The sequence below is a fragment of the Paenibacillus sp. FSL P4-0081 genome, from assembly GCF_000758565.1.
GTDB classification, from domain to species: Bacteria; Bacillota; Bacilli; order Paenibacillales; family Paenibacillaceae; genus Paenibacillus_AQ; species Paenibacillus_AQ phytohabitans.
The window spans coordinates 4,034,332-4,265,017 of record NZ_CP009280.1; the positions used below are offsets into that span (position 1 = coordinate 4,034,332).

Annotated in this window: 187 protein-coding genes and 5 pseudogenes (2 of these 192 running past the window's edge); 152 read left to right on the forward strand and 40 right to left on the reverse strand. The window is 49.9% G+C overall.

The window, feature by feature from the left end; genetic code table 11:
* From P40081_RS17255 to P40081_RS39030, 7 genes are all read left to right on the forward strand, one after another.
* Positions 1-39, forward strand: the 3' end of a protein-coding gene (locus tag P40081_RS17255; RefSeq protein WP_042137139.1) for an aldo/keto reductase. 945 nt of this gene lie to the left of the window's left edge; the window shows 39 of its 984 coding nt (coding positions 946-984); the start codon falls outside the window, past its left edge; its stop codon occupies positions 37-39.
* A gap of 9 nt (positions 40-48) precedes the next feature.
* Entirely contained in the window at positions 49-2,007 is a 1,959-nt protein-coding gene (locus P40081_RS17260) for a GTP-binding protein (RefSeq protein WP_042137141.1), read from the forward strand.
* Positions 2,008-2,022: 15 nt separating this feature from the next.
* A complete protein-coding gene (locus P40081_RS17265) occupies positions 2,023-2,424 on the forward strand; it encodes an NUDIX hydrolase (RefSeq protein WP_042137143.1) in 402 nt (133 codons plus the stop codon).
* Positions 2,425-2,606: 182 nt separating this feature from the next.
* On the forward strand, positions 2,607-3,032 hold the full coding sequence (locus tag P40081_RS17270) for a DMT family transporter (protein WP_042137145.1): 426 nt from the start codon (positions 2,607-2,609) through the stop codon (positions 3,030-3,032).
* A gap of 31 nt (positions 3,033-3,063) precedes the next feature.
* Complete coding sequence (locus tag P40081_RS17275) at positions 3,064-3,762, forward strand: Crp/Fnr family transcriptional regulator (protein ID WP_042137147.1); 699 nt, start codon at positions 3,064-3,066, stop codon at positions 3,760-3,762.
* A gap of 48 nt (positions 3,763-3,810) precedes the next feature.
* A complete protein-coding gene (locus tag P40081_RS17280) occupies positions 3,811-4,305 on the forward strand; it encodes a DMT family transporter (RefSeq protein ID WP_042137149.1) in 495 nt (164 codons plus the stop codon).
* A 144-nt stretch (positions 4,306-4,449) separates the two neighbouring features.
* On the forward strand, positions 4,450-4,590 hold the full coding sequence (locus P40081_RS39030) for a hypothetical protein (protein ID WP_197074369.1): 141 nt from the start codon (positions 4,450-4,452) through the stop codon (positions 4,588-4,590).
* 359 nt (positions 4,591-4,949) lie between these two features.
* Here P40081_RS39030 and P40081_RS17285 read toward each other — a convergent pair whose 3' ends face one another.
* Together P40081_RS17285 and P40081_RS17290 are read right to left on the reverse strand one after the other, a co-directional pair.
* The gene (locus P40081_RS17285; protein ID WP_042137151.1) at positions 4,950-5,996 is read right to left on the reverse strand and encodes an anthranilate phosphoribosyltransferase; all 1,047 of its coding nucleotides are present in this window, start codon (positions 5,994-5,996) and stop codon (positions 4,950-4,952) included.
* 12 nt (positions 5,997-6,008) lie between these two features.
* Positions 6,009-6,605 (reverse strand): ANTAR domain-containing response regulator, encoded by a 597-nt coding sequence (locus tag P40081_RS17290; protein ID WP_039291592.1) that lies wholly within the window; start codon positions 6,603-6,605, stop codon positions 6,009-6,011.
* 342 nt (positions 6,606-6,947) lie between these two features.
* Here P40081_RS17290 and nirB point away from each other — a divergent pair, with 342 nt between their 5' ends.
* The 5 genes from nirB (at position 6,948) to P40081_RS17315 (ending at position 11,881) form a co-directional block, all read left to right on the forward strand.
* Positions 6,948-9,374 carry a nitrite reductase large subunit NirB gene (gene nirB / locus P40081_RS17295; RefSeq protein WP_042137154.1) on the forward strand — a complete coding sequence of 809 codons (2,427 nt, stop codon included), beginning with the start codon at positions 6,948-6,950 and terminating at the stop codon, positions 9,372-9,374.
* An 18-nt stretch (positions 9,375-9,392) separates the two neighbouring features.
* Positions 9,393-9,704, forward strand: a complete 312-nt coding sequence (gene nirD, locus P40081_RS17300) for a nitrite reductase small subunit NirD (protein WP_042141172.1) — start codon at positions 9,393-9,395, stop codon at positions 9,702-9,704.
* 29 nt (positions 9,705-9,733) lie between these two features.
* A complete protein-coding gene (locus P40081_RS17305) occupies positions 9,734-10,603 on the forward strand; it encodes a formate/nitrite transporter family protein (RefSeq protein ID WP_042137156.1) in 870 nt (289 codons plus the stop codon).
* Complete coding sequence (gene cobA / locus P40081_RS17310; RefSeq protein ID WP_042137158.1) at positions 10,600-11,367, forward strand: uroporphyrinogen-III C-methyltransferase; 768 nt, start codon at positions 10,600-10,602, stop codon at positions 11,365-11,367. Before P40081_RS17305 ends, cobA begins: the two co-directional genes overlap by 4 nt.
* Before the next feature lie 193 nt (positions 11,368-11,560).
* The gene (locus P40081_RS17315) at positions 11,561-11,881 is read left to right on the forward strand and encodes an iron-sulfur cluster biosynthesis family protein (protein ID WP_042137160.1); all 321 of its coding nucleotides are present in this window, start codon (positions 11,561-11,563) and stop codon (positions 11,879-11,881) included.
* Between the two features lie 72 nt (positions 11,882-11,953).
* Here the strand turns inward: P40081_RS17315 and P40081_RS17320 are convergent, their stop codons facing one another.
* A complete protein-coding gene (locus tag P40081_RS17320) occupies positions 11,954-12,712 on the reverse strand; it encodes an SDR family oxidoreductase (protein ID WP_039291601.1) in 759 nt (252 codons plus the stop codon).
* A 137-nt stretch (positions 12,713-12,849) separates the two neighbouring features.
* Here P40081_RS17320 and P40081_RS17325 point away from each other — a divergent pair, with 137 nt between their 5' ends.
* Complete coding sequence (locus tag P40081_RS17325) at positions 12,850-14,235, forward strand: sedoheptulokinase (protein ID WP_042137162.1); 1,386 nt, start codon at positions 12,850-12,852, stop codon at positions 14,233-14,235.
* A 103-nt stretch (positions 14,236-14,338) separates the two neighbouring features.
* Entirely contained in the window at positions 14,339-15,256 is a 918-nt protein-coding gene (locus P40081_RS17330) for a class I SAM-dependent methyltransferase (protein ID WP_042137164.1), read from the forward strand.
* 27 nt (positions 15,257-15,283) lie between these two features.
* On the opposite strand, the gene P40081_RS17335 is transcribed toward P40081_RS17330, so the two are convergent.
* Positions 15,284-15,925 carry a P-loop nucleotide/nucleoside kinase family protein gene (locus P40081_RS17335; RefSeq protein ID WP_042137166.1) on the reverse strand — a complete coding sequence of 214 codons (642 nt, stop codon included), beginning with the start codon at positions 15,923-15,925 and terminating at the stop codon, positions 15,284-15,286.
* Positions 15,925-16,562, reverse strand: a pseudogene (locus P40081_RS37585) (LysR family transcriptional regulator). The gene P40081_RS17335 and the pseudogene P40081_RS37585 overlap by 1 nt, the downstream one beginning before the upstream one ends.
* A 154-nt stretch (positions 16,563-16,716) precedes the next feature.
* Here P40081_RS37585 and P40081_RS17350 point away from each other — a divergent pair.
* The 11 genes from P40081_RS17350 to P40081_RS17400 all read left to right on the forward strand — a co-directional run bounded on the left by P40081_RS17350 (position 16,717) and on the right by P40081_RS17400 (position 30,748).
* A complete protein-coding gene (locus tag P40081_RS17350) occupies positions 16,717-16,941 on the forward strand; it encodes a thioredoxin family protein (RefSeq protein WP_269323265.1) in 225 nt (74 codons plus the stop codon).
* 169 nt (positions 16,942-17,110) lie between these two features.
* A complete protein-coding gene (locus P40081_RS17355; RefSeq protein WP_231575379.1) occupies positions 17,111-17,590 on the forward strand; it encodes a GNAT family N-acetyltransferase in 480 nt (159 codons plus the stop codon).
* A gap of 159 nt (positions 17,591-17,749) precedes the next feature.
* On the forward strand, positions 17,750-18,202 hold the full coding sequence (locus tag P40081_RS17360; protein ID WP_042137172.1) for a MarR family winged helix-turn-helix transcriptional regulator: 453 nt from the start codon (positions 17,750-17,752) through the stop codon (positions 18,200-18,202).
* A 129-nt stretch (positions 18,203-18,331) separates the two neighbouring features.
* Entirely contained in the window at positions 18,332-19,225 is an 894-nt protein-coding gene (locus tag P40081_RS17365; protein ID WP_081969994.1) for a (Fe-S)-binding protein, read from the forward strand.
* Positions 19,226-19,571: 346 nt separating this feature from the next.
* Positions 19,572-23,516: a discoidin domain-containing protein gene (locus P40081_RS17370; protein WP_042137174.1), complete on the forward strand. Its 3,945-nt coding sequence runs from the start codon at positions 19,572-19,574 to the stop codon at positions 23,514-23,516.
* Between the two features lie 659 nt (positions 23,517-24,175).
* Complete coding sequence (locus P40081_RS17375; RefSeq protein WP_042137176.1) at positions 24,176-25,555, forward strand: peptidoglycan-binding domain-containing protein; 1,380 nt, start codon at positions 24,176-24,178, stop codon at positions 25,553-25,555.
* A 143-nt stretch (positions 25,556-25,698) separates the two neighbouring features.
* Positions 25,699-27,288 (forward strand): peptide ABC transporter substrate-binding protein, encoded by a 1,590-nt coding sequence (locus P40081_RS17380; protein WP_042137178.1) that lies wholly within the window; start codon positions 25,699-25,701, stop codon positions 27,286-27,288.
* 116 nt (positions 27,289-27,404) lie between these two features.
* Positions 27,405-28,337 carry an alpha/beta hydrolase gene (locus P40081_RS17385; protein ID WP_042137180.1) on the forward strand — a complete coding sequence of 311 codons (933 nt, stop codon included), beginning with the start codon at positions 27,405-27,407 and terminating at the stop codon, positions 28,335-28,337.
* Positions 28,338-28,339: 2 nt separating this feature from the next.
* A complete protein-coding gene (locus P40081_RS17390; protein ID WP_042137182.1) occupies positions 28,340-29,251 on the forward strand; it encodes a fumarylacetoacetate hydrolase family protein in 912 nt (303 codons plus the stop codon).
* Positions 29,252-29,513: 262 nt separating this feature from the next.
* Positions 29,514-30,287: a flavodoxin family protein gene (locus P40081_RS17395; RefSeq protein WP_042137184.1), complete on the forward strand. Its 774-nt coding sequence runs from the start codon at positions 29,514-29,516 to the stop codon at positions 30,285-30,287.
* Between the two features lie 41 nt (positions 30,288-30,328).
* Entirely contained in the window at positions 30,329-30,748 is a 420-nt protein-coding gene (locus P40081_RS17400; protein ID WP_042137187.1) for an FMN-binding protein, read from the forward strand.
* 58 nt (positions 30,749-30,806) lie between these two features.
* Here P40081_RS17400 and P40081_RS17405 read toward each other — a convergent pair whose 3' ends face one another.
* Positions 30,807-31,490, reverse strand: a complete 684-nt coding sequence (locus tag P40081_RS17405) for a YitT family protein (RefSeq protein WP_231575380.1) — start codon at positions 31,488-31,490, stop codon at positions 30,807-30,809.
* Between the two features lie 351 nt (positions 31,491-31,841).
* Positions 31,842-32,825 carry an SHOCT domain-containing protein gene (locus P40081_RS17410; protein ID WP_042137189.1) on the reverse strand — a complete coding sequence of 328 codons (984 nt, stop codon included), beginning with the start codon at positions 32,823-32,825 and terminating at the stop codon, positions 31,842-31,844.
* A gap of 225 nt (positions 32,826-33,050) precedes the next feature.
* On the opposite strand from P40081_RS17410, the gene P40081_RS17415 reads away from it, so the two are divergent.
* The 33 genes from P40081_RS17415 (at position 33,051) to P40081_RS17570 (ending at position 76,202) form a co-directional block, all read left to right on the forward strand.
* The gene (locus P40081_RS17415; RefSeq protein WP_042137191.1) at positions 33,051-35,711 is read left to right on the forward strand and encodes a sensor histidine kinase; all 2,661 of its coding nucleotides are present in this window, start codon (positions 33,051-33,053) and stop codon (positions 35,709-35,711) included.
* Positions 35,704-36,420 carry a response regulator gene (locus P40081_RS17420; RefSeq protein ID WP_042137193.1) on the forward strand — a complete coding sequence of 239 codons (717 nt, stop codon included), beginning with the start codon at positions 35,704-35,706 and terminating at the stop codon, positions 36,418-36,420. Before P40081_RS17415 ends, P40081_RS17420 begins: the two co-directional genes overlap by 8 nt.
* A gap of 229 nt (positions 36,421-36,649) precedes the next feature.
* The gene (locus P40081_RS17425) at positions 36,650-36,976 is read left to right on the forward strand and encodes a hypothetical protein (RefSeq protein ID WP_042137195.1); all 327 of its coding nucleotides are present in this window, start codon (positions 36,650-36,652) and stop codon (positions 36,974-36,976) included.
* A 225-nt stretch (positions 36,977-37,201) separates the two neighbouring features.
* Positions 37,202-37,279 carry a K(+)-transporting ATPase subunit F gene (gene kdpF, locus P40081_RS40050; RefSeq protein ID WP_144026137.1) on the forward strand — a complete coding sequence of 26 codons (78 nt, stop codon included), beginning with the start codon at positions 37,202-37,204 and terminating at the stop codon, positions 37,277-37,279.
* 285 nt (positions 37,280-37,564) lie between these two features.
* The gene (gene kdpA / locus P40081_RS17430) at positions 37,565-39,241 is read left to right on the forward strand and encodes a potassium-transporting ATPase subunit KdpA (protein WP_042137196.1); all 1,677 of its coding nucleotides are present in this window, start codon (positions 37,565-37,567) and stop codon (positions 39,239-39,241) included.
* 18 nt (positions 39,242-39,259) lie between these two features.
* Positions 39,260-41,293, forward strand: coding sequence for a potassium-transporting ATPase subunit KdpB (gene kdpB, locus P40081_RS17435; protein WP_042137198.1), 2,034 nt, complete (start codon positions 39,260-39,262; stop codon positions 41,291-41,293).
* Positions 41,294-41,335: 42 nt separating this feature from the next.
* Positions 41,336-41,959 carry a potassium-transporting ATPase subunit KdpC gene (gene kdpC, locus P40081_RS17440; RefSeq protein ID WP_042137200.1) on the forward strand — a complete coding sequence of 208 codons (624 nt, stop codon included), beginning with the start codon at positions 41,336-41,338 and terminating at the stop codon, positions 41,957-41,959.
* 77 nt (positions 41,960-42,036) lie between these two features.
* Positions 42,037-44,358 (forward strand): universal stress protein, encoded by a 2,322-nt coding sequence (locus tag P40081_RS17445; RefSeq protein ID WP_042137202.1) that lies wholly within the window; start codon positions 42,037-42,039, stop codon positions 44,356-44,358.
* A gap of 171 nt (positions 44,359-44,529) precedes the next feature.
* Positions 44,530-45,471, forward strand: coding sequence for a ketopantoate reductase family protein (locus tag P40081_RS17450; RefSeq protein WP_042137204.1), 942 nt, complete (start codon positions 44,530-44,532; stop codon positions 45,469-45,471).
* Between the two features lie 185 nt (positions 45,472-45,656).
* Positions 45,657-45,992, forward strand: coding sequence for a hypothetical protein (locus P40081_RS17455; RefSeq protein ID WP_042137206.1), 336 nt, complete (start codon positions 45,657-45,659; stop codon positions 45,990-45,992).
* A complete protein-coding gene (locus tag P40081_RS17460; protein WP_042137207.1) occupies positions 45,979-46,464 on the forward strand; it encodes a nitroreductase family protein in 486 nt (161 codons plus the stop codon). The genes P40081_RS17455 and P40081_RS17460 overlap by 14 nt, the downstream gene beginning before the upstream one ends.
* 31 nt (positions 46,465-46,495) lie before the next feature.
* Positions 46,496-48,241 carry an ABC transporter ATP-binding protein gene (locus P40081_RS17465; RefSeq protein ID WP_042137208.1) on the forward strand — a complete coding sequence of 582 codons (1,746 nt, stop codon included), beginning with the start codon at positions 46,496-46,498 and terminating at the stop codon, positions 48,239-48,241.
* Positions 48,225-50,069, forward strand: coding sequence for an ABC transporter ATP-binding protein (locus P40081_RS17470; RefSeq protein ID WP_042137210.1), 1,845 nt, complete (start codon positions 48,225-48,227; stop codon positions 50,067-50,069). The genes P40081_RS17465 and P40081_RS17470 overlap by 17 nt, the downstream gene beginning before the upstream one ends.
* 148 nt (positions 50,070-50,217) lie before the next feature.
* A complete protein-coding gene (locus tag P40081_RS17475) occupies positions 50,218-50,898 on the forward strand; it encodes a response regulator transcription factor (RefSeq protein ID WP_042137212.1) in 681 nt (226 codons plus the stop codon).
* The gene (locus P40081_RS17480) at positions 50,895-52,649 is read left to right on the forward strand and encodes a sensor histidine kinase (RefSeq protein ID WP_042137214.1); all 1,755 of its coding nucleotides are present in this window, start codon (positions 50,895-50,897) and stop codon (positions 52,647-52,649) included. The genes P40081_RS17475 and P40081_RS17480 overlap by 4 nt, the downstream gene beginning before the upstream one ends.
* 56 nt (positions 52,650-52,705) lie before the next feature.
* Positions 52,706-53,230: a CDP-diacylglycerol--serine O-phosphatidyltransferase gene (gene pssA, locus P40081_RS17485; protein WP_042137216.1), complete on the forward strand. Its 525-nt coding sequence runs from the start codon at positions 52,706-52,708 to the stop codon at positions 53,228-53,230.
* 6 nt (positions 53,231-53,236) lie between these two features.
* Positions 53,237-53,731 carry a DedA family protein gene (locus tag P40081_RS17490; protein WP_039291658.1) on the forward strand — a complete coding sequence of 165 codons (495 nt, stop codon included), beginning with the start codon at positions 53,237-53,239 and terminating at the stop codon, positions 53,729-53,731.
* A 190-nt stretch (positions 53,732-53,921) separates the two neighbouring features.
* Positions 53,922-57,044, forward strand: a complete 3,123-nt coding sequence (locus tag P40081_RS17495) for a GNAT family N-acetyltransferase (protein ID WP_042137218.1) — start codon at positions 53,922-53,924, stop codon at positions 57,042-57,044.
* 20 nt (positions 57,045-57,064) lie between these two features.
* Positions 57,065-57,940, forward strand: a complete 876-nt coding sequence (locus P40081_RS17500; protein ID WP_042137220.1) for an amidohydrolase family protein — start codon at positions 57,065-57,067, stop codon at positions 57,938-57,940.
* Between the two features lie 203 nt (positions 57,941-58,143).
* Positions 58,144-58,902, forward strand: coding sequence for an alpha/beta fold hydrolase (locus P40081_RS17505; RefSeq protein ID WP_081969995.1), 759 nt, complete (start codon positions 58,144-58,146; stop codon positions 58,900-58,902).
* 18 nt (positions 58,903-58,920) lie between these two features.
* On the forward strand, positions 58,921-60,048 hold the full coding sequence (locus tag P40081_RS17510) for an NAD(P)/FAD-dependent oxidoreductase (protein WP_042137222.1): 1,128 nt from the start codon (positions 58,921-58,923) through the stop codon (positions 60,046-60,048).
* 142 nt (positions 60,049-60,190) lie between these two features.
* The gene (locus P40081_RS17515; RefSeq protein ID WP_042137224.1) at positions 60,191-61,810 is read left to right on the forward strand and encodes an ABC transporter substrate-binding protein; all 1,620 of its coding nucleotides are present in this window, start codon (positions 60,191-60,193) and stop codon (positions 61,808-61,810) included.
* On the forward strand, positions 61,807-62,796 hold the full coding sequence (locus P40081_RS17520) for an ABC transporter permease (RefSeq protein WP_231575381.1): 990 nt from the start codon (positions 61,807-61,809) through the stop codon (positions 62,794-62,796). Before P40081_RS17515 ends, P40081_RS17520 begins: the two co-directional genes overlap by 4 nt.
* A complete protein-coding gene (locus P40081_RS17525) occupies positions 62,793-63,659 on the forward strand; it encodes an ABC transporter permease (RefSeq protein ID WP_081956529.1) in 867 nt (288 codons plus the stop codon). Before P40081_RS17520 ends, P40081_RS17525 begins: the two co-directional genes overlap by 4 nt.
* Complete coding sequence (locus P40081_RS17530) at positions 63,659-64,420, forward strand: ABC transporter ATP-binding protein (RefSeq protein ID WP_042137225.1); 762 nt, start codon at positions 63,659-63,661, stop codon at positions 64,418-64,420. Before P40081_RS17525 ends, P40081_RS17530 begins: the two co-directional genes overlap by 1 nt.
* Positions 64,420-65,169 carry an ABC transporter ATP-binding protein gene (locus P40081_RS17535; RefSeq protein ID WP_042137227.1) on the forward strand — a complete coding sequence of 250 codons (750 nt, stop codon included), beginning with the start codon at positions 64,420-64,422 and terminating at the stop codon, positions 65,167-65,169. Before P40081_RS17530 ends, P40081_RS17535 begins: the two co-directional genes overlap by 1 nt.
* 24 nt (positions 65,170-65,193) lie before the next feature.
* Complete coding sequence (locus P40081_RS17540) at positions 65,194-66,258, forward strand: aminotransferase class V-fold PLP-dependent enzyme (RefSeq protein WP_042137228.1); 1,065 nt, start codon at positions 65,194-65,196, stop codon at positions 66,256-66,258.
* A complete protein-coding gene (locus P40081_RS17545; RefSeq protein ID WP_042137230.1) occupies positions 66,255-67,406 on the forward strand; it encodes an amidohydrolase family protein in 1,152 nt (383 codons plus the stop codon). Before P40081_RS17540 ends, P40081_RS17545 begins: the two co-directional genes overlap by 4 nt.
* A 245-nt stretch (positions 67,407-67,651) precedes the next feature.
* A complete protein-coding gene (locus P40081_RS36450; protein ID WP_052421869.1) occupies positions 67,652-68,899 on the forward strand; it encodes a SpoIID/LytB domain-containing protein in 1,248 nt (415 codons plus the stop codon).
* Between the two features lie 125 nt (positions 68,900-69,024).
* Entirely contained in the window at positions 69,025-70,224 is a 1,200-nt protein-coding gene (locus P40081_RS17555; RefSeq protein ID WP_042137231.1) for a hypothetical protein, read from the forward strand.
* A gap of 293 nt (positions 70,225-70,517) precedes the next feature.
* Positions 70,518-71,375, forward strand: a complete 858-nt coding sequence (locus tag P40081_RS17560) for a Cof-type HAD-IIB family hydrolase (RefSeq protein ID WP_042137233.1) — start codon at positions 70,518-70,520, stop codon at positions 71,373-71,375.
* Between the two features lie 359 nt (positions 71,376-71,734).
* Positions 71,735-73,216, forward strand: a complete 1,482-nt coding sequence (locus tag P40081_RS17565; protein ID WP_042137235.1) for an Lsa family ABC-F type ribosomal protection protein — start codon at positions 71,735-71,737, stop codon at positions 73,214-73,216.
* 172 nt (positions 73,217-73,388) lie between these two features.
* Entirely contained in the window at positions 73,389-76,202 is a 2,814-nt protein-coding gene (locus P40081_RS17570; RefSeq protein WP_231575382.1) for a DUF8487 domain-containing protein, read from the forward strand.
* Between the two features lie 85 nt (positions 76,203-76,287).
* On the opposite strand, the gene P40081_RS17575 is transcribed toward P40081_RS17570, so the two are convergent.
* A complete protein-coding gene (locus P40081_RS17575; protein ID WP_042137239.1) occupies positions 76,288-77,172 on the reverse strand; it encodes a LysR family transcriptional regulator in 885 nt (294 codons plus the stop codon).
* A gap of 117 nt (positions 77,173-77,289) precedes the next feature.
* Between P40081_RS17575 and P40081_RS17580 the strand changes: the two genes are divergently transcribed.
* The 4 genes from P40081_RS17580 to P40081_RS17595 all read left to right on the forward strand — a co-directional run bounded on the left by P40081_RS17580 (position 77,290) and on the right by P40081_RS17595 (position 80,816).
* Positions 77,290-78,084, forward strand: coding sequence for an SDR family oxidoreductase (locus tag P40081_RS17580; RefSeq protein ID WP_042137242.1), 795 nt, complete (start codon positions 77,290-77,292; stop codon positions 78,082-78,084).
* Positions 78,085-78,333: 249 nt separating this feature from the next.
* Complete coding sequence (locus P40081_RS17585) at positions 78,334-79,041, forward strand: response regulator transcription factor (RefSeq protein WP_042137244.1); 708 nt, start codon at positions 78,334-78,336, stop codon at positions 79,039-79,041.
* Positions 79,019-80,440, forward strand: a complete 1,422-nt coding sequence (locus P40081_RS17590; RefSeq protein WP_042137246.1) for a sensor histidine kinase — start codon at positions 79,019-79,021, stop codon at positions 80,438-80,440. Before P40081_RS17585 ends, P40081_RS17590 begins: the two co-directional genes overlap by 23 nt.
* Positions 80,441-80,462: 22 nt before the next feature.
* Entirely contained in the window at positions 80,463-80,816 is a 354-nt protein-coding gene (locus tag P40081_RS17595; RefSeq protein WP_042137248.1) for an Asp23/Gls24 family envelope stress response protein, read from the forward strand.
* Here the strand turns inward: P40081_RS17595 and P40081_RS17600 are convergent.
* Positions 80,811-81,677, reverse strand: coding sequence for a MurR/RpiR family transcriptional regulator (locus P40081_RS17600; protein ID WP_042137251.1), 867 nt, complete (start codon positions 81,675-81,677; stop codon positions 80,811-80,813). The genes P40081_RS17595 and P40081_RS17600 overlap by 6 nt on opposite strands.
* A 186-nt stretch (positions 81,678-81,863) precedes the next feature.
* Between P40081_RS17600 and P40081_RS17605 the strand changes: the two genes are divergently transcribed.
* The 5 genes from P40081_RS17605 to P40081_RS17625 all read left to right on the forward strand — a co-directional run bounded on the left by P40081_RS17605 (position 81,864) and on the right by P40081_RS17625 (position 87,349).
* On the forward strand, positions 81,864-82,880 hold the full coding sequence (locus P40081_RS17605; RefSeq protein ID WP_042137253.1) for a Gfo/Idh/MocA family oxidoreductase: 1,017 nt from the start codon (positions 81,864-81,866) through the stop codon (positions 82,878-82,880).
* A complete protein-coding gene (locus P40081_RS17610; RefSeq protein ID WP_042137255.1) occupies positions 82,881-83,870 on the forward strand; it encodes a Gfo/Idh/MocA family protein in 990 nt (329 codons plus the stop codon). It abuts the gene before it with no gap.
* Between the two features lie 105 nt (positions 83,871-83,975).
* Entirely contained in the window at positions 83,976-84,590 is a 615-nt protein-coding gene (locus P40081_RS17615; protein WP_042137256.1) for an HD domain-containing protein, read from the forward strand.
* A 402-nt stretch (positions 84,591-84,992) separates the two neighbouring features.
* The gene (locus P40081_RS17620; protein WP_042137258.1) at positions 84,993-85,973 is read left to right on the forward strand and encodes a hypothetical protein; all 981 of its coding nucleotides are present in this window, start codon (positions 84,993-84,995) and stop codon (positions 85,971-85,973) included.
* 509 nt (positions 85,974-86,482) lie between these two features.
* Positions 86,483-87,349, forward strand: coding sequence for a S66 family peptidase (locus P40081_RS17625; protein WP_042137260.1), 867 nt, complete (start codon positions 86,483-86,485; stop codon positions 87,347-87,349).
* 89 nt (positions 87,350-87,438) lie between these two features.
* Here P40081_RS17625 and P40081_RS40055 read toward each other — a convergent pair.
* A pseudogene (locus P40081_RS40055) lies at positions 87,439-87,996 on the reverse strand (transposase); the annotation flags it as partial.
* A gap of 333 nt (positions 87,997-88,329) precedes the next feature.
* On the opposite strand from P40081_RS40055, the gene P40081_RS17635 reads away from it, so the two are divergent.
* On the forward strand, positions 88,330-88,719 hold the full coding sequence (locus P40081_RS17635) for a DUF5071 domain-containing protein (protein ID WP_042137265.1): 390 nt from the start codon (positions 88,330-88,332) through the stop codon (positions 88,717-88,719).
* A gap of 19 nt (positions 88,720-88,738) precedes the next feature.
* Here the strand turns inward: P40081_RS17635 and P40081_RS17640 are convergent, their stop codons facing one another.
* A complete protein-coding gene (locus P40081_RS17640) occupies positions 88,739-90,166 on the reverse strand; it encodes an aldehyde dehydrogenase family protein (protein WP_042137267.1) in 1,428 nt (475 codons plus the stop codon).
* A gap of 173 nt (positions 90,167-90,339) precedes the next feature.
* Between P40081_RS17640 and P40081_RS17645 the strand changes: the two genes are divergently transcribed.
* From P40081_RS17645 to P40081_RS17670, 6 genes are all read left to right on the forward strand, one after another.
* On the forward strand, positions 90,340-91,002 hold the full coding sequence (locus P40081_RS17645) for a TetR/AcrR family transcriptional regulator (RefSeq protein ID WP_042137270.1): 663 nt from the start codon (positions 90,340-90,342) through the stop codon (positions 91,000-91,002).
* Between the two features lie 9 nt (positions 91,003-91,011).
* Entirely contained in the window at positions 91,012-91,356 is a 345-nt protein-coding gene (locus tag P40081_RS17650; RefSeq protein WP_042137271.1) for a YojF family protein, read from the forward strand.
* Between the two features lie 38 nt (positions 91,357-91,394).
* The gene (gene bshB2, locus P40081_RS17655; protein WP_042137272.1) at positions 91,395-92,102 is read left to right on the forward strand and encodes a bacillithiol biosynthesis deacetylase BshB2; all 708 of its coding nucleotides are present in this window, start codon (positions 91,395-91,397) and stop codon (positions 92,100-92,102) included.
* A gap of 109 nt (positions 92,103-92,211) precedes the next feature.
* A complete protein-coding gene (locus tag P40081_RS17660; protein WP_042137273.1) occupies positions 92,212-92,754 on the forward strand; it encodes a GNAT family N-acetyltransferase in 543 nt (180 codons plus the stop codon).
* A gap of 51 nt (positions 92,755-92,805) precedes the next feature.
* Positions 92,806-93,114: a hypothetical protein gene (locus P40081_RS17665; protein ID WP_042137274.1), complete on the forward strand. Its 309-nt coding sequence runs from the start codon at positions 92,806-92,808 to the stop codon at positions 93,112-93,114.
* Positions 93,115-93,213: 99 nt separating this feature from the next.
* Complete coding sequence (locus P40081_RS17670) at positions 93,214-94,545, forward strand: serine hydrolase domain-containing protein (RefSeq protein ID WP_052421870.1); 1,332 nt, start codon at positions 93,214-93,216, stop codon at positions 94,543-94,545.
* Between the two features lie 82 nt (positions 94,546-94,627).
* Here the strand turns inward: P40081_RS17670 and P40081_RS17675 are convergent, their stop codons facing one another.
* Entirely contained in the window at positions 94,628-96,007 is a 1,380-nt protein-coding gene (locus P40081_RS17675) for an MFS transporter (RefSeq protein ID WP_042137275.1), read from the reverse strand.
* A gap of 113 nt (positions 96,008-96,120) precedes the next feature.
* Here P40081_RS17675 and P40081_RS17680 point away from each other — a divergent pair, with 113 nt between their 5' ends.
* The 5 genes from P40081_RS17680 (at position 96,121) to P40081_RS17700 (ending at position 100,349) form a co-directional block, all read left to right on the forward strand.
* A complete protein-coding gene (locus P40081_RS17680) occupies positions 96,121-97,002 on the forward strand; it encodes a LysR family transcriptional regulator (RefSeq protein ID WP_042137276.1) in 882 nt (293 codons plus the stop codon).
* A 15-nt stretch (positions 97,003-97,017) separates the two neighbouring features.
* On the forward strand, positions 97,018-97,692 hold the full coding sequence (gene bshB2 / locus P40081_RS17685; RefSeq protein WP_042137277.1) for a bacillithiol biosynthesis deacetylase BshB2: 675 nt from the start codon (positions 97,018-97,020) through the stop codon (positions 97,690-97,692).
* 48 nt (positions 97,693-97,740) lie between these two features.
* Positions 97,741-98,214 carry a MarR family transcriptional regulator gene (locus P40081_RS17690; RefSeq protein ID WP_042137278.1) on the forward strand — a complete coding sequence of 158 codons (474 nt, stop codon included), beginning with the start codon at positions 97,741-97,743 and terminating at the stop codon, positions 98,212-98,214.
* 150 nt (positions 98,215-98,364) lie between these two features.
* On the forward strand, positions 98,365-99,600 hold the full coding sequence (locus P40081_RS17695; protein WP_042137279.1) for an MFS transporter: 1,236 nt from the start codon (positions 98,365-98,367) through the stop codon (positions 99,598-99,600).
* A gap of 140 nt (positions 99,601-99,740) precedes the next feature.
* A complete protein-coding gene (locus P40081_RS17700; RefSeq protein WP_042137280.1) occupies positions 99,741-100,349 on the forward strand; it encodes a sugar O-acetyltransferase in 609 nt (202 codons plus the stop codon).
* Here P40081_RS17700 and P40081_RS17705 read toward each other — a convergent pair.
* From P40081_RS17705 to P40081_RS17715, 3 genes are all read right to left on the reverse strand, one after another.
* Positions 100,346-101,020 carry a LutC/YkgG family protein gene (locus P40081_RS17705; RefSeq protein WP_042137281.1) on the reverse strand — a complete coding sequence of 225 codons (675 nt, stop codon included), beginning with the start codon at positions 101,018-101,020 and terminating at the stop codon, positions 100,346-100,348. The two genes, P40081_RS17700 and P40081_RS17705, sit on opposite strands and share 4 nt — an antisense overlap.
* Positions 101,017-102,378 (reverse strand): LutB/LldF family L-lactate oxidation iron-sulfur protein, encoded by a 1,362-nt coding sequence (locus tag P40081_RS17710; protein WP_418793857.1) that lies wholly within the window; start codon positions 102,376-102,378, stop codon positions 101,017-101,019. Before P40081_RS17710 ends, P40081_RS17705 begins: the two co-directional genes overlap by 4 nt.
* A gap of 62 nt (positions 102,379-102,440) precedes the next feature.
* On the reverse strand, positions 102,441-103,190 hold the full coding sequence (locus tag P40081_RS17715; protein ID WP_042137285.1) for a (Fe-S)-binding protein: 750 nt from the start codon (positions 103,188-103,190) through the stop codon (positions 102,441-102,443).
* A gap of 169 nt (positions 103,191-103,359) precedes the next feature.
* On the opposite strand from P40081_RS17715, the gene aldA reads away from it, so the two are divergent.
* Positions 103,360-104,805: an aldehyde dehydrogenase gene (gene aldA / locus P40081_RS17720; protein ID WP_269323266.1), complete on the forward strand. Its 1,446-nt coding sequence runs from the start codon at positions 103,360-103,362 to the stop codon at positions 104,803-104,805.
* A gap of 65 nt (positions 104,806-104,870) precedes the next feature.
* On the opposite strand, the gene P40081_RS17725 is transcribed toward aldA, so the two are convergent.
* Positions 104,871-105,290 (reverse strand): GNAT family N-acetyltransferase, encoded by a 420-nt coding sequence (locus P40081_RS17725; protein ID WP_042137287.1) that lies wholly within the window; start codon positions 105,288-105,290, stop codon positions 104,871-104,873.
* 215 nt (positions 105,291-105,505) lie between these two features.
* On the opposite strand from P40081_RS17725, the gene P40081_RS17730 reads away from it, so the two are divergent.
* From P40081_RS17730 to P40081_RS17765, 8 genes and pseudogenes are all read left to right on the forward strand, one after another.
* Positions 105,506-106,249: a metal ABC transporter ATP-binding protein gene (locus tag P40081_RS17730; RefSeq protein WP_197073119.1), complete on the forward strand. Its 744-nt coding sequence runs from the start codon at positions 105,506-105,508 to the stop codon at positions 106,247-106,249.
* Positions 106,242-107,084 carry a metal ABC transporter permease gene (locus P40081_RS17735; protein ID WP_197074370.1) on the forward strand — a complete coding sequence of 281 codons (843 nt, stop codon included), beginning with the start codon at positions 106,242-106,244 and terminating at the stop codon, positions 107,082-107,084. The genes P40081_RS17730 and P40081_RS17735 overlap by 8 nt, the downstream gene beginning before the upstream one ends.
* The gene (locus P40081_RS17740; RefSeq protein WP_042137290.1) at positions 107,081-108,004 is read left to right on the forward strand and encodes a metal ABC transporter substrate-binding protein; all 924 of its coding nucleotides are present in this window, start codon (positions 107,081-107,083) and stop codon (positions 108,002-108,004) included. The genes P40081_RS17735 and P40081_RS17740 overlap by 4 nt, the downstream gene beginning before the upstream one ends.
* Positions 108,005-108,224: 220 nt before the next feature.
* Positions 108,225-108,956 carry an SDR family NAD(P)-dependent oxidoreductase gene (locus P40081_RS17745; protein ID WP_081969997.1) on the forward strand — a complete coding sequence of 244 codons (732 nt, stop codon included), beginning with the start codon at positions 108,225-108,227 and terminating at the stop codon, positions 108,954-108,956.
* A gap of 225 nt (positions 108,957-109,181) precedes the next feature.
* Positions 109,182-109,730: a GNAT family N-acetyltransferase gene (locus P40081_RS17750; RefSeq protein ID WP_042137292.1), complete on the forward strand. Its 549-nt coding sequence runs from the start codon at positions 109,182-109,184 to the stop codon at positions 109,728-109,730.
* 170 nt (positions 109,731-109,900) lie between these two features.
* Entirely contained in the window at positions 109,901-110,656 is a 756-nt protein-coding gene (locus P40081_RS17755; RefSeq protein ID WP_042137294.1) for a carboxymuconolactone decarboxylase family protein, read from the forward strand.
* 125 nt (positions 110,657-110,781) lie between these two features.
* Positions 110,782-111,207: pseudogene (locus P40081_RS17760) on the forward strand (SDR family NAD(P)-dependent oxidoreductase); the annotation flags it as partial.
* A gap of 60 nt (positions 111,208-111,267) precedes the next feature.
* A complete protein-coding gene (locus P40081_RS17765) occupies positions 111,268-112,125 on the forward strand; it encodes an aldo/keto reductase (protein WP_042137295.1) in 858 nt (285 codons plus the stop codon).
* Positions 112,126-112,204: 79 nt separating this feature from the next.
* Here the strand turns inward: P40081_RS17765 and P40081_RS17770 are convergent, their stop codons facing one another.
* Positions 112,205-113,188 (reverse strand): NADP-dependent oxidoreductase, encoded by a 984-nt coding sequence (locus P40081_RS17770; RefSeq protein WP_042137296.1) that lies wholly within the window; start codon positions 113,186-113,188, stop codon positions 112,205-112,207.
* Between the two features lie 171 nt (positions 113,189-113,359).
* Here P40081_RS17770 and P40081_RS17775 point away from each other — a divergent pair, with 171 nt between their 5' ends.
* The gene (locus P40081_RS17775) at positions 113,360-113,947 is read left to right on the forward strand and encodes a TetR/AcrR family transcriptional regulator (protein ID WP_042137297.1); all 588 of its coding nucleotides are present in this window, start codon (positions 113,360-113,362) and stop codon (positions 113,945-113,947) included.
* Between the two features lie 46 nt (positions 113,948-113,993).
* Positions 113,994-114,419 carry a MaoC family dehydratase gene (locus P40081_RS17780; protein ID WP_042137298.1) on the forward strand — a complete coding sequence of 142 codons (426 nt, stop codon included), beginning with the start codon at positions 113,994-113,996 and terminating at the stop codon, positions 114,417-114,419.
* A 6-nt stretch (positions 114,420-114,425) separates the two neighbouring features.
* On the opposite strand, the gene P40081_RS17785 is transcribed toward P40081_RS17780, so the two are convergent.
* Positions 114,426-115,574: an epoxide hydrolase family protein gene (locus P40081_RS17785; protein WP_042137299.1), complete on the reverse strand. Its 1,149-nt coding sequence runs from the start codon at positions 115,572-115,574 to the stop codon at positions 114,426-114,428.
* Positions 115,575-115,727: 153 nt separating this feature from the next.
* Here P40081_RS17785 and P40081_RS17790 point away from each other — a divergent pair, with 153 nt between their 5' ends.
* The 8 genes from P40081_RS17790 (at position 115,728) to P40081_RS17825 (ending at position 123,739) form a co-directional block, all read left to right on the forward strand.
* On the forward strand, positions 115,728-117,983 hold the full coding sequence (locus P40081_RS17790; RefSeq protein WP_042137300.1) for an ATP-binding cassette domain-containing protein: 2,256 nt from the start codon (positions 115,728-115,730) through the stop codon (positions 117,981-117,983).
* A 536-nt stretch (positions 117,984-118,519) separates the two neighbouring features.
* On the forward strand, positions 118,520-118,957 hold the full coding sequence (locus P40081_RS17795) for a hypothetical protein (protein WP_042137301.1): 438 nt from the start codon (positions 118,520-118,522) through the stop codon (positions 118,955-118,957).
* Positions 118,958-118,989: 32 nt separating this feature from the next.
* Positions 118,990-119,319 carry a low molecular weight protein tyrosine phosphatase family protein gene (locus P40081_RS17800; RefSeq protein WP_042137303.1) on the forward strand — a complete coding sequence of 110 codons (330 nt, stop codon included), beginning with the start codon at positions 118,990-118,992 and terminating at the stop codon, positions 119,317-119,319.
* A gap of 47 nt (positions 119,320-119,366) precedes the next feature.
* Positions 119,367-120,071 carry a class I SAM-dependent methyltransferase gene (locus P40081_RS17805; RefSeq protein WP_042137305.1) on the forward strand — a complete coding sequence of 235 codons (705 nt, stop codon included), beginning with the start codon at positions 119,367-119,369 and terminating at the stop codon, positions 120,069-120,071.
* A 237-nt stretch (positions 120,072-120,308) separates the two neighbouring features.
* Positions 120,309-121,547, forward strand: a complete 1,239-nt coding sequence (locus tag P40081_RS17810) for an FprA family A-type flavoprotein (RefSeq protein ID WP_039307916.1) — start codon at positions 120,309-120,311, stop codon at positions 121,545-121,547.
* 16 nt (positions 121,548-121,563) lie between these two features.
* Positions 121,564-122,778: an NAD(P)/FAD-dependent oxidoreductase gene (locus P40081_RS17815; protein WP_042137308.1), complete on the forward strand. Its 1,215-nt coding sequence runs from the start codon at positions 121,564-121,566 to the stop codon at positions 122,776-122,778.
* 27 nt (positions 122,779-122,805) lie between these two features.
* Positions 122,806-122,988, forward strand: coding sequence for a rubredoxin (gene rd / locus P40081_RS17820; RefSeq protein ID WP_039307922.1), 183 nt, complete (start codon positions 122,806-122,808; stop codon positions 122,986-122,988).
* 40 nt (positions 122,989-123,028) lie between these two features.
* Positions 123,029-123,739, forward strand: coding sequence for a Crp/Fnr family transcriptional regulator (locus P40081_RS17825; RefSeq protein WP_042137310.1), 711 nt, complete (start codon positions 123,029-123,031; stop codon positions 123,737-123,739).
* A 67-nt stretch (positions 123,740-123,806) separates the two neighbouring features.
* Here P40081_RS17825 and P40081_RS17830 read toward each other — a convergent pair whose 3' ends face one another.
* Complete coding sequence (locus P40081_RS17830) at positions 123,807-124,715, reverse strand: ketopantoate reductase family protein (RefSeq protein WP_042137312.1); 909 nt, start codon at positions 124,713-124,715, stop codon at positions 123,807-123,809.
* A gap of 163 nt (positions 124,716-124,878) precedes the next feature.
* Between P40081_RS17830 and P40081_RS17835 the strand changes: the two genes are divergently transcribed.
* The 3 genes from P40081_RS17835 to P40081_RS17845 all read left to right on the forward strand — a co-directional run bounded on the left by P40081_RS17835 (position 124,879) and on the right by P40081_RS17845 (position 126,842).
* Positions 124,879-125,457 carry a TetR/AcrR family transcriptional regulator gene (locus P40081_RS17835; protein WP_042137314.1) on the forward strand — a complete coding sequence of 193 codons (579 nt, stop codon included), beginning with the start codon at positions 124,879-124,881 and terminating at the stop codon, positions 125,455-125,457.
* Positions 125,458-125,470: 13 nt separating this feature from the next.
* Positions 125,471-125,833 (forward strand): NUDIX domain-containing protein, encoded by a 363-nt coding sequence (locus tag P40081_RS17840; protein ID WP_231575384.1) that lies wholly within the window; start codon positions 125,471-125,473, stop codon positions 125,831-125,833.
* Positions 125,834-125,930: 97 nt separating this feature from the next.
* Positions 125,931-126,842 carry a glycerophosphodiester phosphodiesterase family protein gene (locus tag P40081_RS17845; protein WP_042137318.1) on the forward strand — a complete coding sequence of 304 codons (912 nt, stop codon included), beginning with the start codon at positions 125,931-125,933 and terminating at the stop codon, positions 126,840-126,842.
* A gap of 134 nt (positions 126,843-126,976) precedes the next feature.
* Here the strand turns inward: P40081_RS17845 and P40081_RS17850 are convergent, their stop codons facing one another.
* Together P40081_RS17850 and P40081_RS17855 are read right to left on the reverse strand one after the other, a co-directional pair.
* Positions 126,977-128,155 carry a serine hydrolase domain-containing protein gene (locus P40081_RS17850; RefSeq protein WP_042137320.1) on the reverse strand — a complete coding sequence of 393 codons (1,179 nt, stop codon included), beginning with the start codon at positions 128,153-128,155 and terminating at the stop codon, positions 126,977-126,979.
* A 149-nt stretch (positions 128,156-128,304) separates the two neighbouring features.
* Positions 128,305-129,267 carry a helix-turn-helix transcriptional regulator gene (locus P40081_RS17855; protein WP_042137322.1) on the reverse strand — a complete coding sequence of 321 codons (963 nt, stop codon included), beginning with the start codon at positions 129,265-129,267 and terminating at the stop codon, positions 128,305-128,307.
* Between the two features lie 100 nt (positions 129,268-129,367).
* Between P40081_RS17855 and P40081_RS17860 the strand changes: the two genes are divergently transcribed.
* From P40081_RS17860 to P40081_RS17870, 3 genes are all read left to right on the forward strand, one after another.
* Positions 129,368-129,847 carry a GyrI-like domain-containing protein gene (locus P40081_RS17860; protein WP_042137324.1) on the forward strand — a complete coding sequence of 160 codons (480 nt, stop codon included), beginning with the start codon at positions 129,368-129,370 and terminating at the stop codon, positions 129,845-129,847.
* A 24-nt stretch (positions 129,848-129,871) separates the two neighbouring features.
* A complete protein-coding gene (locus P40081_RS17865) occupies positions 129,872-130,336 on the forward strand; it encodes a DUF8821 family protein (RefSeq protein WP_042137326.1) in 465 nt (154 codons plus the stop codon).
* Positions 130,337-130,454: 118 nt separating this feature from the next.
* Positions 130,455-130,946: a pyridoxamine 5'-phosphate oxidase family protein gene (locus P40081_RS17870; RefSeq protein ID WP_042137328.1), complete on the forward strand. Its 492-nt coding sequence runs from the start codon at positions 130,455-130,457 to the stop codon at positions 130,944-130,946.
* A 90-nt stretch (positions 130,947-131,036) separates the two neighbouring features.
* Here the strand turns inward: P40081_RS17870 and P40081_RS17875 are convergent, their stop codons facing one another.
* Together P40081_RS17875 and P40081_RS17880 are read right to left on the reverse strand one after the other, a co-directional pair.
* Positions 131,037-131,771, reverse strand: a complete 735-nt coding sequence (locus P40081_RS17875) for a hypothetical protein (RefSeq protein WP_042137330.1) — start codon at positions 131,769-131,771, stop codon at positions 131,037-131,039.
* Between the two features lie 726 nt (positions 131,772-132,497).
* Positions 132,498-133,091 carry a TetR/AcrR family transcriptional regulator gene (locus P40081_RS17880; RefSeq protein ID WP_042137331.1) on the reverse strand — a complete coding sequence of 198 codons (594 nt, stop codon included), beginning with the start codon at positions 133,089-133,091 and terminating at the stop codon, positions 132,498-132,500.
* A gap of 215 nt (positions 133,092-133,306) precedes the next feature.
* On the opposite strand from P40081_RS17880, the gene P40081_RS17885 reads away from it, so the two are divergent.
* Complete coding sequence (locus P40081_RS17885) at positions 133,307-134,416, forward strand: NADH:flavin oxidoreductase (protein WP_042137333.1); 1,110 nt, start codon at positions 133,307-133,309, stop codon at positions 134,414-134,416.
* 111 nt (positions 134,417-134,527) lie between these two features.
* On the opposite strand, the gene P40081_RS17890 is transcribed toward P40081_RS17885, so the two are convergent.
* Both P40081_RS17890 and P40081_RS17895 read right to left on the reverse strand, forming a co-directional pair.
* Positions 134,528-135,754 carry an MFS transporter gene (locus tag P40081_RS17890; protein WP_042137335.1) on the reverse strand — a complete coding sequence of 409 codons (1,227 nt, stop codon included), beginning with the start codon at positions 135,752-135,754 and terminating at the stop codon, positions 134,528-134,530.
* 42 nt (positions 135,755-135,796) lie between these two features.
* Positions 135,797-136,591: a TrmB family transcriptional regulator gene (locus P40081_RS17895; protein WP_042137336.1), complete on the reverse strand. Its 795-nt coding sequence runs from the start codon at positions 136,589-136,591 to the stop codon at positions 135,797-135,799.
* A 294-nt stretch (positions 136,592-136,885) separates the two neighbouring features.
* On the opposite strand from P40081_RS17895, the gene P40081_RS17900 reads away from it, so the two are divergent.
* Positions 136,886-137,689, forward strand: a complete 804-nt coding sequence (locus P40081_RS17900) for an AAA family ATPase (protein WP_042137338.1) — start codon at positions 136,886-136,888, stop codon at positions 137,687-137,689.
* 181 nt (positions 137,690-137,870) lie between these two features.
* Positions 137,871-138,299 (forward strand): NUDIX hydrolase, encoded by a 429-nt coding sequence (locus P40081_RS17905; protein ID WP_197074372.1) that lies wholly within the window; start codon positions 137,871-137,873, stop codon positions 138,297-138,299.
* A 426-nt stretch (positions 138,300-138,725) separates the two neighbouring features.
* Here P40081_RS17905 and P40081_RS17910 read toward each other — a convergent pair whose 3' ends face one another.
* From P40081_RS17910 to P40081_RS17920, 3 genes are all read right to left on the reverse strand, one after another.
* The gene (locus tag P40081_RS17910; protein ID WP_042137341.1) at positions 138,726-139,658 is read right to left on the reverse strand and encodes an AraC family transcriptional regulator; all 933 of its coding nucleotides are present in this window, start codon (positions 139,656-139,658) and stop codon (positions 138,726-138,728) included.
* Between the two features lie 21 nt (positions 139,659-139,679).
* Positions 139,680-140,531 carry an aldo/keto reductase gene (locus tag P40081_RS17915; protein WP_042137343.1) on the reverse strand — a complete coding sequence of 284 codons (852 nt, stop codon included), beginning with the start codon at positions 140,529-140,531 and terminating at the stop codon, positions 139,680-139,682.
* 266 nt (positions 140,532-140,797) lie between these two features.
* Positions 140,798-141,346, reverse strand: coding sequence for a TetR/AcrR family transcriptional regulator (locus P40081_RS17920; protein WP_042137345.1), 549 nt, complete (start codon positions 141,344-141,346; stop codon positions 140,798-140,800).
* Positions 141,347-141,577: 231 nt separating this feature from the next.
* Between P40081_RS17920 and P40081_RS17925 the strand changes: the two genes are divergently transcribed.
* From P40081_RS17925 to ppsA, 7 genes and pseudogenes are all read left to right on the forward strand, one after another.
* Positions 141,578-141,973 (forward strand): cupin domain-containing protein, encoded by a 396-nt coding sequence (locus tag P40081_RS17925; protein WP_042137347.1) that lies wholly within the window; start codon positions 141,578-141,580, stop codon positions 141,971-141,973.
* 31 nt (positions 141,974-142,004) lie between these two features.
* The gene (locus tag P40081_RS17930; RefSeq protein WP_042137349.1) at positions 142,005-142,985 is read left to right on the forward strand and encodes an aldo/keto reductase; all 981 of its coding nucleotides are present in this window, start codon (positions 142,005-142,007) and stop codon (positions 142,983-142,985) included.
* A gap of 44 nt (positions 142,986-143,029) precedes the next feature.
* Positions 143,030-144,064, forward strand: a complete 1,035-nt coding sequence (locus P40081_RS17935) for a zinc-binding dehydrogenase (RefSeq protein WP_042137351.1) — start codon at positions 143,030-143,032, stop codon at positions 144,062-144,064.
* Between the two features lie 260 nt (positions 144,065-144,324).
* A complete protein-coding gene (locus tag P40081_RS17940; RefSeq protein WP_052421871.1) occupies positions 144,325-144,927 on the forward strand; it encodes a lysozyme inhibitor LprI family protein in 603 nt (200 codons plus the stop codon).
* Between the two features lie 378 nt (positions 144,928-145,305).
* Complete coding sequence (locus P40081_RS17945; RefSeq protein WP_042137353.1) at positions 145,306-151,701, forward strand: rhamnogalacturonan lyase family protein; 6,396 nt, start codon at positions 145,306-145,308, stop codon at positions 151,699-151,701.
* A gap of 751 nt (positions 151,702-152,452) precedes the next feature.
* Positions 152,453-153,724: a BNR-4 repeat-containing protein gene (locus P40081_RS17950; protein ID WP_197074373.1), complete on the forward strand. Its 1,272-nt coding sequence runs from the start codon at positions 152,453-152,455 to the stop codon at positions 153,722-153,724.
* Positions 153,725-154,002: 278 nt separating this feature from the next.
* A pseudogene (ppsA, locus tag P40081_RS17955) lies at positions 154,003-156,614 on the forward strand (phosphoenolpyruvate synthase).
* Positions 156,615-156,661: 47 nt separating this feature from the next.
* Here ppsA and P40081_RS17960 read toward each other — a convergent pair.
* Positions 156,662-157,150, reverse strand: coding sequence for a MerR family transcriptional regulator (locus P40081_RS17960; RefSeq protein ID WP_052421872.1), 489 nt, complete (start codon positions 157,148-157,150; stop codon positions 156,662-156,664).
* A gap of 125 nt (positions 157,151-157,275) precedes the next feature.
* Here P40081_RS17960 and P40081_RS17965 point away from each other — a divergent pair, with 125 nt between their 5' ends.
* Together P40081_RS17965 and P40081_RS39925 are read left to right on the forward strand one after the other, a co-directional pair.
* The gene (locus tag P40081_RS17965) at positions 157,276-158,409 is read left to right on the forward strand and encodes an NADH-dependent flavin oxidoreductase (protein WP_042137355.1); all 1,134 of its coding nucleotides are present in this window, start codon (positions 157,276-157,278) and stop codon (positions 158,407-158,409) included.
* A 2-nt stretch (positions 158,410-158,411) separates the two neighbouring features.
* Entirely contained in the window at positions 158,412-158,732 is a 321-nt protein-coding gene (locus P40081_RS39925; RefSeq protein WP_042137356.1) for an ABC transporter substrate-binding protein, read from the forward strand.
* A 163-nt stretch (positions 158,733-158,895) separates the two neighbouring features.
* Here P40081_RS39925 and P40081_RS17975 read toward each other — a convergent pair whose 3' ends face one another.
* A complete protein-coding gene (locus tag P40081_RS17975) occupies positions 158,896-159,258 on the reverse strand; it encodes a YmaF family protein (protein WP_042137358.1) in 363 nt (120 codons plus the stop codon).
* Between the two features lie 800 nt (positions 159,259-160,058).
* Between P40081_RS17975 and P40081_RS17985 the strand changes: the two are divergent.
* The 3 genes and pseudogenes from P40081_RS17985 to P40081_RS17995 all read left to right on the forward strand — a co-directional run bounded on the left by P40081_RS17985 (position 160,059) and on the right by P40081_RS17995 (position 162,762).
* A pseudogene (locus P40081_RS17985) lies at positions 160,059-161,218 on the forward strand (IS4 family transposase).
* Positions 161,219-161,387: 169 nt separating this feature from the next.
* The gene (locus P40081_RS17990; RefSeq protein WP_042137362.1) at positions 161,388-162,311 is read left to right on the forward strand and encodes an alpha/beta hydrolase fold domain-containing protein; all 924 of its coding nucleotides are present in this window, start codon (positions 161,388-161,390) and stop codon (positions 162,309-162,311) included.
* A gap of 100 nt (positions 162,312-162,411) precedes the next feature.
* Entirely contained in the window at positions 162,412-162,762 is a 351-nt protein-coding gene (locus P40081_RS17995) for a hypothetical protein (RefSeq protein WP_042137363.1), read from the forward strand.
* Positions 162,763-162,851: 89 nt separating this feature from the next.
* Here the strand turns inward: P40081_RS17995 and P40081_RS18000 are convergent, their stop codons facing one another.
* Positions 162,852-164,150, reverse strand: coding sequence for an alpha-glucosidase/alpha-galactosidase (locus P40081_RS18000; RefSeq protein WP_042137365.1), 1,299 nt, complete (start codon positions 164,148-164,150; stop codon positions 162,852-162,854).
* A 182-nt stretch (positions 164,151-164,332) separates the two neighbouring features.
* On the opposite strand from P40081_RS18000, the gene P40081_RS18005 reads away from it, so the two are divergent.
* The 3 genes from P40081_RS18005 (at position 164,333) to P40081_RS18015 (ending at position 169,809) form a co-directional block, all read left to right on the forward strand.
* Positions 164,333-165,196 (forward strand): helix-turn-helix domain-containing protein, encoded by an 864-nt coding sequence (locus P40081_RS18005; RefSeq protein ID WP_197074374.1) that lies wholly within the window; start codon positions 164,333-164,335, stop codon positions 165,194-165,196.
* Between the two features lie 61 nt (positions 165,197-165,257).
* A complete protein-coding gene (locus P40081_RS18010; protein ID WP_042137367.1) occupies positions 165,258-165,482 on the forward strand; it encodes an NUDIX hydrolase in 225 nt (74 codons plus the stop codon).
* 226 nt (positions 165,483-165,708) lie between these two features.
* Positions 165,709-169,809, forward strand: a complete 4,101-nt coding sequence (locus P40081_RS18015) for a collagen binding domain-containing protein (RefSeq protein WP_052421873.1) — start codon at positions 165,709-165,711, stop codon at positions 169,807-169,809.
* 140 nt (positions 169,810-169,949) lie between these two features.
* Here P40081_RS18015 and P40081_RS18020 read toward each other — a convergent pair whose 3' ends face one another.
* The 3 genes from P40081_RS18020 to P40081_RS37600 are packed head-to-tail and all read right to left on the reverse strand — an operon-like array spanning position 169,950 to position 171,874.
* The gene (locus tag P40081_RS18020; RefSeq protein ID WP_042137368.1) at positions 169,950-170,474 is read right to left on the reverse strand and encodes a hypothetical protein; all 525 of its coding nucleotides are present in this window, start codon (positions 170,472-170,474) and stop codon (positions 169,950-169,952) included.
* Positions 170,475-170,490: 16 nt separating this feature from the next.
* Positions 170,491-171,252 carry a hypothetical protein gene (locus P40081_RS18025; protein ID WP_042137370.1) on the reverse strand — a complete coding sequence of 254 codons (762 nt, stop codon included), beginning with the start codon at positions 171,250-171,252 and terminating at the stop codon, positions 170,491-170,493.
* A 37-nt stretch (positions 171,253-171,289) separates the two neighbouring features.
* Complete coding sequence (locus P40081_RS37600; RefSeq protein ID WP_197074375.1) at positions 171,290-171,874, reverse strand: papain-like cysteine protease family protein; 585 nt, start codon at positions 171,872-171,874, stop codon at positions 171,290-171,292.
* 278 nt (positions 171,875-172,152) lie between these two features.
* Here P40081_RS37600 and P40081_RS18040 point away from each other — a divergent pair, with 278 nt between their 5' ends.
* Both P40081_RS18040 and P40081_RS18045 read left to right on the forward strand, forming a co-directional pair.
* Positions 172,153-173,811: a DUF6138 family protein gene (locus tag P40081_RS18040; protein WP_042137375.1), complete on the forward strand. Its 1,659-nt coding sequence runs from the start codon at positions 172,153-172,155 to the stop codon at positions 173,809-173,811.
* A gap of 175 nt (positions 173,812-173,986) precedes the next feature.
* The gene (locus P40081_RS18045) at positions 173,987-174,916 is read left to right on the forward strand and encodes an NAD(P)/FAD-dependent oxidoreductase (protein ID WP_042137377.1); all 930 of its coding nucleotides are present in this window, start codon (positions 173,987-173,989) and stop codon (positions 174,914-174,916) included.
* Here the strand turns inward: P40081_RS18045 and P40081_RS18050 are convergent.
* The gene (locus P40081_RS18050) at positions 174,900-175,679 is read right to left on the reverse strand and encodes an ankyrin repeat domain-containing protein (RefSeq protein WP_042137379.1); all 780 of its coding nucleotides are present in this window, start codon (positions 175,677-175,679) and stop codon (positions 174,900-174,902) included. The genes P40081_RS18045 and P40081_RS18050 overlap by 17 nt on opposite strands.
* Positions 175,680-175,837: 158 nt before the next feature.
* Here P40081_RS18050 and P40081_RS18055 point away from each other — a divergent pair, with 158 nt between their 5' ends.
* From P40081_RS18055 to P40081_RS39390, 4 genes are all read left to right on the forward strand, one after another.
* Entirely contained in the window at positions 175,838-176,593 is a 756-nt protein-coding gene (locus P40081_RS18055) for a TetR/AcrR family transcriptional regulator (protein WP_042137381.1), read from the forward strand.
* Between the two features lie 27 nt (positions 176,594-176,620).
* Entirely contained in the window at positions 176,621-177,367 is a 747-nt protein-coding gene (map, locus tag P40081_RS18060) for a type I methionyl aminopeptidase (RefSeq protein ID WP_042137383.1), read from the forward strand.
* A 152-nt stretch (positions 177,368-177,519) separates the two neighbouring features.
* Positions 177,520-177,903: a cyclase family protein gene (locus P40081_RS39385; RefSeq protein ID WP_231575144.1), complete on the forward strand. Its 384-nt coding sequence runs from the start codon at positions 177,520-177,522 to the stop codon at positions 177,901-177,903.
* 26 nt (positions 177,904-177,929) lie between these two features.
* Positions 177,930-178,136 (forward strand): hypothetical protein, encoded by a 207-nt coding sequence (locus P40081_RS39390; RefSeq protein ID WP_231575145.1) that lies wholly within the window; start codon positions 177,930-177,932, stop codon positions 178,134-178,136.
* A gap of 269 nt (positions 178,137-178,405) precedes the next feature.
* Here P40081_RS39390 and P40081_RS18070 read toward each other — a convergent pair whose 3' ends face one another.
* Both P40081_RS18070 and P40081_RS18075 read right to left on the reverse strand, forming a co-directional pair.
* Complete coding sequence (locus P40081_RS18070) at positions 178,406-179,692, reverse strand: MFS transporter (protein WP_042137385.1); 1,287 nt, start codon at positions 179,690-179,692, stop codon at positions 178,406-178,408.
* A 31-nt stretch (positions 179,693-179,723) separates the two neighbouring features.
* Positions 179,724-181,772, reverse strand: a complete 2,049-nt coding sequence (locus tag P40081_RS18075; protein ID WP_197074242.1) for a B12-binding domain-containing radical SAM protein — start codon at positions 181,770-181,772, stop codon at positions 179,724-179,726.
* A 561-nt stretch (positions 181,773-182,333) separates the two neighbouring features.
* Between P40081_RS18075 and P40081_RS18080 the strand changes: the two genes are divergently transcribed.
* Positions 182,334-183,422, forward strand: a complete 1,089-nt coding sequence (locus P40081_RS18080; protein ID WP_042137389.1) for an NAD(P)/FAD-dependent oxidoreductase — start codon at positions 182,334-182,336, stop codon at positions 183,420-183,422.
* Here the strand turns inward: P40081_RS18080 and P40081_RS18085 are convergent.
* Positions 183,406-184,317, reverse strand: coding sequence for a ketopantoate reductase family protein (locus tag P40081_RS18085; protein WP_042137391.1), 912 nt, complete (start codon positions 184,315-184,317; stop codon positions 183,406-183,408). The two genes, P40081_RS18080 and P40081_RS18085, sit on opposite strands and share 17 nt — an antisense overlap.
* Before the next feature lie 148 nt (positions 184,318-184,465).
* Here P40081_RS18085 and P40081_RS18090 point away from each other — a divergent pair, with 148 nt between their 5' ends.
* The 12 genes from P40081_RS18090 (at position 184,466) to P40081_RS18145 (ending at position 205,503) form a co-directional block, all read left to right on the forward strand.
* Positions 184,466-185,017, forward strand: coding sequence for a TetR/AcrR family transcriptional regulator (locus tag P40081_RS18090; protein ID WP_042141190.1), 552 nt, complete (start codon positions 184,466-184,468; stop codon positions 185,015-185,017).
* 140 nt (positions 185,018-185,157) lie between these two features.
* Entirely contained in the window at positions 185,158-189,972 is a 4,815-nt protein-coding gene (locus tag P40081_RS18095; protein WP_042137393.1) for a sugar-binding protein, read from the forward strand.
* 166 nt (positions 189,973-190,138) lie between these two features.
* Positions 190,139-192,895: an alpha-mannosidase gene (locus tag P40081_RS18100; RefSeq protein ID WP_042137395.1), complete on the forward strand. Its 2,757-nt coding sequence runs from the start codon at positions 190,139-190,141 to the stop codon at positions 192,893-192,895.
* A gap of 13 nt (positions 192,896-192,908) precedes the next feature.
* Positions 192,909-194,717, forward strand: coding sequence for a sensor histidine kinase (locus tag P40081_RS18105; RefSeq protein ID WP_042137397.1), 1,809 nt, complete (start codon positions 192,909-192,911; stop codon positions 194,715-194,717).
* 4 nt (positions 194,718-194,721) lie between these two features.
* Positions 194,722-196,350 carry a response regulator gene (locus tag P40081_RS36455; protein WP_052421875.1) on the forward strand — a complete coding sequence of 543 codons (1,629 nt, stop codon included), beginning with the start codon at positions 194,722-194,724 and terminating at the stop codon, positions 196,348-196,350.
* Between the two features lie 36 nt (positions 196,351-196,386).
* Positions 196,387-197,247 carry an FAD-dependent oxidoreductase gene (locus P40081_RS36460; RefSeq protein WP_052421876.1) on the forward strand — a complete coding sequence of 287 codons (861 nt, stop codon included), beginning with the start codon at positions 196,387-196,389 and terminating at the stop codon, positions 197,245-197,247.
* Positions 197,225-199,072 carry an FAD-dependent oxidoreductase gene (locus P40081_RS18120; protein WP_052421877.1) on the forward strand — a complete coding sequence of 616 codons (1,848 nt, stop codon included), beginning with the start codon at positions 197,225-197,227 and terminating at the stop codon, positions 199,070-199,072. Before P40081_RS36460 ends, P40081_RS18120 begins: the two co-directional genes overlap by 23 nt.
* 101 nt (positions 199,073-199,173) lie before the next feature.
* Positions 199,174-200,598, forward strand: a complete 1,425-nt coding sequence (locus P40081_RS18125) for an extracellular solute-binding protein (RefSeq protein ID WP_052421878.1) — start codon at positions 199,174-199,176, stop codon at positions 200,596-200,598.
* A gap of 77 nt (positions 200,599-200,675) precedes the next feature.
* Entirely contained in the window at positions 200,676-201,587 is a 912-nt protein-coding gene (locus tag P40081_RS18130; protein WP_042137398.1) for a carbohydrate ABC transporter permease, read from the forward strand.
* Between the two features lie 5 nt (positions 201,588-201,592).
* Positions 201,593-202,918, forward strand: a complete 1,326-nt coding sequence (locus P40081_RS18135) for a carbohydrate ABC transporter permease (protein ID WP_042137399.1) — start codon at positions 201,593-201,595, stop codon at positions 202,916-202,918.
* Positions 202,919-202,944: 26 nt separating this feature from the next.
* On the forward strand, positions 202,945-204,870 hold the full coding sequence (locus tag P40081_RS18140; protein ID WP_052421879.1) for an FAD-dependent oxidoreductase: 1,926 nt from the start codon (positions 202,945-202,947) through the stop codon (positions 204,868-204,870).
* Positions 204,871-204,885: 15 nt separating this feature from the next.
* Positions 204,886-205,503 carry an SGNH/GDSL hydrolase family protein gene (locus P40081_RS18145; protein WP_052421880.1) on the forward strand — a complete coding sequence of 206 codons (618 nt, stop codon included), beginning with the start codon at positions 204,886-204,888 and terminating at the stop codon, positions 205,501-205,503.
* 559 nt (positions 205,504-206,062) lie between these two features.
* On the opposite strand, the gene P40081_RS18150 is transcribed toward P40081_RS18145, so the two are convergent.
* Complete coding sequence (locus P40081_RS18150; protein ID WP_042137401.1) at positions 206,063-209,782, reverse strand: glycoside hydrolase family 9 protein; 3,720 nt, start codon at positions 209,780-209,782, stop codon at positions 206,063-206,065.
* A 282-nt stretch (positions 209,783-210,064) separates the two neighbouring features.
* Between P40081_RS18150 and P40081_RS18155 the strand changes: the two genes are divergently transcribed.
* The 9 genes from P40081_RS18155 (at position 210,065) to P40081_RS18195 (ending at position 225,862) form a co-directional block, all read left to right on the forward strand.
* Positions 210,065-211,717 (forward strand): response regulator transcription factor, encoded by a 1,653-nt coding sequence (locus P40081_RS18155; protein WP_042137403.1) that lies wholly within the window; start codon positions 210,065-210,067, stop codon positions 211,715-211,717.
* A complete protein-coding gene (locus tag P40081_RS39395) occupies positions 211,605-213,437 on the forward strand; it encodes a sensor histidine kinase (protein WP_231575424.1) in 1,833 nt (610 codons plus the stop codon). The genes P40081_RS18155 and P40081_RS39395 overlap by 113 nt, the downstream gene beginning before the upstream one ends.
* Positions 213,438-213,543: 106 nt before the next feature.
* On the forward strand, positions 213,544-214,479 hold the full coding sequence (locus tag P40081_RS18165) for an ABC transporter permease (RefSeq protein ID WP_197074243.1): 936 nt from the start codon (positions 213,544-213,546) through the stop codon (positions 214,477-214,479).
* A 16-nt stretch (positions 214,480-214,495) separates the two neighbouring features.
* On the forward strand, positions 214,496-215,407 hold the full coding sequence (locus P40081_RS18170) for a carbohydrate ABC transporter permease (RefSeq protein ID WP_042137408.1): 912 nt from the start codon (positions 214,496-214,498) through the stop codon (positions 215,405-215,407).
* A 77-nt stretch (positions 215,408-215,484) separates the two neighbouring features.
* Positions 215,485-217,056 carry an ABC transporter substrate-binding protein gene (locus P40081_RS18175; RefSeq protein ID WP_042137410.1) on the forward strand — a complete coding sequence of 524 codons (1,572 nt, stop codon included), beginning with the start codon at positions 215,485-215,487 and terminating at the stop codon, positions 217,054-217,056.
* An 85-nt stretch (positions 217,057-217,141) separates the two neighbouring features.
* Positions 217,142-218,245: a glycoside hydrolase family 88 protein gene (locus P40081_RS18180; RefSeq protein ID WP_042137412.1), complete on the forward strand. Its 1,104-nt coding sequence runs from the start codon at positions 217,142-217,144 to the stop codon at positions 218,243-218,245.
* Between the two features lie 39 nt (positions 218,246-218,284).
* A complete protein-coding gene (locus P40081_RS18185; protein WP_042137414.1) occupies positions 218,285-220,444 on the forward strand; it encodes a GH92 family glycosyl hydrolase in 2,160 nt (719 codons plus the stop codon).
* 33 nt (positions 220,445-220,477) lie between these two features.
* Positions 220,478-222,736, forward strand: a complete 2,259-nt coding sequence (locus P40081_RS18190; RefSeq protein ID WP_042137415.1) for a polysaccharide lyase 8 family protein — start codon at positions 220,478-220,480, stop codon at positions 222,734-222,736.
* Positions 222,737-223,069: 333 nt separating this feature from the next.
* Entirely contained in the window at positions 223,070-225,862 is a 2,793-nt protein-coding gene (locus P40081_RS18195) for a polysaccharide lyase family 8 super-sandwich domain-containing protein (RefSeq protein WP_052421881.1), read from the forward strand.
* Between the two features lie 400 nt (positions 225,863-226,262).
* Here the strand turns inward: P40081_RS18195 and P40081_RS18200 are convergent, their stop codons facing one another.
* The gene (locus P40081_RS18200) at positions 226,263-228,572 is read right to left on the reverse strand and encodes a helix-turn-helix domain-containing protein (protein ID WP_042137417.1); all 2,310 of its coding nucleotides are present in this window, start codon (positions 228,570-228,572) and stop codon (positions 226,263-226,265) included.
* 261 nt (positions 228,573-228,833) lie between these two features.
* Between P40081_RS18200 and P40081_RS18205 the strand changes: the two genes are divergently transcribed.
* Together P40081_RS18205 and P40081_RS18210 are read left to right on the forward strand one after the other, a co-directional pair.
* Entirely contained in the window at positions 228,834-230,432 is a 1,599-nt protein-coding gene (locus P40081_RS18205; RefSeq protein WP_042137420.1) for an extracellular solute-binding protein, read from the forward strand.
* A gap of 86 nt (positions 230,433-230,518) precedes the next feature.
* Positions 230,519-230,686: the 5' portion of an ABC transporter permease gene (locus P40081_RS18210; protein WP_042137421.1), read on the forward strand. Its footprint extends 804 nt past the window's final position; 168 of the gene's 972 nt are visible here — the first part of the coding sequence; its start codon is at positions 230,519-230,521; the stop codon falls past the right edge of the window.

Consider the following 230,686-nt stretch of genomic DNA (forward strand, 5'->3'; position numbering starts at 1 on the left):
CAGTCCGAGGTTGTTCCGCATATCCGTGGAGGAGTGTAGCAGCACCTTATGAACAATATAACCGTCGGACTGCTTGCACATGTAGATGCCGGCAAGACGACCTTCGCTGAGCAGCTGCTCTACCATACCGAAACGATCCGCAGCCGGGGCCGGGTGGATCATCAGGATACCTTCATGGATACCCACGAGATTGAAAAAGCGCGCGGAATCACTGTTTTTGCCGATCAGGCGGAATTTGTATATAAGGATTCGCGGTATTTCCTGCTGGATACCCCGGGCCATGTTGATTTCTCTCCAGAGATGGAGCGCTGTCTGCAGGTGCTGGATTATGCAGTGGTCATTCTGAGCGCGGTGGAGGGTGTAGAGAGTCATACGGAAACCGTATGGCAGCTGCTGCGCCAGCATAACATTCCCACCCTGTTCTTCATTAACAAAACCGACCGTGCCGGTGCGGACCCGCAGCGTGTACTCGAAGAGATCCGGCAGCAGCTCAGCGGCAATGCCTTCCTGCTGCCGCAGCTTACGGGGGAGGCGTTGACTGATGAGCTGAGGGCATTTATAGCGGAGCGTGATGACGCGCTGCTGGAATTGTATCTGGAAGGAGCTCTGCCTGACAACGTCTGCCGCAGTGCACTGCCTGACATGTTGAAACGGGGCGACATCTTTCCTTGTATGCAGGGCTCCGCATTGCTTGATCAAGGGGTGGACGGGTTCCTGGAGGTTCTGAACGCGTTAACCTTCACGGAGTACGATCATGAGCAGCCTTTTACGGGGAGAGTCTACAAGATCCGCCACGACGAAAAAGGCACGCGTATCACCTACTTCAAAGCACTACAGGGAGTTCTGAAGAACAGGGACAGCTTAATGTACGGACATGGACCGGAACGTGTATCGGCGCGGGTTACCGGAATCCGCAAATATAATGGCACCAAATATATTTCCGCCGATTGGGCTGCCGCAGGGGAACTGTTCGCGGTTGTGGGGCTTACTGAGGCCCTGCCCGGTGAGGGCGTTGGTGAACTGACGGACTCACAGGAAAGCGGCCTGATTCCTACGCTGAAATCCAAAGTCCTTTTTGAGCCGCCGGTACACCTGAAAGAACTGATGAATGCCTTTGGACAGCTGGGCGCGGAAGATCCTTCGCTCAATGTTAGCTGGGATGAAGAGCTGCAGGAGCTGCATATTCATGTGATGGGCGGAATTCAGCTGGAGATTCTGGAGCAGATCATGGCTGAACGGTTCCGGATCCGGATTGCTTTTGGGCCGCCGGAGATTCTCTACAAGGAGACGATCACTGGCACCGTCTATGGCTACGGACATTTCGAACCGCTTGGCCACTACGCTGAGGTTCATCTGAAGCTGGAGGCGGGGCAACGCGGCAGCGGTATTACCTTCATCAACAGCTGTCACCCGGATGATCTGGCCGTGGGCTATCAGCATCAGATTGAGCAGCATTTGCTGGAGAGCGGCCATCACGGCCTGCTGACCGGTTCACCGCTGACCGACCTGAAGATCACCCTGCTTAGCGGCAGAGCACATAATAAGCATACGAGCGGCGGAGATTTCCGTGAAGCAGCTTACCGGGCCTTACGCCAAGGGCTGGAGCAGGCCGTGAATCTGCTGCTGGAGCCGGTCTATGACCTGAAGCTCCGGATAGATTCAGACTACGTGGGCAAAGTAATGAGTGATATCCAGCAGGCCAGCGGCAGCTTCAACCCTCCTGAGATTACAGAGTCCAAGGCTGTCATTACCGGTACGGTTCCAGTGGCAAGCTTCATGAATTATGGGGTGAGACTGGCTTCCATGACCCAGGGCAAGGGTTCGCTGTCGCTTAGAGTCGCCGGTTATCAGCCGTGCCATCAGACCGAAACAGTAATTCAGCAGCGGAATTATAATAAAAATGCCGATCCGGCTTACTCCTCGACCTCGATCTTCTGCGCCAAAGGCCAGGCGTATCCGGTCCCCTGGGATGAAGCGGAGCAGCATATGCATATTAAAGTACGATGAAGGAGCAGATGAACAATGGCTGAAATCATAGATAAAGTTGCCTGGATATATATCGTGGATGGCAAGGTGCTTGGCGCTCGTTCCAAAGGAAAGGACACCTATTATTTCCCCGGAGGCAAACGGGAGTCTGGTGAGAGCGATGCACAGACATTGATCCGGGAGATCGAAGAGGAATTATCTGTTCAGATCAAACCGGAGACCATTGCAGAATTCGGAAGCTTTGAAGCTCCCGCGCATGGCAAAGCTGAAGGCGTTTCAGTCCGTATGACCTGCCTGACGGCTGAGTTCACGGGTGAACTCAGCCCGGCTTCCGAAATCGAGGAATTGGCCTGGTTAACCTATGAAGACAAAGCGCGCGTATCAGCTGTCAGTGTGATGATTATGGACAAGCTGCGGGAAATGAAGCTGCTCTCCTAAACCATACTGTTATAAGCCCGTTTCGAGCCGGAAATCCGGTTCGGAATGGGCTTTTTATCTCTTTACCGGCTGCTTTCGGGCAGCCGCTCGCAGACACTTTTACAATTCAGGACATATGTCCTTCCCGAATCCGGCAAACTGGCTTTTAATTAAAGCAGACAGTATATAGAGGAGAGAGACAGATGAAGGGGATAATTTTCGCATTTATAGGCGGGGCCTGCATTACGCTGCAAGGGGTAGCGAATGCAAGAATCAGCCAGGATATTGGTACGTGGCAGGCAGCGACGATCACGCAGTTCACCGGGTTCCTGATGGCGCTGGTCATTGCGCTGATCGTACGGGACGGGAAGAAACACGGCTTCCGTAAGGTTAATCCGTTGTATCTGATCGGCGGCGGATTTGCCGCATTCGTTATTTTCAGTGAGGTTACGGCGATTCAGAGCATCGGTGTCACCTTAACCATCTCTGCTTTGCTGATTGCCCAGCTGTGCCTGACTTTTGTTATCGACATCAAGGGCTGGTTCGGGGTAGCCAGGCAGAAGATGAAGCTGCCGCAGTTTATCGGGATCGGGATGATGATCCTGGGTGTGGTTGTGCTGAAGTTCTGATGATTAGGTCAAGCGGAGGTGAACCTGTGCGATGAAGGAAATTCAAGATTCCGGGCGGCTGCAAGCATATCTGCAGAAGCACCAGCTCGATCATATTTTCACAGAGCCGCTTAAACAGCTCTTGTCGCTGCTAAGCTACGATCCGGGAGAGCATATCTGCTCCAAAGGAGACCCTTCAAGCACACTCTATGTGCTGGTCAAAGGGAAGCTTAAGATTTACACGACCTCGGCAGAGGGCAGAACACTAATCATCTCATTCAAAACACCGCTGGAGCTTATCGGCGATGTTGAATATATTCAGGGTACGGAAATGCTCAATACGGTAGAGGCGGTATCACCGGTTCACATGATTGCGGTGCCGTACCGCTGGCTGAATAAATATGCGAAGGATCATCCGCCGCTGCTGCATTTTATGCTGGAGATCATCACTCAGAAGTTCTACCGGAAGTCCAGCTTCCTCAGTCTTAATCTGATGCATCCGGTGGATGTGCGGCTGGCCAGCTACCTGCTGTCCATCTCCTACGACGAATCGGATCCGCAATTTACCGGCCAGCTGAATACGATTAATCTGGTGGATACCGCGAATTTCATCGGCACCAGCTACAGGCATTTGAACAGAGTGATCCGGAAGTTCTGCCAGGAAGGGCTGACCGAGCGCAGCTCAGGGGCAATTATCGTCAAGGACAGGGAAGGGCTCTCAGCTCTGGCCAGCCGCAATATTTACGAATAAAACCAGGCAATAAGGCAATACAAATCAGCATATAAGGGAGCAACAGATATGTTAGCAGGAATACTACTCGCGCTGATCGCGGGTGCACTGGTTAGTCTACAGAATATTTTCAATGCCAAGGTCAATGAGCATACAGGCTCCTGGACAACCACCACACTGGTGCTGGGTATGGGATTCGCAGCTTCACTGATTATGGGGCTGATTATGGAAGGGAAGAACATGTTCACGCTGCAGCATATGCAGCCCTGGTACTGGTTCAGCGGTATGATCGGTGTAGGCGTCGTCATCTGTCTGGTCCAGGCCACCCGAATTCTTGGCGCAACGTATGCCATCTCGATCGTCCTGACTGCGCAGCTCGGCTTCGCCTTATTATGGGATTCCTTGGGCTGGCTGGGGCTGGAGAAGGTTCCGTTCTCGTTTAACCAGCTAATCGGCGTGCTCATCATCGTTGGAGGCATTCTGGTGTTCAAATTAGGCGGCAAAAGCGATTCTAAAGACTCCGCCGGAGCCATCGAGCGCCGCAGTGCGCTGCATACGGATTGAATTAAATGAGAGGCGCGCACCCGTTCAAAAACGGACTGCGTGCTTTTTTTTCGCCAGACAAGAATTTATTTGCTTCACACTAGCTGAAAAAATACTGTCTTTATAGGGATGGGTAAGCCGCCGTTTCAGGAGAGATGCGGATAAGTGGAGGGCTTGCTAAGAACGGGTACTGGTGGGACTGAAGGTACTGGTGGAGCTGGTGGAGTTGGTGGTGCTGGTGGAACTGGTAATGCTGGTGTGTTGGAGGTGCTGGAACTGAAGCTGGCGATGGTGATGTTCGAATAAGTGAAGAAGCGGACTGATATTCCTCTATTTCATGTAAAAAGCTTCTATTGGTGCGTACGCGGACTGAGATTCCGTTATCCTGTACATTCGGACATAAAATAAGCGTGTTTCGGACACTTAACGGAATCTGAGTCCGCGTGTCATGCGATTTCGCCATAATTGCTGAAATAACGGAATCTCAGTCCTCGACATTAGCGAATGAGTCGTGTAGAACCCCGGTATGCTCCCGCAGAAAAAGTGCCTGATTGCCGGTACTCCCGCAAAGCAAAGCAACACCATGCTGCAGCCCGGCGCTTAAGCGCGCGCAAATAGCAGACCGCAATACGGTCTGCCGCCCCTATATACGCCTGCAAAGCAGGCTACACCTGCCCGAGAGAGGCTGCTGTGCTGCCTTGCATGGCGCTTTTCCATTTCGCATACGTGTTCCACGCCTGGCCGTTGTCCAGCAGATGCTTGCAGGTATAGACGCCTTCCTCAATAGAGTTGACCCTGCCGGCGACATGGAGCCTGGCTGCACCATTCAGCAGTGTCTGATTGTAGAACGCCAGATGTCCGCCGCCCTGCAGCACTTCCTCGGCGGTACGCAGCTGTCTTTCGGCTGTCCAATCGACCTCCGGAACGGGCACTTCCAGTCCGAGCGACTCCGGATCAATGATATCCAGCTCCGCCGCTCCATCTTGAATGCGGTATACGCGGTTCGGCCGGTCGATATACAGATCCTCCGAGCCTTCCACGCCTTGAACAACCAGTCCCCGCTGATATCCGAGCTTCACAATCAGCCGGGAGATCCGGTCGAATACCGTATTATGAAAAATGCCGAAGACGATATAAGGTGAACAGGAATAATCAATCAGCTTCTCGGCTGTGTTGAAAATCGTGCGCAGCCCAATGTCTTCACGCAGGCCGCGCAGAGCACCCAGCGGCGGGCACCACTGCTCCGATTTCGCAAACAGCACACCGCTGGCCTCCGCCGCCTCAATGGCCGCACTGCGGCTCAGACCTGCAATATCAATTCCGGATGCATGAATGATATCCTGCAGCGTAATTCCCCACTTCGGAGGCAAGCCTGCGGAGCCATGCAGGGTAACCGGCAGACCGGCGGCAGACAGCAGAAAGGCAGTAGGGAACGTGGCGATGAAGGAATGCACCCTGCCGTCATAGGGTCCGGCACAATCGATCCCCTGTTGGACAGGTTCCCTTGAGGCATATTTGCGGCAGACCGCAACGAAGGCTTCCAGCTCTTCCAGGCTCTCCAGCTTCATGCGTTCGGCGATCAGGAAAGCGCCAATCTGCACCGGAGAAGCAGTCTGTCCAAGAATGGCTTCCGCCGCATATTCCGCTTCCCCGTAGCTTAAATCCTTGGCACCGCGTTTGCCGCGGGCAACTTCTTTCAGAATATTAATCATATGGAAGTCTCCTTAAGTTTGATCCTGCAGCATCTGGTACACCTTGACGATGGAAGTAGCGACATCGACCATCCGTTTCCGTTCGTTCATGGCCTGCTTCCGCAGCAGGTCGTAAGCTTCGGATTCGCTGATGTTCCTGGCTTTGGAGAGAATACCTTTGGCCATGTCGATCCATTTACGCTCCTCAAGCCGGGATAACAGCTGTTCCCGTTCCTTGAGCCATTGCTGGCGCTCGAAGCATTGCCTGGAGCTGAAGTGAAGAATCCAGTGGATCTCCTGGGGCTGCATCGCCGGAGACAATATTCCGTCCACCATAATATCATCTCCACAGGCAGAGACGGATAACGTTGCGGTCCGCGGGGTACACCACCAGAGTACCGGGGCAACCTTGTGCTGAACCAGAATACTTCTCCAATAGCTGATCTCAGTAACGGGGAGATGGAGAATGAAGGCATCCGTGTCACCGATCAGCGGAAAGACCTGATCTTCCGAAGCAGCCGTCCCGATCACATAACCACAGGAACTGAGGATACTGTCAGGAGTTGGGGAGGAGCGTTCTTCTGCGGAATTCTCTGTTCTGCCCGGATCTATAACTAACAGGGAATGCATAGTTGACGACGCTCCTTTTACATATAATAAGGGGATAAGTCTGCACACCAGTGTAGAATAAGTACAGTCGGAATAAAGATGATGTAATATTATATAACACAGTTCAGGTAATTTTGTCGATGAATTAAAATAATAAAATTTTATATGTCATAATTATTGACGTAATTAGGATGGCTGTAGTATAGTCGTTTTAACAAATTCATCAATTCTGCGAATACAACGATGTATTCGGTTGAAGCGGCAATGGCGCCTGCTTTCACTTAAATCGCAACGGAAGAAGTATGTTTCCGGGCGGAGTGAAGCGGGCTATTTCTGTTGTTTACCTGGAGAGGAGAGAGAGACATGTCAGCAATTCGCAAAAAACTGATATTAGTCGGTAACGGAATGGCAGGGGTACGGGCGATTGAGCATCTGCTCAAATTAGCGCCGGAGGCTTATGACATTACAATCTTTGGTTCGGAGCCGCATCCGAATTATAACCGGATCATGTTGTCTTCTGTTCTTGCAGGCGGTGCAAGCCTTGATGAGATCGTAATCAACGACCTGGAGTGGTACCGGAGCTTCAATATTCAGCTGTATACGGGACACACCGTAACCTCCATTGATCCTGTAGAGCGCAAAGTCCATACGGATAAAGGAATTACTACAAGTTATGATGAGCTGATTCTGGCAACCGGCTCCAACCCCTTCATGCTGCCGATCCCAGGTGCCGAGAAGGAGGGCGTCATTGCCTTCCGGGATATCAAGGATACACAAATCATGCAGGAGGTATCGCAAAAATATGGCAAAGCGCTGGTGATCGGCGGCGGTCTGCTCGGACTGGAGGCGGCAAGAGGGCTGCTGCATCTGGGGATGGAGGTATCGGTAGTCCACATCCATGAATATATTATGGAGCGCCAGCTGGACGAGTCCGCCTCTGTAATGCTGCGCAAGGAACTGGAAGCCCAGGGAATGAAGTTCCTGCTGAAGAAGCAGTCCGAAGCGGTTCTTGGCAAAAAGCGGGTCAAAGGCCTTTTGTTCGCAGATGGCAGCATTGAAGACGCGGATCTGATTGTGATGGCAGTCGGCATCAAGCCGAATGTAGAGCTTGCCCGCAGCAGCGGGATTGAAGTCAACCGCGGAATTATTGTGAACGATTATATGGAGAGCAGTCTGCCCGGCATCTATGCCGTCGGGGAGTGTGCGGAACACCGGGGTATTGCCTACGGGCTTGTCGCCCCGCTATATGAACAAGGCGCTGTCCTGGCTAAAAGGCTGGCAGGTGTAACAACAGAAGGCTACGCCGGTTCGGTTACCTCTACCAAGCTGAAAGTATCCGGCGTTGATGTATTCTCGGCTGGACAATTCACCGAACAGCCCGGCACCAAGGCGCTGCGGTTCCAGGATGAGACCGATGGTGTGTATAAAAAGCTGGTCATTCACGGTGATAAACTGATTGGAGCCGTGCTGTTCGGAGATACAGGTGACGGGGCGCAGCTGTTCTCGATGATTAAGAAGGGCGAGAATATTAAGGGGAGAGAGAAAGAGCTGCTGCTTGGAATATCTGCTGATGCGCTGGCACCCAAAGGGAACCGGCTTGAAGGAATGGTGGATGATGAGATCATCTGCGGCTGCAATGGAGTCTCGAAAGGGGCGATTGCCGAGGCGATTACCTCCGGCGGCTGTACCAGTGTAGGGCAGATCAAAGCCTGCACCAAAGCATCGGCTTCCTGCGGCGGCTGCAAGCCGCTGGTGGAAGGACTGCTGCAGCTATATGCCGGCGAGGCTGCCGTAACGGTCAAAGAAGGAATCTGCGGCTGCACCACGCTCGGGCGGGATGAGATCGTCGCCGAAATCAAGCGGATGAAGCTGATGACCGTCAAGGAAGTCATGAATGTCCTGGAGTGGGGCAACGAAGAAGGGTGCGCCAAATGCCGTCCATCCCTGAACTACTATCTGGGGATGCTCTATCCTGAAGAATATATTGATGAGAATGAATCGAGATTCACCAATGAGCGCTACCATGCCAATATCCAAAAGGACGGTACGTATTCCGTGGTACCGAGAATCTACGGCGGTGTTACCTCTCCAGCTGAACTGATCAAGATTGCCCAAGTTGCGGTGAAGTTCGAGGTGCCGCTGGTCAAGTTCACCGGCGGACAACGGCTCGATCTGCTTGGGGTGAAGAAGGAGGACCTGCCGAGGATGTGGGAAGAGCTGGATATGCCCTCCGGCCATGCCTACGGCAAGACACTGCGGACAGTGAAAACCTGTGTCGGCTCCACCTATTGCCGGTTCGGCACACAGGATGCCCTTGGAATGGGTATCCGGCTGGAACAGGCTTTTGAACGGCTGAACACACCGGGCAAAGTGAAGCTGGCCGTATCCGGATGTCCGCGCAACTGTGCGGAAGCGACAATTAAGGACTTCGGAGTCGTAGCCATTGACGGCGGCTGGGAGCTGCATATCGGCGGTAACGGCGGCGTTCATGTCCGGGCCACGGAACTGCTCTGCGTGGTGAAGACCGATGATGAGGTGATGGAGTGGGCCAGTGCGTTCCTGCAATATTACCGTGAGAATGCCGGGTGGAATGAACGGACTGCCCAGTGGGTGGAACGTGTCGGGCTTGACAGCATCAAGCAGGCGCTGGAGTCCCGCGAGGCACGATTGGCGCTGCAGGAGAGAATTCAGAAGACGCTTAGTCTTACCACCGATCCATGGAAGCAAATTGTGAATACACCGGAGCTGCGCAAAAATTTCGAACCGATCTCCTTGCCGGAGACAGTCTAAGGGGGCTTACAAATGACAATGACCAAGATGCTCATTGGTAACTTGAACGATATTGACATCAAGGGATCGCGTAAGTTACGGGTGGGAGATACCGAGATTGCCTTGTTCCGGTTAAGCAGCGGTGAGGTGCTGGCAGTGGAGAATAAATGCCCGCATAAAGGCGGAGTCTTATCCGAAGGAATGGTCTGCGGTTCCAAGGTGCATTGTCCGCTCCATGACTGGCGGATCGATCTCCATAGCGGTGACGTGCAGGCACCGGATACAGGGCATGTGACAACCTATGAGGTGGAGGTTGATCACACCAGCGGCAGCTTGTACCTAACGATATAATTCATCCGAGCATATAAGGGGGATTCCTAATGGACTATGTCAAACCAAGTGAAGTATTGACCTCAATGATTGAAGCCGGCAAGACCAAAGCGGAACTGGGCATTATGCAGCTGATTGTCCGCGGCAGCCTTGGGGGTGCCATACTGGCCTGTGCCACAACACTGGCCTTTACCGCCACCGCCCAGACCAAGATCCCGATGGTTGGTGCACTTCTGTTTCCTGTAGGTTTTGTGATGATCATTCTGCTTGGGCTAGAACTCGTCACCGGCAGCTTTGCCCTGGTCCCGCTGGCTGTGCTGGAGAAGCGGACAACAATAAAACGGATGCTGGGTAATTTCTTCTGGGTTATTATCGGGCATCTGATTGGATGCGCAGTATACGCAGCTCTGTATGGACTCACAATTACGAAGATGGGGACGGATATGTCGAATCCGCTGATCCAGACATTAATTTCGACCAGTGAGGCTAAGACTACAGCATACAAGAGCATGGGGGCTGAGGGGATGACCCTTGTCTTCATCAAAGCGATGCTCTGCAACTGGATGGTTACGCTGGGTGCGGTAATGGCTATGACCTCGAAGTCCACATCCGGTAAAATCTTCGCCATGTGGCTGCCGATCCTGACCTTCTTCGGGCAAGGCTTCGAGCATACGGTTGTCAACTTCTTCGTTATTCCTGCCGGAATGATGCTTGGCGCGAATGTCAGCTTCGCGGACTGGTGGATCTGGAACGGCATTCCCGTTCTGATCGGCAATTTCGCCGGAGGCCTGCTGTTCACGGGCATTCTTCTCTATCTGTCGCAAAAAAGATTCAAACCCGGAGCCGCTTCTGAAACCGGATTGACGCCGGGACGTGATACAGTGATCTCAGCCACAGCCGCCCTGGAGAAAAGCCTATGAAGCAGGGCAGCATATCCATTGTCGGTGCAGGCCCCGGTGATCCCGAGCTGATTACAGTCAAGGCACTGCGGCGTATTCAGAGTGCAGATGTGATTCTGTATGACCGCCTGGTGAATGAAGAGCTGCTGGGCTATGCCAAAAGCGATGTTCTGCGCATCTACTGCGGCAAAGCGCCCGGACTTCACTCGATGCCGCAGGAATCCACCCAGCAGCTGATGATCAACTATGCTGCAGGCGGATGTCACGTGGTACGCCTGAAAGGCGGAGACCCGTTTGTCTTCGGACGCGGCGGAGAGGAAGCGCTGGAAGCCGCTGCAGCGGGAATCCCATACGAAGTGATTCCCGGGATCACCTCGGCGATCGGCGCAGCCGCTTCCGCGGGAATCCCGCTGACCCATCGCGGATTGGCGGCTTCATTCGCTATCGTGACGGGCAGCCGCTGCCATGATCAGGACTCTCCGGTACGATGGGATGCACTTGCCCATAGTGTGGACACCCTTGTCATCTATATGGGAGTCAGCAAACTGGGCGAGATTTGTGATCAGCTGCTTAAGCATGGCAAAGATCCGCTGACACCTATTGCCCTGATTGAGAACGGGACAACAGTGCGCGAACGGACAGTGACCGGAACGCTCGGCAGTATCGGCAAACTGGCAGCGGCGATGAGAATCAGCAATCCGGCCATCATCATTATTGGCGAAGTGGTTAAGGTAAGAGAGGAACTGCTCAGCCTGGAAAAGACAGTGCGCTCACAGATCGGCTAGGATATAGTATATCCCTAATCAGGCGTTGATATGTCCCAAGCACAGGCTTGGGCACGTCAACGCCTGATGATATGTTATATTAATGTCATACCCAAAGTGACTGCTGTCACAGGAGTCCGGGCAAAATACACACTATACTGGACACCTGATCGAATTCGCAGGCATTTTGCCCAACAAAGGAGAGAAATATCTGATGCAAATACAACTAAACCCGCTCACCGAAGAACGGCTTGCGCAGAGCCTTGCCGGCCAGCCCGGGCAATTCAAAATGTTCTATGATACAGAGGATTGCGGCTGCAATGGCGTTCTAGTCATCCGGATTGTAAGCGGGCCTTCCCCGACGGATATCGTATTTCAAACCGAACCCTTTACCTTTCTGTGTGACCGGCAGCAGGAATCCCTATTCGATGAGATCATGCGACTGGAAGCAGAGGAAGGCTACCCAGCCTACAAACTGACAAGCGATTCTACCTTGTTCGGCAGTAATATCAGGGTGCAGGATGCACGCAACTAACAACGGTATGTAACAAAGGCCATCAACCGTGAATAACGGGAGATGGCCTTTCTTTTGAAGCAGCGCAGACTTTTAATAAGCAGTCCATCCGCCATCAGCCGTTACCACCGCTCCATTAATAAAGCTTGCTTCGTCTGAGCCGAGGAACAGGGCAAGCTGCGCGATTTCCTCCGGTTTGCCTGTGCGCGGGTTAAGAGCCAATCCCGGCTGCGTACGTCCCATACCGAATTCATTAATATGCGTCATGGTAGATCCGATATTGGTCTCCACCCCGCCCGGAGCAATCGCATTGCAGCGGATGCCCTGAGGAGCATACATGAATCCGGTATTCTTGGTGAATCCGACAACCGCATGCTTGGAGGCTGTGTAAGCTGCACCTGCCCGGGCACCAAAAAGTCCGCCTGCGGATGCTACGTTAATGATCACCCCTTGCTGTTTAGCCAAGAAGATAGGGAGTACTTTACGTGTAGCACGCATTACGGATGTAGTATTGACGGCAAAGATGCGGTTCCAGCTGTCATCCTCAATGTCACCTGCCGGTTCAAAGTTATCCATAATCCCCGCGTTGTTCACCAGGATATCTACGGTTCCGTAGGTTTTTACTGTAGTGTCGATCAGGTTCTGGATATCAGATTCATCAGCAACATTTGCTTTCACCGCGAGGGCTTCACCGCCGCCGGACTTAATCTCCCCGGCCACCGTCTCCGCAGCCTCCAAGTGAATATCCGCCACTACTACCTTAGCACCTTCTTTGGCATAGAGAGCCGCAATCGCTTTGCCCATACCGGATGCCGCGCCGGTTACTATTGCCACTTTGTTCTGAAGTCTCACATGTACGCCTCCCGCTTGAATTTATACTTTGTCTGGTCTAGTATCATTTGATCCATGGGGTTTTATGCGCCGGGTTGACGCTATACTTCGTGAAGGCTTACCATATAGGCTATATGAACGGAAAGAGGATGAAGTACATGATCATGATCGGACTGGATATCGGAACCACCTCAATTTCCGGATTGCTCTACGATTTGGAGACACGAACCGTCCTGCATACGATTACTGAGGAACAAACAAGTAAACCATCCAGCCGGAATCATGAATGGGAACGTCTGCAGGAGCCGGGGATTATTCTGCAGCAGGCTGAACGTATCCTTGGTCTCCTGCTGTCAAGGGAGCCGGAAGCAGCAGGAATCGGCCTGACCGGGCAGATGCACGGGATTCTATATATAGACCAGAGCGGCAATCCTCTGGGCCCGCTCTATACCTGGCAGGATGGGAGAGGCGGCCAGCCTTGTGTGGAGGACAGCAGTTACACTTATGCGCAGAAACTAAGCGTACTTGCCGGATATCATATAGCTCCAGGCTACGGACTGGCCACTCATTATTATAATTTGCAGCATCAGCTGGTGCCTGGGAATGCGGTCCGATTCTGCACGATTGCGGATTACATCGCGATGAGGCTGGCAAACAGCGCGGTACCTTTAATTGATGCAACACAGGCAGCCGGCATTGGTGGCTTCAGTTTACAGACGGGCGATTTTGATCAAATAGCACTCATTCAGGCCGGAATCGATGTGGCGATATTGCCGCCGGTCGTCCCTTCAGGGACTGCAATCGGTGCTACACCGCAGGGAATACCTGTGTACACCTCACTCGGGGACAATCAGGCCAGCTTCCTGGGCAGCGTGCCGCAGCCCGCCGGTTCATTGCTGCTGAACATCGGCACGGGCAGCCAGCTATCGGCCTGGCTTCCTGAATACACCCCTGCTCCTTCAGCAATGGAGGTGCGCCCTTATCCGGGCGGTGGAGTACTCATGGTAGGGGCTGCGCTTAGCGGCGGCAGATCCTATGCTCTGCTGGAAGGCTTCATCCGGCAGCTGATCACAGCTTACACAGGAGAAGCACCTGCAGATATCTATTCTCTGCTGGCTCAATTGCTTACGGAAGAGCCATCTGGTGGAAAGAACACTGGCCTAAAGGTGAATACACAGTTTCTGGGTACAAGAGCTGAGCCGGGCAATCGCGGTAGCATCGAGGGAATCACACTAGATAACTTCACACCTGCCGGACTGGCCCATGCTTTTCTCCAGGGGATGATTGATGAATTATACGGCTTCCTGAAGGATCTGGAGCAGCAGGGGGCGAAGGGGTTCACCCGCCTCATAGGTTCCGGTAATGCATTGCGGAGTAATCCTGTGCTGTGTGCCAAGGCTGAAGCAGCATTCGGAGTGCCGCTCACAGCCGGTGCGCAAACTGAAGAGGCTGCTGTAGGAGCAGCGCTCTGTGCAGCTGTCGGCAGCGGGGTGATCTCCAGTTTCAGGGAAGCTGGTGCTTTTCTTGGAGAATTTTATCATTGACAAAATATATTAATTATGCTATAATTTACATATTAATAGTTTGTGTATATAATAAGATTCTCCCGGCCGGGGGAATCTTATTTTTATATGGGAGGATACACGTTTGAAGCAGAATGAGTCCAGTTTGACTTCCAAAGTAGCAGCGTTTGGCCGAGCCTATCACAGTAAATATGACACACCCAAGATTTTCGATGATTATTTGGCCCAAGACTTGATTTCACCGCAGGAGTTTTCAGACATCCGCAAGAATATGGTGCAGGGCATCTCTTTTTTCAACACAGACATTGCAAATCAACATAAGGATGATCCGGACGCCATTCTGAAATGGATTACACATGTACAGCTGTCTCCGACACCGCTCGCGCGTGCTGCTTACTGTGAGGCCCTATTGCTGCATGAGCTAACCTTAGGACTGAAGCAGTATGTCATCCTTGGAGCCGGACTTGATACCTTTGGCTACCGTCATCCTGAATTGAAAGACCTGCTGGAGATATTTGAAGTGGACTATCCGGCTACACAGGAGTTCAAGCAGCAGAGGCTCAGTGACGCCGGGTTGGAAGTTCCGGTCAATCTTCACTTTGTACCCATGGACTTCACCAGGGAATTCTCTTCTTCCAATCTGGTTGGGCAAGGATTTGATTCACAAGCCAAGACCTTCTTCAGCCTGCTGGGTGTGTCCTATTACCTCACGAAAGAGGAGAATGCCAGACTGATTACTGAAGTATTCGCCGGTCTCCCGGCAGGTAGCTCTATCGTGCTGGATTATGCGGATGAGCGGCTTTTTGAAGAGAAGGGAGTGTCCGGCCGGGTGGAAAAGATGCTACAGATGGCTGCCGTCAGCGGTGAGCCGATGAAATCCTGTTTCGCTTATCATGAAATGGAGCAGCTGCTGGAGCAAGCAGGCCTGCTGATTTATGAGCACTTGTCCCCGGCGGAGATCAATGACAGATTCTTCAGCAACCGGAGTGATGCTTTGACCGCTTTTGAGACGATTCATTATATTCATGCGATAAAACAATAATAAATATTCGAATTACAAAGGAACCTCTCAGTCTATTATTATAGGCGGGAGGTTCTTTTCGATAAGGAATGCGGAGGAAGATGCCTCCCCGTAAATAAAAGCTTCCACAGCCGCAGCAGCAACGTTCCTGTCCGGATGGGAATTATCGATCTGTGCCACCTGCGAAGCCGGAAGCGGCCATGCCACGGTGCGGCTGCCCAGGGAAGCGCTGAACTCATCCCAGTGTGCGAACTTCCAGGCGTCCAGAGGGGACTGTCTGCCCTCAAGCCGTTCACGGAACGCTGCCGCATCTGGAAGACTGACCATGACAACTTTGACCTCGACCTCCGCCAGTGTACGTCCGATTCGCGACAGTTCACGCCCGATCCATTCCGGGTCGGCCGCCTCCTTGGTGAAGGGACCTACGACGAATATATCGCTTTGAAGGCCGATATTGTCCAGTGCAGCGTCCATTGTAATCCGGTACCCCAGGTCCCGGCATAAGCTTTTATATTCATCCGAATCCCTGTCATCGGGGTCCAGTCCATGCATAGTCATGATCGCGGTAGCTGCCGGACGCAGCAGAATATCCATATCGAATACAGAGGCCGGGCGCCGGGCTGCTATGGTTTTGGCGAGTGTTGTTTTGCCGGCCCCGCCCGGACCGAGGAAAAATACAAGTTTGTTCATTAGACGCTCTCCTTGAAATGTGCAGCATTCTCTTGCAGCTCGCGGATGAAGCGCTTGGTCGCTGCACACATGTATTTTTCTTTGCGAAACACAACGCCTATCCGGCGTGTCGGCGAAGGATTAATAATCGGAAGCACCCGTACTGAATCTTTCTGCAGATGCTCCATTAAGCTGCGGGGCAGAACCGTGCAGCCCATGCCGCTCTCCGCCATATGGACAAGTGCCTCTATCGTGGTCATCTCCAGAAAAGGCTTAATTGTGAATCCTAATGATTCACTGTAGTCATTCAACAGCTGCCGGATGAAGAAGTTGTCCGGCAGGAGAACGAGGGGAAGCTCCGCAAGCTGCTTCATAGGGATGCCGTCCTGCCAGGCTTCATAAGCAGCTCGTCGATCGCATTTTTGGATTGATTTAATTCGTAGAAGATATTTTGGCTGTGATGCTTGAGTATTTTTCCCGCTTCGGTCAACGCGATCTTCTTGCCGATCCGGTCGAACAGCGGGGTGCCGACCTCATACTCCAGATTCCGGATCTGCTGGCTAAGCGAAGGCTGCGATATCCGGACCTTGTCCGTTGCGCGGGTAAAATGCATTTCTTCACACACGGCCAAGAAATACTCCAGCTGCTTCATTTCCATGAGGATTCACTTCATTCCTTTGTTTAATTTGCAATTGGCTGAAACTATGATAATGATAGCCTATTCTGAATAGAAAAAGCACCTGCCATTCTCTAAAATAAGAGTTGTCAGAAACAACAAAACTTAGAAAAGAGAAATTACAAGGGCAAAAGCGGTGTTTTATCATGCGGGCTGTCCGGTATGTGTAGATGCGGAGCAGATGATTCTGAACTATCTGGACCCGGCCAAAACTGAAATTGAAGTCGTGAATTTCAGCACGGACACCTCCCGGATTGGAGAAGCTGAGCTGGCAGGAGTGAAATCCGTTCCGGCACTTGTCCTGGATGGATGGATCTATCCTATTAATTTCGGAGCCAGCATGGAGGATGTCAAAAAGTAATCAAAGTATAATCTTTTAGATATTGAGCTGCAAATACATCCTATTCCACAGGTATGAAGGGGGGTGTTTGCGGCTTTTTGCGAGTTGATGGAGTAGGAAGTGTGCTGTTATGATAAAGTGTATAGGATAACGGGATATAGCCCGGAAGAATGGCGGGAGGCTTAACAGAATGATGAATATCAGATACATAGAGCGCAGAGATAATGCGGCTATTGAAGGGATTATCCGGGAATGTCTGATTGAATTCGGGGGCAACCGTGACGGTCTCGCCTGGGCTGATGACAGCATGCATGACCTATACACCTATTACAATAGTGCTGCGAACAGGGCTTACTGGATTGTTGAAGAAGATGGGGAGGTGCTTGGCGGCTGCGGAATTGCACCTTTTGATGAGGAGAACGGGATCTGTGAGCTGCAGAAAATGTATCTGTCATCCGCCATCCGCGGCCAAGGAGCTGCTGCAGATTTATTAGGGACGGCACTGGAATTCGCCAGGCAACATTACAGCAGATGTTATCTGGAGACGCTGCAGACCATGCAGGCCGCAGGCCGTTTCTATCTCAAACATGGTTTCGGGCTGCTGGATGCTCCGCTTGCCGGTTCAGAGCATTATGCCTGCGACGCCTGGTATATCAAAGAGTTGTCTTAGAAATTCAAACCATTGTATCCACAATCCTTCCTTGAAGATTCAGGGAGGATTATTTTCATTTTTCAAATTACGCGTCCTTGTGATAAATGACTCTGACAAAAGCTCTCCATTTTGAAATAGTGTATGTACACGATAAATACAACAGGAGGAGAATAATCTATGACAACAGCCGGAGACCCTTCTTCACCCAATATCCGCGTTTCCAGTGTCTGCAGCTGTATTAATCTGCGGAGGGCTTCCTCAGCAGTTACAGGAATATATGACGGATTTCTGTCTTCAAGCGGTTTAAATATCAGCCAGTTTTCTTTACTGAAGCATATTTACTCCCTCGGACCGGCAAGTGTCAGCGACCTGGCACTTAAGATGAGACTGGACCGGACCACTATTGTCCGCAATCTCAAGGCACTGGAACAGATTGGCTATGTGGAGGATATTTCTCCGCAGGGAAGCCGGAACCGCCTGCTGATCCTGTCGGAGAGCGGGAAAGTGAAATATATAGCTGCCGGGAACCAATGGGAGCAGGCGCAGAGTTTTTTGCAGGAGGCATTGGGCGATGAAGATATGAAAGTACTTACTACCCTTTTATCCAAAGTGGAAAAACTGATGGCCTGAGCATAATCTCGACTCTTGGTTCATCAAACTTTACGCAGTAATGACGCAACAGCAGTTGCTTATCGCCAATACGTGTATATACACGTTAACTTCCGGATAGAAAGAGTACACTCAAGAGGAGGGAAGACCATGCACCCAGACAGTACTGCAATTAATGAAAGAGCGGAAGAGGAACAGAAGCAGCTCATTATTGAAGTGATGAAAGCCTTTGTTAAGGAGAGCCCATTGAACTGGTCAGATGTACTTCAGGGACCTTATTATGATGAGCCTATCATTCAATTTGCTTCAGCTGACGATCCTTTGTTTGAGGAGTATAAAAGCATTATTGGTCCCGGCCATGCAACGCCAAAAGAGGTAATAGAGCGTTCATTCGGTTCAGGGACCTACAATGGAGGTTCGGTGATCAGCATAGTGCTGCCCATTCATGAATCCATCAGGAAGGCCAACCGCCAGCAAAAGGAAAGAGCTTCACGGGAGTGGGCCCTGCTGCGTACGTTCGGGGATGAGTATTTCTTGAAGGCGGCCCGCCTTTATCTGACAGATTATTTAAAAAAACTTGGCCGCCTTGCGGCTGCGCCGCTGGATACGGATTGGTACGGGATCTCCAGTTCAGAAACAGGCCCAATCTCCAATTGGTCAGAACGTCATGTTGCTTATGCTGCCGGGCTGGGCACCTTCAGTCTTAATGATGGATTCATTTCGGAGAAGGGAATTGCCATACGGCTGCTGTCGGTAGTAACGGATTTGCAGTTCCCGTCTAATCCAAGATCCGCGGCTACTCATACGGGAAATTGTTTGTTATGCAGCAAAGGGAACTGTGGCGTCTGCATTACCCGCTGCCCGGTGCAGGCGATCAGCACAAACGGCCATGACAAAATCGCCTGCATGAAATTTGTGTATGGCCAGGGTTCACGGGAGTGGGCGGCCCAAAGCGGCGGGGAGGCTACATCAGGAGCTGGCTGCGGATTATGCCAGACCAAGGTGCCCTGTGAGAGCAGAAATCCGATGCGAAATACTAAGTGAAGTACGAAGCACTTCCCTGGCGGAGGTGCTTTTTTGTCTATTCAGGATGTTTCGGGCTGACCCGCTGCTGCAAATCATCACGATCATTGAATCGCCTATCTTTTCCGTAGAATTAGCTATTATAGATTGCACTGCGTTAAAACTATAATGAGTGTGTATTGCAGTGAGAGGGGGCTGGGCAGAACTATCGCAAGCCGGTTGAGTAGAGGCAATATCAGTAGAGTGGCACCTGCACGTTGGAAGCAAATGATGGATTGGTAAGGATTTAATTTTTTGTAATCGCTATCATTCTAGTACTTCAGAAAATTCTATGTGCCGTTCTAACATCAGATTAAGGAGGATTATAATGCGCAACAAGTATGTCGTATGGTCGCTTGTAGTAACGCTGCTAATCTCAACTCTGTTTATGGCCGCCGGACCGCTGACACATTCATCAGCTGCCGGTGGACAGAATCTGACACTTAACAAAACCATTACTTCCAGCGGCCAATCGCAAACGTATACGCCTGACAATGTCAAGGACAGCAACCAGAGCACCTATTGGGAAAGCACAAATGATGCTTTTCCCCAGTGGATTCAGGTTGACCTGGGTGCGCTTACCAGTATTGACCAGCTTGTGCTAAAGATTCCTGCAGGCTGGGAGACACGCACGCAGACGCTGGCCGTACAAGGGAGTACGAACGGTTCCACATTTACAGATATCGTGGCTTCGGCAGCCTATGTATTTAATCCATCGGCTGCTGGCAACAGTGTCACGGTTAACTTTGCAGCAGCCAGTACGCGTTATGTGCGCCTGCTCGTAACCGCGAACACCGGATGGCCGGCAGCCCAGTTCTCTGAGCTTGAAATTTACGGCTCCAGCAGCCCAACGGCCACGCCTGCAGTCACTCCTGCTGCAACACCGGTTCCAGCCGGTACCTATGAAGCAGAATCCGCTGCACTCTCCGGCGGGGCGAAAGTGAACACAGATCATGCGGGTTACTCCGGTACGGGTTTTGTTGACGGTTATCTGACCCAAGGACCGGCAACTACCTTCACGGTGAGTGTAGCTGCAGCGGGTTCGCGGAATGTTACGCTGAAGTACGCTAACGCGAGCGGAAGCGATAAGACCCTCAGCATCTATGTGAACGGAGTCAAAATCCGCCAGTCCACCTTGCCGAATCTGGCGAACTGGGATACCTGGAGCACGAAGGCCGAGCTCCTGACGCTGAACTCCGGCAGTAATACCATCGCCTACAAATATGATGCCGGTGATACGGGTAACGTCAATCTGGATCAGATTGTAGTAGCGGCAGCAGTGACCGCCACGCCGACACCTTCACCTACAACAGCTCCTACAACGGCTCCATCACCAACACCGGTACCTACGGCTACGGTGGCACCTACTTCCACAACTACACCTGCGCCTACCGCAACCCCAGTTCCGACGGCATCGGCAACACCGACAGCCACACCGGTGCCCACACCAACGGTGTCCCCTGGAGGGAACATCGCTATTGGTAAGGCAATCAGCGCATCCTCCAGCACACAGAATTTCGTTGCCGGTAATGCCAACGATAACAATACGGCTACTTACTGGGAAGGAAGCGGTAATCCAAATTCGCTCACGCTTGATCTCGGCGCCAATCATAACATCACTTCGATTGTACTGAAGCTGAACCCGGCCACGGAATGGGGGACACGGACTCAGAATATTCAAGTACTAGGACATAATCAGAGCACGACAACCTTCAGCAATCTGGTCTCCGCTCAGGCGTATACGTTCAACCCAGCCAGCGGAAATACGGTGACCATTCCCGTTACGGCAACCGTCAAGCGTGTCCAGATCAATATTACTTCCAATTCAGGTGCCCCTGCGGGACAGATTGCCGAGTTCCAGGTCTATGGAACACCTGCACCGAACCCGGACCTGACGATTACAGGCATGTCATGGACTCCGGCTTCTCCCGTTGAAACGAATGAGATTACATTGAATGCCATCGTGAAGAATAGCGGCAGTGCCGCAGCAGCGGCCACGACAGTCAATTTCTATCTGAACAATGAGCTGGCAGGCTCGGCCCCGGTAGCAGCTCTGGCAGCGGGTGCTTCGGCAACCGTGTCATTGAATGCCGGTACCCGAACAGCCGCCACCTACCCGCTCAGTGCCAAGGTAGATGAGACTAATCAGATCATTGAACAGAATGACAGCAACAACAGCTACAGCAGTCCTTCATCACTTGTTGTTGCTCCTGTATCAAGCTCTGACCTTGTAGGTACGACATCCTGGACACCGGGCAATCCGGTAGCTGGTAATAGCGTATCCTTTGCAGTCAATCTCAAGAATCAGGGGACGATTGCTTCCGCAGGAGGTGCACATGGAATCACAGTAGTATTGAAGAATTCAGCTGGCTCCACCGTGCAGACCTTCACCGGATCCTACAGCGGAGCGATTGCTGCCGGTGCTTCTGTGAATGTCTCCATCCCGGGGACATGGAGCGCTGTCAACGGCAATTACACCGTCACCACAACAATTGCTGCAGATGCGAATGAAGTTACGACCAAGCAGGCTAATAATGTGAATACCGTTAATCTGGTTGTTTATGCCCTGCGCGGAGCAAGCGTGCCCTATGCCCGCTATGATACGCAGGATGCGACCCGTGGCGGAGCTGCTGCACTGAAATCTGCTCCAAACTTCGATCAGACGCTGATTGCTTCAGAAGCATCGGGCCAGAGTTACGTAACACTTCCTTCGAATGGCTCTTATGCCCAGTGGACCGTCCGTTCAGGTCAAGGCGGCGCCGGGGTCACGATGAGATTCACCATGCCGGATTCGGCAGATGGTATGGGTCTTACCGGAGCGCTGGATGTATACGTAAACGGCACCAAAGCCAAAACCATCCCGCTTACTTCCTATTACTCCTGGCAATATTTCTCCGGCGACCAGCCTGGTGATGCACCAAGTGCCGGACGTCCGCTGTTCCGCTTCGACGAAGTACACTGGAAGATGGATACACCGCTCCAGCCCGGCGATACGATCCGTATTCAGAAGAATAACGGGGACAGTCTGGAATACGGTGTAGACTTCCTGGAAATCGAGCCAGTACCGGCGGCAATCGCCCGTCCGGCCAACTCGGTATCGGTAACCGATTACGGTGCAGTTGCGGGTGATGGACAGGATGATCTTGCAGCCTTCAACAGTGCAGTAACAGCAGCAGTCACAGGCGGCAAATCGCTCTATATTCCAGCCGGAACCTTCAATCTAAGCAGCATGTGGGTGATTGGCTCTGTCAGCAATATGATCAATAACTTTACGGTTACTGGTGCTGGTTACTGGCATACCAACCTGCAGTTCACCAATCCTAATGCTGCGGGCGGCGGGATCTCGCTCCGCATCCTGGGTAAGCTTGATTTCAGCAATGTCTATATGAACTCGAACCTGAGATCGCGTTACAACCAGAATGCCATCTACAAAGGCTTCATGGATAACTTCGGCAATAACTCTATTATCCATGATGTCTGGGTAGAGCATTTTGAATGCGGCATGTGGGTGGGGGATTATGCACGGACCCCGGCAATCTTCGCGAACAATCTGCTTGTGGAGAACAGCCGTATCCGCAACAACCTGGCTGACGGTATTAACTACTCCCAAGGTACCAGCAACTCGACCGTCCGCAACACCAATGTGCGCAATAACGGAGACGATGGTCTGGCCGTGTGGCCGAGCAACACTTTCGGTGCTCCGGATGGGGTGAATAATACCTTCTCATACAACACCATTGAGAATAACTGGCGTGCAGGCGGGATTGCCTTCTTCGGAGGCAGCGGCCATAAGGCGGATCATAACTACATTATCGACACGGTAGGCGGTTCCGGCATCCGACTGAACACGACCTTCCCGGGTGCGCATTTCAACAATAACACGGGCATTCTTTTCTCGGATACCACGATTATCAACAGCGGCACCAGCCGTGACTTGTATGACGGGGAACGCGGCGCGATTGACCTCGAAGCTTCGAGTGACCCGATCAAGAACGTAACGTTCACTAACATCGATATCATCAACACCCAGCGCGATGCGATCCAGTTCGGATACGGAGGCGGATTCTCCAATATCGTATTCAACAACATCAACATTAACGGCACAGGGCTCGATGGAGTAACGACCTCACGCTTCTCCGGCGCCCATAAGGGAGCTGCGATCTACACGTATACCGGCAACGGCTCGGCTACATTCAACAACCTGACTACCAGCAATATTGCTTATCCAAGCCTGTATTATATTCAGACCGGATTTGGGCTGCTGATACAGTAGACAGGGATAGTAAGGGGAGGGGCTCAAGCGGGCTCCTCTTTTTTGTATAGGAATTATACAATGAAAAAAATGTGCATTACACCGTATGGAAAATAAAAGGGAATGAAAGTGAAGAATCAGGCAGGAGACATAGAGATAAACGGTCATAACCTTTCTGAGGGGCTCGACAGAAGCATCGTGGAAACGGTGAATAAATCAAGTAGCCAAAATCATTCAAAATTATTACCGGAAAAATAAAAACAAGAACTACGAAAGTCGGCGTCATTATAGTGATTTATACGATTGACCGTGATGTGAATTCAACCCGCATATCCATAGTTCATTATGGAGGGGCCCTTGACCGGGACAAGGAGTGGAAGAAAGTAGAGTACATCTCGTACGATTACTTGCGGAAATTGTGCCAGAAGTTGCTTATGGATTTTATGCCGACGTGGTCTCCAAAGTAAGATCGGGTAAAGACACTTGAGTATGAGCATTAATGACTGCTGGCTCGAACGTATTACACACGTTAGAGTGATTTTAATCTCTTAGGAATTATGAGATAAACCGATCTTTTGATGAAAGACTAATTGATAATGATGACTTCAACATATAAGTGCCCATTTTCACATAATCCGCATAGAATGATGCATTAATTCTAAATAAAGGAGTGTAGGCTAATGAGTGGAATCTTAAATGTAACTATTAATGATCGAAATCAAGCGGACCCCATTGCAGGGGCAAAAGTTTTTATTACTGAACATGGATCGCGAGATAAGGTAATAAAGGAACTCGAAACTAATAATTCAGGACAAATCAATGACATTGAACTTGAATCAAGAAACGGTGGGTATTCGAATCTTCCTTACAAAAAATATGATCTAATTGTTCAAGTTCCCCCAATACAAGGAAGATATAATGAGCAACAAGAGTACATCAAATCTGGAGTTCAAGTATGGAATGATCGAATTACAGTTAATCAAGATGAATTACTCCAAATAAGACAATTAGAACTAGCGCGAGCAGGATATAGAAACAATGTCATTGAGATAGAAGAAAATAGTATTGTTCAACAAGAACCCACAAAATTAATTCAAAATCCTCTAAATATTCCAGACCCAAAACCATTAATAATAGAGTTGCCTTCTGAACCCGGGACATTATATGCTTTTCCCCCAACAATTTCAGTACCAAGATATCCGTATATACCTTCCGAGATTGATATTTATTTAGGAGCCGCTAATCCTTATGAAGCGGCTAAGCCTATTAATAAATCTAAGATTATTACCGAGGACTTTAGAAAATACTTAAGGATGGTTTCAGCCCAGGAATTTGGTGGAATAGCAAATCTAACAGAGCAAGCAGGAATAGCACTCTTTTTATTGTCAAATTCCTTCGCGTTGAATCGAGTTTACACAGAGTTATATCGTAATGTTGGTTATCAATTTAACATTACAAACAATATAAATATAGATCAACACTACCCTAAAGGTGGGATTACATTTCAGCATACAGATTTAATTGTTGAAAAATACTTCAATAAATATATAAAGATCAAAGAAAAAAACCAGCCACTATTAACGCAATATTGTGCTGGTAAAACTGATAAATGTAGCAATGGGGGGATTCCTCAAATCGGCTTAAATAATAGATCTCTGAACAATCGCGAGCTTACACATCAGGATTTATTGAAGTATTACTTAGACAAATTAAAAATTGAATTTGAAATAGTGACAGCAGACGTTGTGGAAGGCAATCCGAAATCCTACCCTGGATCTCCACTATTGCTTGGTTCTAATGGTGGTGATGTATTTTCTATACAAGAATTTTTAAAGCTTTTTAGAGAAAAGAATAAGTCATTTCCTCCAGTAGATGTAAATGGTGTGTTTGATGAAAAAACACAAAAGGCAGTACTTAAATTTCAAGAAATATACGAGAAAGGAAAGAAGAATAAAGGGGTTGTTGATGAAGCTACATGGTACAAAATGTCAGATGTGTATGTTAAAACCTTTAAACTTGCTGAACCACCGAGCCGCCTAATGCAAGCATACATGTTTTAGATGTTGATGAGCGCTATAAAGCGCTCATTTTTTATTTACATAGGATATAATTCAAGATCTTCGATAAATTACGACAGCGTAATATCTGCCCTCCATGCTATCCTATTACTAATACATAATGGCTTTACAAAGGGGAAACGTTGATGAAAAGGTTGCTTCATATCATTTTGGCAGTAGGTTTAATGATGAGTGTAACGCTCACGGGAGGGACGGGCAGTTCATCTGCTGCACAAACTAATAAGGTATTGCGTATTGGTCTGGGAAGTCTTCCAGAGGTACTGGACCCGGCGTCATCGGCAGATAAAAGTACAAATACGGCTGTCAAAGGGTTGTTTGAAGGTCTGGTCCGTTTGAACGAGGCCGGTATTGCTGTGCCTGGAACGGCTAAATCCTGGACCCTCTCCAGTGATGGCAGAACGTATACATTTACACTACGTGCTGATGCGAAATGGAGCAATGGGCAGCAGGTGCTGGCCTCGGACTTCGAGTATGCCTGGAAGCGGGCGCTCGCTCCGGAAACAGATAATCTTTTCGCGTTTAATATGTACGTCATTATTAATGCTGAGAAATATCATCAGGGAATCCTGAAGGATGCTTCTTCTCTCGGTGTTAAAGCATTGAGCAGCAACACACTTCAAGTGACCTTGAAGGAGAAAACCTCCTATTTCATTCAGTTGCTTGCGGAAAGTACTTATCTGCCGGTTTACGCTAAGACCGCAAAGGGCAACAGCAAATGGGCAACAGACATCAAATCAATGATAACTAATGGTCCATTTAAGCTAAAAGCATGGACGGATAATGAAATTTCCTTAGTTAAAAACCCTGATTATTATGCAGCCAAGGATATTAAACTGTCAGAGGTGCGTCTGCTGCTGCCGGAGAATCCGACAATCGCTTACATGAATAAAGAGGTCGACTGGGTTGGAGGCGGAGGAGAGGAATCGGTAGATTATGCTTCATTAGATAGCGCAACCGAAAGGTCTTTAGATGAGGCACCTTATGCTTCAACCTATTTTTATCAATTCAATCTGAGTAAGGCTCCTTTTAACAACTTGAAGATCCGCAAAGCATTGGCGATGGCGATTGACCGTGAAAGTCTGCGTTACGGCAATCCGGCGTATGGATTTGTGCCGCCAAGTATTCACGGAGCGAAGCTGAATTTTCGCTCAGAGATGTCCGGCCGGGCATATTTTAGAGAGGATGCTGCGGCGGCCAGGGTATTGCTGAAGGAAGGATTGAGAGAATCGGGACTTGCCAAACTGCCGGTATTTACAATTATTGTGAATGATGGCAGTAATCATGGCGCTATCGCCAAAAAAGTCATTGATGGCTGGCATAAGAATTTAGGAATTGATGTAAATATAGAAATTCAAAGCTTCCCGGAGCTAGTGAAAAACCGCGAGAATCAGAATTATACCATGGCAAGAGCGGGCTGGACCGCTGACTTCAATGATCCGGCTTCGATGATGGAGCTATTCAGTTCACAAAGCGTCTCTAATGATACAGGGTGGAGCAATACAGTGTATGATCGTTATATGCACCAAGCCCAGCAGACAACAGACACTGGAAAACGTATGGAAATTTACGCCAAAGCAGAAAAGCTGCTTATCGAGCAAATGGCGGTTATCCCGCTATTCTATTGTGTCACTGATCTTTTGAGTAATCCCAATATCCAAAATGTATACGTCGACTACGACGGGTCTATAGCTTTTACAAGAGGGTTTTGGATGTGAATCTATACAGGAGCTCGGTATCTTACCGCAGCTCCTTTTTTGCACCTGAACGCATCGGCAAGACAAGGTATGAATAGAAGTGGTAAAATTTACTCAACTGATTTCACAGGAGGCAAATGATGATGCGGATTGAACCCAGAGAGCTCAGCTACAAAGCATTCCCTGCATCGGAAGCGACAGCGGCGGGGATGAAAGTACTGTCTATGAATCCTGACGCGGTCTATTGCACGGTGCTGCACAATCATACCTATTGCGAGAGGGACGGTCGGCCCCTGCATATGCATCTGATATTACCCTCCCAGCATGAACGTCCGGATGCTACCTGGCCGCTGCTGGTGTTCGTGCAAGGTTCGGCATGGAGACAGCAGCATCTGGATGCGAATCTCGCACCGCTGTCCTGGATATCCAGACAAGGCTATGCTGTTGCAATCGTGGAATACCGCCCGTCAGACTTGGCGCCGTTCCCCGCGCAGATCCAGGATGCCAAGACAGCTATACGGTATCTGCGGAAGAATGCCGGGCAGTTTAGAATTGATCCGGAGCAAATCGTAATTTGGGGAGACTCCTCCGGCGGTCATACGGCAGTGATGACGGGGATAACTCCGCATGACAAGACGCTCGATACGGATGTGTACGACGGATTATCCTGCGAAGTGAAGGGAATCATCGACTACTACGGTCCTGCAGATATTACCCGGATGAATGAGGCGCACTCAACGATGGACCATGCCGGAGCAGATTCTCCCGAAGGCCTGCTGATCGGAGGTCTGAATGTCCTGGAGAATCCGGTGCAGGCGGAACCAACCATTATTATGAATCATATTTCGCAGGAAGTGGACATTCCACCTATACTGATTATCCATGGCAATAAGGATCGCCTGGTTCCTTTTGAGCAAAGTGTGCTGCTGTACAACGACCTGAAGCAAAAGGGCAAGGATGTTGAGTTCTACAAAATAGAGGGAGCCGATCATGGCGGCCAGGACTTCTGGTCTGATGATGTGCTCGGTATTGTTCATGCTTTTATTACAAGACTATACGGGGCGGTCTAGATATGAAACTACTATCCTATATTCAAGAAGGCGTTACCCGCGTTGGAGTACACACGGAAGCCGGCATACTGGATGTTGAACATGCTTTGACAGCATCAGGTTACCTGAAAGGAACAAGCTCCGTAACACTGCAGAACGTGATTGCCGGAGGTCCGGAAATGCTATCGTACCTTAACGAACTTGCCCGGCAGGCAGTAAGGGGATTAACTGTGCCAGAATCAGATTCTGTAGTTCTGCTTGACGAATCCACGCTGCAGCTTGCCCCCTGTGTTCCCAGGCCCGGCAAAATTATCTGTGTCGGACTCAATTACCGCAAGCACGCAGAAGAAACGAATGCTCCTATACCGCAGACGCCAATTCTGTTCAGCAAATTCAATAATGCGCTGGCAGCTCATCTGGAGCCGGTACCGCTGCCTGCTGCCTCGCAGAAAGTAGACTATGAGGCCGAGCTTGTAATCGTGATGGGCCGGACGGCCCGGAATGTCTCCAGGGAGGAAGCCTATAAGTATGTTTATGGATATTGCTGCGGCAATGACTTCTCCGCCCGCGATCTGCAGATGCGGACCCAGCAGTGGCTCCTGGGCAAAACCTGTGATAAATTCGCTCCGGTCGGCCCCTATCTCGTAACTGCGGATGAAGTGGGGGACCCGAACCAGCTTGCAATTTCGTGTACCGTTAACGGCGAGCTTCGCCAGTCATCCAATACAGCCGATATGATCTTTAAGTGTGATGAGATTATCAGCTATATTTCACAGCATTTCACACTGGAGCCGGGAGATATGATTATGACAGGTACTCCGGAAGGCGTTATGCTGGGGTATCCGCCGGAGCAGCAGGTATATCTGCAAGCCGGGGATACAGTAACCGTAGAGATCGAGAAGCTGGGACGGTTGACGAATACGATGACAATTTAGTATGGACTAATCTTCCGGTTGAATACTATACGGGCATGATGAGGTCATGAGCGGATAACGCTTGTGGCCTTTTTAACATGCCGGAAGGGACACAATAATAAGTAGCAAAGTCTTCACTAATCGTTCAAGATCATGCAGTATCCTGCCAGACAATGGGGCATATCTATGTTATTATATGAAATGAATGAATATAAAAATATTCATTCATAAGCACAATTCCGAAATGAAAGTAGGATCTCATCACTACTCTGGAGGGACAGTCATGAAGAAAGTCACCGCAATCATTGGTAATCAGCAAAAGCATGCCACGTACAAGGCAGTCTGCGAATTTGAAGCTCGGCTAAGGACATACGGGGAGATTGAGTTTGAGTACATTTTCCTGAAGGATTACAGGCTTGAATTCTGCCGGGGCTGCAAGGTCTGCTTCAGTAAAGGCGAAGAATTTTGTCCGCTCAAAGATGACCGGGATGTGCTGATCGGGAAGATGGAGAACTCCGACGGCGTTATTATGGCCACTCCGAATTATGCATTCCATGTATCGGCATCGATGAAGAATCTGCTGGACCGGCTGGCTTATGTATTTCATCGGCCACAGTTCTTCGGCAAGACTTATACAGCTGTCGTCAACCAGGGCATTCACGGCGGCAAGGGTATCGTCAAATATCTTAGCAGTATGGGGGAGAATCTGGGCTTCCAGGTAACCCGTGGCTGTGTGCTTCATACGATGGAGCCTATAACACAAGCTGCCCGGGAGAAAAATTCACAGGAAATCCGCAAGGCCGCCGCCAGATTCTACAAAGGGCTTATGCGTCCATCCCCTCCGGCGCCAACGTTGTTTAGACTGATGCTGTTCCGCTTGTCCCGGACCAGTATTCATAACATGCTGGATGACAAGTCCAAAGATTACCGGCATTACAAGGACAACGGCTGGTTTGAGTCGGCTTATTATTACACGGCATCTCTAGGGCCATTCAAAAGGCTGGCCGGACGTATATTTGATCTAATCGGAAGAAGAATGGCCAAGAATGCAAAATAATGAATGAATACAGTTATATTCATTCATAAGAGGTGATGTAAGTGAAACCAAAGTGGAAACGCAACCTGCTCATAATGTGCATTTCTGTAATTATAATTGTATTGGTTGGACTTGCTGCAGGCTGGCTGTTCACGGAGAAAGAGCGGCGTGAAGCCCGGAATGTTCAAATCGGTGAAGTGGATTTCAAACAGCTGCATGCAGGCAATTATGTTGGTGAATACGCAGGCGGGATGTATAAATGGAGGGCGAATAAGGTTCAGGTAACTATTGCAGCGCAGAAAGTAACAGCGATTAAGCTACTGGAGCACGCGGAGAATCAGCCTGCGGCTTCTACGGAGGAGCTGTTCGGCAGAGTGATCCAGGCTCAATCGCTGCAGGTAGACAGTATCAGCGGTGCTACGCTTACGAGCAAAGCTTATCTCAAAGCGATAGAAGATGCACTTGATCGAGCACAGCGGTAACAAGCATCAACCAGTGCTCGGGATCGCTGACTTGGCTGAGACTGCTTCAATAACACGATTAAGAAGCTTCCGCCGCCGGTAGGATACGGGTTTGGGCCGGGGCTTTGGCCGGAGCAGCGAAGCGGCTTTTGAACAAATGAATCATGAAGGACAGGATGACAATCGAAAGAACGGAGTAGAGTCCCTTGAACAGCCCGATGGAGTAGAACGACCCGGTGATGATCAGACCGTCAAGCACGAACATAACTTTCCCCGGATTCCAGCCGAACTTTTTATGGAAAATTAGAGCCAGGATATTGCTCCCGCCCAGCGATGAGCCGTTCAGGAACAAGTAGGACATCCCGAGACCCATGACAGAGCCGCCGATTGCTGCTCCGAACCAGCCCGGAAGTACGAATTCAGGCAAGCGGGCAGCTGCAGCCGACATCAGGCTTAATGAAGAGACAGCGAACAGCGTGGATACGGTGAATTTCCAGCCCATTTTGAACAGGGACAGCACGTAAAAGGGGATGTTGACCAGAAGATACGTAACGGAGAAAGAAGTACCCAACCAATAGGATAAACTGAGCGACAAACCGACGGTTCCACCGGTGATGATCTCGGAATGCTTGAGGATAAGTACACCAATGCTCACGATAAGTGTGCCCAGCAGCACCTTGAGGATTTGCAGTATTCCTTGTTGTAATCTCTGGCTGGCCCTGATATTTCTTTGCTCAGTGAACTCCAGTTGAATTGTATTCATGTCAGGTTTACTCACTCCATCTCTATATTGAATCATTGTTATGATTATAAAGGGAGTTCGGAAATCCGGCAAAAACATACATTGCTGCGCGTCCGCTTGTGCGCGTATATCCTTTAAAAGGATAAAGTACCGCTTGATACAGTTGGTTTTTCGGATTTTTTATATTGAGCTGACAGTGCTGTCTTGTCGCCAATTCTCGAAACAGAGGCTGTTATTAAACTAGAACATGCATGTTATATTTGCTCACTTATGTTTCTTACTAGATTAGAGCATCATGAATTTTACTCACAAAAAAGAGCTAAGCCTCCTGCCACAGCAGAGGTCCTAGCTCTTCAAGATTCATGCGAGAAATCAGCTGTTCAGCAGCTCTGATTTCTTCCGGTCGAATTCCTCTTGGGTAATTGCGCCCATATCCAGCAATTGCTTGAATTTCAGCAGTTCATCCGCGGCACTAAATTTCTCCGGTCTTGCAGCAGCAGTTGTTGCCGGCTCTGGCTTCGAATCAAACCCTAAGTCAAAAAATTCACCTTCAATTACATTAATCTCCGAATCTGCAACCGCACGCTGCACCTTATCCCTGTCCTGCGCCAGTTGAGCTTCCGAATAATGATCGCAAGCATCATACAAAGCTTCCCGCAGGCGGTGCCCCATAGGCTTCATGGAGAAATAGGTCATCCCGCCGGAGAGAAGTCCGCCCAGAACAGGTATGAACTTGGATGCGCCTTGGGCAAAGGTTTTCTTGGTGATTTTAATCCCGATATAAGAGGAGATTTTCTTCAGCAGCGGGTAATACATCGTTTGGGCCAAGTCTTGCCGGGTCTGCTCATTCAGCAGCTGCCGGGAATTAGGTGCGTTCAGAATTCGCAGCATCGGAGCAGAGCCGGCCACTCCGAACATAACTCCCAGATATAATGTAAGCTCACGGCTAACCTGCTCCGAGTCCGGGGTGTTGCCTTGCCACAGATCCGCGCCCCCATACAGGTAGGCTAATTCCTGGGACAAGCGCATGGCTACGCCAAAAAACTGCAGGGTGTCTGCCGGAATGGTCGCCGCCATGGCTAATCCTCCCGGAAGGCCGGCTGCTGTGGAAGCTGCTGTACTTAAGATAGTACGCTTTTCAATTAGCGTCTTGGCTAGTTTGTCAATGACCGATAGGCTGATCCCTGCCTCAAGCGGTCCTCGTTCCAGAATGGTACTCATATTTCCATAAGTATCATATTTGGCAAACTGCTGTGCAAGGAATTCACTCCGGTCTACTTGTACACCGGGAAGCTTCACTGCACCTGCCAAAATCATCTCCATTGTCCCTTGCCCGGATTGCTGTTCGTTTGTCATCTCAGATCTCCTTAGAATCGGTATGTTGAAATTTGCTACTCTACAATATTCGGCACCGCCGGCGGATCACCTCCTAAATACTGCCATCCATCCCCTCATCTTAATGCAATCTTAATGCCACAGCCAATTCCGTAATGTCATGCTGATTGTGCACATGCTATACTGACGCTATCATTAAGAGTACGAACGCACGGCATGATGCCCATATAGGAAGGAACCATTCGAATGGCAGGATACACAACGGCTGAGAAGCAGCGGGGCAGGCTGAAAATATTCTTCGGATACGCACCCGGGGCAGGCAAGACCTGTGCTATGCTCTATGCCGCCCATGAAGAACAAAAGGAAGGTCTTCAGGTGGCCGCAGGCTTTATCGAGTCTCATAACAGAGCAGATACGGCGGAGCTGCTGTCAGGGCTTGAGCGTCTTCCACCGCTGGAAATATCTATTCACGGGGAAATAGTCCGGGAGTTTGACATTGACCTCGCGATCCGCAGAAGGCCGCAGCTGATCCTGGTCGATGATCTCGCCCACACCAATGCTCCGGGAGGCCGCCACAAAAGAAGATATCAGGATGTGGAGGAGCTGCTGCGGGCTGGAATTAACGTATACACCACGGTAAATGTTGAACATATAGAGAGTCTGACCGATGTCGTGACCTCCATTACGGGTATTCCTGTGCTGGAGCGTATTCCGGACAGCGTATTTGACCGTGCGGATCTGGTGGAGTTTGTTGATGTCGGACCCGGCGATCTGATCGACCGTTTAAATAAAGGCCGGATATATCCGGATGAACAGCTGCAGCAGAGGCATGCCGGTTTCTTTATTCCCGAAAAGCTGATTGCCCTGCGGGAAATTGCACTGCGTTATACAGCGGACCAGCTGAACAGAATTGCTGTACAGCTCGGGGAGAAGGCGGCCAGTGCTACCTTTTATACGAAGGATCATATACTGGTCTGCCTGTCCTCGGCTATCTCCAGCAAGAAGGTGATCCGCACTGCGGCCAGAATGGCCGACGCCCTGCATGGAACGTTCACGGCACTGTATGTGGAAACGTCGAGGACGAAAGAATTAACCGCCAAGAACAAGGCAGAGCTGCGTGAGAATCTGAGGCTGGCAGAGCAGCTCGGGGCACAGGTCGCGACCGTATATGGGGAGGATGTTCCCGGACAAATTGCCGAATACGCCAAAACAAGCCGGGTCTCCAAGATCGTTCTGGGACGTTCGCAGCACAAAACCCGCTGGCCGGCCAAATCTAACATTGTCGACAAGCTGACGGCGTCCGCTCCGAATATCGATATTTATATTATTCCGGATAATGGGCCTTCCATGTACAAAAAGTTCCCGCAATATGCCAAATCTCCGCTTCTGACGCTGGCTGATACCGGTAAAACTATAGGCATCCTGCTGGTCTGTACATTGATCGGGTTATGGTTCAAGTATCTCGGCTTCAGTGAAGCCAATATTATCACCGTGTATATCCTGGGTGTTCTGCTGGATGCGATGGTCACAAAGGGGCGGCTGTACAGCGCGGTTACTTCAATTTTGAGTGTGCTTGTCTTTAATTATTTCTTTACTGCTCCTTTTTTCTCTCTGCAGGCCTATGATTCCGGTTACCCGGTGACTTTTCTGGTCATGCTGTCAGCTTCGTTTATTACGAGCACACTGACCTTGCGGGTGAAGGAACAAGCCAGGGAATCCGCGCAAAAGGCTTACCGGACTGAGGTTCTGCTGGAGACAAGCCGGAAGCTGCAGCAGGCCAAGGATACCCCGGCGATCATCAACGAAACGGCACTGCAGATGGTCAAGCTGCTGGACCGGAGCATTATTGTCTATGAGGTGGTAGAGGGGGAGCTTGCCGAACCGCTGATTTTTGCCAAGGAGGAAGCTGCAGTTGATCCCCAGAGCTATATCTTCGATGATGAACGCAAGGTTGCGGAATGGGTGCTGCAGAATAATAAACGGGCAGGAGCTTCTACAGATACGTTCTCGGCAGCTCATTGTCTGTATCATGCGGTACGCGGAGGGGATACGGTCTTTGCGGTGGCGGGCATTGTAATGGAGCAGGAAGAACCGCTGGAGGTTTTTGAGAAAAGCCTGATGATTGCCATGCTGGGTGAATGTGCCCTTGCCCTGGAGAAAGATAAGCTGAATGAAAAGCAGAAGGAAATCTCTCTGCAAATTCAGCAGGAACAGCTGCGTACCAATCTGCTGCGGGGCATTTCACATGATCTGCGCACACCGCTTACGAGTATTTCCGGCAATGCGGGCATACTGATCGGCAACTCGATGGTCCTGAATGAAGAGCAGAAGAAGGAACTGTATAACGATATCTACGATGATTCCATGTGGCTGATCAATCTGGTGGAGAATCTGCTGTCTATTACCCGTATCGATAACGGCGCCCTTCACCTGAATTTTCAGGCGGAGCTGCTGGAGGAAGTGATAGCCGAAGCCCTGCTGCATGTAAACCGCAATAAGGATGAGCATCACATTGAGATCCGGCTGGAGGATGAGCTGCTCATGGCCAGAATGGATTCACGGCTGATTATTCAGGTCATCATCAATCTGGTGGATAACGCGATCAAATATACTCAGTCCGGGTCTCATATAACGGTATCCGCCAGACGCGAGGCGGGCTGGGTTGTGGTGGAGGTCGCTGATGATGGCCCCGGCATTTCAGCTGAAGCCAAAGCCAAGGTGTTCGAGATGTTCTACACGGCAGACAACGTGCGCGGCGACGGCAGGCGCGGATTAGGCCTAGGGCTGGCACTCTGCAAATCGATAATCCACGCCCATGGCGGCAATATTGAATTACGAGATCACGCACCGCAGGGGACGGTATTCAGCTTCACCCTGCAGGCAGAAGAGGTGAACGTCCATGAATAAACCTTTGATACTTGTGGTAGAGGATGACAAGCCTATCCGCAAGCTGATTACGACAACACTGGAGACCCAGGGCTATAAATATCATACGGCGGAGACAGGGGAAGCTTCGATTCTGGAGGCCGTGTCCAGTCAGCCGGATATCATGATTCTGGATTTGGGACTGCCCGATATGGACGGTGTCGATATTATCCGGAAGGTCCGGGCCTGGTCCAATATTCCGATTATTGTGGTCAGTGCGCGCAGTGAAGACCGGGACAAGATTGAAGCGCTCGATGCGGGGGCAGATGATTATCTGACCAAGCCGTTTAGCGTGGAGGAGCTGCTGGCCAGGCTACGGGTCAGTCTGCGCCGGATCCGGGGGGACAGCGAGAAGCTGATGAAGGATTCGTCTGTTTTTACCAACGGGAATTTACGGATCGATTACTCGGCAGGCTGTGTCTGGCTGGAGGATGACGAAATCCATCTGACACCGATTGAATATAAGCTGCTGTGCCTGCTGGCCAAGAATGTGGGTAAGGTATTGACCCATAATTACATCCTGCATGAAATCTGGGGCAGCCATACGTATGATATTCCGGCACTGCGTGTATTTATGGCTACGCTCCGGAAGAAGATCGAGAGTACACCCTCACAGCCGAAGATTATCCAGACGCATATTGGTGTCGGTTACCGGATGCTCCAGGCGGGAGACGACAGCAAGGTGATCTGAACCGGCTGGCGGAATCCGCACAGCTCCGGTTCCAAATAACTTCCATAACCATGTCCTTAACGGACATGGTTATTTGTCGTTCCAGCTATGGAGGCGGCTACCTGGAGCGGTTGCGCTACCGGCATTTTAACGAAATCTTAATTCACTGAAGCAAACCCTAATCCTGAACTAATGGCGGGAGTGGTAAGCTGAACCGGAAGTGAAACACAGAAGAAAGAAGGCAATATTCATGGATCTGATGTTTAGAAATATCGGTCTGCTCACGGTCATAACAACATTACTGGTGCTGATCAAAAAGAGATACGACTGGATCGGCCTGCAGCAGGAAGGCTGCTATGAGAACTGTGATGTATATAAAGCAGCGGACCGGTTCGCTAATGGAGCGTCTCCAGAGGAGGTCAGGGCGATTCTCGCAGACAGCTTCGAGTTCGATCCGAAGGGGACGGAACAGATTCTTGCCCGGGCGCTGCCCCGCAGAATGGAACCGGACGGGGGCCATCAGGCTTTTATCCAGGCGGTCAATCAGGTGCTGGGAGAGGATATTTACCGCTCTTAATGTCATCTTAATACGCCTGCTGAAACCCTAACCCTGAACTAACGGGAGAAATGTTACGCTAGACCGGAAGTTACAAGAGAGAGATTCTTATAAATTCGGATGAGGAGTGGCAAAGACAATGATGGATGTGTATATGACGGTGGCCTTGGCAGCGGTATTCGCTTTGTTCTACGCATTTGTGCAATGGTGCGGTCATGTAGTGGATGAACAAGGGGGGAATGAGTGATGGCGGTAGTCCTTGCGGCAACGTTACTCCTGTTTCTGTATCTGGTTTATGCTTTGATTCATCCGGAGAAATTTTAAAAAGGGGGCTGTATAAAAAGATCTAAAAATCAGTGTCAAAAAGGTTAGTCGTGACTGCGTGAATATTTGGACTTCCGGCCGCTGTTGTCATCAGATTTCTTGATTTATACCGCTGATCGCGGTGGAAATCCGCTGACAAAGGCGTACGCATTCGCTCCTACAGTTCCAAATATCCCCTCCGTCACTTTACCTTATAACGTTGATTTTTAATCTATTGATACAGTATGGAGAGAGAGTAGGCAAGAAAGAAATGAAGGTTAGTTTGTATATTGAGGAGGGTCATCCGTGGGTATTGTGCAAATTATAGCAGTCATTCTAATTCTGGTGCTGCTGGTGAAACCGGCAGGAACTTATCTATATCATGTATTCTCAGGTGAACCGAACCGGACAGACCGGATCTTCGGCGGAACGGAGAGAGGCATTTACCGTCTGATCGGGCTGAAGCAGCGGGGTGGGATGTCCTGGAAGAAATATGCGGTCAGCTTTATTGTAACGAATATAGCCTTGGTAACATTCAGTTACATCCTTCTGCGGCTGCAGAAGGGGCTTCCGCTCAACCCGGGCGGGATTGGCAACATGGAAGAGACGCTCACCTTCAATACGGTGATTAGCTTCATCACCAATACGAATCTTCAGCATTACAGCGGGGAGACAGGCGTGTCCTACTTCTCACAGATGGCTGTAATGACGATGCTGATGTTCACTTCGGCGGCCAGCGGATTCTCGGTAGCTGTCGCTTTTGTCAGAGGGATTACAGGACGCAGCTCGGTGGGGAACTTCTTCGAAGACTTCGTCAAAGCGCATATCCGGATCTTCATTCCTCTCGCGCTGCTTGTAACACTGGCGCTCGTTGCGCTTCATGTGCCGCAGACACTGAAACCTGCACTTGAGGTTACGACGCTCGAGGGGCAGAGCCAGCAGATTGCGATCGGGCCGATTGCCTCACTGGAATCCATTAAGCATATCGGAACGAACGGCGGGGGCTTTTTCGGAGCGAACTCGGCGCATCCTTTTGAGAATCCCAGCCCGCTGAGCAATGTGCTGGAGATTCTCTCCATGTGGCTGCTTCCCGCTTCCCTGCCGTACATGTACGGGAAGTTTGCCAGGAACAAACGCCAGGGCTGGATGATTTTTGGTGCGATGATGACGTTGTTCGTGGTGCTGCTGGGACTGAATTATGCTGCTGAAAGTGCGGGTAATCCGGCGGTTAACGCGATGGGCATTGATGCCTCGCAAGGCAGTATGGAAGGTAAAGAGGTGCGGTTCGGAATTGCGCAGTCTGCTCTGTTCACCACAGTTACAACGGCGGCCACAACCGGCAGTGTGAATAATATGCATGATACGCTGACGCCGCTCGGCAGCATTACACCTCTAACGCTGATGATGTTGAATAACGTGTTTGGGGGCAAGGGCGTCGGGCTGGTCAATATGCTGATGTATGCAATACTCGGCGTCTTCCTATGCGGGCTGATGGTCGGCCGGACGCCGGAATTCCTCGGGCGGAAGATTGAGGCGAGGGAAATGAAGCTGATTGCCATAGCCATTCTGATTCATCCGCTGATTATTCTGGTGCCGACCGCCGCTGCTTTTCTGACCGACCTTGGTCAAGGCAGCATCAGCAACCCCGGATTCCATGGAATGACCCAGGTCCTGTATGAATATGTCTCCTCTGCCGCCAATAACGGCTCGGGGTTTGAAGGATTGGCGGATAATACTTCCTTCTGGAATATAACGACCGGTATCGTCATGCTGCTGGGACGCTATGTTTCGATTATCGCCATGCTGGCAGTCGCAGGCTCCCTGCTGCGCAAGAAGCCGGTGCCGGAGACGATTGGTACCTTCCGTACGGATAACGGACTGTTCACCGGAATACTGATTGGGACGGTGCTGATTATCGGCGCGCTGACCTTCTTGCCGGTCATTGTCCTCGGTCCAATTGCAGAATATTTGACTTTACGGTAGGGAGAGGGAGAGAAGAGAATGAGTACTGTACAAAGAAAAAAACTGCTGACAGGTCCTATCCTTCTAAGTGCGGCCAAGGACAGTGTAGTGAAGCTTAATCCGGTTACGTTAATGAAGAATCCGGTCATGTTCGTGGTTGAGGTCGGCACGGTAATCGTACTGCTTATGGTGCTGGCACCAGGCTACTTCAATGCGGAGCATTCGGTAGGTTTCAATATTTCGGTATTCTTCATCCTGCTGTTCACGGTGCTGTTCGCTAACTTCGCCGAAGCACTGGCTGAGGGGCGCGGCAAAGCGCAAGCCGATTCGCTGAAAAAAACGAAGCAGGACATTACAGCCAATAAGCTGGCCGGATCAGCGATCAAGCAGGTTCCGGCCTCCGAGCTGCGCAAAGGCGACGTTGTTCTCGTCAGTCAGGGGGAAATGATTCCCGGTGACGGTGAGGTGATTGAAGGTTTGGCCTCTGTGGATGAATCGGCGATCACCGGGGAATCGGCGCCGGTCATTAAGGAAGCCGGTGGTGACTTCGGCTCAGTTACAGGCGGCACCCGCGTAGTCAGCGATCAGATCAAGGTAAGGATTACAAGTGATCCGGGCGAATCCTTCCTGGACCGGATGATCTCGCTGGTCGAAGGGGCCAAACGCCAGAAGACACCGAATGAAATTGCCCTGAACACGCTGCTGATCAGCTTGACGATTATATTCCTGATCGTTGTGGTTACGCTGCGTCCAATCGCTGATTACATCGGCGTTCAGCTGGAGATCCCCGTGATGATTGCTCTCCTGGTCTGCCTGATCCCGACTACGATCGGCGGACTGCTGTCAGCCATCGGGATTGCCGGGATGGACCGTGTTACCCAGTTCAATGTGCTGGCAATGTCAGGTAAAGCGGTGGAAGCCGCCGGGGATATCAACACAATGATCCTTGATAAAACCGGGACGATCACCTTCGGCAACCGGATGGCGAGCGAATTCGTCACGGCAGGCGGTGAGTCAGGCACTGAGCTGGCCGCCTGGGCGGCGGTCAGCTCGCTGAAGGATGAGACGCCGGAAGGGCGCTCCGTACTGGAGCTGGCCAAGAAGCTGGAGCTCAGCTATGACGGCAGTCTTGCCGAAGGCGGAGCATTCGTCGAGTTCAAGGCTGAGACCCGGATGAGCGGTATCGATCTGCACGACGGACGCCTGGTGCGTAAGGGAGCCGTGGATTCCGTGAAGAAATGGGTGCTGTCCCAGGGCGGTGCAGTACCGGCCGATCTGGACAGCAACTCGGATGCGATTGCCCGGTTAGGCGGCACACCGCTTGCGGTTGCAGTAGATAACCGGATCTACGGGCTGATCTATCTGAAGGACACGGTTAAACCCGGCATGAAGGAACGCTTCGATGAACTGCGCAGCATGGGGATCAAGACCATCATGTGCACAGGCGATAATCCGCTGACGGCGGCTACCATTGCCCGTGAAGCCGGAGTCGATGACTTCATTGCCGAGAGTACACCGGAGGACAAGATTGCGGTTATCCGCCGCGAGCAGAATGAAGGCAAGCTGGTAGCCATGACCGGTGACGGAACCAACGATGCGCCTGCACTGGCACAAGCCGATGTGGGGCTTGCGATGAACAGCGGCACGACCGCTGCCAAGGAAGCCGCGAACATGGTCGATCTGGATTCTGATCCCTCCAAGATCATTGAGGTTGTAGCAATCGGGAAGCAGCTGCTGATGACCCGCGGGGCGTTGACTACCTTCAGTATCGCTAACGACATTGCCAAGTATTTCGCGATTATCCCGGCGATGTTCACATTGGCGATTCCGGAGATGGAAGCCCTCAATGTGATGGGACTCGGCTCTCCAAGCTCTGCCATTATCTCGGCGCTGATCTTCAACGCCATCATTATCCCGCTGCTGATTCCGCTAGCTATGCGCGGTGTCTCCTATAAGCCGATGAGCTCTACGAAGCTGCTGGCGCGGAATATTGTCATCTACGGTCTTGGCGGCGTCGTTGTTCCGTTCGCAGGGATCAAGCTGATTGATATGATCGTAAGGATATGGATTTAGTGAACTAGCACACGATTGAATTATTAAGGAGGCAATACCATCATGGCCAATTTCAATAAAGAGACTGCCGAAGAGCAGCTGTCTCCTTCAAAAGCTGCCTATATCTTCACAATTATACGGCTAAGCGCAGTATTCATTGTACTCTGCGGAATCATATATCCGCTGGCGTCTACCGCACTCGCCCAAGTGTTAATGCCTTCGCAGGCCAACGGGAGCCTGCTGAAGAATTCAGCGGGGCAGGTGGTCGGTTCCACACTGATCGGGCAAAATTTCACGGATCAGGCGTTGTTCCAGGGCCGTGTATCCAGCATTGAGTATAAGGCTGAAGCCTCGGGTTCGAACAACTATGGACCATCAAATCCTGATATGCTGCAGCGCACAAGCGATTCAATTACCCAGTGGAAGCTGGATAATCCCGGTGTACCCGTTAGTGAGCTGCCAATTGATCTGGTCACGAACTCCGGTTCAGGTCTCGATCCTCATATTTCACCGGTTGCAGCGATTGTGCAGATTCCCAGAATCAGCAATCTGAGCGGAATTCCTCCAGAGACACTTACAGCCTTGGTGTCTGAGTATACCGAAGACCGGGATCTGGGACTGTTCGGTGAAAAGCGTGTCAATGTACTGAAGCTGAATCTGGCATTAACGGAACTCAAAGCGAAGTAATACCGGTCTGAACCCTGCCCGTAAGCTATACGGACAGGGTCATTTCCGGTTAGTGCCGCAAGAAAGGAGGTTAACTTATGGCACCATATAAACGCAAGTCACCGGAGGAAATCCTCTATTCCATCTATCAGCTGCAGCGGGGGCGGCTGAAGATTATTATCGGCTCGGTCAGCGGATCGGGCAAAACCTACCATATGCTGGAGGAAGGCAAGCTCCTGAAGCATCAGGGCATTGATGTGGTGATCAGTGCGGTATCAACCATGGGCCGGGCGGAAACCGTTCAGCAGCTTGGCGATTTGGAACGGGTTCCCAGCATCCACTGGTGGAAGGACGGGAAGGAAGAGAAGGATCTTCCGCTGGAAGCATTGCTGGAGCGTAATCCCGAGGTGCTGCTGGTCGATGGCCTGGCGCACCGCAACCGTGAAGGCGCCCGGTTCCCGACACGGCTGGAGGACATCCGTTATCTGATGGATCAGGGGATCAGCGTGATTACTACCATTAATGTCTATGAGCTTGCAGGAATGGGTGAGAGAATCTATGAGATGACCGGTATCCGTGCGGAAGATACCGTACCGCTGAACACACTGGAATTCGCGGATGAGGTACGGCTGATCGATGTCTCTCCGGAAACGATTCTGAAGCGGATGGAGGAAGGGGTGCTTGGAGAAGGGGCACATCCCGCCCTCTCCCGCCGGGGGAATCTTGGCGTGCTCCGCGAGCTGTCTCTGCGGTTGATGGCAGAAGGGGTCAATGATTCTCTGGAGAAACACCGGGAAGCCGAGGGGCTGATCGGACCTTCCGGTGCAACGGAGCGGATTCTTGTCTCTGCGCAGTATCACTGGAATGGGTCACTCTATATCCGGAGGGGGCAGCAAATTGCCAAACGGCTGAACGGTGACCTGATTATTGTTACATTTCTCGTGCGCGGCCGCCCGCTGACCAAGGATCAGCAGGTCTTCAAGCGTTCCATTCTCAAGCTGACGGAACGGATCAATGCCAGGTTTGAAGAGTTAGAGTTGCTCCGCTTAAGGCTGCTTCCTTCGCTGCTCGTGCGTTATGCGATTCAGAATAATGTCACACGGATAGTCATGGGCCATTCGCAGAAAAGCCGTTGGCAGGAGAAGTGGCATGGCTCCATCGCCAGCCGTGTCCTGCGGCGGACGAGGAACATCGATGTGTTCCTGATGGCAGACCGCGCTGAACGGGACGGGGAGCGGATTCTGCCGGTCCGCTCGGCCCCTAAGGGAACAGAGGAGCCCTTCCACCGCTTAACCAGCCAAGAGCTGGAGCAGCGGATTGAGAAGATCCGCCGTGGTACCTTCAAGGTCTATATCGGCGCAGCCCCAGGCGTGGGCAAAACCTACAAAATGCTGCAGGAAGGCAATCTGCTGCTGAACAGAGGGATTGATGTTGTAGTCGGTCTGCTGGAAACTCATGGCAGGCTGGAAACGAAGGGGCAGGTGGGCGGATTAACGACGATCCCCAGAGCACAGATCCACTACCAGTCTGCTGAACTTACGGAGATGGATACGGAGGCGATCCTTGCCCGGCATCCCGAGGTGGTGCTGGTGGATGAGCTTGCCCATACCAATGTTCCCGGAAGCCAGACCAAGAAACGTTATGAGGATGTAATCAGACTGCTGGAGAATGGGATCTCCGTCATTACCACAGTCAATGTGCAGCATCTGGAGAGCTTGAATGATGCCGTGGAACAGTTAACGGGAGTGCGTGTCCGCGAGACTGTGCCGGATGCGATCCTGCGTATGGCGAGTGAGGTGGAGCTCATCGACGTTACCCCGCAGATGCTGCAGCAGCGGATGCGGGAAGGGAAGATATACGCTGCCGAGAAGGTCAATCAGGCGCTGGAGTCTTTCTTCAAGATCGGCAATCTGATCGCGCTGCGTGAGCTGGCTCTGCGTGAAATTGCCGATGATGTGGATGAACGCCTGGAAGCGTGGGACCGCGAGCCCTCCCTCCGGGGTCCCTGGAGCAGACGGGAAGTGATCTTCGTCTGTGTGGACACCGGCCCGCAGGCCGAACGGTTAATCCGCCGCGGTTTCCGCATAGCGCACCGCCTCAAGGCCGAGTGGCATGTGCATTATGTTCATTGTACCCGCATACGGACAATAGAAGAGCAGAAGCGGCTTGATACGCTGAAACATCTGACGGAGCGGCTGGGCGGCGTCATGGATATTACCGAGGCCGTCAGCCGCAAGCATCTGCATAAGCATCTGCTGCAGCGGATGAATGAAATGCAGACTACACAGCTGATCATCGGCCAGTCTCGCAGGCCTCTATGGCGTGCGTTGTTCAAAGAAAGCTTCGTCCATTACCTGCTCCGGCATGCCCGGCATATGGATATGCTGATCGTAGCGGTTCACACCCCGATTGTGGAATGAAGAAGAACCGCCGGGCCTGGGCTCAAGCTTATTAATAGACAATCACCTGCCCTATGTTCATAAATGTACAGACATGCCTGCATTGGCAATTGCGCAACATCCCCTCTGCTGATAATCTAATGAACAGATGTTCATAAAAGAACAAATGTTTGAAGATGAGAGGGGAATAATATGCGGATATTAGTTATTGGAGCAGGTGTACTCGGCAGTTATTTGGCACATGTGCTGGTGCGGGGCGGCAATGACGTAACGGTGCTCGCCCGGGCGAAGAGAGCGGCCCAGCTGCAGCAGGACGGGCTGGTGATCCGGCATTATTTTCAGCGTAAAACGACTGTAGATCAGGTGAAGGTCATTTCTGAACTGCGGACGGATGATATCTATGATCTGATCTTCGTAGTGATGAAGTACAATGATTTCCCGGCGGTGCTGCCGATTCTGGCGGACAACCTGAGCACCAATATTGTTCTGGTCGGCAATAACGGAGATACTCATGGCATGCTGCGTTTCTTCAAGGAGAACAGCCGGACTCCACAGAATATAGTGTTCGGGTTTCAGCTTAGCGGAGGGATCAGGGAGAAGAATGGCCGTGTGATCAGCATCCGTATGGGCGTTCAAATGGTGCTGGGCAGCCTGGAAGGGGAGGTTCCCTTCAAGCCCGAGCTTGCGCAGGCCTTCCGGCAGACGAAATACAAGCTTGATTATCCGGAGGATATCAACGCATGGCTGCTGAGCCATATTGTTCCAATTGTAGCTATCACTTCAGTCAGTTATCTTCATAACGGCGACTTGGCAAAAGCAACAAAGGATAACGCCCGCTGGAAACAAGCCGTTGCGTTGATCGATGAAGGGTTCAGCGTGCTTAACAAGCTTGGTATTAAGACGAATCCGGCAGCACTTGTCAAAGGGGTTAAGCGGCATCCAACGATGCTCTACCAAGGAATGAAGTATGTTCATAAATTGCCATTCATGAAGCTGGTCGATGGCTCCTTCAGCGAGATTTCTGCACTTTATCAAGCGTTTGAGCCGCTTAAACAGCAAGCGGGTCTGTCCACTCCGGCCTGGGATGATTTCAAGCAGCAAACGTTCACGAAATATGCCTTGGAGCAGAAATGACGAACCAATTTGTAAGGGATACCGTATAATTGCACTAACCAGAAACAACTCATGAAGAGACCGCTGCTGCGGACCTTTTTGAGTTGTTTTTGTTATGCAGCTTGACACTTCCCTGAATAAGGGTATACATTTGTATACAAGTAATATTCGTATACAAATGTATACACAAGAAGGAGGAGAGCAGCATGCGCGAAGGTAAATATGAACATAGAGGGCACAAAGAGCACAGAGAGAATTGTGGCCATCCCCATGATGACGGCAAGAGGAATTTCCAGAGCGCCCAAACCTTTCGCCGCGGCCGGGCAATTGCTTTTCTGGACCGGCTCCATGTCAAACGCTCAACCTTAATGCAGCAGCTGGACCAGCTGGAATTCGAAGCTATCAGACAGGTGATCAGCGGTGAGCTGAAAGCAACGGATGGAATCATCCAGGAATTCATCCAGGCCTTCGAGCTGCGTGAAGTACTGGCAGAACAAGAGAATACAACTGAAGGAGTGGACATAAACCATGACAATCATTGATACCATCCAGACCCGCAGAACAATTAAGGCTTTCAAACCTGACGCTATCAGCGAGAAGGATCTGAACACATGGCTGGAGGCGGCAAGCTATGCTCCGAACCACCGGATGAACGAGCCTTGGGAGCTGCTGTTTATTGGACCCGAGACAAGAGCCGCGCTGAACCATAAGACAGATTTCGGCGGTGCTCCATTGTTAATTGGCGTTCTCTCCAAGCCAGCCGCCAGCCAGATGGAACGCGATGAGAACGTTATGGCCGTCTCCTGCTATATTCAGAATTTCATGCTGGCTGCCAATGAAGCAGGCGCAGGCGTGTTCTGGTCGTCCCTGGGCGCTTCGGTCCGGGGCCGTGAGATTCTAGGCGTGCCGCAGGAGCATGATGTGATTGCTGTACTCGCTGTAGGCTATCCGGCGGAAATCCCTGCTGCCAAGCAGAGAACGCCAATCGCTGATAAAATCACTTACTTGCCGTAAACGGACGACTGATGAGATGAAGGTGACCTGAATGTGGAAACTCAGGGGGTTCATGAAGCCGTACGTACTCTGGTGCGTGCTCGCCCCGCTGTTAATGGTAGTTGAGGTTGTTATGGACCTGCTGCAGCCGGCACTGATGGCCAGCATCGTGGACAAGGGCCTGATGATGAATGATCTGCCGCATATTATTTCAACAGGCGGGATCATGCTTGGGGTTGCAATTATAGGTATGATCGGCGGTGTAGGCTGTACTGTTTTTTCAAGTATCGCTTCACAGAATTTCGGAAATGATCTGCGGATCAGGCTGTTTGAGCATATCCAGACCTTCTCTAACCGGAATCTGGACCGGCTGAAGACCGGATCGCTGATCACCCGTTTAACGAATGATGTGGTGCAGCTGCAGACTTTCATGCAGATGATATTACGGATGTTTGTACGGTCTCCACTGCTGCTGATCGGCAGTCTGGTGATGGCGATCCGGATCAGCCCGTCGCTGGCGCTAATCCTGCTGGCTGCGGTGCCGCTGCTGTTCATTCTGCTATACGTGCTGATCCGTCTATCTTTTCCTTTGTTTGCAAGAATGCAGGAGAAGCTGGATGGGGTAAGCAATGTGCTGCAGGAGAACCTGTCCGGCATCCGCGTAATCAAAGCTTTTGTCCGCGCGGGACATGAGCAGAAGCGGTTCGATGCCGCTAACTCAGACTATACCAATACCGGAATTAGAGCCATTCGCCTAATGGCGCTCAACATGCCGCTGATGATGCTTATCCTGAACGCAAGTATTATTGCCGTTCTCTGGTTCGGCGGTCTGCAGAACTGGAGCGGCAAGCTGCCGGTGGGTGAGCTGATCGCATTCATTAACTATGTAACCCAGCTGCTGATGTCCATGATGATGCTGAGCAATATGCTCGCGTTCGTATCACGGGCTAAGGTGTCAGGAGACCGGGTGAATGAAGTGTTCGCAACCACAAGCGAGATTTCAGATGCTTCTTCGGCGATTAGTGATGTAATTACACATGGCCGGATCGAATTCAACCATGTCTCGTTCGCCTATAACCGGGCAGATGAGAATCTTGTGCTGGAGGATATCAGCTTTGTTGCGAACCCCGGCGAGACAGTTGCTATTCTTGGGGCCACCGGTGCCGGCAAATCGACTCTGGTCAGCCTGATTCCACGGTTCTACGAGGTGTTGTCCGGAGCTATTGCCATTGACGGAACAGACATCCGGCAGATTGGCATTGATCATCTGCGCAGCCGGATCGGCTTCGTAATGCAGCAGTCGCTGCTGTTCAGCGGCAGCATCAGGGACAATATCCGCTACGGCCGTCCGGAAGCAACAGATGCAGAGGTAGAGCAGGCAGCTATAGCCGCCGAAGCACATGGATTTATCAATACGCTGCCGCAAGGCTATGATACCTTGCTCGGGCAGCGCGGCGTTAATCTGTCCGGCGGACAGAAGCAGCGGCTGTCCATCGCGCGTGCGCTGCTGATTCAGCCCGCCGTTCTGATTATGGATGACAGCACCAGCGCGCTGGATGCGGTAACGGATGCGCGGATTCGTCTGCTTCTGAAGACTCAGCTGCGGAACTGCACCATAGTGATGATTGCCCAGCGTGTATCGTCAATCATTGATGCGGACCGGATCCTGATCCTGGAGAATGGCCGGATTGCTGCCCAGGGCACCCATAAAGAACTGATGGCAGACAGCGAGATTTACCGGGATATCCGGGAGTCGCAGCTGAAGGGAGAGGAGGAGCCTTATGTCCAGTCATCCTAATCAGGCACAGGCCCCCGTTCGACCAGGCGGGTTCGGCGGGGGTCCACCCGGCGGCCGCGGAGCTGTGGTGCCGAAGGTTCGCGCGAAGAACCGTATGGCTACGATCAAGCGTATCTGGTCCTATCTGAACCGTCAGCGTACGGGACTCATTATGGTCTATATATTTACAATTCTTAATGCCTTAGTAGCACTAATCGGGCCTTACCTGCTCGGAAAAGCAATAGACTCGGCAATTATTCCCCATGATTATGGGCTGCTCGTCCGGTTCTGCATCATGCTGGGCGGTGTTTACCTGCTCGGCAGCGCCGTCTCCTGGGTACAGGCCTATGTAATGACTTCCGTGTCACAGAGAACGGTGTTCGAGCTGCGGCGTGATCTGTTCGCTAAATATCAGGAGCTGCCTATAGGCTTCTTCGATACGCGTGCCAATGGCGAGCTGATGAGCCGGGCAACCAATGACATCGACAACGTATCGAACTCATTGAATCAAAGTGTTACCCAGCTGCTGAACAGTCTCATCACATTAAGCGGCTCGCTGGTCATTATGCTGATGCTGAACGTTCCGCTGACGGTTATCGCATTGGTGACGATCCCGCTGGTCCTGCTGGCCAGCCGTAAGATTACAGGCTTGAGCCGGATCTATTTCAAGAACCAGCAACAGCATCTGGGGGAACTCAACGGCTTCATTGAAGAAGCGATCAGCGGCCAGAAGGTGATTAAGCAGTACCGCAGAGAAGAAGCGGAAACGGCAAGATTCCGCGGAATGAGCAGTGAACTCAATAAGGTCAGCATTAAGGCGCAGATTGTATCCGGGCTGGTCGGTCCGGTCATGAACCTGATTAACAATCTGGATTTCGCGCTGATTGCCAGTGTGGGCGGATGGATGGCATTTAAAGGCCTGGCTACGGTCGGGGTTATTGTCAGTATGCTGAACTACGCCAAGCAGTTCAGCCGGCCGATATCCGAGCTTGCGAACCAGTACAATCTGATCCAGTCGGCAATTGCCGGAGCGGAGCGTGTATTCGAAGTGATGGATATGCCTTCGGAGTACACCGGCGAGCAGCCGCAAGAGCTGCCCCGGGTGTGCGGGGAAGTGATTTTCCGTGACGTGGTCTTCGGCTATCACGCGGATGCTCCGATTCTGAGCGGTGTAAGCTTCAAAGCGAAGCCTGGCGAGAAGATCGCACTCGTCGGCCCGACCGGGGCAGGGAAGACCACTATTGTTAACCTGCTAACCCGCTTCTACGAAATTAACAGCGGGGAGCTGCTGATCGACGGAAGAGATATCCGCGAGCTGAACAAAAATGAGCTGCGCAGCCAGTTAGGTATGGTACTGCAGGACGCGCATGTATTCTCAGGAACAATTCGTGAGAATATCCGGTTCGGCCGTCTGGACGCTACCGACCGCGAGGTTGAAGAAGCTGCGAGCCTGGCTAACGTCAACGGATTCATCGCAAGATTGCCGCAGGGATATGATACGATGCTGGGTACGGAAGGAACGACACTCAGCCACGGCCAGCGCCAGCTGCTGACGATTGCCCGTGCCATCCTTGCCGATCCGGCTATCCTTATTCTCGATGAGGCGACCAGCAGCGTCGATACCCGGACTGAAATGCATATCCAGCAGGCGATGCGGACCCTGATGAAGGGCCGGACCAGCTTCGTGATTGCCCACAGGCTCAGTACGATCCAGGATGCGGACCGGATTCTCGTCATCCAGGGCGGTCAGATCGCCGAGCAGGGCAGCCACGAGCAGCTGCTTGCCCTTAAAGGTGTGTACCATGAACTGTATAACAGCCAGTTCAAACATGCGGTTCAGGCAGGGTAAGGCAGCAACAGTACATTTGATAGTTACTTTTCAGGAGGGCAGCGCAATGCGCTGCTTCTTTTTTTGGGGAAATTTGAATCAGGGCACATAAAGGACATAACACTCGACTATGCTGAGTGGTATAAACGGGCGGAAAGCGGGGACTACATTGAAGAAAAAATTGCTGCTCGTCGAGGATGAGCTGCGTATCCGTGAACTGGTATCGGATTATTTCATCCAGAACGGCTGGGAAGTGCGCGAAGCCGACAACGGACAGGATGCGCTCCTCTGGTTCGATTCACTTCTGCCGGATCTGCTGATTCTGGATATCATGATGCCCAAGATGAATGGATTTGAGGTCTGCCGGGAAATCCGCAGGCAATCAGCGATCCCCATTATTCTGCTGACCGCCAAGTCTGCAGATGACGACAAAATATACGGCTTTGAATTAGGTGCAGATGATTATGTAACCAAGCCCTTCAGTCCCAAAGTGCTGGTGGCCCGGGCAAACGCGCTGATGAAACGGGCCCAAGGCACACATCTGCCGGATTCGGGCATTGTGAAGTTTGGTTCGGCCATCTTCAACACGCTGGCACACCGTCTGGAGGTAGAGGGTGCAGAAGTCGAGCTTACCCCGAAGGAATATGATCTCTTATGGCTGCTGATCCGCAATAAGGGGATTGTGATTTCCCGGGATACGATCCTCAGCCGGGTCTGGGGAATTGAATTTGAAGGAGACTCCCGTGTCGTGGATAGCCATATCAAGAAACTGCGCAGCAAGCTGGGTTATGAATCCCGCTATATCCGTACGGTCATCGGTACAGGGTACAGGTTTGAGGTTGAGGAATGAGAAGACGCGGAATTACCTTTAAGCTGTTTGTGATGACCGTGATCTTTTTTGTATGTTTTTACGGGATGGTGATCTTGAGCCAGCTGCTGTTCTTCGACAGCTTCTACCAGAGCCAGAAGGAGAACAGGGTGGAAAAGCATCTTAAGAGCTTCGGGACGGGCTATACGGAAGAATCCTGGGGGCGGAGCCGTACTTCCCGCGAACTGGTCCGCTTCATGCTGCGCAATAAGACTCAAATGGTCATTCTGAAGCTGGATGGCCGAATGAAGTCTGAGGATCCGTTCCGGATGAAGGTGATGGATGGAGACGGCAAGATTCAGGTGATTCCGATGTCCCTGTTCATGAACGAGTACGGGGATCCGCTTAGGGCAGCCAATCTCAAGGAAAATGATCAAGTCACCGTCCTGGGAGAACGTCTCGAGGAAGACAATGACCCCGGGAATCTGATCTATCCGCTCACGATTACGAAGCAAGGCGGTCCGCAGATCGGCGAGGAGCCCGATGATGGGATGAGCACTATTTCCGGGACAATCACTGAACTTGTATTACCGGATCTGAAAGTCTGGAACCCGCGGCAGGGCATCCTCTTCGAAGCCTTGGAGGACTGGTTTCCTCTGACACTTGATCAGAATGAAGAACTCCGTAATCTGAACATAGTGAAAGAGGAGTGGACCGCTCCTTGGAGCGGTATCCGGAATTCTATCATCATCCTTCCGGTCAAGCAGGCGAACGGGGAAGTGGAGCTCTTATTCACGGTCACCTCCCTGCAGGATGTTAAGGATTCGAATGTGGCGCTGCGCTGGTTCTTTTTATATCTGGGGATCGGCGGGTTTGTTCTGATATTGGTCCTGTCGCTGTTCTATTCCAAGATGGTTACCCGGCCGTTGATTAAGCTCAATAATATCGCCAAACGGATGGTGTCGCTCGATTTCACAGGTCATTCTTCGATCCGTCAAAAGGATGAGCTGGGCAGCTTGTCCAAAAGCATGTTCACTTTGTCGCAAAGTCTGGATGCTGCACTGGGTGAGCTTCGTGAGGCGAATCAGCAGCTGGTTGAGGATATGGAGCAGAAGAAGAAAATGGAGCAGATGCAGCAGGACTTTTTTGCGAGCGCCTCTCACGAATTGAAGACTCCTCTCAGTATTATCAAGGGTTTCGCCGAAGGTCTGGAGGATGGGGTAAGCGCCGGCAAACAGGATCATTATATCAAGGTCATTATCGAGGAAGCTGACAAGATGGAGTTTCTCGTCAAAGATATGCTGGATTTAGCCAAGCTGGAGTCCGGAACCATCAAACTCCGCAAAAGCTCCTTTATGCTGAGTGAAATGACCGAGAAGGTGACGGACAAGCTAATACATTCACTCGGTGACAAGCAGCTGAATGTGGTAATTATTCCGGCGAACGAGCGGCCGCTTTATGCCGATGCGTCCTGGATTGAGCAGGTAATCAGCAACCTGTTGACCAATGCGATCAGACATGCGGAGCATGGCAGTACAATAACCGTTGCCGTGGAGGGTCAAGAGAAATCACTTTCATTCAACATACACAATAAGGGTGAGAATATCCCCGAAGATCAGCTGGAGCAGATCTGGGAGCGCTTCTACCGGGCGGAGGCTTCACGCAGCCGTCTGACAGGGGGAACCGGACTCGGGCTGTCGATTACGAAGCAGATATTGGATATGCACGGCTGCCGGTATGCAGTGATAAACACAACGGACGGCGTCTGTTTTAGTGTGACCTTTGAAGGCTGAACGGACTTATTACAACCTGTCAAGAATTCTTATATTTGAGAAAGGAGTGAAACAGCATGAAATGGAACTGGCTGCCTTCAATGTGCACACTGGGAAACCTGGGACTTGGATCAGTTTCCTTGCTTTTCACCATTCAAGAACGTTACAATCTCGCCTTACTCATGATACTGCTTGCGGCAATATGTGATGTCATGGACGGATTACTGGCAAGAATGCTCAATTGTACCAGCGATTTCGGCAAACAACTGGACTCTTTGGCAGATATTATTTCCTTTGGGCTTGCTCCAACCTTCCTCATATTGTTGTACAGGCTGGAGAATATGCAGTGGCTTGGACCTGTTGCAGCGATTGCATTCCTGATCTGCGGAGCGCTGCGCCTGGCCAGATTTAATCTGTCTGCGCCTTCGAAGGGGTTCACGGGGATGCCGATTACGGCTGCAGGCGTTATTTTATCAATGATTGCATTGGTGGATGAACGGATGAAGCCGGAGCTGGTCATCGCCGTAATGGGGCTGCTGTCACTGCTCATGGTAAGCCGGATTCCATTCCCGTCGTTCAAAAAATTCGTCAACAGGAAGTGATGCCTTATGCCCTGGATCATGGAGATGATCTCGCAATACGGATATATAGCTATATTTGCACTGCTCGCGCTGGGACTTCTTGGACTCCCCGTTCCCGATGAGTTGCTGATGCTGTTCGTGGGCTATCTGTCTTCTACCATGGTGCTGAATTTCTCAGTTTCGGTGCTGGTGTGCTTCATCGGCTCAATAACAGGTATGCTGATCAGCTATACGATCGGTCTGAGACTCGGGCAGCCGGTGGTGGACAAATACGGGAAGTGGATAGGGCTTACGCCGAAGCGGTTCGCGAGTGTGAAACGATGGTTCTTCCGGTTCGGAAACTGGACGGTCTTCATCGCTTATTTCGTCCCGGGCCTTAGACATGTTACCAGCTATATCTCCGGAATCAGTGCAATGTCTTTCAGAAAATATCTGGTTGTCACCGTTGCCGGTGCATTTATCTGGTCGCTCCTGTTTGTATCTATCGGCTATCTGGTGGGGGCAAGGTTATCCTTTGCATAGCTTTGCATAGCTTTGCAATGACCGGAGCGGGCAGGGTATGATGATAGCTATAGGTAATAATCTTTTATAATCAAAGAAGATATTACTATGGTTAAACCTTCTATTATATACTGTAAAAAACATCCACTTACTGCCGTGTGTGCATTGCATTAGGTGAGAAGCTATAGTGATCTGAGGAGGGAATACCGTAATGCCGGAAACACAGGAAATAGTCATTGAAGAATACGTGCCTGCCAAACATGCCGCGTCCATTGCCGAGATGTGGAATCGGAGCTTTGAGAGCTGGGGCGGGGACAATACTTACCGGACAGAGGAAAGTGTACTCCGTGAACACGAGAACAGCACGCTGCTCAAGGTATTTCTGGCCGTTGCGGGCGGAGAGGTTATCGGATATTGCAGCTTCTCCCACTACAAAGAGGATACAGGCGCGCTTTATATTCCACTGCTCAACGTCAGACCGGATTTCCATGGACGTAAGGTTGGTAAGAGACTGGTGAGACAAGCTGTAGAGGAGACCATCCGGCTTGGCTGGCCCCGGCTCGATTTGTACACCTGGGCAGGGAACGTCAAGGCGGTTCCTACCTATAAGAAAAGCGGTTTTTTCTGGGAGAAACGGGACGATACCACCCACCTGATGAACTTTATCCCTTCAGTGCTGCAGACCGGAGCGGTGAAGTCTTATTTCGGGAAGATCGACTGGTATAACGACAGCATCCGCGAGATCAACGTTCAGCCTGACGGCCAGGGGGATAACGGATTTGACTATTTTACATATGAATGGCTGAAAGACGGCCTGCAGCTGAAAATGCAGTATGAGCGGAGCGGCCGCGGCCTGCGCCTGATTGAGACGGAGGATTACCGGATACAGGCAACGATTCCTGAACGGCATGAGCTACCTTTTGGAGCCCGATACCCCATTGTCTATGAAGCTGTGAATAAGAGCGGAAAGCCTTTGGCTCTGGAGATTAAGGGCATAAGCAATCCGCAAATCAGCTTTGAGCTGAACGGAACGCAGGAGATTGAATCCGAGGCACGGATCGAAGGCAGCTTCTTCATCCATCCGGCTGAAGAGGAACAGAGTATCTATCAGACCCATCCGGTTGTTGAGGCCGAACTGCTCATTAATGGCCTTCCCGCCGTATTCAAAATCGGGGTTGAACCCAAATTCCCGGTCAAAGTACAGCTGCAGCTGCCGGACAAAATAGCTTATATAGGCGAAGAGCTTGAAATTGATGTGATTGTCGAAAATGAATACAACGCAGATACGGTGTTCGTCTTCGACCTGCCTGATGATGCTATACTCGCTTTCGGGCAGTCTGCACTTAAAGTCGAAGTTCCGGCAAAGGGCCGGAGAACGGTTACTGTACAAGCGCGGCTGCAAGCCTACGGCATTTGGCATCATAATGTGAAGATCCTTAATGAGGGCAGCAGTCCGGAGGAGGCCGCTTCATTAATTCTCCAGCAGGAAATGAGCCTGGTCTTCCCTGGGGCAGATGCTGCCTTTGGCGGCAAAACGGAGAAGGAATGGATCATCAGCAGCGGAAGATATTCGGCAGTCCTGGAGAAATCCGGCAATACGCTGAAGCTATATGATGGCCGTAAGAATGTCGTTAGCCTGCCTTATCCGAAGTTCGGTCTGCCGTATACCAATGAGTTCAAGAAGGTATCGCCTGTTGAAGTGCAGTATGATACAGATGATGGAGCCATTGTGCTTGAAGCCGTCTATGAACTGACTGCAAGAAAGGGCATGCTGCTGACCATGGTGGTGAAACTGAACAGCAATGGGCTCATCTCCCGGCATTTCAGGATTCATAATCCGCTGGACACGGATCAGGAGGAAGAATTGGTCCTTAAGGACAGCTTCGAGTTCAGCCTTAGGGGAGGCGTTATTCCTTATAACGGCAAGTATCTGGATTTGAAATTAGGCGCAGAAGCTTCCAGCCCGGACTACTGGGATGTGCAGAAGTTTACAGAGAACTGGATGTTCGCTTCCCATGGGGCAATCTCGCGGGGAATCAGCTGGCCGGCAGAATTAGAGCTTATCCAGGAGTCGTGGCTGCATGCAGTTGAGCATTCGCTGGGCCGGATTCCGGCTGGAGGCAAGCTGGAGACAGGTCCGCTGCGGATTGCGCTGGGGACCTGGAATACCTGGCAGGATTTCCGTTCGTTCGCACTGCAGTGCAGCAACACGCGCGATCTCAATTCTGCGCAACAACTGGAAGTGAAGCTTAATCAGGGTAACCCGTTCATCAGCGGTCAGCTTACACTCTCCATTCTGGAGCAGAAGAAGAGTTATTTGGACGGCGAGATCACTGTTTCTTCTCGTGCAGGCAGCATTGAGGAGACATCGATTACGGTACAAGGTGAACACAAGCTCTCGGAAATCAGCCTTCCGCTGACCCGTTCATCAGGCTCTGAGCCCGATCTCCTTACGCTGCAGCTGAATATGGATATTTATGAGAGCTCCAGAGCTTTCCTTGTCCTTCCTGTGTCGGATCAGGTTCTCCGCCGTCAGACTCTGGAGATTGAGCAGTCCCAGGTGCTTGCCGTAGACAACGGAATTCTGCGGATACAGGCCAGCAGCCATTTTGCCCCGGGATTATTCTCGCTGGAGTATCAGGGCCAGGAGTGGCTGGATTCCTCTTTTCCACAGCCCATAGCTAAATCCTGGTGGAATCCCTGGGTGGGTGGGATTTTAACTTCGGTCACTGACATGTCATTACGCAGCTTCATGGAAGAGCCGCGGACCGCTGAGTTCGCTGAGCTCACGGACAACAAGGGTAACCGCTGGTCGGGCATACGCATGAGCGTTACCATTCAGCAGAATGATAAATACAGAGGGCTTATCCTGCATCAGTATTTCATGATGCTTCCGGGTGTGCCTGTGCTTGCTTCTACTGTACACATTGAACAGAATACAGGCACGCCGTTATATCCGCTCGAGCTTGAAACCTCGTCCCATTACCGTGCGGCCGCCGATCTTAAGGACAGCAGAGGGTATCTGAAGAACAGCAGCGGTGAAGAGCTTGTGTATAAGGCAGGAAGAGTCCAGCTGGGGGTTAGAAGTACTAACGGAATCCTTCAAGTGGGCTCCACAGAACGTAAACAGCGTCTGACTCTAGTTACTGCACCGGATCTTACTTCTACAGCCTTGATGGCCAACACTCATGCGGCACTGTCTTATGCCATAGACCCGCTGTATCTTCAAGACGGGGAAGAGCGGTTCAGCAAGCCACAATTCTATCTTATCTCGGATCTGAAGATTCCTGAGCAGGCCTACGCCGATCTGCTGACAATCCGGTTCAACAAATGAGCTGAAGAAAGGAAGCACCCATGAAAATCATTGACGCACATGTACATTATTCGAATATTGATACCTTTCACGAGACAGCCCGGACTTTAGCGCATATCGATTATACCGGCAAAGGACTCCTGGAGGAGTTCCGCCGTTCCGGTGTTGTCGCCGGAGTCGGTATGGGCGTAACGGAGACGGCCGCCGGTGCTTTTCCGGATTCCGAAGCGCTTAATCCCATGCTGCTTGATCTTAGCGGGACACTTCCGGACAATTTGTTTACCTGTGCCGGAATTAATCCGCTGACCCTCCATCTGGACGGGCAGCTGGAGGCGCTGGAACAATCGCTGCAACAGAAGGATGTCGTTGGAATCAAGCTCTATGCTGGGTATTATCACTTCAATGTGGGGGATGAGATCTACGATCCGGTCTACAAGCTGGCCTCTGCTTACGGACTGCCGGTCGTTATTCATGGAGGGCTAACTTACTCTGACCGGGGACTGTTGAAATATTCGCATCCGCTGTCTATGGAAGAGACGTTCCTGAAGCACCGGGATATTACCTTTATGCTCTGCCATCTGGGCGATCCCTGGGTTATGGACACAGCGGCGCTTTTGGAGAAGAATCCGAATCTCTATACCGACCTGTCCGGCTGGATCGTCGGTGACAAGGCTAAGGTGGACCGTCTGCTGACCGAGCAGACCTACACCGATCATTTCCGCCGGGCGATTGTGTTCGCCGAGAAATATGACCGGCTCGTCTTCGGTACCGACTGGCCGCTGGTTCCGCTGGATGCCTACATTACATTCGTGAAGCATCTGATCCCGGAAGCGCACTGGGAGGATGTCTTCTATAATAATGCGCTCCGCGTGTTCCCTAAGCTGGAGGAGCGGATTAGAGAACTGGACAACATTTAACCGCAGAAGCACTTTTATCCATGTGAGACGTAGAACAGTGATCCCCCTCTAACCGGGGAATTACTGTTCTTTTTGTTTTTGCGTGAAATGGGTTGGGGCCAGGGTTTACTCCCGCCTGATGCTTGATGAGGCAACCTGTGCTAAGCTGTTAAGGGTCAGAGTTAACGAAATATAATTATTCCTGCAGATGGAGGGTTAGTTTCATGCCTCATGTGAAAGTTAAAGATCTGGAATTGTTTTATGAAAAAATGGGTACAGGAGAGCCAGTTATTTTTCTGCATAGTAGTTATTCGCGCGGATTATTGGCCTTTTCTAGTCAAATTCTGGATTTCCAAAATAAGTACACCTGTTATTTCCCTGATTTCCGGGGCCATGGCAGAACCAGGTGTGAAAGTCTCGAATGGTCTACGCCTCAGCTGGCGGATGATATCGCAGCCTTCATGGATAGCATGGGTATTGAAAAAGCGCATCTGACCGGCTACAGCATGGGTGCAAATGTCGGACTGTACCTCGCAGTAAATGATCCGGCAAAAGTTGCTACGCTAACTACAATTGGAACCGGCGGATTCTGTGATCCGGCTGGTGCTGAAGACTTTGAGCCGGAGCGTCTGCTGGAGCTTGGGCAACAGGGCATCATCTGTCAGATGAAAGAGAGGCATGAAGAAGCACATCTAGGGAATTGGCAGGAATTCATGCGGCAATCAGCTACTGACTGGCGTAGATATCCGGACCTGAGCGAAGCACAGTTAAGCAGTATCGGCTGTCCGGTTCTAATCATTGCAGGAGAGCACGATACATACGCTGCAGCGGATAAGATCATTCAGCTAGTCTCGCTGATCAAAGGATCACAATGCCTGATCGTCCCGGGTGCCGGCCACCGGCCGCATATGGGAAGGGAACAGCCGGTGCTGGTGAACGATACGATCCTTGAATTTCTTGCGAAGAATTCTAACCTCAAGTGAAAGGGCTGTACATATCTTATGAAGAAAGTCATCGTAATTGGAGCAGGGATTCTCGGGGCGTCTACAGCCTACCAGCTGACAAAAATGGGGGCAGAGGTGCTGATTGTCGACCGTAAAGATCAAGGACAAGCCACGGATGCTGCCGCAGGCATCATCTGTCCCTGGCTGTCCCAGCGGCGCAATCAGACCTGGTACCGGCTGGCAAAGGCTGGTGCACGATATTATCCTCAGCTGATCGCGGAATTAGAGCATGGAGGCGAAACCCATACGGGCTATGCCCGGGTAGGTGCGCTTAGTATTCATACGGATGATGGCAAGCTGGACAAAATAGAAGAGCGGGCGCGTCTGCGGCTGGCGGATGCACCGGAAATCGGAGAAATTACGCGGCTTACGGCTGAAGAAACCCGTGAACGGTTCCCGCTGCTTGCTGAAGGTTATGCCTCTGTTCATATCAGCGGGGCTGCACGGGTAGATGGACGCGCCCTGCGGGATGCGTTACTTCACGCTGCGCAGCAGCAGGGTACCACCAGAATTACCGGAGATGCGGCGCTTCAATATGAGCCAGGCCGGGTGACCGGGATTACTGTAGGTGCAGAGTGTTACGCGGCGGATGAAGTTATTGTGTGCGCAGGCGCATGGGCGAACCCGCTGCTCCAGCCGCTTGGCATTGATTTCAAAGTCAGCTACCAAAAAGGGCAAATCATGCACTTGCAGGTTTCCGGTCATCAGGAGACGGAAGCATGGCCGGTAGTCATCCCGCCGAGTGATCAATATCTGCTCGCTTTTGACCAGCAGCATATTGTAATCGGGGCAACTCATGAGAATGATGTAAAAGGATATAATACCAGAGTGACCGCAGGCGGCATGCAGGAGATTCTGAATAAGGGGCTGGAAGTGGCACCTGAACTGGCAAACAGCACTTTGGGTGAAGTGAGGGTAGGGTTCCGCCCGTTTACACCAGGCTTCCTCCCGGTCTTAGGTGCTGTCCCTGAATGGAAGGGGCTTCTCGCAGCCAATGGACTGGGAGCTTCAGGACTCACAATGGGCCCGTTTATCGGCAGCCAGCTGGCGAAGCTGGCACTAGGCAGAGAGACCGATATGGATATTAGCGCTTATGACCTCCAGGCAGCGATGGAGAGCAGATGATTACGAATTCATTTCCTGCAATGGAAGGATTAGATTCAATTCTGCCGCTCAATTGAACTTTTGTTTGACAGAAGAAGATGTGTAATCCATAATACAATCCATACTAAACATATATGATTTATATAGGAAGGGTGGATCACACGTGACCAAGTTAAATGCAAAATTTAGAAAAACGATTGGAATGGGGACACTGACAGTAATGTTTGTAATGCTGCTGGCAGGCTGCTCCGGTTCCAACAACAATGCGGACACCAGTAATGGCGCTCAGGCAAGTGCGAGTCCAGCCGCAACGGAAAGCACAAGCACAGCAGAACCTGCTGCAGGAGGTACTTTTACCTATGGCCGGCCGGCTTCAGTAACCTCGTTTGATCTGCATAACCAGATCACGTCGAATAATGCGTTTGCGATTGATAAAGTGTTTGAATCACTGGTCGCTTTTGACAGCAAGGGTGAAATTAAGGACTTTCTTGCCCAGTCTCACACGATCAGCGAAGATGGCTTAACGTATACCTTCGTGTTGCGTGACGGTCTGAAATTCTCGAACGGAACGCCAGTCACAGCAGAGGATGCCGTGTTCTCCCTGAACCGTCATTTGACGGTTGAAGGTCCGCTGGCCATCTCCGCGACGGTCGAATCCTTCAAGGCACAGGATGACAAGACACTGGTAATTAAGCTAAAAGAACCCTACACACCGTTCATCTCTGAGCTGTCGAACTTCTCCAACGGGATCATCCCGAATAACTTCGGCGGCGTCAGTGAAGAAGAGTTCTTCAAGAAACCGGTAGGCACGGGCCCTTTCGTAGTTGAAACCTGGGACCCTGCTGGTGATGTTACCTTCACCAAGAACACAAACTACTGGCAGGAAGGCAAGCCTTATATCGATAAGCTTGTCTATAAACTCATTGAAGACGACAGTCAGGCGATCAACCAGCTGAAGGCAGGAGAAGTGGATGCAGTAGAAGCGCTGTCCCTTCAGAATGCAGGTGAGATTAAGGACGGCACAGACACTACTGTCGTAACGAACGGCAGCTGGGTGACGGAGCAATTGTTCTTCAACACGCTGGATGAGCATTTCTCCGATGTGCATGTCCGCCGTGCACTGGCGCTGGCGCTGGACCGTGACGGTCTGACCAAAGCATTAACCTTCGGCTATGCACAGACCGCCAATTCTTTGCTGCCGAAAACGATTCCATACAACGCCAATGATACCCTTAAGTCATTGAACTTCGATGCCGCCGCAGCCAAGGAAGAGCTTGCCAAATCTGCATTCCCTAACGGATTCTCAACCAAGCTGCTTATCGCTTCCGGCAACAGCACAAGAGCCCAGGAAGCACAGATTATTCAGGCAGCAGGCCAGGCCATCGGAATCAAGATTGAGATCGAATCCGTTGAACTTGCCACCTTCCGTGAACGCTTCTTCGCCTATGATTTCGCGGCGATGCTGAACAGCGGTCAAGCCGACTCTCCGGAAGCGAACTCGATCCTGGCGTTCCAGACCGATCCGGAAGGCTTCAGCAAGTCGTACTGGACGCATTACACGAACGATAATGTAACCAAGCTGCTGTATGAGGGCCAAAAAACAGCAGACGGCGATGCCCGCGCAGCCATCTATACCGAGCTGCTGCAGACGCTTGCAGATGAAGTGCCTTACATTCCGCTCTACTACCCGGATATCCTGATTGGTGCCCGTTCTTCGGTGGATGGACTGGTTGTTCTGCCTAACGGCAGTATCCGTCTGGAAGATGTGCGCTTAAGCAAATGATGAATTCCAGGCAAACCTTAACCGGTGCGCAAGGAAACAATGGTTCTTACAAGTGGCTGGGGATAGCACTTGTAAGAGCCTTAATTGTTATCTTCTGCGTAATGACGGCAGTCTTTTTCCTCATACGTATTGTACCCGGCGATCCTGCCAAAATGATTCTCGGAGAATACAGTACGCCCGAAGCGCTTAAGAATATGCATCACACCCTGGGGCTGGATCTCCCGCTATGGGAACAATTCATCCGGTTTATGAAGACCTTGTTCACGCAAGGGGATACCGGCAATTCCATTATTATGGGCACCTCGGCACGAGAGCTGATTATGCAGCGGGCTCCTGTAACTTTGCTGCTTATCCTGATTGCCTGTGTGCTTGCAATTATTACTGCACTTCTGCTTGCTACTGCTGCAGCCACACATAAGGATAAACTGCTGGATCACCTGATCCGCATCTTTCCTGCGATCACTCTCGGTATGCCAATCTTCTGGGTTGGCATCCTTTTGATTCTGCTCTTTAGTGTCCGGCTGGGCTGGTTCCCTGTCGGAGGAGTAGGTGAAGGCTTCACAGGGACGCTGCGAAGCCTGGCGCTGCCGGCGATAACGGTTGCTTTTTCACAGATTCCTACACTGGTCCGCTCGCTCAGGGCGCAAATGCTGGAGGTACTCGAATCCGACTTTGTCGTCACGCTGAGAGCAGCGGGTATACCCTCCAGAGTTATTCTGTTTAAGCATGTCCTGCGCAACTCTGCGCTGCCGACACTGATGCTGCTGGGAGTTAACATCTCTTATCTCATCGGGGGTACACTCGTCGTCGAGCAGGTATTCGGCATCAAAGGGATCGGCAGCCTGCTGTTCACTTCAATTTCGAATCGGGATTTCCCTGTCATCCAAGGAATAGCCCTTTATTGCGCGCTATCTGTAGTGATCATCAGTCTGCTGATTGAAATCATCTCCTGGTGGCTGGATCCCAGAACGAAGGGGAAACAATGACAACTACAACGCCAGATATACAATTGCCAGAGGGCAAGAAGCAAGTAAACGGGCTGAGACGGATATGGAATACCCCGTCCCTGCTGATCGGAATCATAATGTTTGCAGTGCTTATTCTGCTGGCTCTGTTCATCCCTTATTTAAGTCCGTATCATCCGACGGAGCAGAACTTGAGCGCCTTCCTGCAGCCGCCGTCTTCCACCCACTGGCTGGGTACCGATCAGCTGGGGCGTGATTTGTTTACCAGACTGATCTATGCAGCACGGACGGATCTGACTATCATGGTTCTGGCCGAGATCATTCCTTTCTGTACCGGTGTATTATTGGGAATGCTGTCAGGGTATTACGGCAAATGGACCGATAGAATTATTGCACTGATTACAGATACATTTATCGCTTTCCCGTTCTATCTGATCGTAATTATCGTGGCCTTCGCCAGCGGTGCCGGGGAGCGGGGGATTTATATCACTTTCATTCTCGTGGGCTGGATTGTATTCGCCCGTGTGGTCAGAGGTCTTAGCGCATCCTTCCGGGAACAGGAATGGGTGGCTTCTGCCCAGACCCTGGGACTGCCCGGCAGCCGCATTATTCTGCGCCATCTCCTGCCTAATGTATTGCCGCAAGCCGTTGTCGTGCTGATGACAGATATGGTCGGGCTGCTTGTAGCCATTGTTACACTGGGTTATCTGGGTATCGGTATCGCACCGCCTACACCGGACTGGGGGACAATGATCTCAGACGGACAACCCTTCATTACCACCGCCTGGTGGCTGTCAGCAGTTCCGGGATTCGCCGTGGTATATACGGGGATAGCGTTGTCTCTGTTAGGGGATGGCCTGGCCGATATTTGGAGGAAAAAATAATGTCAACTGAACCTGTGCTCGAAATAGAATCATTGACACTTGCAGCCAAGTCGAAAGAAATTCTCGTCAATAATATCAGCTTCTCGCTTGCACGCGGGGAGAGTCTCGGGCTGGTAGGGGAATCTGGCTCGGGCAAGTCGCTTACGCTGCGGGCAATACTCGGCCTCCTTCCACGAGGGGTGGAGCAGACTGGAGGGAGCGTCCGGAGTAAGGTAAGCAGTGCGATGGTATTCCAGGACCCGAGAGGTGCGCTGGACCCGCTCTGTCCGGTTGTGAAGCAGCTGGCAGAAGTTGTGTATTACAGACAACAAGTCAGCCGGAGAGCTGCACGGACGATTGCGCTGGAGCTGCTTGAAAGACTGGGTCTTCCGGATTCTTTGAGAAAAAAGGACCGCTATCCCAGCCAGCTGTCAGGCGGCCAGTGTCAGCGTGTTGTTATCGCATTGGCTCTTGCCTGTAAGCCCGGCATTCTGCTCTGCGATGAGCCGACAACCGCCCTGGACGTCACCGTTCAGCGGCAGATCATCGACACGATCACCAGTCTGCAGCGAGAGCTGGGCTTCGCCATGGTCTTCGTTACACACAATCTGGCAATTGCCGCTAACCTCTGCTCCAGATTGTATGTCATGAAGCAGGGGCAGATTGTCGAGCACGGTGAGACGCTTAGTCTATTGCAGCATCCGGCTGATCCCTATACGCAGATGCTGATCGATTCGGTGCTTCCGTTGCCGGAGCTTGAGCTTGAAGGGAGCGGACAATAATGGATTTAGCTTTGCAGGTGCGGGATTTAACGGTCCGTTACGGCGGATTTACCGCGCTCGACCACATTCAGCTGGATTTGGAGCAGCATACGACGCTTGGACTTGTCGGAGAGTCCGGTTCAGGAAAGTCTACGCTGGCGCGGGTCATTGCCGGGCTGATCGCTCCGGATGGAGGGCAGATTCTGCTGGGTTCCCAGGAACTACGCAAGAAGAGAAGCAGGGAGCAGCATAAGAAGATTCAGATGATCTTTCAGAATCCGGATGCCTCGCTGAATCCCAAGCATTCTATCCGGCAGATTCTGTCTGAAGCCCTGCTGTTTCACCGGATTGTCCACCGTTCCCAAGTGGAGACAAGAAGCAAAGAGCTCCTTAGCCGGGTGCAGCTGGAAGCCAGGTCGCTGGACAAATATCCGCATGAATTCTCCGGCGGCCAGCGCCAGCGGATTGCCATTGCACGCGCTCTAAGTGTGGAGCCGAGCCTGCTGATCGCCGATGAGCCCACAAGTGCACTCGATGTATCCGTGCAGCGGAGCGTATTGGAGCTGTTCCACACGCTCAAGGCTGAGCTTAATCTTACCGTGTTATTCATTTCTCACGATCTCGCGGTTATTCATGCGGTCAGCGATACCGTTGCCGTCATGCGGCAGGGGAAGCTGGTAGAGATCAATACCAAGGATCAGTTCTTCATCCGTCCGGAGCATGAATATAGCCGCGAGCTGTTATCGGCGGTTCCGAAGATGCCACAATGAAATCAATTACATCAGGAGGTCTATATGAACCGAGAACCACAAGGATTTGCCCCGCTGTCCCTGTCTGAGTTCAATACATTGACAGGACAGCTCTCTGATCTCTTATCCACCCAGTACCCTCCGGTGATCATTCCGGGGGAAGCCATATTGGGCATTGAAGCGGTAGCTGCAGGAATTGCTGCACCCGGCCGGACCATTCTAAATGTAGTGACTGGACCTTACGGCAGTTTGTTTGGACAATGGCTGGAGCGCGGCGGAGCGACGGTGATTGAAGTGAAAGTTTCATTTGATGAAGTCATTACTGTGGAAGAGGTGGCGTCTGCGGTTGAGCGGTTCCATCCGGTTGCTATTTCTTTCGTACAGGCAGAAGTAGTTACAGGCGGCTCTAATCCTGCGAAGGAAATCTTCGGGCTTGCACGCAAGCATAATCTTATTACGGTAACGGATTCCGTATCAGCAGTAGGCGGAGAGGCTCTGTTAGTCGATGAGTGGTCCGTGGACTTTGCCGTAATGGGTGCGCAAAAAGCGCTCGCCGGACCTAACGGCGTCAGCGCAGTCAGCATTTCACCACGCGGCTGGGCATTCCTGGAGTCGAATGAAAGAGCGCCCCGCAATTCCATTCTATCCTTGCTCGATCTGAAGCCGGCACCGGACGGCACGCCGCCGCTTCGCGTCCCGCCAAATATTCCAACACTGGAGGCCAGAGCTCTGATCGTAGCCTTGACGACTGTTGCCGATGAGGGACTGGTTCAAGTGATTAAGCGCCATGAAATTGCAGCAGCTTCTGCCATAGCGGGGATCACAGCTCTGGGTCTTGAACCCTGGCAGAAGAACAGCCGGCATTATTCCACATTGACGACCACGGTTCGGGTGAACGGGGAGCAGAAGCTGCTGATCAAGCAGCCTATCGGCATCGTGGCTCCCGGAGACGGCGAATTATCCGGCCAGCTGCTGCGGATTAACCATTTCGGGGCAAATGCCAGCCGGGAAGGTGTTGAAGGCGCAGTGCGGACGCTTGCCGGATTACTGAAGCAGGATGCAGAGCAGGCAGTACAAGCTGCCCGTCAGGTTTGGGGTGAAGCCCTATGATTCTCAAGCATCCGCAATTCCAGGCGTACAGCAGTATCCATATCGCAGGTATCGAAGGCAAACCGTTCGATATTGAAATTCAGAATGGCCGGTTCACTTCTGTTAAGGAAGCAGAACCGCGCCATGTACAGGCGGAACAACCTCAGCAGAAGCTATGGATCAGTCCGGGTATCATTGATCTGCATACACATCTGGCCTGGACAGATTTCGATCATGCCGACCAGCTGAACCGGGACAGCCGGGAGGTTGAAGTAATGCAGGCAGAAGCCTTTGCAGCCACCTTACGGACTGGCGTAACTACGGCGCGTGATGCCGGCGGCATTCTGCCAAGCACCATCCGTCATCTCGTGAAGTATTATCAGCAGCCGCTACGGGTGCAGACCAGCAGTGAAATGCTGGGCGCAGCAGATGCCAAGGGTGTTAAGCATCTGGAGGGCCGACTGGCAGAGATCTACGCTACCGGAGCAGGCTGGATCAAAATCATGGCAACAGGCGGTCTTGGCGCGCCTACCGAGAAGGTAACGGAGCCGAACTTCTCTGAGGAAGAGTTCGCCTTCATCGTCCGTCATGCACACGCGAACCGGAAGAAGGTTCTGGTACATACCTGGGGCGGCGTGACAATTGACTGGTCCATCCAGGCCGGAGTGGAATCCATAGAGCATGGGATGTTCCTGACCTGGGATCAGGCAGGCAGACTGGCCGAGTCCGGCGTAGCCTTCGTGCCGACAACTTCGATCTACCGGATCGCAGCTGACCCCAAAGGTGTACTGGCGCTGAGTCCGGTCATCTGTGAACGGGCCGCCCGTGCAGCCGATGCTCATGCCATGGCCATTGGATATGCCAAGCGGGCGGGAATACGTCTTGGATTCGGTACGGATTATGCAACTCCTTCACTGCATGGCTACAACCTGCAGGAATTCGATACGCTGTTCGATTACGGCCTGAACCGGGCAGAAGCATGGAAGTCCGCTACGCAAGATGCAGCAGAGATTCTTGGAAGCGGTCATGAGCTGGGGCGGATTGCCGAGGGCTACATTGCCGATGCGGTCATCTATGCTGCCGATCCCTATCAGGCACAGAATGCAGATCAGCTGCGGAAGAGCATCATCTCGGTGGTTACCGGGGCGGATGAAGCGGGATTAATATAATTATTGAACAAGTAATAGTCGCTCCTTACTGAAATGGCAGGTGGTATTCCATTTCAATAAGGGCGATTTTTTTGTGCTTTCATATCAGATTTGATTAATACATTTTTGTGAATATAAATCATTTATGGATACAAAAAAGTCGGGAAGCGGATATTATTCAAGGCGACTTGGCGGCGGTGTACCTGCAATTATCAGCTTCGTCCCAGGCCGTACGAATTGGCAAGTTGAAGGAGGAACAAGTTCGAATGTTACGCAAATTCATCTCGATATTGCTGCTGGTATCCTTGGTCAGTCCCCACCTGGTGGCGCCTGTCCAGGCAGCACCAACGAATCCTGTTGATCCCGTACTGGCCAAACAGGCAATGAATGTTTATGTGGCCATTCTAAAGAGAAAGCAACAGAAGATTTTTAACCGGGAAGTTGTAAAGAGTGCCAAAGTGCTTAAGGTAATGGAGATACCCAAAGATCAACTTAAAGCGGTGAAGGAAGCCAGCTACCTGAACAATAAAAAATACAGATTTGTATATGCCGCTATCGAATATGACATGGAGCGGGAAAGCAAGTACATGCTGAACGGAATCAACTTCATGCTGGCGGTCATTCAACCGCTCGGTAGAGAATGGGAGGTCGTCGGAGATGAGTACGAGATTGCCCCGGTTCCCTATTTTCTTGAGAACGGCATAGGCTTCGGGAAGAGTATTAACAATGAGGAGGACCGGAGGATAGCCGCAGCCGAAATCCAAATGGCATCGATCCTGAAAAAGCACCAGGATGGCATCTACGTGGATTATGAGGGTAAGACTGTGCCGGATTACAGCATGCATAATATAGCCACCCCCAGTCAACTAAAAGAAGAGATGTCCGGCAGCACATCAGCCTTTGGCGCATTATCAGAAGAGCCCCCAGGGGAGATTAATGCCAGTTACAAACGTCCCCGCTATATCCGGGTTATCATGAAGGATGAGCGGAATTTGAAGTATTACGGCTGCGCCGGGGATGATCAATGCGTCAAAGTTCTTGATTTCCTGGATTACTGCAAGCATGTGCTTCCCAACGAATGGGATGAGCATGCACCTGATGAATCGTTAAAGACAGGGGCAATGGCAGTGAAAATGTATGCATGGTATAAGGTGGCTGTCACTCCTTCAGCCCAGGTTGGAGAAGCCGATGTATATGACAGTACGAGGGATCAAAAATTCTTGGCTGATTTGTCGACGATTGGAAAGAAGCCGGAGGATATTGCCCATATGCAAAGCATGTTTCATGTGGATGACATAGCCGGTGCCGGATTCAAGGATAATATGGGGAATCTGATTCTTGCGGAGTATCGTGCAGAGAGCTCTGGTAAGGCAAGTGGATTAGTGTCACAGAAGTACTCTACCAATTTGGCCAAGCAGGGAATGCATTTCGATGAGATTCTGCGTTATTACTTCGACAAATCACCCAAGACTATGGACAAGGGAACCATCAATTTTTTCCATTACACCCGATAATGAATGGTGAAGGAGTATAGACTATTATGAAACGAATCAGTTTGTGTATGATACTAGTGTTCTTGATGGTGTGTTCAATACCGGCCGGTATACCTGGCGCCTATCTCACTCAAGGAGCGGCAGCCGTGGGAATGGAAGAACCGGCTGACCCGAATATTCTGACTGAGGATATGATGAAGAATCTTATAGCTAAGCATATCCAGAGCTTCGAGCAAGAAGCATGGGAAAGCGGCGGAGAGCGGACGATGCTCTCCTTCAATGTCAAGGCGGTGAAGCCGATTGATGTTGAAATGGCGCGGAATTTCCTCACGGTGGCGCCCTATGAATTGTCCGGAATGCCTTTCGTAGTGGCATATGCAGCTGTGGAATATAACCTGAAGCAAGAGAGCGAGCAAGGCCTGAACGGCTTGAACTTCCGGATAATCATATTCACGAAGCCGAATGGCGGCTGGAAGATCGCTTCCTATTCCATAGCCCCTGTAACCCAAATTGTGGGCACCCCCTATGCGTTTCAAATTCCCGAAGAAACCCGAATGGTGGAGATTGAAAAGAAGCGGCGGGAGGGAATCCTTGAGAATTATGCAGGTAAGGTAATCGGTTATGTGAACCGTGCTTCAGAGAATCAACTCAAACAAGAGATGACAGGCGGCAATCCGTCGCTGTGGTTGAAGAAATCCGCTTGGCAGAACCGGCTTCCAGACGCGGTTAACCCGTATTACCCACGGCCCGCCAAGATTGCTGTCCACATGAAACTCAAAGAGAACAAGGACTTCTATCCGGGATGTGCGGATGCGCAGGTCTGCATACAGGAGATTGACTTCCTGGAGTACCTGGAAAAGTCATTCCCCCATGTCTGGAAAGGCGATATGAATCCTGAAGCCATTAAGGCCGGAGCCCTCGCCTGGAAAATGCGGGCCTGGTACGCCGTGTCCGTCAATCCTCTGACTAAGCAGCCGTCAGCAAGAGTGGATGATACGGATGAACAGGGCAACATCATCTTTTACGCGGATTATAAGCCGAAGAATGACGAGGAGAAGCAGCGGATCGCGAGGCTTGAAGAAGTCTTCCATTCGCCGGGTGTAGCAGGGGTAGGCTTCAAGGACGGCATCTCGGAAGGATTGTTCCTGCCCGGATTTGCCCAGAGCTCCGGTTATGCAGCAGGAGACACAGCTAAGACAGCTGCATCCGGTATATTTTATATGGCGGATACGAAGGAACTGGTCAAGAAGAAGAATGCGGCTCAGCTGATCCAGCATTATTTCAAAGGATCTCCGCAAATGACCAATACCGCATCGGTTACTTTTTTCCGCTATACCGCAGAATAGAACCGGTAGAAGTAGCAAGGGGCATTAACAAAGGGCATTAACAAAGGCAGGCTGTTGGAGGCGAACTCCTTCGGCCCGCCTTTTTTTAGGCTTTTTAGCCGGAGTTAACCACCCTGTCTCCTGGGTAGCTTTAATAAGGAGGCTGGTGGCACCGTTTTCCAAGTGTCTTCCTAGCGGCTAACCGGAGCATAAAGGAATGTTAGGCGTATAAATCCCCCAAAAAGTTCTTGACATGTAATGCGTTTCACAAATTATATTGCAGAGGCAGGATACAAAAGGGGAGGCACAACAGTATGAGTCAGAACAGCAGAAAAATAGTCTTCATCGACATTGACGGAACACTTCTCACAGAGAATGGAATCATACCGGAATCGGCGCAGCAGGCGTGCAGACAGGCGAGGGAGAACGGGCATTTGCTCTACCTGTGTACCGGCCGCTCAAAGGCTGAGATCTATGATTCCATCTGGAATATTGGCTTCGACGGCTTGATTGGAGCCGCAGGCGGGTATGTAGAGAGCGGCAATGAAATGCTTTATCATAAAAAAGTAACCCCGGAAGATGCCAAACATCTGATCGATTATTTCCACGCCAATGAGGTGGATTTCATTCTGGAGTCCAACACTGCCCTATACGGAAGCCGGAATTTACAGCCGCATCTGGAACGCAGAATTTATGGTGATCTGCTGAATGATCCTGCAGCGCAGGAGAGAAAACGGCTGTCTCCGCATCCTTATATCGCAACACTGACCTATGGGAACGAAGAATTATATTTGGATGATGTCAACAAAATTTGTTTTCTGGAGAGCAGTCTGCCCTTTCATCAGATCCAGGAGGCATTAGAAGGAAGGTTCACAGCACTCCAGAGTTCTATCCCCCTGTTTGGAGAGAACAGCGGGGAGCTGATGATTCCGGGTGTCCACAAGGCTTCGGCTATTGCCGATGTACTGAAACATCTGGATATCCCCCGTGAAGACAGTATGGCGCTCGGCGATGGGCTTAATGATCTGGAGATGCTGGACTATGTCCAGGTGGGGGTTGCTATGGGTAATGCCAGAGAGCAGCTCAAAGAGATTGCCGATGATATCACCGACCACATTGAGGAAGACGGACTGTATAACTGTTTCCTGAAATACGGCCTGATCTCAGCTTAAATAGACACTGTATGCATACGGACCGGGTTGATATCCAATAAAGCACATGGTAAAATGCACTTAATTAAACGATTGGAGTTGAATAGTATAGTGTAGGATTCTCTTGCGGTATTAAACAATAAAACAGCTTTATAGTACATGATCTTAAGAATGGCTACATTTCCATTCATAAGTTCATCTTATAAGGGCGTTATTTCGTGCGCGCGTTTTATTCTTTATATGCAAGAAGGGTCTGCATCTTTTCACTCAATCAATATATCCTTATTCAAGTCCGTCAGGGCTGAATTTGCTGTATTTATTTGAGCTGTAAGAAGATAACCTTCTTGCAGCTTTTATTATTTTATACAGGAGGATATTGTATGTCATTAATCAATGTGAGCAATCTGACGTTTGCCTATGAGGGCACTTACGATAATATTTTTGAGCAGGTGAATTTCCAGCTAGATACCGATTGGAAACTGGGCTTCACCGGGCGCAACGGCCGGGGCAAAACCACCTTCCTGAACCTGCTGCTCGGCAAATATGAATACAGCGGGACGATATCCGCACAAGTAAGCTTTGAATACTTCCCGTTTCCGGTTGCGGACCCCACAAGTCAGACCCTGGATGTAATCAGTGAAATTGACCCGGAATATGTTCACTGGAAATTGATGCGGGAGCTGAACCTGCTGAAGGTGGCGGAGGATGTGCTGTACCGGCCCTTCAATTCATTGTCGAACGGGGAGCAGACGAAGGTGCTGCTGGCAGCCCTTTTCATCAAGGAGAATAGCTTCCTGCTCATTGATGAACCCACCAACCATCTGGATATGAAGGCTCGTAAACTGGTCAGTGACTATCTCAGCACGAAGAGCGGCTATATTCTGGTCTCCCATGACAGAGCCTTCTTAGACAACTGTGTAGACCATATCCTGTCGATCAACAAGACCAACATTGAGATCCAGAAGGGGAACTTCAGCAGCTGGTGGGAGAATAAGACGAGGCAGGATAACTTCGAGCTGGCGGAAGACGAGAAGCTGCGCCGGGACATTAAGCGGTTATCGGCTTCCGCCAAACGGACGGGCGGCTGGGCCCATGAGGTAGAGAAGTCCAAGAACGGCACCCGGAACTCCGGCTCCAAATTAGATAAGGGCTATGTCGGCCACAAGGCTGCAAAAATGATGAAACGCTCGAAATCGATCCAGCAGCGGCAGGAATCTGCGATCACCGAGAAATCCAGGCTGCTGCGGAACATTGAAAGCTCGGACAGTCTGGAAATATCACAGCTTCCGTATCATAAGCAACAGCTGGCCGAGCTGGATGAAGTTTCAGTCTTTTACGGGGACAAAAGTGTTTGTTCAGAGGTGAGCTTCACGATTGAGCAGGGCGACCGGATTGCACTCACCGGCAGCAACGGCTCCGGGAAATCGAGTATTCTCAAGTTGATCTGCGGGGAGGAGATTCATCATACTGGTGTCATACGGAAGGACAGCCAGCTTGCCATCTCTTATGTATCCCAGGACACCTCGCATCTGCAGGGCAGTCTGAGTGAATATGCCAGAGAGCACGGGATCGATGAAAGTCTGTTCAAATCGATTCTGCGCAAGCTTGATTTCTCGCGGATCCAGTTCGAGAAGGATCTGTCCACTTACAGCGGCGGCCAAAAGAAGAAAGTACTGATTGCCCGGAGCCTCAGTGAGAAGGTGCATCTGCATATCTGGGATGAACCGCTTAACTTCATTGACGTGATCTCCCGGATGCAGATTGAAGAGCTGCTGATGGAACATACGCCGACAATCCTGTTTGTGGAGCACGACCGGGAATTCTGCGCGAATATTGCTACCAAGATCGTAGCTATGGATTAAGATGACAAGCCTCTGCGAGCGGCAGGGGCTTTTTTTCTGCGTGTAAATGGAGTGTGAATGCATTCCGGAAGGTAGGACTGTAATATTTGGCGTAATATGCTAAGCTTATTCAGGAAGAATAGCAAGCAGCCTGCACTATAGAACAGAAGCTTAGAGATTACCACGATTAGGAGTGAGGATTTTGCAGACAAAGATCAGCCTCGAAGGCGAATGGAAGTTGCAGTTAGATGAGAGTAAGCAAGGACTCGTATTACCTTACACAGATGTAATCACACTGCCGGGAACAACCTCCCATGCCCGCAAAGGACCGAAGAATGAGGAGTTTCTGGTAAGCGCTCTAACGGATGAATATCTGTTCGAAGGATCCGTCTGGTACTCCAGGGAGATTGACATTCCAGAGGAGCTGGCCGGCAAGAGCAGTTATCTATATTTGGAACGTACACGGCTTACAACGCTGTGGGTGGACGGGCAGGAGATTGGCAGCCGTGACAGTCTGAACACCGCCCATGTATACGAGCTCCCGCAGCTGTTGCCGGGAACGCATACAATCACGATCCGCGTAGATAACACGGGTTACCCGACCAAAGGCGGACATCTGACTTCGCCGGATACCCAGACGAACTGGAACGGAATTACCGGCCGTATGGAGCTGCAATTCTACGGAGAGTCACAGCTTAGCGGCATCCGCCTGGATTCGGAGCTGGCTGCACGTTCCGTCCGCATCACAGCAAATCTGGAGAGTAAGAGCGAGACTACTCTTGTGGTATCTGCCAAGAGCTTCAATAGTGAGGATTCACACACGGTAGAAGAGCAGGAGTACATAGTATCACCAGGTAAGTTCTCAGTAGACTATGCACTCGGTCAAAAGGCGCTGCTCTGGAGTGAATCCGCTCCCAATCTATATAATATCCTCCTGGTTCTGAAGGATAGCGAAGGCAATGCCATCGACCGGCAGGAGGTTATCTTCGGACTGAAGGAATTCCGGGCAGAAGGCGACAAGTTCACGATTAACGGGGAGAAGACTTTCCTCCGCGGCAAACATGACGGACTGATCTTCCCGCTGACCGGCTATGCTCCTACAGATGTTGAAGAATGGGTCAGAATTCTTGGCATCGCCAAGTCTTACGGGATCAATCATTACCGTTTCCATACCTGCTGTCCGCCGGAGGCTGCTTTTACCGCTGCAGATATGCTTGGGATCTACATGCAGCCGGAGCTTCCGTTCTGGGGTACGATTACGGTAGAAACGGACGAAGGGCATGATCAGGCAGAGCAGGATTACCTGATCAGCGAAGGCTATGCCATTCTGCGGGACTTTGGCAATCATCCATCCTTCGTAATGATGTCTCTCGGCAACGAGCTGTGGGGCAGCAAAGAGAAGATTGATTCCTTCCTGAAGGACTACAAAGCGTTCGATGACCGGCCTTTATACACCCAAGGCTCCAATAACCACCAATGGGTACCGGAGGTTCTGGAGCATGACGACTTCTTCAGCGGGGTGCGTTTTACCCGCGACCGCCTGTTCAGAGGCTCTTATGCAATGTGCGATGCTCCGCTGGGCCATGTCCAGACGGCTGTGCCAGGTACGATGAAGGATTATGACGACCAGATCGTTCCTCCGGACTTCCTGAATGGAGGAGGACAGGCTGCTGCTGCCGGCGGCGAGATCCAGATCCAGTATGGCACCGAAGCCAAAACGGTGCAGGCTGGCGGAGAATCCGGCGAATGGATTCCGCAGGTTCCGGTAGTTTCGCATGAGATCGGACAATACGCTACATTCCCTAATTTCGAAGAAATTACGAAATACACGGGTTCGATCAAAGCTGAGAACTTTGTGATTTTCCGTGAACGGCTGGAGAGTAAGGGACTGGGTCATCTGGCATCGAAATACTTTGAAGCCTCCGGCCAGCTTGCGGTAGCCTGTTATAAGGAAGAACTTGAGGCTGCCTTCCGCTCGCGGCGGCTGGCCGGCTTCCAGCTGCTGGACCTGCAGGATTTCAGCGGTCAGGGAACTGCGCTGGTTGGCGTGCTTGATGCCTTCATGGATTCCAAGGGACTGGTCAGTGCCGAGGAATGGCGTACGTTCTGCAATGATGCGGTGCTGATGGCACGATTCCCTAAGTATAATTATACTGCGGGTGAATTGTTCGCTGCCCATGTGGAGCTTAGCTGCTTCCGCAGCGGTATGCCGGATTCCGCTCAGCTGCTATGGCAGCTTGCAGCAGACGGTAATGTAATTGCTGAAGGATCAACCTTAGCGGCCATTCCGGCCGGAAGCCATTATATCGACATCTGCGATCTGGCGGTAACTCTTCCTGTCGTAGAGCGGATGAGTAAGATCGTATTATCCCTTTCCATCCAGGGAACGGATATCCGCAAGAGCTACGACCTGTGGGTATACCCTGAGCAGAGCAGCAACCCGCTTGAGGACATACATGTATTCACGAAGCTGTCCGAAGAGGCGCTTGCACAGCTGGAGAAGGGAGGAAATGTGCTGCTGATGCCAGAGCCGGAATCCCTGAAGAATGCAATTGAAGGGTATTACTGCACTGATTTCTGGTGTTATCCGATGTTCCGCTCCATCTCGGAGAGCATGAACCGGCCTGTACCTGTCGGTACAATGGGTCTGCTGATTGATAACAGTCACCCGGTACTTCGTGAGTTCCCGGGTGAGGAGCATTCGACCTATCCATGGTGGAGCATTGTGGAGAATTCGAAATCGCTGATCATGGATGATGCGGACCGCAGCTGGAATCCCGTTGTGCAGACCATTGATAATTTCGAACGTAATCATAAGCTTAGCTTCCTTACGGAGTGCCGTGTAGGCAACGGTAATCTGCTGGTATGTGCACTGGATGCAGGCAAGGTGAGCGAGACCCCTGAAGGCAGACAGTTCTTGACCAGCGTGGCTAATTATATGAACTCTGCTGAATTCAAACCGCAATACCAGGCAACTGTTGCCGAGCTTCAGGCGCTGATTCAATAGCAGTAACGAACGAATAACACAAAGGAGCGATTCTCCATCGGGAGAGCCGCTCCTTTGTGTTTTTTTCAGGATTGTAGGACTTCATCTATTCAGACTTCAGTCCTACCTGCTGAATATAATCCAGAAACCGTCTGGAGGCAGGAGACAGGTAACGGTCATGACGCCATTTCAAGCCGACCTCCCATTCCCAGCCCTCTTCCTCAATCGGAATCCAGACCAGGCCATCCAGCAGCAAGCCCAGCGTCTGCGGCAGTACAGAGACTCCAAGCCCGGCTTTGATGAAGCCGGCTACCGTAATCAGGTCCTCTGCTTCATAGGTCGAGGCCAGCTCGAAATGGGTGTTTTTGAATAGCGAGCTAATCGTAGCTTTGAGTCCGCAGTTCGTTTTCAAGCCGACAAAGGGTTCACCGGACAGCTCAAACAAACTCAGACTGGAGCGTGAAGCAAACCGGTGCTGAGTGGATACCACAATAAAGATCGGCATGCGCCGGATAATCATCCATTCGTCATCGTTCATTGTGGTTTCTCTGGAAGTGATCAGCATATCAGAAGTGCCGGTCTCCAGAGCTTCATCGATATCCCCGTGATTTCCCTGATACAAATCAAACCGGACCTTGGGGTTGCCCGCCTGATAATCCCTGATCAGTGAAGGCACCAGATCAACACCGAGAATATTCAGATATGAGATGTGTACCACGCCTGTCTCCGCATTCGAACATTCATCAATTTCACGAATACCGTTACCGATGTTCTTCATGGCTTCTTCCACCCATTTGCTGAACGTTACCCCATACCGGTTCAACTGAACGCCCCGTCCATTCCGCTCAAATAAAGGAACGCCCAGCTCATTCTCCAGTTTGGAGATGGCATGACTCAGCGCGGGCTGGGTAATTCTAAGCGCTTTGGATGCCAAAGTCATATGCTCAAGCCGGGCCACAGTCAGGAAATACTCCAATTGCGTTAGCTCCATTTCAGGACCCCTCTTATATTAATATTTGTAATGGATTTAATGAAAATAATAAATTAGACGCATGAGTAAATCAAGCATAAGATTAAAGAATCAAATGATGAAAAGGGGAACCAAACCATGACAATTACTTATGCAAATCCAATGACTGAATATGAAGGCCAAAAAATACTCGTAACAGGCGGAACTAAAGGTATGGGGGAGGCCATCGTAAACCGGTTTAAGGCTGCCGGTGCTACAGTGATGACTACTGCCCGCACACTCCCGTCCGGATTGACAGATGCTGACTTGTTCGTACAAGCAGATCTGTCTGCCAAAGAAGGCGTGGAGAAAGTGATTGCTGCGGTTAAGGAACGCTTAGGCAGCATCGATATCGTAGTGAATAACATTGGCGGCAGTACTACACCTCCCGGCGGGTTCCTGGCGGCAAACGATGAGCACTGGATGGATGCGCTGAACTTGAATCTGCTTGCAGCCGTCCGGCTCGACCGGGGCCTGATCCCCTTGATGCTGGAACAGGGTAAGGGTGTAATTATCCACATTTCTTCTATTCAAAGAGTACTGCCGCTGATCGAATCCACCATTCCCTATGCTGCCGCCAAGGCTGCGTTAAGCAATTACAGTAAAAGCCTCTCCAAAGAATTCTCCCCGCAAGGCATCCGTGTAAACCGCGTAGCTCCGGGATTCATTCAAACGACAGCGGCAGATGCCATGATGGAGAATATCGCCAAGGTTACGGGCAGTGCGGAAAGCGCGCTGCAGTCTGTAATGGATGCGCTGGGCGGGATTCCGCTGGGCCGTCCCGGCTTCCCCGAGGAAGTAGGCGAGCTGGTGGCATTCCTGGCCTCCGACCGTGCAGCTTCCATTACGGGGGCCGAATATGTGATTGACGGAGGAACCGTGCCTACGGTCTAAGCTGCAGCCTTACTTTCACTTTCACTGGCAATACAGGATCGATTCTGCGCTAAAATATAAAGAACAGACCGGCAAGCCACTTAATGGCTGCTCCAGGCTGTTCTTTTTGTCTGTTTCAGGATATCATTCTTAAGATTAGCAGCTTTAATCTTTAGCTTTTCTTTAGATTTGGTTTAGACTGGATTAAGATTGGCAGGCTATAGTTACAGTTAGCGCAGCTTGCATGACTAGATAGAGGGGGATTTCACCATGTATACCATTCTCATAGCGGATGATGAATCGGAGATTGTAGAGCTTCTGCAGCTGTATCTGGAGAAGGAATACAATATTCTGCAAGCACAGAACGGGATTGAGGCGTTGAAGCAGATGCAGAATAACAAGATAGATCTGGCCATTCTGGATATTATGATGCCGGGGATGGACGGGCTGCAGCTGCTTAAGCGGATTCGTGAGCATGAGCATTTCCCGGTGCTGTTCCTGTCAGCCAAGAGCCAGCATCATGATAAAATCCTCGGTCTTGAGCTGGGAGCAGACGATTATATCTCCAAGCCCTTCAATCCGCTGGAGATCGTTGCCCGTGTCGGGGCCCTGCTGCGGCGGGTGCACCAGTTCGATGCTAAGGCTGTAGAAGAAGAGCAGACGAAGGAACAGATTGTGCTCGGACGGTTAACGCTTGACCGGAGCAGCTGTCAGGTTGAGGTGGCCGGCGAACCGGTAGCTCTGACTTCTACGGAGTACAAAATCCTCGAACTGCTGATGGAGCAGCCGGGCCGGGTATTTACGCGCAAGAAGATTTATGAGGCCGTCTGGGAAGATTTCTATGTCTATGAGGATAACAGCATCATGGTGCATATCAGCAATATCCGCGATAAGATCGAGCGCGATTCCAAGAAACCGGAATACCTGAAGACGATCAGGGGATTGGGGTACAAAATTGAAGCACCCGTGGAAAAGTAGAGATAACCGCCCGCTGCAAACGTCGCTGACGATCGACTTTCTGCTGTTCAACTGTATGCTGGTGATGCTTGTACTGGTGGTCTATCTGTTCATCCAGAATGATATCACTCACGTCATCATGGAGAAGCTGATCCCCGATCCGGATCTGTCGGTCGAAGCCGGAGATTACCGTAACGAGCTGGGCCAGGGACCGGAGAGCGACCGGCTGCTGCAAAGCGGAGGGTGGCTGGAGCTGCTCGATTCGGGCAAGCAGGTCATCCGCGTTATTGGAGATAAGCAGGATCAGACCCTGGGCTATGATGAGAACAGTCTGTTCCAGGGGCTAGAGAACCGCAGCGATCAGCCCTATTACTACTCCATTTCTCAAGTGGATAGTGACAGCGGAGTGGCCTGGCTGCTGCTCAAGATTCCCCGCGATGTGGTCAGCGTATCCATTAACAACGAAATGCTGTTGGCCTATCTAAACCATTCGGTGTTCTTTTATGTGTTTGTGGTCAGCGGGCTGATTCTGATGCTGATCTTTGTATATAGCTACTGGGTCTCCAGACGGATCAAGAAGCCCCTGCGGGTTCTAAATCTGGGGATGAACCGTATGATGGAAGGGCACTACAATACACGGATTGCCCTCTATGCGGAGACGGAGTTTCTGCGGATTGGCAATAGCTTCAACTATATGGCGGATGTCATTGAGCGGACTACGGAGGAGAAGCGGCAGGCCGAGAAGAGCAAGCAGCGGCTGATGGTCGATCTGTCACATGATCTGAAGACACCGATTACCAGTATTCAGGGTTATGCACAGGCGCTGGTCGAAGGACGGGTTACGGACCCTGAACGGCAGACCAAATACCTGAATTACATTTATACCAAATCCGTACAGGTGACGAAGCTGATTCAGCATATGCTGGACCTGCTCAAGCTGGATTCACCGGATTTCATTCTTCGCGTGGAGCGGCTGGAGCTGGGAGATCAGCTGCGGGAGATTATTGCCGACACTTACGGGGAAATTGAGCAAAAAGAGTTCCAGCTGCAGCTGCAGCTGCCTGAAGAGCAGGTGTATGCCCATTATGATCCGGAGCTGTTCGCAAGCGTGATCAACAATCTGATCTCCAATGCGCTGGCCTATAATCCTGAAGGGACACGCATCCGTGTGACGGTCATTCCGGAGGACACGACTGTCCGGATTGAGATTGCCGATAATGGAGTGGGCATTCCCAAGGAGCTCTGGTCCACGATCTTCGATCCGTTTGTGCGGGGGGATGAAGCCAGGACGACAGCAAGCGGTGGGACAGGTCTCGGATTATCCATTGCCAAGAAGAACGTAGAGAAGATGGGCGGTTCCCTGATGCTGGAGAGCCGGGAAGGGGAGCCGACGGTGTTCATGATCCGGATTCCCAGATAAATAACTTTCAGGAGGAATAATAATGAAGCAGGATACGTTCAAGGGGCTTGTGGAGATTTCTGACCGGGTAATTTCAAGTATAATCCGCTATGCAGTTACCGAAACACCGGGCATTGCCGGAATGTCCGGCAACCCGGTCAGCGGAACTCTGGCCCGGCGACTAAGCGGTAAGATTGGCACCAATGGATTATCAGTGGATGTTACGGATGAAGCCGTGGCGATTCAGCTGGATATCATTATTAACTACGGATACAAGATTCCTGAGGTATGCCAGATTCTTAAGGATAACGTCCATCAGGCCGTTGAGCATATGCTGGGTCTGTCTCCGCCTATCGTGAATATCAAGGTCGATAAGCTCGCTTTTCCCAACCTATAGATCTGTCTTCACGTCATTGGTATAGAAATCCTTCACGACCTGCCGGGCAGCCAGCTTGTTCTTCGAGTAGTTGATTCTATAGATGCAGGAATAGATGACATTTAGGACATATTCAAAGGCTATCTGCGATGAAAAGGTGCCAATCTTGGCATGCTTCACTTCATCCTCAGGCACTTGGATACACAGTGTGCTGAGCTTGGCCAATTCCGTACCGTGAGCTGCGGTGATGGTGATAAAGGGAATGCTGTTGCGCGTGAAGTACTTTGCCGCCTGCAAATTATTCGCTGATAACCCGTGATAGGTTAAGAAAATGGCACAGTCCTGCTGCGTAAGATTAACCGTATGATATTCCCACTCAGACAGCTCCGTCGCAATCACGGCGTATTTATTGATTTTGATTAATTTATTCTGGAAGCTCTTCGCCCGGATCTCGGAATCGCCCAGCGCATAGATGAATATCTTGCCGGCCCGGTCCAGGATTTCAGCAGCCCCGGCTAACTGGGCATTCTCCAGAAAAGCAAAATTCTTCTCGATGGTTGCCTTCATTACTTCCGCAATTTCTTTGGCTACCTGAATGGGCGTTTCACCATGCTCAAACGGATAATTGACATCCACATTAGAAATGCTATGGACATCCAGCTGGAACTCCCGGGCCAGCTTTAGAATGAATTCCTTATAGCCTGCAAGTCCGAGTTTATGGGTTAGGCGGTTAATCGCAGAATGCGAGGTATAGGTAGCTTTGGCCAGCTCCTGTATGGACATCGGCAGCATACTTTCCTTATGGGTCAGGATATAGGCAGCAATGCTTCGTTCGTTGGGGGTAAAATGGTTCATTTCCTTTAATTGCAGCAGCAGCTTCATGACTAAGGTTCACCTCAAGAATTGAATTTCTAAGCTATAACAGACCCGGATCTGAACATAATGTTCAAGGATTTACACCGGTAATTACATATGAACGGATAATTGTACCGTTATGCCTGCTAAGTCTTCACGGCGGGTCTTTTTTTTCTATAATTAATGAAAGAGAAGAGAATAGGAGGAATTATGATGTTAACACTCGGCTATATCGGCAACGGCAAAAGCACCAACCGCTACCACCTTCCATTTTCCATGAACCGCGATCACTTGAAGGTCAAGACGATCTATACCCGCGCGCTTACGAAAGCGGAATGGCCCAGAGTACCCGGGATTGAATACACGGACGATCTTGAATCAATGATGAATGACCCGGAGATTCAGCTGATTGTAGTATGCACCAACACCGATTCCCACTATCATTATGCCAAAATGGCGCTGGATCACGGCAAGCATGTTCTGGTGGAGAAGCCTTTCATGCTGACGGAAGAAGAAGCGGTCTCTATCTTTCAGTACGCCAAAGAGCGGAATCTTGTCATTCAGTGCTACCAGAACAGACGTTATGACTCGGATTTCCTCACCGCACAGCAGGTCATAGAATCCGGTAAGCTTGGAGATCTGCTGGAAGTGGAAATGCACTTTGATTACTTCCGTCCTGAGGTTCCGGCTTCAACTCCATTCTCTAAGTACTACAGTTACTTGTATGGACATGGATGTCATACCATTGATCAGGTGTTGTCATACTTCGGCAAACCGGATACCATTCATTACGACGTCCGCCAATTGCTGGGACCGCAGCAGATGAATGATTACTTCGATCTGGATTTCTTCTACCCTTCGCTAAAAGTATCGGTTAAATCCAGCTACTTCCGGCTCAAAGAGCGGCCAAGCTTCGTACTCTACGGTAAAAAAGGTGTGTTCGTCAAGCAGACGAAGGACCGTCAGGAGGAGCATTTGAAGTTATTTTACCTGCCTGAGGGTCACAGTGACTTCGGTATTGACCTGCCGGAGCATTATGGTATTCTAACGTATCTCGATGATGAGGGCAAGTACCATGAAGAGAAGGTCACCTCAGCCAAAGGCGATTATGCCAGGGTGTATGACGGGATCTATGATGCCATCGTTCTTGGCACAGATAAGGTAATTAAGGATGAAGAGACCATAGGCGTTATGCAGATTCTGGAGCAGGGAATGAAGGGGTGCCGCTAAATGAACTTGGGAATAGCCGGAGCCGGAATGATTGTCAAGGATCTGCTCAGCTTCATCGGAGAGATTCCGGGAATATCACTGACAGCCGTGTTCGCCAGACCCGGCAGGGAAGACGCTCTGCAGGAGCTGCAGAACCAGTACGGGATAGCCAGGCTCTATACAGATTACAGCGCCATGCTTCAGGATACAGACGTTGATACTATATATGTGGCATTGCCGAATCACCTGCATTATGCCTTCACCAAGGAGGCGCTGCTTAGCGGCAAGCATGTCATCTGCGAGAAGCCGTTTACCTCTAATCTAGCGGAGTTTCTGGAGCTGAAAGAGATCGCTGAGCGAAGGGAGCTTATCCTGGTTGAAGCCATCTCGAATCAATATTTGAACAATGTCGTGGCGGTGAAGGAGCAGCTGCCGGGTCTCGGTTCCATTAAAATGGTGACGTGCAATTATTCGCAGTATTCTTCCCGTTATGATGCTTTCAAACGCGGTGAGATTCTGCCTGCATTCAATCCGGAGATGTCCGGCGGCGCCTTGATGGACATTAATATCTACAACATCCATCTGGTTGTCGGCTTCTTCGGAAGTCCACTGTACGTGGAATACCGGGCGAACATGGAACGGGGAATCGATACGTCGGGGATGCTGCTGCTGGACTATGGTGATTTCAAATGCGTCTGCATTGGTGCCAAAGACAGCACAGCTCCTGGTGCAGTGAACATTCAGGGGACGGAAGGGTACATTCAGATCAATGGTTCTGCGAATGGATGCGACTCCTATGATTACGTCCTTAACCGGGAGAAGCCCGTCCGCGTGGATCGCAAGGATCACCCCCACCGGATGTATGACGAATTCCTTCACTTCGAACGATTCATCCGAGAGCAAGACAGAAAGACGGCCGCGGAAATGCTCGCACACAGTGAGCGGGTGATGCGGGTTATTGAACAGGCAAAGGCCAGCGCCGGGCTTGTGTTTGGATCAGATCGCGGATAATAAAGAGCAGGGCTTCTTCCGGTTGGGGGAAGCTCTGTTCTTTTGTTTATCTTTTCAGAGGAATGATATACAATTATTAACAAATGCCTAAAGGATGTGGACATAATGAATCTGGACAGAATTAGTGAAATTGCTCTTAACACAATGAGTCACCGGAAATCTCATCTGCAGAGAGAGACGGGGTTCGTCTATTATCATTGTCAGCGGGTAGCCAAAATTGCTCTAAGCTTAAGAAAAGAATTGTTCCCGGATGAAGGTACAATGGACGATATCATGTATGTTGCCTCAATCTTCCATGACGTTACCAAAGGAATTGAACCCCATCAGGAGACCGGCTCTGTTCTGGTCAAGTCACTGCTGAAGGATGAATGCTCCCCGGAGCAGCTGGAATTCATATCTGATATTATTGCATTACATAATATTCGCAATCATGAGGAGCTCCCGTACTACATAAAGCTTGTACAAGATGCTGATATGCTGGATCATTTCGGAACCATGGATATATGGATGAAATTCTTCCATAGTGCGCATGAAGAGGAGAATGTATGGGATACTATCCGGTTCTGGGAGAGTGAAGAGTTCGATAATTATCTTAAGAAGTCACGAGGTCAGCTGAATTACGACCGCTCGAAGCAAATTTTTGATACTAAGCTGAAGTTTGAGCTGCAGTTCCAGGAACGTTTCAAGGCAGAGTGCAATGGAGAAGTAGATTTCAACTAACGAAGCAGATAAAACAGCAGGTACCCCGGAAAATTTTCCACAGGTGCCTGCTTTTTTATGGCTGTAGACAACAATGTTGTATGTTTTACAACTTTGATTCATGGGTAACCGTGGGTTTGGAAAGATTGTTGTATAAAATACAAGAATAATCCTGCTAAGTCGCTTAAATAGGGTGAAATCCTGCCTTTTATACAACAATTTTGGATTTGGGCTGATATTACGAGGAAAATGTTGTATTCTGTGCAGGATTTTATAAAAGTCACCAGATCTCTGCTACAGAAAGTCGATGATTCAAGGAATTTTGCAGGAAATAATTAACTTATTGCCGAATTTACTGGTTTGGGCTAATCCGGCGTACAGCCAGGGGCAGCTTACATACAATGGGGGAAGGAATTCGAACATATGAAAAAGATTGTATTACTGCTCATCACGCTGTTGCTCATGATCGGGCTGGGTTATCCGGGAGGCACCGGACAGGCAGCGGCAGCCGCAGCACCGAAGTACACGGAGATTTCCACATTTGTGGACGGGACACTTATGATCTCGGCATCCAAGTCTGTACTCGTCAATGGTTTGGCTTATGTACCTGTGAAGCTGCTGAATCAGATTCCCGGCTTTACCGTTGCTACCGCAGCCTCTGTTGTGACCCTCACCGGAAGTAAGGGAAGCGCAAAGTTGAACAAGGACAACTCCATACTCTACAAAAACTCCAACTATGTCGCGTTCAAAACACTGCTTAAGCTTGGAGCCATAGACGGCAAATATGCCACCAGTTCGTATTCGCTGTTCATCTGGAGTACGGAAGAAGGCAAAATAAAGAGCAACAGTATGCTCTACGCCATCAGCAAGCTGCCAGGAACAATGGGCCAGGCTGTGGGCAAGAAGGTCTATCTATATGCACATCCCGGCAGCCACTGGGTGACAGATGTTCAATACGAGGATGATACCAATACTTCTACGTTCACCATGCTGAGCGAAGCTGGACTAACCTGGACGCTGGATCTGGACGACAGTGAGACCGACACGTTGTACACGGAAGAGAATCTCTTTGCTTTCAAAGAGAATTTCAACGGTGATTCGGCATGGGCTGTAAATGCAAAGATTCCGGACAGTCCTTTTAAGAACATGGAGAAGGTTACGGTCAAAGATTTCCGTTCCAGTCCCGGTGATGGCAGTTTAGAGGTACAAATCCGCCGGGCGAACGGTCAGGAAATTTATATCAGTCTAGACACGACCGTTAACCCTGTTGATTACCTTAAGGAGCTATTCTACTTTAAGGATCCTAGAACAGCTTATCCCAGCAGTGATGCCGTATGGGCTGCTATCCGGGATGAGCGGATCATTACCGACATGACGTTTGAACAAGTTTATCTGTCATGGTGAGAGCCCGACAGCTACAACGAAGATTTGGGATATATCGTATACGGCCATCAATATCTGTATTTCGTTAATAACAAGCTGAAATATTATTATGAGCAGTAGATGATTGCGCCATAATTTATGATTCATATTTAGAACTTTATCATTTAGCTAATACTTATGACATTGAATTATGTTTTGAGAATACTGGGAATTTTCATATCTCTTATATCCGAGAAGCGCTTGATAAATTAAGTGCTTTTCAAAATTTTTTCTCACATGGGATGTTGGTCACGATGCGAAGGCGGGTTTTGAAGAAGAATCAGTCTTCACACATTTTAAAGATCGTATAAGGCATATGCACCTTCATGATTGTAACGGTAAGTCAGACCATCAATCTTTATATACAGGAATCGTCCCTGTGAATAGCAGATTAAATTTTGCTCAAAAAAATGATTTGTCTGTGGTTATTGCCGAATCTGTAGCCAAAATCAAGAATTCAGAGTTTCTTAGTTAAGAAAGGAATTCAAAAGATGACCGCGAATTTAAAATTGACTAAAGGCGATAAAGTAGGCTTAATCGCTTGTTCAGATGGTGTGAGAGAAGAAAACTCACTTGAAGTAGAAGCCTTAATCAAGGTACTGAATTCTTTTGGACTTGAAGTAGTCGTTGCTAGTACATTGTTCAGAAGAGATGCCTATTTCAGTGGTGCTCCTAAGGTAAGAGCAGCGGAATTAAATCGACTATTTAATGATGATGAAATTATGGCTATTTTTGATATCTCAGGTGGAGATTCCGCCAACCAAATCTTACCGTACATAGATTACAATAGGATTCGAATGAATCCAAAGCCTTTTTTTGGAATGAGTGATTTGTCGGTAATTCTGAATGGATTATATACACTAGGCAATATAAATTCGTATCATTATCAGTTGATGAATCTGGTCTATTCTGATGGAAAAGAACAACAAAATGCTTTCTACCAATCCTTTTTCGAAGGTCATAATGATCTTTATGATTTCCAATATAAGTGGGTTCGTGGTAACCATATGAGTGGTATAGTTATCGGTGGAAACATTCGATGTTTTATGAAGTTGGCTGGGACTAGCTATTTTCCTGACCCTACTAATAAAATCATCCTCTTAGAGAGTTTAGGGGGAAGAGCGAATAAAATAGTCTCCCTAATCGCTCAACTTCAACAAGTTGGATATTTAGACAAGTGCGCGGGTTTGACCCTGGGATCTTTTACCGAACTGGAGCGTTACAATGAATTTTCTATCGTTGAAGAGTATGTTAAGGAGATTAGCGGATCGACCAAACTTCCAATTGTTAAGACAGACGAGATAGGGCATGGAAGTAACGGTAAGTGTATCGTAATAGGACAGGAGATTATCTTATAAGAACTTGATTCGAGGGTGATATGAAATGTTTTCAATATAGAATCTATAAATGAACAAAAACGATACAGAAAATTCCGATACCACTTAGGAACATTGAATCGCTCACAAACCGTATGAAACGGGATTTCCTTTTGGGCGCACTCGTAAACATACCTAAGTCGGTCTTGTTGGACCTGCTTTCGTACCATGCAAGCTAAAAGCGCCCATAAGCGGATAAACGCTTTCGCGGAACGAACTTGGTAGGTGTCAAAACCCAAGTTGTTTTTGGACTGGCGAAAGAAGATTTCGATAGGCCAGCGTTTGGCATAGTACGTGGCTATGGTTTCGGTTCCCAGGGAAATATCCGTGCAACAAAAGGCGCGCAAGGCTTTCGGTTCCCCAAAAGCCAGCTTCGGACAACAAAGTAAAACCACGGCGTCCTCGATTCCAGTCAGCGCTCCTTCGTAGCGATACATCCAGTTCGACGAACCGTTCACGATCACGAGGCGAACATCTGATTTTTGGATGTGCTTCGCGAAGTCTTGCACCGAAGTTCGGGTGCCTTGGGGATACAGAATCCGGTTGGTTTTCAGTGCTCCAATGAAGAGGTAGCCTGCAGCAGCGTAAGCATTGATCACGCGAGGGCAGGTAAACCAGAAATCTACCAAATATGAAACTAAGAATTCTGCAGGGACTGGTTAAATTTAAATTTCAACCTTTGTTCATACCCATGAATATAGTTGAGGCCTGAGTGAGTTAACTCACCTGAATTAGCATAACCGGCTTCGTGAATATGGGTCAGGGTAATCTTGAAATCTCTTTCGTCCATACCTATTTGATTGAAGCGGGGTTCCTTCTCTTCTTCAAGCAACTTCAGAATCTGATATACCGGGTCCGTACGTAGCAATTCATTCAGCTTCCTTCCTGTAAGCAATATGGCTTTAGCATATGCACAAGGAGGGATGTTGGTAACCAAATAATTCTAAGAAGGGGGCAAATAAATGAATGATTCGTTCACTCTATTGCCAAGAGACAAACACGATTTTGAACGGGTACACGATCTGAAGAAGCTGGATAAAAAGGACCTCATCCCATTCATCCCGGAGTTGTTACAATGGCTGCAGGATATAAACTGGCCGATAGCAAAAGAAGTGGCCAATTTGTTGCTGACGGTTCCTAAAGAGACGGTTCCATACATAGAGGAGGTTCTAAACGGAGGAGATGACATATGGAAGACATGGTGCCTAGAGTGTTATGTTAGCCAATTGCCTGAAGAATTCAGACATCCATTAGAGAAGCAGATTCAGCGAATAGCCTATAACCCAACCAAGGGTGAGGAACTTGAAGAAGTCCATATTACAGCAAGAGAATTGCTCAAGGATTTCAGCTGAATTCCTTGAGCAATTGTAATTATTGTATACCGTGGCCCGTAATCGTCTTCGTCTCCAGACATTCCGCAATACCATATTCCCCGTATTCTCTGCCAAGCCCGGACTGTTTGTAACCGCCGAAGGGGGCTTTCATTTCCGGGCTGGCACCATTAATGCTCACAACACCTGCAGCAATTCTGGAGGCAACCCGGTTGGCCTGATCCAGGTCCGCGGAATGCACATAGGCCCCAAGGCCATAGTTGGTGTTATTGGCGATAGCAATCGCTTCTTCCACGGTCTTATAGGTGAGAACCACTAATACGGGTCCGAAGATTTCCTCTCTGGCAATCGTCATGTCCTCCGTAACATTAACGAACAGGGTGGGTTTAACGAAATATCCATGTTCTAATCCCGCAGGCCGGCCGATACCTCCGGTCACCAATTCAGCACCTTCATCGATCCCCGTCTGAATATAACGCTGTACGTTCAGGAACTGCTTCTCCGTAACAATAGGGCCAAGCACCGTGTCTTCCTCCCAGGGATTGCCGATCTTCACTGCCCCGATAGCTGATTGTGCCAGCTGCTTCACTTCCTGGAGACGATGCTCCGGAACAAGAAGGCGTGTACCTGCTACGCAAGCCTGCCCATTATTCATAAATCCTTGAGCTACCGCTATTGGAATCACTTTGGTGTAATCGACATCATCCAGAATTATGTTTGGTGACTTACCGCCCAGTTCCAACGTAACCCGTTTCAGCGTTTCTGCTGCACCTTTCAGGATTTCTTTGCCGACACGGGTCGATCCGGTAAAAGAAATAAGCGCAACATCCGGATTGCGGGTGAATTCAGCACCCACGGTATGACCGTAACCATTCACGACATTAATGACTCCTTTCGGGAGTCCTGCATGGTGGAATGCTTCCGTAATTCTTTCGGTCTGCAGGGCACTAAGCTCACTCGGCTTGATGACAACCGTACATCCCGCAGCAATGGCAGCCGCAAGCTTCGCCGTGATTTGTGAATAACTTGCATTCCAGGGCGTAATGATCCCGACGACACCGGCAGGCTCAGAGACTACCTTGGCAGAAGCGATATAACGGACAAACTCAAAGTTGTCCAGCGCCTGCTTCGTATCGAGGAAATTAGCAGCAGCCAGCTTCACGCGGCCGATGGCTGATTTTGTCGGGGCGCCATATTCCATAATATTCGCTTCCGCCATTGCATCCATATTCGCCAGTACAGCATCATGCAGCCGCTGTAGCATTTCACTACGCTCTTCCACAGAAGTCTGAGAGAAGGTTGCAAAAGCTTCCTTAGCCGCAGCAATAGCCAGTCGGGCATCCTCTTCATTACCGAGTACAACCTGACCTATCACTTTTTGGGTAGCCGGGTTGATCAGCCGCTGAATCTCCTTCCCTTGCGGTTCGATATACTCGCCATTCACATACATGCGATCCAATGTAAACATGTAGACATTCTCCTGTTCTTAAGATGGGATAGTATGAAGACGAGGAAATAATATCACGATAAGTAATCAAAGTAAACAAATAAAGCATAAAGTGTCTACTAAGTATATTTTGTTTCTTGCTTTGTGATTTTCATGTATAATGGGTTCACTGGCCAACAGGAGGAAAAAACAGTATGTCCTTAGACCCAAAGAAGTCCCAGGCGCAAAGCAAGCTATTGAAAAAAATCATTCCAGCCGTTATGAAGGATGGCTTCCAGCAGCTGAAAATGGAAGAAATCGCGAAACTGATGGATGTCAGCCGTGCTACTATGTACAAGCATTTTTCCTCCAAAGAAGAGGTCATTGCCGGTGTGGTGTACATTTTTGTGGACTACATAGATCAATTAAAGCTTCCTTCCGTGCAGGTGGAGGGAGAATTATTCGGGGTTTCTTTTCAGCAGCTGTTTGAGCAGTCAGTTTCGCTCGCCGGTAAAATATCTGAGGTGTTCCTGAAGGAGCTGCAGAGCGCTTACCCGGAGCTGTCCGACAGCCTGAGGTCGGCATTATTGCAGCGCGAGCAGCAATCGCTGGAATTCTACCGCCATGGTATAGACAAAGGCATATTCCAGCCGCTCAACGAAAGGTTCATTCTGCTTCAAGATGAGCTGCTGCTGCGCGAGATTATGAATACGAAATATTTACTGCAGAATCAGACCTCCATTCAGCAGGTACTGACGGACTATTATCACTTCAAGAAAATCCAGCTGTTCCGCCCGGAGAAGATGGGGCTCATCGATGATCATCTGATCATTCCGGTCATTAATCATGTCGCAGAGAAATACAATCGTACACTGTAGGAGGACAATATGCAGCTAATTCACCCAAAAGATATCCAAACTCAAATCGACCGGTTCACCGGTCAGGACCTTTATATACACCTGGAGCTCACAACTGGTGCTTATGCCAGTCACATTGACAGTTCGCGTCCGCCGGGATCGGCGTTCATCAGTAATGCACTTATCCGCTACACGCACGGCTCGATTTCGGGAACAGGTCCTTACCGGGTCGGCCTGAAGACAGAGCAGGGCTGGATTTATGCCGAGGGGCTTACCCATGTGGATGAGAACGAAACTGAGCGGCTAATCCTGGCCGGACATGATAATCAAGGCAAGCTGATTGTGGCGCTGCAGCTTAGCCGGAACCCTTTTTAATGCAAATGGAGGATCAAGCAACCGTGAATAGCAGACCTATGGACAATAAGAAGATCTTAGTTGTACTTCCCCATCCCGATGATGAGGCGTACTTTGTATCCGGAACCTTGGCTATGTACATTGAAGAAGGGGCTGAGGTTACTTATGCTTGTCTGACACTCGGCGAGATGGGCCGCAACATGGGGGTTCCTTTAATCGCGAACCGGGTTACCCTGCCGGTGATCCGTAAGGATGAGCTCGCCGCGTCCTGTCAGGCAATAGGAATTCAAGACTTAAGAATGCTCGGCTTCCATGATAAAATGATCGAGTTCGAAGACCCGGATCTGCTGGATAGTCAGATTATGAAGCTGATTCAGGAGCTGGCTCCGTCGCTAGTCATTACCTTTTATCCGGGGTACAGCGTTCATCCTGATCATGATGCCACCGGCGCTGCTGTTATTCGCACCATTGCCCGGTTACCTCTGACAGAAAGGCCAGTTGTACATTGCTCCGCTTTCTCTAACAATCATGAGAAGATGATCGGGAAAGCGGATGTAACTATAGATGTGACCTCATTCCTCGCTGTGAAGATTAAGTCCATTCTATCGCACAGCTCTCAGTTCCAGGAGGACAAGCTTCTTGGCGGCCGTGATATAACAGATGATATTATCCGTAGCAAGTTCGGCACTGAACGCTTCTGGACCTATTCATTCGAGGAGCATGATACGACTAACCGGAATGGAGAATTGCTGTGTGCGCAGACATAAGTGCTAAGTACATAGAACAAGTTTCCGTTACCGAACCGGACTATATTGCCGTTAATCTCGAAGATGCAGTGAATTATGTGATGAATTTAGCTCGATAGGAGTGTTACTGATGGCAGAACAACAAGTGTACATACGGTTCCCTGAGGATACAGATGCTGTTGAGCTGACGGCGATGTACAAGCGCAACCGGGAGTTTTTTGAGAAACATTCGCCTGATGTACCTGAGGAGTTCTATACAGAAGAGTACCAGCGCGACAAGATTGCACAGTATAAGGAAGACAGGGCAGAGGACGAAAGATACGATTTTCTGGTATGTCACAAGGCAGATCACCGGATTATCGGCACCGTAGGGTTGTCTTTTGTGGTGCGGGGACCGCTGCAGAGCTGCATGATCGGGTACAGCCTGGATAAGGATTATAACGGAAAAGGCTACATGACTGAGGCTGTGAAGCAAGTAGTACACTATGCCTTCGAGGAGCTGAAGCTCCACCGGATCACAGGGGAAGCTTCCCCCGGTAATCCCGGATCAATCCGTGTGCTGGAGAATGCCGGGTTCCACAAGGAAGGAATTGCCCAGCGCAACGTGAAAATCAGGGGAGTATGGGAGGATCATCAGATTCTGGCCATTCTCAATCCGTCAGATCTTATCTAACAGAAGCAATGCAGTCATAGCATTCATAATCTTAATTCCGGAGGTTCATCTATGAGTCAGCGTTTGCGTATTACCCGTTCGATGCAGGAAGGCAATGCAGAGCAAGCCATTACATTGGAAGAGTGCACACAGTATTTTGCAGACAAACCCGATTTCTCGTACTCACAAGTCTTAACGGTAAAAGGACCCGAGAGCACGATGTCCATTGAGGGTGACTTTTTCATGTGGAGCTATGAAGGGATGGAGTTTCCTTTCCGGTTGTACATGGGAGATCTGTACGTAGCCCTTTCCACAGAAGCCATAGTTCCTGTAATGCTCGAGGTTGCCACCGCCCTGCGGGCTGACGTGGTTGAAGGGTAGCTTGGGGAAAGTTCAGGTTAATCTGTTTATTACACATTAAGTAACCCCGGGTGATGTTATATTTATCCAATGAGTACGGCACATTTAGGGGGCAATAGAATGAATACCTATCAGACGATCGAAAATGCGTTGCACGAGATGTTAACCGATTTTGTTGAGAATGGACCGTTTACGGGATTAGCTATAGGCATTGTTAAAGATAACGAGGTTATCTTCACAGGTGAGTATGGAGCAGCCAATGTGGCGACGGGTGAGCCAGTGGATAGCAGCACTTTATTTCATCAAGCCTCCGTCTCCAAAACATTCGTAGTTACAGCGGTTATGCAGCTGGTGGAACGCGGACAGGTAGAGCTGGATTCGCCCGTCAAGAACTATCTTCCTTATATCAAAATGGAGGATGAACGTTATCTTCAGATTACTGTAGGGCAGCTGCTCAACCATACCTCCGGCATGCCGGATGAAGAGGATTATGCCTGGGACCGGCCTGAATACGATGAAGAGAGTCTCGAACGGTACGTGAAAAGCGTCAGCCGTCACAAGCTGCTGAGCGAACCCGGCACTCATTTTGCTTATAGTAATATCGCTTATGAGATTCTGGGGGATTTGATCGCCAAGGTCAGCGGTCTGAGCTTTGAGCAGTATATGAATGAGCATATTCTTGAACCGGCGGGGATGACATCCAGTTCATTTCTGAAGCAGGAGGTGGAAAGTGCTCTGGCCGCTCCTCATGTGCTGAAGAATTCAGCAGGGTACGGCCCCGCCGTAAGTGAGGTGTTTCCATACAACAGGGCGCATGCCCCCAGTTCCACGCTGTATACCAATGCCCAAGATATGTGCCAATATTTGCTGATGCAGCTGAGCCAGGGGAAGGCCAAGGACCGGTATAACGCCTTACAGCCCGGCAGCTATGATCTGATGTGGAATCCTACTATGGCTACAGGCTGGGGCCCTGAGCATGAGCAGGTCGGGCTGGGCTGGTTCCTGGGTGAGTATAAAGGGTCCCGGATTCTCTCGCATTCCGGATGGGATACCGGCTTTCTGAGTGACCTGATCCTGTTCCCGGATGACAATATAGGCATCTCTATAATGACCAACTGTGACTATGTATGGCTTGGCAGTGCAACCTATCCAATTCTTGATCTGCTGCTGGGTTCGGATATTTGTCAGCTCAAGCAGTCGATGGCACATCTTGTTGCCGAAGCTGCTGTAACGAATGGAATCGATAAAGCACTTGAAGAATACCAGCGTATCAATAGTTTGGAGCAAGACAAGTATTATTCCGCAGATTTTGAATTTGTGCGTGTCTCCGATACCTTAAGCTGGAGGGGTCACCATGAAGAAGCTATCCGCGTTCTTACCTGTGCTGCCGCAATCTTCCCTGATAGTGAATCTGTTTCAGAAAGATTGAAGGGGCTTATGGCAGAAGCATAGACGTTTTGCAGATACTTAATAAGAACCTATCAAGGCTCCGCCGACAGTCAGAAGGACTGCGGAGGAGCCTTTTTATAAGATTCTATAGTTGCTGCACTGAATCCATACGCCGCCAGCCCATGTACACCAGAGACAGAGCAACAACGGTGAGGATGATCCCCAGTACCCGGAATCCACCGAAGCTGAACTGATTCCCCATCACGATGCCGATCAGCAACGAAGAGAGGATGGTCCCGAAGTATCTGGACGTACTGAATAATCCGGAGGATACGCCGATAATGTCTTTGGGGGAACTGTTGAACAAGGCGGCTTGCATCGCGACATTGTTCAATCCGTTACTGATTCCGAAGGCCGCCAGAGCGAGGCATATGCTGATCAACGGAGATGACGGATTCAACATCACGATCCATACTGACCCGAGTGTCATAAGGATTGCGGATACTACCATGGCTGGCCTTGGACCGGACACATCAATCCATTTCCCAGCCAGCGGAGAGACAACCAGTGAGCATAAACCCAGACTTAACATAAGAATTCCCGTGTGGAACTCGCTGACATGACGAACCAGCTGCAGGTAAGACGGCAAGCCGAAAAAGACAGAATAAAACAGAAGATTAACCAGCATGAACTGGAGATTGACCCAGGTCAGCGCCGGATAGCTCGCGAAAGTCCGCAGCGGAATAAAAGGTGACTTTGCGCTGAGCTCATGCCGCACGAAGAATGCAAGTAGAACAAGTCCGGCAAGTCCGGCTATAACATTGAATAAGGAGACATGTCCGGAGGATTTGGCAGACAGCAGTTGAGCTAGCAGGGCAACCAGACCTACAGAGAATAGCAGAATACCAGCTACATCCATACGGTTCATCCATTGGCGCATAGACAGCTTATTGGCAGCGGCCGCCAGCGGCTGGTCCTTAGGAATAGTCCTCCAGGCTAACACAAAGCTTGCCGTCACAAAGGGAACATTGATGAAGAAGATGGACGACCAGCCCCATAAGTGAATCAGTACCCCTCCGATAAAAGGCCCAATGGCTGCGGCTCCCGATGTGAACATAGACAGAACAGACAGTGCGGTAGCCTGCTTCTCCGTAATATGCACCCGTACAATAGCCATTCCTACCGCCACCACCATACTGGTTCCAACGGATTGAACAATCCGGAATACGATCAGCCACCCGAAGCCCGGGGCCAAAGGAGCTAATATAGAAGCAACGAAGACAATAACCAGCCCGGTAAGAAAGATGGTCCTGCGTCCGAATATATCACTGGCTTTGCCCATGACAGGTTGAGCAACCGCGCTGGCAATATAGAATGAGAAGATAATCCAGGAGACTACGGTGTAATCAAGCTGAAACTGATGCTGTAATCGTGGTATAGCCACAGAAACCATCGAAGAGTTGAGCGGGTTTAGCAGGATTCCCAGCCCGACGGATATCATTAACCACCAGCTGCGGGTATTCATTGTAATTTCCCCCTATCATTGCGTTAGGGATATCGTACTTGAATTGGATTATTTACTCCAACGCATTTTATGTTATGATTTCATAGACTTGAGGGAATGAATGGAGGCGGGTTATGGAACTTCTTCAATTGCAATATTTCATCGCAGTGGCCCGTTTGGAGCATATGACCGAGGCTGCGCTTACGTTGCATGTGACTCAGTCCTCACTCAGCAAGACCATCCAGCGCCTGGAAGAGGATCTTGGGGTTCCCCTGTTTGACCGGACCGGGAGGAAGCTGCGCTTAAATGAGTCCGGCAGCAGATTCCTTCCGCGTGCGGAGAAAGCCTTGTTTGAATTGGAACAGGGGAGGCAGGAGCTTAGAGATCTGTCCAGCCTGGAGCCGGATACACTTGAATTAGCCGTCACCACCGCAAGCACATTGCCTAATATCCTCCGGGAATTCCGCAAAAAGCTGCCGGCTGTCCATTTTCACGTACAAATGCTGTCCATGCAGGAGATGATTACCCTTCTTCGAAGGGGAGAGGTCGATTTCTGTTTGTCCTCACCTCCGGTATGGGGAGAAGAGATGGAGTGTCAAATCGTCTGCACCGACCCTATCTATGTTGCCGTTCCAGCGGGGCACCGTTTGGCAGGCCGCCAGAGCGTATCCCTAATAGAGCTCAAGGATGAATGGTTTGCCGGTGTCACAAGAGGCTACGGGATTCGTGATTTGGTGGACTCCGTATGCCAATCCGCAGGATTTACCCCAAAGTATGTGTATGAAGGGGATGAACCGGCAAGGCTCGTCGCCCTGGTGGAAGCCGGAATCGGCTTAGCCTTCATACCCGGCACGGCCAAGAATGCCCAGGATAATATAGTGTTGATCCCTGTTGAGGATCAGGGCCTGGTCAGGGAAATCGCCTTGTTATGGCATAAGAGCCGCTACATTTCACAGGCTGGACGGATATTCCGTGACGTCGTTATTGAATATTTTAATGGAAACAATGAAGAATGAAGGGGGCTGTGAGCCATGGATATTAATCAAGCTGAACATAAGCGCGTGCTAGTTGTATTTCCGCATCCCGATGATGAAGCCTTCGCAGCTGCAGGGACCCTGGCAAAGTACATAGACAGTGGTGCCGGGGTGACCTATGCCTGTCTGACCTTAGGGGAGATGGGACGGAACATGGGAGTCCCGCCATTCGCGAACCGGGTTACTTTGCCGGAGATCCGCAAGGAAGAATTGATAGCCTCCTGCCGTGCGATTGGCATACAAGATTTAAGAATGCTTGGTTTCCACGATAAAATGATCGAATTCGAAGACCCGCAGTTCCTGGATAATACACTGCTGGTACTGCTCGAGGAATTGACCCCGTCACTCGTCATTACCTTTTATCCCGGCTATAGTGTCCATCCCGATCACGATGCCACCGGAGCCGCTGTCATCCGGGCGGTCGGCAGGCTCCCGTCTGCGAAGCGGCCAATAGTTCACTGCATTGCGTTCTCCAGCAACCATGAGCAGATGATCGGCCCGGCGGATGTGAACGTAGACGTGACTGCATTCCTAGCGAAGAAAATGGCCTCGATTCAGGCCCACCGTTCGCAATATCAAGCGGCGGAGCTTGTGGGAAGCCGGGAGCTGACTGCGGAGGAGATTCAAACCCGGTTCGGACGGGAATCCTTTTGGACCTACCGGATGGAATAAGTGCTACAATAATAATGTTAATGCACTAAGGCGTCGGGAGGGCAGGCCATGAACAAAGAAGAACAGGTCCTGATGAATTTCAGGGATTTATTTAACAAGCTGAGCTGGCTGAATAAATCCAAGATGGAAGAGAGTCTTAAGGGGTACAAGCCCTCTGAGGTACATTGCATCGAATATATCGGGCAAAATGCGGATTCCAACGTGACCATACTTGCGGAGCATTTTTATATGACTAGAAGTGCTATAAGCAAAATAACCAAGAAGCTCATGGAAAAGGGCTATATCGAAAGCTACCAGAAGCCGGATAATAAGAAAGAAATCTATTTCAGGCTTACGAAGCAAGGGGAAGCGGTCAGCAAAGTCCATGAGGAGCTGCACCAGGAATTCCGCGAGCGGGATAAAGCTGTATTCGAGCAGGTAACAGAGGAGCAATATGACAACATGCTTGGCTTCATTGAGAAGTATAGCAGGCATTTGGATGCAGAAATCACAAAACTCGGTACAGATTTGAAATCGGAATGAATTGAATACTGATAATGAAACCTCAGGCAGCCGGGCTCTTTCGAGAACGGTTGTCTTTTTATTGCATTTTTGTTGACGAGGAAACAAAAATGCAGTAGGATGATTATGTTTCCTAGGAAACATAATCATGACGTTTGAGGGGAGAATTACATGTTCAAATCCAGATCACACTCTACACAGAACACAGAACAAACCGTAGACAGACACGCTTTAATCTTCGGCCTTATCTCTGTATTTCTGTGCGGAATAGGCTTCACTATCATAGCGCCTGTCGTTCCATTCTTAGTGCAGCCGTATACCGATAATCCGGGAGAACAAGCGGTAATGGTTACGCTGCTGACCTCCGTTTATGCATTTTGCGTATTTTTTGCGGCCCCGGTACTTGGAGCACTAAGCGACAAATACGGCCGCCGTCCATTGCTCTTAATATGCTTGTTAGGTTCTGCGATCGGGTACTTTATTTTTGGTATAGGAGGAGCCCTGTGGGTACTGTTCGCCGGTCGGATCATAGAAGGTATAACAGGCGGGAGCATCAGCACGATCTTTGCCTATTTTGCAGACATTATTCTACCGGAGCAAAGAACCAAATACTTTGGCTGGGTGAGTGCGGTCGTAGGTGCAGGCACCATCATTGGCCCGAGTGTAGGCGGATTACTTGCCAAGTTTGGCTATGCTGTACCGATGTATTTTGGAGCGGCCATTACTTTATTGAATGTTATCTACGGATTCTTCTACATGCCGGAGAGTCTGAGCAAGAATAATAGACTGCAAGAGATTACCTTTGTTAGACTGAATCCATTCTCACAGCTGGCCAGTCTGCTCTCCATGAAAAACTTGAACAGGCTGCTTATTTCCGCCTTCCTGCTCTGGATACCTAATGGATCTATGCAGGCTGTGTTCTCACAATTCACAATGGATTCCTTCAGCTGGAAACCGGCAATCATCGGACTAATGTTCTCCATTATGGGTTTTCAGGATATCCTGTCGCAAGGCTTCATCATGCCCAAGCTTCTGAAGAAATTAAGTGATCAGCAGATCGTCGTACTTGGAATGGTCTCGGAGATTATAGGCTATGGGTTCATTGCCGTCTCGTCACTCTTAGCGTTCTATCCGCTTTTCATCGTTGGAATGTTCATCTTCGGCTTTGGTGATTCGATCTTCGGGCCTTCGTTCAACGGGATGCTATCCAAGTCTGTCGATTCGAGTGAACAAGGGAGGATTCAAGGCGGCAGCCAATCGATTCAGGCGTTGGCCAGGATGATCGGGCCTCTCATTGGGGGGCAAATCTATGTATCGCTTGGTCATTCTGCGCCTGCTGTTATGGGGATCATCCTAATCGCAGCGGCAATACCGGTTCTATACAAGAGAACGCATGTAACAATGTAAAATGTCTTGCAGCCCCGCCAATCAGTGGGGCTCTTGTTCTTCCTATATAATTATGGTATAACTTATTATAAGTCATTTAATAAGTGGTGATTGAGGTGCAGGTCGGCCGATTACTCTACAAGAAAAGGCAGGAACAAACAATGAACCAGAAAGAAAGAATGCTTGCAGGTCTCCCTTATAAAGCTTGGCTGGATGGATTAACGGAAGAGAGAACAGCTGCCAGACTGATGGTCCATCAGTTCAATCTGCTCCGTCCTGATGAAGAAGAGGAGAGAGCAGCACTGATCCGGAAGATTATCGGCAAGACAGGAGAGGTAATTCATATCGAAGCGCCCTTCCACTGCGATTATGGAACCAACATCTCTGTGGGGAATAATTTCTATGCTAATTTCAACTGTACTATTCTTGATGTCGGCAGAGTCGTCATCGGTGATAATGTCATGTTTGCTCCGAATGTATCGCTCTATACCGCAGGACATCCCGTCCATCCCGATTCCCGGAATTCAGGCTATGAATATGGGATCGCTATAACGATCGGCAATAATGTCTGGATCGGCGGCAACGTGATCGTGAATCCGGGCGTAACCATAGGTAACAATGTAGTGATCGGGGCTGGCAGCGTGGTGACCAAGGACATTCCCGATAACGTGATAGCAGTAGGCAGCCCATGCAGAATTATCCGTGAGATCACCGAGGAAGACCGGAAATTTTATTATAAGGATAGAGAATTTGATGTTACGGATTACTAAATAAGCACATAAGTAGCTCTCAGCGGTCCATGCACACCCACCACGAGTTTCATTTCGATATCGGCGGAATTGGAGGGGCCGGAGATGAAATTAATTGATGAGCCCACCGGCTCACCGGCTTGAATTCTCCGGTTAAACGCTGCTGCTGCCTGAGTAGAACGGAGCACAAGCCTCTGCCGCTCAATCACCGCAATATAATGGGCAGGCAGGAAGTGAAGGGAGCGGCCCTGATCCGGGCGGCTCTCTACCACAACCGTTCCGGACTCAGCCAGCGCACAGTCGGCGAAGATAATCGCTGTATTCGCTGATTCAGCCCGCATAACATTCTCCTCTCTTCCTGCTGCTTCCTCCCACACGGCGGCATCCGGGAACTCCAGCCCGTATTCGGCAAACCGGGGATCTCCGGAAGTCATAACCAGCCCGCCGCCATTCGCTTCTATAAGATCATCCAAGGTCCGCTGCAGAATCTCCGGATTCGATTCAATCACTTGAGTGTGAATGAAGAAACACTGCTCCTTAAGAATCTCTACCAGATCATCGTTAGTTAGCTCGCCATAGTTGTCCGGAATCAAGTCCTGTATAACAGGCCGCTGAACATTAGTCTTACGTTCCCGGCCCAGCTTAGCGGCAATTGTATTCAGAAAAGCCTCCTTATTCGAGGATACTGTCATTGCTCTGACCCTCCTTTACGTTTCTCCATCCATGCCCGGAAGCTGTCCTGCTGCTTGACGGGCTGCTTGAGGTCGCGGGCATGAATCCAGCCGTGAATCAAGGCTGGTCCTCTTACGATTCGCCCCTGTTTACTCATCAATCGGCTGGCGGAGTGTGCTAACCGCAGGGTCCGGCCGAATAGGGCAGGGGAGGACAGCAGCCGGCTGGCCGCTTTCATCTGAAGCCTGTCTGCGGCGCCGGTTCTTCGCTGCCCGACAATGTTCTGCCGGTGCATGATCAGCTGCTCATGCAGCGGAATCTTCACCGGGCAGACATCTGTACAAGCACCGCAGAGACTGGAGGCAAACGGCAGCTCCTTATAGTCATCGTACCCGCCAAGCAGCGGAGTGATTACCGCACCGATCGGGCCCGGATAGATTGATCCGTAGGCATGCCCGCCGATATGGCGGTAGATCGGGCAGACATTAAGGCAAGCACCGCAGCGGATACACTGCAACGCCTCGTTAAATTCACTTCCCAGAATATCGGACCGGCCGTTGTCGACAACAACCAGGTGGAATTCCTCGGGACCATCTGTCTCTCCGGCTGCAGAAGGCCCCAATACGGTAATGTAGCTGGTTAATTTCTGTCCGACGGCACTGCGGCAGAGCAGGTTATCCAGCACCTCCATTTCCTCCATGGTCGGGACAATCCGCTCCATACCCATCACCGCAATATGGGTCTTCGGAATGGCAGCCGTAAGATCACCATTGCCCTCATTGGTCACCAGATTGATCGCTCCCAGATTAGCTATGGCGAAGTTGCAGCCCGTAATCCCGACTTCAGCTTCCAGGAACTTCTGCCGCAGAACCGTCCGGGCGAATCCGGCTAGATTCTCCGGGGTTTCATCTCCCGTATATCCGAGCTTCTCTGAGAACACCCGCCGGATTTGTCTCCGGTCTTTATGCAGTGCGGGAGCGACGATATGCGAGGGCGGGTCCCAATCATCCATTTGGAGGATATACTCCCCAAGATCCGTCTCAATCAGCTCACAGCCGGCTTCGATCAGGACATGGTTCAGCTCAATTTCCTCCGTGACCATAGATTTGGATTTTACAACCTTTTTAGCCTGCTTGCGGACGATCACATCTCTTATATAACTGCTGGCCTCTTCTTTGGTAGCTGCAAAATAAATATGGCCGCCTTGTCGCTCAACATTATCGGCGAGCTGCCCGAGATAATAATCCAGATTCTGCAGGGTATGCTGGCGGATAAGCTGGCCTGCGTTCCGCCACTGCTCCCAATCCCCTAGTGCGGTGGCGGCAGACAGACGTCTCGTCTTGAGACTGTCCTGCGCAGAACCGACAGCATTTCGCATGAATGAATCCCCAAGACCGTCCAAAGTCCGTTCGCTGAAATTACGTTTATCGGTTTGCAGGCTCAAGTCCGGCTTCCTCCTCTGCTAACAACAGGCTGATGCTGATTCAGCACTTCAGCAATATGCATAATCTTGACAGGCTCACCCTTGCGGGACAGACGCCCCCCGATATTCAGCAGGCAGCCCATATCTGCACTAATCAGAATATCAGCTCCGGTATCCTTGATACAGCCGCATTTCTCGTCCACCATCTGCTCGGAAATCTCGGGCATTTTGACCGAAAAGGTTCCACCAAAACCGCAGCAGTTATCGCTGTTCTTAAGCGGCTCCAGCTGCAGTCCTCTGACGTGTTCAAGCAGCTGATATGGAGTTTCCTTCTCACCCAGCAGTCTTGTCATATGGCAGGAACGGTGGTAGGTGGCGGTTCCTTCAAGGCTTGCACCAACATCAGTGACGCCAAGCACCCTGACGATGAACTGCGTGAACTCATAGGATTTTTCTTTCAAAGCAACCGCTTTCAATTCCCACTGCGGATCACCTTTGAAGATCTTCGGGTATTCATGGAACATAGCAATGCAGGAGCCGGAAGGACCCACGACATATTCGGAGTTCTCGAAGGCAAGCATCATATTCTGCATGGCGAGCTTCGAATCCTTCAGATAGCCGCTGTTGTAAGTGGGCTGCCCGCAGCAGACCTGCGAAGCCGGGAAATCGATCTCACAACCCAGCCGCTCAAGGACTTCAACCATAGCAATACCGACCTCCGGGGTCATAAGGTCTACTAAACAAGTAGAGAAAATACTGACTTTCACAGCCGATCCCTCCAATCAATGTAACCCTATATTCATAGCTTAACTCAAGAAGTCAATGAAAAACAACATAAAAACAAATAGTAAATGTGAATCTTATTGACAATAAATATTGATAGCGTTTACACTATGGTTGGGCAATTGTAATAATCTACCTTGAGGGGGAGAAACAGTGACCAAGCATTTGATGTATATCGATGGCCAATTTACGGAATCCGAAGGCAAAGAATGGATCGAAGTAACCAACCCGGCAACAGATGAAGTAATCTCACAGGTTCCCAAGGCTACAAGGAATGATGTCATACGTGCCATTAATGCAGCAGAAGAAGCCCAATCAGCCTGGGAGGAAACTCCGGCGGTCGAGAGAGGCAGATTTTTGCATGCCATTGCAGACGGGATTCGCGCGGAAGCGGACAGCATCGCCAGGCTGATCTCGGAAGAAGTAGGCAAGACACTGGAATTATCTGCGGTAGAGGTTAACTTTACAGCGGATTATTTGGACTATATGGCGGAATGGGCACGGCGTTATGAAGGGGAGATCGTTCAGAGCGACCGTGATAATGAGAATATCTTTGTGTTTAAACGGGCGATTGGTGTAACGACAGGCATCCTGCCCTGGAATTTCCCGTTCTTCCTGATCGCGAGAAAGATGGCTCCGGCGCTGATTACCGGCAATACGATTGTCGTCAAGCCCAGTGCGGAATCCCCGAACAATGCTGTGGCCTTCAGCCGTATTGTTGATAAAGCCGGTCTGCCCAAAGGGGTATTCAACCTGGTAACAGGCAGAGGCGGAGAAGTAGGCCATGAACTGGCCAGTAACCCGAAGGTCGGAATGGTCAGTCTTACAGGCAGCGTACCAGCCGGACAAAAGGTGATGGAGGCAGCCGCCGAGAATATCATCAAGGTCAGTTTGGAGCTTGGGGGCAAGGCACCGGCCATTGTTATGAAGGATGCCGATCTGGACCTGGCGATCAAAGCGATTGTGGATTCCCGTGTAATTAATACAGGCCAAGTCTGTAACTGTGCAGAGCGCGTCTATGTACATGAGGCCATTAAGGATGAATTCACCTCCCGCCTGGTTGAAGCTATGAAGGCAGTGAAATACGGAGACCCGCTCAAGGACAAGGATATTCATATGGGACCTCTGATTAATAAAGCCGCACAAGAATCGGTTCAGCAGAAGGTGGACCGGGCAGTTCAAGAAGGGGCCACAATTGCTCTGGGTGGTAAAAAGGTAGAAGGTGCAGGCAGCTTCTTCGAGCCGACGGTCATCACCAATGCCACCAACGACATGGAGATTGTGCAGGATGAAATCTTCGGTCCGGTTATCCCGGTCATTTCGTTCTCTACCCTGGATGAAGCGATCGCGCTTGCCAACGATAGTGAATTCGGATTAACGTCATCGTTATATACCCAGAATCTGAATGTCGCTATGAAAGTAATCAAACGTCTGAAATACGGAGAGACCTACATTAACCGCGAGAATTTTGAAGCGATGCAGGGCTTCCATGCAGGCTGGAGAAAGTCCGGGATCGGCGGTGCCGACGGCAAACATGGACTGAACGAATATCTGCAGACGCACGTAGTCTATCTACAGTATGACAAGTCAGTTAACTAAATGAACTCATAATTCTCGCAGATATAATAAATGCTCCCAGGCAGTGTGGGAGCATTTTTGCGTGGTTATTCAAGACTTTTCTTCAAATAATATTTCGTCTGGCCTTCCTGGGGACAATTATGGATCTCCCCGAAGACCTCGTACCCCAGTTTCTGATAAAAGCGCGGAGCCTGCCAGCTCATGGTGGTTAATTCACTCACCTTACAGCCTCGCGACCGGGCTCTGTCTTCCAGCTCCTTGAGCAGTATTCCGCCTAGTCCGTTGCCTCTATAGGCGGGATCGACGGCCAGCAGGTGAACATTTAGAATCTTCCAGACCATATCACCGGTAATGCCTCCTACATATGTATCACCTTCATAAGCTGCCAGCGAGATCACTTCGCGCTCATAAGGCGGAATGCTGTCATCCATCCGCCGGCTATGCTCCTCCAGTAATCCCGATATTTCCTGACTGTTCTGCTCCAGGTTCAAATCTGCGATTCTCAACCCAATCACTCCTTCTGCTGAAATTGTAACACAAATTTAAATTATTATTGACAATTTGCCCGCAGTTAAATATATTGTTCATAAGACTAAATGTTTCCCGCAGGAAACAAATATGTATTCAGAACTTATTGTTTCATTCAGGAAACAAAGAATATTCAGACTCATAATTACGTCATATTTCAGACAGCTATTAGCAGATAAGGAGTTAGCATATGATCGAGATTAAAGACCTAAATGTTGATTATTTCGGCAGTTCAGCACTGGAGAATGTGAATCTCGAGATCCCGTTCGGGCATACGGTGGGGATCATCGGACCGAATGGCGCAGGGAAATCAACACTGATTAAGGCATTATTAGAAGTGATTAAGAAGAGAACTGGCTCGGTCAGGGTTGAGGGCAGGGATATTTCGGAGTACAAACGGAAGATTGCCTACGTGCCGCAAAAAAATGATATTGATCTCACGTTTCCGATCACGGTGAAGGATACGGTGTTGACTGGAACCTACCCGAACCTGAGAATCTTCCAGCGCCCCGGCAAAAAAGACCGGGAACGGGCCGAGGAATGTATGGCGATGGTGGATATAAGCGATCTTGCGAATAAACAAATCAGCAATTTATCCGGCGGACAGCTGCAAAGGGTCTTTATTGCCAGGGCACTCGCCCAGGGAGCGGACGTTTTTTTCCTGGATGAACCGTTTGTCGGGATCGACATGGTCAGTGAGAAGATTATCGTGAATCTGCTTAAGCATCTTCGTGAAGAGGGCAAAACCATTCTCGTCGTTCACCATGATCTGCATGAGGTGGAAGAGTATTTTGACAAAATTATTATCCTGAATAAAAAACTGATCGCCTTTGGAGATGTGAAAGATACCTTCACTACCGACAATATCCGCGCAGCATATGGTGCCTCCTTGGGCAATGTGATCATCAAAGGGGCAGGAGGGACCGAATATGATTAATTATATGTCAGACTTGTTCAACATCCCGGTCTATGCGCTTAACGCCGGCTTATCCGCCATCATCCTGGGCATTGTATCGGGGGCGCTGGGCAGCTTCATTGTTCTCCGGAAGATGTCGCTGATGGGCGACGCTTTATCTCATGCTGTACTGCCTGGTGTAGCCTTGTCCTACATACTGGGGATCAACATCCTGCTGGGCGCATCCCTGTTTGGCCTGCTGGCCGCAATCCTTATCCAATTCATTACAAGCCGCAGTACGATCAAAAGCGACACTTCTATCGGCATTATACTCAGTTCATTTTTCGCCCTGGGGATTGTCCTCATTACTTTTGCCAAAAGCGGTCTGGATCTGACTCATATTCTGTTCGGGAATATCCTCGCCGTTCCGCAGTCTGAGTTAATGCAATCTTTCATCATCATGCTCGTTGTGATTACCATTATTGTATTGCTGTATAAAGAGCTGCTGATCAGCTCGTTCGATCCGGTAGTTGCCAAGGCTTATGGTTTAAAAACAGGCTTCTATCATTATCTGCTGATGATGCTGCTGTCTGTAGTTACGGTATCCTCGTTATCGCAAGTGGGGATTGTGCTTGTCATTGCGATGCTGGTGATCCCGGCAGCCACCTCCTATTTATGGACCCATACGCTGATCCACATGATTGTATTAGCCTCTGCGGTGGGTGCGGTATCGGGAATTGTAGGTGTGTATCTCAGCTTTGGCTTTAATCTCCCGACAAGTGCCACGATAGTACTGGTGGGTGTGAGCCTGTTCGCGGTCTCCTTCATACTGTCACCCAAAAATAATTTCTTAAGGAAAGGGCTGAAGCAAGGATGAAACAACTCAAATGGCTATCCTCTATCGTTCTGATCTCACTGCTCGCTGCTTGTTCTAATACTAATGAGGGGGAAGCGGGTGAGGATAAGCTGCAGATTGTTGCCACGTACTCCATCATCGCAGATATGACCGAGAATATTGTCGGGGACAAAGCTGAAGTATACAGTATGGTTCCCATCGGAACAGACCCGCATATGTATGATCCATTACCTGCCGATACGGGCAAGGTGTCCAGCGCAGATTTGATTTTCTATAACGGCCTGAATCTGGAGACGGGAAAAGGATGGTTCCAGGACCTGCTGAAGGTGACGAACAAGAACGAGGTTGCCTTTGCTGTCTCCGATGAAGTAACCCCGATGTATCTGACTGAGAAAGGCAAGGAAACGCAAGTGGACCCCCATGCCTGGCTGGATATCCAGAATTCCATTAAGTACGTGGATGTGATCACCAAACGTGTAATTGAACAGGACCCGGACAACAAGGAGTATTATCTTAACAATCAGACAGCCTACGTGAAGGAACTGAATGAGCTGGACCAATACGCCAAAGAGGAAGTAAATAAGATCCCGCAGGAACAGCGGATTCTTGTTACCAGCGAAGGGGCATTCAAGTATTTCTCGAAGGCTTACGGCTTCGAATCTGCTTTCATCTGGGAGATTAATACGGACAGCCAGGGGACGCCGGAGCAAATGAAACGGATCATTAGTATTATTGAAGAGAATCAGGTGCCTGCGTTATTCCTGGAGACGAGCGTGAATCCCAAGACGATGGAGACCATCTCTAATGAGACAGGAGTGCCCATACATTCTAAGATCTTCACTGATTCTTTAGCTAAAAAAGGGGAAGACGGCGACACCTACATTAAGATGATTCAATGGAATATCGACAAGGTCATCGAAGGGTTGTCACCTGATAAATGAAGGTAAGGCACATGAAGAGTGTCCAAAAAGCGGAATCCGCTGCTTGGAACACTCTTTTTAGGTTTCATGGTTTGCTGCGGATGCCCGCTTTGCGAGGTGTTTTGCGGACATTATTACATGAACTGCAAGCATTCCGTTATGGATATGCCACGCCTAGTCTCGTATAATCAACTGGTGTACTGCATTTTACTTACGAGAAATCGGGCAGGAGGTGAGCCTGTTGGAGAGTCGATGGGCTATAGTTACGGGTGCTGACCGGGGCGTTGGGCTGAGTCTGGTTAAGGCACTGCTGGAGCAGGGTTATCATGTGTTGGCCGGGCAGTATCTGCAGGAGAGCAATGAACACTTGGAGCAACTGAAGACAGTTTATGATCAGCACCTGCAGGTGCTTACGCTGGATATAAGCGACGGGGATAGTGTACAACAAGCAGTGGAGGCTATAGCAGCTTGCACGGACCAAGTGGACATACTGATTAACAACGGGGCGATTCTGGGTGATATGAGCAAGACGATTCAGGATACGCTGGATTTTGATGAAATGGAGCAGGTCTTCCGGGTGAACACGCTAGGCTCGCTGCGGATGTCGAATGGCTTAATTGATTCTATTCTCCGGAGTGACAGCAAGCTGATCGTTAACATTTCATCAGAAGCAGGCAGTATTGGAACCTGCTGGCGCAACAGCTGGTACGCTTACTGCATGTCCAAGGCCGCGCTAAATATGCAGTCTCAGTTAATTCAGAATCAGATTGCGGCGCAGGGCGGCAAGGTTATGGTTATCCATCCGGGTCATGTCCAGACTTATATGCAAGGAAAGCTGGATATAACCGGAAGCCTCACCGCTGATGAATCAGCCGGGTCTATTCTGCAGCAGATCGCGAATCGCCTGAAGTCGGATTACAAGCAGCAAGAGCTTACTCTGATTGACTATGCCGGTAATACGCTGCCCTGGTAAGTGGTGAAGATCCAATTTCATTTTAAAATCCTGCACAAATTGCAACAATGTGCTCATTTTTCCGGCACCAATCCGCCATTGTTGTATGAAATGCAGCATTTCTTCGCTTCCCAGCGGCTAATTATAGAAGAAACTTGCCTGAAGTTTAGCTTTCGGGCTTTTTTAATGGGATCGTATAATATGAAGCTGAGAGTCCGTCAGCAATTATATGTGGAGGTGTGTGTAATGGCAGAACAGAAGTACAGGCCGGAGGTAAGCATTGAACCTTGGGATGCCGGAGATTTCGGATTGCTGCAGCAATTGAATTCTCCCGAGATGACAGTGTTCCTTGGAGGACCGGAGACGGAGGAGAAGCTCCTGTCCCGTCATAAACGTTACTGTGAGATTGCCGGAACTGGAACAGGGAGAATGTTCAAGATCCTGTTGCAGCCAGAGCTAGAAGTAGCCGGCAGTGTAGGTTACTGGGATCAGACTTGGCATGGGGAACCGGTGTATGAAATCGGATGGAGCGTGTTAACTGCTTTTCAAGGGCAAGGTATAGCTGCAGAAGCAACCGTTAAGGCCATAGCTAGGATCCATTCAGAGCAGAAGCACAAGTATATTCATGCTTTCCCCAAAATCAGCCACCCTGCTTCTAACGCCATTTGCCGTAAGCTTGGCTTCACATTTATAGGCGAATGTGATTTCGAATATCCTTTAGGCACGATGATCCGGTGTAACGACTGGAGATTAGCTCTGGACCTGGAAGTTAATTTTAATAGACATTTTCGTTAAAATAGTGCATTACTGTACTTTTTAGGCGAAATCATAAATTGTATTACAAAGAGACTCGAGTATAATAATAGACATGAATTCATTTAAATAAAGGGTTAGCCAACTTGTTTGGTTGACCCTTTTTGGCGGAAGAACAATAAGCGTCCAGAAATAATCAGGAGGAGTACACAATGGAGATTACAGATGCCGCAAAGAAATACCACGAAAGAATGTTTCCGGGTTATGAATCCAAGCTTAAGGTAACAGATCCCGAGTTTATCGAGCGGTTTGATAATTTTGCATTTGATGAAGTGGTTCATCAGGATGATTTGGATGACCGGACCCGTATGATGGCCATTCTATCTGTATTAATCGGCTGTCAGGGAATCGATGAGTTCAAAGCTATGCTGCCCGCAGTCCTGAACTTTGGCGTTACACCGGTAGAAGCCAAGGAAATAGTCTATCAGTCCGTCGCTTATCTCGGTATTGGCAGAGTTCTTCCTTTCCTGCAAGTCCTGAATGATGTATTGACTGCGGGAGGTGTGGAGCTTCCTCTACCGGGGCAGGCCACAACCACTATGGAAACGCGTCTTAAAGCGGGGATTCAGGCGCAGGTGGATATTTTTGGCGAGAGCATGCAGGAGTTCTGGAAATCAGGCCCGGAGGAGAGCCGGCACATCAATCAATGGCTTGCGGCTAATTGCTTCGGCGACTACTATACCCGGCAAGGACTGGATCTCAAACAAAGAGAGATGATTACGTTCTGCTTCCTGTATGCCCAAGGCGGTTGTGAACCGCAGGCGACCAGTCATGCCGCAGCCAATATGAGGCTTGGAAATGATAAGGAGTTCTTGATCAAGGTCATTTCTCAATGCCTGCCTTACATCGGTTATCCGCGCAGTCTGAATGCGCTGCGGTGTGTGAACGAAGCAGCAGCGAAATCATAGTTAACAAGAGGATAGAATGATTATGCACAAAAGAACATGGCTGATTACAGGTGTCAGCAGCGGGTTTGGTTATGTGATGACGCAGCAGCTCCTTGAGCAAGGGGACAAGGTAATCCTATGGCGGACAGGTTGCCTTCCCGGGCAATTCAATGTACCATGCTACGAAGTTCGGCATTGAAGGCTTCTGTGAATCTGTGGCCCAGGAGGTCGCTGCTTTTAACATCGGGATTACACTCGTAGAACCGGGAGGAGCCCGTACCGAATTCCGCTATGGCAGCGCACAGGTTGCTTCATTAATGCCAGAATATGAGGGGAATCCTGCGCACGGCTTTTTGAGCATGCTGGACGGTTCGAATGGACTGGCTCCCGGCGATCCGGCGCGTATGGCTGCCCGTATTATCGAGAGTGTGGACGTAGAGCCTGCGCCGATGCGTATGGTGTTAGGCTCCCAGGCATTGGCCACCACCCTTTCGACTCTTATGAAGCGTGTTGCTGATTTCGAGAAGCAGACCGACTTGGCTGCCTCAACGGACTTTCCGGCTGGTGAATAACCGGCACTAATCAGACGGGGTTAAAATCACTTGTAACTATTAACTTAGGAGGAATTACAAATGGAGTATGTAACCTTAAACAACGGAGTACAAATGCCGATTCTGGGCTATGGAGTCTATCAGATTTCAGATCACGCGGAATGTGAGAAATGTGTGCTGGATGCCCTAAGCGTAGGCTACCGTTCCATTGATACCGCACAAGCTTACCGGAATGAGAAAGCCGTTGGCCGTGCTATTAAGAAGAGCGGAGTTCCCCGGGAAGAATTGTTTATCACAACCAAAGTATGGATCTCTAATGCAGGCTATGAACAAGCTAAAGCTTCTATTGAAGAATCCCTGCGAAAGCTGCAGCTGGATTATTTGGATCTGGTCCTGATTCATCAGCCGTTTGGGGATTACTACGGAACGTACCGTGCATTAGAAGAGCTGTATAAGGCCGGTACCCTCAGAGCAATTGGTGTAAGTAATTTCTATCCGGACCGATATATCGACCTTGTACAGTTTACTGAAGTAGTGTCGGCTGTAAATCAGGTGGAGACCCATGTCTTCAACCAGCAGGTCAAAGCTCAGGAAATCATGGAGAAATACCATACGCAGATTGAATCCTGGGGTCCTTTTGCCGAAGGGAAAAATAATTTGTTCACCAACACCACCTTACAAACGGTGGCTGATCAATATCATAAATCCACGGCCCAGGTGGCGTTGCGCTATCTGATTCAGAGAGGCGTGGTAGTCATTCCCAAAACAGTTAGCCGAAACAGAATGGAAGAAAACATGAATGTATTTGACTTCGGACTGACGCCGGAGGACATGGCTAAGATCGCTGCACTCGATACAGGCGAAAGCGCATTTTTCTCCCACTACGATCCGCAAGTCGTTGAGAACCTCACTGGCTACGGAAAACAGGGTCTGGAATAAAACGCAGATCCAGTATAGATAGCCAGACATGGGCAGTTAAAAGAGAAGGGCAGCTTCTTAACGGGAAGCTGCCCTTCTTTTATATTTCTTTTGAAATCACGATTTTTCCCCGTCTGGGTTGTTTCTCGCTTGTGCGGTACGCTTCAAATAAACCTTGAGTGGTAAATGGATACCTATGATCTACATGAATGTTGAGCTTCCCCTCCTGCATGTGAGTGGAAATTACATTAAGATCATCCCGGTTTGGACGGGCACGGAAAAATAGTGAGTCAATATTGCGAACGCCTGGATAGGTTCCAATACCGAAAGAGGTTATGGAAATATATTTCCCGCCATCCTTTAATATGTCATAGCTATAATCCCCGAACTCGCCTGGAAGTCCAGTTTCTAATTCTTTTTTCCCTAGCATAGCTGTATCAAGAACCATATCTACAGGTGCGGATAACCTTGTCACGAAATCCGGTTGTGAATAATAGTCAATGACTTCATCTGCGCCTAAACCCAGGACAAAGCCATGATTATGCTCTCTTGCAGTTGCAATTACATAAGCACCATAATGTCTGGCTAATTGAATGGCCGCATGTCCAACACCACCGGCACCCCCATGAATGAGAATACGCTGACCTTGCTGAAGCTTACCATGCTCAAAAAGTGCCTGCCAGGCCGTCAAGGCTACCGTAGGCGCAGCAGCGGCTTCTTCGAAGGATACATTGTCCGGTATCATCGTTAAGGTATCCTCATCGGCAGCCACTTGATCCATATAAGAGCCTCCACGGACCATCCCCATAACGCGGTCACCTGCTTTAAAGTGCTGTACCCCCGTACCCACACCTCTTACAACACCGGCAACATCACCTCCAAGAAAAAACGGGAATTGAATGGAAAATTGCCCGCCTACCGGGCTCAGTAATAGCTCACCCGAACGTAAATGATTATCTCCAGGGTTAATTGAGGAGGCATACACCTCCACCAGTACTTGTGTCTCTTTAATTGCAGGAACAGCTAGTTCATACTCTTCAAAAGACTCAGGGATATCAAAGCCGGTTATACCCATTGCTTTCATAGCGCAGCCTCCATTTGTATTATTGAACATTCGTTGAAAAACCAACGTTTGTTTGTTAAAATCACATTACAAAAAAGCAGAGAATTGTACAATCCCCAAAGCGATCCCTTATGTTGATTAATCAACACACACCTTAGAAATGTTCAATTCTGACTCATGAAGGAGAAATATATGGATAGACGTATACAGAAATCCAAACAGGCTATTATGGATGCTTTTTTAGCATTAATGTCGGAAACAGATATTGAAAATATCACTGTAAATAAAATTGCTGAGCTGGCCAATGTTAACCGTGGAACGGTTTATTTACATTTTCTAGATAAATATGATCTGCTTGATCATTGTTTGGAAGAACAAATTAACCGCTTAATCGACAAATGCGCGCCTGACAGTGAGGTTACCGGTAAATTCACTTCGAAATCCACATTGCTTCGGGTTTTTGAATATTTGGAACAGAATTCCGGGTTGTATTCTAAGATGCTGAGAAACCGGGGAGTACCTGCTTTTAGAAATCGTTTGCTTGTCGTTGTCCGGGAAAGTTTTAGCAGACAATTCGATTTAATCGCTGCCGGGCCAAATTTTAACAAGGAAATAACCGTACAGTTTCTAGCTTCTGCGGTAATAAGCTCTTTCGAATGGTGGATTAGCAATTCTATGCCTTATCCAGCTTCAGTGATGGCTGAACAGATATGGGCATTATTAGACCGGACGATGATTAGTTTGCCCCTGTCTAACCAAAATTCCGGATCTGTGATATAATCCTACTCTAAAATAAACGAGCAAAATTACTTCAAGAGGTGCAATCATGCGGTTTCATGAATTTTATATCGGACAAGTATTTAGAACCAAATCTCTAACCTTATCGAAAGAGGATATCACCAGATTTGCCGGCGAATTTGATCCGCAATATATGCATCTGGATGAAGAGAAGGCAGCGCAAGGCCGATTCAACGGAATCATTGCTTCAGGAATTCAGACCCTGGCTGTGTCGTTTAAGCTGTGGGTGGAGACAGGCAGTTATGGGGATGAGGTTATTGCCGGAACTGCGATGAACAACATTAAATTCATGCGCCCCGTATATCCGGGTGATGAATTGTATACCATGGTTGAAGTGACCGGGGTAGAAGAGAAGCGGAATGCAACAGGCCTGGTTACGGTGTTATTATCAACGTTCACCAGCTCAGACGATCAGGTTTTTGAGGGCGAGCTGTCTGTGCTGGTGAAGCAGTGAAATCTTTTATTCTCTTAATGCTCTGAAGAATTCACGGATGTCTTCCGCCAGAGGCGCGGGATCTTCCATGGCTGTGAAATGTCCGCCGCGGGGCATGGTAGTCCAGCGGGTGATATTCAGATTGCGGTCAGCCCATTCCCGGGGCGGCAAGGCGACATCTCCCGGGAAAATAGCTATACCGGTAGGCACCTCAATGCGCCCGAGAGGCGGCAGTGAATGCGTGTTCTCGTAATAGATATTCGCTGTTGACCCTGCTGTATGGGTAACCCAATAGATCATAATATTCGTAAGCAGTTCATCCTCGCTAAAGCTGTTCCTTAGGTCACCCTTGCAATCACTCCATGCATGGAATTTCTCAATAATCCAAGCTGCCAATCCTACAGGTGAGTCGTTCAGTCCGTAGGCAAGCGTCTGTGGCTTCGTCGATTGAATCGACATGTACCCGCCTTCATCAGCCATCCATTGCGAAGTATTCTTGATGTACAGGAGCTCTTCTTCAGACAGCCCTGACTTATCCTGCACAGCCAGAAGATTCCGGATGATGCCGATGTCGGTAAGATGTATGCCGGTCAGAAGTTCAGGATGGTTGAATGCCAGATACCGTGTAACACCAGAGCCGATATCCCCGCCTGCCGCAGCGAATTTCGGGTAGCCCAGATGTTCAGTCATTAGTCTGGCCCACAGCTCAGCCACATAAGCATTATTCACACCAGCGCGTTTCAGGCCATTAGAGAAGCCGAATCCGGGCACGGAAGGGACAATGACATCGAAGGAGTCTTCGGGATTCCCGCCATAACGTTCAGGGTCCGTAAGCATAGGGATAATCTTCTCGTATCGCACAAAGCTGTCCGGCCATCCGTGCGTAAGGATAATTGGCTGCGGATTAGGCCCTTTGCCGCGCTCGTGCACGAAATGCACATCGATTCCATCGACGTTACAGCGAAAATGTGACAAGCGGTTCAACTCGGCTTCTCTGGCACGCCAGTCAAACTGCTCCCGCCAATACGTAACGAGCGACCGTAAATAACTCTGATCCGAACCCCGTTCCCAGTCAGAACCCTCTAATGGATCGGGCCAGCGGACATGATCCAGTCTGTATTTCAGATCTTCAAGGATTTCATCAGACACATGGATTTGAAACCGTTCAATCGGCATATTGCTCTCTCCTTAAGTGTATTAGCTACAGCAACGATATAACTATAATATATCTTTTCAAAATCATGAGGCAATGCCGTAAACAAAAGCTAAGGATAATGCTAAGGATAATAGAAACAAAAGAAATCTATACCACCTGGAGGGATGCTAAGCATGAACGAAATGAATCAGGAGTATATCGTGATATCCGGTGCAAGGGAGAACAATCTTAAGAACGTATCCTTGCGTATCCCGAAACGAAAAATTACCATCTTCACCGGAGTATCCGGCTCCGGCAAGTCATCCATCGTCTTCGATACGATTGCTGCTGAATCCACGCGGCTGCTGAACGAGAACTTCAGCATGTTCGTGCGAACCTTCCTTCCGCGTTATCCGCAGCCGGATACAGACGGGATCGAGAACCTGAGCATGGCTGTTATCGTAGATCAGAAGCGGCTGGGCGGCGGTTCTCATTCCACGATGGGTACGATAACCGACATCTCGCCTATTCTCCGTCTGCTGTACTCCAGGGTGGGACAGCCCCATGTAGGCGGAGTGAACATGTTCTCGTTCAACGATCCGCAAGGGATGTGTCCCGAATGTAACGGGATCGGCCGCAAGCTTGGGGTCGATATGAGCCGGGCCGTGGACATGTCCAAGTCGTTGAATGATGGAGCCCTCATGCTGCCGGATTATGCAGTCGGCGGCTGGGATTGGAACATGATCGTGCAGGCGGGTGACTTCGATCTGGACAAGAAGCTAAGCGAATATTCAGATGCGGAGCTGGAACAGCTGCTGCACGGCAAGGCCAGGAAAGTGAAGATGGATTTTGCCGGGAAGGCAACTAACATTACGGTAGAAGGTGTTATTGAGAAGTTCACGGGCAAGTATATCAAACAGGATGTGAAGACCAAATCTGAGCGTACGCAAAAAATGGTCGCCCCGTTCATCTCCGAAGGCACCTGCTCCAGCTGCCATGGAGCAAGACTTAGCCAGGCTGCGCTCAGCTGCCGGATCAATGGAAGGAACATTGCGGAGCTGTCCGCTATGGAAGTCGGGCAGCTTATCCGCACCATCCGGGAGATAGAGGAACCTGCCGCAGCTCCGGTCGTCAAGTCGCTGGCGGAGCGGCTGCAGCATCTGGTCGATATCGGGCTGGACTACCTGACGCTGGACCGTGAGACCGATACGCTATCCGGCGGAGAATCACAGCGCGTCAAGATGGTGAAGCATCTAAGCGGCAGCCTGGTGGATGTCACCTACATCTTCGATGAGCCCAGCGTCGGTCTGCACCCGCGGGATGTCCACCGGTTAAATGAGCTGCTGGAGAAGCTTCGCGACAAAGGGAATACCGTCATTGTCGTTGAACATGATCCCGATGTTATCAAGCTGGCGGATCATATTGTCGATGTCGGGCCTCACGCCGGCAGCCGCGGCGGTAATATTGTCTATGAAGGCAGCTTCCAGGGGTTGCTGGAATCAGGAACGCTGACAGGCACTCATATGAAACGTCCGCTTCAGCTGAAGCAGGATTGCAGGGCGTCTTCCGGCAGGCTGTCCATCCAGAATGCCTCTCTGCACAACTTGCAGAATGTAAGTGTGGATATTCCTACAGGAGTACTTACAGTGGTAACAGGTGTCGCAGGCTCGGGCAAAAGTACGCTGATTAATGATGTCTTCCTCAGTCAGCATCCGGATACGATCGTTATTGACCAATCGGCGATTGGCGTCTCAACACGCTCCAATCCCGCTACCTACACGGGGATTATGGATGATGTCCGCAAGGCTTTTGCCGCAGCCAATAAGGTAAATCAAGGGCTGTTCAGCTTCAACTCCAAGGGCGCCTGCGAGAATTGCCAGGGACTTGGTGTCGTGTACACAGACCTTGGTTTCCTCGACAGCGTGAAGCTGCCCTGCGAAGTGTGCGGAGGCAGACGGTTCAAGGAGGAAGTGCTTGCCTACAAGCTGAACGGCAAATCCATTGCCGAGGTGCTGGAGATGACTGTTGAACAGGCTCTTGAGTTCTTCCAGCTCAAAGAGGTGGTGCGCAAGATTCAGGCTATGAGTGATGTGGGGCTAAACTATATTACACTCGGCCAGCCGCTCAGCACGCTCTCGGGCGGAGAATGCCAGCGCATTAAGCTGGCCAGCGAGCTGCATAAGAAAGGCAGCATCTATGTGATGGATGAGCCGACGACCGGCCTGCATATGTCCGACATCGGCCACCTCATGGAGATCATGAACCGGCTGGTGGATGCCGGCAATACGGTGATCGTCATCGAGCATAATCTCGATGTGATTAGCCAGGCAGACTGGATCATCGACATGGGGCCGGACGGAGGCAGCAAGGGCGGCGAGGTCGTATTCGAGGGCACACCTTCGCAGATTATTGATGCGGAGCATTCAATTACGGGAAGATATTTGGCGTAGTTATCGTCTGGAACCCGCATTATATGCGGGTTTTTCTTTATAATGCTATAAATTATTATAGATAACCCCATCTTCAGAGCCAGAAATGAGATTGACCGTAGATAAATAGAAAGATACCATAGAGTTGATGCAATCACCTTTTCTTGGAAATGTGGTTATGTTAGACGTTAACACATGAAGTATAATTCTATTTCACTAAATAAATCGAACTTAAAAATGTCCTGCTCTTTAGAAGCCTACGCCTTCAAATCTATTGAGAGTAAGTAACTAATGTGGAGTCCATAGCAAATAACTGTACTTCGTACAGTTAAATCATGGAGATAAACCTGATTTGACGGTTTAATTGTATTCTGTACAACTAAAAATAGCGGAAAGTCTTCTCTTACGAAATATGATGATTCTAATTGTAGAAAATACAATTAAAACACTCTCAACGCAATAATCGATCGCTTTAGTTGTACATAATACAGTTAAAGCTTACGTGCATGCTCGTTACGGCCAGCCTGCAGTTCAAGCAGGGAATAGGAGGAGTGATAATGTCTAATTACATTGTAAAAATCATACCAAAGCATGAGAAAACCATCCCCGGCGAAAAAGAGAGAAATGCAATTAAAAATCAAATGAGATTAATGACCGTTAACAAAGAAATAAGTGAACAGCTATATAATGAAGTAACATTTATAGATAGTGGATCGAATTTTGAAGGGATTAGATGCAATCATTGTATGACGTATTTAGAACCCGATTGGTGGGCTGAGCAAATGGATACAAAAAGCTCCAACCAGTTTAATGATTTATCAATAATTTCACCTTGCTGCGCCTCGGCCTTATCATTAAATGAATTGTATTATATTTGGCCAATGGGTTTTGCAAAATATGTTATTGAGATCATGAATCCCGAAGAAGATGAAGTGATTAGGATTGAACAATTCATAGAAAATATAAACTACAAATTAATAAGAGCGCATTACTAGAAATCCCAAAGTAAATATAGAGGCGATACAACATTAAACTACTCTTTATCTGCAGCCGGAATAAGTGGCGCAGTTTGACTGCTGAGAAGATTTTTGACGGATATAACGGTTACGAAGCAAGGTCGGCAGGCACGGAAGAAGGAGCAAGAATACAGGTGACCGAAGGATATATCGGATGGTCGGATCTGATATTCGTAATGGAGAAGAAGCATACAAGAAGGCTAAGGGACAAATTTGCAGACTCCCTAAGGAACAAACAGGTAATCTGTCTTGATATCCCGGACGACTATAGATTTATGGATGAAGAACTAATAGAAATCCTGAAATCCAGAGTATCCGAATATATTGAAGTTCCTGAATAAAGCAAATACAGAATGAAGTGGAATCGTTGAAAGCGTAAGGTGAACCAATGGACAGAATAGCCAACATCAGATCCGAAGAGAAGAAATATCATGATGACTGTTACGATACATACGACTTATTCAAGCCAGGGTCCTGGCTTCACAGGCCTGTTAAGACGGTGATCAGCCTTTTAGAGGAATATAAGGAGCGGGAATACTTAAGTGTGCTGGATTTGGGATCGGGGATCGGCCGGAACAGCATTCCTATCGCTGAATCTTTGAAGCACAGAAATGGTAAAGTGGTATGCGTTGACCTGCTGGAATCGGCTATAGATAAACTATATCATTACAGTAAGGAATTTGGAGTTGAGCAATACATAGTGGCAAGGTTATCCGATATTGAACAGTTCACCATTGAACCAGATGAGTATGATATTATCGTAGCCGTATCTTCTTTAGAGCATATCAGTTCAGAGCAGGCACTGGAGCGGAAACTGCAGGAAATGAATGCCGGTACGAAACAAAATGGAGCGAATTGTATTATTATCGCGTCGAACATTCATGAAGTTAACCTCGCACAAGCGGAAGAACTCGATCCCATGTTTGAAGTGAATCTAACTACGGCAAGAATGTTCGAGCTGCTGGATCAGCAGTATGCCGGCTGGGAAGTTGAGCAACGCTTCGTAAAACCGCTGGAATATGAAATCAGCAGAAAGGGTGAACCTGTCAGGCTGACTTCGGATTGTATAACGTTTGTGGCTAAGAAGAGCTGATCTCATGGGGATTGGCTTTTTATTTTGAACGCTGACTTGCAAGAGAAATTTCATTATTTCTGTCCAACTGTGACCATACGCACCACCCCTTCTGTTCAATCGTCTACATTAAAAGTATACGGTTGAGTTGTTTCATAAACTTCCGGAATTTGATTTGAATCCTCCTTTTTGTACGGCAGCCGTAATAGAATGAGGTTGCTGATAAGGATTATCAATCAAACATTGGAGGTTAACAAAATGAGTACACAATTCAAACAAATCGCCGGGGATACTTACTGGGTAGGCAAAATAGATAACCGTCAGGTTCCGTTCCACCGCCTGATTCTGGCTAAAGGAACAACCTATAATTCCTATCTGTTAAAAACGGGCAAGCCGACCGTGATTGATACGGTAGATATGGAGTTCGGCCGTGAATATGCCGAGTGTCTCGCCGGTATGATTGACCTCATGGATATTCATTACATCGTAATTAACCATACGGAGCCCGACCATTCCGGCGGCCTGGCAGCCCTTGCATCCCAGGCGCTAAATGCCACGATCGTGTGCACCGAAATCGCTGTGCCGGAACTGCAGGAAATGTATAAGCTGCACAGCCGGAACTTCCTGGTCGTTAAAGATGGCGATACGCTGGATATCGGCGGAAAAACACTGCTGTTCAAAGAAACGCCGTACCTTCATACTGCTGAGACGATGATTACGTATTGTATCGAGGATCAGATCCTGTTCCCCTGCGATATCTTCAGTACACATGTAGCTGTGGAGAATCTGTTCAGTGATGAAGCGGGATTTGATATCACCGAAGATTACAAGGGCTATTATGCCGCCATTATTCATCCGCACAGAAGATATGTAAGAACACTGCTGGAAGCGGTCAAGGATCTGGATATCCGCATGATTGCCCCATCCCATGGATTCCTGATCCGGGAGGATATCCCTAAATTCATTGATCTGTACGCCACGATGAGCCGCGAAACGACTCAGGGTAAAAAAGCAGTCATCGTATATACCACCATCAAGAACAGCACGAAGAAAATGGCCAAAATCATCCAGGATTGCCTGCAGGAGAATAATATCGGAACAGAAGTCTGGGATGCGGATAAAAGCAGCACTGCGGATATTCTGAACAGCATTGCTTCTGCAGACGCGGTCTTTATCGGCAGCTCTACTAAATATGCGGACATGATCGGGAACCTGGAGGATGTGCTGAAGGAGCTGCAGCATATGAATCTGGAAGGCAAGCTTGCGGCATCCTTTGGCTCGTACGGCTGGAGCGGAGAAGCCATCGAGGTCATTCAGGACTATCTGAACGGAACGAATATGACCGTGCAAAGCACTTCGGAGGTCATCAAAACCACCGGCATGACACATGTTGAATTCCCGGTTAGAGTAAGATTCTCCCCTAAAGAGCCAGAGAAGGTCCAGAAAATTAAAAATGCGGCTGAATTTGTATCGGATCTGCTGCTGAGCTCAATTTAGGGAGGAGGAACAACTCATGACGAAGCATTATGTAATCGTCGGCGGCGGCGTCTCCGCCGTCCATGCGGCCAAAGCAATCCGCGATCAGGACGCGGAAGCAGAAATATCGATACTAGGTGAGGAAAGCGGGCTACCGTATAACCGGATTAAGCTGACCAAAGGCCTGTTCACCGACCTGCACAGCGAGAAGGTGCTGATCAAGAAAGAGAAGTGGTACCGGGATAACCGTATAAACGTCAAGACCTCAACCCGGATCACCTCGATCCAGCCTGATCGCCGGATGGTAGAGACAGAAGACGGCCAGCGGGTGGAGTATCATAAGCTGCTGTTGTGTATGGGCGCGAGGAACCGCGCACTCTCTATCGAAGGTGCCGGACTTCAGAATGTCCACACCATCAGAGACATGAACGATGCGGACCGGTTAAAAGATAGTCTGCAGGATGGAAGCCGCGTAGCCGTAATTGGCGGAGGTGTCCAGGGCATCGAGACGGCTTGGGCTTTGTTCGAAGCAGGTTACGAGGTAACCGTGATCGAAGCAGCCCCGTCCCTGATGGGCAGACAGCTGGACGGGCACTCCTCCAGCCTTCTTAAGGAGACTCTGGAACAATCCGGAGTGAAGGTGATTCTGCAAGCAGGGATAACCTCTATTACGGGTACAGACTATGTTACCGGAATTACGCTGGACGATGGTTCTAATCTCCCGTGTGACCATGTTGTATACTCTATCGGAATTGTCCCGAACACTGCGCTTGTAAGCGGCTCGGCTATTCAAGTCCGGAACGGCATTATTGTAAACGATCAATTGCAAACCAGTGATCCGAACATCTTTGCTGCCGGTGATGTTGCTGAAATTAACGGGCATGTTGAAGGACTATGGGGCGGCGCAATAGAACAGGGAAGGATTGCCGGCAGCAACATGGCTGACAGTCTGACCGTTTACCGCAGAGCGGTTCCGGTTACTTTGTTTAATGCTTTTGGGATCTCTCTGTTCTCCATTGGCAACACAGATGAACGGCAATGCGATGTGGCGGTCAGCGGAGAAGAGAATGGCGCCTATACGCGGATCTATGTGAAAGATAATACAATCACCGGTGCGTTATCCTGGCAAGGAGCCGCTGCCTCCCTGACGTATAAGTCGGCTGTAGAACAGGGGATCAGCCTGACCGGAATTCATCTTGCCGGCAATAACATAGAAGCCATTATGGCTGAAGTACAATCCCGATTGAACTAAAAAACAAACTATTAGGAGCTGAGAAGAATGAAGAAATACATCTGTACACCCTGCGGCTATATCTATGACCCGGCAATAGGCGATCCTGATGAGGATGTAGCCGCCGGCACCGCGTTTGAAGATTTGCCTGAAGACTGGGTATGTCCGGTCTGCGGAGAGGATACAAGTCACTTCGTAGCAGTTGAAGATAAGAAATCTGTTACTCATTAGAGTAAGAAGCTTCTAAATACTACATTTCAGGGGGAACGGTATGAAAGAGCACTCCTGCCAGCACGCCGCAGAACCTTGTACACGCAAGGTACCGATTTTTGCTGCATTGACGGACGATGACCTCACCAGAATTAGCGCCATGATTAAGCACCGCAAGTTTACCAAAGGTCAGCCGTTAATTCTTGAAGGGGCGCCGTCAGATACGCTGTACATTATTCAACAGGGGCATGTGAAGCTATCCAAAATGACTCCTGAAGGCAAGGAACAAATCCTGCACATTCTGACGAATGGGGATTTCTTCGGAGAGCTCAGTATTTTTAACAGTGATGAGCTTAGTAATTTTAACGCATATGCCCTGAAAGACACTAATATTTGTATGCTGACCCGGAATGATATGGAGCATTTAATGACGGATAATCCGGAGATCTCTCTACGGCTGCTGAAAAGTGTAACCAAAAGACTCGCCCATACGGAGAATCTGGCGCAGAGCCTGGCGACCAAAGATCCGGAGATCCGGATTGCCTGCATGATCATGGAACTCAGTGACAAATACGGCAAGCGGCATGGAAGCCGTATTCATATTGATCTTCCGCTGTCCCGTGAAGAGCTGGCTAGTTATGTCGGGGTGACCCGCGAGACCATTAGCAGAAAGTTCTCCAGGTTTGAGGATTCGGGCCTGATCAAGCTGATTGGTAATAAACAGATGGTGCTCATGGATCCGGCCGGTGTGGAGAAGTATATGGGAAATTGAATCATAATAAAAGCGGCATTTCCACCAGTAGATAATGGGGAGATGCCGCTTTTTAAGCATGAAATAGTTAGGATGTAGTCTGCTGCAACAATTGTCCATCCCCAAACGCTATGTCCAGCAGCATAATCTCTGCTCTTCTGCTGACAGCCTGATTCCCCAGCTTAACATCAATGATGAAGTCATTGCTCAGCATCTGGCGGTACCGGGCGATAATGTCCTCTTCCGGCAATTCAGCCATCTGTTTCGTTTCCGGCGGGATGACCTGTATTCCGGACTGCTCAACTTGCCTAATATTGCGTTTAATATCAGCAGCAAGCTTGCTCAATGTACTGTCGCTTCTTGCAGTCTCCAAATCCACCATACCCGTACCATCCTCCGTATAAAAGTGCTTGTTGACTGCTGCCAGGGCAGCGTGTGAGATATGGAAGGCCTTTATATCCGGTTCGATTATATTAGTTAGACCTGCCTGATCAAGTAGTCCGGCAAGACGATTCACTCTTTCGGTCGTCTGTCCATTGATTTCACCAAATATAGTCCCTTGCCCAGGCTCCGTTCCAAACTGGGCGTAGAGCACACCGTCTTTGAGGTCTCCGCCAGCACCAGGGAAGCCTGGGAGCAGCCGCTCGCCTACGATTTCAAGCCAGGATTCATAACCTACCGTGTTGGTCAACGTAATAATGGTTTGGCTTCTGTTATTCTTAATCGCCTCAAGAGCAGACTCCGCCTGATCATACCGGACCGGAACAAAGATGAAATCATAGATGTCATCGTTATCGAGCTCCGCAATTACCTTCACCGGAATTTGCTGTATCGTGCCTTTCTCATTGTATTGCAGACCCTTCTTCTGGAGGGCATTCAGCCGCTTGCCCCGGGCCAGTAAGGTAACGTCAAGTCCTGACCGTGCGAACCGGAGTGCGTACACACTGCCAATCACTCCAGCGCCAACGATTAATATTCTGTCTGATTGTATATTCAAGTTCATCTGTCCTTTCAATTAGGTAACACACATTGTTTAAACAACACATGTCTGATACGATTGATGATAGTCCGGCATCCTGTTGAATTCAATCGGCAGACTCGGGGATAAGTCGGTTAAACAACATAGATTAAGATTTGATGTCTAAGAGGGGAAGTTAGCGATGGTTAACCAGATAGATCCAAGGGTTGTGCGCACAGGGCAGCTGATCAGAGAAGCCTTCCGTGAGTTGCTGCGGCTGAGAAGCTTCGATACAATCACCATCAAAGATATCGCAGAGAGAGCTACCATTAACCGCGCCACATTTTACACTCATTACGAGGATAAATATGCGTTGCTGGATGAAATCATCGAACAGGCTTTCCGCAAGATGATTCCCGGACCCGTGGAGCATGCGCTGGAGTTCACAGATGAAATATGTAACGAGCTGATCCTTATGACTTACCGGTACATTTTGGATTTTTTTGAGATCTGCCGGATGGATTCCAAATCGATTGCTACGCTGGTGGACGAGAAGATCAAGCAGCTGCTGCAGCAGATTATTGAGCGCATTTTTGTAAAAGGAGATCATCCCCATACAGCAGACCCCAATCAGACAACAATCCTGGCGGCCATGACAGGGTCAGCGATCTATAGCGCAGCGTATCAATGGTTCAAAACCGGGGAGAAGGAACGGACGGATCTGCTTGTTGATCTGGTACGCCCCTATGTGATGAACGGTCTGGGCCTACATTATATATAACGATAAGCTGCTCGTGTTCAGGCATAGGGACTACCCGGAAGCTGGTGTGCAGGTTCCTGCCGGGACTGTAGAATCGGGCGAGAGTGTAGTAACGGCATTATTCCGGGAGATACTGGAGGAATCAGGAATAACGAAGGATGAGCTGCGGCTAGTCAAGCATTTGAAGACGTATCTGTACTACGCGGCGTATAAACAACAACATCATGAAAGACATGTGTATCAGTTAGAGTTAATTCAAGAGCGCCCGGCCCGGTGGGAACATACTATAGAAGCATCCGGAGAAGATTCGGGTCTAACCTTTGAATATTTCTGGATTCCGGTACATGAAGCTGAACTCGCCGGCGGGCAGGGAGACGGTTTAGAATTATGCTGTTAGATTGCGCTGTAATTAAAAATGTGGATTTCAATGACCCTAACTGTTAATATAATAATATTTGCAAAAGTTAAGGTTACAGGAAAATGAGGACGACGGAATGAAGAAGATTGTCAGCCATAAAGCTTATTTTATCGGAATGCATGTACTAATATTTATCCTCTTATTTACAACACTGTACGCTTCCTTCCCGGCCATCCGGGTTAAAGTGAAAGAAATCATCGATCCGGCGGAAAAAGTATATACGATCGCCCACCGTGGTGCGTCCGGATATGCTCCGGAGAACACGATGCCGGCCTTCGAGCTGGCGCGTGAAATGGATTCCGACTCGATTGAGCTGGATATCCACCTGACCAAGGATCAGATTCCTGTTGTCATCCATGATGATACAGTCAACCGCACGACCAATAGCAAAGGGTATGTAAGGAACATGACGCTGGAGCAGATCAAACAGCTGGATGCCGGATCGTGGTTCAATAAGGCGTATCCGATGTTTGCCAGAGAAATATATGCAGGGACCACCATCCCCACCCTCGATGAGGTATTCGAAACCTTTGGCAAAGAGATCAGCTATGTCCTTGAAATCAAGGAATCAACGCCGAAGATTAATATTGAAGTCCTCTTGAATGAATACATTAAGAAATATGATCTGGAAAAAGTAGTGGCCATACACTCTTTCAGCGCAGCCAGTCTGCGGAAGTTCCATTCCATCAACCCGGATATTCCGTTGTACCAGCTCGTATGGAATGATTATACCTCGGTAAGACTTACTGAAGCTTATCTGGCAGATGTGAAGTCCTATGCTGTCGGCATCAGCCCGAATTTCCAGGGGACCAGCGCGTCTTATGTGGCGCAGATAAAGCGGGCGGGACTTAAGGTCATGCCCTATACCATTAATTATCAGCTCAATATGGATAAAGCTTATTCTTGGGGTGTAGATGGAGTCTATACTAATTTTCCTGACCGTTTCCATGAAGTCATTGAGACGAACAGGAAGAACGCGAACTGGTAACTTAGCAGAGCGTGTGGAGAGTGCGGAGAGAAAGTGCGGATTTTCTCATTTCATAGCACAGGGTCCAATTCTTGTTCTTTACGGAGGACAAGAATTGGACCCTGTGTGTATATTGGACAAGAAGAGCAGGTTTCTTACAACGAACTAAACACAATATTACGCAGCTTGCGAGTGACCGGCAGTGTGCCGGCATCTTTTTTCTGGATCATGAACAGGAAGGTCAGGCCGTCCTGCGGACTGTTGGTGAAATAAGCTCCAAGCCAGCCGTCCCAGCCGTATTCACCCTGGCCGCCGACCACTCCGGCTTTTCCGGTGTCTTTCAGGATACGCATCTGGTTGCCATAGCTATACCCCTGCAGGGAATGCCAGGTATCGAAGCCTTTTTGCTGCCCATCGCTTAGAACAGCTGTAGTCATATATTGAACGGTTCTAGGCTTGAGCAGCTGAACGCCGTTCAAGCTGCCCTGGTTCATCAGCATGGTGGTGAACTTGGCAGCATCGTCAATCGTTGAGACCAGGCCCGCTCCGCCTGACTCGTAGGCCGGTTCCCGGTCCATATGGTGGTAGATGCCCAGATGGCTCTCCGCATACAGCTTCAAGCCGCCTTCGCCGTCCTCCTGGTAGACTCTGGCCAGGCGGTTTCCTTTGTCTTCAGGCAGCCAGAAGCCGGTATCCTGCATTTGCAGCGGGCTGAATATTTCCTTCTGCAAAAATTCTCCGTACCGCATGCCGCTAACCGCTTCCACAATGGCTCCCAGAACATCCGCTGAGGTCCCGTACTGCCAGAACGAACCCGGCTCGAACGAAAGCGGGCCTTCACCCAGACGGGTGGCGAATTCCATGGTGCTCATCCGGTTATCGCCGTGCAAGCGGCTGTCCAGCTCCTTGAACAAAGCCTCCGTATGCAGAGCGGCTTTGTCTGTTCCTCCTCCGTATACCAGTCCCGAGGTCATATTCAGCAGATCATGAATGACAACCTCCCGGCTGACAGGCACCAGTTCTCCGTTCTTTTCGACCAGCTGGTTCTTGAACCCTGGAATATAACGGCTTACCGGATCGAACAAATCGATCTGTCCGCGCTCAAGCAGCAGCATGATGGCGGCGGATGTAACCGGTTTCGTCATCGAGTATAGACGGAAGATCGAATCCCGGGTGATAGGACGTCCCGCTTCGACATCGGCTAAGCCGTCTTCGTGATAGAACACCTCGCGGCCGTCCTTGATGACCATCAGGTTCGCACCTGCAATTTCCTGGTTACCGATACTTGCACTCAATGTTTTTTTCAATAGGCTGGTTGTGTTTGAATCTAGCATGTTTCTAAAGTCTCCTTTTCCGGATAAGTTCCCTGAAGCCAAATCAGATATTGTCATTACACTCCTTGAAAATTTTAAACTCTTTTGGACAGGTTGTATAGAGGCCAGAATTTCAATCTGAATATCCGGTACATTTGGTGGCACACTGATTATAGGTATAATAAACGCAGTCTCTCTTTTAACCCTTTCCAGATTTCCTCCGGCGCTTCCTTAAGTCTGATATCCCCGCCCAGGAAAAGCAGCCAGTTTATGATTTCCGCCAGTTCGTCGGGCATATCCGCATGGATATACGTCTTGAGAATGGCTGTGCTCTGGTAAGGATTCGTATAGGAGAGCGATACCTTCAATGGATGATATTTTTTGAATTGGGCAATCGCCTTGGGGCCGAGTTCAAGAACGAGGTTGACTTCTTCTTCCTGACTCTTCAGTTTTTCCAGGATCTTTTTCCTGCTTAATCTTTTTTTATCCGGATTTAGGACAACATCGGTGACTTGGTCCACAGGAATAATCCGCTTCCTTTCATCGTTTAAGTCGAAGGCCTCGATCAGCCACTGGCTTTTCTCACGATAGAGGCGCAAAAGATAAACGGGATAAGCTTGGATGATCCTCGCTACTTCGCTGGTAATCAGCAAATAGCGGTCCACCAGCAGGATCTGGATCAGCTTCTCCAGCATGGGGTGGGGGAGATCAGACAGATCAAGCAGGTCAGGATTGTTCGGGTTGGTCCCTTCAAACAGCAGAATTTGATTCAGAAGAAACAGGTCCTCCTGCTGGTTCTCCGAGACGAGTCCGAGTAATTTTTCCGTTAGAGACTGACGGCTCTTGAGATAAGGGAGCTGCCCGTTTCTTGTGGCCATGAAGGCAATGAACAGGGCTTTGAGCTCATTATCTGTAAACCGGACCACGGGAAGGACAGAATTGCGCATCACAGAATACCCGCCATCCCGTCCAACTTCAGCGACAAGCGGCATCCCCAGCGCCTCGATTTCCCGGATATCCCGAATCGCAGTCGAACGGGAGATATTAAATTCCTGCATGATTTCAGTAATAGTAAAGTGGGCCCGGTTGTTAATATACCGCATGATCACATTTACCCGTTCAACTTTTTTCATCGCGTCTCCTAAACAGTTTCATTTTATGACATGATTTAAGACTATCATATACATATCAAGACAAGAAGACAAATTTCAAATACAAAGGATGGTTGCAGACATGGCAAATTACACGTTAGAGGAAAAAGACAGCTTCATCGTTATCGGCTTGGGCACGGAGCTTAAGAGCGATTACACGGACTATGCAGGTATTAACAAAGAAAAGTCAGACTTCTGGCAGGCCGTCAGTGAAGATGGAAGGCTCGATAAGTTGAAGGCGATGGCCGTGAACGACTATATTTTTGCCGTGAGTGAAGCGGTGAACAACAAAATGATGTATTATGCGGGTGTCATGACCGAAGCAGCTGCGCCGGAAGAGGCCAGAGTTATCCAGTTTCCTAAGGGTAAATACCTGGTGGTTAGAGGGGAAGCGGCAACGGCTGATGAACTGAATAATAAGCTCGCCGGAGTTGCTTTTGGTCAAGCTCTGCCGGAAGCGAAGGATGTCGCCTATGTGGGCGGGCCCAATACATCGGTTGAGATGGGGCAGCAGGATGGACAGGTTGTAGGTGAAATGTGGATTCCTGTTGTAAGTAAATAACGGGTTAGCCTAGGAGGAAGTGCAATGTCTTATATCGTTGATTTCAAAGAGGTGTCTACGGCCGGCTTGGAGTCGTCACCTGTAGTGGATGCACTTGCAGGATTGCGTGCGAATGAAGCGCGTTACTTCATGAATAAGTACAAGCATGAGTTCACGGTTGTCCCGGCCAGCGAAAGCCAGGAGACCCTGGATTATGTGAATGGAATTCTGAAAAAAGAACGTGATCTTGAATTTTCGGCCAAGCCTTTGGAGACCTCGCGGTTTCAGGTAGAGAATATCCGGTTTGCTTACGTCTTTTATGAGGACGGACTGGCGCTTAACGTGATGTATACCGTGGATGATCCCAAGAAGCGGGCTGTCGGATTCAAGCTCTCTGAGGGCATGGAGATTCCCAAGGAGCTGGAGACAAAGTTCAAATTCGCCAGGCAGAAGTCTAAGCTGGCCGGAACGATCCGGGGCTCGTTCTTCGTCATCAAAGGCGAATACTGAACCAGCTGATAAAGCTGTGACTGAACCGTTAAAGATAGATTACCGCCTATTCGGGTTAATAATAGGTACGCATTTGGATATCCTATTCCCATAACCCGGAAGAAACGAGGCGATAAGCATGTCAACTTTGGATAAAAGTCATCAGGAAGCTGTCGAGACGGTCAGAGACCTTATCAAAGGGATTGATACAGCGATGTTCACGACGATCTCACCCGAAGGCCTGGTATCCCGTCCCATGAAGACACAGGAAGTCGAGTTTGACGGAGACCTGTGGTTCCTGACCAAGAAGGACACCAGCAAGTTCGATGAGATCCTCCATGATCCGAGGGTTAATGTTGTGTATGCTGACAAATCCTATGTCTCCATCCGCGGAACCGCCAGGATTGTCGAGGATCTGGAGAAGAAAAAAGAATTCTGGAGTGCAGGCTATAACACGTTCCTGAAGACCACCTATGATGACCCGAACGTGATCCTGATTCAGGTTCATGCCGAAGCTGCTGAATACTGGAAGAGCGGTAATCTGGCCGAGATGGCGACTTATATGTTCAAACGAATCACCAATCGGGACACAGAGAAGTCGGATCTGAACAAGACGGTTGAATTGGAATAACGGAATCAGCGGAATCCGTCAATTCCCCACCTCGACCACACATTATTTAAAGTTGAAGGCTATTAATACTTCAGACTAAAAGAAGGAAGCTCATAATGAGTTTCCTTCTTTTGTAATCTCTATTTTAAACGGCTCTAATTTCCCATTAACAAATGCATATCTAATGATTGCATCCCCTAAATAATTACCTGTTGAAATCTGAATGGGTAGCTCCGCAATAAGCTGATTATCCTTTATTCCAAATCTCAATATATTCTGAACCGTCGGTTGCTCAAACCAATCGTTTGAATCGCTCTCACTGAATTCAAATAAGTGCTCCTGACCATCAACTGAAACTGTATACTGTCGAATTTCCTTATCTGTTTTTAGATCAACGTTAAGATTGCTTAGAACGAATTCTCTTGGATCTGAAACTGATATTTCTGTAAAATCTGATTTAAGCACATGCACTTCCGAATCATGTACTCCAGTCCCTGCGCCTTTTGTCAGAACAATGACAATTTCATCTTCTCCATCTGCATCTAAATCAATGACCGATATTTGAGGATAGAAGGAGGGGTTCGTTACATTGATCCAATTGAATGTTTTCGTTTCTCCATTTATTACAACATCTAATGACGAAAATATGTCTTTTTGTGATTTTTCTTGAACACCATAAATAGCAATTTTCTTATCTGAAGTCTCGGATAGTAGTGTATTGGGAATTGATGTAGCTGGTGTTGACGCATTTCCATCAATCTTTACCGGACTTGAAGACTGATTATTTGCCCCACATCCGGATAACAAAATAGCTCCTACCATTGTGACAATCATGATTTTTTTCAAAAATACATCCTCCATTTACATTTTTTTAAGTATATACATTCTTATAATTCAATAAGTTTAAAAAATGTATTTTGTTTTTTAAAAAAAAGTAACATTTCAATTTACGCTTACTTGTAATTGCCAGAAAAGATGGCTGTTTTTCCGCCTTAGAGCCGGTATGTAAAAAGAAAAAGACTTTCCCCTGAAGGAAAGTCCTTTTAGTGTGTACGATAGAGAATCTAACCTCAGCCCCAACCGACACCATGCCCCATTGTGGTAAGTGTAGTCATAATAGGAGTCGCAACAACTGATTCTATACCGGTGAATGGGGAGTCTTAGGGAAGGAAGGAAGGAAGAAGTAAGGAAGTGCTGTAAGCATAAATGTTGTACGTTTTACAACTTAGATTCCTGGATTGCCGGGTGTTCGGGAGGATTGTTGTATGAAATACAAGAATATTCCACCAAAGTCGCTTGAAAAAGGAAATATGTTGTATTTTGTACAACAATCTTGGTTTTGAGCCGATTTATCCAAGAAAATGTTGTATTCTGTGCAGGATTTGATAGCACTCGCTCCCTCCTAACGTAAATCAAGGTGATCTATCTACCGTGTGCGCGACAACCTTCACCATTCAGCGATTATGTATCTCGATATTGCCCCACAACGTCGGCTCAATATAAACAGCGGCAGCCCAGGACATGATTTTCACGTCCGAGGCTGCCGCTGATTTTACACCTGGGCCAGTCTGATTAGGAAACTTGCGGATTGAACATGGGGAATCCGCCCGTGATCAGCGGCATGACCCGCTCCGCAAGTTCGGAGGGAGACTCCGCTCTTCCTTCCACATTCCAGCGGTAGGTTACGCCGTATAAGGACCAGCTTAGCAGGGTGGCCGCAGTGGCAAGCGGCTTCGAATCTGCAGCTGAGTCTGATTCGCAAATAAGCTGCAGGATAAGCTTCTCAAGATGCAGCTTGATATTCTCCTCAAGCAGGAGTGCTACGGAATCATATCTTTTGAAGCAGCGGTGGCTGGTTTCATGATAATTGCATAAGGCCACGATAAGCTCCTGAAGCGTCTTTTCGGTCAACGGTCCAGTTGCATCGACTTTATGGAGGACCATATTCGTAAAGGCGTCTAACAAAAAGGCTTCGAACAGCGCATATTTATCCTGGAAATGTGCATAAAAGGTGGTCCGGTTAATAGTGGCTGCTTTGGTAATATCGCCGACGGTTATCGAATTGAAGTCCATGATATTCAATTGCCGGATGAAGGCATCCAGAATTAATTGACGGGTCCGAATCACCCGCGGGTCGTTCGGATTGGGGGGGAGTATGCCAGCCATCCAAGGAACACCCCTTTCAGTAGGTAGAATCCCTTTATTATAATCACCTTATTGGCAGACAACAAATAGGATCTGCCAATACAACAGTTTTTCCGGCTTCTAGCTTAAGCAACAACTTGGGCAGATTGTTGGTTGAAAGGGGGACTGGAGCTTGTTACTATTGCATTCATACCCCGATTTGAGAATAATCATACAATCTACAGGAGGCGTTAACCATGGCTAAACAGCAGGAGCAAATTCATTCACTGGAGACCTTATTTGAACCTTATACGGTTCAACAATTAAATATACCCAACCGGATCGTAATGTCACCGATGGCGCGTGCTTTTGCACCTGAGGGTATTCCAGGGGAGGATATGGCAGCGTATTACCGCCGCCGCGCTGAGAATGGGGTGGGGCTGATCATCACCGTTGGTATGATTGACCATCCGGCGGCGAGCAGTGATCCGGGACTTCCTAATCTGTTTGGCGAAGCCGCTCTGAGCGGCTGGCGTGAAGTCGTCAGACAGGTTCATGAGGCCGGCGGGATTATTTTTCCCCAATTGTCACATATGGGAATAATTCGTTCCACAGGTTCCCAGCCTTACCCGGATGCACCATCGATCGGGCCATCAGGCCTCGATATGCAAGGGAACAAGATAAGCGAGCCGATGACAGAAGAAGAAATTGCCGGCGTCATTCAAGCCTATGCCGATACGGCAGTGAATGCGCAGCAGGCTGGCTTCGACGGGATAGAGCTTTCCGGCGGCCACGGCTTATTGATTGACCAATTCTTCTGGGAACAAACCAATCAGCGGACGGACCGCTATGGCGGCGATTTCCTGAAGCGCACCACATTCGCAGCCGAAGTTGTCGCGGCCGTCCGCGCTGCAGTCGGACCGGATTATCCGATTTCCATCCGGTTGTCCCAGTGGAAAATGACTGATTACACGGCGAAGCTGGTAGATACACCGGAGCAGCTGAAGCAATTCCTGGATGTGCTGGTACAGGCCGGCGTGGATATTTTCCATATCTCGACCCGCCGGTTCTGGGACCCGGAATTCGCGGGCTCGGAGCTGGGTCTCGCCGGATGGGTGAAGAAGATCACCGGGAAGACAACAATTGCTGTTGGTTCCGTAGGCATGGACAATGATCCCGCTGAAGGCGGGGAAGCGGATCATCAAGGGATGGATGAACTGCTGAAGCGGCTGGACAATCAGGAGTTCGATCTGGTAGCCGTCGGACGCGCGCTGCTGGGTGATCCGGCATGGGCAAAGAAAATCCGCGAGGGCAGGGTGGAGGAGATTCAAGCCTTTACTCCTGAGGCGGCTGCCCAACTGTATTGAAGCATAGGGAGTGTTTATAAACGCACAAATAAGGCTGCCCATGGGCAGCCTTAACTTTATTTTATTTAGACCATTATCTACAGGTGAATAATTTCCAATATCAGCTCTCTATTACCCTTTCTCCGCCATATAGGTCTTCTGCGTCCGGAGGACCGGGAAGAGCCAATACATCCAGACAACGGTGATGACGAGTGTACCAAGCCCGCCAATAACTGTCGCTGGTACGGCACCGACCAGACCGGCCATCGTACCGGACTCGAATTCGCCCAGCTGGTTCGAGGTGCCGATGAACAGGGAGTTGACGGCGTTGACCCGGCCCTGCATCTCTTGCGGTGTGTTGACCTGAACCAGCGTCGAACGGATTACGACGCTTACGACGTCGGAAGCGCCGATGAGGAACAGCGCGAAGAGCGAGAGCCAGAAGCTGTGAGACACCCCGAACAGAATCGTCGCCAAGGCGAATACAACGAGGGAGGCGAACAATGTCTTGCCGATTGCTTTCTCCACCGAATATCGGGTTAGAATCAGCGAGACAAGGATCGCCCCGACCGCTGGCGCAGAGCGCAGCAGCCCCAGACCGAGTGAGCCGGTCTTCAGGATATCCTCGGCGAAGATCGGCAGCAGAGCAGTCGCACCGCCAAGCAGCACGGCGAACAGATCAAGCGAGATAGTGCCGAGAATGATTTTGCGGGCAAAGACAAACTTCAAGCCGCTGAGGAACGTGTCCATATTGACGGCGTCCAGCTTCTTCACGAAGTGAACGGTCTTGACGAAGAAGATGAGCACGGTCGAGATCAGCAGCGCTGCCAGTGAGGCAATGTAGGCAGCGGCAGTACCCCAAACGACAAGCACTCCTCCAAGTGACGGGCCGACGATCATCGCGGTCTGCATTGCGGAGGCAGACCAGGCTGCGGCCTTCGGCAGCTGTTCCCGGTCCACGATGTCCGGCACAAGCGCAGCAGAGGCTGGGCCTTCGAAGGTACGGCAGGCGCCGAGAATGGCGGCGGCGACCAGCAGATGAAGCGAGCCCAGCCAGCCTTGCAGACTGCCGAGGACGAGCAGCAGGACAACTACGCTCTCCATCAGCTGGCAGAGGTAGACGATGGTCCGGCGGTCGTACCGGTCAGCGGTCTGTCCGGCCGGCAGTGTCAGCAGGAGCATCGGCAGGAATTGCGCCAGGCCGACAAGACCCAGCTGGAAGGCGCTGTCAGTCAGCGCGTACATCTGCCAGCCAATGGCGACAGACAGCATCTGAAAAGCGCTGGTCGAGAATATCCGTGCGATCCACAGGTGCAGGAACGAGCGGTTATGTAGTACGGACGAGCCTTTTGTATTCAAAACATGTCATCCTTTCTAATTCACAGGTATACATTAAATTCATTACATGCCGGAGTTCTTCGCATGCATCTCGGGATGCTCCCGCCGGATCAGTGCATAATCCTTCCCGTACCGGTCCTCCAGCTCACTGGCAAAATCTTTCTCGATCCGCATCATCACAACATCGTGGAAGTACGAGGTCTGCAGTACGTTCAGCACCGCCGGGTGGTTGCTCTCCAGCGCCGATACCGGCGCGTGCCGGCTGAAGCTGCCGATGACCGCCGTTTCCTTATCCAGCAGCATGGAGAAATTGCGTGTCCGGTGCGGTCCCCCCGGCGGCACACTATGTACGATGACATGTTCAAGCTCTGTCGGCGTTTCACCGATGACCATGAGATGAACGGCGGTACCCCGGTGCTCGGCTGAGAGCAGCGATTCCTCGACCCAGTGCAGATCCTCTGCCCAAAGATCGACCAGAATCTCCTCTCTGGCATTGGCGGCGAGGCGGCGGATCGCCAGATCCACCTGCTGATCTCCTTTCCAGTTACTGAAGAAGGGCGGCGTATCCGGCAGGGTAGTCAGCTCACTCTCCAGTAAGCGGGCAGTGCGTTCGAACTCCGATTGCAGCAGCTTCACAACTTGCCCGATTGGGATTGCAGCGAAGGTAATCGGATCACCTTCCTCAGCACGACAGACACCTTTCTCTACAAGGCCGCGCAGCGCAGCATAGACATTGGAGCGCGATACTGACACTTGCTTAGAGACTTCGTAGCCTGAAGAAGGGGGCTGACCGTGCAGCGCCAGATAACAGCGGGCTTCAAGATCGGACAAGCCGAGTTTCCTTAGAGCATCAATCATAGGGGGCCTCCTTAGTATTCGATGATCTTCCAGGAACGTTAGAAGTATTCCAAAATACTACTCCTGACTTGAGTAGCTGTCAAGACTGCCGCATCATAATTTTGCCAGCCCCATTCATCCTCAAGCTCCGTTGGGGATGATTAGAAACTCTGAGGGCCGCTGGTTGACAACGCAGGTAGTGAGCAGGTATATTGATTAAATAGTAATTATTACGATTAAATAGATGTCACTATAAAGTATTAACTGCACCGGATATGTAAACTCATGATACATTTAAGGAGCTTCCAGACAACAATGAATAAAAACAGCAGCAATCAGCGTCTTCCCAGAGCGAAGGGTATAGATATGGGGACTTATTACACACCAAAAGAATGTGCCAGAAAAGTAAAGCATCTCGTGCTGCCCCCGATGAACCGGAAGATTGTTGAGGAGTTCATTACAATACTTGGGATGCGGGCGACATTCGAAGAACACAACGTACCCATTCCCAATAAAGTGGTCATGTATGGTCCGCCAGGCACCGGGAAAACATTGACCGCATTCTATATGGCTCAGATGCTGGAGCTTCCGCTTATTCTGGTTCGGCTGGATGCGGTTATTCATAGCCATTTGGGGGAGACCGGCAGCAATATCCGCAAAATATTCGAATATGCCAAAGCAACACCCTGCGTCCTCTTTCTGGATGAATTTGATGCGATTGCAAGAACACGCGAGAGCAATGATGAAGTCAAAGAGATGGCACGCGCGGTAAATACCCTGCTGCAATGTCTGGATGACTTCGGCGACAGCAGTATTTTTGTAGCGGCAACGAATCTGGAGAATGAACTGGACCGGGCGATCTGGAGAAGATTTGATACGAAGATGACTTATTCGCTGCCGGATGAATCCAGCAGGCGTCAATATATCGAGCTATTGATCAATGGATTCGAAGGGGAAGCAGGGTTGACGGAAGAGGTATGCGGGCGCCTTGACGGATGCAGCTTCGCAGATATTGAACAAATTGTCTTGAAGGCCAAACGCAAGGCGATCATAGAGCATAGCCCGCTAACACACGAACATATTGTGCTATCCTATGAGGAATATAGTCCGTCCTTATAAAAAATAGAGTGTAATTTGAACGTCCCGGGTGATGCTTGTATAGATCAACGGGACGTTTTGATTTGTGAGCGAGAACAGCCCGTTTCGTGATATGTTGGATGCAATACGTAGCAGGACGATAACCACTGTAAGTTCTATCACATCTTATTTACATAAAATGAAATCCGGAGGTTGAATGATCGTGCCCAAATTAACCGGAGCAGCAGCAGTGATTGTAGATTCTGACGGTAAAATATTATTAGTGAAGCATAGCTACGGCAAAAACAACTGGGAATTGCCCGGCGGAAAAGGGGAGGACAATGAGTCCGCAGAGGAAACCGCGCAAAGAGAGGTGTTTGAAGAGGTGGGGCTGGAGGTTAGGATTGAAGAGTTGACCGGTGTGTATTATGAAGTGGTGCATGATATGCATCATTTTGTTTTTATAGCGGATAACGTCAATCATCAAGTGCCAAAGCCCTCTTCTACCGAGATTCTAGAATGCGGCTTCTACTCCAAAGATGAACTGCCCAAACCGATCAGCGATTTTACTTGTAACCGTATTGAGCATGCTCTGAATCCTGATCGGAAACAGCTATTTCATACGGTGGGGCCTAGACAATGGTTTGAATAATACAGAATACTACAGTGCATGAGAAAAGGAGTACATTGCAACGGCAATCTGCTCCTTTTCTCATGCTCACAAGTAAGCGTTAGTGGAATCCACTTTAGCAAATCGCTTGCTAAGGGTTTGAAGTGACCCAACTATGGGATATGCCGGGAGTATGCGGTATGCTTAATTGCACTCTGTACAACTAAATCAACTGATTTACAACCGATTCTCCGTTTAGTTGTATTTCGTACAATTAAACTGCCATTGTACCTCGGTTCTCAGCCATTGGGGCAGATTTAGTTGTACAGAATACAGTTATAAGAGGAAAGCCTCCCTTTTCGCTGTTTTTAATTGCACAAAATACAACTATCACTGAATTCCTGCCTGATACTGAATACATCAATTGCTGCATTGTTGAATAACTCACTTCTATGCGCTTATGTTGTACTAATCTCCCAAGAAAACCATGCTTTTCGCAGGATCGTACATTTCCTTTAGCTGCTTCACATCGGATCTCGGGGGAGAGCCAAACATCCGCGAGTATTCACGGCTGAACTGGGAGGCACTCTCATAACCGACACGGAATGCGACTTCTGCAGCTTCTGCAGCTTCTGAGAGCAATACACGCCGTGCTTCCTGCAGCCTGAGCTGCTTCTGGAATTGAATCGGGCTCATACCAGTCACTTCCTTAAAGTTGCGATGGAAGGAGGAGAGACTCATATTCGCGGCTTCGGCAAGCTCTTCAACACGCATAGATTGAGTGAAGTGGGTAGTAATCTGATCAATGGCTTCCCTGATCCGGTATGCATTGCTGCCTTCCATTGCGATTTGGCCTAAGGTAACCCCGTAAGGACCTTTTAGAAGAGTATATAGAATCTCCTTAGTGATCAGTGGAGCAAGGAAAGGGATGTCCTCCGGACGGTTCTGCAATTCTACGAGTCTTAATGTTGCATCCATTAAAGCATGCTCCATATCACCTACAAATAAGGCGCGTTTGGCATTGTCATTCGGTACGATCCGGATGTTAGCCTCGTTAATCACCTCTAAAATTTGGTCATGCGTAAATTCTAATTTTAAACTCAGATATGGAATCTCGGCTGAAGCCTTTATAATCTGGCCGACCACAGGCAGATTCATCGAAGAGATCAAATAGTTGGCTGACCCGTATTCGAATCGTTCCTGAGCCAGAAAAACCTCTTTGGAGCCTTGGGCAATCACACAAAAAGCGGGCTTGTACACCCTGTACGCAGGTTCGGAGATTTCTGAATATCTAATAATGAACAGATGGGGAATTGCTGTTTCAAGTACACCATCCGCTGGTGAGAAGTGTTGAATAAGCTTTGCCAATTCTTTTTGTTGTTTGAAGATGGCCTCCAGCATGACGATTCCTCCAGATTTCTATCAGATATCCAGTTTACGGCTGGCAAGCCACTTGACCATTTCAGGATCACGGTGGGAGAAGAACAGGCTCTCTTTCGTATCCAGCGCCGTAATGGAGTTCATATCCCCGCTGCTCAATTCAAAGTCAAAAATATTGAAGTTCTCGGCCATTCTTTCCTTGCGGACCGACTTGGGAATCACGACAACATCTCTTTGAGTCAGCCAGCGCAGAACGACCTGCGCAACGGATTTATGATGCTTGTCAGCGATTGAGGATAGCAGTTCATTCTGGAACAAGTTATTCTTCCCTTCGGCAAAAGGCGCCCAGGACTCGATCTGAACCTTGTTCTCATTCATGAAGGCTGCACTTTCGACCTGCTGATTGAATGGATGTGTCTCCACCTGATTCACGGCAGGGACGATTTCATTATGAAGAATCAGATCGATCAGACGGTCCATATGGAAATTACTGACGCCGATCGCCCGGATTTTCCCTTCACGGTTCAGCTCCTCCATCGCCCGCCAGGAACCATACACATCACCAAACGGCTGATGGATTAGATATAAATCGAGATAATCGAGCTGCAGCCGCTTCAAAGAGTTCTCCACCGCCTGCTTGGTCTTCGCATAACCAGTGTCCTGCACCCAAAGCTTCGTAGTAATAAATAACTCGTCTCTGGCTACGCCGCTGCGTCTGATGGCTTTGCCTACCGCTTCTTCATTCAGATAGGAGGCAGCTGTATCTATCAGCCGGTAACCTGTTGAGATCGCGTCAAGCACGCTTTGTTCACACTGGCTTTGATCGGCAATCTGATAGACTCCGAACCCTAGCACCGGCATTTCCACACCATTGTTAAGAATGACTTGCCGCATATAATTACCTCCATAGGTTGTGAAATATTGTCTCTCTATCGGGACAAGCTATCCGTTACCTACTTATTATGCTGCAGATCACAAGAGAAGCGTTAGACCAATCCTGCCATATGATTGCCTAATCCTCTTATTGAATACGTTTTGCTGGTGATAGGATTAGGCAATCATTTAGCATTTATGATCTAACGCCTGCACTTTTATTTATAGGATAATAGAAATTGGGGGAAATTGGGGAGGGAGGCGCCACGAAATATTGAACTTATTTACTACTCACAGATTCTATCCAGCAAGGCTCCCAGCTGATCTGCCAATACCAGATAAGTTACAGGTCTGTCGTTCATGAACCACCACTCGACAACGCCAACATACGAAGCGGCCACAAAATTCACGACCAGATCCTGATTTAATCCTTCATTCTTTCCTTTGGTGTTGTCCACCTCATCCTGGAACTCATCCACCAGAAACTCCATGAACCGGCTGCGGAAGAACGGAGCCCCTTTACTGGCCAGCATCGTGGAGAAAAAAGCATAATGGGACTCGAAATATTCCGTCCACAATACGGACCCGGTTGCAAAATCCATATCTGCAGCGGCTGCACATCTTATCCGTAACTCGTCAATATGAGTCTCAATCAGTTTATCCAGCAGGTCGTATTTATCCATGTAGTGCAGGTATATCGTTCCGCGGCTGACGTTAGCCCGATCCGAAAGATCCTGAATGGTAATATCGTCGAAACTCTTTTCCTTCATCAGGTCAATGATTGCAGCCTTTAAGGCTTCCTGGGTTTTAAGGATTCTCCTGTCGATCTTGGTCATATCATTCACCGGGCTTTCTAATATTTATACTTGGTTATAATTATAAACAATTGTATATTATTTTATCAAACGAATTCTTACGATACTGAACAAATTCCTGCATTCGTTTCAGTATTGTACAAAAACGGCGAAATCAACAATTGGAAAGTTACTGAAGGTTGTTATAATAATAGACGTGAGTACATTAACATGAGCTGTCACAACCATATTACAAGAAAGAAGGAATCTACGATGGAAAATGAACACCTCAGCAGCAGCACCATTTTCCCGCTAGGCAACAAGGTTGAAGCTAATTTCACAGGCGATGCTTACCTGCAGATGATATTTACAGATCCGGCACCGCTCAATACGGCAATCGGTAATGTGACCTTTGCTCCAGGCGCCCGCAATAACTGGCACGCACATCAGGCCGGACAAGTTCTGCTAGTCACCGGCGGCAACGGCTGGTATCAGGAAGAAGGCCAACCGGCCCGGCTGCTCCAGACAGGTGATGTAGTTAACATCCCGGCTAGCGTGAGACATTGGCATGGTGCAACCAAGGACAGCTGGTTTGTACATCTGGCTATGACCCCGGGACCAACAGACTGGTTCGAAGCTGTTCATGACGAATGGTATGCTGAATTGTAATAGATAATTATAGGAAACGGAGGGTTTGGCTATGGAATATATTAAGTTCGGAAATACAGGGATGGATGTGTCGCGGATTTGTCTGGGTTGTATGAGCTTTGGTGAGGTGCTGCCGGGAGGCCATCAGTGGGTTCTGGATGAAGAGCACAGCCGGCCGATTATCAAAAGAGCCCTGGACCTCGGGATCAACTTTTTTGATACAGCGAACGTTTACGCCAATGGAACAAGTGAAGAGATTACCGGACGCGCGCTTAAGGAATATGCGAACCGGGATGAACTGGTTCTCGCTACGAAGGTCTGGGGACGTATGCATGAAGGTCCGAATGGTGCAGGGTTGTCCCGGAAATCCATCATGAGTGAAATCGATAAAAGCTTAAAGCGGCTGGGAACGGATTATGTAGATCTCTACATCATTCACCGCTGGGATTACAACACGCCGATTGAAGAAACGATGGAAGCTATGCATGATGTAGTGAAGGCCGGAAAAGCCCGGTATATCGGCGCATCGGCAATGTTCGCCTGGCAGTTCCAAAAGGCCCAGCATGTGGCCGAGAAGAATAGCTGGACAAGGTTCGTCTCGATGCAGAATCACCTGAATCTCATCTACCGTGAAGAGGAAAGGGAGATGATGCCGCTCTGCGCGGATCAGAAAATTGCGGTCACTCCTTACAGCCCCCTGGCTTCAGGCAGACTGATCCGCGACTGGTCGGAAAGCACTCACCGGTCCGAGACCGACCATGTCCAGAAATGGAAATACGACTCTACAGCTGATGCTGACCGTCTGATCGTTCAGCGTGTGGCGTCTCTGGCCGAAGAGCGCGGTGTACCGCGCATCCATATCGCACTAGCCTGGCTGCTGCAGAAAGAATCTGTAGCTGCCCCAATTATAGGCGCAACGAAGCTGTCGCAGCTCGAAGATGCTGCCGGTGCACTGCAGGTGAAATTAACAGCTGAAGAGATTAATTTCCTTGAAGAGCTGTATGTTCCACACAACGTGGTTGGAGCGCAGTAATTACAATAGGGCGGATAATTCAAGTGAAAAGGTGGAACTTAGAAATGAAAGCAAATATTATGTACGCTGCCGGAGATGTACGCGTAGAAGAGCTACCCCTCCCGGAATTGCAACAACCGACGGATGCGATTATTAAAGTAGTGGCCGCCTGTATTTGCGGAAGCGACCTGCATCCTTATCACAGCATGCATGCCCATGAGCATGGCGAAGGTGATGCCATGGGGCATGAAGTGATTGGGCGTATTCAGGAAATGGGTTCGGAGGTTTCCGGATTCAAACAAGGCGATTTGGTTATTGTGCCATTTGCCGTCGGAGATAACACCTGTCCCTTCTGTCAGGAAGGACTGATGACCTCCTGTGTGCATGGAAGCTTCATGACCGGCTGCCAGACAGAATATGTCCGGGTACCGCAAGCACAGGGAAGCATGTTCAAGCTGCCGGATGAAATTAAGGATGACTCTCCTTTATTGCCGTCTCTGCTGACCTTGTCTGACGTATACGGTACCGGCTATCATGCGGCGGTGATGGGACGCGTGAATGAGAATACAACAGTAACTGTAATCGGTGATGGCGCTGTGGGTCTGCTGGCCGTTCTGTCGGCGAAGAAGCTGGGAGCCAAGCAGATCATTCTGATGGGCCGTCACAAAGTGCGGACAGATCTCGGAATAGAATTCGGAGCCACAGATGTTGTTCCAGAACGCGGAGAGGAAGGCGTTGCAAGAGTACGGGCGCTGACGAACGGGGAAGGGACACATGTTGTTCTGGAATGCGTCGGGCTGATGCCTGCTTACGAGATGAGTATCGGAGCGGTCCGGGCCGGAGGCGTGATCAGCCGTGTAGGTGTTCCGCAGTATGAGGAGGCTCCTGTCGGTTTTGCCAGCTTGTTCGGACGCAATATTACGCTTGCCGGCGGGCCGGCACCCACTCGTGCATACATGGAAGAATTGTTGCCGGATATACTTGACGGTACCCTTGAACCTGGACGTGTCTTCGACGTAACCGTTGATTTGGACGGGGTTCCGGAAGGTTACCGCGCGATGGACAACAGGGAAGCCCTTAAAGTACTGATCAGACCTTAAGGTGAGCAGAGAATATTTAATGACATAGTGTAGTTGAACTTAAGCTGCCATGATTCTGAACAATTAGGATCAGGGCAGCTTTTTGTGTTGAATGATGTTCTTTGTCGGCAGTTTATCATCGGCGAAATCTTCTTTTTGCTAGGTTGGCCCGGTAATGATTAGTAAGCGGCAGTTACAGGTAATAAGTCTAGAGGCAGTTGATTCCAGCCGGATCTGTGAAGTATGCTAACTACTATACCAAACCGACAGGATGAGGACTTATGAAAAAAGCAATAATAACGACACTGTTGATCTCCAGTCTGCTGTTAAGCGGCTGCGGCAATAATGAGGCCGGCAACGGCAATGCAGCGGCTCCTGAGCAGACCGGGGTGGAAACTTCTGCAGCGCCGGAGATAACACCCGCAGCGACAGCGGTTGCTACTGTGCAGCCCACTCCCGAAGCTACAACGACGGCAGCTCCCTCGCCGGAGACTACTGCTGAAGCTACTCCGGAGCCGGAGGAGTCCACGCGTCAGGCCTATTTTGACAAACTGGATGAGATTGAAGAGGGGTTGTCAGACCTGAAGGCTATATCGGATAAAGGCACAACGCTTGCAATGTCAACAGCGGCCGTTCAGGAGAACGAACGGTGGGACAAAGCGCTGAATGAGATCTACCAGGTGCTCAAACAGCAGCTCCCCGAAGCAGAAATGGCTAAGCTGAAAGAGGAGCAGCGGAACTGGATTACACTCCGCGATGAGACGGCGGCCAAGGAGGCAGCCAAATACGAAGGAGGGACAGCGGAGGGACTGGAGTATGCTATCACGCTGGCCAGTGTTACCCGTGACCGCTGTTATAAGCTGGTTGAGTTGTATATGGATTGATGAAGGAGCTGTCAGAGGGGTACAAGGATAGGTAATAACATTTCAGAAATCTCGGCAGGCGGTTGCCTATCGGGATTTCTTTTTTTTGTGCCTGTAAGAATGATTTATAACGTGAACTATATAAATCCTTATATTTTAAAATAGTCGATTCTGGGTTGAAAGTGCGTTTTTTTGAGCAGAATTGAATCCCATTATTTGATACACTTGTGCATATTTGGTGGGACCTAATGAAAGGGGATGATAACCTCTGGCTGAGCAGGTATAGCATATTGAAGTTAAGAGGACTGCAGCAGGTGTGTTAAATGACAACTATGATGTGAACGTACAAGTTTCCCCCGATTTCTAAATGAGTTTAGAATAATAGGAGGAGTTAAGTACATGGGCAAAAAAGTAATTTTCGTCAAAAAATCAGTGTTCGCATTCTTATTATCATTACTACTGGTTCTCCCGCTTGCCATTCCGGCATCTCCGGTACATGCAGAATCAAAGGGCAGCCTTCCCGCACGTCAGGCAGAATATCTGAACCGGGGGTTAGTAGCGGTCCTGGTTGATAACGGTGTCTACTTGAGCTGGAGGTACTTGAATACGGATTCAGATGAAATCGCTTTCAATGTATATAAAAACGGATATAAAGTAAACTCAGCTCCGATCAGCGGCTCCACCAATTACGTGGACGCCACAGGCGCAGACAGTTCCCAGTATCAGATTTCTACCGTCATTGCCGGTAAGGAAGAGATGCAGGCGGAGACCGTACCGGTGCTGCACAACGGTTATATGCCCATCCCGCTGGATAAACCGGCTGACGGCCGGACCAAAGACGGAGGCACCTATTCCTACTACGCCGGAGATGCTTCTGTAGGAGATTTGGATGGCGACGGTGATTATGAAATCGTTTTCTTGTGGAGCCCGAGCAATTCCAAGGATAATTCACAGGCAGGGTATACCGGCAACGTCTATATCGATGCGATTGAAATGGACGGTACGAAGCTATGGAGAATCGACCTGGGTGTTAACATTCGCGCAGGAGCCCATTACACACAGCTGATGGTGTATGATCTGGACGGCAACGGCAAAGCTGAAGTCGTCGTCAAAACAGCGGACGGCACGAAGGACGGCCAAGGCACAGTTATCGGTGACGGCACGAAGGATTACCGCAATGAGAGCGGATATATCCTCTCCGGAGCAGAATATCTGACGCTGTTTGACGGTCAGACCGGAGCAGCCGTATCCACCGTGAATTACGACCCTCCAAGAGGGGATGTAAGTGCGTGGGGGGACGGATACGGCAACCGCGTAGACCGCTTCCTGGCGGGGATTGCCTATCTGGATGGCGTGAAGCCAAGCGTAGTCATGGCCCGCGGCTACTATACACGAACGACTCTCACAGCATACGACTATGTTGGCGGCGAGCTGGTGAAGCGCTGGGACTTCGACACGAATGAAGCCGGATCGCAATATGAAGGACAAGGAAATCACAATCTAAGCGTGCTTGATGTTGACAGTGACGGTAAAGACGAAATCATGTACGGATCCCTGGCGATTGATGATGATGGAACCCTGATCTACAGCACCGGACTCGGCCATGGCGATGCGATGCATGCCGGTAAGCTCGATCCGGGCCGGGAAGGTTACCAGATCGTGAGTGTGCATGAGCATACGAACGCTGAATACGGGCTGGAGATGCGTGATGCTGCAACAGGTGAGATTATCTGGGGCCAGTATACCGGTAAGGATACCGGACGCGGAATGTCTGCGGATATTGATCCGAACTACCCGGGATATGAATCATGGGCAGCCACGATTGTCGATGGTCAGATGGACCCTTTATCCCGCGGATATGCGGCTAATGGAGAGGTTATTTATGAACAGAATGAAGTGCCGCGAAGCGCCAACTTTGCGATCTGGTGGGACGGGGATCTTCAGCGGGAGCTGTTCGACCATGAATGGAATAACACTACAGCGAAAGGCATTCCGCTCGTTTACAAGTGGGATTATGAGAATAAGCAGCTGAAGGAGATTTTCCGGGCAACCGGTACCTTGACCAATAATCATACCAAAGGCAACCCTGCCCTTCAGGCGGATATCCTGGGTGACTGGCGTGAAGAGCTGCTGCTGCGCAGCGAAGACAGCTCGGAGTACAGACTCTATACAACAACGATTCCCACAAGCTACAAGATTCCCGCGCTGATGCAGGATCCGGTATACCGTTTGGGTATAGCCTGGCAGAATGTCGCCTACAACCAGCCGCCGCACACCGGATTCTATCTCGGAACGGAAGCAACGGAATTCCCTAAAGCGAATGTCACTCTAACCGGAGCACAAGAAACACCTCAGCAGATTTATTACTTTGATTTCGGCACGGACCCGGCTGCCGGAGCAACAGCAGTTCAGGATACACCTTACACAGAGGCAACCGGATACGGCTTTGAGAGTACAAGCGGAATTACTCTGGACGCAAATCATGTTTCGCTTCCGGACAACACAAAGTTTGCTGTTGACCTGCCGAGTGCCAATTACAAGGTAACGCTCAAGCTTGGTGCTGATGCCCGGGATTCCAATATCGGCATCAAATCTGAATTTGTTCAAAAGCTGGCCGTCACTGGTGTAAGCGCGGGAGCACCTCTGGTCTACTCGTATGATATTGCGGTGGTAGACGGTCAGCTGGAGCTCATTTTCTCCGGCACAGCCATTGACGTGCAGGAGATTATTATCGAGAAGTACCCGGAGAAGACGCCGGGAGCTGCAAAGACGATCTATATGGCCGGCGATTCCACGATGCAGTCTTATAGCAGTGCACAGGCTCCCCAGGAAGGGTGGGGCCAGCAATTCGGACGATATTTTGCGAATGGTGCGGTGGTCCAGAACGATTCGATCGGCGGCAGAAGCAGCAAATCATTCATGGTTGACGGCCGTCTCGATACGATATTGCAGCGGATCAAACCGGGAGACTTCTTCTTCATTTCTTTCGGACATAACGATGCCAGCATAGGAATTCCTGACCGCTATGCCTCCCCGGCGGATTATAAAACCTACCTGGCCCGTTATGTGAACGGAGCCAAGCAGCGCGGTGCGACCCCTGTCCTGCTCACGCCGGTAGGACGAAGAGACTTCAATACAGTCACTCAGGAATTTAACGTAAGTTTCCCCGAATATGTGAAGGCGGCCAAAGAAGTAGCAGTAGAGCTGAATGTACCGCTGATTGATTTGAGCCAGTTAAGCATTGCGGATTACAATCGTATCGGCCTGGCGGCTACGGAGAAAATCTTCCTGTACGCTAATCCCGGCGAATATCCGAAGTACCCGAACGGCGTCGGCGATAATACGCATTTCAGCAGCTACGGTGCGCAGGTTATTGCCGGTCTGGTAGCGGGAGCAGTGAAAGATATGGGACTCAGCATATCACCATTAGTCATCGATCCGGATATTACGGAACCGGAGCCAGAACCGGAGGTTCAGGTCTATGAGGAGAACTTTGAGGGTGATCCGGCGGCCGCTCAATATTCAATGGTAAATGCCACGGGTATAACCGGGACAATGACAGGCACGGTCACCGAGCAAAGCGGAAACAAGGTGATGTCGGTTACCGGTTCCGGCTCCGGGAATCGCGCGAAAGTATTCCGGTTGTTCGATGCGGTGAACGGGGATTTCGTTAATGTTAATTTCAACTGGCATTCCGGCAACGTAGGTGCTACCCCGTCAGAAGGACATCTGACCTTGCAGGATGCAAACGAGAATATCATTCTCACACTGTTAACAAAAACAGGAACAACCAGTCCCGGTACAAAAATCCATTATTTTGTGGGCCCGTACACACCTGACTACGGAACCGGCACCACAGCTGTTCCGGATGGCGGAATTACGACGGACATTCTGAAGAACCAGTGGGTCAATGCCAATGTGAAGATTAATTTTGCCGAGAAGAAGATTGATCTGACATTGACGAGTCTGGCTGACCCCACTGTCACTCAGACGATCAAGGATATCCCGATGAGTCCCGGCGTTTATGCCAATAACGTAAGGGGATTCCGGTTCCTGGGAACGAGAAAGGGAGGCGGCGGCACGCTGAGCTGGACCACGCAGATCGATAATGTGAAGCTCGAAGGCAAGATGCTTCCACCGGTTGCAGGCGATCAGGCGGCATTGATTGCGCTGCATCAAGAAGTGAAAGCCTTGGATCTGTCAGCCTATACGGACGCATCCGTAGCAGTGCTGAATAAAGCGTTGGCGTCTGTGGAAGCAGTGCTGGGTACAGATGCCACACAGGCTCAAGTCGACCTTGCAGTGAACCTGCTGACAGTCGCGAGGGAATCACTGACCAGTAGCCCGGCTGGTGATATCAGCGTATACAAATTTGATTTTGGCTCCGGAAGCGCTGAACAAGGCTACACCAGAGTAGATTCCAAAAGAGCTTATATTGAAGGGAATGGCTACGGCTTTACGGATACCGCGCTGGTACAGGATGAGAACCGCGAAACCGGAAATGCGCTGACAGAGGATTTCATCCGCATGAACGGCAGCAGCCTCCTGGTGGAAATGAAGCCGGCTAATTACCGTGTAACCATGACCATTGGCGATGCACAGGAAGCGACTAACGCTGCTGTGGTTGTCGAACAGATGACCAAAGTCCCGGTTACAACCGTAGCCAAGGGCCAGTTTACCGAAGTGATCTATGATATTGCCCTGATTGACGGTGTCTTTGACTTTACGTTCTCCGGCAATTCGCCGAAGATCAATGCGCTGAAGATCGAGCGCCTGCCGGAGACCGGCGTAGCTGACCAGCCGACCCTCTATCTGACAAGTGATTCTACGGTCGCCAATTATGCAGAAAGCTATCGCCCGCAGGCTGGATGGGGTGAGACGCTAGGCGGTTATTTCGATCTGGAGCAGATTCGTATTGATAACCGTGCTGTCAGCGGTTTAAGCAGTAAGACCTTCCTGGTGGGCGGATATCTTAACGACATTCTGCTGGGTATTCATGAAGGGGACTATCTGTTCATGCAGTGGTCGCATAATGATTCCACACCGTCCCGGCCGGAACGTTATCTTACACCGGAGCAGTTCAAGGTGTATCTGAAAGATTACATTAACGGTACTGTGCAGAGAGGCGCAATTCCGGTGCTGGTCACGCCGGTGAACCGGCGCGATTTCACCGGAGAAGCATTGAACAAGAGCTTCCCGGAATATGTGCAGGCGATGAAAGAAACGGCACAGGAGACTGGAGCCCTGCTGATTGATCTGAATCAAGCCAGCTGGGAATATTTCCAGGAGCTTGGACCGGAAGGTACCAAATCCATATTTATGTGGGTAGGTACAACCGAGGACAACACACATCTTCAGATGAATGGTGCGGTAAAGGTATCCGGGATGGTCGCAAAGCTTGTGCAAAAGCTGGACATTCCGCTCTCTAGTCTGGTTACCCTTGAAGAAGAACCTTCGGACCAGACAGCGCCGCATACTACTGCGGCTATGGCAGGAGAGTTGCAGAATAACTGGTATACTTCAGCGGTAGAAGTAACGTTTACCGCAACGGATGAAGATTCCGGAGTCGATTCGACTTACTATCAAATCGACGGCGGGGAGATCCAGACCGGCACGAAGCTGACGATAAGCGATGAGGGCAAGCACAGCGTCACTTACTGGAGCGTTGACCTGGACGGCAATAAGGAGGCTGAACAGACACTTGCAGTACCTGTGGATCTCGCCCCTCCGGCCATCGATATTCAGGGCCAGACAGAATACACGATTGACCAGCAGGTAGAGATTATATATACAGCTTCCGATACCGTGTCCGGTGTAGCAGAACCAAGCGGCGTGCTGTTGAACGCTCCTGCTTATACGCTGGAGCCTGGCTTGCATGAGGTAACAGCTACGGTCTCCGACTTGGCGGGCCGGGAAACGAGTGTGGATTACAGTTTCGGCATTTCGGCTACCTTTGCAAGTTTGGCTGAGCTGACACGTACCTTCGCGGCTGCTTCGGATGATCCGAACGCCGGGGCACTTGCCGAACAGCTGGGAGGCAAACTGCAGCTGGCAGAACTAGCAGCGGGTGCACATGAAGGTGCGAAGGCACGACAGCTGCTCGCATCCTATGGCAATGATGTCAATGCCGGCAGGAATACGGTATTTACAGCGGAACAGGCAGATGTACTGGGTAAGTGGGCCGCATGGATCAGCCAGGGCACACCACTTGCGGACAGTGCCCCCGGCACTCCTGTATTGTCCGACAACAACGGCCATGATACTGGGCTGAGAGACGGAGATTACACCATCACCATGAATCTCTGGTGGGGTAACAACGGCACAAAGTTCAAGCTGTATGAGAACGGTGAGCTGATCCAAGAAGTGTCTCTGGCAGACCAGTCCCCTTCCGCCCAGTCTGTACAGATCGATATTACCGGCAAACGGAATGGTACGTATATCTATACAGGTGAACTGAGCAATTCATACGGTACAACGAAGAGTGCCCCGCTGAGTGTAACAGTCACGGATGCCTCTCCAGGGCAAGCCGTATTGTCTAACGACAACTGGGACGGGGACGACAGCTATAATGTAAGTATGAATCTGTGGTGGGGTACGAATGCTACCGGATATGATCTCTATGAGAATGGAATTCTGGTAGACACCCAAACCCTGCAGGCACAGACACCAGGTGCACAATCGGCAGTGACTGCAATTTCCGGCAAAGCTCCGGGGACCTATGAATACGAGGTGGTGTTACGCAACCCGGCGGGTGAAACCAGAACGCCGAAGTTGATCGTCACGGTACGGAAATAGACCGGCCAGGCTGATAGCCTGGCAGATGCTTAAGCTTCACATTCAGGAAAGTCCGCGACCCGGACTTTCCTTTTTTTATTACATAGGAAATGATGCTAGGCGTGAGCTGTGGACAATCGGTTACTTTGGAATTCGGAGCAGAGCAGATCTGGCAAAAGGACGAATGTGTTATTGTATCAGGAATCCCACTGAATCCCGGGAGGTCGGGCTAAAAGGGGGCCAATGTATGCGAAAAATCGAATACAATGTGCGTCCGTGGAGATAACCTGACCAATGTATGCGAAAAATCGAACACAATGTGCTTACGTGGAGATAACCTGATCAAATGTATGCGGAAAATCGAACACATTGTGCATGCGTGGAGGTAACCGGACCATATGTATGCGAAAAACCGAATACATTGTGTTTTCCCGGAAGGAAGAAGATTATATCACTGGATGCTGCTCATGTCTGAATGGAGTAATGTATGGTAACCTTTGAATCTGCATCAGGTGCAAAGGCGCTTAAGCTCCAGCTTGATTCACCCGATAGGGTGATTTTGTCATGTTGAATTTTCTATCCTCGTACACAGTAATCTTGCAAAAGTACAGTAACAAATCCCGCTTCCGCGTGCTATTCTTGGTCAGAAATACTTGAAAGATCCTAGGAAGGAGGTACACCGGACAAAATTGAATGCGTTTACATTAGTGGATGGATGATTGAATGAATACTGCACTTTGTAAGAAGCATTTATCTGAGGGAGGCGGAAGGGTTGAAGAAAATTAAACAATGGAAGCTCGGACTCATGATGACAGTGCTGATGCTGATGCTGCCAGCAGGAACAGGTAGCGCAGCCGCTGTGCTGGAAGAGGTTCCTTTTCCGATGGATTCCAGCAATCAGGCCGGATGGTGGTCTCCCCTTGCCACGTATGGACTGGGTTATGAGTATGCGTACATGGCCTATAATGCACCGGGAACTATTGCTGGTAAGCATACCGTAGCCATTGCCAGACGGGATAACGATGGGATTTGGAGCAAGCTGCCGCTCATGAACGGAACCGCACCTGCAGAGTATCTCGACGATCTGGGGCATAATCAGCCGTCGATGGCCAGAGACGGGAGCGGCCGGTTTCACGTATTCGCCTCCATGCACAGCAATCCATGGCAGTACTTCCGTTCGGATACGGTAGGCGGGATTCCGCAGAATCACTCCGATGAGCTGCCTCAAGGCATGACGGTAACCTATCCGGTATTGGCGACAGCCCCGAACGGGGATTTGTATCTGATGGTGCGTGCTGACAAAGATCCGGCAGGCAAAAGAGAGGCCGTTCTGTTCCGCTGGAATAATGCCGAATCTGTGTGGAGCCAGGTCAAGGTGATTGCCGCGCACCTTAACCGGTCTGTCTACCCTGACGATCTGGTCTTTGATGCCAGGGGAGATCTTCATATCTTGTTCGAGTGGGCGTATTTCGCTGCCAGCCCGCTGCGCCACCAGCTGTCTTATCTGAAATATAGTCCTTCCACGGGGGGATTCTCCAAAGCAGACGGAACGCCTGTGTCAGCTCCGGTCTCACTGACTACCGCAGATATTGTACAGCCTATGGCTCCTGGTGAAGCCTATGTACAGAGCGGCAGCGATCCCGGCGGACCGGGCGTTCAGAGCGCCAAGATGACGCTCGATACTCTCGGCCGCCCGGTTATTGCGTACCGCTATCGTGAAGAAGGCGCTACGAGCTTCTCGGTTAAGCAGGCCACTTATGGCACAGGGGGATGGGTGCTGCAGACGGTCTATAATGCAGCTCCGACTACAGCCGCGATTGATGTGACCTGGGCAGGCAATGCCGCAAGAATCTATTACGTGAAAAGCAGCGGCAGCGATCGTGCATTCATGGCCGTAAATACGGGCGCAGGCTGGACCGAAACATCGCTTGCGCCGGGTATCCCGGTCGAGCGGCTGGCGGTTGACCGCAGTCCCAAAGGTATCGATATCCTGTATCTGGTGGATGTGACAAACCTGAAGCTCTACTACGGGCGTAACGAATAGACGAATAGAGGAGGACTCAGATTCCTTTATTTGTGTTAATCAGGCGTTATTCGCGGAATCTCAGTCCGCTTCAATATAACTTCCCATACGTCAAAAAAAAGAACCTGAGCAGCAGCTCAGGTTCTTCATATTGCATATATACATACAGGATGATATAATCACTTCACAACTGTTTTTATTTGAAATAACAAAGTTAATGCATCTTATATATTTAATATAACATGCCGGAAATTTCTTGTCAAATTTTTTTTCAACTCAATAGTTAGGGGAGATATGGAATGGATGCTTTGGTTCTGGGTTTTGAGGAAATGGATAATACGCAGCTGCTGCTGGTTGGCGGCAAAGGGTTAAATCTGGGGATGTTATCAGGAATAGAAGGCATCCAAGTCCCCGAAGGCTTCTGTGTTACAACCGCAGCTTATCAGGAAGCAATCGTGCATAACGAAACCTATCATGTTCTACTGAATCGGCTAACCACACTGCGAGCGGACAACCGGGAGCAGATTAGAGAAATCAGCAGGGAGATCCGCCGGATGATTACGGAAGCAGAAATTCCGTCCGGGGTTGTAACAGCAGTTACACAGGTTCTCTCCCGGCTGGGGAGTGAACAGGCTTACGCGGTACGTTCCAGTGCGACTGCTGAGGATCTGCCGCATGCCTCTTTTGCCGGCCAGCAAGACACCTACTTAAATATTATCGGCGTTGATGCCATCCTCCAGCATATCAGCAAATGTTGGGCCTCACTATTCACGGACCGCGCGGTAATCTACCGGCTGCAGAATGGTTTTGACCACACTCAGGTCTATTTGTCAGTTATCGTTCAAAGAATGGTCTTCCCGCAGGCTTCGGGCATTCTGTTTACCGCTGATCCGGTAACAAATAACCGCAAGCTGCTGTCCATCGACGCCAGCTTTGGACTTGGAGAAGCATTGGTCTCAGGCCTGGTGTCTCCCGATTGCTATAAGGTGAAGGAAGGCGAGATCATCGATAAGCGGATTGCAGCCAAAACATTGGCAATCTACGGACTGCCGCAAGGCGGTACCGAAACCCGGCAGCTTGATTCCGGCCAGCAACAGGCGCAGACGCTTACTGAACCGCAAATTTTACAGTTGGAACGTATTGGAAGACAAATCGAGGCTTATTTTGGCTCACCCCAGGACATTGAATGGTGTCTGGCTGATGATACCTTCTATATTGTGCAGAGCCGGCCTATCACCACGCTATTCCCGATCCCTGAAGCCAGTGATCAAGAGAACCGCGCTTATGTATCTGTGGGTCATGGGCAAATGATGACAGATGCTATGAAGCCGCTGGGACTGTCTTTTCACCTATTAATTACTCCTGCTCCCATGCGTATAGCCGGCGGAAGACTGTTTGTCGATGTCACCTCCTATTTGGCTTCGCCCGCCAGAATGATGATCATTGATACCTTGGGGAAATCCGATCCGCTTGTCAAAGACGCGCTTATGACTATCGTGGAGCGGGGAGATTTCATACCCATCTCACCGCAAGCTGAAGCGGCCGCGCAGTCCGGCAAAAGCAATCCAGGTAAGCCGCCCGTTGGCGATCAAACACCTGCCGGCAGCGATCCGGCCATCGTTACGGAGCTGATCAAGAGTAATGCAGCATCGGTAGAAGAGCTGAAACACAACATCAAGACGAAATCAGGCTCGGCTCTATTCGAGTTCATCCTTGAAGATATCCAGGAACTGAAGAGGGTTCTATTCAACCCGCAGAGTACGGCAGTGTTCATGGCCGCAATGGATGCTTCCGCATGGATTAACGAAAAAATGAACGAGTGGTTGGGTGAAATTAACGCGGCTGATACCCTTTCGCAATCGGTGCAGAACAATATTACTTCGGAAATGGGTCTGGAACTGATGGATGTCGCAGATGTAATTCGTGCCTTCCCGCAGGTCATTGATTATTTGCAGCAAGTACAAGAGGAGGACTTCCTGGACGGACTGATGAAGATAGAGGGCGGGCAAAAAACGTATGACACTCTAAATAATTATCTCAGCAAATATGGAATGCGCTGTACCGGAGAAATCGATATTACCAGAACCCGCTGGAGCGAGAAACCGGCGATACTGATCCCCATGATTCTTAGCAACATCAGGAACTTTGCACCGGATGCCAGCAGACAGAAATTTGAGCAGGGGCGGCAGGAAGCTTGGGAGAAAGAACAGGAGCTGTTAGACCGCTTGAAGCAGTTACCGGATGGAGTACACAAAGCCGAAGAAACCAAAGTAAGAATTGACCTGGTCCGGAATTACAACGGTTACCGGGAATATCCTAAATACGGCATGGTTAGCCGTTACCTGGTTTATAAGCAGGCGTTACTGAAAGAAGCCGGACGGCTCGTTCAAGCAGGTGTTATCCACGACAAAGAAGATATATACTACCTCAATTTTGAAGAGCTTCACGAAACCGTCCGCACGAATACAATCGATTACCGGCTCATCAATCAACGTAAAGAGGACTATAAATTATATGACAAGCTCACTCCCCGCGTGTGATTACCTCTGATGGAGAAATCCTGTCCGGCCAGTACAAACGGGCTCATCTCCCGGCTGGAGCTATTGCAGGTCTGCCTGTTTCTTCCGGAGTGGTAGAAGGCAGGGCACGTGTGATCCTCAACATGGAAGAGGCTAAGCTGGAGGAGGGGGATATCCTGGTCACCTTGTTTACCGACCCCAGCTGGACTCCGTTGTTCGTCTCCATCAAAGGCCTAATTACAGAAGTCGGCGGACTGATGACCCATGGCGCAGTGATCGCACGGGAATACGGCTTACCGGCAGTTGTCGGAGTGGAGAATGCCACCAGACTCATCCAGGACGGGCAACGCATCCGTGTGCATGGAACCGAAGGGTATGTTGAAATATTGTGAGAAGAAAAATATTGACTTCGTGTGCACACGAAGCCCTAGACTAACTTTTAGGGTGAAACATGAGCCTTTGATGCTGAATGGATATGTTCCGGTATATCATATTTCTCACCGCATTCCGGATTATTGTTAACCGGATTCCAGGTGTCGTTCAATTGGCCAGCCAAGACACTATTGTAATAAGCCTTCTTTTCTTTAATGTGCATTAATTGAAGGTTGTACGCATGGATCTTTGCCTCTAGTTCTTTTTCTTGCTTTGCAACAAGCTCAGCCCTGTCAGGAATCGTCTCATCACCTTGTAAACACATAGCAATGTAATGTTTGACTTCTGAAATCGGCAATCCTGAAATACGAAAGGAGTGAACCATTCGTAGCCAATCCAGATCATGGTCAGAGAATAAACGGTTGTTTCTGCCATCTCTTGAAACGAAAGGAATTAATTGTTGGTCATCGTAGTAACGGATTGTATGTTTGGTAAGTCCGGTGATTTCTGCTACATCTTTAATCGTATATTTGGGTTCATGTAATGACTGATTCAAAATTTCGTACCTCCATGATATTGACTTCGAGTAACTCGAATACTTAATGAAGTTATTGTAACAATGTCGTTGCCGCTCATCAACTGGTAAGTTTAGAAATGAACTAATTAGAAAGAGGTAAGAAAATGAACACAAAATATAACAGCCTGTTCGAATCTTTCACATTCAAAAATGGGATTTCTCTTAGAAATAGGGTAGTAATGTCGCCTATGACCACCTGGGCCAGCAATGACGATTACACAATTTCAGATGGTGAAGTGAACTATTACAGAAGAAGAGTAACAGGTGTAGGTCTGGTTATAACAGGGTGTACACATGTTCAGCCTAATGGGATTGGTTTTACGAATGAATTTGCAGCCTATGACGATAAATTCATTCCAAGTTTACGTAGATTGGCGGATGCGGCAAAAAGCGGCGGAGCTGCTGCTGTGCTTCAAATTTTTCACGCAGGCAGCAAAGCACTCCCGGATCTTACCCCAAATAGAGATGTAGTTAGTTCAAGTGCTGTTGAGACGGAAGCTACAGGATTTGCTCCTTCCGTTATGCCGAGAGAGCTTTCGCACGATGAAGTATGGGAAGTCATTCATGCATTTGGAGAAACAACAAGACGAGCGATAGAAGCAGGGTTCGACGGGGTTGAAATTCATGGTGCACACGGATTTTTAGTTCAAAACTTTTTCTCTCCCTACTTCAACAGACGTGAGGATGATTGGGGAGGATCACTTGAGAACCGCCTTCGTTTTCCACTGGCAATCGTTAAGGAAATGAAAAGGGTTATTGAAAAGCATGCTGTTAAACCGTTTATTCTCGGTTACCGGATTTCTCCTGATGAACATCAAGAAGGCGGTATAAGGATGAAAGATACTTATGTATTGATTGACCGTCTGATTGAAGCAGAAGTTGATTATGTGCATGCTTCACTAGCTGATGCTCTATCCTCTAAGCCAGTTGATAGCCAAGATGATAGGACTTATCTTGAGTTGATCGTTGAACATGTGAATAGCCGGATTTCCCTACTGGCTGCGGGTTCTATGGTAACGCCCGATGATGCTGCAAAAGGATTAGATAAAGGACTTAACCTAGCTGTGATCGGACATGCGTTAATTACAGATCCAGATTGGATTGACAAGGTTCAAAGCGGACAGGAATCAGATATTCAAACAGCTATCAAGGCTTCCAATATTAATACCATTGATCTTCCGGAAAAACTATGGGCTGTCCTTCAAGCTTCAGGTCCGTGGTTTAAAATCGAAAATTAAACATGTTAAAACAACATTCCCTGTCTGAACAGTCTCGCTTTTCCAAACTTTTTGCCGCTCTACACATCGGGAAAGTCTTACGGCACGCGGGCATTTTCCACATTCTTTGGTCTTTCGAATATAAATGCCATTTCCTAATCATCAGCACGGGTAAAGAAGCTAAGGGGAACTTCGAAGAGCTGGAGAAGAATCCGGTATGGCAAAATCTAAAAGCTGTTAAAAACAATCATGTCTACCTCTTGGATGGACAAAAATGGCTCGATTACTCCTCCATTGGCCAAAGCATGGCGCTTGATGATGCTGAACATTTATTCAGCAAATAGCCCTATCACAAAAGATACTCCATCAGACAATATGTTTGATGGAGTATCTTTATTTGTGGGCAAAAGCACACAGACTGATGGCTGGAGATGGTTTATTAGGCTATTTTATATAACCGAATTCAAACGAGTACACTTTCTCATGGGTAATATAGTCTTACTTTATTTAAACAAGAGGGGAGTCAATCAATGTCGCAAAATTAAATGGATGTCTATGACCATCGTTTACTGTCGTTTGGCCCATTACAAAGTGTACATGTTTACCATTCCCCACTGGAATAGCCGGTCCTGTTCTAATCTTTTTCAGATTATGAAAATGGTTCAGAAAATCAGTTTTGTTGAGATCAATTTCATGAACATGACTGCTTCCTACCCGGATGGCTTGCCCGGTCACGCCTGCGAAGCGATGGTTATGGCGGTCTGCACCTGCTTCAGCCAGTTTTGTACTCCCCTCAAATTCATGCACATGTCTCTGCGCCCGTGTGGAGTACAGTACTTTCTTCACCAATTTAGGATTCTTCTTCTGCATCCGTTACCAGCCTCCTTAGGATTCTTCACTTCATAACATCCTATTAAGGGAAGCGAATGTACGTGCTAGGCAACTTTCAGAGAATATAATGAATATTACAGATGGTCACCAAAAAGCCAAAGTGGGAATATGCTATCCCCATAGAAATTACAGGAAGGATGTTGCACGGATTGATAAGCGCTGACCCTGTGTATCAAATTTTGAAATTGCTTGGAGCAGAAAAAGAATCTCGTTTTCAGGAGCTAGGGATGGATCAGAGAGATATTACTATTGTATTAAAGCATATTCACCAAGCCCGTTATGCTAACCGAAAGTGGATTAACTCAAGCCGGCCTTGATTACATTGTTCTCGCTCTTAAAAGAGGAATTTAACAAGAACAAAGACCAAAATCAGCGCCCCTGTAAATGTCATTATATTCGCTTGCTTATTTTTACTTTTCAGATAGTTATATCCTCGATTAAAAATCAATGTACCGCATAACATTACCATCGACCATGAGCGTCTGGCTTGATCAACTGCACTATAGTCATTCGTCAATAAAGACAAGCTTAGGCCAAGAGTTGCTGCAGCGAACGTATACTAAGCGTTCTAAACGTTTTCTTCAAGCTATTTTCGACCACCTTCACATTTAAGTCTATCTGACTCAATTTTCGCAGAGTCAAAATCGAGTTGACCCCATACTGGGGTTAAGGTGGAGCATGTTTAAGTAAGGGTCTTGCCACCATAGAAAAACACTAATTCATTTGGTAAAGTGAGAGTGTCGAAGCTTCCACTAAACCACAGAAAATGTGTCCTACCCATGATAAAGCAAAAGCTGTCTCTAGATCAACTCCCGCCTGAAATGAGGCCTGCTTTTCAGGAGCTCGGTGTACTGAAGCACCTGAGAAAATCAGGATTCAAAAAGGCTTTCGGCTATACCTGTTCCCATCTGTTCCTGCTCGTTTTCGTGCTACTCTTCCATCAGAAAAACTGGTTTCGCCTGCTGGAAAGTGCCAAAGGTGAAATCTTTCCTGGCAAAGATACGGTCTATCGGTTTCTCAATCATAGCGGCTTCGCTTGGCGGCGCTTCTTGACTTCGCTCAGCAGTGACACTGTGTAGCGGGTCGAAACCCTGACTTCCGTCACGAGAACCTCCGTGTTCATTGTGGACGATTCCATGTTTGAACGAAATCGGAGCAAAACTGTAGAATTGTTGGCTCGTTTCAAGGATCACGCGACGGGTGCTTACTATAAAGGGTTTCGTATGCTGACTTTGGGCTGGTCGGACGGCCATACGTTTCTCCCTTTGGACTTCGCTTTGCTGAGTTCCATAAAGGCCGGACTTACCGGCATGAATCCGGGAATCGACAAGTGCTCCTGCGGGTACAAACGCCGGAAGGAAGCATTACTTTCTGCCCCACATCTGGTTTCCGAACTGCTGGATCGGGCCATCGATTCCGGGGTTTCTGCAGCTTACGAACTTATGGATATCTGGTTCACGCATGCCCCCCTAATCGGGCGGATTGTAGACTGAGATCTTCATATCATTGGTATGGTAAAAAACGAGTGGCTAGCTATTCTATCGACGGATCTGACGCTAACGGCACCGGAAATGATTAAAATCTACGCTCTTCGCTGGGACATCGAAGTCTTTTTTAAATGCGCTAAATCCTTGTTACGTCTGCAAAAGAGTTTCAAGGTCGCTCCTACGGTTTGCTAATTAGCCATACAACGATTGTCTTTTCCCGCTATATTCTGCTGGTCTGGCAGCATCGGCAAAGTACCGATCAACGGACGCTCGGCGGACTGTTTTATTTGCTTTGTGATGAAGTCGGCACTTTGGACTGGGCCCTTGCTTTACAACAACTGGTGGAATTGATGAACGAAATCGCCAATCAACTCGGCAAGAAACTATTCGCCATGATTAAAAGTCAACTCCAGCACTGGATCTCCGCTCTGCCCAATTCAAAAAGGCGATAACGGATTCATTAGGTGTCGCCTTTTTTGCGCATGGAATCAACGTTATGTTTAATTATTCTTAGGATTTTGCTAATGTCGAATCCAAATAGAATTTTTCTTGACCTTGAAGTATACATCAACCCTTATAATGCAAATACAGTAATCATTCAGCATGACAGGAGGGGGAACGATGAGTGTACAAGTATATACAAAAAAACGTTCAACTAAGAGTTTTCTGTTTGAGAAGTATTTAGCTTTACGAAACACAAAAAAAGGCTTTTCAAGTATTGAAAACACGACCCAGTTTGTAAAACGGGTAGGCCTAGAAAACAGTAAACCCTATATAATTGCTGATGTTAAATTCATCAGCGGAATTACGGAGGAAGTGTTTGAGGGAATTAAGGTTTTTACAATAAATGACCAACAATCCTTGACGCAAAAAGTAATTCTCTATATCCATGGCGGTGCTTGGGTCAACCAGCCTTTAAGCTTTCACTGGATGTTCATGGATAGAATGGCACAGTCGCTTAATGCGAAAATAATTGCCCCTATTTATCCTAAAATTCCTAACTTTAATTATAAGAATACCTATCCGAAGCTCCTTAACCTGTATAAAGATATTCTGGGAACCGTTCAAAGTCCGGAACAATTGACGATTATGGGCGATTCAGCAGGCGGAAACATCTCACTGGGTCTGGCCCATCTGCTCCAAATGAATGATATTCCCCAGCCCAAGGACATCATTCTATTGTCTGCCTGTGTGGATATGGGGCTTACTAACCCGCTTATTCCTGAATATGAAAAGAAGGACCCGATGCTGTCGGTGGGTGGAATGGAAGTCATTACAAGGATCTGGGCGGATGATAAAAGCTTAAGCGATCCTATAATCAGTCCCATCTACGGGGACTTTGAAGGCCTCGGAAGAATCACTCACTTTATCGGAACGCACGAAGGGCTATATCCCGATGCCATGAAACTGGATGACAAGCTAACCGGGCAGGGAATTGAAATCAATACCTTTGTATATCCCAAAATGAACCATGTGTTTGTGATCATGCCCATCCCCGAAGCGATAGATGCCCAGCGGAAGATTATTGAGATTATTAAGAGCTAGGAGATTGTTATTGCAGACTTAGTGTTGACTTCTATATTATGGTATATTTACCCCTATAGATCACCAGCTGGATAATGGCATTCTGGAGAGAGGGGTGTATATGAGACTAGCTAAATATTTGAAGTTATCAATGATTGTCTTATTCGTTCTAATGATTGGTTCAGCATGCCAAAACAACCAGGAAGGAGGGCTGGACGGTTATATTTCATTAGATGAATTAACGGATTTATCGGAAAAGGGCAACACATTGGATTGGAGCGATTTGAACAAATATTCTTTTGAAGATACCGGTTCAGGATTATATATAAGGAATTATCCCATTGAAGGAGGGCGCCAGCTTGTACTTACGGGTAGAAGCCTGGAAAGTCCGCCGGAGAGAGTATATGTGATTAATCAAAGCGGCAAGGAGTTAGATTTCAATCCAGACAGCCTGAGCGAATGGAGTCGTTGAACTAAAATTCATCATAAGCAAAGAAGCCTCTCCTATAGCGTCCTATAGGGGGGCTTCTTTGCTTATAGCGATAAAACAAATTTCACCTTTTATTGATAGTCAGGCAGCCAGTCACCGTGGGCAGCGATCAGCTCATCACACATATTAATGATATCATCCATCGATAGCTCTGCTGAAGTATGCGGATCCAGCATGGCTGCATGGTAGATATGCTCTTTCTTGCGTGTCATGGCGGCCTCAATCGTTAGCAGTTGTGTATTGATATTCGTCCGGTTCAGTGCGGCACATTGCGGAGGCAAATCGCCTACGTAGGTCGGAGTTACTCCACTGCGGTCAACCAGACAAGGGACCTCGACACAGGCTTCTTTGGGCAGATTAGGAATCAGTCCTGTGTTCATAACGTTGCCGCCGATCTTAAACGGCACATTAGTCTCCATCGCTTCCAGAATATAAGAGGCGTATTCATGTGAACGTTCATGCGCAAGCCCCTGATTATTCACCAGCTCCTCACGCATCTGTTCCCAGCGACTAATCTGTTCTACACAGCGGCGCGGATATTCGTCTAGAGGGATCTGGAACCGCTCAATCAGCTCGGGATAATTTCTTTTGATGAAATACGGATGGTATTCGGCATTATGCTCGGAGGATTCTGTAATGTAATAGCCGAATTTCAGCATCATCTCATAGCGGACCATATCACCGTGAGGCTCAAGCTGCTTCTCTGCAGCGAGGCGTTTGATCTCCGGGTACAAGTCCTTGCCGTCCTTGGTAACCTTGAGCAGCCAGGCCATGTGGTTGATACCGGCAATCGTCGCCTGTACACCTTCCTGTTCTATCCCGAGGTGACTGAATAATCCGGGGATACATTGCTGCACGCTGTGGCATAATCCCACCGTATTCACTCCGCCGTAAGTGTTCATCACATTCGTTAGAACGGCCATCGGGTTCGTGTAGTTCAGGAACAGCGCATCCGGACAGACCTCACGAATATCCGCAGCGAAATCGAGCATGACCGGAATCGTGCGCAAATTGCGGAATAATCCTCCGATGCCTGCAGTGTCCGCAATAGTCTGACGCAAGCCGTATTTCTTCGGAATTTCAAAATCTGTAATGGTGCATGGATCATATCCCCCGACCTGAATGGCATTGATTACATATTTGGCGCCGCGCAGCGCTTCTTTGCGGTCGGTATAGGCGATGATGGTACAGGTGCTGCCGCCGCTGTTCTTCAGATTCGTGAGCATATTCTCGGAGTCTTTGAGCCGCTGAAGGTCAATATCATACAAGGCAAGCTCGAACCCCTGCAGGGCAGGTGTAGCCATGATATCCCCCAGGACGTTTTTGGCAAAAACCGTGCTGCCGGCACCGATAAATGTAATTTTGGACATTAGACATTAGCCTCCTGTAAGTTGCGGAATACGCTTCATTCATTTGGGAATATGAATCTTAATCCGAATGATAATCGTTGGTTTAGAAGCTTTTTCCGCTGTTTTCTTCTATAATCACTATAGAATAGAACCGAAGGCACGACTATGGAGAAAGACAAGATGAATATGGAGGAATGTTGCATATGAATCCGGACCATTATGATTTCACTTTAGGGATTAATCTTACACCTGAGGAGCAGGATCTGTCTGTCCTGTTCAGCGGGGAGGCAAGGCCTTATCCCGGCCATAAAATTGGACCTTCCGTTCACGATTTTTATTTGATACATACTGTCCTGGAAGGGGAGGGCCTGTTTCAAAGCGGGACGTTCTCTGCCGAGTGCAGGAGTGGGGACACCTTCGTTATTTTCCCGGGTGCGCTCTTCAGTTATCAGGCAGATGGGGATATCCCATGGCATTATGCGTGGGTAGCCTTACAGGGGATAGGCGTTCAAGAACTTCTATCGGCTGTAGGCATTACAAGGGAACAGCCCTTCATGCATTCCGGTAATGTCACAGAGCTTCACAGCTTGTACGAACGTATCCGGCATGCCTTCCAGCAGTCTGCTTACCCGCGGCTGGAGAGTCTGGAGGCTTCAGGCTGGGCACGGCTGCTGCTTCATCAATTCGGGCTGGGTAATTTAAGCGCGCTGCCCCTGCACCCTGCCGAAATGCCCGAGATTATTGACCGGCAGATTGACCAGGCTATCCGCTGGATTTCGCTGCAGTTCCACCAGCAGATTAGTATTGATCACCTGGCATCCTCACTCGGCTACCACCGGGTGCATCTGTCCAAAGCCTTCAAGCAGCGAACCGGCTTCTCGCCCAAACAGTTTCTGCTCAAAAAGCGGATGGACAAGGCCAGACAACTACTCGGGTCTCCCCTGACCATTGAGCAGGTGGCTTCGTCCGTGGGCTTCAATGATGCGCTGTATTTCTCCAAGCAATTCCGCAAGCACACCGGCATGCCGCCTAGTGAGTACCGGGCGGGTCTGAGAAGTGGGGAATAGCTGGGGCAAGGTACTACGAAGTTTGAAAAGGTTAAAATTTAGAGATTGGTGGTGTTTGAGCATGAATAACAGAGATTGGTTATTTGTAGAAGAGAATCGAATTCATAATTTCCGGAGCGTCGGAGTTTTGCTTCATGAGGGTAAAATTCAAACGGATGAATCCAGATTGATATTCCAGTGGGTTGATATCAACGAATTACTGGACTATAAGGTTTACCCTGAGTTTCTTAAGAATAAAATCTCGAATTTAGCAGATGGGGTGGAGCACTTTGTAACCCGTGACTAAGTAAAAGGGATAAGCCGTATACAAGTACCAAATACCTGCCGAGCCTTATGCTTGGCGGGTTATTTTGTTTTTTCACACGCAAATCCGGAAGCTGTTCAGAAATTGTTCATATGTCAGGTTTACAGTTACTTAAACTGCTGTCGGCGCAGTTCTCCCACAAGTTGCGCAGGCAATGGCATGAAGCTTCAAACACAATCGATGACGAAAAAGGAGGAAGTATTCATCAATGAAAATGAAAAAGATTAGCATTTGGCTCGTACTTATTCTATTGGTTACCCAATGGACAACAAGCTTTGGCTCTTTCACTGAACGTGCTCATGCAGAACCCAGTAAAATTACGGAAAATTTGATCACCAGCGTTTCTCTGGCCGTGTATACGGATGAGCACTACTCAGAGACAGTCACCGGAAATGTATATCAGCTGGATTCCTATTCCGAGCTGAATTACACGTGGTCATTAGCAGACGGGCACGGTTATGAAGCAGGCTCCACTTTTGAATTTAATATACCCGATCCGTTTGAGCTTTATAGTGATTTGGATGGGGATCTTCTATTTGGTGGAGATACAGTAGGCACCTATCATGTCGATAAAGGTAATAATCATGTTGTCTTTACGTTTAATGAATTTATTGAACAATATGATCAAGTGCAGGGGACCTTTACTGTCCGTTCACTGCTTAGCTCCAAAAAAATAAGCGGGTCGACCACACAGCTTGTGGAGTTCCCGATCAATGGCGGTACCCAGGTAATTGAACTTCATTTCAAGCCTAACGTCAGTTCAACTGTAGAGAAGAAAGGTACTCCATTGCCTCAATTCTACAATCCGACGCAAATCGGCTGGACCGTCGATGTCAACAAGGTCTTGGAAAGTGTGGTCAACGCTGCCGTTACCGATGAGATTCCGGACGGGTTGACGCTTGATACAAGCTCCATTGTTGTCCGTGAACTTGAAGTGAAGCTGGACGGTACAGTTATAGCAGGTGACATTGTTCCGGGTAGCAGTTATGATGCCTCCGGGTCCACACCGGCGAAGCTGGAATTAAAATTTAAACAGAGCCCGATCACCAAGGCGTATCGTGTAGAATTCACCACCGATATTACAGCCAGTGGTGAGGATGCGGTCAGCTATGAGAATACAGCTATTTTTACGGGAGACAACGGTTTATCTAAAGAATCGAAGACTACCGTAACCGTAGGACGGGGCAAGCCGCTTACCAAAGTAACAAACGGCTACGATCCTGCAACCCAGACTCTTGGCTGGGCAATTGAATTCAATTACAATGAAAAGTTTATTTCGGCAAACGACGCGGTTCTGAAGGATACCATTGACCTCAAACAGGAACTCATTCCAGATTCGCTGAAGGTGTACCCGGTGACTATTGCGGCCGATGGTAAAGGGGGCAAAGATGCCCAGCCTCTTCCGGATAATAAATACACGGTTACAGATTCAGTGGTAGATGGTAAATATCATTTTGAACTCAAATTCAATGATGATATTGATTCTGCTTACCGCATCGAATACAAAACTAAAGCGCCGGAACGTGTTTTTGAAAATGGCAAGGTCACTAATACAGTGACTTACGGCGAACATTCGGACTCAGCTTCCCAGAATATCACCCAACAAATATTGGTCAAGGGTAACAGCGAAAAAGATTATCTGAACAAGACAGTACGTTGGACAATTACGATCAACAAAGATTCAAAGACGATGGAAAATCTGAAAGTAACGGATACCTTCGTTAACGCAGGACTCAAGCTGGTAACGGGAAGCATTACGATTAAACCGGTCGCTGGAGGTCCCGCAGTCGCCACTGAGGTTGTTTATACCGAACATGATCCTGTGGCGGTGAACGACGGGTTCACGATTACTTTTAAAGCTCCGATCTCTGAACCGTATACCATCACATACCTCACTAAGTTTAACTTTGATTGGTTGGCGGAGGATAAAAACCAGTTTGTCAATCAGGCATTGCTGGAATGGGTGGAGAATGGTCAGAGTCGGACCATCAAGACAACATCAACATTCGATCCAAGAGCAGAAGTGAAGAATAACGGACTCAAAAACGGATCGTACGATGCCATCAACAAAGAGATTACCTGGAATGTCGGGGCCAACTATAATATGAAAACCCTGACTAATGCTAAATTGGTGGACACGATTACCAGCGGTCAAGTTGTGGATCTGGATTCCGTTAAGGTATTCAAATGGATCTATGGCTCAAATGGTAACCCTTCAGAGGACGTAAACGTCGATGAAAAGGACTACAACGTAACTCTGAACGACGGGAAGCTTGAGGTAAGCTTTAACAAAACGATCAATTATGCATTTTACGTTACCTTTAAGACTACTTTCGCTGATAAGGTTATTGACGTAAAGACTGTCGATAATACAGCAGTACTATTTGATGGTACGACCAAGGAATCCGCAGACCTGAATGCTTCGGTCAACATTCCTAATGGAGGCGAATATATCGCCAAGACAGGCGCACAAAACAACAATAAGATTGACTGGACGGTGTATATCAACCGTAATCAATCCGTTGTGAAGGACGCTTTAGTAACAGATACTCCGAGTGAGAATCAAATTCTGCTTACTAACACTTATCACCTCTATAAGACAAATGTTGCAGAAAACGGGACAATAACACCCGCCAGCGAGGAATTGATACGCGGCACAGATTATACACTGAACTTCTTGAAGGACAGTGAAGGCAAAGAAAGCTTCGTACTGAAGTTTACCAAAGAAATCTCGGAAGCTTACATTCTTCAGTACCAATCTGTGATCACTGCACAAAATAATGAAACAGTCAGCAACGAGGTAGGTCTCACAGGTAAGAATGTGAAAGAGGTTACCAAAGATACCAATTCTGAAGTTAAAGTTCAGCTCTCCAGCGGTTCAGGCACAGGCAGCGGTGTCAGAGGCACGCTCAACATTGAAAAGATTGATGCGAATAATCAGAACAAGACGCTCGAAGGAGCTGCATTTGACTTATTCCGCGTCATCGGCAATGAGCAGATTTGGATTAATGAGGGAGTAACAGATGAAGAAGGCAAGCTTGAATTCACAAAACTGCTCGGCGGAGATTATGCAGTAGTTGAAAAAATTGCACCTGCAGGTTATCTGTTAGATACGACACCTCATGCAGTTAAAATTAATTCAACTACAGCCATAGATCTGCAAATAAAAAACAAAACATCAGCGACGCCAACACCATCGCCATCGGCCACACCGACACCGACTGTTGCGCCAACACCATCGCCGACAGCGACACCAACAGTAGCGCCAACACCATCACCAACAGCAACACCATCGCCAACAGCAACGCCAACACCATCACCGACGGCAACGCCGACTGTTGCGCCAACACCATCGCCAACAGTGGCACCGACACCATCGCCGACAGCAACACCAACAGTAGCGCCAACATCATCACCAACAGCAACACCGACGGCAACGCCGACTGTTGCGCCAACACCAGTGCCAACAACAACGCCGACTGTTGCGCCAACACCAGTGCCAACAACAACGCCGACTGTTGCGCCAACACCAGTGCCAACCGTAACACCAACAGTAGCGCCAACAGCAGTACCAACAACAACACCGACTGTTGCGCCAACACCAGTACCAACGACAACACCGACTGTTGCACCTACACCAGTGCCAACAGCAACGCCGACTGTTGCACCAACAGCAACGCCAGCTCCAACAGAACCAACGGCGCCAACAGCAACACCATATGTGCCGTCAACGCCGTCATCAACGCCAACAACTCCTTCAATACCAGGAGTCATAGTCACTCCGGGTCCAACAGTTGTTCCAACGGTGACACCATCAGTTTCACCATCGGCTTCACCAGAACCTACAAGTGAACCGACAAATGCACCGACAGCAACACCTGTAATTAGCAGTCCTCCAAGTCCACAGCCAACAGCTGTCAACACAATAGAGGACATTCCGGTCGAGGGTGAAATCCCGCTTGGGGGAATTCCTAGCCTTGGTGATGAGCCTGAACATGGAACCGTCGTGATTACACCAGACGGGAAATGGAAGTACACACCTGACCCTGGCTATACCGGAAAAGACAAGTTCACTATTATCGTTAGCGATAATGGAGAGGACCAGGAGATCGAGATCGAAGTAGTGGTAGATGAAGTGCCTAAAGGAACAATAGATGAACCTTCACAAAATGAACCAACGAATCAAGGCGGTCTGCCGGGTAAGCTGCCTCAGACCGGTGAAGAAAGTCCGATAGGCATGTACCTAGCCGGAATGGGTCTGATCATCCTTGGTTTCGTGCTCTCGAAGAGATTTAAGACACGCAAGTAGAAACGGCTTTGCAGTCCTTTTTAAAGAACAGTTTTCAAAAAAAATAATGGTAAACAAAAGACCGCCGCTTCTAATTGAAGCGGCGGTCTTTCAGGTCTTTCAGGTCTTTCAGGTCTTTCAGGTCTTTCAGGTCTTTCAGGTCACTCCGTTCGCTTACCGTAAGTTTTCTTCCAATAGTCCAGCCATTGCGGATAATCGGTTCCTTTTATCTCGTTCAATGTTTTTCCATCTATTGAATACTCTCCGCCCGCCATGATTAGATTTTTGATTTTACTTCTTGGACCGGAGGTTCCGCCTATAACATCACCGTCTACAAGCATGACAACCACAGAAATAAAGTAATCTTCCGGGCTAAACAACTTTTCCAGCGGATGATCCTTTACAAGAAAATCATAAGAGACGATTTCTTTCCCGAAATAGGCAGAAGGTTCTTTCTCCTGAACTGCCCAGAGCAGCATATAATCCAGGTTTTCAAGCATATTCTGCTCCAAGGTATATTTTGCGACCTCTCCTTCATCCGCAACAATTGTGTAACCAAGAGCTTGAAGATAATCGGCGGCGATTTGTTCGTCGGTCTTTCCCGCCGCGGAATCTTCATTGTTGCATCCTATCATTGTTATCAGCACAAGGCATAGAAGAGGGAATACCCATCCTTTTCGTCTCATTATATTCGGACCATTCTCATTCTAATGTGCCTGAGGCTCTTCTTCTTTGAGTCGGTATGGCTATTAGTGGAACAGCAAAGGCAAGAGATAATCCGAATAAAATAATTGGCAGAAGCAAAGAGGTCTGATTGTCAGAAGGAGAGACATTGGGGCCGCCACCGACTAAAATCACTCCGTCATTTGAATTTCGATTCAAATTATTAAGAGAATCCACAGACTCGCTGATAATATTCAGGATCTCTGCAGGACTTATACTCTCATCATTTGTTAAATTGATATATTCCTCATTAATCGTACTATTAGTATAGACATAATTTAGATTATAACGTTTATCATCAATAAGCTCGAATTTACCGTTTCCAGCATACTCAGCTTCGATCCGTTTAATTGCACTGTCAAAATCATCATGGTTACTGATGTTGAAAATTTTCCAGGCACCTGATTCAAAAGTGGCATCGACCACCGCAACCTGAGTTCCCTCTAAATAAAGCGGGAATTTATAACCAGTCAATTCATGTGAAAGTGAATCTCCGTGGACATTCACTTGATAATAGGCAACTCCTTCTCCCAAAGTTGCTTCATGAAAGCTTGCTTTGTCGCTGCCGTGAAAGCTAGTCTTCTGGGCTTCAAGAGTATCAGCATAATACTCTGTATATTCCCTAGCGATCGCCCCTTTGATATCTGCCCCAGCTGTCTCCAGACTTGAATCTGCATACACAACATTTCCCAATGTGAATAGAGCAAATAAAATAGTTAATATAATGGCGCGAATTTTCAATAAAAACCCTCCTTAATTGATAGTGATTATTTTACAGTTAATTCACTTTTATATTGTTTACTGTATTGACCCAAGTATAGATAGAATTGCTCTTGAAAGTTGAGAAGCTTTGAATATTACTGGAAGCATCTGCTGGATCAATATAGTATAAGTTCTGAGTGCTGGTATCAGTGTTATAGTAGTAACCTTTAATCAAAAAGGCATGACCAAGCGTTGCTCCCGTTTTACTCATAAATGCGAGAAGATTAGAGTTACCATTGATGTTACTCGTTATATTGTCGTAAGTTGGCACAGTTACAAGTGCAGTCGAACTTACACCATATGCTGCAAGACCTTTTTGGGCATCGTATACAGATCCGGCAGTGTCCATGTATAATCCTTTAGCGGCTGTTACTATGTTATACTGAGTCGCATTGGATTTCCCTAAGTATTGTCCTGCCATACTGGATACGGCCGCCCAGCATAAATAACCTCTCTGTTGTTTCTGGGCACTTACGTCATGAATGCTAATGCCAGAAGCGGCGTATACACTTGCTGTAAAAAGTGAAGCAGAGATAATCGAACAAAAAAATACTGAAAGCGATCTCAATTTTATTTTTTTCACTTTTCTCAAACCCTTCATAAGCATTGAGCTCTCGGCCGAAAGAACTATAGATGATATTATCATAAAATACTTTATATGGAAGTATGGTAATTAAAGGATTTACCTTGAAAATTACAGATATCATTTTAAGAAACATAATCATTTCCGGTATCAATTAACGATTGATCATCAGACAGATACCCCCAACCGATTTGAACGGTAAATCAAGATACGGTAATATTTAATGTACATAATTTTAGAGTGGGCATGAACAACTTCACTGCCGATATCGCTGTGTAAAGGAGCATGTAATAGACATGGATTATACGCTGGAAGCAATTCTTGAAGAAATGAAAATGGAAATAGACAAGTGGCTCATCTATATCAGTGATAAAGAAACAGAGAAAATTGTAAAACGGACCACCCTGCAGGCAGGCATTCACGGGTATGCTCTCCTCGAATATGCGGATGGCAGAGTGGATGTGACAGATAATTTGCTTGATTTAAACGAACCGGGTAAAAGCAAGCAGACTACCCCTGAGCAGCTGAAAGAGGTACAAGTGCGGGAGCAGATCATCCCTGAGCTTGCTTCGTATATGCAGAACAAATTAAATGCATTGCCGCCGGCAGTCCTGGATTACCGGTTCAGGTTTGACGGGAAATTCAAGGTGAATGAAGGTGTTGTCCATGTGCACATTCTTGAATATGTAGATGAGGCGAAGAAGCAACAACTGCTGGAACAGATCCGCCTCTATACCTTAAACAAGCTAGATGCCGGCAAATATCCGACCAAGCCGCTGGAAACTTTTTTCCTGGCCCGGCATCTCCTGGATGAAGGACTGTATCCCGTCTTGGATTCCGGCAGAATCACCGCTGTGTATGACAAGATACAAGTGCTGAACAAGGGGAACAAGCATCTGGCTGAGCATCGCAATACTATCACTGTAGCGCTCAGGAACTGGGTAGAAGATCATTGGTTGCCGCGTTATTTCGAGAACACAGGAACCCAGTGGCAGATGGGATTTACGAAGAGGAACGATGCTGTGCTGGAAAATGCCGGGCAAGAAACGGTTGGGCTCGTGATCTATGCTGCAGTTTGCATCCTTAAATATGAGCCTTCCTACAGCAGAAGTACGGGGCTTGCCTTCCTGCAATGCGCGCTCGAACTCGGCAGTGTCCAGGCTGCACGGCTAATTAATTATGGCAGCGGTGCCTTTGCTGAAGAGGTTACGAGATTACGCAATGATCAGGTGGAATGTAGCGCTAATGATGTATTTGCCGAGGTACGCATCCGTATTAATCAGGAGTCAGAGGAGAGTTATGCGTTTGCGCTCCGGTATCTGACGAATCTGCTGAAGTCGGGCTTTCCAAAAAGCTATCAGATCAAGCTAACCTCCTCAGTTAAGCACTGGCTGCCGCTCAAAGGACTCGCCAAAACGGGCACGCACCGTTTCTTTGCGAATGCGCTTGAATACCCGAAGATACACCCGTTGCTTGAAGAATATGCCATCGCAGCGATGGAAACCTTCGAATGGTATACGGATGCAGAAGCGGAGAAATGCTGCATGCCGGGCAGCTATGCGGTCTTTGGACTGGGTCTCACAGATCAGGCATATTTCCCGCTGGTCCTTCAATATATGGAGAAGGTAGATGTTGAACATCAGTCTGTCCAGAATAGATTCACAGCTGCGTTAATCGAACAAAACGGCATTAACAAAGAGATGCTTCCCGTGCTGTTGACGTGTATGCTGTACTGTACAGATTCATTAAAGCTGAAGATGACGCGAGAGTTGGAGAATGTGGGACTGCTTAGACTGCTGCTCGATCAGGTACACGGCCTGCATTACTACCAGGTGGAACATCTTGTCTACCTGATCTGGGGCGGGAAGAACAAGCTGCAGAAGCTTGCTGACAAAGCTGAGGGAGAGCAGAAGCAATACCTTGCCGGACTGATCCAAGCGGCCAATCGGAGCTGATACCACCACTGAAAGATAATATTAATTTAAAAATAATCATTGCAAAATAGTAATAAACCATCTATTGTGGACAAAGAAGCTCTTTGATATCTGTTTTATCGGGTCAAACAAGAAGTCCCAGGCTTCTTGCGGTATAATTGTAGACATTTCGAATCTATGAAGGAGGCTATTCATTATGGAGAAACAATATGTTGATGTGGCAATTATCGGCGGCGGACCGGCGGGTCTGAATGCCGCTTTGGTATTGGCGAGGGCGAAGAAAAAGGTAGCGGTGATTGATGAGGGGCGTCCACGCAATGCTGTAACTGGCGCGGTTCACGGGTTTATTACCCGTGATGGGATCACTCCGAAGGAGTTCCGGCGAATCGCACAAGAAGAGATTCTGGCCTATCCCACGGCATCATTCGTAGCGGATACAGTGATATCGATCGCAGGCACCAACGGTCAGTTTGAATTGAGCACGATGGAAGGACAAATGATAACAAGTAAAAAAATATTATTCGCTATCGGCATGAAGGATCAGCCGTTTTCTATTCCGGGCCTTAAGGAGGTATACGGAAAAAGTGCTTTCGTCTGCCCGTATTGTGACGGCTGGGAATTAAGGGATCAGCCGCTTGTCGTCATATCGAAAGGAACAGTCCTAATGCATTTCGCTCCGGTTGTTTCCGGATGGACAAGCCGGCTTACGGTTTGTACGAATGGTCCGGATGAACTGACCGAGGCTCAGCGCCAGGAGTTCCAGCACAATGATATTCCCTTGTTCGATTCACCGATCCGGCATATCGACTCGAAGGATGGTATCGTTCAACAAGTTGTATTGGAAGACGGGACGGTGATTCCAGCCAGGGGAATCTTTTTCAAACCTGAGCTGGCGATGGGCTCTGACCTTCCACGCACCATCGGATGCGAATTCACAGAAACAGGAGTACTCGCCGTTAATGAATCCGGACAAACAAATATCCCGGGCATTTATAGCGCCGGGGATGCAGCATCTATGATGCATCAGGCAATTGCTTCGGCTTCGGCCGGCTCATTTGTGGCTGCAGTCATGAATAATGAGCTGAATACAGAAGCTTGGCGGAGAAACATTAAAGAAGTCCGGTAGCGGATTTAGCACCCAGTCCGCGCAACCACTGTACCAGATCAGGGGAGGCACTGCGCTGAGCAGCATCCAAGGGAGTGAGGCCGTCCCACACAGAAGGCCAGTTTATATCCGCCTTGTGGCCGAGCAGGTATTCGGCTGCGTGTCGTTGTCCGCCGTGGCAAGCGCACCAGAAAGCGACGTTCACCTCGTCCGGAGGCGATGAGTGTCCAGCTCCCCAAGGGTATTGCTGTGAGAGCGGGTCTCCGGCAAAATGAGCTTTCATAGCATCTACCAGACCCAACGCGGCTGCATGCCAGAGAGAAGCTTTGGCTCCACGCTCAATTAATCTATGTGCTGCCCGCCATTGCGCGAATGCCACTGCGTCGTCGAGCGGCGTTCCGCCGGCTATGACGGCACCGGAAGCCTCGATGTCAGCACCGGCATCGAGAAGGAGGTCAAGCACTTCGACATCATTGCAGCTTGCAGCCCAATGAAGCGGGGTCTCGCTGTGCGGTCCAGTAAACCGGGCATTCACCTCAGCACCGGCATCAATCAACAGTGCAATTGTCACTGTATTGTTAGGGAAATGTCCGGGCCAATCAGTTGCAATATGCAGCATAGAACGCAATTCTCCGTTCCTTACAATTCTTGAGGCGGCCAACCCGGGATTCTCTTCAAGCAGCAACTTCAGCAACGGGATATCGCCGGAATGAATCGCAGTAATTACCGAAATACCCAGCGAATGGACCTCTGGAATGTAAGCTATGTTCTTCTCATCACTCATGATTAGAATGCCTCCCGTTCATAGGTATATCGCGACGGACTCCTTCACTAATCATACTTCATATGTATAGCCAACTTCAAAAAGATACTTGTTATTCCCGTGCCGATGTTTTATATTGACATAACAGCAGGTCAATAATAAAGAGGTGAACGGACGAGATGACTCCACGCACGAAGGAACAAAATGAGGATATCCGGCTGCGCCGGCTGGCGCAGATCCGCAAAGCCGCAGCCGATGTGTTTTTGGATAAAGGACCATTACTGGAGATCCGCGATGTGGCCGCGCAGGCGGGACTCGGGTATGGTACGGTATATCACTATTACAGCAATAAAGGCGATTTGCTCAACGATCTGCTATGGGACGCACTGGACCGGGCCGGGGGATGGATGGGTGCCCAGCGGGAGGCACCGGGCATAATCCCATTGGAGGTCCTACGCGATTCGACTTCAATGCAGTCAACGGCGGGCAGACATATGGGGTTGGCTGCTGTGGCAGACACCGTGGGCACGGGAGCCCCGGATTCCTTAAGCGGCAGCGGTGAAACGGCCGGTGCCGTAGAGTTTGACCCCGCCACCGCCAGCATCCGGCTGCTGCAGCTTTGGGCGGAGGACCACTCCGTATACCTGCTTTATAAGCTGGCGGGTGAGGGTTTTGCCTCGCTGCCTGAAGGGCGTTCTTCCCCGCTCTCGAACGCTTTCCGCCAGGAGGTGCTTACACCGTTTGCCGCACTGCTGGAAACCGGGAGCGCGGCGGAGGGGGCTGCCGCTTCCGGCGGAAACGCAGCGGAATCACCGGATAAGCTGCAGCGAGCGGAAATGCTGCTGGCCGCTATGACCGGGTGCGCCTCACTTTCGCTTCGCCGCGGGAAGCTGCACGAGGAGGCCGGGGATATCGCCCGGCTTCTGAAATTCTAGCAAGCATAAGGAGCGAATAAACCAAAGATGATTATTCTAAAATCCCCCCGAGAAATCGAAGAAATGAAACAGGCGGGTCAAATCGTGGCGGATTGCTACCGCGCGGTGGCCAGCCTGATCGAACCTGGGATCACCACCCAAGAAATCAATGACTTTGTAGCCAGGCACATTACCAAGCTGGGCGGCAAGCAGTTCACGAAAGGTTATAACGGGTTCCCCGCAGAAACCTGTATTTCGATTAACGATGTAGTGGCACACGGCATTCCTTCGAATCGGGCGGTCATGGACGGAGACTTGCTGAAGCTCGACATCGTCGCGGAATACGGCGGATGGTTCGGCGATTCGTGCGTGAGCTATGCGGTGGGCAACATCCGGCCGGAGGGGCAGCAATTAATGAAGGTGACGAAGGAATGTCTGGACCTGGGGATCGCCCGGGCGATTCCCGGAGGCCGGCTCGGCGACATCACATCGGCGATTCAACAACACGCGGAAGCGAACGGTTATTCCGTTGTGAGTGATCTGCTGGCGCACGGGATCGGGCGGAGCCTGCACGAAGAGCCGAGCTACGAGCATATCGGCATAGCCGGCAAAGGCATCCGGTTAAAGGAAGGCATGGTATTTACCATTGAACCCATGATCAACGAAGGTACGTACCGCATCACGATTGACGATGATGATTGGACGGCAAGAACAGCAGACGGCAAGCTGTCGGCGCAGTATGAGCATACGATCGCAATTACGGCGGACGGACCGCTGATTCTGACTGCCCAGTAAGTGTTATTAGAACTTAATAACCGATTAACGTTAATCAGGGTGAACTTGTACTATGCCCAAAGAAACTACAGGAGAGTGTTATTATTTCAAAATACGTCGAAATCGGTTACCCGATTTGTGCTGGAATGCCGGTTTTTCCAGGGCTGCCAGAAGTGAAATTAGATCCTCGTGAGCGCTTGAGTAAAGGAGACGAATGGAACGGAAGTGTATTAACCATTTATCTTCATGCGGGTACCCATGTTGATGCACCGTGGCATCATTTGAATAACGGTAAGGGCATAGATGCTGTTCCAATTGAAGACTTCATCTACAGAAGCCCGCTATTGATTGACTGCCCGCTGGGCGCTGACGGTTTCATTACAACCGCTATGCTTGAGGCGTACGAAGAGCTTCATGAAGCAGATATTCTAATCTTCAATACGGGCTATTGGAAATACAGGGATACGGATTTCAAACAATACGCGAATCATTTCCCGGCCGTCTCTCCCAAGCTGCTGAATACATCCGGACGAAGCTGCCAAACTGCAAAGCCGTAGCTATTGATACCTTAAGCATTGAAAATATGACGGAAGCCAAAAGAACCGGATTTTTTGTCCACCATGCCTTTTTAGACCATGAGAAGTATAAAGAGCCGACGATGCTAATTTATGAAGATATTAATCCAGCGCCGTTAATTGATAAAAAACTCATTTCCGCCTTCGCGGTACCCCTTCGTATTAAAGACCATGACGCTTCGATTATTAATATCATTGTTGAAGTAGAAGCTTAAGATCGATTATGAAAAAAACTGGTGAAGCTTACTGCTAAAATAAAGACTGTATACTCGTAAATGAGTTGCAGTCTTTATTTTACCGAGGAACTTGGGATTCTCGGTATCCATCCGGGGTTATTATCTGAACAACGGAACGAGAGTTCTGTATATCAACGAAATATTTGAATGAAATAAAAACCTGGCCCGGCAGGTTCTACCGGTCCTACCGGCATGACTGGACTTACCGGCGTTACCGGGTCACGAAGAGATGCAAATATGTAGATTACTTATACCGACTGACTGGTCTGAGGTGATGGGGACGACTGTGGAGCCTGGATGTCGAGGCTGCGCAGATGATGATTGGTCAGCCCGATGATCAGACAAACGGCGAACAAGGCAGCGGCAAGACCGAAGCATACTTCCACGCCGATTCTGTCAGCCAGAATACCTACTCCGCCATAGGTTAACGGGATGGAGATGTTAAAGGCCATGGAGCTGATGCTGTTGACACGCCCCCGAAGCGGAGACGGAACCAGCAGCTGGAACAAGGTGCTCATCGGGATCACCGTGACTGTTACGCCAAAGCCCAGGATCAAGTTGCCGAAGCAAGCCGGCCAGAGAGCGGAAGATAAGGCGATCACACACATGCCAAGGCCTTGAACCCCAAGGCCGCAGGAGAACCAGACACCAATTCTCCGGGGAGACCTGCTGCCGACGAACAGTCCGCCCAGAAGCAGCCCCACAGCTATAGCTGCATTGAAAATACCAAGCTCGCCGGAACCGCCTTCCAGCAGCTCACCGATCAGCATGGGGGGAAGCACATTGCTTGGCCCTAAGGCAATATTGCTGAGTGTACCGAGAAGGATAAGCACGAGCATGGCCGTTTGTCCCCGCAGCCATTGCCAGCCCTCGCCGATTTCCGCGAAGATGGACAAGCCGGTGGCGGCACGGGAATTCATCCCGGCCTTGCCGCGTTGCTTAATTTGCTGGATCAGAGCAAGCGAGATGATAAAGGTTACCGCATCCACAATCACAGCCCCTGAATTTCCGATAGAGGCCACCAATATTCCACCCGCAACTGTTCCGAGAATACGGGTGATTTGCAGGGAAACGGACAGCAGTGAATTGGCTGAGATGAGATAGGTTTTATCCGCGATGAGCTCAGGCAGGAAGGAGCTCTGCGAGGTAGCAAACAGATTGCCCATAATCGATAAGCCGACTGTGATCAGATAGATATGCAGCAGCTGAAGCTGCCCGGTGAGCATGAGTACAGCAAGGGTTACGGTGAGCAGAGCCTGAGCGGCATCGGCGATCTGCATCAGAATCTTTTTGTTCAAGCGGTCTACCCAGGCGCCAATGAATAAACCGAGTATCATTTCCGGCAGGAACTTGGCGACAATGACCAGCCCCACCTGGAGCGAGGAGCCGGTCATCGAGTACACGAGCCAGCTGATAGCCAGATTGTATAAGGAATCCCCGAAGACGGAGCTGGCACGGGCCAGCCATAGATAGCGGAAATCGGCATTATGTTTTAACAGGAGTCTGTAATTAGGTTTGCTGATTGCGGGGTTCAAGGAATAGCACACCTCCTTCATAAAGCGATCTTCAGGCTTCTGCTGCCGGTAACCGTTTCAGCCGCAGAAACCGGTTCGAGATACAGTGTTGCCATAACTCAGTATGGAACTCATGCTGCGCCGATTGCTGCAGCAGCTCCGTCAAACTTAAGCCAGGTACGAAATTCCGCAAAAACTCGATCATGGGTACAGGAAACGGAAAAAGAGTGCCATCCCGCCGGACGAACAGCTGCTGTTCTTTGGGCTGAGGGTAACTGGAGCAATCCGGTTTCCATTGCCCAAGAAGTTCAGTTATATTTTGCGCGGTGACTGCCTTACCTTCGCATTCGGATCTGTCAAGGATGTTATCCAGGTTCTTTTTGTTAAAAAGCTTGTGGACCGGAAGGTAATAATGTCCCTCTAGAAGGTGTCCGTTTAATTCCAAAATTGAGTTCTCGTTAGCTGCCGTCTGAGTTGTCCCCCTGATGACCTGGAGGACCTTGTTCCCAAACCGGTCGTGATAGAACATCGAATGCGCAGTATCCACTCCCCCCACCCAGGGACGGTCAAAAAGGTTGCTTCTGAGGGATGCTTTGGCCTCTGTCAGCTCCTTCGGTCCCCAACGGGAAGTGTTGGCAAGCAAATGCGTTTGCTCACTGTAAAACAGCCTCCAGGCGACATCTTCGCCCTCAAAAGGCCGGAGATCCTGAATGCCGAAGCGCTCCGGTTCTTTGGCAATAATGGCACCTTTGGTTAACACGAACTGGTCAAGCCCGCCAAAAGTCCAGTGCCTGCTGTTATGCTGCAAAAAATCAACTGAACTCAGGGCATCGTCAACCGTTTCCGTAGGAAATCCGGTAAATCCCATAATTTGTACGCCGATGCCGGCTTCGCTGAACATTTGGATTGTTTCCTGCAGCCGGTCCACCTTGGTTCCTTTATTAATCAGATTCAATATCCGCTGGTTGCCGGATTCAAATCCGACCGAGATGGCGGTACATCCGCTTTGCTGAAGCAACGCGCAGCGTTCCGGTGTCCAGTATTCCTCTAACCGGATCTCCGCTCCCCAGCGGATGTCGAGTCCTTCTTCCAGAATCGCTGCTGCCAGCTTAAGCAGCAGGGCCGGAGATAACACGTCCACTGAGAAGTAGATATATTTGTAGGTGACGGCGAGCGTCCTCAAATCTTCCATAATCTTATCCAGCGGGAATTGCCGCCAGGGACTGGTAGGCGAATCGGTATTGAGGCCGTAATCACAAAAGGTGCACCGGTTCCAATAACATCCCCGTGAAGGAGAATAGTAAATGAACGGAAAGGGGGATAAGTATTTCTCCCAGGGCAGCTTGCTGTACTCCGGCACCGGAAAGGAGCAGATATCTTCGTATTTGATCTCCAGAGCGGAGGCACCATGCACCGCCTGGTACCGGGGATGCAGTGCAATATTCGGTGACGCAGGCAGCGGCTTATGGTGCTTCAATGCCTGGAGGATAGAGACCAGTGCACTTTCACCTTCGCCGATAATGCAGGCATCTGCAGAGTCAAATACAGCATAGAAATCGCTTTTGTTCAAAATATATTTCCAGTAATCTGAGACGGCAGTCCCGCCAAATATAATCCGGGTTTCCGGGCAGCTCTCCCGGATGTGCTGCGCCATGCTGAGCGCGAAAGGAAGCTGGGCGACATAGGTGATGCTGATCCCGACGAGGGAATAACCGCCAGTGATGATGCCGGGAATCAATTCGTTCCTGAAATAGTCGGTGAAAGGTCCGGAGATCACTCCGGTAATTCGGGTATCGCGCATATCCAGGGAGTTAAATACATTGAAGAATCCGCTGGTGGCTAAGCTGAACCCTCTGAACTGCCCCGGGAAGCCCTTTAGAGATAAGGCATCCATCCAGAGCATTACAGTCTCAACGGCGCTGGTATACAGCCTGTAGTCAAAAAATTCTGTTTCATCACGGAAAGTATGCAGCGCGGCTGGCAGCGCCCCGGCAAAATTCATGCCTTGTACTTTGAGCGCGTAATAAAGCTCCATCTGTTCAATGGGCGTAGGTTGTTCCAGTGCCTGAAGCTGCGCGGTCCGTTCATTTATATATTGCATTGTTCTTCCGATTTGCCCAGGCGTTACGGTATACAGCCAAGAGTCTATATTACTATCAATAATATCAATATCTTCAAAGCCGAATTGCCGCGCATAGCCCGCCAAGCAACATAGGCTGTGAAAACCTGAAGTAGGATCGCTGACCGGAGGGTATATTAGCGCAGTTTTTACCATTCCAAAACCTCCATTATGAAGAGAATTCCTCCTCATTGGAAGATTCAATGAGGAGGATGGGCTGCGGAGAGTTACTTAGTGAATGTTATTGACGTTGTTCTGGCGTGTAACATCGTTATCAGATGCTTCGGTAACTTCCAAAATCGCTGCAAGCAGCTCTTTTTCTTCCTTTTTCATGTAAATTCACCTCCTTTAGCTAATTAAAGAGATTATATGCTATAAAATACCATTAGACCTATGAGTTAGCAGATTGACGATGAAATTAATTACAGATAAACTATTAAATTGGGTATTTCTGTGTAAAATCGCTCAAGCCTAAATGAATACTCACTCTGCTGTTACGGGAAGAATGTATGCAAGAGAATGTCTGGAAGGAGTGAGCGCTAGATGAAAGTTGCAATCATGGGGGCAGGAATATCGGGGCTTGCCTGTGCCATTAAACTTGAGAAGCATGGAATAGAACCCGTAATTTTTGAGAGCCGCAGTATGATTGGAGACCGGTTTGTGAATGCCGAAGTGCTGCTCTCCATGTTCACCCGTCCCGTTAACGACAGTATCGCTTACTTATCGGAGCAATACGGTATATATCTTCATCCGGCTGCCGGCATTTCAAAGTTTACATTTTATTCGAAGCATGAGCAGGCTGTTCTGGAAGGGCAGCTAGGCTTCACGAACATTCGTGGAAGACATAAGAATTCTTATGAAGCACAGCTGGGGAGGCAGGTTAAGTCAAAAATCCATTATAGATCTGACAAAACATATGAGGAACTGCTTGCAGACTATACGCATGTGGTGCTTGCAACTGGGGACAGCGATTACGCGAAGAAAACCCGCAATTTCAGGGAAGATCTGACGGTTTCGGTCAAAGGAGCAACGGTTGAGGGCCAATTCGATCCGTATGAGGTTAAGGCTTGGCTGGATTATGACCTCGCACCTTTCGGATACGGATACCTGATTCCCTTCTCGGAGAAAGAGGCTAACCTTGTCATTGCCATTCCTGATCTCCCTGAGATGAATACCGGTATAGAAACTCTATGGGAGCGTTATTATCTCAAGGTACAAGCGGAACTCCAGCAAGCGCTGCCCATCACAGACCAATTCCAAATCACCGGTTACCCCCTAGGGGTATGTCACTCCGGCAGGATCGGCAATACATTTTATGTCGGTAATTGCTTTGGGGCAATGATGCCGTTCATGGGGTTCGGACAGCATGCCTCCTGGATGACAGGGATTTATGCCGCCCGGGATTTATGCGGTTTGGGTAATTATGAGGAGCTTACCAAGCCGATCAGAGAGAGTTATGAGAACTCAATTGTTCTGCGCAGGATGATGGAGCATCTCTCGGATGAGATCCTGGATCTAATTATCCGTAATCTCGACAGCTACTTGGGCAAAAAATTGCTAACAAGCCCAAACCTTAATCCTTTAAAAATAGCAAGTTATCTGCTTCGTCCCTATATTAAGCTGAAGAGCTAACTTTTTGGCTTAAGAGCTTCAATAAATCGTTCCTCAGCTGCACAATTTCCCTGTTTGCACTATCCGCGTAATCCGGCAGCAGCATATCCCGTACCATATTAGTCCGCAGCCATAGCATAAAGAAAAAATCCAAAATCAGGTTTGGGCATAAAAGCATAAATTTAAATACAGATGGATGAATCGCAACACCAGCTTTTTGGATGGCCCTTAAATACGTTTTTAAGGTGACTGTTATTTGGTGTGCCGTTTGTCTGGTTCTGACTGTTTTTATGTCAATAATCTTATGGTCAGAGTGTAAAACACTAAGCAATGCAATGTCCGATACGGAATGTGTTATGAGATAAGCTCTCATATCCTTATTCATTGTGTAAGGAAGCTTTGCTGTTATAAATAATTGTGCGAGGTTTTCTACACGTTCTGTCACTGCACCGTTGATTTCTCCAAATGTAGTAGCGAATAGCAACTTTGGCGGAAACCGGGCATACAAAATCCCCTCTTTAATCTGTCCGCCAGCCCCGGGAAAAGCCGGTAAAAGTCTGTCTCCCACAATATCCAGCCACGAAGCAAATCCAATTGAATTATTAGTCATGGTAACAATATTTTTGCTTTGATTGTCTTTGAGTGCTAACAACGCGGATTCGGCTTGATCGTAACGAACGGTTACCAAAATAAAATCATATACATCATCATTTTCAAGCTTATCGATGACTTTTACCTGTACCGCTTTAACGGCACCTTTCTCATTATATTGCAGGCCTTTCTCTTTCAAGGCTGTAAACCGGTTAGAACGTGCAAACAGAGTAACATCCACCCCTGCTTCCAAGAATTTGATTGCATACGCGCTCCCTATAACACCTGCACCAAAAATCAAAATTCTTTTTTGTTTTACTGGCATAATAATCCCCCCTATTATTTTAACATTCCGGTATTGACTATCCAACAGCGTGTTGTATGATGTGATCATAAATCTTTAGTCTTCCCTCATCAACCATCAGTTTTTCAGGATGTGTCGGATGATAATCTTGTCTGCGAAGGAGTATGGAATGAAAAAACAGCCCGAAATCACGGAAAAAACGAGACAAAATTTCATAGATGTTTTTTGTGAGCTGTATAGCCAAAAGCCGATTGAAAAAATCTCGGTGCAAGAGATTGCGAAGAAGTCGGGATATAACCGCAGCACCTTTTATCAATACTTCACTGATATTTACGAATTGTTGGACTCTGTTGAGAATGATTTGTTGAATTACATCAAAGAAGAGTTGGCGAATAAAAAGCTGGCTGCCTATACTGTTCAGGATGCGCTTCATTGTCTGGAAAACCAGGAATATCTCTCGGTCCTCAAGGCCCTCCTGGGTGATTATGGCAGTATCCATTTTATTGAACGCTTGAAAAGAGAAATGATCCTGGATAGATTGGATTTAAACGTTCCGCACAACGATTCCTTAAAGCCATACCTGATTGAGTTTCAGATCTCAACCTCACTTTCTCTGCTTCGTCTATGGCTTCAGCGGGAAAAGGATTTACCGCCGGAAGAATTCCACAGGTTAGTGGACAACCTATATACTGCGGGGGTAACGGCCTATTCTCTGAACTGAAACCGTGCCGATTTCTCACCATTATTCGACTTGTTCAAATTTTAATAGCGCTTACATTAGGATATTCATAGGGTCCTTCGCTCCCCGTCATTATAATGAAGGTGCAATTACCTTAATGATGAGGTGAGGTGGGGTTAATAATGAAGAGGAAGTCCGTTGTGTCATTGCTGCTTGTCTGGATGCTGATTGTCGCAGTCGTTCCGTCTTATGCAGGTGCAGATCCGGTACCGGGTCCGGTTAGTATTGTGCTGGGAGAGACGAATACAGAGAATGGAATAACGGCCTGGAACGGGGACGGTCCGGGAGGGGTCATCAAAGAGACGGTCCAGGGCAAATCCGGCTGGCGGACAGACCCGGCCGGAGGCGGGAAATATATTTACCTGAACGTGTCGGATGCCTTCATCCATGGCGGAACTAATGCGGTCACGGTCACATTCGAATATTATGATATGGCCGGCAGCGCAGACAACATCTTCGGATTCTCTTACGACTCCGTATCAAGTGCATGGGATTATAACGTACCTAAGACGTATCTGACAGGCAGCAACACCTGGAAGACCGTCACCTACACCTTAAAGGACGCTAACTTTGCAAATAGGGAGAATGGGGCTGACCTCCGGATTGACACCTCTGTCCCTGTCCTGTTCGGGAGCATCACTGTCGCGAAGAGTGCGGTAACTTCTGCAGCAACGGGGCTTCAGGCAGTTCCGGCTGCCGTAAGTCTGCCCATAGGATCAACCCGTACGATTGCTGCCGCTGTACTGGATCAGAACGGGTTCCTGATGAACAAGCTGACCCTCAGCTACACCAGCAGCAACGCTGCCATCGCCAAGGTCGACAGCACCGGCAAGATCACGGCCATGCAGCTGGGAAGCGCCGTTGTCACAGCGAAGTACGGCACCCTCACCACGAACATTCCCGTGACTGTAACCAAGGTGACCGGACCTGTAAGCGTTATCATGGGGTCGGTTACACAGGAGAACGGATTGACGCCGTTTGCCGGAGATTCGAATGCCAAGACGATCCAGACTTACAATGGCATTACCGGCTGGCAGACGAATCCTGCCGCCAGCGCGCATTATATCTATTTCAAGGTAACCGATAATTACATTTATGGCGGCAAAAACACGGTCAAGGTAACGGTAGACTACTACGACAGCGCCGTGAGCGGAGAGAAAGGCTTCAAGCTTGCCTATGATTCATCACAGACGCAGTACGCTTACACAGACTTGACCGTACTGACCGGCAGCAATACCTGGAAGCAGGCGACTTACATCATCGAGGATGCCCAGTTCAGCAACCGTCTGAATAATGGCTCCGACTTCCGGATTGAGACCAGTATACCGGTCTGCTTCGCCAAGGTAACCGCTGAACTCATCCCTACCGTGTCGATGCGCGGGGCACAAGTCAAGACAGGCAGTGTTTTCAAAGAGACGGAAGCATCGGGCGTCAACCTGGTTTTTGACAATCAGTTCGAATCCGGCAGGGCCCTGCATGTGAAGTACAGTCTTCTTGACTATTCGAATATCAAAGTGGATGAAGGTGAGTTCGATGTCAGCCTGAATCCGGAGCAGAAGGGCTTCGTCAAGCCGCTGAATTTCGGTATTCTGAACAAAGGGACCTATACCGTATCCGTAGACGCCGCCAGTGCAGATGGAACGATTCAGCTTCATGAAGACCTGCATCTCGGAACAATCACCGATCTGACGGGTAAACCTGTCCAATCGTTCCTGGGCATGAACACCCATTTCAGCAAAGCCTATGGAGGCTCAGATATCCGGCTTCCGCTGGCTGTCCAGGCAGGCGCGGTATCGGTCCGGGATGGCTACAATCCGGGCAACCCAACGACTTACATTGATAACGCTGCCGCAAACGGATTAAGCACATTCATCGTGACAAGCACAGATCCTGTTGTCATAGAACAGACGGTGACAAGTCTGCAGGGCAAGGTGAATGCTTTTGAAATCGGCAATGAACTCAGTACCCAGCTGACACCCGCGCAATATCTGGCGATTCTGCAGAACGCGTATACGATTATCAAAGGCGTGAATCCAAGCCTCAAGGTAGTCGGCGGTGTAACCTTGAACTATGATGAGCCTTGGCTCAAGCAGCTGGTTGATCTTGGGGCCACGCAATATCTGGATGTGATGTCCTTCCATGTGTACCCTTCTTACAATCCTGAACAAGGGGAGACGCTTGCTGAATTTCAGGATCTGGACAGTTATATTAAAGCTTATCAGAGTAGTCATGGGCTCACCAAGGATATTGAATTATGGCTGACCGAGATTGGCTGGCCGACGATGGATCAGAAATGGGGAGGGGTTACGGAGCTTGATTCAGCTTCTTATGCGGTTCAATTGTATGTGGCTAATCTGGCGAATGATAAGCTGATCGATCGAATTTACTGGTACGATTTCCTGAACGACTGTACCGACAGTACCTTCTATGAATGCAGCCAAGGTGTGCTGTACGTCGATAATTCGCCGAAACCTTCGTTCGTCGGGTTCAATGCGGTCTCGGAGCTGCTGGGCGGAGCCACCTTCGTTCAGGCTTACAGTCTGGCGGACAATGATGTAAGAGCCTATAAATTCCACCGTGCGTCCGACAACCAGGATATCACTGTAATCTGGTCAAACGCCGATAAGCAGATTGGTCTGCATACGGGGAGCGCCGAGGTAGAGCTGAGAGATCTATTCGGTAATGCCCGTTCCTTCAGCACCATCGGCGGAAGGGTGACATTCACCGCTTCTCAGGAACCCGTCTATCTCGTCGGCAATCTCGCCGCGGCTCCAGTGCTGGATACACCGACCTTTCAGGCGGACACCTCTGCTATAACGGCGGCACCGGGGGAAGAAGTTCAGATACAGGTCACGCGGGCTGGCGGGGCAGAATCGCTCTCTGGAACTTACAGTCTGGCCCTTCCGGCCGGCTGGCAGCTGGTATCAGGAGGCTCCTACAGTGCGGGACCGGCAACGGATACTTTAACCGTCAGAGCCCCGGGAACCCCCTCCACCGGCAGCGCACGCATCTACCCGACCGGGGCGTCCGGCGAACAGTACGGCAGTCTGACGCTGGAGGTTCTCATGAAGGAAGCTGACGCTGTGCATGTCTCTCCGGTCGTGAACGCAGCCGGAGACGGCTGGGATCTGGCGGTCACGATTGACAACCAGAATGCACTCGGGCCAATGGATGGGGGAACAGTCACCGTGCTGGAACCCTCTGATATGGCCGGAACGCTACCTTTTGCGCCTGTTGCGCCTCATTCGAGTACAACTCTTGTCATTCCGGCCCCGTCGCTAAGCAAGGACGTTCCATTGTCTGTCAAGATCAAGGTAGACCGGGATGACGGGTTCTCGCAGCTCATCGAACGGAATATCAGCGCTCTGACAGCGGTCAAGTCGAACCAGCCTATTACGGTAGACGGAGTTATCGGTGCAGCGGAGTGGAGCCACGCGGAGTCATTCGTATTGGATCAGGCCTCGCAGGTCCGGCTCATGACGGATTGGGGAGGAACTGGAGATTTAAGCGCCACTGCCTATACTAAATGGGACGCAGAGCAGCTCTACTTGGCTGTTCAGGTGACAGATAATACCCATATCAACAACAATCCTCCGGGCGATGCCTGGAAGGGAGATTCCATCCAGTTCGCAATCGATCCGGGCCGTCCCGTCGAGCCGGGTAAACTGGGCTGGAGTGAGAACATCGTCGCCTTGAATCCGGAGACACAAGCAATCATGAAAAGAGGCGGCATCGGCGGCAATAACCTGCAGAATTCATCCGTCGCGATCCACCGGGAAGGCACCCAAACCGTCTACGAGCTGGCGGTTAAATGGTCAGATGTGCTTCCCGCCGGAATGACGCCGTCTGCGGCGAACTCCATCGGGTTCTCTCTGCTCGTGAATGATAATGACGGAACAGGCAGACGGGGATGGATGGAGTATATGAGCGGGATCGGCTTCAGCAAGAATCCGAATCTCTTCGGGGATCTAATCTTAACAGACCGGACGAAGCTTGGAGCAGACCTCCCCGGACCGGCTTCGATTGCGGTCGATCAGACCGAAGTCCACATGCCTGTCGGGGGGACGGTTTCTGTAACGGCTGCAGTCTATGATCAGAATAACACGGTCATGAGCGGTGTCCAGGTTGCCTGGTCGAGCAGCAATCCGGCAGTAGCTGCCGTCGATGCGGCAGGGGTGATTACCGGGGTGTCGGCCGGAACATCTGTGGTCCACGCCACGTATGAGGGCTTAACCGCAAATGTGGCGGTGAATGTTGAGGCAGTCACCTTGATCTCCGACGGATTCAGCGGAAGCAACGGAAGCGTGATTTCCGGAAGAGCACCGGACACGGCTAATCTTCCAGGAGGGACTTGGTCGCTGGCAAGCTTCCCTTCGAACGGTAATTTCTCCGCTTATGTGAATAACAGCCAGGGAAATCCGTTGCCGCAGGCACAGATCAATGCGGCCGGCAATTCCCGGGGCGCAATGGCCATTCCAATCGTCAGCTCCGGAGCCTACCAGAAGCCGGGGAAGATGCGTATTGAGGCGGATCTCTCCTTCCCGGTGAAAGCTACCGAGCATGTGGGACTCGGATTCTACGCCGCACTTCCCTCACAGAGCAGCGGGGAGCTTGCGGAGACTTATTTTACCGGCCTGAGCATCGACAACCGGACGGGCGCCATCACGCTTAAGGTGAACGGGCAATCTGCCGGGTCCGAGATTGCGTATACCGGAACCTGGAATCCGGAGAGCGGCTTCCTGCATCTGGCCTATACGGTTGATACCTCCACGGGCGCGATCTCAAATATAACCTTTACGGGGAGTACCAGCAATTACAGCTTCCAGACAGACGGATTTAACGGAAACGCCACTGCTTATGCGGCCGTCCTGATCGGGTCGACTTCCCAGCGGGATCACCGCGTGTATCTGGATAATTTCAAAATTAGCGGTTTATAGAACCAAGCAGGACAACAGCGGTGCGGGGAGTAGTCTCCGTACCGCTGTTTGGCATGGCCGTTTAAATTTTCATAGCGAGGAAGTATAGATATTCCATTCCCGCTCTTAGCGAAACTCTATACAATTACGCTGAGTCTACCGAAGAAACGACAAGGGGAGTGCCGCAATGAATAACATTGTACATGTCATATCCCATACACATTGGGACCGGGAATGGTATATGCCGTTTGAGAAGCATCACGTGAGACTGGTCGCTTTGATGGATGAATTGCTGGACGTGCTGGAACGGGATGCGGAATTCCGCAGCTTCCATCTCGACGGGCAGACGATCATCCTGGACGATTATTTACAAGTGCGTCCTGATCGCAGGGAAGAGCTTGAGCAGCGTATAAGAGAGGGCCGTATCCTGATCGGCCCCTGGTATATCCTGCAGGATGAGTTCCTGACCAGTCCGGAAGCCAATGTGCGGAACCTGCTGGCCGGCTGGCAGGCCGCGAAACCCTATGGCCGCTGGACGAGGATCGGTTATTTCCCTGATTCCTTCGGGAATATCGGGCAGGCGCCGCAGCTGATTGCGCAAGCGGGCATGACAGCGGCGGTATTCGGTAGAGGGGTGAAGCCGACAGGCTTCAATAATTACACCCAGCAATCAGGCAGCTACGAATCGCCTTATTCCGAGATGTACTGGGAGTCGCCTGACGGCACGAAAGTCCTGGGCATCTTATTCGCGAACTGGTACAACAACGGGATGGAGATACCGGTCCGGAACGAAGAGGCTACGGCCTATTGGGACGAACGCATAGCAGCGGCAGGGCAGTATGCCTCGACACCTCACCTGCTGCTCATGAACGGCTGCGACCATCAGCCGGTCCAGGCCGATCTGTCCGCAGCGCTTGCGGCCGCACGCCGGTTATATCCGGATACCCGGTTCGTACATTCTGACTTCGAATTATATATCGAACAAGTCCGGGCTGCGGCACCGGAGAAGCTTAACATCATCCAAGGAGAACTGCGCAGCTTACGCAGTGACGGCTGGTATACACTAGTCAACACGGCTTCAAGCCGGATTCATCTGAAGCGGCAGAATGCCCTGGGCCAATCAGAGCTGGAGCGTGTTGCAGAGCCGCTCGCAGCCTTCGCATACCTGCAGGGGGATGCCTACCCGCATCACTTGCTTGCTTATGCGTGGAAGACGCTGATGCAGAATCATCCTCACGACAGCATCTGCGGCTGCAGTGTTGATGAGGTTCACCGGGAGATGGTAACACGGTTCGACAAAAGTCTTCAGGTGGCGGAATCGATCGCCCTGGACAGCGCGGAGGCACTGGCGGGCAGGGTGGATACCTCTTGCTTCGCAGCATACGGTAACGCCTTGCCGTTCGTCGTATTCAACACGTCCGGCTGGCCCAAGCACGGTGTCGTCACGGTGGAACTGGAGACCCAGCGGTTGTATCTGGCTGAAGGCAAGCCGGCTGAGCTGAAGCAAAGACTCAGCAGCCTGCCCTTCCGGCCGGGATACGTCATTACGGATTCGGGCCGGAACCTTGAAGCGCAGGTGGAGGACCTCGGCGTCCGCTTCGGCTACAAGCTGCCGAAGGACCGGTTCCGCGAGCCTTATTACGCCCGTATCATCCGCTTGACCTTCTTAGCCGGCCAAATTCCGGCTCTCGGATACCGGACATTCGCTTGGGCAACGGATACGCTGCCAGCTGCATCTTTCCCGCCGTCTTCGCTGGTTACAGGTCCGCGATCAATGGAGAATGAATGGATTCGGGTGGATATTGCAGATAACGGAACGTTCACTTTGCTGGATAAGGCATCGCAGGCAACCTATCCCGGACTAGGCTATTTCGAGGATACGGGCGATATCGGCAATGAATACGTATATACCGCACCGCAGGGACAGTCTGCGCTGACGACGGAAGGCAACCCGGTGTCTTCCTGCGAACTGGTGGAGAACTGGGCGGGTACAGCCGCGTTCGAAATCGTTCACCGGTGGGCTGTTCCGGCAGAAGCGGATTCGCTGCTGCAGGAAGAGATCGATGCGATGGTTCCGTTCATGGATCGGCAAGCCCAGCGCGGCAAGCGTGAGATTCCGCTCATCCTCAGGTTGAAGGTGACGCTGGAGCGGGGAGCGAGAAGCTTGAAGCTATCGGTCCATTACGACAATCAGGCGAAGGATCACCGGCTGCGTATCTGCTTCCCGGCCGGCATTCAGGCGGACAGCCATTACGCGGAGTCAGTCTTCGAGATTGCGGAGCGCAGTAATATACCCTACCCCGAATGGGTCAATCCGAGCTACTGCCATCCTCAGCAATCATTCTCCGGCATCGATTCCGTGGAGGCCGGTCTGATGGCGGCTGCCCTTGGGCTGCACGAGTATGAAGTGCTGCAGGACGGCCGTAACACGCTTGCCGTCACGCTGCTTCGGGCCGTGGGCGAATTAGGGGACTGGGGCGTGTTCCGCACGCCGGAGGCACAGTGCCTGGGAACGCATACGGCCCAGCTCAGCCTAATTCCGTATTCGGGTAAGCCGTTCCGGACTGAAGCGGCGGCGGAAGCCTATCGCCAGTCGGTTCCCTTTACGGTAATTCCAACCGGGTTGAAATCCGGAGAACTTCCCCCTACCCATTCTTGGCTGCAATGGGAGGGAGACGGATTGTTACTAACCTCGTTCAAGGTTTCGGAAGAAACCGGCGATCTCGCCGTCCGCTGGTTCAATGCCTCTATGCAGCCTGCGGTCCTATTGCTGGATGCACCTCCGGGAGGCGGGGGCGTATGGAACAAAAGCAACATTATGGAGGAACGTCTGCATAGGCTGACCCAAGGGCAGGATGGACGGGTTCGGTTGCCGGTCCGGCCTGCCGAAATTGTGACGGCGGTTTATGAGAGAGAAGGTCAGGAAGGACTCCCTTTAGCGTAATAATCGGATTATAATGAATTATGGAAAAAATTATGATCTGGGGGCGATGGCCATACTCTCGTTAATCCATTCGGTCACAAAGGGGATTATGGCTGTATTCGGCTATTTTTCACGCTCCCTTTTCCGTAAAATGCTGCTCGCCTTATTCGCGATCATCACGATTACGGTATCAACGCTTGGCTTATATACCTACGATCATACTTCCTCCGATATCAAGCAGCGCGAGATCCAGAATATGGAGCTCTTCAGTTCGCAATCAGCCACCAACCTGGAGACGCAGATGGCCAATATCAAGAGTACCGCATGGAATTACTTCTCTGACCCGAGATTCCAAAGCTTCGTGCAGACGTTAGGCTCTGATCCGCTGGCTTATAGTGAATTCTCCGGCAACTTCAGTCAATTCGTGACCGATCATTCCGCAGTCGAATTCATCGTGGTTACACAGCTTGAGGGCAATCGCTTGATCAAAGGCAATCTCAATAACACGGATGTAGTCGATTTCGAAGATTTGAAGGAGATCGCGGTGGCGAATAACGGCAAAGGCGTCTGGGTCCCCTCGATAGCTTTTGACCGGCGTACAGGGCAGAAGGTTAGCACGCTGACTTTCGTACAGGCAGTCAAGAATATCAGCACGCTATCCAAGTTCCCCATTATCGGTGTCCTGATGGTCCAGCTGTCTTATGAGTATCTGAAGCAATGGCTCTCTGGACTTGGTGAGACGGAAGGCGTGGACTTTCTGCTGGTGGATGCAAGGGAAGAGACGGTCCGGATCTCTGCCGATTCCTCACTGCCCGGTAAACCGCTGGAGCGCCGTAATGATTCGGAAGTGCTGTACGTTTCCCAGCCTTTGGCGAATACGTCATGGGTACTGGTGGGCATCGTTAATGTCCGTACTCTGCTCAAAGAGGTGAACGGATTGGCGCGGGATACGATCTTGATCGGAATTGCCTGCTTATTGGGAGCCATGCTGGTGGCAATTTTGCTGTCCTCACGAATTCTTACTCCTCTCAAAGAGCTGAAGAAAGGCATTCTGGCCGTTGAGAAGGGCGATTACGATATTATTCTGCCTATCCGCACCAAAGATGAAACCGGTTACATTATTCACCGTTTTAACCACATGACTGAGGAGATCAAGTCGCTGATCCGGAAAGTGTACGAGGCAGACTTAGTCCGTAAAGAAGCGGAAATCAAGGCGCTGCAATCGCAGATCAATCCTCACTTTCTCTACAATACACTAGGCATAATCGATAGCCTTGCTACCCTGCATGATGACGACCGTATTAGCCTGATCAGCAGATCACTGGCAAAGATGTTCCGTTACAACATAAGTGCTGCCCGGACGTCAACGATACAGCTTGAGCTGCGGCAGATCGAATTGTACCTCTATATTCAGCAGCAGCGGTACGGGAACCGGTTCAAATATACGATCGAAGTGGAGGATTCAATATACGGCTTCTCCATTCCGAAGCTGCTGATACAGCCCTTGGTGGAGAATTGCTTCGTGCATGTCTTCGACAGAATGTCTGCGCAATGCGAGCTGCGAATCCGGGGCTGGAGACTGTCCGATCAGGAAATCTATCTCAATGTATGGAACAACGGCCCGCCGATTGCAGCGTCAAGACTGGCGGAGCTCAACATGCTGCTGAGTCAGGATATCCAGCAGCGGCGTGACGAGCTGCCGCCATCCTCCATCGGACTGATGAACGTGCAGAACCGGATCAAGCTGCTGTATGGAAATGAATATGGTCTTACCATTACCAGTGAGCAGGAGCAAGGCACTGAAGCCGTTATTCATCTAAGAAAACTGGGAGAGGAGGAGTAGTGGGATGAAACTGCTCCTGATTGAAGATGAGCCTATCTTACGGCAAGGCCTGATCCGGATCATCGAACGGATGGGGCTGCCGATCGGGGAGATTGGCGAAGCCGCGAATGGTATTGAAGGCTTGCAGCGTCTGGCTGAGCTCCGGCCGGATATCGTCATTACGGATATCCGGATGCCGGAGATGAACGGGCTGGATTTCATCCGCGAGGCCAAGGAGGTCGACGATAAACTGCAATTTATCCTGGTCAGCGGCTATGAAGAATTCGAGTTCGCCAAAAGAGGCATCCAATACGGGGTTGCCGACTATCTGCTGAAGCCGGTCGAACCCGAAGAGCTTCGGGACTGCCTGATCCGGATCATGGCGAAGATCGAGCAGGACCGACGGCATTCCACGCTCGGCGATGAGCTCCAGGTGCTTCAGCAAAGAAGCGAGGAGACTTCGCGTGAGCGGCTGTTGACCCAGCTGATCCAGCAGGGGGACGAGGGCTTTGCCTTCGAGCAGGACAGGGAGCTGGCATCCATGAACACTTCTTGCCGCGAGTTCGTAATCGTCCTGTTCGAAGTCACACGGCCCGACTTGCCCTATAGCTCTTTCCTCCAGGGAGACGAAGCTCTGCTTGGATTTGCAATCTCCAATGTCATCTCCCAGCTGATTGAATCCAGGGAGCGGGAAGGGATGTTATTCCGCCATTCCATCTATGACAAAGAGCTTGTCTACCTCCTTGGAGACGGCAATTCCATCGGCCTCACCTCTATAAAGCATGAGCTTGAAGGGGTGATGACGGGGATTCACCGCTATCTTAAGCTTGAGGTGACCATCGGCTTCGGCCTGCCGGTGCGGAATATCCGCCAGATCCATCAGTCCTATCAGCAAGCCAAGCAAGCGCTGCGGGACCGGATTATCCACGGACGGAATAAAGTATACGGCTTGACACCGGCAGCCGGCGGTCAGGGTAACGGGAGCTCGGTTCTTGCGGAAGAGGATGAGCGGTTTGTATTCCGCCTTTTGAACGATGGCAATGCCGCAGCCTTAATCAAGTGGCTCGGCCCCCGTATCGAAGCACTCGTGGAGTACGAAGCTTCCAGCTTCAATCAGCTGGAGAGCTTCTGCATTGATCTCCATCTTCTCTACCGCAAATATCTGCTGCTTAAGACAAGTATCCCGGAATGGATCATCGGTGAGGTCGGCGATCTCCTGAGCTGGCTTCACGGGGTGGAGAGCTGGACGGAGATTGAGGTCAAGCTTGCCGGTATGACCCATAATATGATGGATCACTTAAACAGGATGCGGCATTCCTCGAATCCCGATCTTATGGATGAAATCAAGCTCTATATAGACAATAATCTGCATGAGCCGATCAGTCTCCAGGTCATTGCTGACCGCTTCTATATCCACCCGAATTATTTCTCCAGACGGTTCAAAGAACGGTTTAAAAGCAGCTTCATCAGCTACTTGACTGAAGAACGAATCCGCAAGGCCGGACAGCTCTTGAAGAAGACGGAGCTGCAGATCCAGGAAATTGCCGTTCTGGTTGGCTTTCCCGATGCGGCTTATTTCAGCAGCGTGTTCCGGAAATCGACTGGTACGACTCCGGTTCAGTACCGCTTGAACATGTCGGCTGCTTCAGAGTAAGGCCGATGAGTGTTGACAAGGGGGGACAAGGGTTCGATGAAGATCATGGAACATACATTGCAAGCTCACTATAAGACAATAATCTGCGGAGCGACTTGCAGCGGAATCGGAGCAGCGTTAGCGGCACCGGAGTCGACTCTGGTCGTCGAGCGGTCGGCAGCAGTAGGGCAAGAGTATATCGAGAGCTTCAACCCTGGACGGAACGATGGGCCGATTCCGCTGTCCTCATTCGGACGCTCGTTCGTGCTGGAGCTCCGTCAGCGCAATTTGACCGAGGCCGCCTTAGAGCCGGTGCACCTTCCGGGCCTTCATCCTGTTCTGTGCCGGAGACTGCTGGATGCCCGGGTTCAGGTGCTGCTCCTGACAGAGATTATTGAGATCCGGCAGCTCCCCGCAGGCTTCGAGGTTGATCTATTCAATGCATCCGGTCTACATACGGTAACGGCCGACCGCATAATAGATACGACTACATGCCGGGTATCCCGTCCGGCAGAGATCCGTCCGGCCGGGCGCAGCCTTAATGCGTATATTCACACAGGAATTGCAGATCAGGGCCTGCCTGCTGCCAGCGATCCCGGGGTGGAGTTCGTTCAAGGTCGTTTCAGCGCAGAGCATATCGTCAAATGGACGCTTGCAGCAGACGACGATTGGCCTGCTGCAAGAAACGGTCTATTAAGCTATTGGCATACCCGTCCAAGTGTACTTCTCCCCTGGACAATTGCCGCCATCGCCTCCGTCTTCGATTGTGAAGTGCAGCGTGGCTTGCAGCTCGTCACGGACGGCTGGTTCTGGCTCCCGTCAAAAGGGTATGGGCACCCGGTTGAAGCTATCGATCAAGGCTATGTTCACCAAAAGAGATGGGAGGGAGCAGCAGATGGAGTGCGCAGAAAGGTATAGCGGCGGCGTGGTCAACCATTCGTCCTTCGGGGGAGCTTATTCGGGACGATATGATGTCATCGTAGCAGGGCTGGGAACAGCAGGAGCGATTGCGGCCATCACGGCGGCCAGGCAAGGGCTGAAGGTTCTTGGCGTAGAGCGTCTGCATGGCATGGGCGGTACAGGAACGGCCGGGGCTGTATGGAGCTATTATTACGGGTCGAGGGGCGGCATATCCGAGCCTCTGGATAAGCAGGTGTTAACGCTTGCTGCCGGATGCTTCACACCTTCGCAAGGCGTGAACGGAGAAGCCAAAATGATCGTAATGGAGCAGGAAGTGATTCAGCTTGGCGCAGACCTCCGGTATGAGAGCACAATCACAGGAGTCCTTAGACGGGGCAAGCGCGTATGCGGAATCGAATGGATATCCCCGGAAGGCCGATTCACGGCGGACAGTGAAGTCGTGATTGATTGTACGGGAGACGCGCATGTGTGCGCGCATGCAGGAGCGGGCATGTACTGCGGCCGTAAGATGGACGGCCAGCTGCAGCCGTTCTCGAACGTATGGCTGCAGCTGGAGAACGGACAGGTTAACTGCCGGCATACCGACTCGGGTTATGCCGATCCGGGAGATGCGTTAGCTCTGTCGCAAGCAATCCTCACGTCCGCAACCGTCTCTACGCACCTGAAGGATACTTATACTGAGCGGGACCGCTGGCTCCGCCTTGCACCACTGACCGGAATCAGGGAAGGACGGCTGATCGAAGGGGAAGCACAGGTGACCCTCGAATGCGTCCTCAATGACATTCATACAACGGAGCCCTTGTATTACGCGTATGCGCATGTTGATCTGCACAGCAAGGATACCGCCTTCGAGAGCGAGGTGCTGCAGAAATGGACCGTTGCCTGCAGCATGTGGGGACACAAACTCTCCGTTCCGGTCCCGCTCGGCGCGCTCATTCCCAGAGGAATGGAGGGGCTGCTCGTCGCGGGCAGATGTCTGGCCGTCGATCATGACTTGGCCACCTGTGTACGGATGAAACGGGATATGCAAAAAGCAGGGGAGGCTGCCGCCTATGCCGCCTATCTCTCCATAACCAGGAAAGTACCGCTCCGGGAGGTTCCTTATCCGGAGCTATCCGCGCTGCTCACCGCAACAGGCTGCTTGCAGGCAAGCGGGCACAATACGGGTCCGGCTTGGCTCGGTCAGCCGGAGACCATCAGGGAAGGTATGTCCAACGCGCATCCGGGGCTTTCGATCTGGTCGGCGGTTAGAATGGGTGGATCTATTCACGCTGCATTAAGAGCCTGGATGACACTGGTTCCTGAGTCTGACCTCAGTAAGCATAGTGCATTCGCACTTGCATTGCTTGGGGATGCCTCGTCCGCACCTGTGCTGAGAAAGCTCGCGCGCGTGAAGGACCCCTTCGTACCACAGACCCGCCTCGTCCATAAGCGCAGCCATGGACGGGGCTATTCGGCGATTCTCCTGCTGGGACTGCTTGCGGACAAGGATGCGGCTGACTTGCTGTATACCCTATTGGAAGAACCTGTAGCAGCTTTCCCGAACCCGGATGCAAGTGAAGCGTCGGAGACGCCTGCCGAAGTACACTTCCAATACGTCTCGTTCGCCGTGGCTGCCTTGGCCAGAATCGGGGACCGCCACTCGGATACGCAGAGTCCAACGGCCGAAGCTTATTGTAAGCTGCTGCACAGGAAAGACCTCGGATTCGAGGTCGCCCTGCCCGGTGCGCCTCACATTCCGTACGACATGCTCCCTAAAATCCGGTTGTGCATAGAACAAACAATCCTCCGCTGGGACATCGGACCGCTGTCCTGGAGGTGAAATATTCATATTTAGCCGGTTAATTATTTCTATTTAGTAAGCGGTTGCAACCCTTTATGATGAAGGGGTACAGCAACCACACTTCACGGGGGGATTATGAAATGAAGCGTTATAAAGGGTCTACACACAAGCGGGCTGCGCTGTTAACCATGTCGCTCGCCTTCGGCCTGCTGACGGCGTGCGGTTCCGGCAACGGGAACGATCCGGCAGCCGAATCGGCGGCAACGCCGGCGGGAAATACGCCTGCGGCGGAGAATACAGCAGGGCCTTCCAAGGAAGCAGCTATCGTCGAGATTACCGTTTGGGATAAGCCGGCGCCGGATGCCGCAACGAAAGCGGTCGCCGAAGAACTGCAGGCAAAGTTCGATGCTGCTTATCCGAACATCAAGGTCACACACGAGGATGAGACGCAGACGCCCGAGAAATTCCTGGCAGCGGTTGCGGGCGGAGAGCAGCCTGATGTGTTCCGGCCGTCGTTCCCCAAGATGCAGGAATACGTTCAAGCGGGCATTGTAGCGGATATTACCGATTTGATCAACGCTTCCCCTGATAAGGACCGTTTTATCGACGGCGCCTTCAACATGGCTACACGGGACGGTAAAATCTATGGCGTACCTCTCTCAATGTATTCGACGGGCGTCTATTACAACAAAAAGCTGTTCGAAACTGCCGGAATCACGAGCCTTCCCGCCACATGGGATGAATTCGCTGCTACGGCCAAGACCGTACAAGAGAAGAATCCGGGCACTATCGGTTTCGATATTCTCGGCATGGACTGGGGCGACTGGCACTTCGAGTATTACGTCTGGCAAGCCGGCGGAGATTTGACGGAGCTGCAGCCGGACGGAACGGTCAAGCTTAACTTCACTTCTGAGGCTACCGTCAAAGCCTTGCAGTATTACAAGGATTTGAAATGGACGCATAAGGTCGTTCAGAGCAATGTTCTCCAGTCTTTTGAAGAGAATAACAAGGACTTCTACAGCGGGAAGTCGGCGATGATCCTCGGAGCATCCGATGCCTATAACACCTTCGTCGGACAGGGTATGGACCCGAGCGTAATCGGCTTCATGCCATACCCGGTCGGTCCTGCGGGTGTAGGCCCATCCCAGGTGGGCGGCAGCTTCTGGGCAATCAGCCCGTCGGCAACTCCGGAGAAGCGGCAGGCGGCTTTTGATTACATTATGTTCATGTCCTCCAAGGAAGCCTTCGAGACCCGGCTGCAGTTCAATAAAGACAACGGGCTGGGAGTCAACCCGTTTACCGTCGTCAAAGACGTAGACACATCCAATTATGTTGAAGGCATGCCCGCTGATTTCTTAAGTGCCATCCGTAAGGCGGCCGAAACGCAGCAATTGGAATATTATTTGAAGTCGAGTCTGAGCCCCTATGTGGTGAAGCCGATTCAGAAGGTGCTGCTCGATCAGAATGCTGATCCTTTGACGGAGCTCAAGGCGGCGGAACAATTGGCGCAGAAGGAAGTTATCGATAAATATAACGCAGATATCCTGAGTAAATCCGGCAAATAACCACAGATTACTGTTAAGCTGCCCGGGGTTTCCGGCAAGGGGATCCCGGCATCTATTCTTGTGCAGGCGGTGAAAAGATGAAGCTCGAATCCAGTCCTCCCCTGAAGGCCCTTCCCGCCCCCCGGACCCGTTTCCGTATCCGGTGGACGCCGGTCTTGTTTCTACTGCCATCCATTATCGTCTTCATCGTGTTTAAGTATTATCTGATCTTCTCGGCCGTGCAAATCAGTCTATTTAACTACGATATCGTGAATCCGCCCGGCAGGTTCGTCGGGTTAGAGAATTACTTCGTCTTTTTGCAGACATCGACGTTCTGGCTTGCGCTCAAGAACACTTTTATCATCTTCCTCCTGTCCGTCGCGTTAACCTTCTGGGTGCCGATCGTTCAAGCCATCTTCCTGAGCGAGATCCGCAAGGCGAACGGAGTGTACCGGGTGCTGTATCAGATTCCGAGCATTCTGCCGGTCGTGGCAGGCGCGCTGCTGTGGAAGTGGATGTACAACCCCGACAGCGGGCTGTTCAATTACTTGCTCGGCAAAATCGGCCTTGGTCCCTACGGCTGGCTCAACGATATTAACATGACTAAGTTCGCCATTGTCCTGCCGGGGTTTTTCGCCAGCGGCGGAATCGGAGTGCTGCTCTACTATGCTGCGATCAAATCGATCCCTGCAGAATTATTCGAATCGGCCAAAATCGATGGTTGCGGCCCCTGGCGCCGAATCCGGTCCCTGGTGCTGCCTAACATCCGCTTCGTAATCCTGATCCAGTTCATCTCGTTCATGTCCGGTGCACTGCTTGCATTCGATAATATCTTCATTCTGACGAAGGGCGGTCCTGCAGATGCTTCACTGGTCGTTTCCTTGCTCATTCAGCGTTCTGCCTTCGAACAATCGAACTTCGGGATGTCGGCTGCCCTGTCATTCTTCATGTTTCTGGTAATTGCCTTGCTGACGGTCATTCAATTCAAGCTGCAGAAGGAGGAGAACTGATCCTTATGAAATCTAACCGCATCTCTGAGCGAGGTGAGAAGGGACTAAAGTTCACCTCCTATGCTGTGACGATATTGTTTCTCCTGTTCGGTACGCTGCCACTCGTATGGCTGTGCCTTACTTCCATCATGGACAACGAGTCGATTCAATCGGCTACGCCCAAATTCATTCCGGACGTGCCTCACACGATTACTGTTACATTAGATTTCACGGGTGCAGCCAGCGGGGATGAGACCTTCTATAAGAAAGAAGCAATGGAGGCGATCTGGTTCCCCTGGGCATCCTTAATCCGCAACAATATCGGCGAGATTATCGTGAACGGGACGAGGGACGGCCAGCAGCTGTTCCGGGCCAAGGCCACTTCGGCGCAATTCTATGTGGGCCAGATGTCGATTGTGCCTACCCGCGTCGTCAACGATCAGGTGATGAAGCTTAAGCTGCCCACCATCGCAGAGCGGAAACTGAGTGATTTCGAATGGTACGGACCGGCCTCTAAGCCGGCCAAGGCTACGGCACCCTCCTCTGACCATGAGGTGGCGAAGCTTTACCGCGATTTCTTCGTGTCCCATGACGTGTTAGCCGGAACAATAACGAGTGTAGAGCATTCCCGCAATAAGCTAAGGCTGTTCGACAGCTTCGCCAGCCTGCAGCACATAGCGCTTGGGAAAGCCGGGGATCTCGGGTTCTACCGTTACTTCATCAACAGCGGAATGGTCACGTTCACCGTCATCATCTGGCAGCTGGTCTTCGCGGGTATCGGCAGTTATGCCTTGTCCCAGCTCATCCGCAGCAGCCGCCTCAGATTCTTCCTGTTGATGTTCTTCCTGGCGACAATTATGATTCCCGGGGTATCGATCCTGATCCCGCAATATATTCTGATCAAGAACCTGCATCTAAGTGACTCCCTGTGGGCCATCATCCTGCCGCATTTCGCCTGGGGCTTCGTAATCTTCCTGTTCAAAGGCTTCTTCGATCAGCTGCCCAAGGAATTGCTTCAGGCGGCCCGGATTGACGGTGCTGGTGAATTCAGAACCTTCTTGAAGATTGTCGTTCCCATGTCGATCCCTGTGTTCACCATCGTGGCGGTCATGACCTTCGTGCCTGTATGGAATGAATTCATGTGGCCCTACATCGTAACGAAATCGCCGGAGCATTGGACCTTCCCGGTCGCGATGAACGATATGCAGCAGACGACCAACCGCAATACCATCGTCCGGCCGAACCTGATCAGTGCGAGCGGCGTCCTCTCGCTGATTCCGCTGCTGATCTTGTTCATATCCACACAGCGTTTCGTGGAGAAAGGGATTAATTTCACAGGAATTAAGGGCTAATAACCACTTGAAGGAGCAGAGGATAAATGGAAAGCTATGAGGTTGTCATATACGGAGCAACACCCGGCGGAATCGGTGCAGCGCTCGGAGCGGCGAGGCAGGGCCGGCGGACCTTGCTTCTGGAACCGACAGATCATCTGGGAGGAATGCTGACCAGCGGACTAGGCAGAACCGATATTCTCTCTCTTGAAGCCTCCGGCGCCGTATTCCGTGAATTTGCCGGCCGCGTACATGCTTATTATCGTGACCGGTACGGCGAAGAATCCGCGCAGGTCCAGGATTGCAATAACGGATTATTCTTCGAGCCGTCCGTCGCTCAGCATATCCTGCAGGAGATGACAGGCAAGGAAACGCTGCTTCACATTCAGCTGTGTGCGGAGCTGAAGGGTGTCCGGGTAGAAGGCACTCAACTGCTGGCGATTCGGGTACAGACGGATGCTGGCGAACAGGAATTGGTCGGCAACGTATTCGTGGACGGGACTTACGAGGGTGATCTGGCGGCGATGGCAGGTGTGCCTTACCGGCTGGGGCGCGAATCCCGGGAAGAGTGGAACGAGGAGTATGCCGGCAGGCTCTATATGAACTTCGATGAATCGAAGGAAGTGTATCCCGGCAGCACCGGCGAAGGGGATGACCGGATACAAGCGTATAATTACAGGCTGTGCCTAACCCGGAACCGGGATAATTTCATTGCTTGTACCAGACCGCCGGGGTATAACCGTGACGAATATGCCCTGCTGGCAACTGATGTAGCGGAGCAGCGTATCAAGTCCATTGGCGACATGCTTAATATGCTGGCCGTGCCGAACGGTAAGACAGACAGCAATAACCACCATTACTGCATGTGCTCGACGGATCTTCCGGAGGAGAATACGGCTTATGCCGATGGGGACCGCAGGACAAGGGAGCTATTCGCGAAACGCCAGAAGGAGTATATTCAGGGGCTGCTGTGGTTTATTCAGCACGATGAGGAGCTGCCGGAGGACTTTCGCAAGGATGCGCAGAGCTGGGGGTATGCGGCGGATGAATTTACCGCTTACGATTATTTCCCGCCGCAGTTATATGTGCGTGAAGCCAGAAGGATACAGGGAGAGTACACGTTTACAGAAAATGATGCAAGACTGGCTCCGGGCCTTGGGCGTGCGCCGATTCAATTGGACAGCATCGCGATCGGGGATTACCCCATTGATTCTCATGCCGTGAAGAAACGGGAGCCCGAAGGTCAAAACAAAGCGCTTGAGGGCTTCCTCGGCCTCAACTGGCTGTCTGAAATCTATCAGATTCCCTACGGTGTTATAGTTCCTCAAGCTATTGACGGATTGCTGGTACCGGTCGCCGTGTCCGCCAGCCATATGGGCTTCGGCACCCTCCGGATGGAGCCATGCTGGATGCAGCTCGGCTTTGCGGCCGGCATAGCCGCAGACCTTGCCATCACTAGGAACACAGATGTGCGTCTTGTGCCTGTCGATGCATTGCAGATCAGCTTGCTTGATCGGGAGCAGCGGATTACTTACTTCGAAGATGTTGCCTGGGATCATCCGGCAAGGCAGGCCGCGGAATACTTGGGAACAAAGGGGTTCTTCACTGCTTATGCTGCCGGATTAGACGATCCAATGCCGTTATCCGAAGCCTCCAGACTGATTGCATGGGCACGCAGTTTACCCGGATGCCGCAGCCTGCCTGTACTTCCGGCGACAGACAACCTAATTCCGGTTGGTACAGATATGGGGCCAAGGCTGCCCCTGGAGGAAGCCGGACCGCGGGAGTACTGGCGTGAACGGCCGCTGCTAACCGGGGCGATGGCGGCGAATTGGATACAGGTTGCATTAAGAGGGCTTGGCCTCTCCGCCCGGGAGGACCCGCTTATAGAGCTTAGCCGGGAATCCAGCATCACAAGAGGGACGTTTGTGTCCAAGCTGTATGAGCTTATCCGTGAGGTTCAGCAAATGTAGTGAGGGGGTGTGTTTTTGAGAGCATCTGGCCGATGGGCAGGCAAAAGCTGGGGCACGCTTGGCGACAGCATCAGCGCGGCGGGTGGTTATCAGCCGCTGGTGTGTGCAGAAGTTGGTTTCGGAACAATGGTCAACCTCGCAGTCAGCGGTTGTCCTATGGCAGCAGGCGGAGACCGTGACTACGGGGCGACTGTACATGCGGGCCGTTCCTTAACTGAGATCCCTGACTGTGTTACTATTATGGCCGGAACCAACGATTTCAGGCTCGATAAGCCGCTGGGAAATATGGAAGGGCGGGACATTCATACGTTTTACGGTGCCTACGCCACTTTGATTGAGGACCTGTTAACCCGCAGACCGGATGCCCGTCTGAATCTGTGGACTCCGCTTCAGCGGGATAAGGACGGATGGGATACTGCCTTCATTAACGGCGCAGGCTTCCGCCTGCCGGAATACGCTGAAGCGGTCCGCAGGATCGGGGCTTATTATGCCTTGCCCGTACTGGACTTATATGCCGAAAGCGGGATTACCGGGTTAACCCTGAACTTTTTCACCGTTGACGGCCTTCATCCGAATGAGGCAGGCTTTCAGCGGATTGCAGAGCTGGCCATCCCTTTTCTGGAGCGGATTTGAACAGTCAGTGATTTGGCCAATGAAGAAATGCCGCTTCCGTCATACGGTGTGGTTCATGAGCAAATTCCAATTCACCCAGAACAGGTTGATCAATAGTTTTCATCCGGTTCTCCTCCGTTTTGACGTCATGCATGGACCACCATAGATCAATTTCTGCTAAATGTTGTACGTTTTACAACTCTAATCCATGGATAGCCAGGTGATCGGAAGGATTGTTGTATGAAATACAAGAATAATACTGCTGAGCTGCTTGAATAAGGTGAAATGCTGCAATTTGTACAACAATTTTGGATTTGGGCCGATATGAGGAGGGAAATGTTGTATTTTGGGCATGATTTTATACAAAGTTTCTGGATCTCTGCCACAGAAAGCGGATGAATCTATAACATCCTGTCCGCGCAGCGTCCACTCAAGTGCACACGTTGATCCTACTACACAAGCAGCAAACGGTACCGTCCTTTTTAGGGACGGTACCGTTTTTGCGAGAAATAGAAGGAGGAGCTGTCCCAAGCAGCTATTTCTTAGCTTGGGACAGCCCCGTATGCAGCGGGCTTATTAGCTACCCAACAACTATAGGGCCGCTCAGAACCTCTGTACTTATGGCATCAGTAAACGTATCGGTGGTGTGGAAGTAGTAGGAATGCTGGCCGGGAGGCAGCATGATGGTATATTGATAGACTCTGCCGTCAACATAATTAGTGTCACCCGGATTAGCAGGCTGCATGATCCGGACAACGCCGTCCAAGACCAGCTCCATGGCAAATGGGGCCTGATTATCCGCATCGGTATAAGTGACTGTGAAAGTATACTCGGTCTGCGGCGTGCCTGCTGTATGATTTACGCCTCCTGAAGTTAACGTTGGCGCACTTCCGCTGACCTGATTGGTCGCCTTAATTTCATCAATCAGCATTTCTCCGGCAGTGACTGTATTTTGTTTCAGCCAAATGGACATCTTCAGCGCCTTTTTATCAATGGCCGGACTAAGTGCATTCAGATCAAATTGCAGAACGCTCCAGTCCGCTGGAACCTCTACCCAGCCTCCGGTCAGATTGTACGTTCTTTTGCCGTCATTAATTTCAATCCGGGTTCTGAGGTCAGGCGAGGCCGGATTCTTAAGCGTAATATTCAAATACCGGTAGCCGCTCAGATCGACCACATCGTTCCACGGCTGGAATTTAGCCGCTGAAGTCACACTTGCCGGAGTCTGGGCGAATTTGCCGGCTGAACGTCCGTCTGCTGTAAGCTTGGTGAACGTTCCCGTGCCGCCATTCTGATTATACCAGTTGACCCAGGTCGTGTTGGCCGCAGAACCACCCCAGAATCCGCCTCCTGCAAAATCATCATATAACAGCGGAGTGGAGGGGTCCGGCAACGCGGGAGCAACGGTGTAATGAGTCGAGCTGTAGGTGTATCCGCCGGAAGAGTCCTTCGCTCGAACATCTACTCTCCGGTTGGTATAGGGCAAGGATTGGCTCTCATCGATAACCGCAGCGTACACCGCACCGCTTACAGTTGAATATACATTACCGGATACCGTCATCGGCTGATAAGGCAATCCGGCTGCCGCATACTCTACCTGGCTCAGATCATCCCCGGCCTCAGCAAAAACAGTTACATCTCCGCGGACCCATTCTCCAATCACCGGAGAGAGTAGCGGCAAGGCGGGCGGCTTCGCTGTGTTGTCTGCCCCTGTTCCCGGAGTTGCACTAAGTCCCATAACTGTGTACAGGAGTCCTGCCTGAATACTGATACTGAACTCGTTATACCGCCACTGATTCGTATCATCCAGATAGAGGGAACGGTCTTCGTACCAGGGGCTTATACTGTTCCGATTCTTAGGATCTTTCATATTCGGTCCGCTGACCATGGCGCCGGGGAAGATAATCCCGGTATCACCCGCAGTATTGGAATCCTCATTGTAGCGGGTATGCGGGAACATTACATGATGGGTGCCAATGCCGGAGACCCAGCTGATATTCCACGGATTTTCTCCGAACAGCCAATACATACCTTTTACCACCGCCTCCAGTGCTGCCGGGTCACCGAATAATTCATAGTACCGCAGCAGGTCCCCTAAATAAGAAGCATGAGGTTCGTTTACGCCGAAGTTTTTGAACTGGTTCAGTACACCATACGGGGTATCATCTGAAGTGGAGAGGAAGAAATCCGCTTGCCCTTTTAACAAACTATGAATATGAGACTGTGTTGCAGCATCGGCAACCGGATAGAACTCAGCCATGGACATTGGGCTCATATCCCAGTAGTTCGTGGAGGAGATGTCACCCAAGGTTAAGGCGTTAATTGTAGCCGAGGCTGCATTCCTATACTGGATCTCGCCGGTCAGCAAGTACAGTTCGACATCAGCGAGCAGCTTGGAATTGGGGATGCCTCCTCTGGTGGAGTAAGAGCCTATTGGACCGTCAGGATGGGCAACCACATAATCATAGAAGATTACAGCTGCGCTCTCGCATTGGTCGGCAAAATCCGTGAGTTCTGCAATCCGGGCTGACGCGATATCGCCTTCGTTAATGGCCGTGCGGATCGCGCGCGCTGTAGCAGCAAGTGTACCCGCTGACTTGGCTGAGCCGCCGACGCTTAAATCGGTCAGCTTCCGGTCATCCGCTGTGACGGAGATGTTGTCGGTAGATTTCTCCGGGTGAACGAAAGAAGCATTGTTCCTGAGATTATACATTTCCCCGCCAAGCTGATCCGCGAACTTAATGAGATATTCGCTGCCGAAGACAGCTTCATCTACCAGGTCCGGGATGCCATTGCTGTCGTTATCGTACTTCACACTGTCTTTGTCCGCATAACGCGTATAAGCAAGTGCAATCTCCGCGCCGACCCATTGGTTACCGCCATATTTGCCGTAATCCCCAGCATCGTACCAGCTGCCTGTCAGATCATAATGGGTCAGGCCGTCCGCAGACTGGGCATCATCCAGGTGACCCGCGGCATGGTAGAGCTTGGCGGAAGGAGCTACACTGCTGTAACCCTCAGGATAAGCATCACTGGTGGCTACTGAGGCACGCAGAAGACGGTAGAAGGCTGTCATTTCATCCTTGTATTGATTCCACAGGTTAGGCGTGATTTCAAAAGGATAGGAATACTGCTGATTACTTCGCACCCTGTAGTTGTTCCCGGCATCCGTGACGGAGGAGAAACCGATAGAATAGACATGCTTATTCCAATAGAAGCCCTCGTAAGTCATGGTACCTGAAGACACGACATTTGATCCATCCAAGATTTCATAAGTGGCATCTGTGACGGTTGTAGTTGAGATGAATTTGGCGTTCTTGATATCGTCTGCACTGTAGCCGGCTTGGCTCACTACAATATCAATTACAGAAGAGGAATTGACTACGCTCAAATTGTGAATTCCGGTCTTGACTTCATTCGAAGTCGTATCTGTGGTGCGGAAATAGTAGGAATGGGCTCCCGCCGGAAGCTTGGTCATGAACCTGTAATCTTTTCCATCCGTGTAGGTTACATCAGCTTGATCGGTTTCGCGCATAGTATAGGCCGTGTCATCAATGATCACCTGGACGGCATAAGGCGCCTCGTTATCCGGGTCGGTATAAGTGGCATCGAAGGTAAAATTAGTGTTCTGGTTATAGCTGCCATCTGTATCCGCACTCATCACAGCCGGGCTTAACTGAGGCGCGGTACCACCGGAGGCCGTGGTAAACACGATATCATCGATCAGCATTTCCCCGTAAGTCCCGCCGGCTTGTCTAAGCCACACCTCCAATTTGACTTTCTCCTTCTGAATCTTGGGCGACAGGGCATCCAGATCAAACTGCAGGCTGGTCCAGGTATTCGTTGCTGATACATAACCGCCGGTAAGATTGTAATTGGTGATGCCATCGCTTATGACAACACGAATGAGTGACTGGGCATAACCTGCATTTTGCAAAGACAGATTCATATAACGGTAGCCCGAGAGGTCAAAGGTCTCGTTCATCGGCTGAAACTTGGCCCAGGAGGTGGAGGAGCCTGGGGTTTGTGTGAACTTTCCAATCGTGCGGGTGCCTTGGACCGTCTTGGTGAAAGTACCGCTGCCCCCGTTCTGATTGTACCAGTTCGTCCAATTTTGTTTGAACAGCCCGCCGCCGGCAAAATCATCATACAGAAGAGGGTGGCCGGGTCCCGGCAAGGGGTTAACCGCTGCTGCGGCAGGCCGGGGAGACAGAGCGACAGTACTTATGATCAACAACAGACTGAGGCATACCGGTAATAACTTTTTGAGTCTCCCGGGGAATAGGCATGATCTGAACATCTGTTTAACCTCCTCATAGTCGGATAGTGTGAACCCTAATCTCCTTTCCTTATTTATGTAAACGCTTGCAAAAAGAGCATAAAAGAGTTACTATCACTAATCGATGATGAATTACGGGAAATATGTGATCTATACTAGGGCTGTAACGGCTTCAAACCTATGAAACAGAGATCTTTCAAAGCCTGGCGGTCAACAATCCTGATATAGATCACACAAAAGATGAAATAGATCATCTACCGGAATTTGCAGCGAGTGTACTGTGATACAAAAGGGGGGAGCATCATGTATAAAATTCTCGTGGTAGACGATGAGCCGAGAGTGAGTGCGGGAATCAAGAACTTCCTGCTCGCTTCGGATATGAACATCACTTATGTTGAAACGGCAATCAATGGGTTCGAAGCGATTGATTATTTGCGGATGGACCGCTTTGATCTGGTGCTGACCGATATACAGATGGGCCGGATGAGCGGAATTGAATTAATGGAGAATATCTATATGGAGCAGTGGAATGTCCCGGTGATTGTCATTTCCGCCCATGAGAAGTTTGATTTTGCCAAAAAATCACTCCGGCTGGGGGCAAAGGATTATCTGGTTAAGCCGGTAGAGCGAACAGAGCTGCTGCGGGTAGTCCGCAAAGCGTTAACCCAGAAAGAGCTTCCGGGGAAGAGTCTTGAGGCGGAAAGCAGGCCGGTACAGGACCAGTCCAGGCGCAATGAGTGGCTGATGGAGCTGGTTACAGAGCGGAATCTGACCCGGAAGGATATTGAAGATGTGACCAGTGAGGTGGGAGAGCTATTACAAGGACAATTCTTCGGCGTGATCTCCAGCCGCATTGATTATAGCCAGGCCGGCTTCAGCCAACAGAAGGTCACTCTGCATGACCGCAAATTATTGAAATATGCGGCGATTAATATTATGAATGAAACCTTAATGGAGTGGAATGGTTTGACCTTCAACGGTTTCGGCCATTCGATCATCAGCATTATCCAGTTATCTGCCGAAGAAATGGGCGATCCCCGGGTTAGAGTACACTCGCAGATCCATATGATCGGGCAGATGATCGCCATGAATATGAAGCAGTATCTGAATGTGGAGGCAACGATCGGCCTCAGCACTTTGGGCGGAGATGTATTAATGCTCCCCAGGCTGATGGAAGAAGCAGACACTGCGGCGGAGTGGACCAAAGTCCATCCCGGACAAAGAGTCTTCTATTATCACGATATAGCCGTGCAGGATAATCTGAGTATGGTCGTCTGGATGAGCAAGGTCAGTGAATTCATGGAGCAGATGAAATCAGCGGTAGAATCCGCAGGGGACGTGAATCCGCAAAGCATCCTTGGCCAGCTGCCGGTGTCTGAACAGTCACAGGAGGTCACGAACAGCTATTGCGGGATGCTGATCTACCGGATTTACGGGCTGCTGGTCGAATACGGGCAGGGGAATGGGGTCTCCCTCTATGATTTCAACCCGGATATGGTGTTCCAGGGACTTAGCGGACAGCAGAAGCTGGAACGGCTGCACCGGTACATTGAAGATTCGGTTGCTTTTTTGCAGCAGCTCTCGAAGGCCAGAGATCAGAATGTGATCTCGCGGATTACCAGCTACATCCAGAAGAATTACCGTAATCCGGCGCTGAAAATCCAGGATATTTCCGAGGAGGTTCATTTCAGCGCAGCTCACTTGGGTTATATTTTCAAACGTGATATGAAAACCAACCTCTGGGATTATGTGACGGCACTAAGAATGGAAGAGGCCCGGCGGCTGATGATTACCACAGACAAGAAACGGTATGAAATCGCCTTTGCGGTAGGATATGAGTCGCCTGAGCACTTCAGCCGGATGTTCAAGAGAATGCTGGGGCTCACACCGGCAGAATTCCGCAAGCAAGCCAGAGGAGGGAACCGGACTGAAGCTGAAACTGAAACTGAAGCATAAAGTCACCCTGGCATTCCTCGTATTGATTGTCCTCCCCTTTATAGTAGTAGGCTGGATTTCAGCTTATGTGGCTGTAGACACCATCAAGGAAGAAGTCGGCAGTACAACACTCCAGCTGGTTAAACAAAATCATGTGACGATCGACAAAACCATATCCGCGATCAATGACAGGACGGTCACACTGCTGGATAATCACTTTTTCAGTAATCCGGCGGGGTATAGCTTCTGGACCGGAATTGACACGCTGAATGAAATCCAGCAGGCCGATAATATTCTGGAGAGCTGGTCTACCGGAGGCACGGAATATGCAATTTATATGAGAAATATTGAGCGTAGAGATACGCCTTTTGATCTTTCCCATAAGACGAAGGGATTCAAGTATTTGGATAATGACTCCGGCGTGTTGCCTGACGCTATGGTAAGCAACATGGATGTCAGCGGCGGCGGGGCACTGCGCATTACGCATGCAGAGACCGGTGAGCAAACAATCTCGTTCATGCGCAGTATCCTCAATCCCCGGGATTATAATGAGGCCATCGGCCTGCTGGTGGTCAACAAGGTAGAGGTGCTTTTAACCCGGGATATGGTATCTGTTGAGGTGCCGTCTGCTGCCGGTATCTTTTTATTCAACGACAAGGATGAGCTGTTAATGTCCGCAGGTTCAGGCAGCATTTCACTGGCCGAGATTGACAAGAATATCGGACCTGCGGGGCCTTACGGCTTCACCTTTGCGGAAGAAGGCGGGGAAGAGTGGCTCTATGCCTATTCGGACAGCCCGAAATTCCACACCAGATTATTGTACAAAATCCCCTTAGCGTCCATTACCGGTAAACAAATCTGGCTGCAAAATATGCTCGTCATTATCTCCGTCGTTTTTTTAGCATTTGTCCTCACGTTTGTTCTCTATTTAGTGCGGCTTGTCGTCAAGCCCGTAGTGAAGCTCGTCTCGGTTATGAAAATATATGAACCCGGCAAAACGCTGTCATGGACGGAGGAGCCGCTCAGGCATGACGAGTTCGGCATTCTGTATGGATCATTTGTGAAAATGACCAAAAGGCTGGATTATTCAATTGAAGAAAATTATGTGATGCAGCTGAAACAAAAGGAGTATGAGCTGCTGATGCTTCAATCCCAGATCACCCCCCATTATCTGTACAATACCCTGGACTCGATTTACTGGTACGCGCTGGATAGCGGAAATACCGAGGTAGGCGAAATGGTCCGTGACTTATCCATGCTGCTGCGTATTGGGCTAAGCAAAGGCCGTAAAATGATTACAGCCGGGGAAGAGCTGGAGCATGCCCAGGCCTATACACGGCTGCAAGAGAAACGTTATCCTGACACCTTCGAGGTCCGCTGGCAGATCGATGAAACATTGAGCGGCTATGAAACTCCCAAAGTCATTATTCAGCCTCTGATCGAAAATGCCATTATTCATGGCGTGCGCGGAATGGATGGGGAAGGAGAGATACGGGTATCTGCCGTTCAAAGTGAAGATACCCTACGCTTCATCGTAGAGGACAACGGACATCTGCCTGTAGATCCGGATGAACTCTCAGCCATTATGCAGGCAGAGCATAGTCCGAAGGGGTACGGCATCAGAAATGTGCATCAGCGGGTCCAGCTCCATTACGGGGAGGCGTATGGTTTAACCTATGAACGAAGTGTGGACGGGTGGACACGGGCAATCATCACCCTGCCTTTGCGCAGGCCTGAATGAAGGACTACCGGCTATGGGCGTTTAAAAGATCACGTTTTTACGGGAATGCATCATCGTAGCCGTGTAGAGATGGTTCTATAATAAGTCCATGAAAGGAGTAATGGACATGACTAGAGCCACTGGATTCTCAAGATTTATCCATGCCATGTGGAAGTACAAGGCGCTGACACTAATGATGCTGCCGGCCGTTCTTGTCCTTCTGGCGCACAGCTATCTGCCGATGTTCGGTATATTCATTGCGTTCAAGAATGTGAATTACATTGACGGAATTTGGGGGAGTCCATGGGTAGGATTTGATAATTTCAAATTCCTGTTCTCTTCGGGAGATATGTGGAGAATTGTAAGAAACACGCTCCTGTACAGCTTAACCTTTATGATGCTGAACCTAGTGCTGTCAGTATCGATCGCGGTGGCCATCAATGAGATCCGGAGGCGGTTTCTGGCAAAAGCTTACCAAAGCTTCATTATCCTGCCGCACTTCCTGTCGATGGTCGTGGTGAGTTATCTCGTATACGCTTTCCTGCAGCCGGATCATGGCTTCATTAATGCCACCGTCCTCAAAGCCTTCGGGCAGGATGCGGTGTTCTGGTATTCGGAGAAGGAATACTGGCCTTATATCCTGGTGTTCGTGAACGCCTGGAAGCATGCCGGCTTCGGTGCTGTAATCTACATTGCGGCGATTGCCGGAATTGACCCCGAATACTATGAGGCTGCGCTTATCGACGGGGCTTCCAAGTGGAAGCAGATTACGAACATAACGATCCCTTTTATCCGGCCGGTCATTATCATTATGACGATTCTGTCGATGGGAAGTATCTTCAGTTCAGACTTCGGGCTGTTCTTCCAGGTGCCCATGAACTCAGGGGCATTGTATCCGGTTACGGATACCGTCGATACGTATGTATACCGGGCCTTGATGCAATTAAATGATATCGGGATGTCCTCGGCCACGGCGCTTGTTCAATCGGTGGTTGGGTTCATCATGGTGATCGCAACCAATAGCGCGGTCAGACAAATTGACCGGGAACAGGCATTATTCTAAATAAAGGAGAACAATCATGGCCAACGACTCCGGCAGCCGCATCGGCGGAATTTCTGTAGCTTCCAGTTTAATTTTAAACATTGCTTTTGTAATCCTCTCACTAATCTGCTTTTTGCCTGTTCTGCTAGTCATTATTGTATCCTTCACAGACGGACAGTCTATTCTGACTCAGGGGTACAGCTTTGTTCCGGATAAATGGTCGTTGATTGCCTACGAATCCATCTTTAAGGATTTCCAGACGATTCTGTCGGGCTACCGGGTGAGCTTTACCATAACTATTCTTGGCACAGCGCTCAGTGTACTGCTCATGGCACTGTATGCCTATCCCATTTCACGTGCGGATTATCCGTTCCGTAATGCATTTACGTTCTTTTTGTTCTTCACGATGTTGTTTAATGGCGGGATGGTCAGCAGATATTTAATTTACACACAGGTGCTGCATATCAAGGATTCCTATATGGCGCTGATCCTGCCCATGCTGATTGTGCCATTCAACGTAATTATTATGAGGACCTTTTTCCAGACGACCATTCATCCTGCAGTGATTGAATCGGCAAGAATTGACGGTGCGGGTGAGCTTAGAATCTTCCTGCGGATCGTTCTGCCGCTCTCGTTGCCTGTCCTGGCGACCATGGCTTTGTTCAGCACTATAGGTTATTGGAACGACTGGTTCAATGCGCTGCTGTATATCAGCAGTGAGGACAAATATCCGCTCCAGTATTTGATGATGCGTGTCCTCAATGACGTGCAGTATCTGCGCAATAACGTAGAGCTGGCCGCCCAAAATCCAACGATGATGAAGAACCTGCCGAATGAATCCTTACAGATGGCAATGGCCGTCATAGGGATGGGGCCGATTCTGATCGCGTACCCTTTCTTTCAGAAATATTTTGTCAAAGGCCTCACAGTAGGGGCTGTTAAGGGCTAAAGCAGCGGTGGAGCCGGCAAGCAGCATATTCTGTCTGCCGTTCTATATATAAGCTTAATCATTTAGGGAGGGTTAATATGAAAAAGTTAAAAGGGCGCAAACCGCTATTCACGGCGATTGTTCTGGTTCTTGCGTTAGCCTTGCAGGCATGCTCTGGCGGTAATAACGGGGGTACTTCTGAACCGGCAGCATCAAAAGGCACGGAGAGCACGAGTACTGCGGCACCTGCTGACAGTCCGGAATCACTGAAGCCTTACGAGGTGTCGATTATCTACTTCGGTGCGCCGCAGCGGGATGATGCGCTGGTCGAAGCCAAGCTCAGTGAATATTTCAAAGAGAAATTTAATGCCACTGTTGATCTTCAGCCGATCGCCTCCAGCGAATACAAGCAGAAGACCGAGCTGATGTTAAATGCCGGTGAGCCGATGGATCTTGTATTCACAGCCTCTTGGCTTAATTTCTTCGGCAACGTCTCTAAGGGCGCCTTCCTGGATCTGGATGATCTGCTGGCCAAATACGGGCAGGGCATCTCGGAGAACCTGAACCCGATCTACCTGGAGGCTCCGCGCTACAAAGGGAAGCTGTATGGGATTCCCACAAACAAAGAGATTACCCAGGGCAAGGCCTACACTTACCGGAAAGATATAGTCGACAAATATAGTATCCCTATTGAGGATATTAAGACGATGTCAGACTTTGAACCCTGGTTCAAGCTGCTGAAGGAGAAAGAGCCGGCATTGATTCTGGATTTCATTAAGGAGTCGGGTGAAGGCATGATGTATGAGACCCGCTCGAACTTCCGCGTTATCGGGCCAACGCCTAACAAGATTCCTTTGTTCTTATATGACTATACGAATACAGATAACATCCAGATAAAGTCGGTTGTTGATCCGGAAATCTCATCGATTGCCAAAGCGGAGTATGAGCTGAACCGCAGCTATTATGAGAAGGGCTACATCAATAGCGATGCAGCTACAACAACGACTGACATCGGTGATTTAAGAAAACAGGGTAAAATCTGGATGCAGCAGGCCGTCTGGAAGCCGGGGGCTGATATTGAACTGAAAATTGCCACAGACAATAAATATGATTTTGTCTCTAAGGTTATCGAAGAGCCTATTGTAACCACGGACCTTGCCGCCGGATCGATGTTCTCCATCTCCCGCACCTCCAAAGATCCGGAGCGGGCCATGATGGTATTAAATGCGCTGCATACCGATCCTTACGCCGTGAACCTGTTCGTTAACGGAATTGAAGGCACCCACTATAAGAAGATTAGCGAGAACCGCATCGAGCCGATTGCCGATTCCGGATATGGCACCAGCGCCTTGTTCTGGGTGATCGGTAATCAGCTCATCAATTATCTCAAGCCGGGTCAGCCTGATGATTTGTATTCAAGCTGGAAGGAATTCAACAATGAGGCCAAACGTTCACCGCTGTTAGGGTTCGTATTCGATGAGTCGTCCGTCAAAAACGAGATTACTCAGCTTACCTCGGTCATTGGCGAGTACCGGGCCGCAAGCACGGGGGCTATTCCTGACCCTGCCAAAATGCTTGAGGAAAGAAATGAGAAATTAAAGAAGGCCGGCATTGAGAAGGTCCAAACAGAATTGCAGAGCCAAATTGATGCCTGGAAAGCAGCTCAATAATTAACGGATTGAAGCATGGCAGGAGGTCTGTTGTTTCAGGGCGTCCTGCCATTTAACTGTACAAGAGAAAAGGAGACCATACACGATGGAGACTTGGATCAATGAGGCCTGGGATTATTCCCTGGGCAAATTAAGCACCACGCGCCACAGAATCGGAGCAACCTTCCCCAATGCCTCTTACGGCGGAAAATATGATGCGCGTGACCCCGATTGCTGGACCAACGGGTTCTGGCCCGGAATCCTGTGGCTGGCTTATCGTGCTACCGGCGATGAGGAATACCGGAGGATCGCCGAGAACTGTGAGGAGCAGCTGGATGCGCCTCTTCAGGAATACGAACAGCTGCATCATGATAACGGATTCCTCTGGAGCTTGTCAGCGGTAGCCGACTACAAGCTTACCGGCAATATGCTGTCCAGAAGAAGAGGGCTGATCGCTGCCAGCCATTTAGCCAGCCGCTTTAATCTTAAAGGGCATTTCATCCGTGCCTGGCTGTATGAGGGCAGCGAAGGCCTGGCTATTATAGATTGCATGATGAATCTTGGCTTACTGTACTGGGCCAGCGAAGAGCTTAAGGACCCGCGGTACCGGCATATAGCCGCTGCACATTCTGAAATGGCGCTGCGGGAATTCATCCGTCAGGATGGCTCGGTGCACCATATCGTCCGCTTCGATCCCGGAACGGGAGAGCGGATAGAAGCGCTTGGCGGACAAGGGTATAGTCCGGATTCCGCCTGGTCCCGCGGATCGGCCTGGGCGATTTACGGATTCGCTATAGGGTACCGCTATACGCGCGACATCCGGTTTTTGGATGCGGCCAAAGCGGCTGCGGATTATTTCGCCGCACAATTGCCGGAGGATCTTGTGCCACCGTGGGATTTCCGGGCACCTGCAGAACAGCTATGGGCCAAAGATTCAACAGCTGCGGCCTGCGCAGCCAGCGGAATGCTGGAAATTGCCTTTCTGCTGGAAGGTGAAGAAGCAGCGCGCTACCGGAAGCTCGGCGCGGCAATAACGGAAGCGCTGTTCCGTCATTACACGCCGGAGGACCCGGCGGAAGAAGCGTTGATTACCAAGGGGACCGGCAGCTTCCCGTCCAATGCCGAAGTAGAGGTGCCTATCATCTACGGCGACTTTTACTTTCTGGAAGCCTTACTGAAGTTAAAGGGCGAGAGCGAAATCTTTTGGTAGAGGGAAGGCATTACCGGCAATGAAGGAGGTACAACGTTGATGAGAAGAAGAGTGGATTATGTCGATCCGTTTATAGGCGTGGATGGAGAAAACAATTGCTTGTGCGGGCCTTATCTGCCGGGCAGTATCGTAAGGCTTGGCCCGGATACGCTGCCGCCGCAGCTATCCCACGGCTACAACAGTTCGAGGCCGATTATCCGATTCAGCCATACGCATGTCAGCGGAACGGGAGGCGGAGGCCGTTACGGCAATGTGGGCTTCACCCCTTATACCGGCATGCAGCGGTTCCATATTGATCCTTACCTTAAGGAGAATGAGCAGGCCGAAGCAGGATATTACAGCGTGCGATTAATGCCCGCTGCCATACAGGCTGAATTGACCAGCACAGCGCGCACAGGCATCCACCGTTACAGCTTCAAGGCCGGGGATGCTGCCAACCTGCTGATTGATGCCGGAGCAGTAATTCAGGTAGGCGGAGATGAGCCGGGGAAGACTACCGGCGTCTCCACGGGCGGTTACCTTGAAGTAATATCGGAGTACGAGATTGCCGGCCGTTCCGACCTGCGCGGGGGCTGGGGGCATGAGTTCCCTTATTCCGTCTACTTCTTTATTCGCTTCGATCAGCCGATGAAGAGCAGCCTGCTGGCAGACGCCGGCGGAGTACGGCGCAGCTCGTCTGTGGATGGCCCGAATTGTAAGGCTTCCCTTAGCTTCGGTGACTGCGGAGTTCTGGTGGCGAAGACAGGCATTTCTTATGTAAGTGTCGGCAAGGCCAGAGCCAGTGTGGACCGGGAAGCATCCGCAGGATTCGATGAAATCCGGCAAGCGGCCGGCGGCATCTGGGAAGATAAACTGAGCAGAGTCACGGTGGAAGGCGGAAGTGAGGAGCATACGCGGCTGTTCTATACTCTGATGACCCGGCTGTTCTGTATGCCGAGTGACTTGGGGGTAGACGATGAGAACTTCGCCTGGGAATCCGGGGTCCGGCACTTCACTGATCTGTATGCACTGTGGGACAGCGTCCGAAATGCCAACTCGTTGATTACACTGCTCGACCCGCAGCTTGAAGCGGATATCCTCAATTGTCTGCTGGATATCGCGGATCATACCGGCTGGCTGCCGGACGCCTGGATTATGGGACATAGTGCGATGATTCAAGGGGGAAGCTCCGCAGATGTGCTGTTCTGTGAAGCGGCGCTTAAGAAGCTGGAGGGAATAGATTATGTTAAAGCCCTGAAGCAAATGCGCAAGAATAATGAGGTTCCGTCTCCGGACACCTGGCTCTATGGCCGTCACCTGAAGGATTACCATTCCCTGGGGTACTTGTCGACGGATGTGAAGAAGAACTGTGTATCCCGTCATATGGAGTATACCTATCAGGACTGGTGTATCGGCCAATTGGCCGAAGTTCTTGGTGAGGAGGAGGCGGCAGAAGAATATTATCAAAGCTCGGAGAAGCTATGGAATTTATGGCGGGAGGATCTCAAATGCTTCGCGCCCCGGCTTCCGGGCGGGGAATGGGCAGAGTCCTTCGACCCCTTATCCTGCCTGCCGGATTCATGGAATGATCCTTACTTCTACGAAGGAACCAGCCTGCAATGGTCGTTCAGCACGCATCATGACTTTCATGGACTGGTCGAACGGCATGGGGGGACAGAAGCTTTTATCAGGCATTTAGACGATTTCTTTGACGGCGGATTCTATAACTCCAAGGAAACTATGCTGCATATTCCTTATTTATATATTTATGCGGGAAGACCCGACCGGTCGGCTGACCGGGTCCGGGAATGTCTGGAGACATACTTCAGGGCTGAACGTGACGGATTGGGTGATAACGAGGATATGGGCTGTCAGAGTGCCTTTTTCATCTGTTCAGCTATGGGGTTGTACCCTTTGATGGGTCAGGACATCTATTTCCTCGTCCCACCGTTGTTCAATAAGGTAACCTTGCTGCTGGGAGCGAAGGAGACTCCCGTTCCTCTGACGATCGAGACTCAGGGTGAATGCAGCGGGTCCGGCAACCGGTATATCCTGTCCGCTTCCATCAACGGCAAGGAATTGAACCGTGCCTGGGTCCGCCATGAAGAAATCGCCGGAGGAGGCACGCTTCTGCTGGAGCTTGGCTCTGAAGCCGGAGAGTGGGGAAGCATGATTCCACCTTCCCCGCTCAAGGAATGGGAACAGCGCGCAAAGTCATAAAGGGCGAACCGGTGGCTGAAGGAGAGAATTCCCATGCAGAACTTAAAAAACAAATGGCTGCAATATATCTCGGGAGATACGCTGAGTCATGAATTTCTGCAAAGTGTCAGGCATGATCAGGATACGATGCTCTATCACCAGGAGTTGCTATGGGCTGATGTTCCTTATGCTGAGAACGCTTCGGATGTATTTGTGATCATTGGCCGTTTAAGAGCGATGGCGGTTGCTCTGAAGTCATCACGGTCTGCTTGTTATCTGGACTCTACATTAAGGCAACAGGTGATTTATGGATTGGGATGGCTATATGCACAGAGATACAACGAAAGCTCCCGTCCCTATGGAAACTGGTGGTATTGGGAGATTGGCGTGCCGATAGCTCTGCTGGAAACCCTGCTGCTCATGGAGGAGCTGCCGGATACAGAACTTGTAGAGCGTCTACTCCTCCCCATAGACAAATATGTCGGCGATCCGGCGTTTCATGCACAGTGGTTCGTGGCTAAGGCTCCGCCGTCCACCGGAGCGAATCTGGTCTGGAAGTCTACGGCAGTTGCTCTTGCTGCCGTTATTCAGGGCGACGTGCAGAAGCTGTCCGCCGCCCTTAGTGCGCTGCTTCCGGTATTCAAGAATGTTAGCGAAGGGGACGGCTTCTATGAGGATGGCTCCTTTGTTCAGCATGATAAATACGCGTACACCGGCGGATATGGGGTCTCACTGCTGCAGGATGTGGTCCGCCTGATGGTGTGGCTGCATGATACTCCTTGGGAATTGCCGGGTGAAGCCCGCGATTTGACAGCCAAGTGGATTGAAGATTCCTTTGTGCCCCTTATGTTCAAGGGGTGCCTGCTGGATATGACCAGCGGCAGGGAAATCTCGCGGGCGGATTCGCAGAATCATGAGAGCGGGCATTCGGTGATCACCTCCTGCTTACGCTTCTCGCGCATACTGGATGAAGCGGAGCAGGTACGTCTGCTCTCCAGAGCGAAAGGGTGGATTGTGGCTGACACGTATAAATCCTATACAGCCGGTGCACCGCCGGATACTGCGGCTCAAGCCAAAGCTCTGCTGGACAATGAATTCGTGCAGCCTGCCCGGGAAGAGTCCTTCTGCAAGCTGTTTGCGCATATGGACCGGGCGGTGCTGCAGGGTTCGGGTTTTGCCTACTCCATTAGTATGTTCTCCAGCCGGATCTATAGCTATGAATCTATTAATGGGGAAAATCTAAAGGGCTGGTATACTTCGTATGGCATGGGTCATCTGTATAATAGTGACTTGGGGCAATATGCCGATGCTTACTGGCCGACCGTTGATCCCTGCCGCCTGCCCGGAACTACAGTAACAAACAAGCGTCAGGAGGATGGAGCCGGGCAAGGGCGTTTAAGCAACCGGGATTTTGTCGGTGGGGCCGTTTTTCATAACCAATACGGCGCCATTGCCATGGAATTGGAGGATGTAGTTAACGAGGCCGATGGACTGACAGCGCTCAAAAGCTGGTTTTTGCTCGGAACCCGCATCGTTGCCTTAGGTTCGGATATTAAGAGCCGTAATTCCGCTAAAGTGGAGACGATCATCGATATCCGGAAATTGAAATCGTTGGGAGACCATGCGATTACCGCAGACGGAAGAAGAATCTGCCGGAATCCTGGATATGCCGTGACAGAGACCCTTCACCCCAAATGGATTCATATAGCGGGCGGTGAGCGGGGAGCGGATGTGGGCTTCTTTTTTCCTGAACAATGCCGTGTACATGCCTTGCGTGAACAGCGCCAGGGGAGCTGGAAGGAAATCAACGATGCCGGTTCACCTGAGAAGATGGAACGGTTCTATCAGACGTTGTGGTTCGGTCATGGAGAAGCCCCGGCGGGGGATACCTATGCATATGTGCTTCTACCTGGCTACAGTGAGCAAGAGACTGCTTGTTTCGCTGAGGAACCCAGGGTGAGAATCCTGGAATTGAATGCTCATGTGCATGCGGTTGAAGATTCTGAACTGGGAATTACAGCAGCGCATTTCTGGAAGGCAGGCTGGTATACAAGCGGGGGGATTGCTTGCAGCAGTCAAGCCTCCATTGTGCTGCAAAGGAATCCGGCAGGCTGGAGCCTGGCTATAGCCGATCCGACACAAAGGCAGCGCAGTCTGATCGAAATCAGGATTGAATTCAATCACCCTGGTACCCGAGTGATGAACAAGTCAGACCGGATAACGGTAGAACACAGTGAAACCGGCAAGGTGAGACTGTGGTTTGACCCGGATGGTGCCGGGGGAGCCTCGTTTCACGTTGAGCTTGGGACCTAGCGAATCTATGAAATGTATTGGCCGCCAGAGTTGCGGCTTTCTTCTTAAAGAATGAGAGGGTGAAATCAGGGGCACCAGCGCCTTTATTCCGCCCGAAGCGGGCTAAATGGGGAAATGAAAGGTAACCTTTCAAGATCGCTCGAAATTTCATACCTTTTCTCGAATTCACATAGTTTCTTTAGCTGTCATTCCATATCATACTATTAAATGTAAGCGCTTCATCGTAAGGCGGAATTACAGGCGCGGTAAAGAAAGAATTATGTCGGGAAAAAGAAGTGTTTGGATTACGAAAACGAAGCAAACGAAGCAATGGATGAAAAAGGAGGATTATGGATGAGAAGAATGCTATTGAAAAGCTGCATGATTATGTTAATTCTGCTCCTGACTGTCGGCAGCTTTGAAGGAATAATGGGTATGCAGCGTGCCCGCGCAGCGGATGAATTCGACGGAATGAGGGAGCACCGCAAGGTTATGCTGACCGGAGGAGCCTCCCTGAATACTGCGGATACGGATATAGCCGCTGCAATTACCAGGCTGACCACTGAAGCGAATGGTTATTGGCAGACAATGAATACCTCGCCCAGCCGTACCTATCTGTGGAGCGATAATCCCGGCACCGGGAATTCGATTCACATCCGGGTGACCTATGAACATCTATACACCATGGCGCTCGCTTATGCCACCACTGGTTCGGCGTTGTACCAGGATAGTCAGCTTGAGACCGACATCGTTGCTGCACTCGATTATATGTATGCAACCAGATACCATGAGGCGGTAACGACGACCGCCAGCGGAACCAGCAATTGGTGGGATTGGCAGATCGGCATACCGATGCAGCTGAACGATACAGCAGTGCTGATGTATGACTCCCTAAGTCCGGCTCAAATTACGAATTATATGAAAGCCGTGGAACGTTTCTCGCCAACCGTCACCTTAACAGGAGCCAACCGCTCGTGGAAAGCGATCGTCGTAGGCGTTCGGGGAATCCTCGTCAAAGATGGTGCCAAGATTGCCGCTGCGCGTGACGGGCTATCTTCGATTTTTAATTACACGGTTAGCGGAGACGGCTTCTATCGAGATGGTTCATTCATTCAGCATGGCAATATCCCCTATACCGGAGGGTATGGACTCAGTCTGCTGCTGGCTGTAAGCGATCTGATGGGAATGCTCCACGGTTCAACATGGCAGGTCACCGATCCTAACCAGTCCAATGTCTGGGATTGGGTATACAACACCTATCAGCCGCTGATGTACAAAGGCGCCATGATGGATATGGTTCGCGGCAGGGAAATCTCCAGAAATTACAGTCAGGATCATGACGCGGGACATACAGCGATGCAAGGTATCCTGCTGTTGTCCGGGATCGCGCCGCCCGCACAAGCGGCTGACTTCAAGCAGATGCTTAAGGGCTGGATAATGTCGGATACCTTCAAGTCCTTCTATTCCAGTGCACCGATCCCATCCATCGTACTGGCCAAGAGCATAAGCGCGGACCCGTTGATTGAGCCGGCGGAAGAGCTTAAGGTCTATAAGCAGTTCTCGGCGATGGACCGGGCAGTCCAGCACCGGCCTGAATATAGCATCGGACTTGCTATGTATTCGAAGCGCATCAGCAGCTTTGAAGCGATCAACAGCGAGAACGCCAAAGCCTGGTACACCTCAGCCGGGATGACCAGCTTGTATAACAGCGATCTCGGACAATACAGCAATGATTTCTGGCCAACCGTCGATAATTACCGCCTGCCGGGAACAACCGTGTTGTCCCAGACCCCGTCAAGCAGCCATACCAGTGCAAATACGTGGACTGGCGGCACCGACATTCAGAACTTATACGGCAGCTCAGGTATGGATTTGCAGTATGCGGATCATACGCTTGGCGCCCGGAAATCCTGGTTCATGTTTGACGGCGAAATCGTCTCCCTGGGTGCAGGCATCACCAGCACGGACAATATTGCCGTTGAAACCATCGTGGAGAACCGGAAGCTGAACACGGCGGGCAGTAATACACTCACTGTGAATGGCGAAGTACAGCCTTCAGCTTTGGGGTGGTCGGATACCCTAGACCAGGTAGACTGGGCTCACCTGTCCGGTAGCACAGCTGGTGCCGATACCGGATATTATTTTCCCCAGAATGTATCGCTTACCGCCAAGAGAGAGGCCAGAACAGGGAACTGGAAGCAGATCAACCCACGTCCGGTAACCCCGTCCACACCGATAACCCGCAATTATATGACCTTATGGCTGAATCATGGCGTGAATCCGGGTGGCGGGGAATATCAATATGTCCTGCTGCCGGGCAAGACCGCTGCTCAAGTGGCTGCTTATGCCGCAGCGCCTGATATTGAAGTGCTGTCAAACTCCTCCTCTGTTCAAGCGGTAAAAGAAACGAAGCTGGGCATCATTGGGGCGAATTTCTGGGAAGATGGGGCCAGCTCCGTCGATCTGATCTCAGTGAACAAGAAAGCATCAGTGATGACCAGAGAAGCCGAAGATGGCACTTTGGAACTATCGGTCAGCGATCCGACACAGTTAAATACCGGTGTTATTGAGGTTGAACTGGACCGTTCGGCAAGCGGATATACTGCGGACCCCGGAATTACAGTGACGCAGCTCAGCCCGACCATCAAATTAACAGTCAATGTCAACGCAGCCAAAGGCAAGACGTTCAAGGCCTCCTTTGAACCGGGCAGCGGTACGCCGCCACCCCTCCCTGGAGAAGAGGTTATTGTGGACAATAATGACACCACAGGTGTGCTAAAGACGGGAAGCTGGAAGACCTCTGCGGTACAGACAGACCGGTACGGAATCAACTATGTACATGATGACAACAGCGGCAAAGGCAGCAAAAGTATTACGTATACACCCGAGTTGCCCGTCACCGCCACTTATAGCGTCTATATGATGTGGCCGGAGCATTTTAACCGCTCCACTGCGATCCCAATTGAAGTCGTTCATGCCGGCGGGACGGCAACACTTACCATAGACCAGACCTCAAACGGCGGGGTATGGAACTTAATCGGAACGTACACCTTCACTGCCGGCACCTCCGGCAGTGTGACGATCCGCAATAACGGAACCAGCGGATATGTTGCTGCCGATGCGGTCAGATTTGTGCGTAACCCGTAACTGGCAGCTAAGTGAATAAAGGTTGCATCAAGAGACACTAACGGGAAAGGAGAATTTATTTGAAGCAATCCGCCAGATGGGCAGGTAAAAGCTGGGCCACGCTTGGAGACAGCATCAGCGCGGCGGGTGGCTATCAGCCGCTGGGAGCATTGAAGGCGGGACATTCATACCTTTCGCGGTGGCTACGCCACATTGATTGATTACCCGGTTAACCCTGGATTATTTCACCCTCGACGGTCTTCACCCGAACGCGGCTGGCTTTCAGCGGATTGCAGGGCTGGCTGTTCCTTTTCTGGAGCGGCTTTGAGCCGTGTATAGATAACAGCATTGTCGGACAAGAACATATACGCACAGAAAGCCGCCCATCCGGCGGCTTTCTGTGTTTTCAGAGAGGTTTCAATCAGGAATTCAAATGCAGCTGCCGGTATTCCGTCGGCGTCATGCCATAGTATTTCTTGAAATTGCGCAGAAAGCTGGAGAAGTTGGTGTAGCCGACCTGCTCGGCAATATCATTCAGCTTCATGGGGGTTTCTAGCAGCAGCCGGTGGGCGGCCTTCATGCGTACTTCAATCAGATAGTCGACAAAATTGCTGAAGGTATATTCCTTGAACAGCTTGCTTAAATAATTGGGGCTGATGCTGAACCGGTCAGCCAAATAATTAACGGAAATGTCGCTCTGGGCATAGTGCTCTGTGATATAAGAGAGAACGCTTTCAATCAATTCGCCGCTTTTTTTCTTACTGCTACGTTTCTCCTGCAGAGACTGAATCAGTTCGGTCATCAGCGAGCTTAGAACCATCCGCATCTCGTACAATGTCTCACATTGCTGAAGGCGTATGAACACCACTTCATGCTCCGTCTGAAATTGTTCATTCAGGCTGGAGTCAGCTGCGGTCCGCAGCGCTTTTAGAATGACCTGCAGGCAGAGCTGGACCATCATCTCTTTGGACAGATTGCATCGCGCCGCCCGTTTGAACAGCTCCTCCAGCACGATTCCGGTTTTCTCCGCGTTCACCTGCTTGACCGTTTCCTGCACAGCATCAACGGACTCAAAGACCTCAAGCAGCCTGCCGCTGTCCCATGCACCAACATCGTTTGAGGTGATGAGCGCATTATGTCCCATGAGGATTTTACAGGAAATCAGCCCTGCCGACTCCAGATAAGACTTGCGGATATCTTGAAAATGATCATAATACTCACCCATGCTGACGGAAATCGTCCGTCTGAACTGCACCTCAACATAGGCCATGAAATCCTCTCCGAATGATCTGGCTTCCATTGTATTCTCCGCACGACCTGCATCCCTGAAGCTCAGAATCATTACCGCCTGATCATCGTTCATCTGAATCGCAGCCCCTTTGACCTTGTCCTGCCGGGAGCGGATCATCTCTTCAGCTACATTACACAGCGCGTACAGGTACAGATTCATGTCTCCAACCTTCTCCAGCATAGCCTTATTATCGAATTCAATGGTGAGGACGATATAATGCTGCGGATACAATTCAATGCCCACATGATTAAGCATAGGCTCAGCGGAGGCGAATTTCGTCCGGTTGCCGGTCAGAATATCGAACATAATCTGCAGCTTCAGCGCCGGAATGCTCTCGTGGAGCTTCTTTTCTGCATTGGAATAACCGGTGAATACCTGCTCTATTCTGTTATGCAGATCATTATAGGAGAGTGCCTGTGAAGAAGGTAAGCTCTGGAAACCAGAGGGAGTGCGCACAGTAATCTCCTCCAGCCTTGCAATGAAAAACTCCATGGGAGCAAACCAGCGGTGATTGACGAAGCGGCTTGCGGAAACCGCGATGACAACCATCAGCACGGCCATGGCGATCAGAATATAGCGCACTGTAAGCGAAAGCGTACTGAGCTGCTGCTGGGATACGATGTAAATCAGCTTCCAGCCGGTATAAGCAGAGTTATCGTAGAATACGAGATTTTTCCCGGTGGCTGTTTTCTCTACCACGTACCCCCGCCCTTCGCGTGCAAGTACCCGGGAAGCGTAGCTGTTGTCCAGAATGCTCTGATGAATCAGCTTGGGGTCCTTATGGGACAGCACATTCCCGTTCCGGTCGACCAGAAATACATTGTAGCTGTCGCTGAATTGCAGATCGCCGAACATCTTCGAGATACTCTTTTCATTAATTCGCGTGACCATTACACCGCTTCTGTCTTTGGGTCCGGCGGTAAAAGGGTAATTGCGGACAAGCAGGAAATCGCTGCTCTCTGCTGCCGGAGGAGAGGCATTCCATTTGCCGGTCTTGCCGCTGCCGGTGAAGGACTTGATCCAGCCCATGGAAGGCGCTGATTCCAGCGGGTAATAGTCGGAAGCAGAGAGGAGCTTGCCGCTTTTCTCCGAATACAGATAGATCGCCTTCATATTAAAATTGGCTGCGAGATTGTTGCCCAGCTGATCCTGGAGCATAGAGAGGCCCAGTAAATGCTGTGCAGAATCCGGACCGGAGTCCTCAAAAAAAGACCGGGTATCATTACTCCGCAGCAGATTGATGGTGGTCAAATCGATTTCCTGAAGTGTGCTGTCTACCCGTTTGCTGATCTGGCTCAGCACATTCTGATTCGAACCAATCACCTGCCTTTCTAACTGGCGGATAGAGCTGATATAGCTGATCGCCACTGTCATCAGGATAATCAGGATGAATAATGCGGTATACATGAGCTGTACTTTGGCTGAAATTCTTCTCTTCACTTGCTATCGCTCCTTAACCGGCGGATGTTCACTTCATTATATGACATAATGCAGCGGTAAGCGGGTGTCACTTTCCATTATGATGTAGCGTTATCTACAAATATCCGGAGGATAGCGGGAGATGAGAGTTCATTGTAGGTTCTGCAACTATTCAGTCTGCCGGATAGCCCGCTATAGTTAGGTGGAGGCCAGGCGCCAGGCTTCACCGTCTTAGCAAGACATGATCTGCCCAACATCACAAGTCCATTGGAGGTCAAAAGAATGTACAGAAACAGAAAGCTCACCCCCGCGCTTCTCGCGGTGCTGCTGTTAGGAACGGCGGCGTTGTCCGCATGCGGCAACAGTAACGGAAACGCCGGCACGTCCGCAGAGCCATCCCCGGCCGCTGCCTCACAGGCGCCAAGCGCAGATCCCTATGCTTCGCTGCCCAAGGAAATATCCGGCTCCATTTATGACAGGGGGCAGGTGGCAACGGGAGAAGGCTCTTATGAAGAGAACCGCTGGACAAAGTATATCAATGAGAATTCCGGAGTGAAGGTGAATTGGGTGCCGATTCCGCGCAATCAGGAGGCGGATAAATTCAATGTGCTGATTGCTTCCGATCAGGCGCCGGATATGATGACTACCTTCAACCGCGACTTTATTGTCCGCTGGGCCGATGAAGGAGCCATTCAACCGCTGGATGAGTATATCGACAAGTACAGCACCAGCTACAAAAAATATCTGCAGGAGCATCCCGAGCTGAAGCCGTACCTGACGCTGGATGACGGTAAAATCTATGCCATCGCCAGCATGCGGCCTGCCCGTGCCAATACCGCCATCTTCATCCGGCAGGACTGGCTGGATAAACTTGGACTGGCTATGCCGACTTCAGTGGATGAGCTGGTGGAGGTCGCCAAAGCCTTCCGGGACAATGACCCTGACGGCAACGGTGCGGCCGATACCATTCCTATGGCGATGTCAACGGCCTATACGGCGATTACCGACGACTGGTATATGGCGCGCAGTGCGGCCTGGTTCGTGGAGGACGGGAAGCTCACCCAGAGTTTCTTCACCGAACGGTATAAAGACGCACTTGCTTTCCGCCAGCTTGCTTACCATGAGAGTCTCGTTGACAAGGAATTTGCGACAGATAAGGAATTTTCGCGGCAGAAGCAGCTGTGGACAACGGGTCGCTCCGGCATCTATTTCAGTAACCTGAACATGGACAATACCATTACCGAGCTGCGGAAAAATAATCCGGAGGCCACACTGGCCGCAGTTCCGCCTCTGTCCACGAAATACGGAACGAATGGCTATGAGGTCGAAGTCCCTAACCATCTGCTGACCGCTTTTAACAAAAACATGAAAAATCCGCAGGCCGCGATGGAATTTATCGACTGGATGCTGGATTCAGGCTGGGAGCCGCTGACCTATGGAACTGAAGGCGTACATTATCAGCTGAAGGACAGCATTCCGGTCACAACCGATTTTGACAAATGGAAGACGGAGGTCGGCTATGCTTCGGAATACCGGCTGGTTCAGCAGGAGCAGCAGACGCCGGAATATTTGGTCACCCGGGCAGGGGACAGCAAGGATGATCAGGATATGGCTGCCCTCAAAAGTACGATTATTAAGAACAGTGAGACCTATACCTTCCGCAAGGATCTGCCATATATCCCGCCAGTTGCGGAATACGCCTCCATCGCCGGCCAGTTTGAAACCAAATGGAAGGAAATCAACACCCGTATGGCGATGAGCAATCAGACACCGGATGAAGCGGTCGAAGAGCTGCGCCAAGCCTGGAACAGCCTGGACGGAGACAGTGTAACCGCCAAGGTTCAGGCCTGGTACGACGCGAACAAAGACAAGCTGAAGTAACCCATACGATTCTTGGATATAAGGGAGCTGCGGAATGAACGCTATTCCAGGCTCCCGAAATTTATAGAGGAGTGAGAAAGAGCTATATGCCAAAAACATTGCACCAGCCCTCCGGTCCGGCGGCCATACGCTCCAAAAGCCTGAAAAAGCCGGGGCGGGGCCTGCTATTTTATCTCTACCGGGACCGTTATCTGTACTTGTTCCTTATTCCGGCCATGTCCTATTTCTTCCTGTTCAAATTTGTCACCCTGTAC

Excerpts from the sequence above, each read along its gene's own strand:
- P40081_RS17355 (WP_231575379.1), top strand. The coding sequence starts at position 17,111 with ATGATGAATATCAGATACATAGAGCGCAGAGATAATGCGGCTATTGAA.
- P40081_RS17885 (WP_042137333.1), top strand. The coding sequence starts at position 133,307 with ATGGCTAAACAGCAGGAGCAAATTCATTCACTGGAGACCTTATTTGAA.
- P40081_RS17915 (WP_042137343.1), bottom strand. The coding sequence starts at position 140,531 with ATGCGGCAAGTCATTCTTAACAATGGTGTGGAAATGCCGGTGCTAGGG.
- P40081_RS18010 (WP_042137367.1), top strand. The coding sequence starts at position 165,258 with ATGAATAACAGAGATTGGTTATTTGTAGAAGAGAATCGAATTCATAAT.
- P40081_RS18055 (WP_042137381.1), top strand. The coding sequence starts at position 175,838 with ATGACTCCACGCACGAAGGAACAAAATGAGGATATCCGGCTGCGCCGG.
- kdpB (WP_042137198.1), top strand. The coding sequence starts at position 39,260 with ATGAGTACTGTACAAAGAAAAAAACTGCTGACAGGTCCTATCCTTCTA.
- P40081_RS17290 (WP_039291592.1), bottom strand. The coding sequence starts at position 6,605 with ATGCATTCCCTGTTAGTTATAGATCCGGGCAGAACAGAGAATTCCGCA.
- P40081_RS17335 (WP_042137166.1), bottom strand. The coding sequence starts at position 15,925 with ATGAACAAACTTGTATTTTTCCTCGGTCCGGGCGGGGCCGGCAAAACA.
- rd (WP_039307922.1), top strand. The coding sequence starts at position 122,806 with ATGAAGAAATACATCTGTACACCCTGCGGCTATATCTATGACCCGGCA.
- P40081_RS17665 (WP_042137274.1), top strand. The coding sequence starts at position 92,806 with ATGAGTCAGCGTTTGCGTATTACCCGTTCGATGCAGGAAGGCAATGCA.
- P40081_RS18075 (WP_197074242.1), bottom strand. The coding sequence starts at position 181,772 with ATGCAATATATAAATGAACGGACCGCGCAGCTTCAGGCACTGGAACAA.
- P40081_RS17285 (WP_042137151.1), bottom strand. The coding sequence starts at position 5,996 with ATGATTAATATTCTGAAAGAAGTTGCCCGCGGCAAACGCGGTGCCAAG.
- P40081_RS18165 (WP_197074243.1), top strand. The coding sequence starts at position 213,544 with ATGACTAGAGCCACTGGATTCTCAAGATTTATCCATGCCATGTGGAAG.
- P40081_RS17645 (WP_042137270.1), top strand. The coding sequence starts at position 90,340 with ATGTCCTTAGACCCAAAGAAGTCCCAGGCGCAAAGCAAGCTATTGAAA.
- P40081_RS17625 (WP_042137260.1), top strand. The coding sequence starts at position 86,483 with ATGACCGCGAATTTAAAATTGACTAAAGGCGATAAAGTAGGCTTAATC.
- P40081_RS17265 (WP_042137143.1), top strand. The coding sequence starts at position 2,023 with ATGGCTGAAATCATAGATAAAGTTGCCTGGATATATATCGTGGATGGC.
- P40081_RS17675 (WP_042137275.1), bottom strand. The coding sequence starts at position 96,007 with ATGAATACCCGCAGCTGGTGGTTAATGATATCCGTCGGGCTGGGAATC.
- P40081_RS39390 (WP_231575145.1), top strand. The coding sequence starts at position 177,930 with ATGACGGAAGCCAAAAGAACCGGATTTTTTGTCCACCATGCCTTTTTA.
- P40081_RS17370 (WP_042137174.1), top strand. The coding sequence starts at position 19,572 with ATGCGCAACAAGTATGTCGTATGGTCGCTTGTAGTAACGCTGCTAATC.
- P40081_RS17805 (WP_042137305.1), top strand. The coding sequence starts at position 119,367 with ATGGACAGAATAGCCAACATCAGATCCGAAGAGAAGAAATATCATGAT.
- pssA (WP_042137216.1), top strand. The coding sequence starts at position 52,706 with ATGAAATGGAACTGGCTGCCTTCAATGTGCACACTGGGAAACCTGGGA.
- P40081_RS17755 (WP_042137294.1), top strand. The coding sequence starts at position 109,901 with ATGGAGATTACAGATGCCGCAAAGAAATACCACGAAAGAATGTTTCCG.
- P40081_RS17940 (WP_052421871.1), top strand. The coding sequence starts at position 144,325 with ATGAAAAAAGCAATAATAACGACACTGTTGATCTCCAGTCTGCTGTTA.
- P40081_RS17775 (WP_042137297.1), top strand. The coding sequence starts at position 113,360 with ATGGATAGACGTATACAGAAATCCAAACAGGCTATTATGGATGCTTTT.
- P40081_RS17695 (WP_042137279.1), top strand. The coding sequence starts at position 98,365 with ATGTTCAAATCCAGATCACACTCTACACAGAACACAGAACAAACCGTA.
- cobA (WP_042137158.1), top strand. The coding sequence starts at position 10,600 with ATGAAGCAGGGCAGCATATCCATTGTCGGTGCAGGCCCCGGTGATCCC.
- P40081_RS17900 (WP_042137338.1), top strand. The coding sequence starts at position 136,886 with ATGAATAAAAACAGCAGCAATCAGCGTCTTCCCAGAGCGAAGGGTATA.
- P40081_RS17660 (WP_042137273.1), top strand. The coding sequence starts at position 92,212 with ATGGCAGAACAACAAGTGTACATACGGTTCCCTGAGGATACAGATGCT.
- P40081_RS18005 (WP_197074374.1), top strand. The coding sequence starts at position 164,333 with ATGAATCCGGACCATTATGATTTCACTTTAGGGATTAATCTTACACCT.
- P40081_RS17445 (WP_042137202.1), top strand. The coding sequence starts at position 42,037 with ATGGCACCATATAAACGCAAGTCACCGGAGGAAATCCTCTATTCCATC.
- P40081_RS17540 (WP_042137228.1), top strand. The coding sequence starts at position 65,194 with ATGAACCGAGAACCACAAGGATTTGCCCCGCTGTCCCTGTCTGAGTTC.
- P40081_RS17460 (WP_042137207.1), top strand. The coding sequence starts at position 45,979 with ATGACAATCATTGATACCATCCAGACCCGCAGAACAATTAAGGCTTTC.
- bshB2 (WP_042137277.1), top strand. The coding sequence starts at position 97,018 with ATGGATATTAATCAAGCTGAACATAAGCGCGTGCTAGTTGTATTTCCG.
- P40081_RS17305 (WP_042137156.1), top strand. The coding sequence starts at position 9,734 with ATGGACTATGTCAAACCAAGTGAAGTATTGACCTCAATGATTGAAGCC.
- P40081_RS17815 (WP_042137308.1), top strand. The coding sequence starts at position 121,564 with ATGACGAAGCATTATGTAATCGTCGGCGGCGGCGTCTCCGCCGTCCAT.
- P40081_RS18205 (WP_042137420.1), top strand. The coding sequence starts at position 228,834 with ATGTACAGAAACAGAAAGCTCACCCCCGCGCTTCTCGCGGTGCTGCTG.
- P40081_RS18185 (WP_042137414.1), top strand. The coding sequence starts at position 218,285 with ATGAGAAGAAGAGTGGATTATGTCGATCCGTTTATAGGCGTGGATGGA.
- P40081_RS17650 (WP_042137271.1), top strand. The coding sequence starts at position 91,012 with ATGCAGCTAATTCACCCAAAAGATATCCAAACTCAAATCGACCGGTTC.
- P40081_RS17770 (WP_042137296.1), bottom strand. The coding sequence starts at position 113,188 with ATGAAAGCAATGGGTATAACCGGCTTTGATATCCCTGAGTCTTTTGAA.
- kdpC (WP_042137200.1), top strand. The coding sequence starts at position 41,336 with ATGGCCAATTTCAATAAAGAGACTGCCGAAGAGCAGCTGTCTCCTTCA.
- P40081_RS18175 (WP_042137410.1), top strand. The coding sequence starts at position 215,485 with ATGAAAAAGTTAAAAGGGCGCAAACCGCTATTCACGGCGATTGTTCTG.
- P40081_RS17990 (WP_042137362.1), top strand. The coding sequence starts at position 161,388 with ATGAGTGTACAAGTATATACAAAAAAACGTTCAACTAAGAGTTTTCTG.
- P40081_RS18130 (WP_042137398.1), top strand. The coding sequence starts at position 200,676 with ATGAAGCTCGAATCCAGTCCTCCCCTGAAGGCCCTTCCCGCCCCCCGG.
- P40081_RS17710 (WP_418793857.1), bottom strand. The coding sequence starts at position 102,378 with ATGCGAAATGCTGTCGGTTCTGCGCAGGACAGTCTCAAGACGAGACGT.
- P40081_RS17855 (WP_042137322.1), bottom strand. The coding sequence starts at position 129,267 with ATGAAAAAAGTTGAACGGGTAAATGTGATCATGCGGTATATTAACAAC.
- P40081_RS17525 (WP_081956529.1), top strand. The coding sequence starts at position 62,793 with ATGACAACTACAACGCCAGATATACAATTGCCAGAGGGCAAGAAGCAA.
- P40081_RS17360 (WP_042137172.1), top strand. The coding sequence starts at position 17,750 with ATGACAACAGCCGGAGACCCTTCTTCACCCAATATCCGCGTTTCCAGT.
- P40081_RS36455 (WP_052421875.1), top strand. The coding sequence starts at position 194,722 with ATGAAACTGCTCCTGATTGAAGATGAGCCTATCTTACGGCAAGGCCTG.
- P40081_RS18100 (WP_042137395.1), top strand. The coding sequence starts at position 190,139 with ATGAATAACATTGTACATGTCATATCCCATACACATTGGGACCGGGAA.
- P40081_RS17735 (WP_197074370.1), top strand. The coding sequence starts at position 106,242 with ATGATTAATTATATGTCAGACTTGTTCAACATCCCGGTCTATGCGCTT.
- P40081_RS17615 (WP_042137256.1), top strand. The coding sequence starts at position 83,976 with ATGAATCTGGACAGAATTAGTGAAATTGCTCTTAACACAATGAGTCAC.
- P40081_RS17705 (WP_042137281.1), bottom strand. The coding sequence starts at position 101,020 with ATGACAGTATCCTCGAATAAGGAGGCTTTTCTGAATACAATTGCCGCT.
- P40081_RS17930 (WP_042137349.1), top strand. The coding sequence starts at position 142,005 with ATGGAATATATTAAGTTCGGAAATACAGGGATGGATGTGTCGCGGATT.
- P40081_RS17880 (WP_042137331.1), bottom strand. The coding sequence starts at position 133,091 with ATGGCTGGCATACTCCCCCCCAATCCGAACGACCCGCGGGTGATTCGG.
- P40081_RS17870 (WP_042137328.1), top strand. The coding sequence starts at position 130,455 with ATGTCAACTTTGGATAAAAGTCATCAGGAAGCTGTCGAGACGGTCAGA.
- P40081_RS17535 (WP_042137227.1), top strand. The coding sequence starts at position 64,420 with ATGGATTTAGCTTTGCAGGTGCGGGATTTAACGGTCCGTTACGGCGGA.
- P40081_RS18015 (WP_052421873.1), top strand. The coding sequence starts at position 165,709 with ATGAAAATGAAAAAGATTAGCATTTGGCTCGTACTTATTCTATTGGTT.
- nirB (WP_042137154.1), top strand. The coding sequence starts at position 6,948 with ATGTCAGCAATTCGCAAAAAACTGATATTAGTCGGTAACGGAATGGCA.
- P40081_RS17780 (WP_042137298.1), top strand. The coding sequence starts at position 113,994 with ATGCGGTTTCATGAATTTTATATCGGACAAGTATTTAGAACCAAATCT.
- P40081_RS17425 (WP_042137195.1), top strand. The coding sequence starts at position 36,650 with ATGGATCTGATGTTTAGAAATATCGGTCTGCTCACGGTCATAACAACA.
- map (WP_042137383.1), top strand. The coding sequence starts at position 176,621 with ATGATTATTCTAAAATCCCCCCGAGAAATCGAAGAAATGAAACAGGCG.
- P40081_RS17410 (WP_042137189.1), bottom strand. The coding sequence starts at position 32,825 with ATGACAAACGAACAGCAATCCGGGCAAGGGACAATGGAGATGATTTTG.
- P40081_RS17405 (WP_231575380.1), bottom strand. The coding sequence starts at position 31,490 with ATGAATACAATTCAACTGGAGTTCACTGAGCAAAGAAATATCAGGGCC.
- P40081_RS17640 (WP_042137267.1), bottom strand. The coding sequence starts at position 90,166 with ATGTTTACATTGGATCGCATGTATGTGAATGGCGAGTATATCGAACCG.
- P40081_RS17945 (WP_042137353.1), top strand. The coding sequence starts at position 145,306 with ATGGGCAAAAAAGTAATTTTCGTCAAAAAATCAGTGTTCGCATTCTTA.
- P40081_RS17620 (WP_042137258.1), top strand. The coding sequence starts at position 84,993 with ATGAAAAAGATTGTATTACTGCTCATCACGCTGTTGCTCATGATCGGG.
- P40081_RS36450 (WP_052421869.1), top strand. The coding sequence starts at position 67,652 with ATGTTACGCAAATTCATCTCGATATTGCTGCTGGTATCCTTGGTCAGT.
- P40081_RS17740 (WP_042137290.1), top strand. The coding sequence starts at position 107,081 with ATGAAACAACTCAAATGGCTATCCTCTATCGTTCTGATCTCACTGCTC.
- P40081_RS18125 (WP_052421878.1), top strand. The coding sequence starts at position 199,174 with ATGAAGCGTTATAAAGGGTCTACACACAAGCGGGCTGCGCTGTTAACC.
- P40081_RS18180 (WP_042137412.1), top strand. The coding sequence starts at position 217,142 with ATGGAGACTTGGATCAATGAGGCCTGGGATTATTCCCTGGGCAAATTA.
- P40081_RS17765 (WP_042137295.1), top strand. The coding sequence starts at position 111,268 with ATGGAGTATGTAACCTTAAACAACGGAGTACAAATGCCGATTCTGGGC.
- P40081_RS17375 (WP_042137176.1), top strand. The coding sequence starts at position 24,176 with ATGAGTGGAATCTTAAATGTAACTATTAATGATCGAAATCAAGCGGAC.
- P40081_RS17635 (WP_042137265.1), top strand. The coding sequence starts at position 88,330 with ATGAATGATTCGTTCACTCTATTGCCAAGAGACAAACACGATTTTGAA.
- P40081_RS17260 (WP_042137141.1), top strand. The coding sequence starts at position 49 with ATGAACAATATAACCGTCGGACTGCTTGCACATGTAGATGCCGGCAAG.
- P40081_RS17750 (WP_042137292.1), top strand. The coding sequence starts at position 109,182 with ATGGCAGAACAGAAGTACAGGCCGGAGGTAAGCATTGAACCTTGGGAT.
- P40081_RS17420 (WP_042137193.1), top strand. The coding sequence starts at position 35,704 with ATGAATAAACCTTTGATACTTGTGGTAGAGGATGACAAGCCTATCCGC.
- P40081_RS17270 (WP_042137145.1), top strand. The coding sequence starts at position 2,607 with ATGAAGGGGATAATTTTCGCATTTATAGGCGGGGCCTGCATTACGCTG.
- P40081_RS17315 (WP_042137160.1), top strand. The coding sequence starts at position 11,561 with ATGCAAATACAACTAAACCCGCTCACCGAAGAACGGCTTGCGCAGAGC.
- P40081_RS18045 (WP_042137377.1), top strand. The coding sequence starts at position 173,987 with ATGGAGAAACAATATGTTGATGTGGCAATTATCGGCGGCGGACCGGCG.
- P40081_RS17790 (WP_042137300.1), top strand. The coding sequence starts at position 115,728 with ATGAACGAAATGAATCAGGAGTATATCGTGATATCCGGTGCAAGGGAG.
- P40081_RS17850 (WP_042137320.1), bottom strand. The coding sequence starts at position 128,155 with ATGCTAGATTCAAACACAACCAGCCTATTGAAAAAAACATTGAGTGCA.
- P40081_RS17560 (WP_042137233.1), top strand. The coding sequence starts at position 70,518 with ATGAGTCAGAACAGCAGAAAAATAGTCTTCATCGACATTGACGGAACA.
- P40081_RS17495 (WP_042137218.1), top strand. The coding sequence starts at position 53,922 with ATGCCGGAAACACAGGAAATAGTCATTGAAGAATACGTGCCTGCCAAA.
- P40081_RS18195 (WP_052421881.1), top strand. The coding sequence starts at position 223,070 with ATGAGAAGAATGCTATTGAAAAGCTGCATGATTATGTTAATTCTGCTC.
- P40081_RS17545 (WP_042137230.1), top strand. The coding sequence starts at position 66,255 with ATGATTCTCAAGCATCCGCAATTCCAGGCGTACAGCAGTATCCATATC.
- P40081_RS17910 (WP_042137341.1), bottom strand. The coding sequence starts at position 139,658 with ATGCTGGAGGCCATCTTCAAACAACAAAAAGAATTGGCAAAGCTTATT.
- P40081_RS17325 (WP_042137162.1), top strand. The coding sequence starts at position 12,850 with ATGATCATGATCGGACTGGATATCGGAACCACCTCAATTTCCGGATTG.
- P40081_RS17595 (WP_042137248.1), top strand. The coding sequence starts at position 80,463 with ATGAAGCAGGATACGTTCAAGGGGCTTGTGGAGATTTCTGACCGGGTA.
- P40081_RS17575 (WP_042137239.1), bottom strand. The coding sequence starts at position 77,172 with ATGGAGCTAACGCAATTGGAGTATTTCCTGACTGTGGCCCGGCTTGAG.
- P40081_RS17690 (WP_042137278.1), top strand. The coding sequence starts at position 97,741 with ATGAACAAAGAAGAACAGGTCCTGATGAATTTCAGGGATTTATTTAAC.
- P40081_RS17920 (WP_042137345.1), bottom strand. The coding sequence starts at position 141,346 with ATGACCAAGATCGACAGGAGAATCCTTAAAACCCAGGAAGCCTTAAAG.
- P40081_RS18085 (WP_042137391.1), bottom strand. The coding sequence starts at position 184,317 with ATGCCAGTAAAACAAAAAAGAATTTTGATTTTTGGTGCAGGTGTTATA.
- P40081_RS17390 (WP_042137182.1), top strand. The coding sequence starts at position 28,340 with ATGAAACTACTATCCTATATTCAAGAAGGCGTTACCCGCGTTGGAGTA.
- P40081_RS18120 (WP_052421877.1), top strand. The coding sequence starts at position 197,225 with ATGGAGTGCGCAGAAAGGTATAGCGGCGGCGTGGTCAACCATTCGTCC.
- P40081_RS18095 (WP_042137393.1), top strand. The coding sequence starts at position 185,158 with ATGAAGAGGAAGTCCGTTGTGTCATTGCTGCTTGTCTGGATGCTGATT.
- P40081_RS17935 (WP_042137351.1), top strand. The coding sequence starts at position 143,030 with ATGAAAGCAAATATTATGTACGCTGCCGGAGATGTACGCGTAGAAGAG.
- P40081_RS17975 (WP_042137358.1), bottom strand. The coding sequence starts at position 159,258 with ATGCAGAAGAAGAATCCTAAATTGGTGAAGAAAGTACTGTACTCCACA.
- P40081_RS17680 (WP_042137276.1), top strand. The coding sequence starts at position 96,121 with ATGGAACTTCTTCAATTGCAATATTTCATCGCAGTGGCCCGTTTGGAG.
- P40081_RS17450 (WP_042137204.1), top strand. The coding sequence starts at position 44,530 with ATGCGGATATTAGTTATTGGAGCAGGTGTACTCGGCAGTTATTTGGCA.
- P40081_RS17385 (WP_042137180.1), top strand. The coding sequence starts at position 27,405 with ATGATGATGCGGATTGAACCCAGAGAGCTCAGCTACAAAGCATTCCCT.
- P40081_RS17825 (WP_042137310.1), top strand. The coding sequence starts at position 123,029 with ATGAAAGAGCACTCCTGCCAGCACGCCGCAGAACCTTGTACACGCAAG.
- P40081_RS17600 (WP_042137251.1), bottom strand. The coding sequence starts at position 81,677 with ATGAAGCTGCTGCTGCAATTAAAGGAAATGAACCATTTTACCCCCAAC.
- P40081_RS17610 (WP_042137255.1), top strand. The coding sequence starts at position 82,881 with ATGAACTTGGGAATAGCCGGAGCCGGAATGATTGTCAAGGATCTGCTC.
- P40081_RS18090 (WP_042141190.1), top strand. The coding sequence starts at position 184,466 with ATGAAAAAACAGCCCGAAATCACGGAAAAAACGAGACAAAATTTCATA.
- P40081_RS18140 (WP_052421879.1), top strand. The coding sequence starts at position 202,945 with ATGGAAAGCTATGAGGTTGTCATATACGGAGCAACACCCGGCGGAATC.
- P40081_RS18105 (WP_042137397.1), top strand. The coding sequence starts at position 192,909 with ATGAATTATGGAAAAAATTATGATCTGGGGGCGATGGCCATACTCTCG.
- P40081_RS39925 (WP_042137356.1), top strand. The coding sequence starts at position 158,412 with ATGTTAAAACAACATTCCCTGTCTGAACAGTCTCGCTTTTCCAAACTT.
- P40081_RS17580 (WP_042137242.1), top strand. The coding sequence starts at position 77,290 with ATGACAATTACTTATGCAAATCCAATGACTGAATATGAAGGCCAAAAA.
- P40081_RS17395 (WP_042137184.1), top strand. The coding sequence starts at position 29,514 with ATGAAGAAAGTCACCGCAATCATTGGTAATCAGCAAAAGCATGCCACG.
- P40081_RS17280 (WP_042137149.1), top strand. The coding sequence starts at position 3,811 with ATGTTAGCAGGAATACTACTCGCGCTGATCGCGGGTGCACTGGTTAGT.
- P40081_RS17530 (WP_042137225.1), top strand. The coding sequence starts at position 63,659 with ATGTCAACTGAACCTGTGCTCGAAATAGAATCATTGACACTTGCAGCC.
- P40081_RS17845 (WP_042137318.1), top strand. The coding sequence starts at position 125,931 with ATGAAGAAGATTGTCAGCCATAAAGCTTATTTTATCGGAATGCATGTA.
- P40081_RS18080 (WP_042137389.1), top strand. The coding sequence starts at position 182,334 with ATGAAAGTTGCAATCATGGGGGCAGGAATATCGGGGCTTGCCTGTGCC.
- kdpF (WP_144026137.1), top strand. The coding sequence starts at position 37,202 with ATGGCGGTAGTCCTTGCGGCAACGTTACTCCTGTTTCTGTATCTGGTT.
- P40081_RS17510 (WP_042137222.1), top strand. The coding sequence starts at position 58,921 with ATGAAGAAAGTCATCGTAATTGGAGCAGGGATTCTCGGGGCGTCTACA.
- P40081_RS37600 (WP_197074375.1), bottom strand. The coding sequence starts at position 171,874 with ATGAAGGGTTTGAGAAAAGTGAAAAAAATAAAATTGAGATCGCTTTCA.
- bshB2 (WP_042137272.1), top strand. The coding sequence starts at position 91,395 with ATGGACAATAAGAAGATCTTAGTTGTACTTCCCCATCCCGATGATGAG.
- P40081_RS17785 (WP_042137299.1), bottom strand. The coding sequence starts at position 115,574 with ATGCCGATTGAACGGTTTCAAATCCATGTGTCTGATGAAATCCTTGAA.
- P40081_RS17465 (WP_042137208.1), top strand. The coding sequence starts at position 46,496 with ATGTGGAAACTCAGGGGGTTCATGAAGCCGTACGTACTCTGGTGCGTG.
- P40081_RS17860 (WP_042137324.1), top strand. The coding sequence starts at position 129,368 with ATGGCAAATTACACGTTAGAGGAAAAAGACAGCTTCATCGTTATCGGC.
- P40081_RS18040 (WP_042137375.1), top strand. The coding sequence starts at position 172,153 with ATGGATTATACGCTGGAAGCAATTCTTGAAGAAATGAAAATGGAAATA.
- P40081_RS17480 (WP_042137214.1), top strand. The coding sequence starts at position 50,895 with ATGAGAAGACGCGGAATTACCTTTAAGCTGTTTGTGATGACCGTGATC.
- nirD (WP_042141172.1), top strand. The coding sequence starts at position 9,393 with ATGACCAAGATGCTCATTGGTAACTTGAACGATATTGACATCAAGGGA.
- P40081_RS17670 (WP_052421870.1), top strand. The coding sequence starts at position 93,214 with ATGAATACCTATCAGACGATCGAAAATGCGTTGCACGAGATGTTAACC.
- P40081_RS17810 (WP_039307916.1), top strand. The coding sequence starts at position 120,309 with ATGAGTACACAATTCAAACAAATCGCCGGGGATACTTACTGGGTAGGC.
- P40081_RS17835 (WP_042137314.1), top strand. The coding sequence starts at position 124,879 with ATGGTTAACCAGATAGATCCAAGGGTTGTGCGCACAGGGCAGCTGATC.
- P40081_RS18050 (WP_042137379.1), bottom strand. The coding sequence starts at position 175,679 with ATGAGTGATGAGAAGAACATAGCTTACATTCCAGAGGTCCATTCGCTG.
- P40081_RS36460 (WP_052421876.1), top strand. The coding sequence starts at position 196,387 with ATGAAGATCATGGAACATACATTGCAAGCTCACTATAAGACAATAATC.
- P40081_RS17505 (WP_081969995.1), top strand. The coding sequence starts at position 58,144 with ATGCCTCATGTGAAAGTTAAAGATCTGGAATTGTTTTATGAAAAAATG.
- P40081_RS18170 (WP_042137408.1), top strand. The coding sequence starts at position 214,496 with ATGGCCAACGACTCCGGCAGCCGCATCGGCGGAATTTCTGTAGCTTCC.
- P40081_RS17700 (WP_042137280.1), top strand. The coding sequence starts at position 99,741 with ATGAACCAGAAAGAAAGAATGCTTGCAGGTCTCCCTTATAAAGCTTGG.
- P40081_RS17365 (WP_081969994.1), top strand. The coding sequence starts at position 18,332 with ATGCACCCAGACAGTACTGCAATTAATGAAAGAGCGGAAGAGGAACAG.
- P40081_RS18155 (WP_042137403.1), top strand. The coding sequence starts at position 210,065 with ATGTATAAAATTCTCGTGGTAGACGATGAGCCGAGAGTGAGTGCGGGA.
- P40081_RS17605 (WP_042137253.1), top strand. The coding sequence starts at position 81,864 with ATGTTAACACTCGGCTATATCGGCAACGGCAAAAGCACCAACCGCTAC.
- P40081_RS17275 (WP_042137147.1), top strand. The coding sequence starts at position 3,064 with ATGAAGGAAATTCAAGATTCCGGGCGGCTGCAAGCATATCTGCAGAAG.
- P40081_RS17565 (WP_042137235.1), top strand. The coding sequence starts at position 71,735 with ATGTCATTAATCAATGTGAGCAATCTGACGTTTGCCTATGAGGGCACT.
- P40081_RS18190 (WP_042137415.1), top strand. The coding sequence starts at position 220,478 with ATGCAGAACTTAAAAAACAAATGGCTGCAATATATCTCGGGAGATACG.
- P40081_RS17895 (WP_042137336.1), bottom strand. The coding sequence starts at position 136,591 with ATGATTGATGCTCTAAGGAAACTCGGCTTGTCCGATCTTGAAGCCCGC.
- P40081_RS17380 (WP_042137178.1), top strand. The coding sequence starts at position 25,699 with ATGAAAAGGTTGCTTCATATCATTTTGGCAGTAGGTTTAATGATGAGT.
- P40081_RS18000 (WP_042137365.1), bottom strand. The coding sequence starts at position 164,150 with ATGTCCAAAATTACATTTATCGGTGCCGGCAGCACGGTTTTTGCCAAA.
- P40081_RS17585 (WP_042137244.1), top strand. The coding sequence starts at position 78,334 with ATGTATACCATTCTCATAGCGGATGATGAATCGGAGATTGTAGAGCTT.
- P40081_RS18020 (WP_042137368.1), bottom strand. The coding sequence starts at position 170,474 with ATGAGACGAAAAGGATGGGTATTCCCTCTTCTATGCCTTGTGCTGATA.
- P40081_RS17470 (WP_042137210.1), top strand. The coding sequence starts at position 48,225 with ATGTCCAGTCATCCTAATCAGGCACAGGCCCCCGTTCGACCAGGCGGG.
- P40081_RS17925 (WP_042137347.1), top strand. The coding sequence starts at position 141,578 with ATGGAAAATGAACACCTCAGCAGCAGCACCATTTTCCCGCTAGGCAAC.
- P40081_RS17965 (WP_042137355.1), top strand. The coding sequence starts at position 157,276 with ATGAACACAAAATATAACAGCCTGTTCGAATCTTTCACATTCAAAAAT.
- P40081_RS17865 (WP_042137326.1), top strand. The coding sequence starts at position 129,872 with ATGTCTTATATCGTTGATTTCAAAGAGGTGTCTACGGCCGGCTTGGAG.
- P40081_RS17490 (WP_039291658.1), top strand. The coding sequence starts at position 53,237 with ATGCCCTGGATCATGGAGATGATCTCGCAATACGGATATATAGCTATA.
- P40081_RS17415 (WP_042137191.1), top strand. The coding sequence starts at position 33,051 with ATGGCAGGATACACAACGGCTGAGAAGCAGCGGGGCAGGCTGAAAATA.
- P40081_RS17455 (WP_042137206.1), top strand. The coding sequence starts at position 45,657 with ATGCGCGAAGGTAAATATGAACATAGAGGGCACAAAGAGCACAGAGAG.
- P40081_RS17520 (WP_231575381.1), top strand. The coding sequence starts at position 61,807 with ATGATGAATTCCAGGCAAACCTTAACCGGTGCGCAAGGAAACAATGGT.
- P40081_RS17500 (WP_042137220.1), top strand. The coding sequence starts at position 57,065 with ATGAAAATCATTGACGCACATGTACATTATTCGAATATTGATACCTTT.
- P40081_RS18150 (WP_042137401.1), bottom strand. The coding sequence starts at position 209,782 with ATGTTCAGATCATGCCTATTCCCCGGGAGACTCAAAAAGTTATTACCG.
- P40081_RS18135 (WP_042137399.1), top strand. The coding sequence starts at position 201,593 with ATGAAATCTAACCGCATCTCTGAGCGAGGTGAGAAGGGACTAAAGTTC.
- P40081_RS17795 (WP_042137301.1), top strand. The coding sequence starts at position 118,520 with ATGTCTAATTACATTGTAAAAATCATACCAAAGCATGAGAAAACCATC.
- P40081_RS17995 (WP_042137363.1), top strand. The coding sequence starts at position 162,412 with ATGAGACTAGCTAAATATTTGAAGTTATCAATGATTGTCTTATTCGTT.